This window comes from Streptomyces sp. NPDC058279, assembly GCF_042881255.1.
In the GTDB taxonomy this organism is placed as follows: Bacteria; Actinomycetota; Actinomycetes; order Streptomycetales; family Streptomycetaceae; genus Streptomyces.
This window is the reverse complement of record NZ_JBHVYA010000006.1, coordinates 114,910-345,595: the sequence shown is the minus strand read 5'-3', so window position 1 is coordinate 345,595 and position 230,686 is coordinate 114,910. Positions and strand designations below refer to the sequence as shown.

Here is a 230,686-nt window from a genome sequence, read left to right as displayed (position 1 = left end):
CTGGCTGAGACCCAGCGAGCTGGCGAGGATCAGCACGGTCAGCGGGGTGTTGCGCACCACGTTGACGTACACGGCGGCGAAGCCGCGCATCAGCGGGACCGGGCTGACCCGTATCCCGGCCAGGACGATGCCCCACACCAGGGAGCCCACCGCCGAGTAGAGGGTGAGCTGAACCGTCACCCAGAAGGCTCCGAGCAGGTCGTACTGCCCGGAATCAAGAAAGTCGAACACGTTGCCCTGCGCTCTCCCCAGAGATGGCCGGTGGGGCGCGCCGCCGCCCGCGGCAGGCGGGCGGCGACGCTCCCCACCGGGGAATCAGCTGCCTTCGGTGATCTGCGGGGCAGGCTCGTTCTTGTAGTCGGCCGGCCCGAAGTTCTTCTTCACGGCCGCGTCCCAGGCGCCGTCCGCGACCATCTTCTTCAGCGCGGCGTTGACCTTGGTCTGCAGGTCCTTGTCGCCCTTCTTGAGGCCGATGCCGTAGTTCTCGTTGCTCAGGTTCAGCCCGACCAGCTTGAACTTGCCCTTGTTCTTCTCCTGCGCGGCGTAACCGGCCAGGATCGAGTTGTCCGTGGTCAGCGCGTCCACGGCCTTGTTCTCCAGGCCGGTGAGGCACTCGGAGTAGCCCGGGAACTGCTGGAGGTCGGCATCGGGGGCCAGCTTGGTCTTGACGTTCTGCGCCGAGGTGGAGCCGGTGACGGAGCAGAGCTTCTTCTTGTTGAGGTCCTCGGCCTTGGTGATCGAGGTGTCGTCGGCGCGGACCAGCAGGTCCTGGTGGGCCAGGAGGTAGGGGCCGGCGAAGTCGACCTTCTCCTTGCGCTTGTCGTTGATCGAGTAGCTCGCGACGACCAGCTTGACGTCACCGTTGGCGATCAGGTTCTCGCGCTCGGAGCTGACGGCCTGCTTGAACTGGATCTGGTTCGGCTCGTAGCCGAGCTCCTTGGCCACGTACGTCGCGACATCGACGTCGAAACCGGTGAACTTGCCGTCCGGGGTCTTGAGACCCACACCCGGCTGGTCGAACTTGATGCCGATGACGATCTTCTTGGAGTCGCCGGACGCACCACCGTCACCGGAGGACTTGGCGCTGCCGCCGCCGCAGGCGGTCGCGGTCAGGGCGAGAGCGACGGCCGCGGCGACGGCCGCACCGGCCTTGTAAACCTTCATCGTGAACTTCCCTCGGATGAGACGTGGTTGAACGCCGGGCGGGACATGATCCGTGACGTGATCAGCCGACGCGCCCGGTCGTTGCGGTGTTCTGACACCGGATCACTACCAGAGCGGGACCGTCAGTGGTGCAGGATCTTCGACAGGAAGTCCTTGGCGCGGTCGCTGCGCGGGTTGGCGAAGAACTGCTCCGGGGTGGCCTCTTCGACGATCTTGCCGTCGGCCATGAAGACGACCCGGTTGGCGGCGGAGCGGGCGAAGCCCATCTCGTGCGTGACGACGACCATCGTCATCCCCTCCCGGGCGAGCTGCTGCATGACCTCCAGCACCTCGTTGATCATCTCGGGGTCGAGCGCCGACGTCGGCTCGTCGAACAGCATCACCTTCGGGTCCATCGCCAGCGCCCGGGCGATCGCCACGCGCTGCTGCTGACCACCGGAGAGCTGCGCCGGGTACTTGTCCGCCTGCGAGCCGACCCCCACCCGGTCCAGCAGCGACTTCGCCTTCTCCAGCGCCGCCGCCTTGTCCGCCTTGCGGACCTTGAGCTGTCCCAGCATCACGTTCTGCAGCACCGTCTTGTGCGCGAACAGGTTGAAGGACTGGAAGACCATGCCGACATCGGCCCGCAGCCGCGCCAGTTCCCTGCCCTCGGAGGGCAGTTCCTTGCCGTCGACCGTGATGGTCCCCGAATCGATCGTCTCCAGCCGGTTGATGGTCCGGCACAGCGTGGACTTGCCCGATCCCGAGGGACCGATCACCACGACGACCTCACCGCGGGCAATGCTCAGATCGATGTTCTGAAGCACGTGCAGCGCGCCGAAGTGCTTGTTGACGTTGCTCAGTACGACCAGGCCGTCCGCGGCCCCCGCCGCGTCCTGCACGTCCTTGGTCACTGATACTCCGCTCATCGGCTTCTTGCTCCGTCCTCCGTCGGTTGGGAGGACAGTAGTGACGTGGTGCTCACACCGTCATCACATCTGAGCGAGAATTGAGCATAACGATCCGGCCTCGCCCGGATACGCTCCGTGGGCGACCGGGGTTCGCGCTCTCCGTACGCGTACCGGGTGCATAACGGAAGACTCGCGAGACCGGAACCCGCTTGACGTGGCAGTCTGCATCGGCGTGGATGCAGGGTGGCCACGCCGTGCGCCATGGACCGATCGAGGAAACCGATCGAGGAAGGGGACCCCGTGAGACTTCTGCTCGTCGAGGACGACGACCACGTCGCCGCCGCGCTGTCCGCGATCCTCGCCCGGCACGGCTTCCAGGTCACCCACGCCCGCAGCGGCGAGGAGGCCCTCCACGCCCTGCTCCCGCCCGGCGCGCCGGCCGCCGCCTCCCCCTACGGGGTGATCCTGCTCGACCTCGGCCTGCCCGACCAGGACGGCTACGAGGTCTGCGGCAAGATCCGCAAGCGCACCGCCACACCCGTCATCATGGTGACCGCGCGCGGCGACGTCCGCTCCCGCATCCACGGCCTGAACATGGGCGCCGACGACTACGTCGTCAAGCCCTACGACACCGGCGAGCTCCTCGCCCGCATCCACGCCGTCGCCCGCCGCACGGGGGCCTCCGAGGAGGCCGCCGCCACCGGGAACGGCGCCCCCTCCGTGGTCCGGCTCGGTCCCGTGGCCATCGAACTGCCCACCCGCCGCGTCACCGTGGACGGCGCCGACGTCCCGCTCACCCGCAAGGAGTTCGACCTGCTCGCACTGCTCGCCCAGCGCCCCGGCGTCGTCTTCCGCCGCGAGCAGATCATCAGCGAGGTGTGGCGTACCAGTTGGGAGGGCACCGGGCGGACCCTCGAAGTCCATGTCGCGTCGCTGCGCTCCAAGCTGCGCATGCCCGCCCTCATCGAGACCGTCCGCGGGGTGGGCTACCGGCTCGTCGCCCCGGCCGCCCCCTAGCAAGGTCCTGTCGTGCGCGCCCGGCTGCTTCCCCTGCTCATCGTCCTCATGGCGGGCGTCCTGCTCGCGCTCGGCTTCCCGCTCGCCGTCAGTCTCGCCGCCGGCCAGCAGCAGCGCGTGGTCGTCGACCGGATCGACGACAGTGCCCGCTTCGCCGCCCTCGCCCAGTTCGTCATCGACGCCGAGGGCTCCGCCTCGCCCGGCGTCGAACAGCGCCGCGAGACCCTCCAACTGGAACTGGCCCGCTACCAGGCGCTGTACGGAATCCGCGTCGGCATCTTCAACCGCGACGACAACGCCATGGCCCGCGCCCCCGGCTGGTGGCAGCTCCCGGAGTCCGGCGAGGGCCGCACGGCCTTCGAGGAGGCCCTCGCCGGACGTCGCAGCCACGACCCGGGCCAGGTGTGGCCCTGGCAGACCCAGGGGAAACTGCTCGTCGCCTCCCCGGTCGTCCTCGACGGGGACGTCGTGGCCGTCGTCGCCACGGAATCGCCCACCGACCAGCTGCGCGCCCGCATCCTGCAGGGCTGGCTGCTGATCGCGGGCGGCCTCGCCGCCGCCATGCTCCTCGCCTTCGGGGCCGCCCTACGGCTCACCAGCTGGGTGCTCAAACCCGTCCGCACCCTCGACGCCGCCGCCCACGGCATCGCCACCGGGCGGATGAACTCCCGGGTCGCGGCCGCCGGCGGTCCACCGGAACTCCGACGCCTGGCCCACTCGTTCAACGAGATGGCCGACAACGTGGAAGACGTACTGGAGCAGCAGCGGGCGTTCGTCGCCGACGCCTCCCACCAACTGCGCAACCCGCTCGCCGCGCTGCTCCTGCGGATCGAGCTGCTCGCCCTCGAACTGCCCGAGGGCAACGAGGAGATCGCCTCCGTACGCACCGAGGGCAAGCGCCTGACCCAGGTCCTGGACGACCTGCTGGACCTCGCGCTGGCCGAGCACGCCACCGCCGAGATCAGCCTGACCGATGTCGGGGCGCTCGCGTCCGAACGGGTCGCCGCCTGGCGGCCGTACGCCGAGGAGAAGGGCGTACGGCTGACCGAGACCGCTCCGGCCGCCGTCACCGGGTGGGCCGATCCCATCGCACTGTCCAGCGCGCTGGACGCCGTCATCGACAACGCACTCAAGTTCACCCCCGAGGGAGAGGAGGTCGAGGTCTCGGTCACCGCGCGGGGCACCTCCGTCCAGGTCGTCGTCGCCGACCGGGGACCGGGCCTCACCGAGGAGGAACTCCAGCGGGTCGGCGACCGCTTCTGGCGCAGCGGGCGCCACCAGAACGTCAAGGGCTCGGGCCTCGGACTGTCCATCTCCCGGGCGCTGCTCGCCTCGGGCGGCGGGTCCCTCTCCTACGAGACGAACCCGCCCCACGGACTGCGGGTGACGGTCACGGTCCCGCGCACCGCCCCGCACGCCTCCTGATACTCAACCCCACGCCAGGGCGGTACGGGCCGGGGCGGAGACGGCGTACAGCTCGTCGACGGACCGGACCTCGAACACGGCCGCCCGCTCCCGGCCGCAGCGGGTGACGTCGGGGAGGTACAGGGCCGTGCCGCAGGTGCCGCCGAGGAAGCGGCGGGTGCCGTCGGGCAGGCGTCGGTGCAGCTCGTAGTGCCGGACCGGCCCGGCCGCCCGGCGCCAGGAGAGGCGGAGCTCGGCCGTGCCGTCCCGCCGGGCCGAGGCGTCCACCCCGAGGGCAGCCGGGGTCGCCGGGGGCCGCCGCGGCGTGGTGTCGCGTACCGACACGGCACCGATCCGCCGGCGCACGGGCAGGGTTCCGCGCGAGGTGATCCGTACGGCACATCCGTACCCGGTCGTCCCCGGCGGCGCGTCGAACACCGCCCGGGCCCGCAGCCAGCCCCGCCCGGCGCCGCGGGTCACGGCCGTCAGCCAGGTGTACGGGACCGGTTCCCCCGGCCCGGCCGGCTCGCGCAGGGCGATCCCGACCTCCACCGTGACCGGGTCCGACCCGGCCGAGTGGACCAGCTCCACGAGGGTGGGACCGGACAGGGGCAGCCGGGTGGAGTGCAGGCCGATGACGACCGGCGCGGTGAGCCGGCCCGCCACGAGCAGGCTGGAGCCACCGCGCCAGGCGTCGGCGAAGTCCAGGGTCACGGCGGGGCGCTCCCCATCGGTGTCCACGACCCAGCGGCGCCCCGGAAGGCGGTCCTGGAGCCCGAGATGGTTCCACGGCGCGTCCGAGGTGACCTCCCCGTCCTCGTACCAGCGCAACCCGTGCCCGGTGTTGAAGGCGCAGGCGAAGGGCAGCGCGTCGACGGTCGAGCGGTCCGCGACGGCCGTCGCCGGAGCCCGCCAGCCGGTTTCGGGCGCGGGACGGGCCGGATCGAGGGACTCGCCCGTCCAGAAGCGGTCGTCGGCCCGGTGGAAGGCGCCGGGGGAGCGGTCCGAGAGGTGGCCGAGGGTCCACTCGGGCCGGTAGAGGCCGTAGCCGACCACGTGGTCGCGGTCGCGGGGGATGACGGCGTCCCAGTCGACGGGCGTGTCCCAGCCCCGGGACTCGGTGTCCACGGCCGCCCACAACTCGTAGGGGGAGCGACCCAGTCGGCCGGCAAGCGCGCCGGACGCGGCCAGGGAACGCGCGGTCCAGCGGAAGTCGACGAACATCGTGTCCGCGACCCGACCCGCCCGGTCCTCGAAGAACTCCTGGTTGAGGGCGTCCAGTTCCCCCTGCCAGCCGACCCTTCCCGTGCTGTTCATGGCGTCGTACCAGGTGATGCGCAGGCCGTACGGCTCACCGGCGGCGCGCAGCGCGCGCAGGAACTCCCGCATCCGGCCGGCGAGCGCGCTGTCCCCGCCGTCGGTCTCGGCGTTGACGAACCAGCCGTCGAAGCCGTACGCGCGCGCCACTTCGACGAGTGCGAGGGCGATCGGGAACCGGCCCGCGGTATCGCGTCGCACCAGGTCCCGCGTCCACTGGAGGTCACCGCCGTACGCGACGGGCGGCAGGAAGACGTTGCCGAGGACCCGGACGCCGTTGCGGTGGGCGGCGTCGACGACGGGCGCGTTCGGTGCGAGCACGATGCCCTCGCCGGCGGAGCCGCCCCAGAACACCAACTCGTCGAGGTACGCCCAGTGGGTCAGGGCGTAGTAGTCGGCGGTCGCGGAACCCTGGGACGGGTTTCGCGCGGTCGGCGCGAAGGAGACCAGGGCGGAGATACGGGCCTGGCCGGCGCGGGCGCCCGGATGCGGGGGCACCGGGGTGAACCGGGGCACGAGCGGAACGGTCGCGGCGTTGTGGGCCAGGTCGGGGTCGGACGCGGGCGTCCACGCGGCGAGGGAGCGCCAGGTGATCCCGGGCCCGGGGGCGCCGTCGGGCAGCGAATCGGGGAACCAGTAGGAGGCGTACGGGGCCAAGGTCGGGGCGGCCGGGCCCGTCGGGGCGGCCGGGGTGTCGGCCCGGGCGGGGGCTCCCGCGCCCAGGAGGGCGACCGCCCCGGAGGCGGCCCCGGCGGCGAGCAGCCCGCGCCGGCTCGGCCGTGCGGGAGTGGCGCGGACGGCGGGCGTACGGGACTCGGCGCTGTTGCCGGACTCGGGCACGGCGGGCTCCTCGAACGGTGCGTCGGGTGCGGGTGCGGGTGCGGGTGCGGGGGCGGGGGCGGAGGCAGGCGGTGCGGTCGGGCGGTGCCGGTGACGTCGTCCACGCGCGGTGCGTGTGCGGTGTCGCGCGCGGCCGGTTCGCGGGGACGCGCCGGACTCCCCGCAAAATGCCGGGTGTTCCCGGCGGCGTCAACGGGGCCATTCGCGCCGTATGTGCGACGTGTCCTGAACCGCCTTATGGCCGAGCCGACTTGGTCGCCCGGCACACAACTCCGGTACCCGGCCTCGCCCGCGAACTGGGACTACCCCTCGGTAAGGGGCCCGCCGCGGCGGGATCGCGTACGGTCCGGCCATCGCAGTTCGCGCCACCGCAGGAGGATGAGTCGGCCATGGCCCGTAGACCCACGATCAAGGACATCGCCCGCCGGGCCGGGGTGTCGGAGAGCGCCGTCTCCTTCGCGCTCAACGACCGGCCGGGCGTCTCCCGGGACACCCGGGCCCGGGTCCGGCACGTCGCCGAGGAACTCGGCTGGCAGCCCAACAGCGCGGCCCGCGCCCTGTCCGGGGCGCGCGCCGGTGTGGTCGGGCTGGTCCTCGCGCGGCCCGCCCACACCCTCGGCGTGGAGTCGTTCTTCCTCCAACTCGTCTCGGGCATACAGGAGGTGCTGGCGGCCGGGCGGATAGCGCTCCTGTTCCAGGTGGTGGCCGACGTCGACGCGGAGTGCGCGGTCTACCGGCGCTGGTGGGCGGAACGGCGCGTGGACGGTGTGATCGTCGTGGACCCGCGGACCCGGGACCCCCGCCCGGAGCTGCTGGCCGCCCTCGGCCTCCCCGCGGTGATGGTCGGGGCGACGGCGACGGCGACGGCGACGGCGACGACGAAAGCGAAGGCGAAGGCGAAGGCGACGAGCCCGACGAACGCCCCGCCGACCGCCGCGGGGCGGCCCGCCGCCCTGTCCACGGTGTGGGCGGACGACGCCGGGGCCATGGCCCAGGTACTGGACCACCTCCACCGGCTCGGGCACCGCCGGATCACCCACGTCGCGGGACTGCCCGCCCTCGCCCACACCGCCCGCCGGATGGCCTCGCTGCGCACTTGGTCCGAGCGGCACGCGCTGGGCCCCGGCCACGTCCGATCGGTGGTGACCGACTACTCCGACGCCGAGGGCGCCGCGGCCACCCGAAAGGTGCTCGCCGGGCCGCGACCGCCCACCGCCCTCGTCTACGACAACGACGTGATGGCGGTGGCCGGCGCCGCCGTCGCCGCGGAACTCGGGATTCCCGTCCCCGCCCGGCTCTCCCTCGTCGCCTGGGACGACTCGGCCCTCTGCCGGGTCACCCACCCCCGGCTGACCGCCCTCGTCCGCGACACGGCGGCGTTCGGCCGGCTCGCGGCGGAGGAACTCCTCGCCGTTCTGGCCGGGGGCCCGCCGCGGGTACGGGAGAGCGAGCCGCCCCGGCTGGAACCCCGGGACAGTACGGCGCCGGCCCCCACCGCATACTGATGCCCGACCCCTTCCAGGAGAACGCCGCCGTGACCACTCCCCCCTCCGTCCCCTCCGCGTACCCCGGCCCCGGCCCGGCCGACGGGCTCACCGTGGCGATCGACATCGGGGGGACGAAGATCGCCGGCGCGTTGGTGCACCCCGACGGCGGGATGACGGCCACCACCCGCCGACCGACTCCGCGCGGGACCGACGCCGAGGCGGTGATGGCCGCGGTCGCCGAAGTCGTCGCCGACCTCGCGCGCAGCCCGCTGTGGCCGTCGGTGGTCCGCTGTGGCGTCGGCAGCGCCGGCCCGGTCGACACCTCGCGCGGCACCGTCAGCCCGGTCAACATCGGGGCCTGGCGTGGGTTCCCGGTCCTGGACCGGGTCTCGGCGGAGCTCGCGGCGCACGGCGCCCGCATCCCGGCCGTACTGGCGGGCGACGGGGTGGCCATGACGGCGGCCGAACACTGGCTGGGCGCCGCGCGCGGCCACGCCGACGCCCTGTGCATGGTGGTCTCCACCGGCGTCGGCGGCGGTCTCATCCTGAACAACCGTCTCCACCCCGGACCCACGGGCAACGCCGGTCACATCGGTCACATCAGCGTCGCCTTCGACGGCGAGCCGTGCGTCTGCGGCGGCCGGGGCTGCGTCGAATCCCTCGCCTCCGGTACGGCCATCGCCCGTTGGGCCCTGGCCCAGGGCTGGACCCCCACCGGGGACCAGGACGCCTCCGCGGCGGGAGTGGCCGCCGCCGCCCGGACCGGCGATCCCGTCGCCGTCGCCGCGTTCGACCGCGCGGGCCGGGCCCTGGCCGCCGCCATCGCGGCCACCGCCACCCTCGTGGAGACCGACATCACCGTCATCGGCGGCGGGGTCGCCGCCTCGGGGGACACCCTCTTCGAGCCGATCCGGCGGCACCTGGCCTCGTACGCGACCCTGTCCTTCGTACGGGACCTCCAGGTCGTCCCGGCGCGGCTCGGCACGGACGCGGGTCTGATCGGCGCGGCCGCCGCGGCGACGATGCTGCTCTGAGCGGAACGGGCGCGCGGCCGGCGACGGCGCTTACGGCTTGACCGAGCGGTAGTACCGCGCCGCGCCCTCGTGCAGGGGCAGCGGATCGGTGTAGATCGCCGTCCGCAGGTCCACCAGTTGCGCGGCGTGCACCTCGTGGCCGATCCGGTCGCGGCTGGAGATCACCGTCCGGGTGAACCGCTCGGTCAGGTCGGGGCTGGTGTCGTCCCTGGTCACCAACAGGTTCGGCACCGCCAGCGTGGCCACCGACGACGTGTTGCGGGCGCGGGTGTAGGCGTCCTGCGGCATCACCGCCGACCGGTAGTAGCGGGAGGGGGTGCCGCTGCCCTGGAGCCGGTCGACGAGGTCGCCCAACTGCACGAGCCGGATGTCGAACCGCTCGGACAGTTCGCGCACCGCGGTGGTCGGCAGGCCGCCCGACCAGAAGAACGCGTCGATCCGCCCCGCCTCCAACTCCGCCGGCATGGTGTCGATGCCTATCGACACGGGGGTGATGTCCTTCGCCGGGTCCAGCTGGGCCGCCGCCAGCAACCGGTCCGAGATGAGCCGCACCCCGGAGCCGGGCTGGCCGACCGCGACCCGCTTGCCCTTGAGGTCCCGCGCCGACTGCACCGGCGACCCGGCGGGCACCACCAGCTGCGCGTAGTCGTCGTAGAGCCGCGCGACGCCGCGCAGCCGCTCGGCGCCGGGCTTCCCGTCGAGCCGGTACTTGGCGACCGCGTCCGCCGTCGCGATGGTGAAGTCGGCCTCCCCGGCGGCCACCCGCTGGAGGTTCTGCTGCGATCCCTCGCTGGGCTCCAGCCGGACCTTCATACCGGGCATGTCCGTCGCGAGCGCCTGTTGCAGCAGATCCCCGTAACGGTGGTAGACCCCGGTGGGCACCCCCGTGCTGAAGGTGATCTCACCCGTCGGTTCCGACTCCCCGAAGGGCCTCAGCCACCACACCGCGAGCGCGAGGACGGCCAGCAGCGCCGCCAGGCCCCACAGGGCGCGACGCCGGCTCACGCGGGGCGGTACGAGGTGCACGCCGGCGATCCTGCCACCCCGCCCGGCGTCCTGTCACGGCCCGGCGGCGTACGGAGGGGGAAGACCGGTGGCCCAGGCGCCCTCGGGGCCGGAGGCGTCCGGGGAGCACCTACCCTTGTTCCATGACCAGCAGCAGCGACCGGAGCACGGCAGTGGACGTCAAGGGAACTTACGAGGTGCGCACCTACGGGTGCCAGATGAACGTGCACGACTCCGAGCGACTCTCCGGTCTGCTGGAGGACGCCGGCTACACGCGGGCGCCGGAAGGCTCCGACGGCGACGCCGACGTCGTCGTGTTCAACACCTGCGCGGTCCGCGAGAACGCCGACAACAAGCTGTACGGGAACCTCGGCCGGCTCGCCCCGATGAAGACCAAGCGCCCCGGCATGCAGATCGCCGTCGGCGGCTGCCTCGCGCAGAAGGACCGGGACACCATCGTCCGGCGGGCGCCGTGGGTCGACGTCGTCTTCGGCACCCACAACATCGGCAAGCTGCCCGTCCTGCTGGAGCGGGCCCGCATCCAGGAACAGGCGCAGGTCGAGATCGCCGAGTCGCTGGAGGCGTTCCCCTCGACGCTGCCGACCCGCCGCGAGTCCGCGTACGCCGCCTGGGTCTCGATCTCCGTCGGCTGCAACAACACCTGCACCTTCTGCATCGTCCCCGCGCTGCGCGGCAAGGAGGAGGACCGCCGCCCCGGCGACATCCTCGCGGAGGTGGAGGCCCTGGTCGCCGAGGGCGTCTCGGAGATCACCCTGCTCGGCCAGAACGTCAACGCCTACGGCTCCGACCTCGGTGATCGCGAGGCGTTCTCGAAGCTGCTGCGCGCCTGCGGGCAGATCGAGGGTCTGGAGCGGGTCCGCTTCACCTCCCCGCACCCGCGCGACTTCACGGACGACGTGATCGCGGCGATGGCCGAGACCCCGAACGTGATGCCGCAGCTGCACATGCCGCTCCAGTCCGGCTCCGACCCGATCCTCAAGGCCATGCGCCGCTCGTACCGGCAGGAGCGCTTCCTCGGCATCATCGAGAAGGTCCGCGCCGCCATCCCGCACGCGGCGATCTCCACCGACATCATCGTCGGCTTCCCCGGTGAGACCGAGGAGGACTTCGAGCAGACGATGCACGTGGTGCGCGAGGCCCGCTTCGCGAACGCCTTCACCTTCCAGTACTCCAAGCGCCCCGGCACCCCCGCGGCGGAGATGGCGGGGCAGATCCCCAAGGAAGTCGTCCAGGAGCGGTACATGCGCCTGGTCGCCCTCCAGGAGGAGATCTCCTGGGAGGAGAACAAGAAGCAGGTCGGCCGCACCCTGGAGGTCATGGTCGCCGAGGGGGAGGGCCGCAAGGACGGCGCCACCCACCGGCTCTCCGGCCGCGCCCCCGACAACCGCCTCGTGCACTTCACGAAGCCGGACGAGGAGGTTCGCCCCGGTGACGTGGTGACCGTCGACGTCACCTACGCCGCCCCGCACCACCTGCTGGCCGAGGGCCCCACCCGCTCCGTGCGACGGACGCGCGCCGGCGACGCGTGGGAGAAGCGCAACGCCGCCCCGGCCCAGCCGGCCGGCGTCATGCTCGGCATCCCCACCCTGGGCGTTCCGGCCCCCCTGCCGGTGGCCACCTCCGGCTGCGCGACTCCCTCGGCCTGACGCGCGCCACACCCGGCTCGACGGGCCGACTCGGCCTCGGCGGGGCCGCGCGCGCCCAGTCCCGCTCGATGGGGTCAACCCCTGCGGCCAAGACAGCCCCGTGGGGGTTCCCCGCGGTAGCCGGCGGAGTTCGAGGCGTGGGTCCGGGCAAACTCGGCCTCGCCGGCGTTTGAGGCGCGGGGCCCGGGGCGGAGCTCCGGAAAGCCCGGCGCAGCCGGGGCCGCTTGCGCCGCGGCGCGGCAGCCGAACGCCACCGCCGCGGCCTCCGGCCGGAGTACGGCCGACCCACCCCGTCCCGCCCCGCGACGGCTAGGCTGCGGATCATGCTCGTAGCCGCCGCCGTCTGTCCCGCCCCGCCGCTCCTCGTGCCGGAGGTCGCCGCGGGGGCCGCCGCCGAACTCGACGGTGCCCGCACCGCCTGCTCCGACGCGCTCGCCGTGCTCGCCGCGTCCCGCCCCGACCTGCTGGTCGTCGTCGGCGCCGGCGGACCCGGGGAGGCCGGTCCGTACCCCGCGGGCTGCCGGGGCGGGTTCCACGCCTTCGGGGTCGACGCCGGCGTACGGCTCGGCGAAGGCCCGGACGACGACGCGACACGGACGCTCCCACCGACCCTGGTCGTCGGCGCCTGGCTGCTGGACCACGCCCGCTGGGGCGCCGCGCCCGTCGAGGGGCTGGCGGTGGAAGAGTCCCTGGAGGCGGGGGCGGCGTTGCGCGCGGGCCGCGACCTCGCCGGCCGGGCGGACCGGGTCGCCCTGCTCGTCATGGGGGACGGCAGCGCCTGCCGCACCGTGAAGGCGCCCGGCTACCTCGACGAGCGGGCCGAGCCGTTCGACGCCGCCGCCGCGACGGCCCTCGGCGCCGCGGACACCGCCGCGCTCGCCGCCCTGGACGTGACCCTCGCCGCCGAACTCAAGGCCGCCGGGCGGGCACCCTGGCAGGTCCTCGCGGGCGCCGCGGAGGGCGCGGGGCTCGACGGACGGCTGCTGTACGAGGGCGCCCCGTACGGGGTGGGTTACTTCGTCGCCGCCTGGTCCTGAAACCCGCCCGGCGGCACGGGTTTTGAAAACCGCTTGGCGGCACCGGTCCTGAAGCGCGCCCGGCGGCCCCGGACGCGCCGACCCCGGCGGCCCCGGGCACGCGGAAGGGGTGCGGGGTCCGTCAAGACCCCGCACCCCTTCACCGGCCGTGTCAGGAAGCCGCCGGCGGCGTCGACCCGCCGCTACCGTCCTTGTGGGCGATCTTGCCCAGGGCGTCCTTGGCCTTGCTCGCGCCGCTCGTGATCTGGCCGCTGTACTTGCCCTTGGTCTTGGAGTCCACGACCTTGGCCATCTTGTCCAGACCCTCGCCGATCCTGCCCTCGTGCTGCTGTGCGAGATCGCCGACCTTCTCCTTGGCCGGCCCGAGCTTGGCCTTCAGATTGTCCAGGAGGCCCATGGGTCACCTTTTCCTTCGCCGGTGGCTACGTACGGGCGCCCTCGCCGGTCTCGCTGTCCGCGGCCGCCTCCACCGACTGCTGCTTGGGGATCTCGACGGCCTCCGCCGCCTGGACCTCCCCCTCAGCCGCCACGGCCTCCGCGTCCTCGGGCGTGGCCGTCAGGGTCTCCGGAACGGCCTCTTCGGTCGCACCCTGATCCTTACGGCCAAAAAACCGGCCAAAAACACCCATGTCTACTCCCATAAACGTTACTGGTGCGAGTGGAGTTCCGCCGTGGCCGGATCGGCCGATCCCGGGCGCGCCGGGCCCGGAACCCCGCCAAGGCAACGACCCCGACCCCCTCCCGTCACGTCACTCGATCGGGTATCCGCCGCAGGGTTTGCGAGACTGTGGCAGTGAGGAATGCAGCCCCCGCCCCGCGGGTCATCGCCGTCGTCGGTCCCACCGCGGCCGGAAAGTCCGACCTGGGCGTAGCCCTGGCCCACCACTTCGGCGGGGAGGTCGTCAACGCCGACTCCATGCAGCTGTACCGGGGGATGGACATCGGCACCGCCAAGCTGACGCCGGAGGAACGCGAAGGCGTTCCGCACCACCTCCTCGACGTCTGGGACGTCACCGAGACCGCGAGCGTCGCCGAGTACCAGCGCCTCGCCCGCGCCGAGATCGACAAGCTGCTCGCCGAGGGCCGCACGCCGATCCTCGTCGGAGGCTCCGGGCTGTACGTCCGCGCCGCGCTCGACGCCATGGAGTTCCCCGGCACCGACCCGGCCGTACGGGCCCGGCTGGAGGAAGAGCTCACCCTGCGCGGTCCCGGCGCGCTGCACGCCCGGCTCGCCGCCGTCGACCCCGACGCGGCCCACGCCATCCTGCCCAGCAACGGCCGCCGGATCGTCCGCGCCCTGGAGGTCATCGAGATCACCGGGCAGCCGTACACCGCCAACCTGCCCGGCCACGAGTCCGTCTACGAGACCGTCCAGATCGGTGTCGACGTGGCCCGGCCGGAACTCGACGAGCGCATCGCCCTGCGCGTGGACCGGATGTGGGACGCCGGACTCGTCGACGAGGTCCGGGCGCTGGAGGCGCACGGTCTGCGGGACGGGATCACGGCCTCCCGCGCGCTCGGGTACCAGCAGGTGCTCGCCGCCCTCGCGGGCGAGTGCACCGAGGACGAGGCGAGGGCCGAGACGGTCCGCGCCACCAAGCGCTTCGCCCGTCGCCAGGACTCCTGGTTCCGCCGGGACCCGCGCGTGCACTGGCTCAGCGGAGCCGCCGCGGACCGGGGGGAACTCCCCGGACTCGCGCAGTCGTTGGTCGAACGAGCGGTCACAGCCTGATCACGTGATGGCATCGGGAAGCCCCGTGCGCCCGTCTCGGGCTCTGGACCGTGCCATCATCAAACTGCTGAACAGCGGCGTACGAAGTCCGAGTGGGGAGGGCGCGTGGCTATGGAGGCCGGCCCTCGTGACACTGGGCGGGACGACACCAGACGAGAAGCGGACCCGATGCTTCACAGCGGGACCGCGGAGTCTGCCGGACCCGCGCCGGACCCTGCCTCCGGGCCGGTGCCGCGACAGGAACCGCACCCGCAACCGCGACAGGAACCCGGCCGGCGGTCCGCCGGGCCCGACGCGGCCGGCGTGCTCGGGGCTCCCGGTGTGCTCGGGCTGCCCGCCGACCCCGCCCGCCTGACCCCCGACGGCCCGGACGCCCCCGACCCGGCGGTCGAGGGCGCCACCGGCCCCGAGTTCGAGGTCGAACTGCGCCCGCAGCGTCGCCTGCGCATCTGGCAGATCACCCCCATCGTGATGCTGGCCGCCGCCGGCTCGCTGATGTTCGCGTTCCCCCTCGCCTTCGAGTTCGGCGACGGCGGAGCCGTGGTCGCCATGCTCGGCTTCCTCATCAGCTGCTGCGCCGGCGGCTGGGGGATGATGGCCGCGCGCCGGGTCGGGTACTCCCTGCCCGGGCTCCCGGCCCGGGGCACCGGCCGCGGGCCCGACTGGCGCATGGTCGCGCTGTACGCGCTGGTCGCGCTGGCCGTCGTGGCGCTCGCCGTGTACCGGGTGGCCCGGCTGCGCTGACGCCCGTCCTTTACGATGGGCCGGTGACGCACAGCACCCTCTCCTTCCTCAAGGGCCACGGGACCGAGAACGACTTCGTGATCGTCCCGGACCCGGACAACGCCATCGAGCTGCCCGAGGGCGCCGTCGCCAAGCTCTGCGACCGCCGGGCCGGCATCGGCGCGGACGGAGTGCTGCATGTGGTGCGGTCCGCCGCCCACCCCGAGGCCGCGCACATGGCCGACGAAGCCGAATGGTTCATGGACTACCGCAACAGCGACGGCTCCATCGCCGAGATGTGCGGCAACGGCGTCCGCGTCTTCGCCCGCTACCTCCAGCACGCGGGCCACGTCGAACCCGGCGACCTCGCCGTCGCCACGCGCGGCGGCGTCAAGCACGTGCACTTGGACAAGACCGGCGACGTCACCGTGTCCATGGGCCGCGCCGACCTGCCCGAGGGCGAGGTCACCGTCTCCGTCGGCGAGCGCACCTGGGCGGCCCGGAACGTGAACATGGGGAACCCGCACGCCGTGGCGTTCGTTGAAAGCCTCGACGACGCCGGGACCCTGTACACCGCCCCGCCGTTCAGCCCGGCGTCCGCCTACCCCACCGGGGTCAATGTCGAGTTCGTCGTCGACCGCGGCCCCCGGCACGTCGCCATGCGCGTCCACGAGCGCGGCTCCGGCGAGACCCGCTCCTGCGGCACCGGCGCCTGCGCCGTCGCCGTGGCCGCCATCCGGCGGGACGGCGCCGACCCGGCCGTCACCGGGCAGCCGGTCACGTACACCGTCGACCTCCCCGGCGGCACGCTGCTCATCACCGAACACCCCGACGGGCGGATCGACATGACCGGACCGGCCGTCATCGTGGCCTCCGGCGAGTTCGAGGCGGCCTGGCTCACCGAAACGGCTTTCGCCTGAAGCTTCCCTCTAATGGGTGATCCGTTTCACGCTGTGCGAGAGGTGGACTGCGCCACGTGGTGGGGTCGGTAACATCAGGCACCGGCCCTGAGGGCTCACCCCATGCCCACCACCGCCGGTCGAAGCCGCCGGAGGTTCCCATGAGTGCAGAGGCCACGAACCCCGAAGCACATCCCGAAGCGCGCCCTGAGCTGCGCAGACGGAGCCGGACCAGGCTTGACCTGCGTCGGCTCGGGCGCGCCGCCCTGCTCGGCCCCCCGTCCCGCGACCGGCTCCCCGACGCCATCGGGCACGTCGCGGAGGCCCACCGTGCCCACCACCCGGACGCCGACCTGTCCATCCTGCGGCGCGCCTACCTCCTCGCGGAGACCTCCCACCGCGGCCAGATGCGCAAGAGCGGTGAGCCGTACATCACACACCCGCTCGCCGTCACCCTGATCCTCGCCGAACTCGGCGCGGAGACCACCACGTTGACGGCCTCCCTGCTCCACGACACCGTCGAGGACACCGAGGTGACCCTCGAACAGGTCCGCGCGGAGTTCGGCGACGAGGTGTGTTTCATCGTCGACGGCGTCACCAAGGTCGAGAAGATCGACTACGGCGCCGCCGCCGAGCCCGAGACCTTCCGCAAGATGCTCGTCGCCACCGGCAACGACGTCCGCGTCATGTCCATCAAACTCGCCGACCGGCTGCACAACATGCGCACCCTCGGCGTGATGCGCCCCGACAAACAGGCCCGCATCGCCAAGGTCACCCGCGACGTCCTCATCCCGCTCGCCGAACGGCTCGGCGTGCAGGCCCTCAAGACCGAGCTGGAAGACCTCGTCTTCGCGATCCTGCACCCCGAGGAGTACGAGCGGACCCGCGCGCTCATCGCCGCCCACGCCGGCGAGAACGATCCGCTGCCCGCCATCGCCGACTCCGTACGGGCCGTCCTGCGCGACGCCGGCATCGCCGCCGAAGTGGTCGTCCGCCCGCGCCACTTCGTCTCCGTCCACCGCATCTCCCGTACCCGCGGCGAACTGCGCGGCTCCGACTTCGGGCGCATCCTCGTCCTCGTCGCGGAGAACGCCGACTGCTACGGGGTGCTCGGCGAACTGCACACCTGCTTCACCCCGGTCGTCTCCGAGTTCAAGGACTTCATCGCCGTCCCGAAATTCAACCTCTACCAGTCGCTGCACACCGCCGTCGCCACACCCGACGGGCATGTCGCCGAAGTCATCGTCCGCACCCGGCAGATGCACCGCGTCGCCGAGGCCGGCGTGGTCGCCCTCGGCAACCCGTACACCACGGGCGAAGCCGCCGACTGCGACGAGGAGCGCGTCGACCCGACCCGCCCCGGTTGGCTCTCCCGCCTCCTCGACTGGCAGCAGTCCGCGCCCGACCCCGACACCTTCTGGACCGTCCTGCGCGCCGAACTCGCCCAGGACCGGGAGATCACCGTGTTCGGCGTCGACGGCGCCGCCGCCCCGCGCGCCCTGACCCTCCCGGCCGGCGCGAGTTGTATCGACGCCGCCTACGCCCAGTACGGCGAGGCGGCCCACGGCTGTATCGGCGCCCGCGTCAACGGGCGCCTCACCTCCCTGTCCTCCCGACTCTCCGACGGCGACACCGTGCAACCGCTGCTCGCCCACGACGCCTCCTCCGGGCCGGCCGCCGACTGGCTGGAACACGCCACCACCCCCGCCGCCCGGATCGCCATCAGCAGCTGGCTCGAAGCGCACCCCGACGACGCGGCGGCCACCACCCCCGCCGCCCGGGCCCCCCTGTCCGTCGTCGGCGCGCGCGGGGGCGGCGGCAACGCCGTCGCCGACCTGCCGAACGCACACGTACGACTCGCCGGCTGCTGCACCCCCGTGCCGCCCGACGCGGTGGCCGGGTTCGTCGTACGGGGCGGGGCCGTGACCGTCCACCGCGTCCACTGCCCGGCCGTGGCCCAGATGCGGGCCGTGGGCCGCACCTCGGTCGCCGTGCACTGGCGGGCCACCGCCGACTGTCGCGTCACCCTGGTCGCCGAATCGTTCGGCCGCCCGCACCTGCTGGCCGATCTGACCGAAGCGATCGCCCGCGAGGGGGTCGAGGTGGTCTCCGCGACCGTGGAACCGCCCGTCGAACAGCGGGTCCGGCACACGTACACCCTCCAGCTCCCCGACGCGGCCGGCCTCCCGGCGTTGATGCGGGCGATGCGCGACGTGCCGGGCGTCTACGACGTCAGCCGGGCGTAGGGGAGGTCCCGCGCATCAGGGCCGGCCCCGGGCTCCCGGGGGCGCGTCCGCGCGTAGGCCGGTCCACGGCCGGGCGGCCCCGTTCGGGTGGCGCCGTCGCGCGCCGGTCGCGACGGGACACCGGGCCCTGGTAAGCGATGGTGGATGCAGCTCACCTCCCCCCGCCTGCGCGCCGCGCTGCTCACCGCGGCCTCCCTCACCCTCGTCGCCGCGGTACTGCCGCCGCCGAAGGCGCTCGGTATCGGCGACCGCCTCTTCCCGGAGCTCGGCAACCCCGGATACGACGTCCTCTCGTACGACCTGTCCTTCACCTACAAGGACAACAAGAGCCCGCTCGACGCCGTCACCGTCATCGACGCCCGGGCCCTGGAGGACCTGGAACGGGTCAACCTCGACTTCACCCACGGCACCGTGGCGTCCGCCGAGATCAACGGGGAACCCGCACGCTTCGAGAGCGCGGGCGAGGACCTCGTACTGACCCCCGCGCGACCGGTGCCGGCCCACACGCCGCTGCGCGTCGTCGTCCGGCACACCAGCGACCCGCGAGGGCGCGACGACGGCGGCTGGGTGGTCACCGACGACGGGCTCGCCATGGCCAACCAGGCCGACGCCGCCCACCGGGTCTTCCCGTGCAACGACCACCCCGCCGACAAGGCGTTCTTCACCTTCCGGATCACCACCCCGGCCGGCCTCACCGCCGTCGCCAACGGACTGCCCGCCACCCTCCCGGCCACCCTTCCCGCCACCGTCCCGGGCCGGCGCTCCGGAGCGCCCACGACCTGGACCTACCGCACCCGGCACCCCATGGCGACCGAACTCGCCCAGGTCTCCATCGGCGCCTCGGCCGTCACCTCCGGCACCGGACCGCACGGGCTGCCGCTGCGCGACGTCGTACCGGCCGCCGACCGGCAGCGGCTGGAACCCTGGCTCAAGAAGACCCCCGAGCACATCGCGTGGATGGAGAAGCGCGTCGGCCGTTACCCCTTCGAGAACTACGGGGTGCTCATCGCCCGCGCCAAGACCGGGTTCGAGCTGGAGACCCAGACCCTCTCCCTCTTCGAGAGCGGCCTGTTCACGGCCAACACCTACCCGCAGTGGTACGTCGAGTCGGTCATGGTCCACGAGCTCGCCCACCAGTGGTTCGGCGACAGCGTGAGCCCGCGCAGCTGGTCCGACCTGTGGCTCAACGAGGGCCACGCGACCTGGTACGAGGCGCTCTACGCGGACGGCCTGGGCAAGTACTCCCTGGAGCGGCGCATGCGCGAGGCGTACCAGCGCTCCGACCAGTGGCGCGCGGCCGGCGGCCCTCCGGCGGCCCCCAAGCCGGCCCCGCCCGGGGAGAAGATCGGACTGTTCCGGCCGGTGGTCTACGACGGGTCCGCGCTGATCCTCTACGCCCTGCGCCAGGAGATCGGCGCCGACGCCTTCGACCGCGTCGAGCGGCGCTGGGTGGCCGAGCACGCGGACTCCACCGCCGGCACGGACGACTTCGTACGCCTCGCCTCACGGGAGGCGGGACGGGACCTCGAAGCGTTCCTGAAGCCGTGGCTGTACGGGGCGACCACCCCGCCGATGCCGGGCCACCCGGAGTGGAGCGCGCCCGAGGCGCCGAAGACGGCCGGTGTCCCGAAGCCGGCCGAGGCGCCGAAGACGACCGGTCTCCCGAAGCCGGCCGAGGCGGGGAAGAAGGCCTGAGACCCGAAAAGCGTGTGACGGGCGCCGAACGGGCATGTCACCATCGACGGGCCGGTCCGCCCGGCCGCCGGGCCCGACCCCCGGGTACGGGAATCTCCGTGCGGTGTGACACGTTGAACCTGGCAGTGCTGTGTCACGACCGTGTCATGTCACGCGCGGCGACAGCCTCGGCGGCCGCCGCCGCGGACGCATTCGAATCGACGTAAGGATCCAATGACCTCCTCTTCTTCCCCTTCCCAGGACGCGCGGGACGCACAGGACGTGCAGGACTCGCCGAGCTTCACCGAGAGCCTTCGGGCCGATGCCCTGATGGAAGAGGACGTCGCCTGGAGCCACGAAATCGACGGAGACCGCGACGGCGACCAGTTCGAGCGCTCCGAGCGCGCGGCCCTGCGTCGCGTCGTCGGTCTCTCCACCGAACTCGAGGACGTCACCGAGGTCGAGTACCGACAGCTCCGCCTGGAGCGGGTCGTCCTCGTCGGTGTCTGGACCTCCGGCACCGTGGACGACGCCGAGAACTCCCTCGCGGAGCTCGCGGCGCTCGCCGAGACGGCAGGTGCTCTCGTACTCGACGGCGTGATCCAGCGCCGCGACAAGCCCGACCCGGCCACCTTCATCGGTTCCGGCAAGGCCCGCGAGCTGCGCGACATCGTCATGGAGAGCGGCGCGGACACCGTCGTCTGCGACGGCGAGCTCAGCCCGGGCCAGCTCATCGCCCTCGAAGACGTCGTCAAGGTGAAGGTGGTCGACCGGACCGCCCTCATCCTCGACATCTTCGCCCAGCACGCCAAGTCCCGAGAGGGCAAGGCGCAGGTCGCGCTCGCGCAGATGCAGTACATGCTGCCGCGACTGCGCGGCTGGGGCGCGTCGCTGTCCCGGCAGATGGGTGGCGGCGGCGGTGGTGGCATGGCCACCCGAGGCCCCGGTGAGACCAAGATCGAGACCGACCGGCGACGGATCCGCGAGAAGATGGCGAAGATGCGCCGGGAGATCGCGGAGATGAAGACCGGCCGCGACATCAAGCGGCAGGAACGGCGCCGCAACAAGGTGCCCTCGGTCGCCATCGCCGGCTACACCAACGCCGGCAAGTCCTCGCTGCTCAACCGCCTCACGGGCGCGGGCGTGCTGGTGGAGAACGCGCTGTTCGCCACTCTCGACCCGACCGTGCGCCGGGCCGAGACGCCCTCCGGCCGGGTCTACACCCTGGCCGACACCGTCGGCTTCGTCCGGCACCTGCCCCACCACCTGGTCGAGGCGTTCCGCTCCACGATGGAGGAGGTCGGCGACTCCGACCTCATCCTGCACATCGTGGACGGCTCGCACCCGGCCCCGGAGGAGCAGCTGGCGGCGGTCCGCGAGGTCATCCGCGAGGTCGGCGCGGTCAACGTGCCCGAGATCGTGGTGATCAACAAGGCGGACGCGGCGGACCCGCTGGTGCTCCAGCGGCTGCTGCGCATCGAGCGGCACTCGATCGCCGTCTCCGCCCGGACCGGCATGGGCATCGAGGAACTCCTCGCGCTCATCGACAGCGAGCTGCCGAGGCCGGAGGTCGAGGTCGAGGCCCTGGTTCCGTACACCCGCGGCTCGCTCATCGCCCGGGCGCACGCCGAGGGCGAGGTCATCTCCGAGGAGCACACCCCGGAGGGGACCCTGCTCAAGGCGCGGGTCCACCAGGAACTGGCGGCGGACTTGGCGCCGTACGTGCCCGCGAAGCACTGACCGGAGCGGTCGGACCGGTCCGACGGGTCTGGCCGCTCCGATGGTCTGGCCGAACGACCGGCCGGGCCGAACGACCGGCCGGGTTGATCGGACCGTGTGGTCCGAGCCGCCCGATCGGTCGCGCAGGACATGAGTGAGGGCCCCCGCCCGAGGCGGGGGCCCTCACCGTCTTCGCCTACTTGAACTTGTCGCTCACCGCGGTGTAAACGCCCTTGGCCTCCGGGCCCAGCCGCGGGCCCGCCAACCAGCCCGCCTTCGCCGGACCGATCGACGTGTTCGACACCAGCGCGGGCTTGCCGTCGGCGCCCGCCGCGATCCAGCCGCCCCCCGAGGAACCGCCGGTCATCGTGCAGCCGATGCGGTACATCACCGGGGCGCCGGCCGTCAGCGACAGCCGGCCGGGCTTGTCGGTGCACTGGAACGCTCGCTGACCGTCGAACGGGGCCGCCGCCGGGTAACCCGTCGCCGTGATGCTCGCGACCTTCTGCACCGCCGGAGCCGCGAAGTCCACCGGGAGCGCCGAACCGACCGTCTCCTCCAGGGACTTGCCCGCACCCTTCTCCGGGGTCACGTGCAGCACCGCGAAGTCGTACGGGGCGCCCGCCCCGCCCGTCGGGCCACCGGTCGCGATCCACTGGTCGGAGGTCTGGGCCCAGTCACTCCACCACACGCCGTACGGGGCCACCTGGTCCCGCGGCGCGCCCTTGAGCGCCGCCGCCGACTTGCCCGCGTTGTTGTAGGACGGGACGAAGGCGATGTTGCGGTACCAGCCGCCGGCCTTGCCGGCGTGCACACAGTGGCCCGCCGTCCAGACCAGGTTGGACTTGCCGGGGTGGGCCGGGTCCTTGACGACCGTCGCCGAGCAGACCATCGACCCTTCCGGGCCGTCGAAGAAGACCTTGCCGGACGCCGGGACGTTCGCGTGGTACGGAGCGGCCGCCTGCTTCGCCTCCACCGGGACGGGGGTGGGGTCGGTGACGCCCTGGTCCTTTCCGGCGTCCGGGTCGACGGCCGGGGGCTGCGGGGTCTTGTCGGCGTCACGCATCCGGTCCGGGTCCCACAGGCCCTCGATGATCGGATTGATGTAGTCGCCCGCCTCGCGGAGCCAGTCCTCCCGCTTCCAGTTCTTCCACGCACCCCCCTTCCACTTCTCCATGTCGATGCCGTGCTGCTTCAGCCGGTCCTTGATGTCGTCCGGGATCTTGAGCCCGCCGGTGGAATCGGACGGCAGGCTGGCCGCCACGCTCGGCTTGGCGTCGCCGCCGGCTTTGTCGTCACCGGGTCCGCAGGCCGCGGCGGTCAGCACGAGCGCGGCCGCGCACAGGGTCGCGAAGACCGGTCGGTTCGGTCGCATGTCGTAAGTCCCCCTGGTGGTTCGAGGCGTTGAACGGGGTGCGGTGCGGCCGGCGCGCCCCTTCGCGCGCCGCCGGGCACAGCACCCCACTATGCCGCTGCGGTTCAGGACGACACAGGGCGGGGCCGCGGTTCCCCTTCGCCGCCTCCGCACGGGCCGCCGGCCGCCGAGCGGGCAAGGATCTTCCGCCCACCCGTGATCCGTCGCCGTCACCGTCGTTGGTACGTACGGGGGATGGGGGAGCAGCGTTCCTGTTCGAGACGCAATCCGGACGAGAGTTCCGGGCGGGAGGACCGACAGTCGTGGCGTGGAGCGAGCCTTTGACCGAGCCGGCCGCAGCCGAGGCCGAGGCGCCTGACGCGGTGGCGACGCTGGACGCGGCGGTGGCCGAACAGGTGCCGCGGCAGGGGAACGGCGTACCGACCGCCGGCGAAGGCATCCTGCGCCGGCAGGGGTTGCGGGAGTCCGCCGCGCGGACGTACGCGCGCTCCCTGCCCATCGTCCCGGTGCGCGCCCGGGGGCTGACGATCGAGGGGGCCGACGGGCGGCGTTACCTCGACTGCCTTTCCGGCGCGGGCACCCTCGCGCTGGGCCACAACCACCCCGTGGTGCTCGAAGCCGTCCGGTCGGTGCTGGATTCGGGGGCTCCGCTGCACGTGTTGGACCTGGCGACCCCGGTCAAGGACGCGTTCACCACCGAGCTGTTCGAGACCCTGCCGGCCGCGCTCGCGGCGGACGCCCGGATCCAGTTCTGCGGGCCCGCCGGGACGGACGCCGTGGAGGCCGCGCTCAAGCTGGTCCGCACCGCCACCGGCAAGTCGGGGCTGCTGGCCTTCACCGGGGCGTACCACGGCATGACGGCCGGGGCACTGGAGGTGTCGGGCGGGGCCTGCGACGTACGGGTCGCCCGACTCCCGTTCCCGCAAGACCACCGCTGCCCGTTCGGGGTCGGCGGGGCCGAGGGGGAGCGGCTGTCGGCGCGGTGGACCGAGAGCCTGCTGGACGACCCCAAGGGTGGGGTGCCGGCGCCGGCCGGGATGATCGTCGAGCCGGTCCAGGGCGAGGGCGGGGTCCACCCCGCGCCGGACGGATGGCTGCGCCGGATGCGGGAGATCACCGCCGCGCGGGGCATCCCGCTGATCGCGGACGAGGTGCAGACGGGGGTGGGGCGCACCGGCGCCTTCTGGGGAGTCGACCACGCCGGGGTGGTGCCCGACGTGATGGTCATGTCCAAGGCGATCGGGGGCAGTCTGCCCCTGGCCGTGATCGTGTACCGGGCGGAGCTCGACGTCTGGGCGCCCGGCGCCCACGCCGGCACCTTCCGCGGCAACCAGCTCGCCATGGCGGCGGGGACCGCCACCCTGGCCTACGTCCGACACAACGGCCTCGCCGAGCGGGCCGCCGTGTTGGGAGAGCGGATGCTGACGGTGCTGCGCGAACTCGCCGCCGACCAGCAGTGCGTCGGGGACGTCCGGGGCCGCGGCCTGATGATCGGCGTGGAGGTGGTCGACCCCGACACCGGCGCCGGCGCCCCGGACCTGGCCGTGGCCGTCCGTCAGGAGTGCTTGGACCGGGGCCTGATCGTCGAGCTCGGCGGTCGTCACTCCAGCGTCGTACGTCTCCTGCCTCCGCTGACGCTGACCGACGAGCAGGCCGGAGCCATCCTCGACCGGCTGACCGACGCCGTCCCCGCCGCCGCCCGCCGGCTTCGCTGACCTACCTCCAAGGACCCCCGATGCCCGACCCCACCCCGCCCTGCACCCCCGGCCCCACCCCGACCGCGAGCACACCGGGCCACCAGGGCGGCAGCCCGCCCCCGGCAGCCGTCCCGGCCCCGCCCCCACCGGTCCACCCCGCCACGACTCCCGCCCCGGGCCGGGACGGAAACCCGTCTCCAAGCGCCGACCAGGCTCCGGGGCGGATCGGCGCACGGGGCCCGGACGGGGTCGTCCGCCCACTCTCCGGCCCCGCCGTGGCCGTGGACGCGACACCGGACCCGGGCACAGCCCCGGCTACCGCTCACAGCCCCGGCGCCGCCGCCCCGGGTCCGGACGGCATCCAGGCCGCGGGCGCCGCCCCGGAATTCGACGCTGCCGTGAGCACCACCCCCGAGCCGGCTCCGCGGACAAGTGGGGCCGAGCACCAGGCCGGCAGCCCGCCCCCGGCAGCCGTCCCGGCCACGACCACCCCTCCGGGCACGCCTCCACCTCTCGCCCCGGCCACGGCTCCCACCCCGGCCCAGGACGGCAACCCGTCCCCCGGCGCCGATCCCGCCGCCGGCCCGCCGCCGGCCACTGCCCGTGGCCTCGACGCTGACCGAGGCCCGGCCGGCACCCAGGCCCAGGCCGGCACCCAGGCCCAGGCCGGCACCCAGGCCCAGGCCGGCACCCAGGCCCAGGGCGGCACCCTGGCCCAGGGGGGTGCCCCCGGGGGCATCTCGGGCGCGGGCGGGGCCGGGCGCCAGGGCGGCAGCCCGTCCCCAGGGGCCGACCCGGGCCTCGGCCCCGACCCGGCCGGGGCCTGGAGCCCGGGAGCTGCCCCAGGCCCCGGACCAGGCGGTGCCCCGGCCCAGGGCACCCCGCCTAGCCCGGCCACCACCACCGCGTCGGCCGAGGCGCCCCGCCCCGACCCCGCCCAGCGCCCTGGTGCCGGGGCGTCACCCGGCCCCGGCCCGGCACCCGGCACGGTCCCGGCGGGCGGCCCGGTCCCGACAGCCGGCGCCGACCACGGCGGCGGCGCATCGGCTCCGCCGGCCGACACCGGACCCGCCGCCCACGAGGCGCAGGCGGCAGCGCTACCGGGCGAGCGCCACCGGCCGACGGCCCCCGCCGCCCTGGGCGTTCCGCGGCAGAAGCGGCCGACCCTGTGGCCCCGCCCGGCCGGGCCCGGTCTCCTCGGCCCCGACCCGGCCGCGCTGCCCGACCTGCTGGACCACCCGGACCCCGGCATCGCCGCCGAGGCCGCGACGGTGGAGAACCTGCTGCGCTGCTGGGTCCGCGAAAGCGGCGTCGGCCGCCCCAACGGGCCCCTCGGCACCCTCCTGCGCATCCCCCTCCCCGCATCCGGTGTGGCCCTGCTCGTCGCCGTCCGGCACTGGTCCCCGACCGGCTGGCACCGCTTCGCCCCCGCCCGCCTCGAAGGGGCCCCGGCCGACGCCCCCGCCCTGGACGCCGTCACCCTCGCCGCCCTCATCGCCCGGGAAGGCACCGGCCGCGCCGCGGACCTCGTCGGCCGGGTCGCCGACTCGGTGCGCCGCACCACCGAGTTCATCGCCGATCGACGTCAACGCCCCACCGCGCCCGTCCCGATCGCCGAGAACCGCTTCCTCACCGCCGAACAGTCGCTCCTCCTCGGTCACCCCCTCCAACCGGACCCCAAGAGCCGTGAGGGACTCTCGGAAACCGACGTACGCCGCTACTCACCCGAACTGCACGGCTCCTTTCCCCTGCACTGGTTCGCGGTCGCCCCCTCCGTGCTCGCCACCGACTCCGCCTGGACCGAACGCGGCCGACCCGTCCGCGCCACCCAGCTCCTCGCCGGCCTGGCCCCCGGCCTGCCGCTGCCCGCCGGAACCACCCCCCTGCCCCTTCATCCCTGGCAGGCCCGCGACCTGCTCGACCGCCCCGCCGTCGCCGCTCTGCGCGACGCGGGACTCCTGACCGACCTGGGCCCGTACGGCGACCCCTGGTACCCCACCTCCTCCGTCCGCACCGTCCACCGCCCCGGCGCCCCCGCGATGCTCAAGCTGTCCCTCGGCCTGCGCATCACCAACTCCCGCCGCGAGAACCTCCGCAAAGAACTCCACCGCGGAGTCGAGGTGCACCGGCTCCTGCGTACCGGTCTCGCCGAGGAATGGCAGGCAGCCCACCCCCGCTTCGACGTCGTCCGCGACCCCGCCTGGGTCGCCGTCGACACTCCCGACGGCCTGCCGGTCCAAGGACTCGACGCCCTGCTGCGTCACAACCCCTTCCGCTCCGGCGACGACGCCGTCTGCATCGCCGCGCTCACCGCTCCCCGCCCGTGGCCCGGGCGGACCACGATGCGCTCGCGGCTCGCCGAGACGATCTCCCGGCTCGCCGCGGCCACCGGCCGACCCACCCCGGCCGTCGCCGCCGAGTGGTTCCTGCGCTACCTCGACCACGTCGTCCAACCGGTCCTCGCCTTCGACGCGCTCGCGGGCATCGCCCTCGAAGCCCACCAGCAGAACACCCTCGTGCTCCTCGACCCGGCCGGCTGGCCGATCGGCGGCCGCTACCGGGACAACCAGGGCTACTACTTCCGCGAGTCCCACCGTGCGGAACTGCAATCCCGGCTGCCCGGCGTCGGTGACGCGTCAGACACCTTCGTCTCCGACGCCGTCACCGACGAACGCTTCGCCTACTACCTCGGCATCAACAACGTGTTCGGCCTCATCGGAGCCTTCGGGTCACAGCGCCTGGCGGACGAACGAGTCCTGCTCGCAGCCTTCCGCCGGTTCCTCGGCAAGGCGTCCCGTCTCGGCCCGCTCCCCGCGCTGCTGCTCGATTCGCCCACCCTGCGCTGCAAGGCGAATCTGCTCACCCGCCTGGGCGGCCTCGACGAGCTCGTCGGCCCCGTCGACACCCAGTCCGTCTACGTCACCATCACCAACCCCCTTCGCGTCTGAACGCCGTACCACCGCACCGTTCAACGCCCCGACCGTTCAACGCCCGAACGACGGCACGACTGAAAGACCGACGCGCCCCACCGACTCGGAGAAGAGCCCGATGCCCTCCACCCGAACCCCCATCGGTCCCACCCGCACGGCCACGGCGGCAGTCACCGTCGCGATCACCGGGGAAACCGTCCAACCGCTGCTCAACGCCCAGCGGTTGCCGTTGCTCGCCGAGGCGGACCTGCTCGACTCACCGGCTGCCTGGAGCGCTGCCGCCACACCGGTCGGGGCTTTCCGGCTGGAACCCGTACGACCGCACCGCGACCTGGAACTCCTCACCCGCTGGATGAACGACCCCGAGGTGGCCGCCTTCTGGGAACTCGCCGGTCCCGCCACCGTCACGGCCGCCCACCTGCGGGCACAGCTCGACAGCGACGGCCGCAGCATTCCCTGCCTGGGCCTCCTCGACGGCACGCCGATGAGCTACTGGGAGATCTACCGGGCCGACCTCGACCCGCTCGCCCGCCACTACCCGGCGCGCCCCCACGACACGGGTATCCACCTGCTGATCGGGGACGGCACGAACCGCGGCCGCGGTCTGGGCACCACACTGCTCCGCGCGGTCGCCGACCTGGTGTTCGACAACCGGCCACGCTGCGCTCGCGTGATCGCCGAACCGGACATTCGCAACACCCCCTCCGTATCAGCCTTCCTGAACTCCGGTTTCCGCTGTTCCGCGGAAATCGACCTCCCCGAGAAGCGCGCGGCGCTGATGATCCGTGAGCGGGCGCTGCGCAATCTCCTCTGATTGCCGCCCCGCAGTCCTCGCACCGTCATCGCTCGACGCCTCTGCAATTGAAAACTCCGCGCTGTGGACCGAAGTTCCCAATACCCGAGGAGTCCCGTGTCGAATTTCCCCGCCGCCTCAGGCTCCACAGGCCCCCATTTCTCGGAGGAGGTGCCCCCCTCCCCCCAGCACCCCTGCACGCCGCCCGAGATCAACGGCGTGACCTGGGAATCCGCCACCCGCCGGCTGCTCGCGAAGATGCTCGGCGAATTCGCGTACGAGGAGATCATCAGTCCCGTCCCCATCCCCATCCCGGTCCCTGCCCCGGTCCGTGCCCCCGCCGCCGCGCCCTCCGGCACCCGCCGCGCCCCTGACGCCTGGACCCTCACCCTGGACGACGGAAGCAGCCTCGGCTTCCGCGCCCGCCGCCGCTCCTACGGCAGCTGGCAGGTCGATGGCGACACCATCACCCTCACTCCGCCACCCCCCTCCACCCAACCGCCGACCGCCTTCGGCGACCCGTTCGAGTTCCTGATCCGCGCCCGCACGCTCCTGGGCCTCGACGGCGGGACCCTCGGCCACCTGGTCCGCGAACTCAGCGCCACCCTGTCCGCCGACGCCCACCTCGACCACCACGCGCTCACCGCCGACGTCCTCGCCGACCTCGACTACGCCGATCTCGAAGGCCACCAGACCGGCCACCCCTGGCTCGTGCTCAACAAGGGCCGCGTCGGGATGTCGGCGGCCGACACCGCCGCCTGGGCACCCGAATCCCGCACCCGCCAACGGCTGCCCTGGCTCGCCGCCCACACCTCCCTGGCCGAGTACCGCGGCACCGCCGGGATGGAAGACCCCGCGCGCCTCTACTCCGCCGAGCTGGACGCCGTCACCCGCGCCGGCTTCGACCGGACCCTGCGCGACCGCGGCCTCGACCCCAGCGGCTACCTCTACCTCCCCCTGCACCCCTGGCAGTGGGACGAGATAGTGCTCCCGCTCTTCGCGCCGGCCCTCGCCTCGGGCGCGCTGGTACCGTTGCCCGCCGATCCCGACGTACGACTGCCACAGCAATCGATCCGTACGTTCCTCAACCTGACCCGGCCCGACCGGCACAGCGTCAAGTTGCCGCTGTCCGTCCTCAACACCATGGTGTGGCGCGGACTGCCCTGCGACCTGACCCTCGCCGCCCCCGCCGTCACCGCCTGGATCCACTCCCTGCGGGACGCGGACCCGTTCCTGCGCGACGAGTGCCGGGTCCTCCTCCTCGGCGAGGTCGCCTCCGTCACCGTCCGCCATCCCGTCTACGACCGGCTCCCCGAGGTCCCGTACCAGTACAAGGAACTTCTCGGGGCGATCTGGCGCGAGCCCCTGACCGGCCGGCTCGCCCCCGGCGAGCGGGCCCGTACGCTCGCGTCCCTCCTGCACACCGACCCCCGCGGGCGTTCCTTCACCGCCGAGCTCGTCGCCCGCTCCGGACTGGCCCCCGACCTGTGGCTCCAACGGCTCTTCGCCGCCCTGCTGCCGCCGCTGCTCCACTTCCTCTACCGGTACGGCACCGTGTTCTCCCCGCACGGCGAGAACACCATCGTGATCTTCGACGAGGGCGACGTCCCCGTCCGGCTCGCCGTCAAGGACTTCGTGGACGACGTCAACATCAGCCGCGAGCCGTTGCCCGAACACGAAACGATGCCCGACGACGTCCGCGCCGCCCTGCTCACGGAGCCCCCCGCCTACCTCACGCAGTTCATCCACTCCGGACTCTTCGTCGGGGTGTTCCGCTATCTCTCCGCGATCTGCGAGGACCGGCTGGGAGTACCCGAGAGCGACTTCTGGTCCCTCGTCCGGGCCGAGATCCTGCGCCACCAGGCCCGTTTCCCCGAGCTCAAAGACCGCTACGAGCTGTTCGACCTGCTCACCGAGCGGATCGACCGGCTCTGCCTCAACCGGAACCGGCTCCATGAGGACGGCTACCGCGACCGCCCGGACCGCCCGCACGCGGTCACCCACGGCACCGTTGCGAACCCCCTCCACCGACCGTGATCCGTCGGCGATGCGGCTCCTGTCGGTGCGGCCCCGTAGGGTTGGCAGTGCTATGACGAAGCCCTCCCTCCCCGACCTGCTGCATGCCGCCGTCTCCGCCGTCGGCGGCACGGAGCGGCCCGGCCAGGTGGCCATGGCCGAAGCCGTCGCCGAAGCGATCGACGAGAACTCCCACCGGCTGATCCAGGCCGGCACCGGCACCGGTAAGTCCCTCGGCTACCTGGTGCCGGCCCTGGCGCACGGCGAACGCGTCGTCGTCGCCACGGCGACGCTGGCCCTCCAGCGGCAGCTCGTCGAGCGCGACCTGCCCCGGACGGTGGAGGCGCTGCATCCGCAGCTCCGCCGCCGCCCGCAGTTCGCCATGCTCAAGGGCCGCTCCAACTACCTGTGTCTGCACCGCCTCCACGAGGGCGCGCCACAGGACGAGGAGGAAGGCCTCTTCGACCAGTTCGAAGCCGCCGCGCCCACCAGCAAGCTGGGTCAGGACCTGCTGCGCCTGCGGGACTGGGCGGACGAGACCGAGACCGGCGACCGCGACGACCTGACGCCGGGCGTCTCCGACAAGGCATGGGGCCAGATCTCGGTCTCGTCCCGCGAATGCCTGGGCGCCACGAAATGCGCCTACGGAGCCGAGTGCTTCGCCGAGGCCGCCCGCGAGCGCGCCAAGCTGGCGGATGTCGTCGTCACCAACCACGCCCTGCTCGCGATCGACGCGATCGAGGGCGCCCCCGTGCTGCCCCAGCACGAGGTGTTGATCGTGGACGAGGCGCACGAACTCGTCTCCCGCGTCACCGGTGTCGCCACCGGCGAACTCACCCCGGGCCAGGTCAACCGGGCCGTCAAGCGCGCCGCCAAACTCGTCGACGAGAAGACCGCGGACGCCCTCCAGACCGCCTCGGAGTCGTTCGAACGCGTCATGGAACTGGCGCTGCCCGGCCGGCTGGAGCAGGTTCCCGAAGACCTCGGGTACGCGCTGATGTCCCTGCGTGACGCGGCGCGCAATGTGATCTCCGCGATCGGTTCCACCCGCGACAAGTCCGTCCAGGACGAGGACGCCGTCCGCAAGCAGGCCCTCGCCGCGGTGGAGAGCGTCCACTCGGTGGCGGAGCGGATCGTGCTCGGCTCGGAGTACGACGTCGTCTGGTACGAACGCCACGACCGGTTCGGCGCCACCCTGCGGGTCGCCCCCCTCTCGGTCTCCGGCCTGCTGCGCGAGAAGCTGTTCGAAGACCGCTCGGTGGTCCTCACCTCCGCGACGCTCAAACTCGGCGGCGACTTCAACGGGGTCGCGGGCTCGCTCGGCCTCTCGCCGGAAGGCGTGGCCGGCGACGACGTGCCCGTGTGGAAGGGGCTGGATGTCGGCTCGCCGTTCGACTATCCGAAGCAGGGCATCCTCTACGTCGCCAAGCACCTGGCCACCCCCGGCCGCGAGGGGACCCGCGGCGACATGATGGACGAGCTGGCGGAGTTGATCGAAGCGGCCGGTGGCCGCACCCTCGGGCTGTTCTCCTCCATGCGTGGCGCCAAGGCCGCCGCCGAGGAGCTGCGCGGGCGGCTGGACAACCCGATCCTGCTCCAGGGCGAGGAGACGCTCGGCGAGCTGATCAAGACGTTCGCGGCGGACCCCAAGACGTGCCTCTTCGGGACGCTGTCACTGTGGCAGGGGGTCGACGTCCCCGGTCCCAGCTGCCAGCTGGTGATCATGGACCGGATTCCGTTCCCCCGCCCCGACGACCCGTTGATGAGCGCCCGACAGAAGTCGGTGGAGGAGCACGGCGGCAACGGCTTCATGGCGGTCGCCGCCACCCACGCCGCCCTGCTGATGGCCCAGGGCGCGGGCCGACTCGTCCGGGCGACCGGAGACCGGGGTGTCGTCGCCGTACTCGACCCGCGGCTGGCCACGGCGCGCTACGGGACCTTCCTGCGCGCCACGCTGCCGGACTTCTGGTACACCACGGATCGCAACCAGGTCCGCCGCTCGCTCGCCGCGATCGACGCCTCGGCCCGGGCGGACGGCGCATAGCCCGGCCGCCGACGGCCCCGAGCCGGGGCCCTCGGACACAAAGCAGCTCCGGGACCGGCGCAGAGGTCCCGGAGCTGGATGGGGGCGACGGGTGTCAGACCCGGCGCAGCACGGCGACGACCTTGCCGAGGATGGTCGCCTCGTCTCCGGGGATCGGCTGGTAGGCGGCGTTGTGCGGAAGCAGCCAGACGTGGCCGTCCTCGCGCTTGAAGCGCTTGACGGTGGCCTCGCCGTCCAACATCGCGGCGACGATGTCGCCGTTCTCCGCGACGGGCTGACGGCGGACGGTGACCCAGTCGCCGTCGCAGATCGCCGCCTCGATCATGGAGTCGCCGACGACCTTGAGGACGAAGAGTTCGCCGTCGCCGACCAGCTGGCGGGGGAGCGGGAAGACGTCCTCCACCGACTCCTCGGCGAGGATCGGGCCACCGGCCGCGATCCGGCCGACCAGGGGCACGTAGGAGGCGGCGGGCTTGCCGGTGGTGTCCGTGGGCTGCGAGCTGGGCTGGTCCGAGCCGCGTACCTCGTAGGCGCGCGGGCGGTGGGGGTCGCGGCGCAGGAAGCCCTTGCGTTCGAGGGCCATCAGCTGGTGGGCGACGGACGACGTGCTCGACAGGCCGACCGCCTGGCCGATCTCGCGCATCGACGGCGGGTAGCCCCGTCGCTGGACCGAATCCCGGATGACCTCGATGACCCTCCGCTGCCGGTCCGTGAGTCCGGAACTGTCGGCGCGGATGCCTGGAGGTCGCCCGGGCAGCGAGCGTGCGGGGCGCACGGACTCCGCCTCCGGGTTCTGACGTACGTCATTCATGGCATGCACCGGCTCAAGTCGGCTCTGGGAGCGGTTCTGGGCAGTGATGGTGGCACTGTCTGCGGTCGTGGTCACGTCGGCCCCTCTCGAAATGTTCTCCCTAGCTGGACAACGGTAGTAGCTTTCGAAAGGTTGCGCCAAACACACGTTCGAGTGAAATATCGCAGATCGTCCACCTGGAGCAGTGCCAGAGGTGTATGGACCGACAGTCTGACCGAACGCGGGTTCGGCCGTACCCACGCCGCCTACGGTACCCTTCCGGGTCGGATCGCCACCGTGCGGGCCCGTGCCCAGTGTGGCACCGCGGACCCCGTTATCCGGACATCGAGTACCGCGACACGCGGCGGGCCGTAAATCCACCACAACCCAAGATCTAGTGGTTGGATGAGCGCTGCCACCCAGAAGTTGTGGTCCCGGGTCCGTTGCGGGTCCGGGCATCGCATATGCTTGTGGCTGCTTCACGAGCCCCCGGCAGAGCCTCGATCCTGCCGCTCAGGGGCCCCGTGAGGTGATCGGTCGTGCCAAAGAGGGAGGGTGAGGGAACCATGCACTGCCCCTTCTGCAGGCACCCCGACAGCCGGGTCGTCGACAGTCGCACCACCGACGACGGCACGTCGATCCGCCGGCGCCGTCAGTGCCCCGACTGCTCCCGTCGTTTCACGACGGTGGAGACGGCCTCGCTGATGGTGATCAAGCGCAGCGGGGTGACCGAACCCTTCAGCCGTTCCAAGGTCATCTCCGGCGTGCGCAAGGCGTGCCAGGGGCGGCCGGTCACCGAGGACGCCCTCGCCAAGCTCGGCCAGCGGGTCGAGGAGGCGTTGCGCGCCACCGGAAGCGCCGAGCTGACCACCCATGACGTGGGTCTGGCCATACTCGGCCCCTTGCAGGAACTCGACCTCGTCGCGTACCTGCGGTTCGCATCCGTGTACAAAGCGTTCGACACCCTTGAAGACTTCGAGACCGCCATCGCGGAACTCCGCGAGCGACGGCCTCACCCCCCCGAGTGCGAGCCGGGCGGGACCCCCGCGGTCGTTCCCGTGCCCGCCTCCGCCGCCGACTGACCGGACGGGCCGCCACGGAGCGGCGACCCGAGCCCGGTCGGCCAGGCGAGATTCGTAGTTTTCGTAGATTCGTAGATACAGACACACGCACCGTGCGGCGGAATATCGCCGGCACTTCAGGGCGTTTTTGCCCGCATATGGGAGGCGGCATGACAGAGACGGCGAGCGGCTCGGCACGAGGTTCCCGCGCCAAGGGGACCAAGGCTGCCAAGAGCGGCCTGCGGATCGAGCGCATCCACACCACCCCGGGCGTGCACCCGTATGACGAGGTGAGCTGGGAGCGCCGGGACGTCGTCATGACCAACTGGCGCGACGGCTCCGTCAACTTCGAGCAGCGTGGCGTCGAGTTCCCCGACTTCTGGTCGGTGAACGCGGTCAATATCGTCACCAGCAAGTACTTCCGCGGCGCGGTCGGCACCCCGCAGCGCGAGACCGGCCTGAAGCAGCTCATCGACCGGATCGTGAAGACCTACAGGAAGGCCGGCGAGGACTACGACTACTTCGCCTCGCCGGCGGACGCCGAGATCTTCGAGCACGAGCTGACGTACGCCCTCCTGCACCAGATCTTCAGCTTCAACTCCCCGGTGTGGTTCAACGTCGGAACGCCCCAGCCGCAGCAGGTCTCCGCCTGCTTCATCCTGGCCGTCGACGACTCCATGGAGTCGATCCTCGACTGGTACAAGGAAGAGGGAATGATCTTCAAGGGCGGCTCCGGCGCCGGCCTGAACCTCTCCCGCATCCGCTCCTCCAAGGAGCTCCTCTCCTCCGGCGGCAACGCCTCCGGCCCGGTCTCCTTCATGCGCGGCGCCGACGCGTCCGCCGGAACGATCAAGTCGGGCGGCGCCACCCGCCGCGCGGCCAAGATGGTCGTCCTGGATGTGGACCACCCGGACGTCGAGGACTTCATCGCCACCAAGGTGAAGGAAGAGGAGAAGATCCGCGCCCTGCGTGACGCGGGCTTCGACATGGACCTCGGCGGCGACGACATCACGTCCGTCCAGTACCAGAACGCCAACAACTCCGTCCGCGTGAACGACGAGTTCATGACGGCCGTCGAGAACGGCACCGAGTTCGGCCTGCGTGCCCGCATGACCGGTGAGGTCATCGAGAAGGTCGACGCCAAGGCGCTCTTCCGCAAGCTCGCCGAGGCCGCGTGGGCGTGTGCCGACCCGGGCATCCAATACGACGGTGTGATCAACAACTGGCACACCTGCCCGGAGTCCGGCCGCATCACCGCGTCCAACCCGTGCAGCGAGTACATGCACCTGGACAACACGTCCTGCAACCTCGCCTCGCTGAACCTGATGAAGTTCCTCAACGACGACGGCAAGGGGAACCAGTCCTTCGACGCCGAGCGTTTCTCCAAGGTCGTCGAACTGGTCATCACCGCGATGGACATCTCCATCTGCTTCGCGGACTTCCCGACCCAGAAGATCGGCGAGAACACCCGCGCCTTCCGTCAGCTCGGCATCGGCTACGCCAACCTCGGCGCCCTGCTGATGGCCACCGGCCACGCCTACGACTCGGACGGCGGCCGTACGCTCGCCGCCTCGATCACCTCGCTGATGACCGGTACCGCGTACCGGCGCTCCGCCGAGCTGGCCGCGATCGTCGGTCCCTACGACGGCTACGCCCGCAACGCCGAGTCGCACAAGCGCGTCATGAAGCAGCACGCCGACGCCAACGCCGTCGCGCCGCGCACCGACGACCTGGACAACACGATCTGGGCAGCGGCCACCGAGGCATGGCAGGACGTCCTGCGCCTCGGCGAGAAGAACGGCTTCCGCAACTCCCAGGCGTCCGTCCTCGCCCCGACCGGCACCATCGGTCTGGCGATGTCCTGCGACACCACCGGTGTCGAGCCGGACCTGGCCCTGGTCAAGTTCAAGAAGCTCGTCGGCGGCGGCTCGATGCAGATCGTCAACGGCACCGTCCCGCAGGCCCTGCGCCGCCTGGGTTACCAGGAGGAGCAGATCGAGGCGATCGTCTCCCACATCGCCGAGCACGGTGTGGTCGTGAACGCCCCGGGCCTCAAGACCGAGCACTACTCGATCTTCGACTGTGCCATGGGCGAGCGTTCCATCTCCCCGATGGGCCACGTGCGCATGATGGCCGCGATCCAGCCGTGGATCTCCGGCGCGATCTCCAAGACGGTCAACATGCCGGAATCGGCCACCGTCGAGGAGATCGAGGAGATCTACTTCGAGGCGTGGAAGATGGGCGTCAAGGCGCTCGCGATCTACCGCGACAACTGCAAGGTCGGCCAGCCCCTCTCCGCGAAGAAGAAGGAAGAGGAGAAGGAGGAGGTCACCGCCAAGGCGGAGGACACCATCCGCGCGGCGGTCGAGAAGGTCATCGAGTACCGCCCGGTCCGCAAGCGCCTGCCGAAGGGCCGCCCGGGGATCACCACCTCGTTCACGGTCGGTGGCGCCGAGGGCTACATGACCGCCAACTCCTACCCGGACGACGGCCTGGGCGAGGTCTTCCTCAAGATGTCCAAGCAGGGTTCCACCCTCGCGGGCATGATGGACGCCTTCTCCATCGCCGTTTCCGTCGGCCTCCAGTACGGCGTGCCGCTGGAGACCTACGTCTCGAAGTTCACGAACATGCGCTTCGAGCCCGCCGGCATGACGGACGACCCGGATGTGCGGATGGCGCAGTCGATCGTCGACTACATCTTCCGCCGCCTGGCGCTGGACTTCCTGCCGTTCGAGACCCGATCGGCGCTCGGCATCCACACCGCCGAGGAGCGCCAGCGCCACCTGGACACCGGCTCGTACGAGCCGCTGGACGAGGAGGAGCTGGACACGGAGTCGCTGGCCCAGTCGGCCCCGCTCGCGGCGGTCCCGGCGGAACCCAAGCCGATCGCCGCCGCGCCGGTCTCGGTCCCGGCCCCGAAGACGGCGCACTCCAGCGCCGAACTCGTCGAGATGCAGCTCGGCGTCTCCGCCGACGCCCCGCTGTGCTTCTCCTGCGGTACGAAGATGCAGCGCGCCGGCTCCTGCTACATCTGCGAGGGCTGCGGCTCGACCAGCGGTTGCAGCTGACACCGGGCGGGATTGCACCTGCTGCACCATTCAGCGGGTAGCCGCCCCGCCTGAACAGTGGGTCACGAAGGGCGCCGACGACATGTCGGCGCCCTTCGTGCCGTCGGGAGCCGGTTGTTCATGACTGCGGTCTCACCGATTCCGTCGCGTCGAGGGGTTGTTGCGGCGACGGCCGGCGTGACAGGCTCTGGGCCATGATCAAGAGAATCGAGTCCTCCGTCCGCCGATGAGCGAGACGACCGGGACAGGACTGCCCGGATCACCGACAACACTGTTCGACCATGCGCTCCGCCTACATCAACTGGTTCCGGGTGAGCCGCTTCCGCGCGACGGGGAACCGTATCCCGACGACGGGTTGCACCGTCACCGGAAAGGTCCGAAGGCGCCCGGGGACCGACACTCGGCCGGCAAGGACGTGGCGCTCGTCCTGGACGCTCACTTCGCCCGGGCCTCGGCCCCGCCCAGCGAATTGGCCGATGCCTTTCACGATGTCTACGTCCCGATTCATCGGAACGAGCACATCGCCGCCGCGGCTGGGCGGGCGGACCGAGAACGCGTTCGCCAAACAGGCCGCCGGCTGGTCCGACACGGGACCGATCGATGCTCCGTCACCGTTGGGCTCGCCTTGCTGGCTGCCGTGGGAACGGCCGACGACATCCCTCTGATCCAAACGATCGGGCTGTTGTCCAACCGCTTCGGGCCACTGGCGGCGCACGCTTTCGAGAGCCGGGCCGGAGGAGTCGAGGCCCTGCTCTGGCTTGCCGAGCGAGTCACCGGCTGGGGACGGGTCTATGTCGTTGAGGCTCTCTGCAGACTCGATGACCCATCTGCCCGACCATGGTTGCTTCGTAGGGCCTGCGACGGCGATTTCCTCAACGGATACTTCGCCGGCAAGGTCGCCAAAGTCGCCAAAGTGCATGAGGCGCTTGCGGACTTCGGAACTGACAGCGAGACGGTCGATCACGTCGGTCGGCTACTCCATCTCATGAGCGACTGCGGGGGGATGGGACTCACTCTCGCTCACTACCCGCATTCGGCAGCGGTTCTGGAAGCTCATGCTCGCCATGTGGGTTCGCTCGGCCCGACCATCGAACGCTACTTCACGATCGCGGTGCTCGCTCAGCACCTGACAACGAAGTCTCCCGAGGCTGCGGGGTGCACGGTGGTGCAGCAGGAGGCACTCCGGGCGGCTTACCTCGAAGTCCTCGACCGAGATGAATGGACACAGACCGCACGCGACGGGTTCGTGGCGGATGACAACCGGATGAGGTGGCTTGCCGACTACCAGGCGCCACAGTTGAGGCTGCGTGCGTTCCCCGATCGAGAGCCGGATGCCGAGGAATAGCGCACGCCGTCAGTCAGTGGTCTGGGCTCGTAGCGCGGATTCTCAACGGGCGTGAGGTAGCGGTTCGGGTGGGGTGCCGACGGTGAGGTCGGCACCCCACCACGCGTTTCGGCCCCACCGCGGTCGCAGGTGACGCGCCGCGTTGGGGACGACGGGCGGCGGACGGCTAGCGGGGGTTTTCGGTGGCCGCTATGGCGCGTCGCAGGGTACGGCGCGCCTGGGCCAGTTCCTCCGCGCGCCGGTCCAGATGCGCGAGTCGGGCCTGCAGCTTGTCCAGCACCCCCGGGCAGGGGCGAAGTGAGCCGTCCGACAGGGCGCAGGGCAGCACCTGCCGGATCACGTCGGTGGACAGTCCGGCCGCCAGCAGGCCGCGGATCTGTCGGACGGTCCGCTCGGCGTCGTCGTCGTAGTCGCGGTATCCGTTGGCCTGTCGGGTCGAGGCGAGGAGGCCGACGCTTTCGTAGTACCTCAGCAGACGCTCGCTCGTACCTGTTCTCTTGGCCAACTGCCCAATCAGCATCGCTTCTCCACTGCGCTTGACCTTGCCACGGTGTCAACCCTCAACGATGGGGACATGGACGGCATTCCGTCGCCGTCATGGGTCCTGACCAGGAGAATTCGTTGATCATCGATGCGCACAGTCATGTCCACGACCCGGTGCAAAGCCACATCGCCCTGCTGGACGAGGCGGGAGTCGACCGCGCCGTGCTCTTCGGCACCCGGCCGCATCCCGAACGGGGCACCGACCTGGCCGCGTTCCGGCGCGAGATGAGCGTCCTGACCGAGTCCGTCGGCGGGAGGACGACCGGTCCGGACGGCCACCGGACCGCGCGGCAGGAGCTGGACTCGGCGTGTGCGGCGTACCCCGACCGTTTCATCGGCTTCGGCAAGGTGGACCTGGACCGGTCGGCCCGGCGGATCGCGGAAGAGGTCGAACGGGAGGTCGTCGGGCGGGGGCACCGGGGGATCGGTGAGCTGACCCCGTCCCCGGACGGGGCAGGCCGGATCGAACCGGTACTGCGGGCCGCCGCCGATCACGGCGGGCTACCGGTCGTCGTGCACGGCTTCGCGCCCACCACGGCGCGGGACCTGGCGATCCTGGCCGCTCTCGCGCGCCGCCACCCCACCGTCCCGCTCGTGATCAGCCAACTCGGCGGCTTGAACTGGTTGACCGCGATCGAACTGGCTCGGGACACCCCGAACATGTTCCTGGAACTGTCGACGGCGAACGTCATCTTCGCGGTGCGCCTGGCCATCGAGGAGGTGCCCGACCGCACGCTCTTCGGTTCGGACGCGCCCTACGGCGACCCGGTGCTCGCCCGCGCAACCGTCGAGCGCGTGACCCGGTCGGGTGCGCTGCGTGATCGCGTATTGGGCGGCACCCTCGCGGAAATGCTCGGTCTCTGACCGTGTACGCGCGAGCCCGCCCGCACACGGCGGGACGAACTGGCGTGGTGGCGCTCTCGTGGCGATCATGGTGGCGGGGCGGGCGGGTGCCGCGGCCCCTTGCGGTCACTGGGGGAGTGGGGGAGCCATGTGGAGCGGTGACGAGTTGGACCTCGACGCGTATCTGACGCGGATAGGCGTGGGACGCCGTGATGAACAGGAAGGCCGGCTTCGGCGGGAACTCAGGCCAGACCTGGCGACGTTGTACGCAGTGCACCGGGCCCACACCGCCGCCATTCCCTTCGAGAGCCTTGACGTCACGCTCGGCCACCCCGTCGCGCTGGATGTCAGGTCGTTGCAGGACAAGCTCGTGCACCGCCGTCGCGGCGGCTACTGCTACGAGCAGAACTCGCTGCTGGCGGCCGCCCTCCAGCGGATCGGCTTCGAGGTGTCGGGACGCGGTGCCCGCAACAGGGCCCGCGGGGACACCCTGCTGCCGGTGACACACGCCGTCCTCGTCGTCACCGTCGAGGGTGAACCCTGGTTGTGCGACGCCGGGTTCGGCTATCCCGGGCCGTTCGAGCCCGTCCCGCTCGGGCGGCCCGGAGTCGAAGTGCGGCAGGGGGAGTCGACGTACGTCGTCCACCGCGAGGAGGGCGACGTCCTCGTCCTGCGCCGGCTGCGCGAGGGCACCTGGCAGGATCTCTACGCCTTCACCCCGCAGCCCTACCACCCCGTCGACTACGTGGTGCTGAACCATTACAGCTCCTCACACCCCCGCTCCGCCTTTCTCGGCAAGGTCATCGTCCAACGCCCCGGCGCGGACGTCCGGGTGGCCCTGCTCGGGCGGGAGTTGACCCACTGGTACCCGGACGGCCGGGTGGAGCGCACGAGCGTCGCCCCGGAAGAGCTGATCGCCCTCCTCGACCGCGAGTTCGGCCTTCGGCTGTCCGAGCGGGACGCGGCTGATCTCGTGCGGATCTTCCGCGCCGAGGACTGACCCGGGCCGCGCCGGGCCCGTACGATGGCGCGGTGCTGGTCAAGTGGATTCGCTGCACGGTGACGGACCGACGCGGGTTCGAGCGTGGGCAGCGCAAATGGGCGGGGTTGCCGGGCGAGCCCGGCTTCCGGGGGCAGGGCGGCGGATGGAGCCGTGGCCGGCAGGGGGTGGCGCATGTCTTCGCGTTCTGGGAGAGCCGCTCCTTCTACGACTCCTTCATGGCGCGCTCGTACGACCGGCTGGCGGCGGCCCAGAACGGCACCTTCACCGACGCGCGGGTCACGCTCTTCGACTACCGCTTCGACGTGAAGACCGGCTTCGAGCCCCGCTTCTCCGACGCCGACGTGGTCCGGGTCGCCCACACGCGGGTGCGGGAGGGGCGCGTGGAGCACTTCGCCCTGATGCAGGAGAAAGTCTGGAACCCGGCCATGGCCGGGTCACCCGGCATGATCCGCGGACTCTTCGGGGAGGCGCCGGGGCGGGAGTTCCTGGTGTTGTCGATGTGGCGAGCGGCTGCCGAGCACGGCAAGTACCGGCAGGAGCGGGTCGAGCGGCTGTCGCTGCGCGCGCAGACCGAGGCCGATGTGGAGGCGCTCACCGGCGATGTCGTCGACCTCGAACCCTCCTGGACGGTATGACCGTAAGACGAGCGGCTTCCTGATCGGCGTGCCCGTTCGAGCCGCGCACCGGTGGCCGAATAGGGTCGTGGAATGGTACGACCACGGCGCATCGTCCTCGTCCGGCACGGGGAATCCCAGGGCAATGCCGATGACACGGTGTACGAGCGCGAGCCCGACCACGCCCTGCGGCTGACGGCTGCCGGGCGCGAGCAGGCCCGGCAGGCCGGCACGAAGCTGCGCGAACTGTTCGGGGACGAGCGCATCAGCGCCTACGTCTCCCCCTACCGCCGCACCCTGCAGACCTTCCGCGAATTGCGGCTGGACCCCACCCGGGTCCGCATGCGCGAGGAACCGAGGCTGCGCGAGCAGGACTGGGGCAACTGGCAGGACCACGACGACGTACGCTTGCAGAAGGCGTACCGGGACGCGTACGGGCACTTCTTCTACCGATTCGCGCAGGGCGAGTCGGGCGCCGACGTGTACGACCGGGTCGGGTCCTTCCTGGAGAGCCTGTACCGCAGCTTCGAGGCTCCCGACCACCCCGAGAACGTACTCCTCGTGACCCACGGACTGACGATGCGGTTGTTCTGCATGCGCTGGTTCCACTGGTCGGTGGCCGAGTTCGAGGCCCTGTCCAACCCGGGGAACGGTGAATTCAGGACACTCCAGCTGGGCCCGGACGGCCGTTACCGCCTGGACCGCCCGTTTGAGCGGTGGACCACACCGGAGCCTTACGACCTGGACGACTAAAGTGACGCGGGATGACCGCTGACTCCACTCCCGAGACGCGCTACGCACGCGCCCTGTCCAGCCTCCGCGGGCTGGCCCTGGGGGACGCCCTGGGCTCCCAGTACTTCGTTCCCGTGAACTATCCGCTGCTCAAGCGGCGCGAGCTGCCCGAGGGCGGCGAGACCTGGCAGTGGACCGACGACACCGAGATGGCCTGCTCGGTCCTGGCCGTCCTCGCCGAGCACGGCCGGATGGACCAGGACGCGCTGGCCGCCTCGTTCGCCCGCCACCACGACTTCGACCGAGGCTACGGGCCCGCCGTCAACCGGATGCTGCGCCTGATCCGGGAGGGTGAGGACTGGCGCACCCTGGCCGCCGAACTGTTCAACGGACAGGGCTCCTGGGGCAATGGCGCGGCCATGCGCATCGCGCCCCTCGGCGCCTGGTACGCGGACGATCCCGAGCAGGCCACTCACCAGGCGGAGATCTCCGCGTACACCACCCACCAGCACCGCGAGGCGGTGTGCGGGGCGATGGCCGTCGCCGCCGCGGCAGCGCTCGCGGCCGACGCCGCGGGGCCGCCGAAGGCAGCCGACCTGCTGGACGGGGTGATCGCGTTGGTGCCGCGCAGCGCGGTGGGCGCCGGGCTGCGCCGGGCGAGGGACATGCTGGACTACGGGGATGCCACCACCGTCGCGGCGGTCTTGGGCTGTGGTCGGCGCACCAGTGCGCACGACACGGTGCCGTTCGCCTTGTGGTCGGCGGCGCGTTCGCTGGACGACTACGAGCGGGCGTTCTGGACCACCGCCCAGGTGGGCGGGGACGTCGACACCACCTGCGCGATCGTGGGCGGGGTGCTGGGAGCGCGCGGCGAGGCGGTGCTCCCGCAGGCGTGGCTGGTGCGGACCGAGTCCCTGCCCGAGTGGCTGCCCGGGGCGCCCCACTGAGGGCCGGGCCGGTCGACGTGTGACGGACGCGGCTCGGGCGCCCGGAGGTTTCCGGGCGCCCGAGCCCGCGTACGGTCGTCCCGCTCAGGCCGCCGGACCGGCTTCGGCGGCGACTCCGTTCAGGGCCTCCAGGTCGCTCTTGCGCACCCGGATCACCAGCAGCGCGGTGGCCAGGGCGAGCCCCGCCATCGCCACGGCGGCCAGGAACGCGGTGGAGATGCCCTGGGTGAGGACGAGGTCGCCCCACGGGTCGGGCAACCTGTGGGTCGCGTTGAAGGCGGCGAGCTGCTCGGGGTTGGCCTTCGTCAGGAAGTCCGGAGCCTGCTTGGCGGCCTCGTCGCGGCTCGCCGTGCCGAAGACGGTGACCAGGATCGACAGGCCGAGCGAGCCGCCCACCTGCTGGCTGGCGTTGAGCAGCCCGGAGGCCGCGCCCGCCTCGCGCGGCGCCACCCCGGAGACGGCGGTGAGCGTGAGGGTCACGAAGTTCAGACCCATGCCGAAGCCGAACAGGACCATCGGGCCGAGCACCCCGGACAGGTAGGAGCTGTCGGTCTCGATGAAACTCAGCCAGGCCAGCCCCGACCCGGTGAGGGCGGACCCGGCGACCATGAACGGCTTGGGCCCGAAGCGGGGCAGGAACCGCTGTGAGAGCCCGGCGGCGGTGACGATGGCGACGGTCACCGGTAGGAAGCCCAGACCGGATTCGATCGGCGAGAAACCGAGCACGTTCTGGACGAACTGGACGATGAAGAAGAACATGCCGAACATCGCGGCGGCGAGCCCGAGCATGATCACGTACGTGCCGGCGCGGTTGCGGTCGGCGAACATGCGCAGCGGGATGATGGGTTCGCGCGCCCGGGACTCGATCACGACGAACAGTGCGAGCAGCACCAGCGCGGCGGCGAAGGAGCCGATGGTCAGCGAGTCGCGCCAGCCGTCCTCGGACGCGCGGATGAACCCGTAGACCAGCGAGGCCATGCCGCCGGTGGAGGTGAGCGCTCCGGCGATGTCGAACCGGCCGGGATGGCGTTCGGACTCGCTGATGAACAGCGGGGCGAGGACGGCGATCAGGACGCCGATCGGCACGTTGACGAAAAGGACCCAGCGCCAGTCGAGCCATTCCGTGAGCATGCCGCCGGTCAGCAGGCCGATCGCGCCGCCGCCGGCCGAGACGGCGGCGAACACGCCGAACGCCCGGTTGCGTTCGGGCCCTTCCGCGAACGTCGTGGTGATCAGGGCCAGCGAGGTCGGTGAGGCGATGGCGCCGCCTACCCCTTGGAGTGCGCGGGCGGCGAGGAGCTGCCAGGGCTCCTGGGCGAACCCGCCGAGGAGGGAGGCGAGGGTGAAGAGCAGGATGCCGGTCATGAAGACCCGGCGGCGGCCGAGGATGTCGCCGGCCCGGCCGCCGAGCAGGAGCAGGCCGCCGAAGGTGAGGGTGTAGGCGCTGAGCACCCAGGACAGATCGGTGGTGGAGAAGGCGAGCGCGGTCTGGATGTGCGGGAGCGCGATGTTCACGATCGTCGCGTCGAGCACGACCATGAGCTGGCACGCGGCGATCACCGCGAGCGCCACTCCGGGCCGGTTCGGGTGGCGCGCGGCCCCCGGTATCCGAGGTTTGTCGAGTTGAACGCTTGTCACTGAGGATCCCCCCGAAGTGAAATAGTGAACGCATCCGTTCACTGGCGACCCACCGTAGGAGCTACATTTAGTGAACGCAAGCGTTCACTAAGGCTGAAAATACGTGCGATGGGCGCGCGGGCCGGTCGGAGGTATGGAGCATGACGGGTTCCCGCTGGTCGGAGCCGCCGCCTGGGCGCAGGAGGGGCCCGGAGCTCGAACGGGCCATCCTGGACGCGGCCCTGGAGCAGTTGAGCACCGTCGGCTGGAACGCGCTCACGATGGAGGGGGTCGCGGCCGCCGCGCGGACCGGGAAGGCGGCGCTCTACCGGCGCTGGCCGTCGAAAGTCGCGCTCGTGGCCGAGGTGCTGCGGGCCGGGTTGCCGCCGCTGGACGAGATCCCGGACACCGGATCGATCCGCGACGACCTCTACGGGTTGTGCGCGCGGATGTGTGAAGTGCTGCGTTCGCGCGCCGGAGTCGCCCTGCGCGCGGTGCTTCACGAATGCGACCACGAGGACGCGGACCGGTTCCGCGGGGTGATCTGGAACGGCCTGCACGAGCCCGCGCAGGAAATGATCAGGGCGCTGGTGCGACGCGGGATCGAGCGGGGTGACGTCCGACCGGACGCGGACACTCCGTTCCTGGTCGACGTCATTCCCGCCATGCTGATGTACCGCGCGAAGATGTACGGAAGCGAATGGGACGACCGGGACATCGCTCAGCTGATCGACCGGGTGATGGTGCCGATGCTCCGGGTGTGAGCCCGCAGGGGACGTCGGCCGCACTCCCCACCCGGGGCGGGGTGTGCAGGCGCCGCGGGGCGGCGTACCCTTGCTGGCGCCATGCCGTACGAAGCACCCACCCACACCGTCGAGCGCTCCCTCCGTGCAACCACCGGCGCCAAGGTCATCGCCGGGGTCGACGAGGTCGGACGAGGGGCCTGGGCCGGTCCGGTCACCGTGTGCGCGGCGATCACCGGTCTGCGCCGGCCGCCCGCGGGACTCACCGACTCCAAACTGCTCACCCCGAAACGTCGGGACGCGCTCCTCGACATCCTGGAGGGCTGGGTCACCGCCCACGGTCTCGGGCACGCCTCGCCGGAGGAGATCGACGAACTGGGCATGACCGCCGCGCTGCGGCTCGCGGCGATACGCGCGCTGGAGGCGCTGCCGGTGCGGCCCGACGCGGTGATCCTCGACGGCAAGCACGACTACCTCGGCGCGCCCTGGCGGGTCCGTACGGTGATCAAGGGCGACCAGTCGTGCGTCGCGGTCGCCGCGGCCTCGGTGATCGCCAAGGTCCGGCGGGACCGGATGATGGCCGAACTCGGCGAAGGGGTCGCCTCCGTCAAGGACTTCGCCTTCGCCGCGAACGCCGGCTACCCCTCGCCCGTCCACCGGGCGGCCTTGGAGGAGCTGGGACCCACCCCGTACCACCGGCTCTCGTGGGCGTACCTCGACGCACTGCCCCAGTGGCGGCACCTCAAGAAGGTGCGCCGGAGCGAGGAATCGACGGAGCTGGAAAACGGAGGCCAACTCGGCTTCGATTTCTGATCGCGTCCACGTGCCATCCGCCGGTACGTTTCGTACCGGTGTTTGATAGATGTCAACACATGCCTCTCACCCCGAGGAGCCTCAGATTCACGAGAGTGCCCAGGGTCCCCGCGTTACGCCGGCCGCGAGCCGCACCGCGCAGACCCCCCGCCCCGTACCTGGTCCGCGTCCGGCCGCCGTACCCCGGCCCGGTCGCCCCGGGCCCGCCCCCGCAGCGGCAACCCGTGCGGGAAGTGCCCCCAGGCCCGCCCCGCCCGTGCAGCGTGCGGCGCAGGCCAACCCCGGTCCCGTTCCCGTAGCCCCGACCGCACCGTCCGTCTCGGCGGCGGTGCCCCAGGTCCAGCTGATCCCGGCTTCCGCCGAGGGCGCGCTGGACGCGGCCGAGGAGGCCGTCGACCTGCTGCTCGACACCGGTCGCGCCCCCGGCGACATCCTGGTGCTCACCACCGGCGACCCGCACCCGTGGGCCGCGCACGAACTGTCCTTCGGCGAGGCCGCGTACTGGGCCCAGCACGACGCCCGGGACGACGTGTTCTACGCGGACGCGGCGCAGGCCAAGCGCGCCGCGGACCGTCCCGTCGTGGTCTTCGCGGCCAACGGCGGTCCGGCTGACGCGGTGGCGGGCGCGCTGCCGGTGGCCCTGACCCGGGCCGGCGCGCTGCTGATCGTGTGCGGCGACGCGCAGCAGATCAACTCCGTGCTCGGCGCGGGCGTCTGACGGTCCGTACTCCGGTACGGGTGGGAAGGGCGGGGCGGGCCGGGCTTCGGCCCCGCCGCGGCCCCGCGCTCCCGACCGTGCCGCTCGCCGCGAATCATCGCCGCCTTTCGTTGCCGCCGTTCATTGCCGTGGTTCGGTGGAGCGGGTGCGCGGAGGCGGACACGGGCGGGCAGGGCATATGGCTGCGCGGGCCGGCCCCGGCCGGACCGGCGTGGAGCTCAGCGGGCGGCGGTGTGACGCAACGCCTCGGCCGCCCCGCCACCGGTGCGCAGCGGCACCTGGACCGGCTCGGCGGAGAGCGCGCCGAGGAGTTCGGGGCGGGAGTCCGAGCTCGGTCTGCGCCCGCCGCGGCCTTCGCCAAGGACCTGCCAACCGCCCCGGGTCAGCGTGATGTACGCGCCGCAGCGCAGCCCGTGCAAGGTGCAGGCGTCCCGCAGCCCCCACATCCAGGCGCCGTCCTCCTCGGTCCACCGCTCGTCACCCTCCCGGCAGTAGAGCAAAACCGCCGTGCGCACGGGCGTCCGGCGTCGCAGGTCGTGCGGTAGGACCCGGCGCAGTCGGGACAGCAGGGCGTTGCGGTATTCCCAGCCGTCGGCCGACACCGACCGCTGCGCGAACGAGGCGCTCGCCACGAGCCGTTCCTCCGGGTCGAGCACGGCGATCACGGCCGTGGACGGCACGGGGTGGTGCCGGGAATGCAGTCCGCTGACGACCTCGCGCGGATTGCTCAGCAGGGGCACACCGGCCGCCGACCACTCCGCGGGTTCCAGAAGTCTGCCGTGCCGACTGGCGCCACCGGTGGCCGTGGTCAGGGACGTCGTCGAGGGCGGGGCGAATCCGGTGGTCACGGTCCTCCCTTCGGGTACACGCCCGCGGACGGGCACGGCTGGGATGAGGGCGCGCCGCGGCACGGCCCTGGAGAGTGCCGACGAGCCGAGCGGGAGCTCTCCGATTCTCGCGTGGCCCGCGAGCATGGGGCAATGAGCATTTGGGACCACCGACCGGAATTCGCCGGTATGCCGTTCATATCCTTGCCCCGCCACGCCGTGCATGACGCATTCGTTATGGCTGGAGCGCCAGTACCAGCGGAAACACCTCCTTGGCGCCCGCCCGGCGGAGCAGCCGGGCGGCCACGGCCAGTGTCCAACCGCTCTCCGCGCGGTCGTCCACGAGGAGCACCGGACCTTCCGCCTGCGTGAGCGTCGCAGCCAGGGCAGGAGGCACGGTCAAGGCGAGATGGAGCCCACGGACGCGCTGCGCGCTGTTGGAGGAGGGGAGACCGAATTCCGGTGCCTCGTCCGTGTAGGACAGTGCTCCGAGCAATGGCATCCGTCCGACCTCCGCGATCCGGGCGGCCAGGGAGCCGACCAACTGGGGACGGCTGCGCGAGGGCAACGCGACGACGCCGACCGGCCGCGCGGGAGCATCCGCGGCGCCGGAGGCCCAACCGCCCGGCCCCCGGGCCCAGTCGGCGAGCACCGCGACCACGGCCTGTGCGACATCGTCCGGAACCGGCTGATCGGGTGCCTGACGCGCCAGCATCGGGCGCAGCCGGTTGCCCCAGCCGATGTCGGAGAGCCGGCCGAGCGCCCGTCCCGTGGAAGCCTGCTCCCCGGCCGGGATGCGGCCCTTGAGGTCCACGCCCACGGCCGCGAGTCCGGTCGGCCACATCTTGCGCGGTTCCAGCTCCACGCCCGGACGCCCCAGTTCACCCCGGGCGGTGTCCAGGGCGGTGCCGGAGACCTCCGCCGTGAAGCGTGCTCCCGCGCAGTTGTCGCAGCGCCCGCAGGGCACCGCCTCCTCGTCGTCGAGCTGGCGGCGCAGGAACTCCATTCGACACCCGCTGGTTGACGCGTAGTCACGCATGGCCTGCTGTTCGGCTGCGCGCTGCCGGGCCACCCACGCGTAGCGTTCGGCGTCGTAGGTCCACGCTTCGCCCGTCGAAGTCCAGCCGCCCTTCACCCGGTGGACGGCGCCGTCCACGTCCAGGACCTTCAGCATCGTCTCCAGGCGGGTGCGCCGCAGATCGACCAGCGGCTCCAGCGCGGGGAGCGACAACGGCCGCCCCGCCTGGGCCAGTACGTCCAGGGTGCGGCGCACCTGCTCCTCGGGCGGGAAGGCCACGGAGGCGAAGTACTGCCAGATGGCCTCGTCTTCGCGGCCCGGCAGCAACAGCACCTCGGCGTGCTCCACGCCACGACCGGCTCGGCCCACCTGCTGGTAGTAGGCGATGGGGGAGGAGGGCGAGCCCAGGTGCACGACGAAACCCAGGTCGGGCTTGTCGAAGCCCATCCCGAGGGCGGAGGTGGCGACGAGGGCCTTGACCCGATTGGCCTGGAGGTCGTTCTCGGCCTGCTCGCGGTCGGCGTTCTCGGTCTTGCCCGTGTACGAGGAGACCGTGTGGCCCCGGTGACGCAGGTAGGCGGTGACCTCCTCGGCGGCGGCCACGGTCAGGGTGTAGATGATCCCGGAGCCGGGGAGTTCGCCGAGGTGATCGGCGAGCCAGGCCAGTCTGTGCGCCGCGTCCGGAAGGGCGAGCACCGACAGGCTCAGGCTTTCCCGGTCCAGCGGGCCGCGCAGCACCAAGGCGTCCGTTCCGGCGCCGGTGCCCAACTGCTCGGCGACGTCCGCGGTCACCCGGGCGTTGGCCGTGGCGGTGGTGGCGAGCACGGGCACGCCCGGCGGGAGATCGGCCAGCATGGTGCGCAGGCGTCGGTAGTCGGGGCGGAAGTCGTGTCCCCAGTCGGAGATGCAGTGCGCCTCGTCGACCACGAGGAGGCCGGTGGCGGCTGACAGCTTGGGCAACACCTGGTCCCGGAAGTCCGGGTTGTTGAGCCGCTCGGGGCTGACCAGGAGGACATCGACCTCTCCGGCGGCCACCTCCGCCTGGATACCCTCCCACTCCTCGGGATTGGCGGAGTTGATGGTGCGGGCGTGGATGCCCGCCCGGGCGGCGGCCTCGACCTGATTGCGCATCAACGCGAGCAGGGGGGAGACGATCACGGTCGGACCGGCTCCGCTCGCGCGCAGCAGCGAGGTGGCGACGAAGTAGACCGCGGACTTGCCCCAGCCGGTGCGTTGCACGACCAGTGCCCGACGCTTCTGCGCGACGAGGGCCTCGATCGCCCGCCACTGGTCCTCGCGCAGCCGTGCGGTGCCCGTGGGGTCGCCCACCAGGCGGGCGAGTACGGAATCGGCCGAGGACCTCAGGTCTGCGTTCATGCCCCCATGCAACCCGATGCCTGTGACATCGCGCCAATGCCGCTCTGCGCCTGTGGATGTTGAAAGTCGGACGAGTTATCCACAGGGCTTTCGGGAAACGATCAGAGACGGGACCGTCGACGCATGACGAAGAACCACGAATCACCCAGCCCGGCCGAACGGCGGTCCACCAGTCCCTCCGGATCAACCACGGCGTCCCAGATCACCCTGCGCAGTCCGGCCGAGCTGGCCGACGCCCTGCCCTACATGCTCGGCTTCCACCCGACGGACTCGCTGGTCATGGTCGCCGTCCACGGCGAAGGCGGTCGCTTCGGCGGCCGGCTCCGCGTCGGCATTCCCTCGGCGCCCTCGGAATGGGAGGACACCGCCCGGCAGGTCGCCGAAACCCTGATCCGGGGCAGCGAGCGCAGGGGCGGTAAGCCCGACGGCATCGTCGTCTACCTGTGCCAGGACCCGCTCGTCGGGGAGAGCCCGCAACGGGTCATGACCAGGCTTCGGCCGCTCGCCCATCGGCTGCGACTGGCCTGCGGGGCGCTCGACGTGCCGGTCATGGAGGCCCTGTGCCTCTCCGGCGCCCGCTACTGGTCCTACATCTGCCCCGACGAGCGCTGCTGCCCGGCGGAAGGCAATCCGATGGCCCTGCCGGGCACCTCGGTCATGGCCGCGGCGGCCACCTTCGCCGGAATCCAGGTCCGGGGATCGCTCAAGGAGATCGAGGGCCGCTTGGCCCCGCTCGGCGGGACGGAGGCCGTCGAACAGGAGAAGGCCCTGGAACGCGCCGCCGTCGCCTTGGTGCCGAAGATCCTAGATGAGGCGAACCGGCAGGAGGTCGGGGCCCAGACGCTCGCGCTGGCCAAGGCCCTGATGCGGCGCCTGGCCCAAGCGCCACCCGCCGAGACGGGCCTGGGAGCCGACGGCTGGGACGATGCGCTGCTGGACCACGACGAGGCCGCCGCGCTGATCATCGGTCTCCAGGACCGCGAGATCCGCGACATCGCCGCCGAATGGATGGAGGACGACGAGGCGGCGCCCGCCCTGCGGCTGTGGCGTGCGCTGGCCCGGCGTTGCGTCGGGGCGTACGGGGAGCACGCCGCCGCCCCGTTGACCCTCGCCGGTTGGGTCTCCTGGTCCACCGGGGACGAGCCGACCGCGCGGATCGTGCTCGGGCTCGCCCTGCAAGCCGACGCCGACTACCGGTTCGCCCAGCTGCTCCACCACGCCTGCAACGAGGGCATCGACCCGGAGGGGCTCCGGGCGTGTCTGCGAGAGGAGCGAAGGCGCCGGGAGCCGCGCCGCAAGCGGGCGGGAGCGGGTACCCGCCCACCCGGCCGCCGCCCCGGGACGAACCGCCGCGCGCCGCGCCGGGGTGCGGGGAGCGACCGGTGAACCGGAGCGGGAGGGCGTCGGCGGGCCCGCTGCACGGCGCCCCGCGCGAGGGCGCGGATGCCGGGGGCCGACAGCGGGGAACCGCCCGCCTGCGTGTGCGATCGCGGCCGCGAGGTGGTCAGGCTCCGCCGGCGGCGCCGCCGCACACGGTCGCCTGTGCGGCTGTGGGACGGGTCCGGCACCGTTTACCGGGCGCGTCGACGATGCCCCTCGCGCCGGCGCGGGCCCGGGAAGCGCCGCGGGGCGGCCGGCGCCGGCCGGTTAGCGGCCCCGCCTGCGGCGGCCCGCGGTTCGGGCTGCGGATCGCCCAGGTCTTCCACGGCCGGCGGTTCGGGCTGCGGATCGCCGGGGTCTTGGGCGGGGGCCGGTTCGGGTGGGGGATCACCGACGGGGGTGTACGGGTGGGTGGACGGGCCGGTCGCCGGGTCGGGCCGCCGCCGGGGCCCGTGACCCGGGCGGGGCTCGGCACGTTCAGCTGGGGGGTGGTGGGTGACCGGCCCCGCCGCCGACCAGCGAAATCGACCGGAGCCCAGACAAGGCGACGCATGGCCCACTCCGTACCGCCCGCCCGCAGGCCCGAATTGCCGCCCGTGCACGACGCCGTCATCTGCGTCGCCGCACCGTGCCTGGTCATCTCGCCCGAGCACGGTCAACTCACCGGCCGGGGGCTCGACGGGATCTACCGCGCGGGGCGCCGGCTGCTCTCCCGGTGCGTACTGCGCGTCGGGGGCCGCGAGCCGGTCGCCGTGCACGGGCGCGGTCTCGGGGCGGACCGGGCTGCCTTCACCGCCACCGTCCGCACCGGCGCCGAGGCCGGTCCCGACCCGGACATCGGCGTGGAGCGCGTACGCCACGCCGACGGCACCGAGCGGATCACCCTGCGAAGCTATGCGGCGCGGCCGGTACGGCTGCCCGTGGAGCTCTCGCTCGGCACCGACCTGGCGGAGCTGGCCGCCGTGGCGGCCGGTCGGGCCGGGGCAGAACTGCCCGCCGCGGTGCATGCCGCCGGGTTGCGCTGGAGCACTGGTGAGGCCCAGGCCGTCACCACCGCCGAACCGGCTCCGGACGACGCGCTCGCCTCCTCCGGCCTGCTGCGCTGGCAACTCGAACTGGGGCCGGGCGAAACCCGCACCATCGAACTGCGGACCACCGCCGACCGCACCGCGCGGGCCCCGGCCGGGCAGGTCGCGAACCCGCTGTCCGAGGCGCGGGCCGAGGGCGACGACCCCAGGGCGGAGGTCTGGTTCCGGACCAGCGTCCAGGATCTGGGAGCGCTGCTCCTCAGGGATCCCGTCGAGCCGGGCGACGCCTACGCGGCAGCCGGGGTCCCGTGGCGACTCGGCCTGGCCCCCGCGGAGTCGCTGTGGGCCGCCCGGATGGCACTGCCACTCGGCGCAGGGCTGGCCGGCGCCACCCTGCGAACCCTGGCCCGGACCCAGATCACGGGACGGGGGCCCGACACCGGGAAGATCCCCGGCCCGCTGCGCGGGGCCGGACCGCAGCTGCCGCCCGGCTGCACCGGGACGGAGGCCACCCTCGCCTTCCCGGCGGTGCTGGCCGAGGCGTGGCGGTGGGGACTACCCGAGGCGGAGGTGGCCCGGCTGCTGCCCACCGCCGAGCGCTGCCTCGGGTGGCTGCGCGGGGCCCTGGGCGAGGACGGCTTCCTGGCCGACCCCGATCCGGGACCCCGCCGGTGCGAAACCCAGGCCCACGCGCACCGGGCCGCGCTGCTCGGCGCCGACCTGCTGGCCGGCTGCGGGCGGGACGGAGCCGAGGAATGGCGGGAGTGGGCCGCCCGACTGCGGGACAGGTTCCGGTCCGCGTTCTGGATCGACGGCCCCGACGGTGGGCGCCCCGCCGCGGCCCTGCACCCCGACGGGCGGCCGCTTGCCCGGCTGACGGGGGCCGCCGCCCACCTGCTGGACACCGGGCTGCTGGGCGGTGGCCGCCCGGCCCCCGGCCTGCTCGACCGGGCCCGTACCGCGCAACTCGCCCGGCTGCTCGGAGCACCCGCCATGGACTCGGGCTGGGGCCTGCGGAGCATGGCGGCCCGGGAGCCGGGTCACAACCCCTTCGGCCACCGCTCCGGGGCGGTACGGGTCCACGAGAGCGCGGTGGCGGTGGCGGCCCTCGCCCAGGCCGGCTTCGAGAAGGAAGCCGCCGGGCTGCTGCGGGGCCTGCTCGACGCGGCGGAGAGATTCGGCTACCGCCTGCCGGAGATGTACGCGGCCGAGCAGCGCACCGCGGGCAGCGCGCCCTTCCCGCACCCGGCCGCCTGCCGCCCGGCCGCGGTGGCCGCGGCGTCGGGGATCCACGTACTGACCGCCCTCGCGGGCATCCGCCCGGACGCCCCCGCCGGGACGGTCGCGCTCGCCCCCCTCTCCGGCGCCCCGCTCGGCGCACTGCGCCTCTCGGGGCTGCGCGTGGCCGGGGAACCGTTCGCAGTACGCGTCAGCCGGCTGGGGCTCGGCATGGTGGAGGAGGCGGCGGATGCGCTCCAACTGGGAGGCTGAGCTCCGGATCACCGTCTCCGGGATCACGAAAGCTCTGTTTATCGTCAGGCAGACGACTATGATCGCGGCATGTCGCCCTACGACCCGTCGGCCTTTCCGCCCTTCGCCGTCACCGTCGACCTGGTCGTGCTCACCGTACGGCGCCACGCGCTCTGCGCTCTGGTCGTCCGACGGGGTGAGCAGCCGTTCCAGGGGCGCTGGGCCCTGCCCGGCGGCTTCGTGCGAGCCGACGAAGACCTGGCGGCGGCCGCGGCCAGGGAACTCTCGGAGGAAACCGGCCTGTGCGCGCACGATCCGGGCGTTCCGGGTGTGGACAACGGCGCGCACCTCGAACAGCTCGCCACCTACGGAGACCCGAAGCGGGACCCCAGGATGCGGGTGGTCAGCGTGGCGCACCTGGTCCTGGCCCCGGACCTGCCGGCGCCCCGCGCGGGAGGCGACGCCAACAGCGCGCGCTGGGCCCCCGTCGACGAGCTCCTCGCCGCGGGTGAGCAAGCCTCCGGAGGGCTCGCCTTCGACCACGCCCGGATCCTCGCGGACGGTGTGGAGCGCGCCCGCTCCAAGATCGAATACTCCTCCCTGGCCACCGCCTTCTGTCCGCCCGAGTTCACGGTCGGCGAGCTGCGCCGGGTCTACGAGGCCGTGTGGGGAGTGGCGCTCGACCCCCGCAACTTCCACCGCAAGGTCACCGGGACCCCCGGGTTCCTGGTGCCCGCCGGAGGGACCACGACCCGTCAGGGTGGGCGGCCCGCCCAGCTGTTCCGAGCCGGAGGGGCGACCCTGCTCAACCCACCGATGCTGCGCCCGGAGGTCTGACGCCCCGGCACTGGGGCCCGGCTCACCCGGGGGAGGGCCGCGCCGCCGCTGCTCGCCGGACTTCCACCCGGTCGGGCGCGCTCCGGTTGCGACACGGGCGGCTCCACGATCCACCTGCCTCAAAAATCGGACATATCGCGTTATCTTGCTTGCGGAATTCACCCTGCCGCAGAGCGGTCTCACCCCCCGCGAGAGAAGCGATGCTCCAGGCCATCGGACTCACCAGCACATCCCGTCGAGACCTCCCGCCCGTCGTGGACGACCTCACCTTCGAGGCCCGCCCCGGGTGTGTGACCGCCCTGCTGGGCGAACCGGGCTCGGGCAAGACCACCGTGCTGCGGCTCATGCTCGAACTCGAACCGGGCCGGGGCGTCACCTACTTCCGGGGTCGCCCGCTGCACCGGGTCCCGCAGCCGGGCCGTGAGGTCGGCGTACTGCTCGGGGACGTGCCCGGCAACCCGTCGCGGACCGTCCGCAACCAGCTGCGGATGCTCTGCGCCGCCGCAGGCGTGCCGGCCTCCCGGGCCGACACCATGCTGGAGGTCGTCGGCATCGCCGGCCTGCGCGACCACCGGCTCGGCTCGCTCTCACGCGCCATGGAGCGCCGGTTCGCACTCGCCGCGGCGCTCCTCGCCGACCCGTGCACGCTGCTGCTCGACGAACCCGCCGACGGACTGTCGCCCCGCGAACGGAACTGGCTGTACGCGCTGTTGCGCGGACACGCTTCCCTCGGCGGTGCGGTGCTCTTCACCACCGACGACGCCAAGGAGGCCGCCCGGGGCGCCGATCGCGTCGTCTCCATCGAGGCGGGCCGGCTCGTCGCCGACCAGGACGCCGCGGACTTCGCCCGCACCCGGCTCCGGCCGAGGGTCGCCGTACGCACCCCGCACGCGGCCCGGCTGGCCGACGTCCTGGGACGCGAGGCCCGTGCGGCCCGGCGCGCGGTCGAGATTGTCGCGGAGAGCGGCACCCGCCTGTCCGTGTACGGCAGCAACTGCGCCGAGGTGGGCGAAGTCGCGTTCCGCAACGGGGTACTGGTCCACCGGCTCGCCGACGAGACCGGGGACGCGAGCGACGCCGGCGAGGCGGGAGCGGCGGTCCGGCCCGTTCCGCAGGCCCGCACCGAAGCCGGTACCGAGGTTCGGGCCGCCGAAACCCGGGCCACCGAAGCCCGCGCCGCCGAGGGCCGTAGCGTCGACGCCCGAGCGGAGGCGCGTATCGACGTCCGGGGGGAAGCGCGCGCGGAGGGCGGCCCACAGTCCGCCTCCGAGCCGCGCGCCGCCTCCGGCTCGCCCGGCGCCTCCGGCTCGCCCGGCGGACCCGGCGCGTCCGCTGGACCCGGCGGTTCCCGACCCCCCTCCAGGCCCCGGGCCGACACCTGGTCCGGGATCGAGTCCGTCCACGACCTCTCGCCGACCCCCGGCCCCGCCCACGACGGCCGCCCCGGGCTCCCGGCCTCGGCGGTCCGCCGCGTCGCCGGCCCGCTGCGGCCCCTGCGCTACGAACTGCACCGCGTCTTCGGCACCGCGACCCCCTGGCTCACGGCGGCCGTGGTCATCGCCGTCTCCGCGCTCACCGCCGTCCTGCTCGCCCGGACCGGCTCCGCACCGCGTGACCGGATGCTCGCCGCATGGCCCGAACTCCTGCCCCTGCCGCCCGCCGCCCTCGGTGCGGGGTTCCTGGGCGCACTGGCCTTCGGCGAGGAGTACCGCTACCCCGCCCTCGCGGCGGCCCGGGGAACCGTGCCGCGCAGGCTGGGTCTGCTCACCGCCAAACTCGGCGTCTGCTCGGCCCTCGCCCTGCTGATCGGCGCCCTCGTCCTCGTCACCGACATTTGCGCCGTCGGGCTCGTCTTCGGGGCCGCTCCGCTCCGCTCGCCCGCGCAGTGGATCGCCCCGGCCGTGGGCTGGGCGGGACTCCTCACCGGTTGCGCCTGGGCCGGCGTCCTGGCCTCCGCCGTCTTCCGCTCCACGGCCGCCGGCCTGGCCGCGGTACTCGCCGTACCCGTGGCGGTCGTACCGCTGGTGCGCGAGGTGCTCGCCGGGCCTTCCGCGTACCCGGCGGGCGGGATCGTCTCGCGGTTGCGCGGGATGTCCGCCGCCCACTGGCCGCCGGAGGCGGACCACTTCGTCCTGGGGCTGCTGCGGATGACGACCCAACCCGTCGGTACGGCTCTGGTGTTGTCGCTGATCGTCCTGTTGTGCGCCTATGGGTTCACAGGACTGCGGAGCCGAGTGCGCTGGTGAAAGACCGATGCTGATCGTTCCGGGGCCGGACGAGGTGGCAACGGGACCGTTGGCGCCCGCATCACGTGAAACGGACCGCAACTCCCCGCAATAGGCCCGGTTCTTTACGATAAGTCGTCAATTGCGCAGGTGGCACCGATCACCCTTTCGTGTGCTTTTCACCAAAGACCTCAAGGGTGATGGAGGCACAGCCGACAAAGGATTCGTGAGTACCCTTGCGCACACCATGATGACCGCCGCCCGCCACGCCGACTCCGGTCTCGCAGGCCCGGGCGAACTCGACCGCTACCCCTTCGCGGAGACCCCCGGGTCCGACCGGGTCGGCCCACCCCACTGGGAGGGCGCCGACGTCGAGTTGAGCCGCGTGGGTCGCCGCGCGGCAGGCAGCCGGGGCCGCGGACTGCACGGCCAACTCGTCCAGCAGCTCGGCCAGATGATCGTCTCCGGCGACCTCGGCGCGGACCGTCCACTGGTCCCCGAGGAGATCGGCCAGCGCTTCGAGGTCTCGCGGACGGTCGTCCGCGAGTCACTGCGCGTCCTGGAGGCCAAGGGCCTCGTCAGCGCCCGACCGAACGTGGGCACCCGGGTCCGCCCGGTCGCCGACTGGAACCTGCTCGACCCCGACATCATCGAGTGGCGGGCCTTCGGCCCCCAGCGCGACGACCAGCGCCGCGAGCTCAACGAGCTCCGCTGGACCATCGAACCGCTGGCCGCCCGCCTCGCCGCCGGTCACGGCCGCCCCGACATCCAGCAGCGCCTTGCCGACATGGTCGAGATCATGGGGCACGCCCTCGGCCAAGGCGACGCGATCACCTTCGCCCGCGCCGACAACGAGTTCCACGCCCTGCTGATCCAGGTGGCGGCCAACCGCATGCTGGAGCACCTCTCCGGCATCGTCTCCGCCGCCCTCCAGGTCTCCGGCAGCCCGGTCACCGCCTGCGACCGGCCCAGCGAGACCTGTGTCGCGCACCACGCCCGCATGGTCGAGGCGCTCGCGGCCGGAGACGCCTTGGGTGCCGAGAACGCCATGCGCCAGCTGCTCACCGTGCACCCGGAGGTCGAGCGCGTGGTCCCGGCCCCGCGCGAGCACTGACAGGGCTTCGCGCGGGGGCGCGGGGGTTCACCACGAGTCGCCGGGCCCGGTGCGGGCCCGGCGACACCGGTGTGAGGGCCCGTACGGCCGTCCCCCACGACCGCCCTGGCGCCGGTACGGGCGGACCTGGCACAGCGCTCCGAAGTGCGCGTATGGCCGTATGACCGGCATTGCCGTAAAAGTGGTGTGACTCGGACCACGAAGATTGGGCGTAACGCTCCGCGACGTCACGCGATGACTTAAGAGGTGATGGCCGACGGAGGGAAGACAGCAGCCCTTGCGGGTGCTGTGCAGCTCCCCGGCCCCTGCCCGCGCCCCCGGCCCATCCCCAGTCGGTGGTCGTCGGCCACGGTCCAGCACCACCAGGCCGGGGTCGGAAGCCGTTCCCATCGTTCCGAGAGGTTGTTCGTGTCGGCCAGCACATCCCGTACGCTCCCGCCGGAGATCGCCGATTCCGAGTCTGTGATGGCGCTCATCGAGCGGGGCAAGGCCGAGGGGCAGATCGCCGGCGATGACGTGCGTCGGGCCTTCGAGGCTGACCAGATTCCTGCGACCCAGTGGAAGAATGTTCTGCGCAGCCTCAACCAGATCCTCGAGGAAGAGGGTGTGACGCTGATGGTCAGTGCCGCGGAGTCGCCCAAGCGCACCCCCCGCAAGAGCGTCGCAGCGAAGAGCCCCGCCAAGCGGACGGCGACCAAGACCGTAGCCGCCAAGGCGGAGGCCGCGCCGGCCGTCGCGCCCGCGGCACCGGACTCCGCCCCGGCCGAGCCGGACACCGCCGAGGCCCTGCCGGAGGAGCCCGGAACCGAGACGGTCGCCAAGAAGACCACGGCGAAGAAGGCGGCGGCCAAGAAGACCGCCCCCGCCACGAAGGCCACCGCCAAGAAGACGGCGGCGAAGAAGGCGGCGGCCAAGAAGGACGCGGACGAAGCCGACGAGGAGACCCCGGAGGAGGGTCCCGCCGCCAAGGCCGAGTCCGAGGAGGAAGAGGACGGCGGCGAGGCCAAGGGCTTCGTCATCTCGGACGACGAGGACGACGCCCCGGCCCAGCAGGTCGCCGTGGCCGGCGCGACCGCCGACCCGGTCAAGGACTACCTCAAGCAGATCGGCAAGGTCCCCCTCCTCAACGCCGAGCAGGAGGTCGAGCTCGCCAAGCGGATCGAGGCCGGCCTGTTCGCCGAGGACAAGCTGGCGAACTCGGACAAGCTGGCGCCCAAGCTCAAGCGCGAGCTGGAGATCATCGCCGAGGACGGCCGCCGTGCCAAGAACCACCTGCTGGAGGCCAACCTCCGTCTCGTGGTCTCCCTCGCCAAGCGCTACACGGGTCGCGGCATGCTGTTCCTGGACCTGATCCAGGAGGGGAACCTGGGCCTGATCCGCGCCGTGGAGAAGTTCGACTACACCAAGGGCTACAAGTTCTCCACGTACGCGACCTGGTGGATCCGGCAGGCGATCACCCGCGCGATGGCCGACCAGGCCCGCACCATCCGCATCCCGGTCCACATGGTCGAAGTGATCAACAAGCTGGCCCGGGTGCAGCGCCAGATGCTCCAGGACCTGGGCCGCGAGCCCACCCCGGAGGAGCTGGCGAAGGAACTCGACATGACCCCGGAGAAGGTCATCGAGGTCCAGAAGTACGGCCGCGAGCCGATCTCCCTGCACACTCCGCTCGGCGAGGACGGGGACAGCGAGTTCGGTGACCTCATCGAGGACTCCGAGGCCGTGGTCCCGGCCGATGCCGTCAGCTTCACGCTCCTGCAGGAGCAGCTGCACTCGGTGCTGGACACCCTCAGCGAGCGCGAGGCGGGCGTGGTGTCGATGCGCTTCGGCCTGACCGACGGGCAGCCGAAGACGCTGGACGAGATCGGCAAGGTCTACGGGGTCACCCGTGAGCGCATCCGCCAGATCGAGTCCAAGACCATGTCGAAGCTGCGCCACCCCTCCCGCTCGCAGGTCCTGCGCGACTACCTCGACTGAGCGGCCGGCACACGGACGGCGGTAGGGCGGCGCCGGTGGTCGCGCGGGTGCGCACGGCCACCGGGCATCCCACTCTGGGTGGAGTCATGCACACCCGGAGTCAGGAGGCCTCATGCGTCGTTTCTTTGCCCGTGTCCTGTCAGGGGCGTTGACGCTGGCGGCGGGAGCGGCCGCGGCGCATCCGGCCCAGTTGCCCCGGGCTGCCGCGGACGGCGTGGTGATCGGCGGTCAACCGGTGAAGGTGGCCGACAGCCCGTGGGTCGTGGCCCTGGCCAGCCGTGACCGGTTCGGGGGTACGCGGGGCGGTCAGTTCTGCGGCGGAGTCCTCGTCGCCCCCGCCACGGTCGTGACCGCGGCCCACTGCCTGGGACGGCAGGTGCTGGGCGGGCCCGTCGAGGCGGTGCCCGACCTGCGGGTGATCACGGGGCGTACGGAGCTGCGGGCGTCGGACGGACGCGAGATCGCCGTACGGTCGGCCCGGGTGAACCCGGAGTACGACCCCAAGAGCAACGCGGGGGACATCGCGGTCCTGGAGCTCGCCGAAGCCGTGCCGGCCCACCATGTGCTGCCCATGGCCGGAGCGGGCCACCCGGCCTACGAGCCGGGCACCCGGGCGGCCGTGTACGGCTGGGGCGACACGAGCGGGTTCGGGGACTACGCCTACGGGCTGCGCGCGGCCCACGTCACCGTGCTGTCCGACGAGGTCTGCTCGAAGGCGTACCCGGGTGACGCGGACGGGCAGTACCGGCCCGAGTCCATGGTGTGCGCGGGGGAGCAGGAGGGCGGCAAGGACGCCTGTCAGGGCGACAGCGGCGGCCCGCTCGTCGCCCAGGGGCGGCTCATCGGCCTGGTGTCCTGGGGGAGGGGCTGCGGGCGTGCCGACAGTCCGGGGGTGTATACCCGGATCGCCGCGGTGGCCGGCTTCGTGAGCAGCCCCCAGAGGGCCGCGCGTCCGGCGCCCGAGGAGCGGACCGCCATGGGCCCGCCGAGGGCTTCAGCGCGTCGTCCAGGCCCTCTCGAAGGGCTGTGAGGACGGTTGCGGGCTGCCGTTCCCCGCGCGAGGAAATGAGGACGGGCGGCTCCCCCCGGGTCTCGGGGGGAGCCGCCCGTCGACCGGCCTGGCCGGTCCTGGCTCGTCGGATGCGAGGGTAGGCCGGTGTCAGCGGTCCTCGGTGTCGGCGGCATTGGCAGCCGGAGCGGACGTAAGCCGCTCGGTCTCATCCTGTATTTCCGCGGCGATCTTCTTGAGTTCCGGCTCGAACTTACGCCCGTGGTGGGCGCAGAAGAGCAGTTCACCGCCGCTCAGCAGGACGACGCGCAGATATGCCTGGGCGCCGCAACGGTCGCATCGGTCAGCGGCCGTCAGCGGGGTCGCGGGTGTCAGAACAGTAGTCACGTCGCCTCTTCTCTAGCTCGACGAGCTGTCGTACCAGGGTCAACATCCAACCAGGCCGAAAACGTTCCCGCTCGCGGCTTTCTTTCGAAACTTCCTTCCGAAGCTGGCCGGCTGTTGCCGGTTGGCGGCGAAGGAGCCGTATTGCGTTGCTTTACGGTTTCGCGTTGTCAGTCGTTCGCTTGTTGCGGTTCCATCCTCCCCCGACATGAGCGCCGGGTTGTTCATGAGGACGTGCCCGAACCCTAAATGGTTCATGCGTGGAAGGGAACGTGATGTTTGCGTCACCCCCACGGGGGATCGAACATCCGTGCGGATCTGCACTAGGGTGGGGAAGTGGCGGGGGTGGTGTTGCATCGGCTCTACCAGGCTCTCGGTACCCTCTGACGGGCGACCGGGCCACCCCCGCGCCCCACCAGGCCAGAAAGAAATTCAGCGAGGAGCGAACTGCGTGACCGCCGACACGTCCGTGCCTTCCAGCGCGCTGCTGTCCGGAGCAGACCGGGACGGCTCCAACTACACCGCGCGGCACCTGCTCGTCCTCGAAGGTCTTGAGGCCGTCCGCAAGCGCCCCGGCATGTATATCGGCTCGACCGACAGCCGGGGCTTGATGCACTGCCTCTGGGAGATCATCGACAATTCCGTCGACGAGGCCCTGGGCGGCTACTGCGACCACATCGAGGTGATCCTCCACGAGGACTCCTCCGTCGAGGTCCGGGACAACGGCCGCGGCATCCCCGTGGACGTCGAACCCAAGACCGGCCTCTCCGGCGTCGAGGTCGTCATGACCAAGCTGCACGCCGGCGGCAAGTTCGGCGGCGGCTCCTACGCGGCCTCCGGCGGCCTGCACGGCGTCGGCGCGTCGGTCGTCAACGCCCTCTCCGCCCGACTCGACGTGGAGGTGGACCGCGGCAGCTCGACGCACGCGATCAGCTTCCGCCGCGGCGTACCCGGCATGTTCACCGAGCAGGGCCCCGACAGCCCCTTCGACCCCGCCAACGGCCTGCGCAAGATCAAGCGGATCGCCAAGGGCAAGACCGGCACCCGGGTCCGCTACTGGGCCGATCGCCAGATCTTCCTCAAGGACGCCCGGCTCAACCTGGAGACGCTCTACCAGCGCGCACGCCAGACGGCCTTCCTCGTCCCCGGTCTGACGCTCGTCGTCCGCGACGAGCGAGCCATCGACGGCGCGGGCAAGACGGAAGAGGTCTTCCGCTTCGACGGGGGCATCAGCGAGTTCTGCGAGTACCTCGCCCAGGACAAGGCCGTCTGCGACGTACTGCGGCTGACCGGCACGGGGACCTTCAAGGAGACGGTCCCCGTTTTGGACGACCGCGGTCACATGACCCCCACCGAGGTCACCCGCGAGCTCGGCGTCGACATCGCCCTGCGCTGGGGCACGGGGTACGAGACCAACGTCAAGTCCTTCGTGAACATCATCGCCACGCCCAAGGGCGGCACCCACGTCTCCGGCTTCGAGCGGTCGGTCGCCAAGACCGTCAACGAGGTGCTGCGCTCGGCGAAGCTGCTGCGCGTCGCCGAGGACGACGTGGTCAAGGACGACGCGATGGAGGGCATGACGGCGGTCGTCACCGTCCGCCTCGCCGAGCCGCAGTTCGAGGGGCAGACCAAGGAGGTCCTGGGTACCTCCGCGGCCACCCGGATCGTCGCCGCCGTGGTCGCCAAGGAACTGAAGGCGTTCCTGACCTCCACCAAGCGCGACGACAAGCAGCAGGCACGCTCCGTGATGGAGAAGATCGTCGCGGCCGCCCGTACCCGGATCGCGGCCCGCCAGCACAAGGAGGCGCAGCGCCGCAAGACGGCGCTGGAGTCCTCCTCGCTGCCGGCCAAGCTGGCCGACTGCCGCAGTGACGACGTCGACCGCAGCGAGCTCTTCATCGTCGAGGGCGACTCGGCCCTCGGTACGGCCAAGCTCGCCCGGAACTCCGAGTTCCAGGCGCTCCTGCCGATCCGCGGCAAGATCCTCAACGTCCAGAAGTCCTCGGTCTCGGACATGCTCAAGAACGCCGAGTGCGGCGCGATCATCCAGGTGATAGGAGCCGGGTCGGGCCGGACCTTCGACATCGACGCCGCCCGCTACGGCAAGATCGTCCTGCTCGTCGACGCGGACGTGGACGGCGCGCACATCAGGTGCCTGCTGCTCACGCTCTTCCAGCGGTACATGCGGCCGATGGTCGAGGCGGGCCGGGTCTTCGCCGCCGTGCCACCGCTGCACCGGATCGAGCTCGTCCAGCCGAAGAAGGGCCAGGACAAGTACGTCTACACCTACTCGGACAACGAGCTGCGCCAGACCCTGCTGGAATACCAGCGCAAGAACATCCGGTACAAGGACGCCATCCAGCGCTACAAGGGCCTGGGCGAGATGGACGCCGACCAACTGGCGGAGACCACCATGGACCCCCGGCACCGGACGTTGCGTCGGATCAACATCGGCGACCTGGACTCCGCCGAGTCGGTCTTCGACCTCCTCATGGGCAACGAGGTGGCGCCCCGCAAGGAGTTCATCACCGGCTCCGCCGCGACCCTGGACCGCTCGCGCATCGACGCCTGAGTCGACCGCGGTGGGCGACGGATCGCGGCACGCCGGCGCCCTTCACTCGTTCGGCGTCACCTGAATGAGTGAAGAGCGCCGGTAGGGCAGTCCGGAAAGCCCCCATTGCCCACATCCTTGTGGCGCGCGGCCAATGCGGTCGCGGACAAGGAGAGTTCGGTGGACAAGCACGAAGGTCGTGATGCCGGAACGATCCGGCTGGACGACCCCTGGTACGACGCGTTGGCGGTCGGCTGGGGTGAGGGCGCCGCGACGGATCCCGCGCGCCCGCCGGCCGGTGACCGGCCCGCGCCGGGACCGTCCGACATCTACCTCGAGGTGCAGCGCAGCGCGGCCTTCCAGGAAGTGCGAAGCCGCTACCGGCAGTTCGTCGTCCCCGCGACCGTCGGCTTCTTCCTCTGGTACGTCGCGTACGTGGTCGCCGCCACCGCGGCGCCCGATCTGATGGCCCGGCCCGTCATCGGCGCCGTCAACGTGGCCCTGCTCGCCGGCCTCGCCCAGTTCCTCAGCACCTTCCTCCTGACCTGGGCCTACGCCCGGCACGCGCGGCTGCGCCGGGACCGGGCCGCACTCGATCTGCGCTGGACGGTCTTCGAGCAGGAACGGGGCCAGGAGCGGAACCGGGCTCACGGGGAGGGCAGTTGAGCACCGAGCACCAGACCCTCGCGCTGATCCTGTTCAGCGTCTTCATCGCGATCACCCTGGGCATCACCACCTGGGTCAGCCGCAACCGACACGGCTCCGCCGAGGAGTTCTACGCCGGAGGGCGGCTCTTCTCCCCGCTGGAGAACGGGTTCGCCATCGCGGGCGACTACATGTCGGCCGCCTCCTTCCTCGGCATCTCCGGCCTCATCGCCCTGTTCGGCTACGACGGCATGCTGTATTCGGTGGGGTTCCTCGTCGCATGGCTGGTGGTCCTCTTCCTCGTCGCGGAACTGGTGCGCAACTGCGGGCGTTTCACCCTCGCCGACGTGGTCGCGGCCCGGATGAGCCGGCGCCCGGTGCGGATCGCCGCCGGCGCCTCCTCGGTCGTCGTCTCCGTGCTGTACCTCGTCGCGCAGATGGTCGGCGCGGGCAGTCTGGTGGGGCTGCTGATCGGGGGCTCGGGCGCCGCCGCCAGGACCCTGACCGTGATCGGCGTCGGCGCGCTCATGGTGGTGTACGTGTCGTTCGGCGGCATGCGGGCCACCACGTGGATCCAGATCGTCAAAGCCGTGCTGCTGATGGGCGGCGCGATCACCCTGACCGTGCTGGTGCTGCTGCGCTTCCACGGCGACGTCAACCAACTGCTGACCAGCGCCGCCGAACGCAGCGGACACGGCGCCCGGTTCCTGAGCCCGGGTCTCAAGTACGGGGCGGACTGGACCGCCCGCTTGGACTTCATGAGCCTGGGTCTCGCTCTCGTGCTGGGCACGGCCGGTCTCCCGCACATCCTGTCCCGCTTCTACACCGTGCCGACGGCGCGGGCGGCACGCCGGTCCGTCGTCTGGGCCATCGCCCTGATCGGCGCCTTCTACCTGATGACCATCGTGCTCGGGTTCGGGGCGGCCGCGCTGCTGGGGCCCGACCAGGTCCGTACGTCCAACGCCTCCGGGAACACGGCGGTTCCGCTGCTCGCGGGATTCCTGGGCGGGGGAACCGATTCCACCGGGGGCGCGGTGCTGTTCGCCTTCGTCGCCGCGATCGCCTTCGCGACCATCCTCGCGGTGGTCGCCGGGATCACCCTCGCGTCCTCGGCCTCCGTGGCGCACGACCTGTACGCCTCGCTCAAGCGCCGCCACGGCCGGCAGCGCGGTGAGGTGGCGGTGGCCAAGGTCGCGGCCGTCGGGATCGGGGCGGTGGCGATCGCTCTGGGGCTGCTGGCCCAGGACCTGAACGTGGCGTTCCTGGTCGGGCTGGCCTTCGCGGTGGCCGCGTCCGCGAACCTGCCCGTGCTGCTGTACTCGCTGTTCTGGCGCGAGTTCACCACGCGGGGAGCGGTCTGGTCCGTGTACGGGGGGTTGGTGCCGGCGGTGCTGTTGGTCGTCCTGTCGCCCGTGGTGTCCGGCAGTGCACAGTCCCTGTTCCCCGGGGTGGACTTCCAGTACTTCCCGCTCCAGAACCCCGGGATCGTCTCGATCCCGCTCGGCTTCCTCGCGGGCTGGCTCGGCACGCTCACCTCGTCGGAGGCGCCGGACGCGGCGAAGCACGCGGAGACGGAGGTCCGGTCGCTGACCGGTGCGGGCGCCGTGTGACCCGGTTACGCCCCCGGGCCGGGTTCCTGAGGGCGCCAGGTGTAGCGGTGTTCGGGGCGCCCGGTCTCGCCGTAGCGCAGGGCGAGCGTGACCCGGCCGGAGCGGTCCAGCAGCTTGAGGTAGCGCTGGGCGGTCTGGCGGCTGATGCCCGCGCGGTCGGCTATCTGCTGGGTGGACAGGGGCCCGGCGGCGGTGCGCAGGACCTGGCGGACCAGTTCGGCGGTGGTGTGCGAGTGGCCCTTGGGGAGGTCGTTGGGGCTCTCGGCAGCCGCGAGGGCACCGAAGAGGCGGTCCACCTCCGCCTGTTCGGCCTCGCCACCGGCCGCCAAGGCGTGTCGCAGCGCTCCGTACGCCTCCAGCCGGGCGCGCAGTCCGGCGAAGGTGAAGGGCTTGACGAGGTATTGGAGGGCGCCGAGGCGCATCGCCGCCTGGACGGTGGCGAGGTCGCGGGCGGCGGTGACCATGATGACGTCGGTGCGGTGGCCGTGCTGGCGCAGGCGACGCACCAGGTCCAGGCCGTTCTCGTCGGGAAGGTAGTGGTCGAGGAGGACAAGGTCCACCGGATGGCAGTTCAGGAACTCCATTGCCTCGGCCGCCGAATGGACGTGGGCGGCCACCCGGAACCCAGGAACCTTCGCCACGTACGCCGCGTTGATCAGGGCAACACGCACGTCGTCGTCGACGACCAATACGTGCATCGGGGACTCGTTCATCGCAGGGCCTCCGGGAGTACGACGGAGAATTCCGCCCCTCCGTCCGCTGTCCCGCCGGCCCGGACCGCGCCGCCCTGCCGCTCCGCCAGGCGGCGCACCAGAGCGAGCCCCAGTCCGCGCTCGCGGTGGGCGGAGGGCTGCTTGGTCGACCAGCCCTCGGTGAAGATCTCCTCGCTACGGCCGGCGGGGATGCCGGGACCGCTGTCCCGGACGTGGAGCACCGCCGAGCGGCCTTCGGCGCGCAGCTCGACCTCGACCCAGGGCGCTGCCGAGCCGACGGCCGCGTCCAGGGCGTTGTCCACCAGGTTGCCCGTGATGGTGACGAGGCCGCCCGGATCGACGAGGCGGTCCGGGAGCGAGGTGCGGTCGGCGAGGCGCAGGGAGACGCCCCGCTCGGCGGCGACCGCCCCCTTGCCCACGAGGAGGGCCGCCAGCAGCGGATCGCGGACCCTCTCCGTGACCTCCTCGGCGGTGCTGCGGTGCACACCGGCGACCTCGGTCACGAACTCCGCCGCCTCGTCGTGGAGGCCGAGCTCCAGCAGGCCGAGGAGGGTGTGGAGCCGGTTGGCATGCTCGTGGTCCTGCGCGCGCAGGGCCTCGATCAAGCCCCGGGTGGAGTCGAGCTCCCGGGCCAGGTGCTCCAGCTCGGTGCGGTCGCGCAGGGTGGCGACGGCGCCGCCGTCCTCGGTGGGCATCCGGTTGGCGACCAGCACCCGGGAGCCTCGGACCGTGAGCAGGTCGCGGCCGGTGACCCGGCCGGCGAGGACATCGGTGGTGCGGCCCGCGCCGAGTACGTCGTCCAGCGCGCGCCCCGCCAGGGCGTCGACGGAGTGCGGCGAGAGGCCGAGCAGTCGGGCGGCTTCGTCGTTGACCAGGCGGACCCGGTCGTCGCGGTCGAGGGCGATCACGCCTTCGCGGATGGAGTGCAGCATCGCCTCACGCTCGGCGAGCAGGGCGGAGATGTCGGAGAAGGCCAGATCGCGGGTCTGGCGCTGGATCCGGCGGGACAGCAGGTAGGCGGCGAGCGCCCCGACCGCCAGGGCGCCGCCCGCGTAGGCGAGCAGACCCGGGATGGCCCCGATCAACCGGTCCCGGACGCTGTCGTAGGCGATGCCCACCGACACCGCGCCGACGATCTCCCCGTCGGCGGCCACCAGCGGGACCTTGCCGCGAGCCGAGCGGCCCAGGGTGCCCTCGTCGATCTCCATGACCTCGCGGCCCGCGAGGGCCTCACCCGGGTCGGTGGAGACCGGTCGCCCGATGCGGTCGGGGCTGGGGTGGGAGTGGCGGATGCCGTTCAGGTCCACGACGACGACGTACTCGGCGCCCGTGGCCCGGCGGATCCGCTCGGCCGACGCCTGCACCGGGCCGTCCGGGGTCGGGGCGGAATCCAGCAGGCCCGCTGCCAGGGCGGGATCGGCCGCCGCGCTCTGGGCGATCGCGAGGGCCCGGCGCATGGCCTGGTCGTCGAGCTGCGCGCCGAGCGGCGCCAGGAACAGCCCGGTGGCCAGGACCGCGACCCCGGCCGCGATGGCGAGCTGCGTCAGCAGGATCTGGGAGACGGCCCGTCTGGGCAGCCCGAGGCGCCGAGCGCAGGTGGGGAGGAACCGCATGGGTAGCACCGTAGGTCGGCTTTCGGCCAAGCGGAATCCTCGGGAGGCGTCGGGTCCGCGCCGTCGCGGAGCGATGGAGTCGCCGCCGGGGGCGTGGGTGGGACCGGCGCGCGGGGTCGGCCCGAGCCTGCCGTGGCCTCCCGTCAGGGCAGGGACCGGGGCGGGCGGGGGCCGTTGTAGTGGCCGCTCGGACGCATGCGCAGGGGCCGCTCTTGGTACTCCTCCAGCGCGTGCGCGATCCAGCCCGCCGTCCGGGACACCGCGAACACCGTCTCGCCGGCCTCGGCGGGCATGCCGTACGACACCGTCAGCACGGCCACCGCCAAGTCGACGTTGGGGTACAGCCCGGCGCCGTGGCGGGCCATCACCTCGGCCACGTCCCGGGCGGCCGCCAGCGCACGGGACGCCTCCGGCAGCTGCTCCAGCCGGGCGAAGAGCGCCCCCGCGCGCGGGTCCTCGCCCCGGTACAGCCGGTGGCCGAGGCCCGGCACCCGGCGCCCCGACCGCAGGTACTCCGCCACCACCGGTGCGGCGCCACCCCGCTCCAGGACCTCCGCCAGCATCCGGTGCGCGAGCCGTCCCGCAGCTCCGTGCAGGGGCCCTTCGAGCGCGCCGAGTCCGGCCGAGACCGCCGCGTACGGGTGGGCCCGGGCCGAGGCCGCCACCCGGACGGCGAGGGTCGAGGCGGCCAAGTCGTGGTCGGCGAGCAGGGCCAGCGCCAGGTCCAGCACGGCCAGGGCGTCCGGATCGGGTTCCCGCGCGGTGAGCCGGGACCACAGGCGCCGGGCCAGTCGGACGTCACCGCCCCACTGGGCCGGGCCCACCTCGGGGAGCGCGCCGACCAGGGTCGGGATCAGGCAGCGCGCGGAGCCCAGTACGGCGGTCTCGGACAGGTCGAAGCGCAGCGGATCGACCACTGCCGCTGCCGCGACCGCCACCCGGAGGCGGTCGACGGGACCGCTGTGCTCGGGCAGCGCGGCCACCGAGCGGCGGGCGGCGGCCAGGGTCTCGGGCGGGGCGGTGAAGCGGGCCCCCGGGGCCGGGGTTCCCGTCCAGAGCCACTCGGCGACCTCCTCGTAGGGGTGCCGTGAAGCCAGCTCCACCGCGTCCACGCCGCGAAAGTAGTACCGGTCGTCCTCGATCAGGGTGAGGGAGGTCCGGACGGAGAGTTCCCCGGTGGCGGGCGCCGGACCGGCCGCCTCGCGCCGGTTGCGCCGGGCCAGGGCCTCGACCTCGTGCGCGTCGAAAGTGCTGCCGCGTCCGACCGGATCGCGACGGCTGGTCAGCTGCCCCCGGCTCACGTACGCGTACACCGTCGCGGGCTTCACGCCGAGTGCTTCCGCCGCCTGCCGGGTGGTGAGCCGTCGCTCGCCTTCCGCCTGCTCGTTCATGATGGACACCCTACATATATTGATTCAATCAATATTGACAGGGATTGAATCCATGATGGATGGTCGATCCATGAACTCCACCGTCGAAGTACCCCGCGGACTCGCGGGAGTCGTGGTCACCGAGACGCAGCTCGGCGACGTCCGAGGCCGCGAAGGCTTCTACCACTACCGGCAGTACTCCGCCGTCGAACTCGCCACGAGCCGCGGCTTCGAGGACGTGTGGCAGCTGATGTTCCGGGGCGCCCTGCCCGAGGACGCCACCGAGCGCGCCGCCTTCGCCGCCGAGATCGCCCCGCTGCGCCACCTGCCGGCCGCGGTACGCGACGCCCTGCCGGCCCTCGCCCGCGCGACCGCTCTCTCCGGCCCGCTCGCCGGACTGCGCACCGCGCTCTCCCTGCTCGGCGCCTCCGCCGGCTTCCGGCCCGTCTACGACCTGAGCCCCGACCGCCGGGCGGCCGACGCGCTCGCCGCCTGCGCCGCCGTGCCGACCCTGCTCACCGCCCTGCACCGGCTCGGACAGGGCCTGGAGCCGGTGGACCCGCGTGACGACCTCCCGTACGCCGCCAACTACCTGTACATGCTGACCGGCCGGGAGCCCGAGCCGGCCAAGGCCCGCGCGGTCGAGCAGTACCTGATCTCCACCATCGACCACGGCTTCAACGCCTCCACCTTCACCGCCCGCGTCATCGCCTCCACCGGCGCGGACGTCGCGGCCTGTCTGACCGGGGCGATCGGGGCGCTGTCCGGGCCGCTGCACGGCGGCGCCCCGAGCCGGGCCCTGGACACCCTGGACGCGATCGGCACGGCGGACCGCATCGATCCGTGGATCCGCGAACGCGTGCTCGCCGGGGACCGGATCATGGGCTTCGGCCACCCCGTGTACCGCACCGAGGACCCCCGCTCCCGGATGCTGCGTGACATCGCCCGGCAGTTCGGCGGCCCCCTCGTGGACTTCGCCATCGAGGTCGAACGGCACGTCGAGCAGATCCTCGCCGAACTCAAGCCGGGCCGGGAGCTGCACACGAACGTGGAGTTCTACGCGGGCGTGGTCATGGAACTGTGCGGGCTGCCACGCGAGATGTTCACCCCGACGTTCTGCGCGGCCCGGGTGGTCGGCTGGAGCGCTAACATCCTCGAACAGGCCGCCGACTCGAAGATCATCCGCCCGGCCGCCCGCTACAGCGGACCCACCCCGCCCGAGCCGGTTCCCACGCTCGACTGACTACGATCGGTCGGGTGCACCCGACATCACCGACCGGCGGTCAGCCCGGCCGCAGCGTTCCCACCATCCCCGTGGTGGTCCTCGCCGGATTCCTCGGATCCGGCAAGACGACCTTGCTCAACCATCTCCTCGCGCACCGCGGCGGCACCCGCGTCGGAGTCGTCGTCAACGACTTCGGCGCGATCGAGATCGACGCGATGGCGGTCGCCGGACAACTCGGCGACTCGATGGTTTCCCTCGGGGGCGGCTGCCTGTGCTGCGCGGTCGACGGAAGCGAGCTGGACGCGTACCTGGAGAAGCTCTCCGCGCCCGCCCACCGGATCGACGTCATCGTCATCGAAGCGAGCGGGCTGGCTGAACCGCAGGAACTGATCCGGATGCTGATGGCCTGCGAGAACCCGGCGATCCGGTACGGCGGGACGGTGGAGGTCGTGGACGCGGCGGAGTTCGGGGCGACGCGGGCGAAGCACCCCGAGATCGACCGCCATCTCGGGGTCGCGGACCTGGTGGTCCTCAACAAGACCGACCGGATCGACGCAGCCGAGCGCTCCCGCGTCGAGATCGGGTTGGGCACGCTCTGCGCGCCCGGCACCCCGGTGGTGGCCGTCGACCACGGCCGGATCGACCCCGAACTGCTCTTCGACCGCCGTCCCTGGAGCGAGACGCGGGGGCAGCTCTCCTTCGAGGACCTGCTGGCGGGGGACGCGGCGGACGCGGACGGCCACGAGGGGGACGCGCACGCCAGGCACGTGCACGCCTCCTACGAAAGCGTGGAGTTCGTCTCCGAACAGCCCGTGCACCCGCGCCGGTTCATGGACTTCCTCGACAGCCGGCCGGCCGGTCTCTACCGGATCAAGGGCTTCGTCCACTTCGGCGTCCCCGGGCACGAGGAACGCTACGAGATCCAGGCGGTGGGCCGCTTCCTCCGCTTCGCCACCGCCCCCTGGGAACCGGGCGAGCCGCGGCTGACCCGGCTCGTCCTGATCGGGTCCGACATGGACGCCGGCGCGCTCCTCCGCGAACTGGAGGCGTGCCGCGAGCCGGAGCCGCGGCGGGTGAACCCCGAGAGCATGTGGGGCGTCCTGCGGTACGTCGCCCGGCCCGCGCGGCACGACGACGTCGAAGACCACCCGGACGCGGACCCGGACGCGGACGCGGACCCGGACGAGGAGGCGGAGGCGGGTTAGGCGACCTCGATGCCGAACTCGCCCAGGAGGGCTTCCAGACCACCCCGGTAGCCCTTGCCGCCGATCACGAACTTCCAGTCGCCGCCCGGACGGCGGCGGAAGGAGCCGAGCACCAGAGCGGTCTCCCCCGCCCGGCCGTCGGAGACCTCCAACTGGTCGAGTTCCTGCCCGGCGGCGTCGAGGAGCCGGATGCGGGCCTCGGTGAAGCCGGCGAGATCGGCGTGCGGATCGACCTCGGGGTCGATCGCGGCGACGAGCACCAGCCGGTCGGCGCGCTCCGGCAGGGCGTCGAAGTCGACCTCCACCGCGGCCTTGTCGGGCGCGGTGTGCGCTCCGGTCCGGACGGAGCCGTCCGGGGTCCGACGGTTGTTGAAGAAGACGAAGTGGTCCTCGCTCAGCACCCGGCCGCCCGCGCAGACCAGCGCGCAGACATCGAGTGCGACGGCGCCCGACCAGGACATGCCGAGGACGTTGTACGCCGCCGGGTCGCCCGTCGGCGCGGATGGGCCCGGGGACGCGGAGGAGGAGGCCGATGCGGGCTCGGCCGCCACCCGCGCCGTGGCCCCGCCGCCGTCACCCAGACGCCCCCGTAGACCGTGCTGGTGCAGCAACGCCACGAGCTCGGTCCCGGGAACCAACTCCAGCGGCTTGCCGTTGGCAAAGGTGTACGACCCCGGCCCGAAGGACGCGGTGGTGACCAGCACCCCCTTGTTCGCCCCCCTGTCCTGCACCGTGCCGTACAAGTCCCGCACCGCCGTCGGCGGGACCGTGTTCCGGTAGCGCTTGACCTGGACGACGATCCGCCCGCCCCGGATCGGCGTCGGGTCCAGCGCCTCCACGTCCACACCGCCGTCACCCGACCGCTGTGTGGTCACCGCTTCCATGCCCATCGCCCGGAACAGTTCGGCGACCAGGTTCTCGAAGGCGATCGGGTCCATCGTGAACAGGTCGGGCTCCTCCTCGCCGTCGCCCGCGTGCCCGCCGTGGCTGACCACACCTCCGACCTCGCCGGGCCTGCGCCCCGGCCGTATCCCCGCGGGCTGGTCCGGCCGGGCCGACAACTGCCCGCCCAAACCGTCGATCAGACAGTCCACCGCGCTCACCTGCTCCAGGCGCAAGCCGGCGAAGGCGTCGCGCTCGGCCCGCACGGTGGCCAGGACGATCTGCGCCTCCCGCCCGGTCACCGGATCGTGGTCGTCCACGAACCCGTTGACCACCACCGAGTCCAGCGCGCAGAACTCGTCCGCCGCGTACAACTCGCGCAGCACCAGCAGCACGCACTGGGCCAGCAGGTCCCGGTACAGCGCCCGCCGCTGGGTGACCGGCCGGGCCGTCTCCTTGTCCTGGTCCGTACTCGGCACGTACCGGACCGCCTTGGTCTGCGGAACCACCTCGTAGCGCGGCAGCTCCCAGTCCAGTACGAGCTGGCGGGCGCCCCGGTCGTACGCCGCGGACACCTGCCTCGGCAGTTGATCGGGCCAGGCGGCGGAGGCGTACAGGGCGGCCGAGAAGTACTCGACCGCGGCTTCGGCGTCGCCGGCGCGCAGGGCGGCGGCCAGCTCGTCCAGCCCGCGGTTGTGCGCACGGATCGCGGCCAGCTGCGCCGCCGCCCAGGCGTCGTACTGCCGCCGGTTCTCGGCGAGCTGCTGTTGGCGCCGCGTCTCCGCCGCCTGAGCCTTCTGTCGGGCCCGCGCGTACTGGGCCTGCTCCTCGCGTTCCGCCTGCACCCGCCGAAAGGAGCCCAGCGCCATGCCACTGCTCTGCTGCTGGAACTGCTCGATGCGGGGTATCGCCACCGGGTGGGCCAGGGGACCGGGACGGAACGGTTCGAGCACCTCGCTCCGCACCAGCGAGGCCATCCGGAACGCCGTCGCTCTACAGCCCGCGGCAAGCAGGTTCCGCAGCGCCGCGACCTCGGCCTCGATGCTCTCCGTGCGGCGCCGCGCCTCGACTTCGCGATGCTGCCGGTAGGCGGCCTGCTGCTCGCGCTCGCCCCGGCTCACGTCCCGGTCCCACGCCCGTCGACGGCGCTCCGCCTCGCGCTGCTGGATCAACTGCGTCCGCTGCTGCCTGCGCTGAGCCTCGGCCCAGTCGCCGATCATCCCACCCGACTGACGGCTCATCAGCATTCCCCCGCCCCCACCACACAAGCATCAACGGGAAAACACTAGTCGGCATTCGGGTGGTACGTCCCCCCTCCGCACCACCCGAACCGACCGCTTCCGTTACAGCGCGCCGCCGGCCAGGGCCGCGACCGCGGCGGGCAGCGCCGTGCCGGAGCCGTCCCGGCGCGGGTCGACGGCCGGCAGCTCGGCCGGCGCGCCGCCGGCCGTCGCCGCGCGGACCGGGGCATTGCCCGCCCAGGCCAGCGTCAGCACGTCCTCGCCCTTGAGGAACCGCTGGCAGCGCACCCCGCCGGTGGCCCTGCCCTTCCTCGGGTACTGGTCGAACGGGGTCAGCTTCCCGGAGACGACCGAGTCGTCGAGCGTGCCCTGGGAGCCGGCCACGGTGAACACCATGGCCTCGCGCCCCGGGTCCACCGCCGAGAAGTGGATCACCTTGGCGCCTTCGGAGAGCTTGATGCCCGCCATACCGCCCGCCGGGCGGCCCTGCGGACGCACCTGGGCCGCCGGGTAGCGCAGCAGCTGGGCGTCGTCGGTGATGAAGACCAGGTCCTCCTCGCCCGTGCACAGCTCGACCGCGCCGACGATCCGGTCACCCTCCTTGAGGGTGATGACCTCCAGCTCGTCCTTGTTCGCCGGGTAGTCCGGCACCACCCGCTTGACCACGCCCTGCTCGGTGCCCAGCGCCAGGCCCTGGGAGGACTCGTCCAGCGACAGCAGGCAGACCACCTGCTCGTCCGCCTCCAGGCCCGACAGGAACTCGGTGACCGGGGCGCCTCCGGCCAGGTTCGGCGCGGTGTGGGTGTCCGGCAGCTGCGGCAGGTCGATCACCGACAGCCGCAGCAGCCGTCCGTAGGACGTGACCACGCCGACCTCGGCCCGGGCCGTGGCGGTGACCTGCGAGACGATCAGGTCGTGCTTGGCGCGGGGGCCGTCCTCCGCCGGCGGCAGCGGTTCGGCGGTCACCGTCCGCGCGAGCAGGCCGGTCGAGGACAGCAGCACCCGGCAGGGGTCGTCCGCGACTTCCAGCGGAACCGCCCCGACCGCCGTGGCCCCGGACTCCAGCAGGACCGTACGCCGCTCGGTGGAGAACTTCTTCGCGACCGCGGCCAGTTCGGCGGAGACGAGCTTGCGCAGCTCGCTGTCGGACTCGAGGATCCCGGTCAGCTCGTCGATCTCGCCGGTCAGCCGGTCGCGCTCGGACTCCAGCTCGATCCGGTCGAAGCGGGTGAGTCGGCGCAGCGGGGTGTCCAGGATGTACTGGGTCTGGACCTCGCTCAGCGAGAAGCGCTCGATCAGCCGCTCCTTGGCCTGCGCGGAGTTGTCGCTGTCCCGGATGATCCGGATGACCTCGTCGATGTCGATGAGGGCCACCAGCAGGCCCTCGACCAGGTGCAGGCGGTCGCGCCGCTTGCCCCGACGGAACTCGCTGCGCCGCCGGACGACCTCGAAGCGGTGGTCGAGGTAGACCTCCAGGAGTTCCTTGAGGCCGAGCGTCAGCGGCTGCCCGTCGACCAGCGCGACGTTGTTGATGCCGAAGGACTCCTCCATCGGCGTCAGCTTGTAGAGCTGTTCCAGCACGGCCTCGGGGTGGAAACCGTTCTTGATCTCGATGACCAGGCGCAGGCCGTGGGAGCGGTCGGTGAGGTCCTTGACGTCGGCGATGCCCTGGAGCTTCTTCGAGCCGACCAGGTCCTTGATCTTCGCGATGACCTTCTCGGGGCCGACCGTGAAGGGCAGTTCGGTGACGACCAGGCCCTTGCGGCGGGCGGTCACGTTCTCCACGGCCACCGTCGCGCGGATCTTGAACGTCCCGCGGCCGTTCTCGTAGGCGTCCTTGATGCCGGACAGGCCCACGATCCGTCCGCCGGTCGGCAGGTCGGGCCCCGGCACGAAGCGCATCAGCGCCTCCAGGTCCGCCTGCGGGTAGCGGATCAAGTGCCGGGCGGCGGCGATGACCTCGCCCAGGTTGTGCGGCGGCATGTTGGTGGCCATGCCGACCGCGATCCCGGAGGCGCCGTTGACCAGCAGGTTCGGGTAGGCGGCGGGCAGCGCCACCGGTTCCCGCTCCTGGCCGTCGTAGTTGGCGGTGAAGTCGACGGTGTCCTCGTCGATCGACTCCGTCATCAGTGACGTGGCGTCGGCCATCTTGCACTCGGTGTAACGCATGGCGGCCGGCGGGTCGTCGTTGCCGAGCGAACCGAAGTTGCCGTGGCCGTCGACCAGCGGCAGCCGCATCGAGAAGGGCTGCGCCATGCGCACGAGGGCGTCGTAGATCGACGCGTCACCGTGCGGGTGCAGCTTGCCCATGACCTCGCCCACGACACGGGCGCACTTCACGTACCCCCGGTCGGGGCGCAGGCCCATCTCGTTCATCTGGTAGACGATGCGGCGGTGCACCGGCTTCATGCCGTCACGGGCGTCCGGCAGGGCACGGGAGTAGATCACCGAGTACGCGTACTCGAGGAAGGAGCCCTGCATTTCGTCGACGACGTCGATGTCGAGGATCTTCTCCTCGAAATCCTCCGGCGGCGGGGTCTTCGTGCTGCGGCGGGCCATCGCTGCGCGGCTCCTTAACCAAGAAAGGTGTGCTCGGGGTCTGACGGTGTGGCGGTCGGTCTGTGCGCGGTCGGTCGGTGTGTCGGCTGACGGTCGGGCGGTCGGGCGGTGTGACGGTCGGGCTCTGGTGGTGATCGGTCCGGCGGGTACGTATCGGGTCTGTCGGTCCGGCCGAGGGGTCCGGCCGGGCGGCCGACCGGTTTCGGCCGGTGCTGACGCGGACCATTGTGGCCCGTGGCACCGACAACGCCGACTCCGACCCCGGGGTGCCCCCGGACGGAGTCGTGGGGAACCCGGGAACTTCTCCGGTCGCCGACGCGCTTGCATACAGTGGCAGGTCTGACAGAAATCTCTGCATCGCGATCGAAGGGACCACATGCCCATGGGTCACACGGCCACAGCTCAGGCCGGCTCCGGCGGCCTGACAGCGACCGAGCACCGGCTGGCCAACGGCCTGCGCGTGGTGCTTTCCGAGGATCACCTGACTCCGGTCGCCGCCGTCTGCCTCTGGTACGACGTCGGCTCCCGCCACGAAGTCAAGGGGCGGACCGGTCTGGCTCACCTCTTCGAGCACCTGATGTTCCAGGGCTCGGCGAGCGTACCGGGCAACGGGCACTTCGAGCTCGTCCAGGGCGCCGGCGGTTCGCTCAACGGCACCACCAGCTTCGAGCGCACCAACTACTTCGAGACGATGCCCGCCCATCAGCTGGAGCTCGCGCTGTGGCTGGAGGCGGACCGCATGGGCTCGCTGCTGGCCGCCCTGGACGAGGAGTCCATGGAGAACCAGCGCGACGTCGTCAAGAACGAGCGCCGCCAGCGGTACGACAACGTCCCGTACGGCACGGCGTTCGAGAAGCTGACCGCCCTCGCCTACCCCGAGGGCCACCCGTACCACCACACGCCCATCGGCTCGATGGCCGACCTGGACGCCGCGTCCCTGGAGGACGCCCGCGCGTTCTTCCGTACGTACTACGCGCCGAACAACGCCGTCCTGTCGGTCGTCGGCGACATCGACCCCGAGCAGACGCTCGCCTGGGTGGAGAAGTACTTCGGCACCATCCCCGCCCACGACGGCAAGCAGCCGCCGCGTGACGGCTCGCTGCCCGAGGTCATGGGCGGCCAGCTCCGCGAGGAGATCGTCGAGGAGGTCCCGGCCCGCGCGCTGATGGCCGCCTACCGGCTTCCGCACGACGGCACCCGCGAGTGCGACGCCGCCGACGTGGCGTTGACCATCCTCGGCGGCGGCGAGTCCTCCCGCCTCCACAACCGCCTGGTCCGGCGCGACCAGAGCGCCGTCGCGGCGGGCTTCGGCCTGCTGCGCCTCGCGGGCGCGCCCTCGCTGGGCTGGCTGGACGTGAAGACCTCCAGCGGGGTCGAGGTGCCCGCCATCGAGGCGGCCGTGGACGAGGAGCTCGCGCGGTTCGCCGCCGAGGGCCCGACGGCCGAGGAGATGGAGCGGGCCCAGGCGCAGCTGGAGCGCGAGTGGCTGGACCGGCTGAGCACGGTGGCCGGCCGCGCCGACGAACTGTGCCGCTTCGCGGTCCTGTTCGGCGACCCGCAGCTCGCCCTGACCGCGGTCGGGCGCGTCCTCGACGTCACCGCCGAGGAAGTGCAGGCCGTCGCCGCGGCCCGGCTGCGGCCCGACAACCGCGCGGTGCTCGTGTACGAGCCGCTCAGCGGAGAGTCCGACGCGTCCGACGAGTCCGACGAGATCGACGACACCCAGAACGAAGGGGCGGAGCAGTGAGCGACACCGCAGCCGTCACGATGACCCTCCACCCGCAGCCGCAGGCCGGCGAGGCCAAGCCCTGGGCCTTCCCGGCCCCCGAGCGCGGCGCGCTGCCCAACGGCCTGACCGTGCTGCGCTGCCACCGCCCGGGGCAGCAGGTCATCGCCGTCGAGATCAACCTCGCCGCACCGCTGGACGCGGAGCCCGAGGGCCTGGACGGCGTGGCCACCATCATGGCCCGCGCCCTGTCGGAGGGCACCGACAAGCACTCCGCCGAGGAGTTCGCCGCCGAGCTGGAGCGCTGTGGCGCCACCCTCGACGCGCACGCCGACCACCCGGGCGTCCGGGTCTCCCTGGAGGTCCCGGCCTCCCGCCTGGCGAAGGCCCTCGGCCTGGTCGCCGAGGCGTTGCGGGCCCCCGCCTTCGCGGACGGCGAGGTCGACCGACTGGTGCGCAACCGGCTCGACGAGATCCCGCACGAGTTGGCCAACCCCCAGCGCCGCGCCGCGAAGGAGCTCTCCAAGGAGCTCTTCCCGTCCGCACTGCGGATGTCCCGGCCCCGCCAGGGCACCGAGGAGACGGTGGCCCGGATCGACTCCGCCGCCGTACGGGCCTTCTACGAGGCCCACGTGCGCCCCTCCACCGCCACCGCGGTGGTCGTCGGCGACCTGACCGGCATCGACCTGGACGCGGTCCTCGCGGACACCCTGGGCGGTTGGACCGGCGGCAACGCCGAGCCGCTGCCCGTCCCCCCGGTGACGGCCGACGACACCGGTCGCGTGATCATCGTGGACCGGCCGGGCGCGGTCCAGACGCAGCTGCTGATCGGCCGCATCGGCCCGGACCGGCACGACCGGGTCTGGGCGGCCCAGGTGCTCGGCACGTACTGCCTGGGCGGCACCCTCACCTCGCGGCTGGACAAGGTGCTGCGCGAGGAGAAGGGCTACACCTACGGGGTGCGCGCGTTCGGCCAGGTGCTGCGCTCCACCGCCGACGGCAAGGGCGCCTCGATGCTCGCCATCAGCGGCTCGGTGGACACGCCCAACACCGGTCCGGCGCTGGACGACCTCTGGACGGTGCTGCGCACCCTCGCGGAGGGCGGTCTGACCGACGTCGAACGGGACGTCGCCGTACAGAACTTGGTGGGCGTGGCCCCGCTGAAGTTCGAGACGGCGGCCTCGGTCGCGGGCACGCTCGCCGACCAGGTGGAGCAGGAACTCCCGGACGACTACCAGGCGCGGCTGTACGCGCAGCTCGCCGCGACCGGCACGGTGGAGGCGACCTCGGCGGTCGTCGCCGCGTTCCCGGTGGACCGGCTGGTCACGGTCCTGGTGGGCGACGCGGCCCAGATCGCGGAGCCCGTACGGGCCCTCGGGATCGGTGAGGTCACCGTCGTCACCAACTGACCTGGCTTTACTCGCCTCTTGGCGCGAGGGGCTCCGGCGGTTTGGCGGCCGGAGTCCCTTTTGCCTGTTTGGTGGTGCGGTTGTTCGTATGCGGTGTGGCGTAGGTAACAAAAGCGCGCGTCTGTTTGGAGATTGACTGAAGATCCGCCTAGCGTCGGGCGTGCTGTCCGTCAGTTGTGCCCGCCGCACCCGCGGCACCGGGCAGCGATCGCCGAGTCCCCGTCAGGCGCGAGCCTGGGGAGCCGGGGACCCACATGCGTCCCTGGGGTGAATCGGACCACCTCGCAAGAGGGGCCCGTAGGAGACCTTCCTGCTCCGAACCCGTCAGCTAACCCGGTAGGCGAGAGGGAAGGAAAGGATCAAACCCTTCATGGCGTTTGGCAGTCGTGCCGCCGGTAAGCACCGTGGTTCCAGCCGTCTGAGCCGCAAGACCGCCGGTTACGCCGGCATAGCCGCCCTCGCCACCACGGGCGTCGTCGGCACCCTGGCCGGTCCCGCGTTCGCCGCGGACAAGGCCGCGGCCCCCTCGATGGAGGACACCGGCCTCAGCGCCGTCGTCGTCGCCGACGAGCTCCAGAGCGAGATCCAGAACCAGGCCGAGTCCCAGCAGCGGGCGGCCGAGGCCACCGCAGCCAAGGCGCAGGCCGAGGCCGACGCCAAGACGCACGCCGCCGAGGCCAAGCGCCTCGCGGAGGCCAAGGCGAAGGCCGAGCGGGACGCCGCCGAGCGCGCGGCCCGCGAGGAGGAGCGCAAGCGCCTCAACACCTTCGTCGCCCCGATCGAGGGCTCGTACGTCAGCACGCAGTACAAGGCGGGCGGCGGCATGTGGTCCTCCGGCAGCCACACGGGCATCGACTTCCACGCCGCCGAGGGCACCACCGTCCACGCCGTGGGCGCGGGCACCGTCGTCGAGGCGGGCTGGGGCGGCGCGTACGGCAACAACGTCGTCATCCGGCACAACGACGGCACGTACACGCAGTACGGACACATGAACTCGCTGAGCGTCTCCGTCGGCCAGCAGGTCACCGCCGGCCAGCAGATCGGCATCTCGGGCTCCACGGGCAACTCCAGCGGCCCGCACCTGCACTTCGAGGCCCGCACCGGCGCCACGTACGGCACGGACATCGACCCTGTGGCGTACCTGCGCTCGCACGGCGTCAACGTCTGACCGTACGACCGGCCCGACGTCGAGCGCCGAAGTACGAGCGGCCCGACGTACGTCCGCACCACTTCCGTCGAAGGCCCCGGCTCACCGAGCCGGGGCCTTCGACGTGTGTCGCCGCACCTCTTCGCCCCCGGCGAATGTTTCGTATTTCCGGCCGCCCTCGGAAATCGTCGCGTGTTGCAATAGAGTCGCAGTACGGTCGTGGCGGCAGCGCCGATAACGGCAGTCGGAATGAGAGCGGAGTCCGGTCTTGCGTATTCCTGCGCACGCGGTATGCACAGCAATTCGTGACGACATCGTCTCCGGGGTCTTCGAACCGGGCGGCAGACTGACCGAAGAGGTCCTCGCCCGCCGGTACGGAGTCTCGCGCGTCCCCGTCCGCGAGGCGCTGCGCACCCTGGAGGCGGAGGGGTTCGTCACCACCCGTCGGCACGCGGGGGCCTGCGTCGCCGAGCCCACCGAACAGGAGGCGGCGGACCTGCTGGAGCTGCGGGCGGTCCTGGAGCCGCTCGCCGCCGCCAGGGCCGCCCGCCGGCGCACCGAGGGCCACCTCAAAGTGCTGCGCGGGCTGGTCAGGCTGGGCCAGGAACGGGCCAGGAGCGGCCGGGGCGAGGATCTGCGCGCCCTGGGCGGCTGGTTCCACGAGACGCTCGCCCAGGCGTCCGCCAGCCCCGGGCTGATCTCCGTGCTGACCCAGACCCGGCACAAGATCGCCTGGATGTACGTGGTGACGGCCCCGGTCCGGCCGGTCGACTCCTGGGCCGAGCACGGCGCGATCGTGGACGCGGTCGCGCGGGGCGACGCGGAGCGCGCCCGGACGCTGACCGGACTGCACGCGGACCGGGCGGCCGGATCCCACCGGCCGAGGGTGAGGACTTCGCAACCTGCCGTAAACACGGCGGGCGGCCGGTATTAACACGATCCGTATACAAAGGGGAGCGATATTCGGCCTCCCGGGCGGCCCCTCGCGCGGGGCGAGAATTCCGGCCTATCGCGCTGCGCGCACGGCGTGAATGCGGTGGCGGTGGCCGATCCGCGAGGATGGATCATTTCCCGCAAGCTGAATTCGGGGTGGAAATGCGACGAAGCCGCGGCGCCCGGTTCACGGGGGCCGCGGCTTCGTCGCGTACGGACGACCGAAGGGTCGCAGGGGTCAGACCGTCTCCGGGAGCTCGTCGAGGCCCTCGGCGACGAGCTTCGCGAGGCGGTCCAGCGCGGCCTCGGCGCCCTCGGCCTCGGAGGCGAGGACGATCTCCTCGCCGCCCTGGGCGCCCAGGCCCAGGACCGCCAGCATGGAAGCGGCGTTGACGGGGTCGCCGCCGGCCTTCGCGATGGTCACCGGGACTCCGGAAGCGGTTGTCGCCCGGACGAAGATCGAGGCGGGACGAGCGTGCAGGCCCTCGGCCCAGCCGACGTTGACGCGGCGCTCTGCCATGGTGATGCCCTTCAGGTTCTTGCGGTTGTCTAGACCAGTCTCTCACGACGCCCGGAATGCCGGGACCTGCCTCCGACCCCGGCCCACGACCGTTCGGCCTTCCCCAGCTTGCACGCATCGGCCCTGATGTGCCTGATGCGCCGCGCACGCGCCACCCGGGTGATGTGCCCCTTAGGGTGTGCCCATGACCATCGAGTCGGACCTCTCGTACCCGGCCCACTGGGAGGCGGACGTCGTCCTGCGCGACGGCGGCACCGCCCGGATCCGGCCCATCACCACCGATGACGCCGGCCGGCTGGTCAGCTTCTACGAGCAGGTCTCCGACGAGTCGAAGTACTACCGCTTCTTCGCTCCCTACCCCCGGCTCTCCGACCGCGACGTGCGCCGTTTCACGCACCACGACCACGTGGACCGCGTCGGCCTCGCCGCGACCATCGGCGGAGAGTTCATCGCCACCGTCCGCTACGACCGGATCGGCCCCGACGGACGGCCCGCGTCCACCCCCGCCGACGAGGCCGAGGTGGCCTTCCTGGTCCAGGACGCCCACCAGGGGCGCGGCGTCGCCTCCGCGCTCCTCGAACACATCGGCGCGGTGGCCCGCGAGCGCGGCATCCGCCGGTTCGTCGCCGAAGTGCTGCCCGCCAACACCAAGATGATCAAGGTCTTCACGGACGCCGGCTACCAGCAGAAGCGCAGCTTCGAGGACGGCTCCGTCCACCTCACCCTCGACCTGGAACCCACCGCCGAGTCGCTCGCCGTGCAGCGCGCCCGCGAACAGCGCGCCGAAGCCCGCTCCGTCCAGCGGCTGCTGGCGCCCGGCTCGGTGGCGGTGATCGGCGTCAGTCGCTCCGGCGCGGGCGTCGGGGCGGCGGCGCTGCGCAACCTGCGCGACACCGGCTTCCACGGTCACCTCTACGCGATCAACGAGGCGACCGACGCCGACCTGCTGGACGGCGTACGCGCCTACCGCTCGGTCGCCGACATCGGAGCCCCGGTCGACCTCGCGCTGATCGCCGTCCCGGCGCGACGGGTGCCGGACGCGGTGGCGGCGTGCGGGGAGCACGGCGTGCAGGGGCTGGTGGTGCTGTCCGCCGGATACGCCGAAAGCGGCCCGGCCGGACAGGAGCGCCAACGCGACCTGCTGCGGCAGGTGCGGTCCTACGGGATGCGGCTGATCGGGCCGAACGCCTTCGGGGTGATCAATACCGCCCCCGATGTCGAACTCAACGCCTCGCTGGCCCCGTCCCCGGCCACCGAGCGGGGGCCGATCGGCCTGTTCACCCAGTCCGGCGCGATCGGCATCGCCCTCCTGTCCGGGCTGCTGCGGCGGGGCGCGGGACTGTCCTCGTTCGTCTCGGCGGGCAACCGCGCGGACGTCTCGGGCAACGACATCCTCCAGCACTGGTACGAGGACGAAGCCACCGAGGTGGCGCTGATGTACCTCGAAACCCTGGGGAACCCGCGCAAGTTCACCCGCCTCGCCCGTCGGACGGCCGCCGTCAAGCCGGTGGTCGTGGCGCGCGGCGGGCGGCACACCCCGGCCGGGCACGTCGTCCCCGGGACCCGGCTGCCCGACGCCACGGTCTCGGCACTGCTCGGGCAGGCGGGCGTCATCCGGGTCGACACCGTCACGGAGCTGGTCGACGTCGGCCTGCTGCTGGCCGGGCAACCGCTGCCGGCCGGGCCGAGGGTCGCGATCCTCGGCAACTCCGAGTCGCTGGGGGTGCTCACGTACGACGCCTGCCTGACGGAGGGGCTGCGACCGCTGGCGCCGCTGGACCTGACGACGGCCGCCTCCCCGGAGGACTTCCGGGTGGCCCTGGCCGAAGCGCTGGCCTCGCCGGACAACGACGCGGTGGTGGTGACGGCGATCCCGTGGGTGCGGGAGCGGGAACTGGCCGACGACCTGGCGGGTGCGCTGCGCGAGGCGGTGGCCGAGCGGCCCGGCAAGCCGGTGGCGGTGGTCCACGTGGAACTGGGCGCGCTGGCCGACGCCCTCTCGGCGACCCGCCGCCCCCAGGCCCCGGCGGCACCGGCCCCCGCGCCGCAGGCCCCGGCCCCGCGGGCCCCGGTCGCGGCGAACGGCGCGGTGGGGGAGGACGCCCCGGCCCGCGGAGCCGCCGCGGGCCACGGACGGATCCCGGCCTACCCCGCCGCCGAGCGGGCCGTCAAGGCCATCGCCGAGGCGGTGCGCTACGCCCAGTGGCGCCGGGCCAACGCGGACTCCGGCCAGGTCCCCGAGTTCGAGGACATCGACGAGGCCGGAGCCGCGGCCCAGCTCGCCGAGCTCCTCGCGGGCGCCGCGCACGACACGGTCCTCACCCTCACCGAAGCCGACGCCCGCGCCCTCCTCGCCCGCTACGGCATCCTCGTCCCCACCACTCTCCCCGCGCCCAGCGCCGACGCCGCCGCCCGGGCGGCCGGCATCCTCGGCTACCCCGTCGCCCTGAAGACCACCGCCCCGCACCTGCGCCACCGCGCGGACCTCGGTGGCGTACGCCTCGACCTCACCACCGAGGCCGAACTGCGACGCGTCTACCGGGAACTTACCGAACTGCTCGGCAAGCCCCAGGAACTCCTCCCGGTCGTCCAGGCGATGGTGCCCCGCGGCGTCGACACCGTCGTGCGCTCCGTGATCGACCCCGCCGCCGGGGCCGTCCTCTCCTTCGGGCTCGCCGGAGTCCCCTCCGAACTGCTCGGCGACACCGCCCACCGTCTCGTCCCCGCCACCGACCGCGACATCGCGGGCCTGATCCGCTCCATCCGCGCCGCGCCCCTCCTCTTCGGCTGGCGCGGCAGCGACCCCGTCGACACCCCGGCCCTCGAAGAGCTCCTGCTGCGCGTCTCCCGACTGGTCGACGACCACCCCGAGGTGATCGGCGTGTCCCTGGAGCCCGTCGTGGTCGCCACCGAGGGGCTCTCGGTGCTGAGCGCCACCATCCGCGTGGCCCGTCCCCCCGCCCGCACCGACCTCGGACCGCGCACGCTGCCCAGCTACTAGTGCTGTGGCCGGGAAGGTTTGCCGGGTCGCGGTGGTCGGCGCGGTGCATCGCAAGGCGGAGGGCCGCAGCTCGTACTGGACGTACGTCCGTGGTCCGACAACGCAGGGAGGTGCCGTGCCGGGCGCCGTGACCCGGTAGACCTTCCCGGCCACAGCACTCGCGGCCACCGGCGGCCGCCGGCGCGGTCCAGGTCCCTCGGACGGGCCTTAGGATGGACCTCATGGCGAAATCCGGTACGACGACCCAGGGGCTGCGCGCGGCGATCGAGCGCAGCGGCTACTACCCGGCCCTCGTGGCCGAGGCCGTGGAGGCCGCGGTGGGCGGCGAGCCGATCTCGTCGTACCTGGTGCACCAGGAGACGACCTTCGACTCCAACGAGGTGCGCCGGCACGTCACCGTCCTCGTGCTCACCCACAACCGCTTCATCGTGAGCCACACCGACGAGCAGGCCGCCGACGCCGGGTCCCCGTCCCCGTACGCGACCACCTCCACCGAATCGGTCAAGCTCAGCAGCATCTCCTCGGTGGTGCTCAGCCGCGTCGTCGCGAACCCGGAGTCCTACACCCCGGGCACCCTGCCCCGTGAGGTCGTGCTGACCATCGGCTGGGGAGCCGTCTCGCGCATCGACCTGGAGCCCGCCGCCTGCGGCGACCCGAACTGCGACTCCGACCACGGCTACACCGGCAACTCCACCGCCGACGACCTCAGCCTCCGCGTCAGCGAGGCGGGCGACGGCCCGGAGACCGTCCGCCAGACCCTGGTCTTCGCCCAGGCGCTGTCCGAGGCGACCGCGGCCACGGCCGCCCGCTGATGTCCTCCTCCGCACCGCCGAACTGGGACGAGCCGGAGCTGCTGGACGTGGCCGGCGCCCCGGTACCGCAGTACGGCACCGGCTCCCTCGCGGACCTGCTGCCCACCCTCGCGGCCGGCCAGGGCGTCCCCGGTCTCACCGCCGGGATCGCCGAGCTGACCCCGGCCGACCGGAACTGCGTGTTCCTGGTCGACGGCATGGGCTGGGAGCAGCTCAAGGCCCATCCGCAGGAGGCGCCGTACCTGGCCTCCCTCCTCGTCGGCTCGCGGGGCGGCACGGGCCTCCCGATCACCGCCGGGTTCCCGGCGACCACGGCCACCTCGCTGGCCTCCGTCGGCACCGGCCTGCCGCCCTCCCGGCACGGCCTGCCGGGTTACGCCGTGCGCAACCCGGCGTCCGGCGAGCTGATGAACCAGCTCCGCTGGCAGCCGTGGACCAAGCCCAAGACCTGGCAGCCGTACCCGACCGTCTTCCAGCTCGCCGACGCGGCCGGGGTGCACACCGCGCAGGTGTCCGCGCCCGCGTTCCAGTCCACCCCCCTGACGAAGATCGCCCTCAGCGGAGGCACCTTCCACGGAAGGATGACCGGCGAGGAGCGGATGGACCTCGCGGCGATCCAGCTCGCGGCCGGTGAGCGCTCGCTCGTCTACACCTACTACAGCGAACTCGACGGCGCCGGACACCGGCACGGTGTGGACTCCGACGCCTGGCGCGGCCAACTGATGTACGTCGACCGGCTCGTGCAGCGGCTCGCCGAGCAACTGCCGCCGCGCACCGCGCTGTACGTGACCTCCGACCACGGCATGGTCGACATCCCCTTCGACGAGGACTCCCGGATCGACTTCGACGACGACTGGGAGCTGGGCGCCGGCGTGGCCCTGCTCGGCGGCGAGGGACGGGCGCGGCACGTGTACGCGGTGCCGGGCGCGGAAGCCGACGTGCTGACCGTGTGGCGCGAGGTGCTCGGTGACCGTTTCTGGGTCGCCGGCCGCGAAGAGGCGCTGGAGCTGGGCTGGTTCGGCCCGCCGGGGGAGTGCGACGAGCGGGTCCTCGGCCGGATCGGCGACGTGATCGCCGCCGCCCACGCCGATGTCGCGATCACCGCGAGCCGCAACGAGCCGAACGAGTCCGCGCTCGCCGGCATGCACGGCTCGATGACGGCGGCGGAACAGCTGGTCCCCCTCCTCGAAGTCCGCACCTGACCCTCCCCGCTGTCGCCCCGCCCCGTCTCCAGACCACGTCCCGAAAGGTCCCGTACCTCCCATGCCCGAGCTGGTGTTCTTCTCCGGAACGATGGACTGCGGAAAGAGCACGCTGGCTCTGCAAATCACCCACAACCGCTCGGCGCGCGGGCTGGTGGGCGTCATCTTCACCCGGGACGACCGCGCGGGCGAGGGCAAGCTGTCCTCGCGCCTGGGCCTGGTGACGGAGGCGGTCGAGGCGACCGAGGGGATGGACCTGTACGCGTACCTCGTGGCGCAGCTGTCCAAGGGTGGCAAGGCGGACTACGTGATCGTGGACGAGGCGCAGTTCCTCGCGCCCGACCAGATCGACCAGCTGGCCCGGATCGTCGACGACCTCGACATGGACGTCTTCGCCTTCGGCATCACGACCGACTTCCGCACCAAGCTGTTTCCCGGCTCACAGCGCCTGATCGAGCTGGCGGACCGGATAGAGCAGCTCCAGGTGGAGGCCCTGTGCTGGTGCGGGGCCCGGGCCACGCACAACGCCCGGACGGTGGGCGGTGAGATGGTGGTCGAGGGCGCCCAGGTGGTGGTCGGCGACGTGAACCGGCCGGCGGGGGAGATCGGCTACGAAGTCCTCTGCCGTCGCCACCACCGCCGCCGCATGACCTCGGCCGCGGCCCACGCCGGCGCCCTCTCCCCGGACGTCCTCCCGGTCAACCACGCCTGACGGTCGTAGCGACACCCGACGGCGACACCGGCGGCGACGTCACGGGGCGCCGAAGCCGCCCATGCGAAACCCTGTTCGTCAGCACGGGGCGGCGCGCGACGCACGTCCGGGTGGTACTTCGCCGTGTGGGCGTCATCCGGCCGTTCGGGCCCGGCCGGGCGGCAAGAGTTGGGCCATGATCATGGACCCCGATCCCGACTCCGAAGCCCCCGACTCTCCCGGAACCCCCGGCGAGCCCGCACCGGCGCCCTCCCGTCAGCCCTCCCGCCGTACCGTCATCGCCGGCGCTGCCGCCGTCGCCGGAGCCGCCGGACTGACGATCGCCGTCACCTCCGCCGAGACCTCGCAGGCCGTCCCCGGCGCCGCGGTCGCCGACTGGGGCGCCTGCCTGACGGTCGCCCGCGCCGTCCTCGTACGGGATGACGAGGACCAGCCGCTCGTACCGCGCTACGCCGACATCCTCCTGAAGAACGGCCTGCCCCGCTCGCGCCGCCCCGGCAAGAAGGTACTGATCGTCGGGGCCGGACCGGCCGGCCTCACCGCCGCCCACCTCCTGCGCGAGGCCGGCCACCAGGTCACCGTCATCGAGGCCAACGCCAACCGGGTGGGCGGTCGGATCAAGACCTTCCGCACCGGCGGCCACGAGAACGCCGCCCCGCCCTTCGCCGACCCGAAGCAGTACGCCGAGGCCGGCGCGATGCGCATCCCCGACAGCCACCCGCTGGTCACCGGACTGATGGACAGCCTCGGCCTCAAGCGACGGCGCTTCCACCTGGTCGACGTGGACGCGGCCGGCCGCCCCGCCTACCGGACGTGGATCTACGTCAACGGCATCCGCGTCCGGCGCGCCGACTACGCGCGCGCCCCGCAGGCGCTCAATCGCTCCTTCGGAGTGCCTCGGGCGTACGAGTCCGTGCCCGCCGCGCAGATCGTCCGCGATGCCTTCGCCCCCGTACGCAAGGAGATCGAGGGCAAGAAGGACAAGGAACTCGTCGAGGGCTGGGCCCGCGTCATCCAGCGCTACGGCCACATGTCGATGTATCGCTTCCTGACGGAGGAGGCCAAGCTCGACGAGCGGACCATCGACCTGATCGGAACCGTCGAGAACCTCACGTCCCGCCTGCACCTCGCCTTCGTGCACAGCTTCATCGGCGCCTCGCTGATCAGCCCCGACACCGCCTTCTACGAACTGCCCGGCGGCACCGCCACCCTGGCCGACGCGCTGTACGCGCGCGTCAAGGACCTCGTACGGCTCGACCGCCGGGCGACCCGCATCACCCACGGCGAGGGCAAGGTCTCCGTCGAAACCGTCTCCGAGGGCCGCGACGGCGCCCCCGTGCGGCGCGAGACCTTCACCGCGGACACCGCCATCATCACCGTCCCCTTCTCCGGGCTGCGCCACATCCCCGTCACCCCGGCGCTCTCCTACGGCAAGCGGCGCGCGGTCACCGAGCTGCACTACGACGCGGCCACCAAGGTGCTGCTCGAATTCAGCCGCCGCTGGTGGGAGTTCGACGAGGCCGACTGGAAGCGCGAGCTGGAGGCCGTGCAGCCCGGCCTGTACCGGAAGTACCAGACCGGGCAGACCCCGTCGACCGGAACCCTGCTGGGCGCCCACCCCTCCGTACCCGAGGGCCACATCTCCGCGGGCCAGCGCGCCCACTACGCCGCCAGCCGGGTGGTCACCCGCGACCAGCCCGAGGCGGCCGGCGTCATCGGCGGCGGCTCGGCCACCGACAACCCCAACCGCTTCATGTTCCAGCCGTCCTACCCCGTCGAAGGCAGCGCCGGCGGCGTCATCCTCGCCTCCTACAGCTGGTCGGACGACGCCCTGAAGTGGGACTCCCTGGACGACGAGGAGCGTTACCCGCGCGCCCTCGCCGGGGTCCAGGAGGTGTTCGGGCAGCGCGTAGAGGTGTTCTACACCGGCGTCGGCCGCACCCAGTCCTGGATGCGCGACCCGTACGCGTACGGTGAGGCGTCCGTACTGCTGCCCGGCCAGCACACCGAGCTGTTCGCCCACGTCCGCAAGGCCGAGGGCAACCTGCACTTCGCCGGATGCCACACCTCCGTCAAGCCCGCGTGGATCGAGGGAGCCCTGGAATCCGCGGTACGGACCGCCCTGGAAGTGCACACGGCGTAGCGGACGCCCCGGCGCGGGTCAGCTCTCGGCGAGCACGATCAGCCAGTCCTGCTCGGAGAACCGGACCCGCTGCCGCTTGTCGGGGTTGATCCGAACCCCGTAGTCGGGGCCCGTGGCGCTGCGCGCGCGCAGCCGGTAGCCGACCGCGCATTCCCGGCGCCGCCGCGCCGACTCCACGGCGGTGGCGAACGAGACCTCATGACCGGCCCGGACGTAGTCCGCGGCCGGCTTGAGGTGGAACTCGTGGCCCTCCGCCTTGAACAGCTCCTCGAAGACCGCCGCGAGATACGGGCTCTCCGAGATCTGGGTCATCAGGAGGCTGATCAGCCTGCCGCTCACGATGAAGTCGGCGCCGCCCCGGGCCGGCGCCAGGAGCCGGTTGCCGTCGTCGGACATCTCGGTGGTGAGCGCGAGCTCCCGCCGCGCGGTGTCCCCGATGGCCCGCAGATGCAACAGGGTGACCAGCGTCCTGTCGTCCGCCCGCGCCTGCGGATCGGTCACCGGGGCAAGGGCGACACCGGGCGCGTCCGAGGCCCCGGGCTCCGCCTCACCGATCACGATGACGCTGTCGTACGAGGGCACGTCCAGCTTGGCCAGGGTGAGCGGGTCGGTGATGTCCCCGTCGTGGAAGGCCACTTCGAGGCGGGACCGCGCGTCCGTGGCGGCGCGGGCGTCGCGCGTGGCCGCGTATTCGCCGAGTGCCACGACGTCCAGGGTGGTTCCCGGGCCCACGTACTGGTCGAGCTGCTCGATGACGAGCGGGGCGCGGCGGTTCCAGCCCAGCAGCAGGAGGCGTTCGGCCCGCGCGATCCGGGGGCCGGCCGCGACGATCCCGTCCTCCTCGACGAGGGAGGCCACGCCCTCCGGCACGGCCGTGTCGTCATCCTCGGTAATGACGATGATCCGGTCGGCCGGACCGATCACCGCCTCCGGATCCGGATTGAGGGTGACGCTCCCGTCGGTGTGCAGCAGGCCGACCGCGCAGGACGTGGCGAACGACAGCAGCGCCTCGCCGAACGTCCGCCCCACGAGGCCCTCGGCGGCGGCCGGGTAGAACTCGTCGCCCGCGAAGTCCAGCAACTCCGAGTAGACGAGCGAGAGGCCGGGCTGCCGGGCCGTCTGGACCAGGAGCCGGGCGACGATGTCGTCGACGCACAGGACGTGCCCCGTGGGCCCGGCGGCCAGCCTTGCGGTCAGGTGGTTGCGGGAGTCACGGACGGCGGCGACCACCACCGCCTCCCCGCCTCCCGACCCGGGAACGGCCGCGTCGAGGGCGAGCAGCGTCTTCACCACGTGGGCGTCGCCGGTGTCCCCGGTGGGAGGCAGCACCAGGACGGCCTTCGCGGTGCGCGGATTGACCCGGCACAGCTCGGTGGGGTCGGTGGTGCTCCCGTTGCGGCAGATGATCCGCGTGCTGCCGCTGTCGCCGACCCGGGCGGAGATCTCGTCCTCCATCCACACCTTGTCCCGCGGGGCGAGCACGGCGATGGCGGAGCGGCGCTGGTTCGCGTTGGCGGCCACCAGCTCCCCGATCACGGGAAAGACCTGGTCCGACCATCCGAGAACAACGGTGTGCCGCCTCTCCAGCACGGTGGAGTGGCCGCGGCGCAGCGACATGATGCGTCGGTTGATACCGGTGGTGATCAGACTGACCAGGGTCGACACGAAGAGCAGCGCCACGAGCGCGAGCGACACGGAGGCCAGTACGTAGAGCGGGGAGCCGACCGCACCCCCCAGCTTCAGCGTCTGACCGACGCTGACCCACACGGCGGTGAGCCGGCCGGAGAGCGTGGCCGGAGCGGCCCGGTCGGACCAGACGAGGACCATGCTCGCCGGAACGACGACCGCGAGGCAGGCCAGGGCGAGCCAACCGATGAGCGCGGTCGTTCCCCCCGAGACCAGATGGTCGAAGCGGTACCGGAGACGGAGCCGGAGTGACGTCGTGTGCTGCTGCGCCACACAAGCTCCCGTACATGAGTCGAGGCGCCGATCGGAGCGGCTGCCCGCCACTCCAGGAGTCACCCTAGGCCGATCTCCGCTTCCGCAACCCTTGAACACCACCGACCTCACTCAGAGGTATGAACGGGCGCGCGGGCTCAGGGGCGTCATCGTCACGCGGGACGACAGCCTCTCCGGGTGGCCCAGCGCGCCTGATTTACCGTCAAATAAGCCTGTTCATAGCCTGGTTGGCCGTAAACGATCGTTGAGGTGGGGTGGGCGCAGATTAAGCTGCCATGAGCACAACAGCTCTGGTTCCAGTGCGCCTCGGAGACCCCTCGGTCGGAGCGGGAAGAGCTGCGATCCGCCGGCGCGACCTTGAACGCCTTATCGGGGCTCGACGGGCACCAAGGAGACGAGTGAGGACGAGACCACGGGCGATGCGGCGACTCAGTGCCCAGATCGTCGGGAAGCTGTCGCCACCCGCCGACGGCGATCCCCTCATCCCCTCGATCGGTCGGGTCCTCGGCCAGATCCGAGGTCGGCCGGTCCGGCTGAGGGAGGCGGCCTTCCCGCCCGCGACCGCCAGTGGGCTGTGGGTCGACCGTACCGGTCACGACCTGATCGTCTACGAGGAGAACACCGACCTCGAACACCAGCTTGTGATCATCGGCCATGAGGCATGGCACATGTTCCAAGGCCACTGCCGGCGCGGCCTCGATCACGGCCATGCCGCTTCCCGTGCCGGAGAGAGCCGCACGCCGGCTCTCGTGCCCGCGTTGGCGGAGTTGGTCTCCCGGGCGGACGACGGCGACGGGCCTCCCCCCGAGTGGACGGACATCGAGATCCACTTCGCCTCTCGGGCCGATACCCGGGAAGCCCGCGAGGAACTTGAAGCCGAGCACTTCGGCATCCTGTTCGCCACAGACGTGAAAGAGGTGCTGGCGGGGGCGCGCAGTGCCGGAGACCCGCACCACCTCGCCGGGCGCATCCAGCTCACCATGGCCCACCGCTTTCCCCGGATCTGAGCCGGTCGCCGCGGGCCACCCGCCGCCCGGGACCGCGCTGTCGCCGGTACCCGCACCCCCACCCGCACCACACGAGGAGAGTCGGCACGGTGACGTCCGGAGGGCCGGGCAACCTCGGCTTCTACACCTGCGGGATCATGCTCCTGCTGGTCTGCGCCATGAAGATCCCCGCACTGGTCCGCGGACCGCACAACCACCTGCTCCGCGCGTCCTGCCTGCTGCTCTTCGCCGCCGGTTGCCTGATGATCTTCGCTGCCCCGGCTTCCATCACCGCGCTCAACCGGTGCACCGGGATCACCAATGTCGCCGCCCCGGTCGTCTACGCGACGATGATCGTGTTCTCCGGGGCGAGCCTCCTGCTGATCATCAACTGGCGACCGGGTCCCCCGGAGCAGACCCGGCGTACCTCAAGGCTGTGCGTGTCCGCCTACGGCCTGGCGGCAGTCGCCGTCATCGCCCTGTTCCGGGCCGGCGAGGCGCCCGTCGAACAAGTCACCCTGTTCGACGCCTACTACGCCAACACGCCGTACATCCGCGAAATGATCGTCACCTACCTGGTCGCACAAGGCGTGGCGATGACCGTCGCGTGCACCTTGTGCTGGCGGTGGTCCAAGGAGGTCCACGGGTCGCTCCGGGCGGGCTTGCGCGTCCTCGCCCCCGCCTATCTGCTCAACACGTGTTTCGACGTCATCAGACTGGTCGCGGTGGCCGCCCGGTGGACGGACCACGACCTCGACTTCCTCGTCGACGACGTGTCCCCCCGGCTCGCCGCTCCCACGTCCGTTCTCGGTTGCGTCGGGTTCACCCTCCCCCTCGCCGGTCCGCGCGTGGCGCAGACCGCGCGGGTCGTTCGACAACTACGGCTGCTCGCACCCCTGTGGCGGACCCTCGCACCGGTGCCCACCCCGGGCGCCGTCCGTGCCTCGCTGCCCTGGTGGCGCACCCCTCCCGCCCTGCTCCTCACCGGACGCAAGACGGCCCTGTACGACGCCCTCCTCGCGCTGACGCCCTACTGTGACCAGGCCGTCCGGGAGGCGGCCTTCCGGGCGGCGCTCCGTCGCGGCGAGGACGCGTCCCGCGCCGCCGTCACCGCGGACGCGGCCATGATCGTCGTCGCTCGCGAGCGGCAGCGCACCACGCGCGAACCACCGGAGGCGCTCGCGCGCACCTCGGTCCTGAGCGCGCAAGACCTCGTTCCCCTGTCGCTGGCGCTCGCCTCGCCGGTGGTCCAACATGTCCGTGAGCGCTACGGCGCGCCCGTAGGAAGTAGCCCGTCATGAGCAATACCCCCAGCCGGGGACGTCGGCGCGTCGTCATCGTCGGGGGCAGCATCGCCGGCATGCTCGCGGCGGCCGCCGTCAAGGACCACGTCGACTCAGTCGAGATCATCGAGGCCCACGAGCTGCCCGCAGGGCCCGAACCGCGTACCGGTGTTCCCCAGGCCGCCCACATCCACTGGCTCCAGACCGGCGGAGCCGAGGCGATCGACTCCCTGCTGCCGGGAAGCATCGACCGACTGGTCGCCATGGGCGCCCACCGCATCCCCGTGACCACCGACATGGTCATCTACTCTCCCGAGGGTTGGTACCGCCGCTGGCAGCGGGCCACCCACTACGTGATCACCGCCAGCCGGGACCTGACCGACTTCGTCATCCGGCAACAGGTCCTCGAGGAACCTCGGGTGCGTGTGCGGACGCGGACCGGCGTCGTCGGTCTTCTCGGCGACGGCCGGGTCGTCACGGGCGTGCGGCTCCGGGGCGCCGACGGCGCGGAAGCGGAGCTGCGGGCCGACCTGGTCATCGACGCCTCCGGCCGCGCCTCCCGGCTGCCCCAGTGGCTGGGACGGCTGGGGATCACCGAGCCCGCCCAGGACCACATCCACTCCGGCCTGGTCTACGCCAGCCGCCTCTACCGCGCCCCGGTACCCACCCGCGGCTGGCCGGTGGTGGGCGTACAGGCCGACCCGCGGCTCCCGCGAGCCGCCAACGCGGGAGGCATCCTGCCGATCGAGGGCGACCGCTGGCACGTCAGCCTGATGGGCGCCCCGGGCGGACAGCCCACCCGCGCGGCGGAGGACTTCGAACCCTTTGCCCGCACGCTGCGTCACCCCGTCATGGCCGACCTGCTCCAGCACGCGGAGCCACTCTCCGACGTCAGCGTCACGCACAGCACGGCGAACCGGCGCCGCTACTACGAACGGCTGCGGTCGTGGCCCGACGGCCTGGTGGCGGTGGGGGACTCCGTGGCGACCTTCAACCCCCTGTACGCGCAGGGCATGTCGGTGGCCGCGCTGGGAGCCCTGGCCCTGCGCGAGTGGTTCTCGGCCCGACCGATGGCCGGCCTGGCCCGCCGCGCGCAGCAGGCCATCGCCCGCCCCGTCGACGTCGCGTGGACCCTCGCCGCCGGTCAGGACATCCACTTCGCCGGCACCGAGGGGAAGAAGTCGAACCTCACCGATCGACTCCTCCAGCGCTATGTCAGCCGCCTGTCCCGTACCGCGACGGGCTCCTTCCACGCCGCCACGGCCCTGACGGACGTGCTGGCCCTGCAAGCCTCGCCGGCCTCCCTCGTCCGACCCGGTGTGCTGCTGACCGCTCTCCTCGGCCCGCGGCGCCCCCCGCCGGAGCGCCCCCAGTTCACCCCGGCCGAGCAAGGCCTCTTGAACGACCTGGTCCTATCATGCGGTGATCATCATCGTCATGGGGGCGGAGCGGTTGAGTACCTACACGGGCAGGCCGGGGGCGGGGCGACGCGACAGTGACAGGAACGGGTGCGTCACCTTCCTGTTGCTGCCGTTCGTGCTGGCGGGGCGGATCTACCGGCCCGGGCGGCCGGACCGGATCGTCGACGAGTCGATCGAGCGGGCCCAGATCGCCCGCACCGCCATCGGGATCGTGGCGACGTGCTGGTTGCTCTTCGCCTATCCACTGCGCGAGTCGGCCGGTTCGATCGTCAGCGACAAGGTCGGCGAAGTCGTCATCAGCGCCGGCCTGCTGCTGGTCCTCGGGCCGATCGCCCTGGCAGTCTTCGTGATGAGTGCCCGGCCGCCGGGACCCGCGTTCTACCGGCAGCGGCTGCGCGGGCCGTTGACCGCGCTGGGCACGCTCTTCGGCACGGCGCTGCTGTTCTGGTTCGCGGTGACCCAGGGGACGGCGGGCTCGATGAGCCCGCTGGGCTTCGGAACCGGGCTGCTCGCGCTGTTCCTGCTGCCGTTCGGCATGGCCTCGGCGGTGCTCTGCGTCCACCACGCCTTCCGGACCGGTGATGTCCACGAGGTGCTGCCGCCGTTGATCACGCCGGTGCTGGTGTGGGCGATGTTCGTGCTGCAGTTGTTCGACGACGTGCCGGTGCTCGCCCCGTTGCCCGTACGGCTCCTGTTCCTGATCGGGCCACCCGTGTCGGTGACGGCGCTGTCGGTCTGGGAGCTGCGCCGGTTGCGGGCACGCTACGGGATCACGCTGCGCCTCGCGCTCGGCCGCTAGTCGTCCTGCGGCCAGGACCGCACGAGGGTGAACACCGCTCCCTCCGGGTCCGCGACCGTCGCCACCCGGCCGCTGAGCCGGTCGCGCGGGGGCTGGATGACCCGGCCGCCGAGTTCGGCCACCCGGGCGGCGGCGGCGTCGGGGTCGGCCACCTCGAAGTACGTCATCCAGTGCGAGCCCCGGTCGTGCGGCAGGGCGCGGCCCACCCCGTGCACGGCGGCGACCGGGCGGCCCTGGAGGTGCAGGACGAGGTAGTCGAAGTCGGCCGAGGCGTCGGGGTGTTCGTGGGACTCGTGGCCGAAGACGTGCTCGTAGAACTTGCCGACGGTCGAGGTGTCCTGGGTCAGCAGCTCGTTCCACACCGGGGTGCCCGGGTGTCCGTGCAGTCTGCCGCCGAGGTGGGCGCCGGCCTGCCAGATCCCGAAGATCGCGCCCAGCGGGTCGGAACAGATGGCCAGCCGGCCGGCGTTGCCCGCGTCCAGCGGGCCGACCGCGACCGTGCCGCCGCACGCGCGGATCGACTCGGCGGTGCAGTCGGCGTCGTCCGTCGCGAAGTACGTCGTCCAGGCGACCGGCAGGTGCCGGTCCGGCGGCATCTCCCCGATGCCGGCCACCTCTTGGCCGTCGAGGAAGGCGCGGACGTACGGGCCGAAGGGAACGGGGCCCGGAGCGTACTCCCAGCCGAAGAGGTCGGCGTAGAAGTCCTCGGTGGTGCCGAGGCCGTGGACCATCAGGCTCACCCAGCAGGGCGCGCCGGGCGGGCGCCTGGTTGTTTCCGCTGCCTCGCTCATGTCAGCCGTCTCCTCCGTCGTAACCCTGTCCCGGTGTGGCGCTCTGATGCTTCCACTCCGCACGGTCCGGCGCGGCTCGACCGGGCCGGACGGGGCACGCGTGGGAGAGAGATGACCGAATCGGAGCGGCCCGTCACGGCGCGTTGGTGTCCGGCTCGCTACCCCGCGCGGGGCCGCGGGGAGGAAGATGGGCCCATGACTGCGATTCTCTCGGCTTCCGAACTGATGAGCGACCTGGCCGGAACCACGCCGCCGGTGCTCCTGGACATCCGCTGGCAGCTCGGTGGCCCCGGCCAGCGGCCCGCGTACGAGGCGGGGCACCTGCCGGGGGCGGTGTACGTCGACCTCGACCGCGAACTGGCTGGTCCGGTCAGCGAGACGGGGCTGGGCGGGCGCCATCCGCTGCCGGAGCCCGAGGAGTTCGGCGCGGTGATGCGGCGGGCCGGGGTCTCGGCGGACGCGCCGGTGGTCGTGTACGACGGGGGTCAGGGGTGGGCGGCGGCCCGGGCATGGTGGCTGCTGCGGTGGACGGGGCACGGTCGGGTACGGGTCCTGGACGGGGGGTTGCCCGCGTGGACGGCGGCCGGTGGGGAACTGACGACCGAGGAACCCGCTCCCGGCGAGGGTGATTTCAAGCCAAACCCGGGCGCGATGGAGGTGCTGGACGCGGACGGGGCGGCCGCGCTGGCCCGGACCGGGATCCTGCTGGACGCGCGGGCGGGGGAGCGGTACCGGGGCGAGGTCGAGCCGATCGACCGGGTCGGTGGGCACGTGCCGGGTGCGGTGTCGGCGCCGACCACGGAGAACGTGGGGCCGGACGGGCGTTTCCTCACGGTGCCGACGCTGCGGTCGCGGTTCGCGGCGCTGGGGGTCGGCGACGGCGCCGCGGGCGGGGCGGCGGTGGGGGTGTACTGCGGGTCCGGGGTGTCCGGGGCGCACGAGGTCTTGGCGTTGGCGTTGGCGGGGATTCCGGCGGCGCTGTACGCGGGGAGTTGGTCGGACTGGTCGTCGGACCCGGGGCGGGAGATCGCGACCGGGGGCTCCGCCGGTTGACGGTGCCGGACGGCGTCGTCGCGCGGGGCGGCCCCCGGCTGCGCCGGGGCTCCGCCCCAGGCCCCGCGCGTCAAGGGCCGGCGGGGCCGGGAAGGCACGCCTCAAACGCCGGCGGGGCTGATTGGGCGCGCCTCGAACGCCGGCGGGGCCGGGCGTGCGGCCCCGGTCACTCCTGCTTTTTACGGCGGGTGCCGAAGACGATCTCGTCCCAGCTCGGGACCGCCGCGCGGCGGCCCGGGCGGACGCCGTCGGCTTCCGCCTGGCGGTCGGTGGTGCCGGTGAGGCGGTCGCGGTGGCCGGCCACCGTGCGGGGCATCAGGACGTCGGCGTACGCCGTGCCGGCGCCCGCCGAGGCGGCCGGGGGTTCTTCCGCTTCCGCCTCCTCCGTCGGGGCGTCGGGGCGTTCCGGTACGACCATGTCGCCCCGGAAGCTCGGCACGGCCTCCAGCAGGCTGGTCAGCGTGTCCCGTTCCTCCTCCGGCTCCGGCGCCGGCGCGGCGGTCCGCTCCATCTGGCGGTCGAGCGCACGGTCCAGCGGCCGGTCACGCGGCAGCCGCGCGATCCGGGGGACGAAGGGGAAGCTCGGCTCCGGAGTCGCCGGCAGGTCGTCGGACTCGCCGATCAGCGAGCGGGCCTCGTCGTCCACGGCGACGACCAGCCGGCGCGGCGGGTCGTACGTCCAGCTGGCGGAGTGCGGTTCGCCCGCGACCCGGTAGACCAACAGGACTTCCCACGTCCCGTCGTCCCGGCGCCACGAATCCCACTGCACGGACTCCTTGTCGGCGCCGCGCAGCGTCAGCCGCTCCTGCACCGCCTCGCCGAGCTGCGGCCCGGTGTTCTCGCCGGGCCGGCGCACCGGTGTCTTGCGGGCCCGTTCGGCCATGAACGCGCGCTCGGCGAGGACGGGTCCCTCGAAGCGGCGTACCCGGTCGACGGGGATGCCCGCGAGTTGGGCGACCTCCTCCGCGGAGGCACCGGCTCGTATGCGGGCCTGGATGTCACGCGGGCGGAGGTGGCTCTCCACCTCGATCTCGATCTGGTTGAGGCGCGCGCGGTCGTTGCGCACGGCAGCCCGCAGACGCTCGTCGATCGGAAGCGTGTACTCCGTGCTGTCGGCAGCTTTGAGCACCAGTCGTGTTCCGTCATTGGAGACGGCCACGACACGCAGTTCGGGCATGGGGACCTCCCGGGTGGTGCCTGCCGACGTCACGTGCGTCGCTGCTTCCGCTAGTCGAGTGTGGCCTGCCCGGGTGCAGCCTGCCACAACCTTGCCGAGTTAAACCGGCGTGTCGGGCATGCGCCCTTGATCGCCGTTATGGCACGGTTACCTGTTGGGCACGCACAGTGACCGAACGATTACTGTGCGCATCAGAAACCCGTGCAACACCGCGGCATCGCCGGTCTTGAGTGCCGTATCTCCATCGTCGGCCCCCTCTCCCGGGTCCGGACATCCGAAAGGAAGGACGGCCCCAGGGCTCGCCACAGTACTCCATTCGGGCCACCCGGGTGGACCGCCGCGCCGCCGAAGTTGTCCTGGGCGGCGGGAGTTGGCCTGCCCTGAAACGGGGTCCCGCCGGGGCCGACCTGCGAAGCGGTCCGTTTTCCGGTGTCTTGCTTCACAAAATCCGCAGAAGTGGAACTATCCGTTTCGTCCTGGTGTCCGTAACTCCCGTAAGAGGAGGAACGCGAGAGGCAGGGCGCGCAGGGAATGGCACGGGACGACACCGCACCGGAGAAGAAGAAGCTCGATCTGAGCGTCGCTCAGATCGCCGGCTCCTCCCTCGCCACCGTCGCGGCGGCGCTGCTCGCCTCGAAGCTGGGGGTGTACGGGACCATCCTGGGCGCCGGTGTCGTCAGCGTGGTGGCCACCGCGGGCGGCCCGGTCATCCAGCACGTGTTCCGCCGCACCGGAGACCGGCTGCGCACCGGGGACCTGCCCCGCCTCGGCGCCCGCGCCGGGTGCGGCCCCTCGGGCCCGCCGGTGGAGGGCGAGTACGGCGAGGCCACCGTCCACGGCACCCGGGTACGGGGCCGGAAGCGCACGGCGGTGGCATCGGCGGCCGCCTTCGTCATCGCCATCGGCGGTCTCGGCGCCTACGAGGCCGCGGCCGGCACCTCGATCAGCGACGGCGGCGGCACCCTCCTGTCCGGCGGTACCCGGAAGGCCGCCGACCACCGCCGACCGGACCCGCCGAGGGGTGAGGAGCGCAACGGTGCGGGCGGCGACGGCGACGGCGGCAACGGCGGCGCGGCGACTCCCGGCCCGGGGCGGTCGGCCGGGGACGGGAGCCCGGCGCCCGACCCGACCCCCTCTCGGTCACCGGACCGGACGCCGACGCCGCCCCCCGGCCCCGTGGCGCCGACCCCGAAACCCACCCCGCCCGAGACGCCGACACCCACGCCGACGCCCCCGACCCCGGGCCCGTCGACGCCGAGCCCCTCCTGAACCGTCGTCAGTCGCCGAGGACCCGCCGCAGGTAGTCGTTGCCGAACAGCCGGTCCGGGTCCAGCCGGTCCCGCAGGGTGGTGAACTCGCCGAAGCGCGGGTAGACCCGGGCGAGGTACTCGGCGTCCCGGGTGTGCACCTTGCCCCAGTGCGGCCGGCCCTCGTGCGCGGTGAAGATCCGCTCGGCCGCCGTGAAGTACGCCTGGTACGGGGTGCCCTTGTACATGTGTACGGCGATGTAGGCCGTCTCGCGCCCCGAGGCCGTCGACAGGGTGATGTCGTCCGCCGGTGCCGTCCGTACCTCCACGGGGAAGCTGACGCGCAGCGGCGACCGGTCGACCATCGCCTTCAGTTCCCGCAGGGCCTCGACGAGGTGCTCGCGCGGGAGCGCGTACTCCATCTCCACGAAACGCACCCGGCGCGGGCTGGTGAACACCTTGTACGGGATGTCGGTGTAGGTCCGCGCGGACAGCGCCCGGCTGGCGATGCGGGCGATGCCCGGAACGGTCGCCGGGACGGCCCGGCCCAGCGAGTTGACCACCTGGAAGAGACCGTTGGACAGCAGCTCGTCCTCGATCCACGCGCTGACCGCTCCCGGCGGGGCGGCCGGGCCCTGGCTGCGGTTGTTCCGCTTGGTGTTGCAGTTGCCGGTGTGCGGGAACCAGTAGAACTCGAAGTGCTCGTTCTCCGCGACGTTCTCGTCGAACTCGGCCGTCACCCGGTCGAAGCCCATCGGCTCCTCACGGGCGGTCAGGAGGAAGAGGGGTTCGACTGCGAAGGTCACGGAGGTGACGATGCCGAGCGCCCCGATGCCGAGCCGGGCGGCCGCGAAGACCTCCGGGTTCTCCTTCTCCGAGCACGTGAGCAGTCTGCCGTCCGCGGTGACCAGCTCCAGGGCGCGGATCTGCGCGGCGATGGAGGCCGAGTCGCGGCCCGTGCCGTGGGTGCCGGTGCTGGTGGCGCCCGCGACCGTCTGCTCCATGATGTCGCCCATGTTGGTGAGCGACAGGCCCTCCCGGGCCAAGGCCACGTTCAGGTCCTTGAGCACGGTGCCCGCCGCCACCGTGACGGTGCCGGCGGTCCGGTCGATCGACGTGATGCCCCGTAGCGCCTGGGGGCGGATGAGCACCCCGTCGGTGGCGGCGGCCGCGGTGAAGGAGTGGCCGGTGCCGACGGCCTTCACCCGCAAGCCCTCCTCGGCGGCCCGGCGGACCACCTCCCGCAGGTCCCCGACCGAGGTCGGGGCCACCACGCGGGCGGGCGTCGCGCTGACGTTGCCCGCCCAGTTACGCCACGCGGTCGGCGTCCTCGCCGCCCCGCCCCGCCCGTTCCGTCCTGCTGTCGCGATCCCCATCGGTAGCCGGCTCCTCCCCTTGCGCCGGCCTCGTCAGCCGGCGGTATCCCGCGAACGCCACCGCCGCCGCGGCCGCCCCCGCCGAGATGGAGACGACGTACCCGCTCTTGGCGCCGGCCGCGTCGATGACCAGGCCGGCCACGGAGGAGCCGACCGCGACACCGACCGCGAGGCCGGTGCTGATCCAGGTCATGCCCTCGGTCAGCTTCGCGCGGGGTACGTGCGCCTCGATCAGGGCCATCGTGGTGATCATCGTGGGAGCGATGGCGAGGCCCGAGACGAAGAGCGCCACGGCCAGAAACGGCAAGTTCCCGGCCAGTAGGAGGGGGATCATACTCACGGCCATCGCACAGATGCCCAGTACCCATCGACGTTCGGCCGTTCCCTTGAGGTGCAGCAGGCCGAAGACGATGCCGGCGAGGCAGGAGCCGAGCGCCCACACGGCGAGGATCACGCTCGCGAGTGGTTTGTGGCCGCGCTCGTCGGCGAAGGCCAGCGTGGCGACGTCGATCGAGCCGAAGATCGCGCCCGTCGCCACGAATGTGCCCATGAGCACCTGGAGTCCGGGGGAGCGCAGGGCCGAGGTCCGGTCCCCGTGCTCGTGGTGCGGGTGCGGTTCCGGTTCGGTGGCGCGCTGCGCCGTCAGCCACCAGACGCCCACCAGCAGGCAGACGGCGGCGATCAGCGGCCCCGCTTCCGGGAACCAGGTCGTGGACAGGGAGATGGCGACGATCGGGCCGAAGATGAAGCAGACCTCGTCGACCACGGATTCGAAGGAGTACGCGGTGTGCAGGCTCGGGGTGTCGCGGTAGATCGCGGTCCACCGGGCGCGGACCATCGAGCCCACGCTCGGCACGCATCCCGCCAGGACGGAGAAGGCGAAGAGCGTCCAGTCCGGCCAGCCGTTCGCCGCGGCGACCAGCAGGCCGGCCACCGCCGCGACCGCGAAGAGGGTGGCGGGGCGCAGTACGCGCCGTTGTCCGTAGCGGTCGACCAGTTTCGAGATCTGGGGGCCGACGGCCGCGGCGGAGAGGGCCAGCGTTCCGGTGAGGGCGCTCGCCAGCCCGTAGCGGCCGGTGATCTCCGAGATCATGGTCAGGATGCCGACGCCCACCATGGAGAGCGGCATGCGGCCGATGAGCCCGGCGGCGCTGAACCCCTTGGTGCCAGGGGCGGCGAAGATCGCGCGGTAGGGACTGGGCACGGGCCCTCCGTAAGGGACGTCAATGGCCTCTACAGGTTACGGCCGCCGACGAGGCACCCGCACGGCGGGAAAACGGTTCGAAGTAAGGTTCACCTTACCCATCCGAATCGTGGGACCGACCGACGGGTCCGTTTCCCGCCGCGGGCCGCCTGGTGGCAGGATTCGAGCATGTCCGACCAGCTCCGCGCACCCGATGCCGGCCCCTACGACGCCCTGCTGCTGCTCTCCTTCGGCGGTCCCGAGGGTCCCGACGACGTCGTGCCGTTCCTGGAGAACGTCACGCGCGGGCGCGGCATCCCGCGCGAGCGACTGAAGGAAGTCGGGCAGCACTACTTCGGTTTCGGCGGGGTCAGCCCCATCAACGCCCAGAACCGCGAGCTGCTGGACGCCCTGCGCAAGGACTTCGCCGAGCACGGGTTGGACCTGCCGGTGTACTGGGGCAACCGGAACTGGGCGCCGTACCTCACCGACGTGCTGCGGGAGATGGCGGCCGACGGGCGCCGCCGTATCGCCGTGCTCGCCACCAGTGCGTACGCCTCCTACTCGGGCTGCCGCCAGTACCGGGAGAACCTCGCCGACGCGCTCGCCACGCTCGCCGAGGAGGGCGTGGCCGAGCTGCCGAAGGTCGACAAGCTGCGCCACTACTTCAACCACCCGGGGTTCGTCCGGCCGATGGTGGACGGCGTGCTCGCCTCGCTGGCCGCGCTGCCGCAGGACGTGCGCGCCGGCGCCCACCTGGCCTTCACCACCCACTCCATCCCGACCGCGGCAGCCGACACCTCCGGCCCCGTCGAGGAGCACGGCGACGGCGGCGCGTACGTCCGCCAGCACCTGGACGTCGCCGCGCTGATCGCGGACGCGGTGCGCGCCGAGACGGGCACCGAACTGCCCTGGGAGCTGGTCTACCAGTCGCGCAGCGGCGCCCCGCACATCCCCTGGCTGGAGCCCGACATCTGCGACCACCTGGAGGCCCTGCACGTGGCGGGCGCCCCGGCGGTGGTCATGGTGCCGATCGGCTTCGTCTCTGACCACATGGAGGTCCTGTACGACCTCGACACCGAGGCCACCGCCAAGGCCGCCGAACTGGGCCTGCCCGTGGCCCGGTCGGCGACGGTCGGCGCCGACCCCCGGTTCGCGGCGGCGGTACGGGACCTCGTGCTGGAGCGCGCCGCCGCCGAGCGCGGCGAAGCGGTGGAGCGGTGCGCGCTCGGGGCGCTCGGCGCCGGCCACGACCTCTGCCCGGTGGGCTGCTGCCCCGCGCGGGCGTCCCGGCCGGCGGCCGCGGGTGTCGACAGTCCGTACGCGTAGGGAGATGGGACGAGCATGAGCATCGACGAACGGGCGTCCGCCGAACTCAAGGCGGAGCTGCTGGCGGTGGGGTTGGCGGCCGCCGCCGAGGCGGGCGGGCTGCTGCGGGACGGTCGACCGGCGGACCTCGCGGTGGCGGCCACCAAATCCAGCCCGATCGACGTGGTGACCGAGATGGACATCGCGGCGGAGAAGCTGATCACGGACCTCCTCGCGGAGCGCCGGCCGACGGACGGGCTGCTGGGCGAGGAGGGCGCCGACAGCCCCGGGACGAGCGGCGTGCGCTGGATCGTGGACCCGCTGGACGGCACCGTGAACTACCTGTACGGGCTGCCCAGCTGGAGCGTCTCGATCGCCGCCGAGTACCGCGGCGAGACGGTGGTCGGCGTGGTGGCGGCGCCGATGCGCGGGGAGACGTACCACGCGGTGCTCGGCGAGGGGGCCTGGCTGGGGGACCGCCGACTGCGGTGCCGCGCCGCCGCGCCGCTGGACCAGGCGCTGGTGGCGACCGGGTTCGCCTACCTCCAGGGACGCAAGGAGCGCCAGGCGGAAGTGGTACGGCGGATCCTGCCGCGGGTGCGCGACATCCGCCGCGCCGGATCGGCGGCCCTGGACCTCTCCGACGTCGCCGCCGGGCGGTTGGACGGCTACTACGAGCGGGGGTTGAACCCCTGGGACCTCGCCGCGGGCGCGCTCATCGCCCGGGAGGCCGGCGCGGTGACGGGCGGCCGGCCGGGCGAACCGGCCTCGGGCGAGCTGGCGCTGGCCGCCACCCCGGCCGTGTTCGCCTCCCTCCAGCCGCTGCTGGAGGAAGCCGGGGCCTGGCACGACTGACCCCGCGCCCCCGTGCACCGGTGACCCCCGCCGCACGTGAGCGGACCCCGGCCGCCCTGAGGGCGACCGGGGTCCGGGAAGCGCGGCGGTCGAGAAGGTGTCGGTCGGACCGCGTGCGGTCAGGCGGCCCGCGGTCAGGCGGTGTTCGGTCAGGTGGCCTGCGGTCAGGCGGTGTTCGGTCAGGCGGCGGTGACGGGCACGCCGTGTTCGGCCGCGAGGCGGTGGAGGTCTTCCAGCTCCGCCTGTTCCACATCCGCGAGGTAGTCGTCGCCCGTCTCACGGGCCTTGCTGAGGTCCGACTGCGTGGCCCTGATGCGCTGCAGGAGACCCGCGGTGAATGCGTCCATGGTGGGTGCGCCCCCTCTTCGTGGGTCGCGGCGGTTCGGCCCGTGGCAGTCCGCCGTCAGGAGTGGATGGGGTGTTTCATCGTCCTCCCCGGCACCCTGGGCGCAGAAACCTCGCCGGCCCATCGAATCCTCGGTTCTCTTCCGCCGGCGCCCCCGCGGCGGGCCCCGCAGGGCGCCTTACAGCCGGTTTACCGCCGAAAGGGGCAGGATGGGCGACGCAATACACGTGTGCCCTTCTGGGCTCGAAGGAAGGAAACGACGTGCGCGTACTCGTCGTCGAGGACGAGCAACTGCTCGCCGATGCGGTGGCCACCGGCCTGCGGCGGGAGGCCATGGCCGTGGACGTCGTGTACGACGGCGCCGCGGCCTTGGAGCGCGTCGGAGTGAACGACTACGACGTGGTCGTGCTCGACCGGGACCTCCCGCTCGTCCACGGGGACGACGTCTGCCGGAAGATCGTCGAGCTCGGCATGCCGACCCGCGTACTGATGCTGACCGCCTCCGGGGACGTCAGCGACCGGGTCGAGGGGCTGGAGCTCGGTGCGGACGACTACCTGCCCAAGCCGTTCGCCTTCACCGAGCTGACCGCCCGCGTGCGCGCCCTGGGCCGGCGTACGACGGTCGCCCTGCCGCCGGTGCTGGAGCGCGCCGGGATCAAGCTGGACCCGAACCGGCGCGAGGTGTTCCGGGAGGGCAGGGAGGTGCAGCTGGCGCCGAAGGAGTTCGCGGTGCTGGAGGTCCTCATGCGCAGCGAGGGGACCGTCGTCTCCGCCGAGCAACTGCTGGAGAAGGCGTGGGACGAGAACACCGACCCGTTCACGAACGTGGTGCGCGTGACGGTCATGACCTTGCGCCGCAAGCTCGGTGAGCCGCCCGTCATCGTCACCGTGCCGGGCTCCGGATACCGGATCTGAGGCCATGGCAGCGACTCCGGCGCCACCGACGGCACCTCCGAAACCGACCTGGGACCCCGGCCAGCCCGAGGGTCCCTTCCCGTGGCTGCGGCCCACCATCCGCATACGCCTCACCCTGCTGTACGGCGGGATGTTCCTCATCGCGGGCATCCTGCTGCTGTCGATCATCTACCTGCTGGCGGCGCAGGCGCTGCGGGAGGGCAACGCCCTGCCCTTCAAGATCGTCGGCGGTACGAAGATCGAGGTCACCAGCACGACGTGCTCCGGCGTGGGCGCCGACATGTCGTTCGACCAGTTCTACTCGGCGATCAGCCAGTGCATCTTCGACCAGCGCCGGCACGCCCTCGACGACCTGCTGAGCCGGTCGCTGATGGCCCTGCTGGGGTTGAGCATCATCGCCTTCGCCTTCGGCTACGCGATGGCCGGCCGGGTGCTCTCGCCGCTGGGCAAGATCACCCGTACCGCCCGCCGGGTGGTCGGCACCGACCTCACCCGGCGGATCGAGCTGGACGGGCCGGACGACGAGCTCAAGGAGCTCGCCGACACCTTCGACGAGATGCTCGACCGGCTGGAGCGGGCCTTCACCGCCCAGCAGAGGTTCGTCGCGAACGCCTCGCACGAGCTGCGCACACCGCTCGCGATCAACCGGACGCTGCTGGAGGTGCACCTCTCCGATCCGGGGGCGCCGGTGGAGCTCCAGCAGCTCGGGAAGACGCTCCTGGCCACCAACGAGCGCAGCGAGCAGCTGGTCGAGGGGTTGCTGCTGCTGGCCCGCAGCGAGAACCAGATCGTCGAGCGCAAGCCCGTGGACCTGGCCGAGGTCGCCTCGCGCGCCATCGACCAGGCCCGGACGGAGGCCGCGGGGAAGGGCGTGGAGATCCGCGGCGAGCGGTTGCCCGCCGTCGTCCAGGGCAACGGCGTGCTGCTGGAGCGGATCGCCCTGAACCTGGTGCAGAACGCCGTCCGCTACAACGTGCCGGAGGGAGGCTGGGTGGAAGTCGCGACCGAGGTGGGGCACGGCCAGGCGGTCCTCCTGGTATCGAACACGGGTCCCGTGGTTCCCGCGTACGAGGTGGACAACCTCTTCGAGCCGTTCAGGCGGCTGCGTACGGAGCGAACGGGCAGCGACAAGGGTGTGGGGCTCGGCCTGTCCATCGCGCGCTCCGTGGCGCGCGCACACGGCGGCCGCATCCAGGCGACCCCTCGGGAGGGCGGTGGCCTCGTGATGCGTGTCACTTTGCCCATCTGAGCAGGACCCACCCGTGTTCGCTCTTGGCTGAATTCACCGGGCGGCAGTCGCGGACCCGCTGTGTGATCGATCACATGAGCGAGTGTCCGGCTGTGCGCGTTCGGTGACCCCAGGGAGGCCGGAACGCCCGGGAAGTCCGGGTTTCCGGTCCCCCGAATGGCGGGAAATACACGGGGTGGCGTTGGTGCAAGGCGACCTCCGGACCGTGTACGGTCCCGGTCGTCATCCCAGGCGCAAGCCCCTTCGGGGGCCCGGCTGGGTGTCGATTGAGTAACAGACCTTGATGTGAGGCAAAATCTCCGCCTCAGGTCGGGCACAAGTCCGGCCTCTCGCGCGTTACGTGCGCTGAGACACCGCTAAATCCCAGAGGGGGAGAGCGAACCATGGCAACGGACTACGACACTCCGCGCAAGACCGACGACGACGTAGACAACGACAGCATCGAAGAGCTGAAGGCTCGGCGCAACGAGAAGTCCCACTCGAATGTGGACGTGGACGACTTCGACGCGGCGGAGGGCATGGAGCTTCCCGGTGCGGACCTCTCCAACGAGGAACTGGCCGTCCGGGTGCTGCCCAAGCAGGCCGACGAGTTCACCTGCATGAGCTGCTTCCTGGTGCACCACCGCAGCCAGCTGGCTCGGGAGAAGAACGGCCAGCCGATCTGTCGCGACTGCGACTGAGAGGCTTGACCGTGACAGGGTCGTCGCCCTTCCGGAAGCGCCGCTTCCGGAAGTCTGGTGATCCGGCGGAGAAGCAGGTGGAGACGGGCCCGGCAACGGGCCACGGAACCTCCGGCGACCCCGCCCTGTCCTCCGACACCGCCCCGGCGGTGCCGTCGGCCCCAGCGGCCGGCGACGGGGCCCGTACGTCCGGGACCCATCGGATGCAAGCCGTCAGGAACGGTGTGCGCAAGGGCGGCGAAGGCGTGAAGGCCGTCGCCCTGTACATCGCCGACCGCGTCATCGAGAACGCACCGCGCGTTCCGGTTCGGGACCTCGCGACGCTGCGCGCGCAGTTCCCGGGCCTCGACCCCGAGCAGCTCGCCGACAAGCTGATCGCCGGCGCCGCCCACGCCACGTCCGTCGTGGGAGCCGGTGTCGGCGCGGCTGCGATGCTGCCCGTGCCGCCCGCGATGCCGGCCGAGCTGGCCGCGGAGATCACCGGGGTCGCCGCGATCGAGCTGAAACTGATCGCCGAACTCCACGAGGTCTACGGACTGCGGCCCCCCGGCAACCTCAAGGAGCGCAGCCACGCGTACCTCACGTCCTGGACGGAGGAGCGCGGCGTCGACCTGACCCATCCGACCACGCTGAACGCGGCGCTGGGCGGTCAGATGAAGCGCGAACTGCGCCAGCAGATCACGAAGCGGATGGTCCGCAACCTGCCGAACCTGATGCCCTTCATGGTCGGCGCGGCGGTGGGCGCCGTGATGAACCGCCGCGACACCCGGAAGGTCGCCCAGAAGGTACGGGGCGACCTGCGCACCCGGGCCGTGCCCTGGGACGCCCTCCCCGAGCTGCCGCCCCTTGAGCAGGCCTCCCAGCCCCTTCCCGAGGCCACCAGGGCCGCACTCGAAGGCCGCGGACACCGGAAGCCCGACCGGCGCTAGCCGCGCGGGGGCCCGCCGGCGGTCCCGGCCGCGGGCTACTCCGCCTCGGTACGCGCCGAGCGGATCGCCGCCGCCAGGGCCTCGGGCTCGCGGGTGGAGACGTACACGTAGGGGGTCGGGTCCGCCGGGTCGGTGACCTCGACGCGGACGGCCGTCGGGACGTAGCTGCGCAGCAGCATGAACGCGCGGGTGTCGGCCTTGTACGTCCGCCAGGCCCGCGCCTCCTCGGCGTCCAGGACGACCGGCTCGCCCAGGGCCGTCACGGGGATCCGCGCCTCGCCCGCCGCCAGCGCGCCGTTCACCACGCGCACCCGCGCGGAGCCGTACGAACTCACCAGCATCCCCGTCAGCGCCGTGCCCCCGACCAGCCCGGCCAGCAGCGGCAGCGTGCCCAGCGGAAGCATCACCAGGGCGCACGCCAGGCCGGTCAGGACGGCGATCGCCCACCAGGAGCGGGGGGCGGTCAGGCGTTCGTCGTGGTGCGCGGGGGAGAGCTGCATGCCCACAAGCCTGCCACGAGGCGACCGGCGGGTAGCCGCGCGGGTAAGGTCAGCGGCTGTGAGTGGACGAAACACAGCGTTGACGCCCCCGGCCGACGCCACGGCGCCGGTCCGGCACCCCGAGGCGCCCGCCCCGGGCGAACTCCTCGGCGCGCACTACGAGCACTGCTTCGGCTGCGGCGGGGGACAGCCGCACGGGCTCCACCTGGCGGCCCGGGCCGGCGAGGGCGTGCGGGTCACCGCCGAGTTCACCGTCAAGCCGGCCCACCAGGGCGCGCCCGGTCTCGCGCACGGCGGCGTCCTGGCCACCGCCCTCGACGAGACGCTCGGCTCCCTGAACTGGCTGCTGCGCGTCATCGCGGTGACCGGGCGGCTGGAGACCGACTTCGTACGACCGGTCCCCCTGGGGACCGTGCTGTACCTGGAGGCCGAGGTCACCGCCGTCGCCGGACGGAAGATCTACTCCACGGCGGTCGGCCGAATAGGAGGCCCGGAAGGGCCCGTCGCCGTGCGCGCCGACGCCCTCTTCATCGAGGTGAAGGTCGACCACTTCATCGACAACGGACGGCCCGAGGAGATCCGGGCGGCGATGGCCGACCCGGACCAGGTCAGGCGCTCGCGCGCCTTCGAGGTGAACCCCTGATGTCTCACAACGACCACGCCCCCGTCGACGTGCTGATCCGCCGCGTCGACCCCGAGGTGCCGCTGCCCTCCTACGGCCACCCCGGCGACGCGGGGTGCGACCTCGTGACCACCGAGGCCGCCGAGCTGGCCCCCGGCGAGCGGACCGTACTGCCCACCGGCGTCTCCATCGCCCTGCCCGACGGGTACGCCGCCTTCGTGCACCCCCGCTCGGGCCTGGCCGCGCGCTGCGGGCTCGCGCTCGTGAATGCCCCGGGGACGGTGGATGCCGGGTACCGTGGGGAAATCAAGGTGATCGTGGTCAATCTCGACCCGCGCGAGAGCGTCAGGTTCGAGCGTTTCGACCGCATTGCCCAGCTGGTTGTCCAGCGGGTCGAGAAGGTGCGTTTCCACGAGGTGGCGGAACTTCCCGGCTCGGCCAGGGCCGAGGGGGGTTTCGGCTCCACCGGCGGTCATGCGGCCGTGGCCGGATCCGGAGCTGGTCAGCAGGGTGGGAATGGCTACGCTTCGGTCGTAACCGACCGGGAAGGACAGTGACGTGTTCGGACGTCGCAAGAAGAACGACTCCGTCAAGGACGGCGGCGCGGCCGAGCAGGTCGTCGAGAACGAGAGCGGCGAGGACCAGAACGACGCCGACCGGCTCGACGACCCCACGCCCCGCCGAGTGAACCTGCCGCCGGCGCCGCGGCCCGACGGCCCGTGGGACGTCTCCGAGGTGCCCGGCAAGCCGGAAGACGGCCGGGTCGACCTGGGCGGCATCCTCGTACCCGGGGTCGAGGGCATGGAGCTGCGGGTCGAGGTCGCCGGTGACGCGATCGTCGCCGCGACCGTCGTCCTCGGCGACAGCGCCGTACAGCTGCAGGCTTTCGCGGCGCCCAAGAAGGAAGGCATCTGGGGCGAGGTCCGCGACGAGATCGCCACGGGCATCACCCAGCAGGGCGGCATCATCGACGAGGTCGAAGGCCCCCTCGGCTGGGAGCTGCGCGCCCAGGTGCCCGTACCGCTGCCCGACGGGCAGACCGGCGCCCAGCTGGTCCGGTTCGTCGGCGTCGACGGCCCGCGCTGGTTCCTGCGCGGTGTCATCTCCGGCCAGGCGGCGGTGCGCCCCGAGGCGGGCGGTGTGCTGGAGCAGATCTTCCGGGACACGGTCGTCGTGCGTGGCGAGGGCCCGATGGCGCCCCGCGACCCGATCGTGCTGAAGCTCCCGAACGACGCCCAGATGGTGCCGGACGGCGTGCAGCAGCCGGCGGCCGGCGAGGCCGAGGGCTCCCGCTTCGGCGGCGACATGGGCCAGCTGGAGCGCGGGCCGGAGATCACCGAGGTCCGCTGACCTCCGCTCCTGCGCCCCCCCGTTCCGGCCGGTGGGCCGTACCCCTCGCGGGTGCGGCCCGCCGGCCTTTTCCGGGAACCCGGGCCGGGGCGCGGCCGGCGGGTCGCGGATGCGTCAGGGATGCGTCAGGGATCGGCGCCCGGCCGTCCATCGGGCGGTCGCCGGTGGGAACGTCCCCGAGAATGGGCGCATGGGACGCGGCAAGCTACGGATATACCTCGGCGCGGCACCCGGTGTGGGAAAGACGTACGCCATGCTCTCGGAAGGGCACCGTCGGGTCGAGCGCGGCGGTGACTGCGTCGTCGGCTTCGTCGAGCACCACGGCCGGCCGCGGACCGAGGTGATGCTCCACGGGCTGGAACAGGTGCCGCGGCGGGAGCTCTGCCACCGGGACGCCGCCTTCACCGAGATGGACGTGGACGCGCTCCTGGCCCGGCGCCCCGCGGTGGCCCTGGTGGACGAGCTGGCACACACGAACGTCCCCGGCTCGCGCAACGCCAAGCGCTGGCAGGACGTCGAGGAACTGCTCCGGGCCGGCGTCGACGTCGTGTCGACCGTGAACATCCAGCACCTGGAGTCCCTCGGCGACGTCGTCGAAGCCATCACCGGGGTCCGGCAGCGCGAGACGGTGCCGGACGAGGTGGTGCGGCGGGCCGAGCAGATCGAGCTGGTCGACATGTCGCCCCAGGCGCTGCGCCGCCGGATGGCCCACGGGAACATATACAAGCCCGACAAGGTCGACGCGGCCCTGTCCAACTACTTCCGACCCGGCAACCTCACCGCGCTGCGGGAGCTGGCCCTGCTCTGGGTCGCCGACCGGGCCGACGAGTACCTGCGGCAGTACCGGGGCGAACACGACATCCGCTCCACCTGGCAGGCCCGCGAGCGGATCGTCGTCGGCCTCACCGGCGGCCCCGAGGGGCGCACCCTCATCCGGCGCGCCGCGCGCCTCGCCGAGAAGGGCGCGGGCGGCGAGGTACTGGCCGTCTACATCGCGCGCAGCGACGGGCTGACCGCGGCCTCGCCCAAGGAGCTCGCCGTCCAGCGGACGCTGGCGGAAGACCTCGGCGGAACGTTTCACCATGTCATCGGCGACAACATCCCCGAGGCCCTGCTGGAGTTCGCCCGCGGGGTCAACGCCACCCAGATCGTGCTCGGCTCCAGCCGCCGCAAGGCGTGGCAGTACGTCTTCGGGCCGGGCGTGGGCGCCAGTGTGGCCCGCGACTCGGGGCCCGACCTGGACGTGCACATCGTCACCCACGAGGAGGTGGCCAAGGGGCGCGGGCTGCCCGTGGTCCGCTCCGCCGCCCGGCTCGGCAGGGCCCGTATCGTCGCCGGCTGGGTGGTCGGCGTGGTGTTCCCCGCCCTGCTCGCGGTGCTGCTCACGCACGTGAACGGTGATCCGGGCCTGGCCAACGACATGCTGCTGTTCCTCGCCCTGACCGTGGCCGCGGCCCTGCTGGGCGGTCTCGTGCCCGCCCTTGCCTCGGCGGCCTTCGGCTCACTGCTGCTGAACTACTACTTCGCGCCGCCGCTGCACCGCTTCACCATCTCCGACCCCAAGAACATCGTCGCCATCTCGGTCTTCTTCGGGGTGGCGGTGGCCGTCGCCTCCGTCGTGGACTCGGCCGCCCGGCGAACCCAGCAGGCCGCCCGGCTGCGCGCCGAATCCGAGATCCTGTCCTTCCTCGCGGGCAGCGTGCTGCGCGGGGAGACCACCCTGGACGCGCTGCTGGAGCGGGTGCGGGAGACCTTCGCCATGGAGTCGGTGGCACTGCTGGAGCGCGCGGGCGAGGTGGAGCCCTGGAAGCCGGCCGGCAGCGTCGGCCCGAGCCCCGCCGCACGCCCCGAAGACGCCGACGTGGACATGCCGATCGGCGATCACATGGCGCTGGCCCTGTCCGGGCGGGTGCTGCCCGCCGAGGACCGGCGGGTGCTCGGCGCCTTCGCCGCGCAGGCCGCCGTCGTGCTGGACCGGCAGCGGCTGGTCGGGGAGGCCGAGGAGGCCCGTCGGATGGCGGAGGGCAACCGGATCAGGACCGCGCTGCTCGCCGCCGTCAGCCATGACCTGCGCACCCCGCTGGCCGCCATCAAGGCGTCCGTGTCCTCGCTGCGCTCCGAGGACGTGGAGTGGTCGCCGCAGGACCGGGCCGAGCTGCTCGAAGGGATCGAGCACGGCGCCGACCGGCTCGACCACCTCGTGGGGAACCTGCTGGACATGTCCCGGCTCCAGACCGGCACCGTCACCCCGCTGATCCGGGAGATCGACCTCGACGAGGTGGTCCCGATGGCGCTGGGCGGCGTACCCGAGGACAGCGTGGTGCTGGACGTCCCCGAGACCCTGCCGATGGTGGCGGTGGACCCGGGGCTGCTGGAGCGGTCCGTGGCGAACGTGGTGGAGAACGCCGTCAAGTACAGCCCGCCGGGGCAGCCGGTGCTGGTCGCGGCGAGTTTCCTCGGCGACCGGGTCGAGGTACGGGTCGTGGACCGCGGGCCGGGGGTGCCGGACGAGGCCAAGGACCGGATCTTCGCCCCGTTCCAGCGGCACGGCGACGCGCCGCGCGGCGCCGGGGTCGGGCTCGGGCTCGCGGTGGCCCGCGGCTTCGCGGAGGCGATGGCGGGGAGCCTGACGGCCGAGGACACGCCGGGAGGCGGGCTCACGATGGTGCTGACGCTACGGGCGGCCGCGCCGGGAACCGCGCCCGGCCCCGGACCCGTTGATCACGTGGATCATATTGATCAACCTGTTGATCCGTTCGACGTTCCCTCCGTACGACAGAAAGCAGGCCCTCGATGACCCGAGTGCTCGTGGTGGACGACGAGCCGCAGATCGTCCGAGCCCTCGTGATCAACCTGAAGGCACGCAAGTACGAGGTCGACGCGGCGGCCGACGGCGCGGGGGCCCTGGAGCTCGCCGCCGCCCGCCACCCCGATGTGATCGTCCTCGACCTGGGCCTGCCCGACATGGACGGCGTCGAGGTGATCAAGGGGTTGCGCGGTTGGACCCGGGTCCCGATCCTCGTGCTCTCCGCCCGCCACAGCTCCGACGAGAAGGTCGAGGCACTGGACGCGGGCGCCGACGACTACGTCACCAAACCGTTCGGCATGGACGAGCTGCTGGCCCGGCTGCGCGCCGCCGTCCGCCGGGCCGAACCGCCCGTCGGCGCCGGCGAGGACGAGGTGGTCGTGGAGACCGAGGGCTTCAGCGTCGACCTGGCCGCCAAGAAGGCCGTGCGCGAGGGACGCGACGTACGGCTGACCCCCACCGAGTGGCACCTGCTGGAGGTCCTGGTCCGCAATGGCGGCAAGCTGGTCAGCCAGAAGCAGCTCCTGCGCGAGGTCTGGGGCCCCTCGTACGGGACCGAGACCAACTACCTGCGGGTCTACATGGCGCAGTTGCGCCGCAAGCTGGAGGCCGACCCCTCGCACCCGCGGCACTTCATCACCGAACCGGGCATGGGATACCGCTTCGAGAGGTAGCGGGCGCGCCGGTACGCTTCCTGTATGAGTGCTGAACCGCGTCCCGAGAAGCCCGCGAAACCGGCCAGGCCGGCGGGCCGGTTCCGCCGGATGATAGAGCGTCTTTCCACCTCCCAGGAGGATCTGCATTCGGCGGAGCTGCAGGAGGCCGCAGAAGCCGCGGGCTGCACGCGGATCTGCGACTCCTACGACCGCGAGATAGTCAAGGTGACCGGTACGCTACGAACCGTCACCCTGCGTCCGCGGGCCGGAGTCCCCGCCCTGGAGGCGGAGCTGTTCGACGGCTCCGCCGCGCTGGACGTGGTGTGGCTCGGGCGTCGCTCGATCGTGGGAATCGAGCCCGGGCGGCGCATGATCGCCTCCGGGCGGATCGCGATGAGTCATGGGCGCCGGGTCCTCTTCAACCCGAAGTACGAACTCCGACCGCTCGGACAGGAGCAGTAACCGGTGACGTCATTCGACAAACCGAACATCCCCGCCCCGGACCCTGCCGACGACCAGAAGGCCGCGACCCAGGCCGCGCTCTTCGACGCGTTCGGAGGCATCCGGGGCACCGTGGAGACGATGCTCCCGGGCCTGCTCTTCGTGATGATCTACACGATCAACAAGAACGTGATGATGTCCGCCATCGCGGCGGCCGTCGTCGCGGTCGCGCTGGTGATCGTGCGGCTGCTGCGCAAGGACACTGTCAAGCACGCGTTCAGCGGCGTGTTCGGCGTCGGCGTCGGCGTGGCCTTCGCCCTCTTCACGGGCACCGCGAAGGGGTTCTACCTGCCCGGAATGATCTACGGGGCGGGGCTCGGGGTGGCCTTCACGCTCTCGGCGCTGGTCGGCTTCCCGCTGCTCGGGGTGATCCTGGGGCCGGTGTTCAAGGAGAACCTGTCCTGGCGCACGCGCAACCCCGGACGCAAGAAGGCGTACACCAAGGCCAGCCTGGCGTGGGGGATCATCTTCCTCGCCAAGTACGCGATCCTCTTCCCGCTGTACTGGTGGGGGGACGCGACCCAGCTCGGCTGGGTACTGATCACGCTCAAGCTGCCGCCGATGGTGCTGGCGGTGTACTTCACCTGGGTGTTCCTGGCGAAGGCGCCGCCGCCGATCGACGTCATCGCCGAGTACGAGGCCGAGGAGGCCGCCGAGAAGGCGGCGAAGGCCGCGGCGCGGGAACGACGGGCCTGACGACGGCCGGCGTGGCGCGGAGCACGGCGGACATGGCGCGGAGCAGCGCGGGCGTGGCGTCGAGCAGGGCGGACGTGGCGTCGAGCACCGCGAACCTGGCGACCTGAGCACGGCCGCACGCCGAAAGGGGCCGCCGACCACATCCTGGTCGGCGGCCCCTTCGCGTGCCTACGGCCTCAGTGGCGGGCCTGGAGGAGTTCCTCCAACTGCTCCTCGCGGGCCTGGGCGGCCACGAAGAGGAGCTCGTCGCCCGGCTCCAGGGTCTCCTCGCCGTGCGGGGTGAGCACCCGGTTGCCCCGGATGATCGTGACCAGCGAGGTGTCCTCGGGCCAGCTGATCTCGCTGATCTGCGTACCCGCGACCGAGGAGTCCGGCGGCAGGGTCAGCTCGACCAGGTTGGCGTCGCCGTGGCTGAAGCGCAGCAGCCGCACCAGGTCGCCGACGCTGACGGCCTCCTCGACCAGGGCCGACATCAGGCGGGGCGTGGAAACGGCGACGTCGACGCCCCAGGACTCGTTGAAGAGCCACTCGTTCTTCGGGTTGTTGACCCGCGCCACGACCCGGGGCACCCCGTACTCGGTCTTGGCGAGCAGGGACACGACCAGGTTGACCTTGTCGTCACCCGTGGCGGCGATGACCACGTTGCAGCGCTGGAGCGCGGCCTCGTCCAGCGAGGTGATCTCGCAGGCGTCGGCCAGCAGCCACTCGGCCTGCGGCACCCGCTCGACCGAGATGGCGGTCGGCGCCTTGTCGACGAGCAGCACCTCGTGGCCGTTCTCCAGCAGCTCGCCCGCGATGGAGCGGCCGACGGCGCCGGCTCCGGCGATCGCGACCCTCATGCGTGTGCCTCCTCGGGCCCCTGGGCGAAGACCGCCTCGACCTTCTCGATCTCGTCCGTGCGCATCATCACGTGGACGAGGTCGCCCTCCTGCAGGACCGTCTGCGACGTCGGCAGCATGGCCTCGCCCAGACGGGTGAGGAACGCCACGCGGACGCCCGTCTCCTCCTGGAGGGTGCTGACCTTGTGCCCGATCCAGCTCGCCGAGGTGTGCACCTCGGCGAGCTGCACACCACCGCTCGGGTCGCGCCACAGCGGCTCCGCGCCCGAGGGCAGCAGCCGGCGCAGCATCTGGTCGGCGGTCCACCGCACGGTCGCCACGGTGGGGATGCCCAGGCGCTGGTAGACCTCGGCGCGCTTGGGGTCGTAGATGCGGGCGGCGACGTTCTCGACGCCGAACATCTCGCGCGCCACGCGGGCGGCGATGATGTTGGAATTGTCACCGCTGCTGACGGCGGCGAAGGCGCCCGCCTCCTCGATGCCCGCCTCCCGCAGGGTGTCCTGATCGAAGCCGACCCCGGTCACGCGGCGGCCGCCGAACGATGCCCCCAGTCGACGGAATGCGGTGGGGTCCTGGTCGACTACCGCGACCGTATGACCCTGCTGTTCCAGGGTCTGCGCGAGGGCGGAGCCCACCCTTCCGCAGCCCATGATGACGATGTGCACGGCCGTCCTTCCGGCTGACAGCGGCTCGCTGGTTCCCAGCCTCATTGCATGCTCTGGCTAAACAGGGTCTCAGACCATGGCCCAAGCTACACACGGCCGGTCACCAGTGTGACCATTTGGGGTGCGGGCGGGGGCTCATTGGAGCTTCATTGCCCGCTAATAGGGGCGGGGGGTTCGTCAGCCGGTTTTCGAACGCTTACGATCCTTGGCGTGTCCAAACTGACCGACGTGCCCAAACGGATCCTGATCGGCCGGGCGCTCCGCAGCGACCGCCTCGGAGAAACGCTCCTCCCCAAGCGGATCGCCCTACCCGTCTTCGCCTCAGACCCGCTGTCCTCCGTGGCGTACGCACCCGGCGAGGTCCTGCTGGTCCTGTCGATCGCGGGCGTGTCGGCGTACCACTTCAGCCCCTGGATCGCGCTCGCGGTCGTGGTGCTGATGTTCACGGTGGTCGCGTCCTATCGGCAGAACGTGCACGCCTACCCGAGCGGCGGCGGTGACTACGAGGTCGCCAACACCAACCTCGGTCCCAAGGCCGGTCTCACCGTGGCGAGCGCGCTGCTGGTCGACTACGTCCTGACCGTCGCCGTGTCGATCGCCTCCGGGGTGGAGAATCTCGGCTCCGCCGTCCCCTTCGTCGTCGAGCACAAAGTGCTCTGCGCAATCGGGATGATCTTGCTCCTCACGCTGATGAATCTGCGCGGCATGAAGGAATCGGGGCGACTGTTCGCGATTCCCACCTACGTCTTCGTCGCGGGCGTATTCATCATGATCGCGTGGGGTGCCTGGCGGGGCATCGTCCTCGACGAGACCATGAAGGCGCCCACCGCGGATTTCGAGATCAAGGCGGAGCACCAGGGCCTGGCCGGTTTCGCACTTGTCTTCCTGCTCCTGCGCGCCTTCTCCTCGGGCTGTGCCGCACTGACCGGCGTCGAGGCGATCAGCAACGGCGTGCCCGCGTTCCGCAAGCCCAAGAGCAAGAACGCCGCGACCACCCTCGCCCTGATGGGCGCGCTGGCCGTGACGATGTTCTGCGGAATCATCGCCCTGGCGATGGCGACCGACGTGAGGATGGCCGAGAAGCCCGCGACGGATCTGCTCCACAACGGCGTGGCGGTCGGACCGGACTACGTGCAGAACCCGGTGATCTCCCAGGTCGCCGAAGCGGTCTTCGGCAACGGCAGCTTCCTGTTCATCGTGCTCGCCGCCGCCACCGCGCTCGTCCTGTTCCTGGCCGCAAACACGGCCTACAACGGCTTCCCGCTGCTGGGCTCGATCCTCGCCCAGGACCGCTACCTGCCCCGTCAGCTGCACACCCGCGGCGACCGGCTCGCCTTCTCCAACGGCATCGTGCTGCTCGCGGGCGCCGCCGTGCTGCTGATCTGGATCTACGGCGCGGACTCGACCAAGCTGATCCAGCTCTACATCGTCGGCGTCTTCGTCTCCTTCACCCTCAGCCAGACCGGCATGGTCCGGCACTGGAACCGGCACCTGAGGGCCGAGAAGGACCAGGCCGTGCGGCGCCGGATGTTCCGCTCCCGCGCGATCAACGCCTTCGGCGCCTTCTTCACCGGCCTGGTGCTGGTCGTGGTCCTCGCCACCAAGTTCACCCACGGGGCCTGGGTCGCCCTGCTGGGGATGCTGATCTTCTACGGCACGATGACCGCCATCCGCAAGCACTACGACCGCGTCGCCGACGAGATCGCCGCCGACGAGGGGCCGAGCGACGACAGCGTGCGGCCCTCGCGGGTCCACTCGATCGTGCTGGTCTCCAAGGTGCACAAGCCCACGCTGCGCGCCCTGGCCTTCGCCAAGCTGACCCGCTCGGACACCCTGGAGGCGCTCAGCATCAGCGTCGACCCGGCCGAGACCAAGGCGCTCAAGGCGGAGTGGGAGCGGCGCGGCATCAACGTACCGCTCAAGATCCTCGACTCCCCGTACCGCGAGATCACCCGGCCGGTGGTGGAGTACGTCAAGGGCCTGCGCAGCGAGAACCCGCGCGACGCGGTCAGCGTTTACATCCCGGAGTACGTCGTCGGCCGCTGGTACGAGCACCTGCTGCACAACCAGAGCGCGCTGCGGCTCAAGGGCCGGCTGCTGTTCACCCCCGGTGTGATGGTCACCTCGGTGCCCTACCAGCTGGAGTCCTCGGAGCTCGCGAAGCGGCGGGCGAAGAAGCGGCAGGAGTGGAACGCCCCCGGCGCGGTGCGCCGCGGACCGGTGGACACCCCGCGGCCGAAGGACCGGGCGGGGAAGTAGCGGCAGCCGCGGAACGGTCGGTGTGGCGAACGGCCGGACGAGATCCACGTAAACTGGTGGGTCGGTCGTCCGGCCGTTCCCATTTTATGTTTTGGAGTCTCCCCACCATGACCGAGCAGATCGAGAAGCAGTCACTGGTCGGGGAGGAGTACGAGGTCGAGGTCGGCCCCGTCGCGCACGGCGGCCACTGCATCGCCCGCACCGCCGAGGGCCGCGTCCTGTTCGTCCGCCACACCCTGCCCGGCGAGAAGGTCATCGCCCGGGTCACGGAGGGCGACGTCGACTCCCGCTTCCTGCGCGCCGACGCCATCACCGTCCTCGACGCCTCCAAGGACCGCGTCGAGGCGCCGTGCAAGTTCGCCGGCCCCGGCAAGTGCGGCGGCTGCGACTGGCAGCACGCCAAGCCGGGCGCGCAGCGCCGGCTCAAGGGCGAGGTCGTCGCCGAACAGCTCAAGCGGCTCGCCGGGCTCACCCCGGAGGAAGCCGGCTGGGACGGCACGGTCATGCCGGCCGAGGGCGACAAGCTGCCGGCCGGGCAGGTCCCGCAGTGGCGCACCCGGGTCCAGTTCGCGATCGACGAGGACGGCAACGCCGGCCTGCGCAAGCACCGCTCGCACGACATCGAGCTGATCGACCACTGCATGATCGCGGCCGTCGGTGTCGAGGAACTCGGCATCGAGAAGCAGGACTGGCCCCAGATGGAGACGGTCGAGGCGATCGCCGCCTCCGGCTCGGGCGACCGCCAGGTCGTCCTGACCCCGCGTCCGGGCGGCCGGCTGCCGCTCGTCGAGCTGGACAAGCCGGTCTCGGTCCTGCGGGTGGAGGAGAAGGACGGCGGGGTGCACCGCGTCCACGGCCGCCCCTTCGTGCGCGAGCGCGCGGACGGCCGTACCTACCGCGTCGGCATGGGCGGCTTCTGGCAGGTCCACCCGCAGGCCGCCGACACGCTGATCAAGGCCGTGATGCAGGGGCTGATGCCGCGCAAGGGCGAGATGGCGCTCGACCTCTACTGCGGCGTCGGCATCTTCGCGGGTGCGCTGGCGGAGCGGCTCGGCGAGACGGGCGCGGTGCTGGGCATCGAGTCCGGCAAGCGCGCGGTGGAGGACGCCCGGCACAACCTGGCGGACTTCCCCCGCGTCCGCATCGAGCAGGGCAAGGTGGACCAGGCCCTACCGAAGACCGGCATCACCGAGTGCGACCTGGTCGTCCTCGACCCCCCGCGCGCCGGCGCCGGCAAGCAGACGGTCCGCCACATCGCCTCCCTGTCGGCCCGCCGCATCGCCTACGTCGCCTGCGACCCGGCGGCTCTGGCCCGCGACCTGGCGTACTTCGCGGACAACGGCTACAAGGTCCGCACGCTCCGCGTCTTCGACCTCTTCCCGATGACCCACCACGTGGAGTGCGTGGCGATCCTGGAGCCCGCCAACAAGGGCGCCTGACCCGTGAGGTTGTCGGTGCGCCCTATGTGCGGTGTGGGCGGCATCTTGACGCCTCTGACGCACGTTTGCCGCAGCGGTCACCGATGGCTGACGAATCGTCAGCCATCGGTGACCGCCTGCGGCAAACGTGATCCTGCTGCGGGAGGCGTTGGATCGGCTTGGTCGGCTCGCAGCCCGAGCCGGTGTTTCTCAGGCGGCCGGTTCGTTGGGCTGCTGGACGGCCTCGACGTCGACCGTGACATCGACCACGGGGCTGACGACCACTCCGCCGCGATCCACCACGTCGTTCCAACTCACCCCGAACTCATGGCGGTTGATACGGGTCGTAGCGACGAAGCCGGCGCGGCGCCTGGGGCCGAGGTCCCGGCCCTCCTCCCACCAAGGGGTGTCCCACTGCCCCAAGTACGTGACGTCGAAGGTGACGGGGCGCGTCACGCCACGCACCGTGAGATCTCCGGTGACCTCGAACTCGGTTCCGCTCACCTGGTGAATGCGCGTCCCGACGAACGTCCACGTCGGGTGGTGCTCGACGTCGAAGAAATCAGCGCTGCGGAGGTGGGCGTCGCGCTGAGGCTGACCGGTGTACACCTGGGCCGCGTCGACCGTCGCCTCCAAGCGCGCCGCCTCCGGCTGGTCGGGATCAACCTCCAGCACACCGTGCACGTTCTTGAGCTGCCCGCGCACATAGGTGACCATCATATGCCTGGCGCGGAACTCCGCCGCGGTATGACCGGGCTCGAAGAACCATGTGGTGATGGCCATGGTGCACCCCTGACGTGCCCTTCAACCGGGGTGGGTCCGGTGCGTTACCGGTGGTCGTTCATGCCCTCGGCGATGAGGGAGACGCCGATGCCCAGCATCCAGACGTCCTTGGCCAGTGGGACTCCCTGCTCGGTCGGGCGCAGGCTGCCTTCCTGCCGCATTCCCGGCGTACGCAGGTAGAGCCCGAGGGTGCCGACGGAGAACGCGGTCAGCGCGACCCCGGCGACAGCGGCGGGGATCACCGGAAGGAGGAGCGTGGCGGCGATGGCGAACTCCCCGGCGGAGAGCAGCCGGGCGAACTTCTGGGCGTCGTGCTTGCCCAGGAATGGGTAGGTGATCGCGGCGAACTGCTGCAGCTTCTCGGCGGTGGCCTCGTCCGCACCGCGTTTCGAGAGGGCGGAGTTCACGAAGAACGTGCCGACCGTGAGCCTGAGCGGAAGTTGCCGCGCCGCGGAATGCCATGCGGGACCGGATGTCATGCCGAACCTCCCGGAAATGACCCCACCTACCACCCTGCCACGCGTGCGAATGGTGTCAAACGGGTGTCTATCGCCCCGCCGATTCTGGAGTCCTGGACCAGGTCAGTGCAGGTGTAGCTGCCAGTCGGCCGGGACCTTGCCCTGCGGGCCCGGGGTCGGCTGCGAGGTCGGGTGTGAAGTGGGCGGCGCCAGTGGCGGACCCTCGTAGTACTGCTCGGTATCGATGTTCCAGAACCAGGACTCGCCAGGCTCGAAGCTCGTCAGGAAGGGGTGCCCGGCCGCCCGGGCATGCTTCGTGCCGTGCTGCGAGGGCGAGGAGTCGCAGCATCCGACGTGTCCGCAGGCCGCGCAGCGCCGCAGGTGGAACCACCACCCCGGTCCATCGCCCGCCAGGCACTCCAGGCAGCCGTCCCCACTGGGACGCGCGGTGGGGTCGATGCCTGGGATCTGCTCGTGAGCCATGCGCTGCGCCTCCCTGGCCAGGCTTCGCTCAGATGTCGCTTCGGATCGCGTTTCGGCACTTGGAGCCGAAGGCAAGAGGGTTGAACCCCTTTTCGCAGCATATTCCGTGCGGATCAGGCTCGCAGGGCGAGTGAGTAGACTCCGACGCGGGGGAGATCCGCGGATTCCACGCCGGTTCCCTGCGCCGGCCCGGACGGCCGGTACGTCTACACCCGCCGCGGCAACCCCACCGTCCGCGCCCTGGAGCACACCCTCGCCGACCTCGAAGGCGGCGAGTCGGCCATCGCCTTCGCCGCCGGCATGGGCGCCATCAGCGGCGTACTGCTCGCGCTGCTCCGCCCCGGGGACCAGGTGATCGCCCAGCGGTGCCTGTACGGGGGTACGCCGCCCTCACCGACCTCGCCGAGCGCTTCGCGGTCGAGGTCCGCGACATCAGCGGTGACGACGTGGCCGAATTCGAGTCGTGCGTGGGCCCGCGCACCAGGCTGCTCGTGCTGGAGGCCATCGCCAACCCCACCGGCCGGGTACCGGACCTGCCCGGCCTGCTGGCCGCGGCGCGCCGCCACGGGGTGCTGGGCGCGGTGGACAACTCCCTGGCCTCGCCCGTCCAGTGCCGCCCCCTCGCCCTCGGCGCCGACATCGTGCTGCACTCCACCACCGAGTACCTGGCCGGCCACTCCGACGTCCTCGGCGGCGCGGCGGTCTCCGCGGCGTACGGGCCGTCCGTCCGCCGGGGGCATACCCCGGCCGGGGTAAGGGCGCGCCGCGGGGGAGCGGGAACCGGGAACTGCCCTCCGGTGGAGCGGACTCCACGGGAGGGCGGTCGCCGTGACGAACGGATCAGTCGGGCGATCGCCTTGGTGGCCTCGCCGACCTTGTCCTTCGCCTGGTCGCCGCCCCGCGCGATGGCCTCGGTGACGCAGCAGGCGAGGTGTTCGTCGAGCAGCGCCACGGCGCAGGACTGGAGCGCGGCGTTGATCGCGGACACCTGCGTCAGGACCTCGATGCAGTAGACGTCCTCGTCCACCATCCGCTGCACGCCGCGGACCTGGCCCTCGATCCGCCGCAGGCGTCTGATGACGTCTTCCTTGTGTGCTGAGTAACCGGCCACGGGGACTCCTCAGTTGGCGGCGGCCCGGAAGCCGCGCAGGCGCAGGCTGTTGCCGACGACGAAGACGGAGGAGAAGGCCATGGCCGCTCCGGCGATCATCGGGTTGAGCAGTCCGGCCGCGGCGAGCGGCAGGGCGGCCACGTTGTAGGCGAAGGCCCAGAAGAGGTTCGAGCGGATGGTGCCGAGCGTCTTGCGGGCGAGCCGGATGGCGTCGGCGGCGGCCCGCAGGTCGCCGCGCACCAGGGTCAGGTCGCCCGCCTCGATCGCTGCGTCCGTGCCGGTCCCCATGGCCAGGCCCAGATCGGCCTGGGCCAGGGCGGCCGCGTCGTTGACGCCGTCACCGACCATGGCGACGCTGCGTCCTTCGGACTCGAGCCGCTTGACCACGTCGACCTTGTCCTGCGGCATGACCTCCGCGATGACCTCGGCGATGCCGACCTCCGCGGCGACGGCTTCGGCCACCGCCTTGTTGTCGCCGGTGAGCAGGATCGGGGTGAGGCCGAGGGCGCGCAGCCGCCGGATGGCCTCGGCGCTGGTGTCCTTGACCGCGTCGGCGACCTCCAGGACCGCGCGGGCCTCGCCGTCCCAGGCGACGGCGATCGCGGTGCGGCCCGCGGCCTCGGCCGCGGCCTTGGCCCGCTCCAGCGGAGCCGGCAGGGTCATCGCCCACTCGGTCAGGAGCTTTTCGCGGCCGACGAGAACGGCGTGCCCGTCCACGACGCCCTGGACGCCGAGACCGGGGATGTCGGCGAAGTCCTCGGGGGTGGGCAGGGCGCCGACCCGGGCGGCCGCGCCGGCGGCGACGGCTTGCGCGATCGGGTGCTCGGAGGCGTGCTCCAGCGCCCCCGCCAGTCGCAGTACGTCGTCCTCGGCGGTGCCGTCGGCGGTGTGCACCGCGAGCAGGGTCATCTTGCCGGTGGTGACGGTGCCGGTCTTGTCCAGGACGATCGTGTCGACCTTGCGCGTGGTCTCCAGGACCTCGGGGCCCTTGATCAGGATGCCGAGCTGCGCGCCGCGGCCGGTGCCGACCATCAGCGCGGTCGGGGTGGCGAGGCCCAGGGCGCACGGGCAGGCGATGATCAGTACGGCGACGGCGGCGGTGAACGCGGCGGTGAGGCCGGAGCCGGAGCCGAGCCAGAAGCCGAGGGTGGCCAGCGCCAGGCCGATGACGACCGGGACGAACACGGCGGAGATCTTGTCCGCGAGGCGCTGGGCGGCGGCCTTGCCGTTCTGGGCGTCCTCGACCAGCTTGGCCATCCGGGCCAGCTGGGTGTCGGCGCCGACCCGGGTGGCCTCGACGACCAGCCGTCCGCCCGCGTTGAGAGTGGCGCCGGTGACGGAGTCCCCGACCCCGACCTCGACGGGCACGGACTCCCCGGTGAGCATGGAGGCGTCCACGGCCGAGGAGCCCTCCACCACGGTGCCATCGGTGGCGATCTTCTCGCCCGGACGGACCAGGAAGCGGTCTCCCGCCTGGAGTTCGGCGGTGGGGACGGTGACCTCGCGGCCCCCGCGCACTACCGTCACCTCCTTGGCGCCCAGTTCCAGCAGCGCCTTGAGCGCGGCGCCGGCCTTGCGCTTGGAGCGGGCCTCGAAGTACCGGCCGGCCAAGATGAAGGCGGTGACCCCGGCCGCCGCCTCCAGGTAGATGTTCCCGGCGCCGTCGGTGCGGGCGATGGTGAGCTCGAAGGCGTGCGTCATTCCGGGCGTGCCGGCGGTCCCGAAGAACAGCGCCCACAGCGACCAGAGGAACGCGGCCGTCGTACCCACCGAGATCAGGGTGTCCATCGTGGCGGCGCCGTGCCGGGCATTGGTCCACGCGGCGCGGTGGAAGGGCCAGGCAGCGTAGGTCACCACGGGCGCGGCCAGGGTCAGCGAGAGCCACTGCCAGAACTCGAACTGGAAGGCCGGGACCATGGCCAACGCGATGACCGGCAGGGCGAGGGAGACGGCGGCGACGAGCCGTTGGCGCAGCGGGCGCAGCTCGTCGAGCTCCTCCGCCGGCGACTCCGGGCCGCCGTTCCCGGGTTCCCGTACGGGCTCGCGCGCGGTGTAGCCAGTGGCCTCGACGGTGGCGATCAGGTCCGCCACGGAGATGTCGGCGTCGGCGTCGAAGGTGACCTTCGCCTTCTCGGTGGCGTAGTTGACGGTGGCCTCGACCCCGTCCATGCGGTTGAGCTTCTTCTCGATGCGGGCCGCGCACGAGGCGCAGGTCATGCCGCCGATGGCGAGCTCGACCTGGGCGGCGCCGGCTGTGGTGGTGGTCATGAGAACTGCTCCTCGTTCGAGGGGGGTGGGGGCCGGGGCCCGGCGGCCCGGGCGGATGGTTCGGGGCGGATGGACGGACGCCGGCGGCCGGATCGGGCGGGTGTCAGACGGCCCGGCCGGTGAGCTCGTAGCCGGCGTCGTCGATCGCGGCGGCGACGGCCGCGTCGTCGGGGTCGCCGGCCGTGGTCACGGTGACCAGACCGCCGTCCACGTCGACGTCGACGGAGAGGACGCCGTCGAGCACGCCCACCGAGCTGGTGATGGCGGACCGGCAGTGGCCGCAGCTCATGCCGGAGACGCGGTAGGTGGTGGCGGTGCTGTCGGCGACGGCGACGGCCGTGTCCCCGGCGCCGGTGCCGCAGCTGCCGTCGGGGGTGCAGCAGGAAGACATGGATCTCTCCTTCGTCCGCCGGATACCCTTGGGGGGTATCTTTGTCGGCTCCAGATATACCCCCAGGCGGTATCGGGGCGCAAGCGTTGGCCCGGCTTGACTTGATACCCCCCCGGGGTATGGTGAAGTGCATCGAACCGCCGAACGCGGCGCCAGGTCGTACGGGAGAGCAGTCATGAACACCGGAGTGAGGATCACCGCGTACGCCGCCGTGCTCGCGGCGACGTTCGGAGCCGCGTACGGGGTGGGCAAGGGCGTGGGCCCCGTCGGCGCCCCGGCGTCATCGCGGCACGCGGCGCACGCGACGCAGGCCGAGGCGCCCGCTGCGGGGGGCGGGCACGCGGGCCACGAGGAGGCGGCCCAGGGCCCGGCCGCCGGGGGTCTGCAGATCTCGGAGGGCGGTTACACCCTCGCCCTCGACACCCCGCGCATCGCGCCGGGACCGGGGGAGGTCACGTTCTCCGTCAAGGACCGCGAGGGCCGCAAGGTCACCGCGTTCAAGACCGAGCACGGCAAGGAACTGCACTTCATCGTGGCCTCGCGGGACCTGACGGTCTACATGCACCTGCACCCGGTCCGCGCGCAGGACGGCACCTGGTCCACCCCGGTGGACCTGCCCGCCCCCGGCGCCTACAAGGTCTTCGCCGACTTCACCCCGGACGCCGCCGGCGCGAAGGGCGTCACCCTGGGCGCCGACCTGTCCGTCCCGGGCCCGTACGCCCCCGCCCCGCTGCCCCCGGTCGAACCCACCACCGAGGTGGACGGCTACCAGGTGGCCCTGGCCGGCGCCCTCGACCCGGGCCAGGCGGCCGAGTTGCGGCTGACCGTCAGCAAGGACGGCAAGCCGGTCACCGACCTGGAGCCCTACCTCGGCGCCTACGGCCACTTGGTCGCCCTGCGCGACGGGGACCTCGCCTACCTCCACGTCCACCCCAACGCCGGTGGCCCCGGGCCGGTCGTCTCCTTCACGGCGACGGCCCCCAGCGCGGGCACCTACCGGCTCTTCCTGGACTTCCGGCACCAGGGCACGGTCCGCACCGCCGCGTTCACGGTCCAGGCAGGCGGCGCTCCCGCGGGCGGCGGCCGGCCGGCGGGCGACGGCGCTGCCGCGGCAGGCGGCCGGCCGGCGGCCGGGCAGGACGGACACTCCCACTGACCCGGTCCGCCGCCCGGCGTACGCCGCGCCTGCGGAAGACCCCGCCGACTCCTACAGTGACGTAGACCGTCTACGTCCCCCCCCGGTCACCGCGGATGCGGCTCCGGACCGGGGCGATCACCCGAGGGAGCGGCGCCCCATGACCCTTCCGGTGGACCTCCTCGCCCCCGCCCCCAGAGCCCTGCCCGCGCTCGACGGAGCGTCCCTCGACGGCCGCCTCTACACGCGCGTCACCGGTCTCGCCGGCCACGCCCCGCACTGGCTCGACACACTGGTCGCCCACTGGTCGGCCTACGGTCTTGCACTGTTCGCCGTGCTCATGCTGGCGGCCTGGTGGCGGGCCCGGCCCGGGGACGCCGCAGGGATCGCGATGGCGTTGGCCGCGCCCGTCGTCGTCGCCCTGGCGTACGCCGCCAACGCCCTGATCAAAGCGGTGGTCCGCGAGCAGCGCCCCTGCCTGACCCTGCACACCGTCACCCTGGAGACCTGCCCCGGGCCGGACGACTGGTCCTTCCCGAGCAACCACGCCGCCATCGCGGCCGCCGCCGCGGCGGCCCTGTGGCTCGTCGACCGCCGTCTCGGGACCCTCGCAGCCCCGGCCGCGCTGCTGATGGCGCTGTCCCGGGTCTGGGTCGGCGCCCACTACCCCCACGACGTGGTGCTCGGCCTGCTGGTCGGCGCCGTCGTGGGGTGGTTCCTCACCCGGGCGACCCGACGCGCCGCCCCGCTCGTGGAGCGGGCCCGGACCTCCCGGCTGCGGCCGTTGGTGGCGCCGAGGTGAACCCCGGCCCACCGCGGAGGCGCGGACCGGTGGCGACGACCCGGGTGGGCGTGGGAGCGGCGGTGGCCGTCGTGTGCGCCGCGCTCTTCGCCCTCCTCGCGGTGGCCGTCGCCGGGCGGCACGGCGCTCCGTTCCCCGTCGACCGGAGCCTGCACGTGTGGTGCGTACGCCACCGGCCGGCCTGGGCCGCCGACGCCGCCCGCCTCGTCACCGCGACCGGCACCGGCCCCCTGCCCTACCTGGGCGCGGTGGCGGCCGGACTGATCGCGGGACGCGACGCGCGGGAACGGCGAGGGGCCGTGGTCGCCGCGCTCCTCTTCCTCTGCCTCGTCCAGGCCACCCGCTACGCCGTGCTCCTGCCGATCCACCGGCCGCGCCCCGCCACCGCCGACTGGGCCACCCTCGCCACCGGTTACGCCTTCCCCTCCGGCCACGCCACCACCTCCGCCCTCGTCGCCGGGCTGCTCGCCGGGGCCCTGTACCGCGTCGCCCGTCCCGCCGTCGCCCGGACCGGCGCCGTACTGCTCGGCTGCTGGGCGGCGGCCGTCGGGCTGAGCCGGATCTACCTGGGGGTGCACTGGCCCAGCGACGTCCTCGGGGGCTGGCTCTACGCCCTGGCCTGGCTCGCGGTCGGCCACGCCCTGCTCGCGTGGACGGCTGGGCGGAAGGCCCCGTACCCCTTGCAGGCACTCTCCGGCGGGCCTCGTCCGAGGTTCGAGCGCCGCTCGGCCGGTCGATACGGCGGCCTTGCCTAACCTGCCCGTCAGAAGGTTCTTCCGAGTACCTCCCGGTGCGTCCGGCGAGGCACCGCGACGAGACGTGGACACGGTCGGTCGGCCGTGGGGACGGGGCGAGATGACTGACATCGGCACCACGGGCGATCCGCTCCCCCGACGAGCGGACACCACCGGACCCCGCCCCCGGGACCACAGATGATCCCGCTGTCGTTCGCCCAGCGCCGGCTGTGGTTCCTCCACCGGCTGCAAGGCCCCTCGGCCACCTACAACGTGCCCTTCGTCCTGCGCCTGAAGGGCCGACTCGACACCGCCGCGCTCGAAGCGGCCGTCCGCGACCTGGTGGCCCGGCACGAGAGCCTGCGCACGCTGATCGTCGAGGACGAGCGCGGCGAGGCGTTCCAGCGCATCGTGCCCCCGGCCGGTGTGCCGCTGACCGTGCCGGTCGTCGACGTCGCCCGCGAGGAGGTGCCGACCGCCGTGGCGCGCGCCGTGTCCCACCCCTTCGACCTCACGGCGGAGATCCCCCTGAGGGCCACCGTACTCAGGTGTGCGCCCGAGGAGCACCTGCTCGTGCTGGTGGCCCACCACATCGCCTGCGACGAGGAGTCGGGCAGGCCGCTGACCCGCGACCTGTTCGCCGCCTACGAGGCGCGGCGCGCGGGGCACCCGCCGGGGCACGGCGAACCGCCGGTGCAGTACCAGGACTACACGGTGTGGCAGCGCGACCTGCTCGGCGACGAGAACGACCCCGCCGGCCTCGCGGCAGCCCAGGTGTCCTATTGGCGCGAGGAGTTGGCGGGCGTACCGCAGCCGTCGGCGCTGCCCACCGACCGCCCCCGCCCCCGGGCGGCGAGCTACCGCGGCGACCTGTACGAGTTCACGGTCGATCCGCGGCTGCTGACCGACGTCGAGAAGCTGGCCGCCGACCACCGTACGACGGCGCCCGTGGCGATGCAGTCCGCCCTGGCCGTCCTGCTCCATCGACTGGGCGCCGGCGACGACCTCACGATCGGCTGCCCCGCCACCGACCGCACCGAGGAGGCATTCGCCGACCTCGTCGGATGCTTCGTCAACACATGGGTGCTGCGGCTGGACCTGACCCGCAACCCCTCCTTCTCCGAGCTGCTCGGAACGGCCGCGACCAAGGCGCTGAACGCGTACGACCTGCACGACGTGCCGTTCGAGCGGCTGGTGGAGCTGATCGCCCCCGAGCGTTCCACCGCCTACCACCCGCTGTTCCAGGTGCGGTGCGCGTGGCAGCCGTCCCCGCCCCCGATCGAGGTCCCCGGACTCCGGGTCGCCTTCGAACCCGCCTGCACCGGGACCGCCACCTGCGACCTGTCCTTCCTCGTCGTCCCCGATCCGGCCGGGGGCGCGCGGGTCCGGCTCACCTACGCCACCGATCTGTTCGACCGCGACGCGGTGGAGCGGCTCGCGGCCCGGTACCTGCGCGTGCTGCGCCGGATCGTCGCCGACCCGGAGGTCCGGGTCGGGGCCGTGGACGTCCTCGACGCCGAGGAGCGCGAACGACTGCTGGGCCCGGTCGGTGAACCGGCCGCCTCGGCGGCCGAGGAGACGGTCGTCGCGCTCTTCGAGCGGCAGGCACGGGCGACACCGGACGCCGCCGCCGTCCTCGACGCGGACGGCTCCCTCCTCACCTACGGGCAACTCGATGCCCGGGCCGACGGGTTGGCGCGGGAACTCGTGCGGCGCGGGATCGGCCCCGAGAGCCTCGTCGGGCTCGCCCTGCCCCGGACCGCCGAGCTCGTCGTCGGCCTGCTCGCCGTCCTCAAGGCGGGCGCCGGCTACCTGCCGCTCGATCCGGACCGGCCGGGGTCGATGTCGTTCGACGCCGTGCTCGCCGACGCGCGCCCGCGGTTGATCATCACCGACTCCGACTCCGACTCCGACTCCGACTCCGACTCCGACTTCGGCTCCGATTCCCCGACCGCGGGCCGGCCCGGCGACGTTCCGCGCCTGTGCGTGCGGGACGTTCCCGCCGACGCGCCGGAAGCCCCGGTCCGGGGCGCGGCCCCCCGAGCGGACCACCTCGCCTGCGTGCTGTACGGCCCCGGCGAGCCCGGAGGTGTCGTCGTCACCCATCGGGACCTGGCAGGCGGTGTGCGCCGGTTGACCGGGCGCCTCGGCGTGCTGGCCGGCCGGCGGATGCTCAGCACCTCGCCGTCCGGCTCCGACGCGTCGGCCTACGAGATCCTCACCCCGCTCTGCGCCGGCGGCAGCGTCGAAGTGGCCGGCGGCCCCGAGGCGACGGCGGAGGGGCGCGGCCGGCCCGCCCAGGTGATCGGTACGACCCCGACCGCGTTCGCCGCACGGGCCGAGCGGACACCGGCGATGACCGGCGTACAAGCGGTGGTCCTCAGCGGAGAGCCGCTGCCCGCGTCCCTGGTGGAACGGGCGCGGGCGAACGCGCCCGGCGTGCGGGTGATCCACGCCCACGGCCGGGCCGACGCCTTCTGCGTCCCCGATCCAGGCCGCGACGACGGCGTACGGACGTACGTCCTCGGGCCGGGCCTGGCGCCCGTACCGCCGGGCGCGGTCGGCGAACTCCACATCGGCGGCGCCGTGGGCCGCGGCTGCCTCGGGCGGCCCGGAGTCACGGCGCGGCGGTTCCTCGCGGACCCCTTCGGTCCGGCCGGCGGGCGGATGTACCGGACGGGCGACCTCGCGCGCCTGACCGTCGACGGACGGCTGGAGCACCTCGGCCCCGTCGACGCGCAGGTGACGGTGCGGGGGGTGCGCGTCGAAACGGGCGTGGTGGAGGCCGCGCTGACGGCCCACCCGGGCGTCTCCCAGGCCGTGGTCGTCGCCCGCGAGGACCACGGCGGCAGCCCGCGCCTGGTGGCCTACGTCGTACCCCGCGGCGACGCCGGCCACGGCCCGGACGGCGGCCACGGTGTTGCCGGTGACAGGGGCGAGGACGTCCACGGCGGCGGATACCGGGCCGAGCTGCGGCGGTTCGTCTCCGCGCGCCTCCCCGACCACCTGGTGCCCGCCGCCTTCACGGTCCTGGACCGGATGCCGCTGACGCCGTACGGCACGCTCGACCGGGCGGCCTTGCCGGCGCCGGACCTCGCCGGCGACACGTACCGCGCCCCGCGCACCGCCACGGAGGAGGTGCTCGCGGACGCGGTCGGGGAGGTGCTCGGGCTGGAACGGGTCGGTGTCGACGACGACTTCTTCCTGGTCGGCGGCGACAGCGTCCGCTCCGTCCAGGCCGCCGCCCGGGCCCGCGCCCGGGGGGTCGAGGTGACCCCGAAGGAGATCTTCGAGCACCGCACCGTGGCCGACCTGGCCCGGGTCGTCGCCGAGCGGGCCCGCGAAACCCCGGAACCGGCCGAACCCGAGGGCGACGGCGACGGCTGGATGCCGCTGCTGCCGGGAGCCCTGGAGCTCCGGGGCCGCGGGGGCGGGAACCGGCTCGCACCGGCGCGGCTGCTCGAACTCCCGCTGGAAACCGACCTCACCACCCTGATGGCGACCCTCGGGGCGCTCCTGGACCGCCACGACATGCTGCGTTCCCGACTGGTGCGGGACCCGGAACCCGGGCTGCGGATCGAGCCCGCCGGACTGGTCGGTCCGGCCTCGCTGATGCGCCGGATCCCGTGCGGGGGCCCCTGGGACGACGCGCTGATCGCCGCCGAACTCGACGCCGCCGCCGACCGGTTGGACCCGGCCGCCGGGGTGATGGTCCAGTTCGTGTGGTTCGACCGCAGTGCCGTCGGCAAGGGCGGCACCGGCCGGTTGCTGATCGTCGCGCACCCCCTCGTCGCCGACGCGGCGTCCTGGCACGTCCTGCTGCCCGACCTGGCCGAGGCATGGGCCCGGGCCCGCTGCGGGCTCCCCTCGCCGCCCCGCGCGGGCACCTCCGTACGTCAGTGGGCGCACGCGCTGGAAGGAGAGGCGCGCCGCCCGGACCGGGTCGCCGAACTGGCCGGTTGGCGGGAAATCCTGGCCGCCCCCGACACCGTCCTCGGCCACCGCCGACCCGACCCGGCCGTGGACGTGGCCGCCACCGTGCAGACGGTCCGGGTCCGGGTTCCGGCCGACGTGGGCGAGGACGTGCTGACCGCGGTCCCCGCCGTCTTCCGCTGCGCGGTGGAGGACGTACTGCTCACCGCCCTGGCCCTGGCCCTGGCGCTGGCACAGCGGAGCCGCGGCCGGGGTGACGCGCCGAACGCCCCCCTGATCCGCGTCGAAGGGCACGGCCGCCCGAAGGACCTGGTACCGGACGCCGACCCGACCGGGATCGTCGGCCGGTTCGCCACGGCGTTCCCCGTCCGCCTCGACATCGGCGGGATCGACCCGGACGAGGCGCTCGCCGGTGGACCCGCCGCCGGACGCGCCCTCAAGACCGTCAAGGAGCGGCTGCGCGCCCTGCCGGACGGGGGCCTCGGCTACGGGCTGCTGCGCCACCTCAACCCCGAGACGGCCGCCGAGCTGGCCGGCCACCCCGAGCCACAGATCGGGTTCGGGTACCTGCGCCGCTTCGGCGCCGACGACATGCCCGTCTCCGTACGGGGCCTGGGCTGGGTACCGGCGATCGACGGCGGCGAGCCGGCCCCGACCCCGGACGGGCGGGCGCCCGCGCCGTCGGCCCTGGAGATCGCCGTCCGTACGACGGAGGGTGCGACGGGTCCCGAACTCACCGCCTCCTTCGACTTCCCGACGGGCGTGCTGTCCGAGGCGGAGGTGGCGGAGCTGGCCGGCCTGTGGGTCACCGCGCTCACCGGCCTCGTCCGACAGGCGAGGCAGCCGGGCGCCGGTGGCCTGACGCCTTCGGACGTGGCGCTGGTGCCGGTGGGCCAGGCGGAGATCGAGGAGTGGGAGGCGCGGCACGGGCGGCTGGCCGAGGTGTGGCCGGTGTCACCGGTCCAGTCGGCGCTCCTGCGCCCGGCCGGTCCTGCCCGGGCCGGGTCCGAGCCGACGCCCGCGCAGTTCGTCATCGGGGTGGAGGGCCGGGTCGATCCCGTACGGATGAGGGCCGCCGGACAGGCCCTGCCGGTGCGCCACCCGCACCTCGGCGCGGGCTTCGGCGCGACGGCTGGCGGCGTGCCGGTCCAGATCGTCCCCGAGCACGTACGGCTGCCCTGGCGGTACCTCGACCTGGCGGGAGCCGACGAGGCCGTCCGCGCAGCGGAGACCGGGCGACTCCTCGCCGAGGAACGCGCGGCCCGGTTCGACCCGCTCGCCCCGCCGCTGGTCCGGCTCGCCCTGATCGGCCTCGGGGAGCGCGCCCGGCTGGTGGTCACCGCGCACCCGGTGCTGTTCGACGACCGGTCGGCGGCGGTGCTGACGAGCGACCTGGTCCGGCTCTACCGGGTGGGCGGCGACGCGTCGCTGCTCGCGCCGGCGTCCCGCTACGGCGACTACCTGGCCTCGCTCGACCCGGGGGACGCCGTGGTCCCGACCCGGGCCGTGCCCCGGGCCGCCCTTGCCCCGGCCGGAAGCGGGGCCGGGAGGGAATTCGGGGCCGGGACCGGCCGGGTCGAGGTCGAGGTGGCGGCGGGCGACGTCCGGGGCCTGTCCCGGCGGGCCGCCGACCTGGGGATCACGCCGGAGACGCTGATCGAAGGGGCGTGGGCGATCCTGCTCGCCCGCCTCGGCGGAAGCCGCGAGGTGCGGTTCGGCGTACGCGCCCACGGCCGCCCGGCCGGACTGCCGGGCGTCCACGAAATGGTGGGCCTGTTCGCCCGTACCGTCCCGGTGCGGGTCTCCTACGCCCCGGGCGACACGGTGGCGGAGCTTCTGGCGGCGCCGGCCGGACCCGCCGACCACGGCCCGGGGGAACCCGGCCGGCACACCGGGCGGACGACGCCGCTCGACTCGCTGGTCGTCCACGAACCGGACCCGGACACCCCGGAGGGCCCGCGGGGGACCACCACGTCGGCGGGCATCACCCTCACGGGCGTCCGCCCCTCGACCGGTTCGCCGTACCCGCTGACGCTCCACGTCCACGGGCCAGGCCGCCGGTTCACCCTGGAGTTCCGCCACGACTGCCACGAGCGGAGCGAGGCGGAGGCGCTCGCCGCCTCCTTCGCCCGGGTCTTGCGGCAGGTGCGGACCGATCCGGGGCTGCCGGTGGACGCGGTGGACGCGGTGGACGCGGTGGACGTGCACGCGCCGCCCCGGGAGCGGGCCGCGGTGGGCTGAGCGGCCTGAGCGGGCTGAGGGGCGGGCCGCCCGGGCCACGGGCTCCGGGCGCCCCGCCCCGCCGCCTGCGCTACACCGGCAGCCCGGTCGGCTCCTTGATCCGCTTCATGATGATCTGCGAGTTGACCTCGGTGACCCCCGACAGGGCCGTGAGCTGCTCGATCCACAGGCGCTCGTACGCCCGCAGGTCGGCCACGGCGATGCGCAGCAGGCAACCGGGGCTGCCGAAGAGGCGGTACGCCTCGATGACGTCGGGGATGTCCTGGAGCGCCGCCTCGAAGGCCTCCACGGCGGCGCGGTCGCGGCGCACCTCGACCGAGACCAGCACCTCGAAGCCCCGGCCCACCGCGTCCGGGTCGATGACGGCGTGGTAGCCCTGGATCACCCCGTCCTGTTCCAGTTGCCGCACCCGGCGCATACAGGGCGAGGGGGTCAGGCCCACGCGCTGGGCCAGCTCCTGGTTGCTGAGCCGGCCGTCCCGCTGGAGTTCGCGCAAGATTTCTCGATCGATGGCGTCCATCACGCAATTATCACCCGCCTAGTGTTACGGCGGAGCCGCAATAGGCAATCGCATTGCGCGTAGATCGCTCTATCATTGCCGGTTGTAGCAAATCTGTGCGGATGTCGTACGAGAGAAGGGTGGGGCAGGGATGGGACGCGTCGTCGTCATCAGCACCGGCGGAACGATAGCCAGCCGCTGGCAGGGTTCCGGGTTCGCCGCCGACGCCGACGGCAGCGAGGTCATCGCCACCGCGCCGCTGCCCGAGGGGGTCACCGTCGAGGTGGTCGACCTCTTCAGCGTGAACAGCCCCCGGCTGACCACCGCCCACCAGCTCACCCTGCTGCGCACGGTCCACGAGGTGCTGGCCGACCCGGACGTGGACGGCATCGTCGTCACGCACGGCACCGACACCCTGGAGGAGTCGGCCTTCCTGCTCGACCTGCACCACCACGACCCGCGCACCGTGGTCTTCACCGGCTCGCAGTTGCCCATGGGCTCCGCCGACGGGGACGGGCCCGGCAACCTCTACGACGCGCTGCTGACCGCCGCCACCACGCGCGGCCTCGGCGTGCTGATCGCCTTCGCCGGCCGGGTGCACGCCGCGCGCGGCACCGTCAAGACCCAGGCCGTGGCCCTGGACGCGTTCGCGGACCCCTCGAAGGAACTGCTCGGGAAGATCGGCTTCGGCAAGGTCACCGTGCTGCGCGCCCCGCAGCGGCCGACCCCGCTCGCGCTGCCGCCGATGCCGGAACTCCCGCCGCGCGTGGACATGGTCATGCACCACGCCGACGGCGACGCCACGCTGCTGAACGCCGCCGTGGAGGCGGGGGCGCGCGGGATCGTCCTGATCGGGACGGGCGCCGGCAACGCGACGCCGGAGATCGTGGAAGCGGTCACCGCGGCCGTCGCCCGCGGGGTCCTCGTCGCCCTCACCACGCGCGTGGCCGCCGGCCCGGTCACCGAGATCTACACGCACGGCGGCGCGGTCGACCTGGTCGCCGCCGGAGCCGTGCCGACGGGCACCCTGCGGGCCGGCCAGGCCCGTATCGCGGTCCTGTCCGCGCTGCTCGCCACCGACGACCCGACCGAGCGGTCCCGGGTGCTCCGCGCGGCCCTGTCCTCGGGCGACCCGGTGCTGGTCGGAGCCTGACCGAAGCCGCCCGGGCGCGGCGCCGCCGCCCGCGCCCGGCTCCCCGACCCCGCGCCCGGAACACCGACGGGGCCGAGGGGCCGAGGGCCGGGCGGGCATGCCCGGTCAGCTCCCGCCGAAGGCCGCCAGGATCCGATCCGCCGCCAGCGTGGGGGTCAAGGACCCGTCTCTGACCGCCGCTTCGAGGTCGGGCGCGAGGGCCCGTACCGCCGCGTTCCCGCGGAGCCGCTCCAGCAGTTCGTCGCGGACCATCGACCACGTCCACTCCACCTGTTGCGCCGCCCGCTTGGCGGCGAGGCGCCCGCCCGCGTCGAGCAGCCGCCGGTGCTGCTCCAGCCGGTTCCAGACCTCGTCCAGACCCGCCGACTCGCGCGCGCTGCAGGTCAGGACCGGCGGGGTCCATGCCGCGTCCGCCGGGTGCATCAACCGCAGCGCGCCCGACAGTTCGCGCGCCGCCGCCTTCGCGTCCCGCTCGTGCGGACCGTCCGCCTTGTTGACCGCCAAGACGTCCGCCAGTTCCAGGACGCCCTTCTTGATGCCCTGCAACTGGTCGCCCGTACGGGCCAGCGACAGCAGCAGGAAGGAGTCGACCATCCCCGCCACCGTCGTCTCCGACTGGCCCACCCCGACCGTCTCGACGAGGACCACGTCGTAACCCGCCGCCTCCATCACGATCATCGACTCTCGCGTCGCCTTGGCGACCCCGCCCAGCGTCCCCGCCGACGGCGAAGGCCGCACGAAGGCCGCCGGGTCGACGGCGAGCCGCTCCATCCGGGTCTTGTCGCCCAGGATCGAACCGCCCGTCCGGGTGGACGAGGGGTCCACGGCCAGGACGGCCACCCGGTGGCCCAGACCCGTCAGCATCGTGCCGAACGCGTCGATGAACGTCGACTTGCCGACACCCGGCACCCCGCTGATCCCGATCCGCCGGGCCCGCCCCGCGTGCGGCAACAGCTCCGTCAACAGCGCCTGCGCCGGCGCCCGGTGGGCGGCCAGGGTGGACTCGACGAGCGTGATGGCGCGCGCGATGAACGCGCGCTTCCCGTCGAGCACGCCCTTGGCGTACGCCTCGACGTCGATCTTCGGAGCCATCGTGTCGCGCCCGCCCCTACAGCTCGTGACCGAGATCCGCGGCCAGCCGCGTCACCAGGTCGTGCGCCGCGTCGGGGATCACCGTGCCCGGCAGGAAGACCGACGTCGCGCCCATCTCCAGCAGCGTCGGGACGTCCGCCGGCGGGATCACCCCACCCACCACGATCATGATGTCCTCGCGGCCCTCCTCCGCCAACTGCTCGCGCAGCGCCGGGACGAGGGTCAGGTGACCGGCCGCCAGCGACGACACGCCCACCACGTGGACGTCCGCCTCGACGGCCTGGCGGGCCACCTCCGCCGGGGTCTGGAACAGCGGGCCGACGTCCACGTCGAAGCCCAGGTCGGCGAAGGCCGTCGCGATCACCTTCTGGCCGCGGTCGTGTCCGTCCTGGCCCATCTTCGCAACCAGGATGCGCGGACGACGGCCCTCCGACTCCTCGAACCGGTCGATCAGCGCACGCGTGCGCTCCACGGACGGGGACTCGCCTGCTTCGGTGCGGTACACACCCGAGATCGTACGGATCTGGCTCGCGTGCCGCCCGTACACCTTCTCCAGTGCGTCGGAGATCTCACCGACCGTCGCCTTGGCGCGCGCCGCGTCCACCGCCAGCGCGAGGAGGTTGCCGTCCCCACGCCCGGCCGCGTTCGTCAGCGCCCGCAGCGTGTCCTGCGTACGCGCCTCGTCCCGCTCCGCGCGCAGCCGCCGCAGCTTCTCGATCTGCCGGCTGCGCACCGAGGAGTTGTCGACCTTGAGGACCTCGATCGCCTCGTCGTTCTCCACCCGGTACTTGTTCACGCCGATCACCGGCTGCCGCCCCGAGTCGATCCGCGCCTGCGTGCGCGCGGCGGCCTCCTCCACGCGCAGCTTCGGGATGCCGGCGTCGATGGCCTGCGCCATGCCGCCGGCCGCCTCGACCTCCCGGATGTGCTGCCACGCCCGGCGCGCCAGGTCGTACGTGAGCTTCTCCACGTACGCGCTGCCGCCCCACGGGTCGATCGTCCGGCAGGTCCCCGACTCCTGCTGGAGCAGCAACTGCGTGTTGCGGGCGATGCGCGCCGAGAAGTCCGTCGGCAGGGCGAGCGCCTCGTCCAGCGCGTTCGTGTGCAGCGACTGGGTGTGGCCCTGCGTCGCGGCCATCGCCTCGACACAGGTGCGCGTCACGTTGTTGAAGACGTCCTGCGCCGTCAGCGACCAGCCCGAGGTCTGCGAGTGGGTGCGCAGCGACAGGGACTTGGCGTTCTTCGGGTCGAACTCCTTGACCAGCCGGGCCCACAGCAGCCGCGCGGCGCGCAGCTTCGCGACCTCCATGAAGAAGTTCATGCCGATCGCCCAGAAGAACGACAGGCGCGGTGCGAACGCGTCCACGTCCAGCCCCACCGCCTGTCCGGCGCGCAGGTACTCCACGCCGTCCGCCAGGGTGTACGCCAACTCCAGGTCGGCCGTGGCCCCCGCCTCCTGGATGTGGTACCCGGAGATGGAGATGGAGTTGTACCTCGGCATGTTCCGCGAGGTGAAGGAGAAGATGTCCGAGATGATCCGCATCGAGGGCTTCGGCGGATAGATGTAGGTGTTGCGGACCATGAACTCCTTGAGGATGTCGTTCTGGATGGTCCCGGCGAGCTTGTCGGGGGAGACGCCCTGCTCCTCCGCCGCCACGATGTAGAGCGCGAGGACCGGCAGCACCGCGCCGTTCATCGTCATCGACACCGTCATCTTGTCCAGCGGGATGCCGTCGAACAGCTGCCGCATGTCGTAGATCGAGTCGATCGCCACGCCCGCCATGCCGACGTCGCCCGTCACCCGCGGGTGGTCGCTGTCGTAACCGCGGTGCGTGGGCAGGTCGAACGCGATCGACAGGCCCTTCTGGCCGGCCGCGAGGTTGCGCCGGTAGAAGGCGTTGGACTCCTCCGCCGTGGAGAAACCCGCGTACTGGCGGATGGTCCAGGGCTGGTTGACGTACATCGTCGGGTACGGGCCGCGCAGGTACGGGGCCACACCCGGGTACGTCCGCAGGAAGTCCAGGCCCTCCAGGTCGGCCCCGGTGTACAGCGGCTTCACGCCGATGCCCTCCGGGGTCTCCCACAGCAGGTCCGCGGCGGCCGTGCCGGTGGACTCCTTGACGGCGGCCCGCCACTGCTCCTCGGAACCGGCGGGGGCCGCCCCGGAGTTCAGTGGGAGCTCGGAGAAATCGGGGATCGCGGTGCTCAAGACGCCACCTTCATCCGGTCGAGTACGGAGGACAGTACGGCGACGGCGTCGCAGCCGGCGAAGACGTACTCGTCCACTGCGGCCTGCGCGGTGCCGGGCTTCCCGGCCAGGAACACGGTCGTCGCGCCCGCCGAGCGCAGCGCGGCGGCCACCGCCTCGGCCTGCTCCTCGTACAGCGCGTCGCTGGAGCACAGCACCGCCATGCCGTCCGCGCCGCTCGCCGCGTACGCCGCGGCGGCCGTGTCCGGGTCCACCGACACCGGGTCGTGGACCGGCTCGACACCGCCCGCCTGGAACAGGTTCGCGGCGAAGGTGGCGCGCGCGGTGTGCGCGGCCGCCGGGCCGAGCGCGGCGAGGAAGATCCTCGGCCGGGCGCCGGTGGCCGCCAGGTGCGCGTCGCTGCGGGCGCGCAGCGCCTCGTACGCCTCGTCGCGCCGGACGCGCGGCAGACCGCCCGTCGGGCCCGCGGGGGCGGGCTCGCGGACGACCGGCTTCTCCGACAGGTGCGGGAACTCGCTGACACCGGTGATGGGTTCGCGGCGCTTGGCCAGCTTCGCGGAGCGCACGGCCCAGGTGGCGGCGAGCCGTTCGGCGACCAGACCGGAACGCAGGGCGGCCGCCTGGCCGCCCGCCTTCTCGACGGTCCGGAAGAACTCCCAGGCGGCTTCGGCGAGTTCGTCGGTGAGCTGCTCGACGTAGTACGAGCCGCCGGCCGGGTCGATCACCCGGGCCAGGTACGACTCCTCCAGCAGGATGGTGGAGGTGTTGCGGGCGATCCGGCGCGCGAACGCGTCCGGCAGGCCCAGCTCGTGGTCGAAGGGCAGCACGGTGACGGCGTCCGCGCCGCCCACGCCCGCCGCCATGCAGGCGACGGTGGTGCGCAGCATGTTCACCCACGGGTCGCGCCGGGTCATCATCACCGGCGAGGTCACCGCGTGCTGGCGCTGCGTACCCGCGTCCGGGGCGCCGCAGGCGTCGGCGACCCGGGCCCACAGGCGGCGCGCGGCGCGCAGCTTGGAAATGGTCAGGAACTGGTCGGCGGTCGCGGCGTAGCGGAACTCCAGCTGTCCGAGGGCCGCGTCGATGCCCAGACCGGCCTCCGTGAGGGCCCGCAGGTACGCGACGCCGGTGGCCAGCGAGAGGCCCAGCTCCTCGGCGGCGCTGCCGCCGGCCTCGTGGTAGGGGAGGGCGTCCACGGTCAGGGCCCGTACCTGGGGCCAGGCGGCGGCCGTCTCGGCGGCGAGGGCGGCGGCTTCGGCGAGGGCCGGCCGCTCACCCGTACGGGCTTCATGGCCCAGCGGGTCGGCGCCGAGGGAGGCGTGGGCGGCCTCGGGAGCCACCCCGCGCTCGGCGTACAGGGCCAGCAACGCGCGGGCCGCGTCGGCGTACCGGGCGCCGGCGTCGAGGGTGATGGGGGCGAGGTCGAGGTAGACGCCCTCCAGGGCGCGGCCGAGGCCGGTGACGGGGAGGCCGCCTTCGCCGACGGTGAGCCACAGGGAGGTGGTGCCGTTCTCCAGGTCGGCCAGCGCGGCCTCGTTCACCCGCGCCGGATCGGTCCCGGCGAGCCGCTGGCGCACGTCCCAGCCGGCGGCGGAGGTGCCTTCGGGCCGGCCGCCGCGTACGAAGGGGGCGAACCCGGGGAAACCGGTCGCGTCCTCGCCGGGGCGTGCGGTGTAGAGCGGGCGGGTGCGGAGCCCGTCCTCGAGTGTCGTGGACAGCGCGTCTTCAGCTGCCTCGCCGGTGACTTCCTTGCCCGACTTGCGCAGTACGCCCTCAACCAGGCGCTGCCACTGCTCATGTGTCGCGTCAGGAAACTCGGCGGCCAGGGAGAGCCCGTCGTCAGGCAGGACCGTCATGGCTCGAATGCTAGGGGGGCCGCTCAATCGAGACCATAACCGCCGGATGTGATCTCGCACTCGCAGGTCAGACCCCACCCTCCGGCGTCGCCCGCCGCCCCCACCGGCCGCGTACGCGGGGCGGGCGTGCGGGCCGGCCGGTCGACGGGCGCGGGGGGCCACCGTGGCGGGGGCGTTGCAGAGGCGTGAAATCCGGCCACCCTTTTCGGCCGTTCCGGATGCCCCGCCGCGCCCCTGGGAACGGGCGAAGGTCCAGGTCAGGCCCCTGCGGACACCCTCGGTGGGGCCCGATCGGAGGCCGCCGCACGGGGGTTGACCACCGGCCGGCCCGCTGACACGCTCCGGGACATGTCCGCGAACGAGTACCTCGCCCCGCGGCTCCACACCCCCGGCTCCTGTACCGCGCCGGGCGAGTGTCAGGGCCGCTGTCCGGCCCCCCGCCGCGCCTGAGCGCCGCGCCCCCGCCGCGACCCCGTCGCACCCCCGCCCGGCCTGAGCGCCGCGCCCCCACCGCGCCCCGCCATGCCCGCCGCGCGCCCCTTCGCCACACCCCTGCCCCGCACCGGCACCTTCCCCGTGCCCGGTGTCCCTTCCGCTGCGGAAAACGAACCCGTACGCACCTCCAGGGAGCTCCCATGACCACCGCCACCACCGCCGCCGTCACCGTCACCAAGATCGGCGGCCGGATCGGCGCCCACATCGACGGCGTCCGCCTCGGCGGCGACCTCGACGCCACCACCGTCGCCGAGATCCGCGCCGCGCTCCTCGCCCACAAGGTCGTCTTCTTCCACGGTCAGGACCACCTCGACGAGGTCGGTCACGAAGCCTTCGCCCAACTGCTCGGCACCCCCGTCGCGCACCCCACCGTCCCCTCCGCGGACGGCCGTTACGCCCTCGGCATCGACTCCCACCACGGCGCCCGCGCCAACCAGTGGCACACCGACGTCACCTTCGTACCCGCGTACCCGGCCTTCTCCATCCTGCGCGCCGTCACCATCCCCCCGTACGGTGGCGACACCCTGTGGGCCAACACCGCCACCGCCTACGCCCACCTCCCCGAGCCGCTCCGCGTCCTCGCCGACGGCCTGCGCGCCGTCCACTCCAACGAGTACGACTACGCGGCCCTGCGCCCCGACGCCCTCCCGGAGGCACTGGCCCAGTACCGCGAGGTGTTCACCTCCACGAAGTTCCTCACCGAGCACCCGGTCGTCCGCGTCCACCCCGAGACCGGCGAACGCACCCTGCTCCTCGGCAACTTCGTCCAGCGGATCAGTGGCCTCACCGGCCGCGACTCCCGCCTCCTGCTCGACCTCTTCCAGGCACACGTCGAGAGCCCCGAGAACACCGTCCGCCACCGGTGGCAGACCGGTGACGTGGCGATCTGGGACAACCGCGCCACCCAGCACTACGGCGTCGACGACTCCGACGACCACGAGCGCACCCTCCGCCGCGTCACCGTCGACGGCGACGTCCCGGTCGGCCCGGACGGGGTCCCGTCCCGCCTGATCAGCCCGGAGAACGTGCCCGACCCCGCCTTCGGAATCGCCTCCGGCGCCTCCACGGCCACGACCTGACCGGACACGGCCCGACCGACCGCCGCCGGACCGACCGCCGCCCCGGTCTCCGCCGACCGCCCCTTCCCCGCCCCGTCGCACCAGGAGCTCCCCGTGCCCAGACTCCTCGCCCTCACCGGCAGCCCGTCCGTCCACTCCCGTACCGCCGTCGTCGCCGACCACGTCCTGCGCCGCCTCACCCATGCCGGCTTCGAGACCGAGCACCTCGCCCTGCGCGAGCTGCCCGCCGCGGACCTCCTCTCCGCCCGGCGCGGCGAGCCGGAGATCCGCCGCGCCCTCGAAGCCGTGGCCGCGGCCGACGGCCTCGTCATCGCGACGCCGGTCTACAAGGCCTCGTACACCGGCCTGCTCAAGGCGTTCCTCGACCTGCTCCCGCAGGACGGCCTCGCGGGCAAGACCGTGTTGCCGCTGGCCACCGGCGGCAGCCTCGCCCACGTGCTGACCATCGACTACGCCCTGCGCCCGGTCCTCGCCGCGCTCGGCGCCCGCCACGTCACCGCCGGCCGGTTCGTGCTGGACTCCGCGGTCGAGCGCGGCGCCGGTCCCGACCGACTGCGGCCGGAGGCGGAGCTGGACCTCTTCCAGGCGGTCGACGAGTTCGCCGAGGCCCTGCGCGCCGCGGACCCGGCCGCCCTCACCCCCGCCCCGTAACCCACGGATTGCGTAACCCCTGGACTCCGTAACCCTCCACGGATTGCGCGACCCTCCACAGACCCCGCGACCCTTCACAGCCCGCGACAAGGACCAGCCATGCCCGCAGCGTTCACCCCGACCCCCACCTCCCGGCGCCAGTTCCTCACCCTGCTCGGCATCTCGGCGGCCGCGGTGAGCTGCGGCACGGCCACCGCCACCGGCGGCTCCGGCGGCCAGGGCAAGCAGGTCACCACCCTCAAGTACCAGGGCTCCGTAGGCGCGGTCACCCTCCCCGAGCTGGCCGCCGACCTCGGCTACCTCGGCGGACTCAGCCTCGAATGGGTCGGCAACACCATCAGCGGCCCCCAGGACATCCAGTCCGCCGCCACCGGCCAGACCCACTTCGGCGGAGCCTTCAACGGCGCGATCGTCAAGCTGGCCGCCAGCAAGGCCCAGATCCAGGCCGTCGTCTCCTACTACGGCTCCGACAAGGACACGTACCTCGGCTACTACGTCCTGGAGGACAGCCCGATCCGCACCGCCCGCGACCTGATCGGCAAGAAGGTCGGCATGAACACCCTGGGCGCCCACGCCCAGGCCCTCCTCGACATCTACCTGGAGCGCAACGGCCTCTCCAAGGCGGACGGGGACAAGGTCGAATCCCTCGTCGTCCCGCCCGTCAACACGGAACAGGCCCTCAGGCAGAAGCAGATCGAGGTCGGTGTGCTCAGCGGCGTCCTGCGCGACAAGGCCCTGGCGACCGGCGGGATACGCCCGCTGTTCAAGGACTTCGAGCTGCTGGGCGCCTTCAGCGCCGGCTCGTACGTGATGACGCGGCGCTTCATCAAGGAGAACCCCGACACCGTACGCACCTTCACCACCGGGGTCGCCAAGGCCATCGAGTGGTCCCGCACCACCCCGCGCGAGGAGGTCATCGCCCGGATGACGGAGATCATCAAGAAGCGCGGCCGCAACGAGGACACCTCGACCCTCCAGTACTGGCGCTCGTACGGGGTCGCCGAGAGCGGCGGCCGCATCGCCGACAAGGAGTTCCAGCTCTGGCTGGACTGGCTCGGCGGGCGCGGCGAGATCAAGAAGGGCCAACTCAAGCCGGGCGATCTCTACACCAACGAGTTCAACGCGCTGGGGAAGGGCTGACGACCGCCATGGCGAAGATCGTGTTCGACTCGGTGACGAAGACCTTCCCGACCAAGCACAAGAAGGACGGCGGGAACAAGGGGGAGTTCACCGCCCTCGACGGCATCGACCTGGAGATCGAGGCGGGCGAGTTCCTCGTGGTCGTCGGCCCCAGCGGCTGCGGCAAGTCCACCCTCCTGGACCTCCTCGGCGGCCTCACCCGGCCCACCGCCGGCCGGATCCTGCTCGACGGCGAACCCGTCACCGGTCCCGGCCTCGATCGGGGCATCGTCTTCCAGCAGTACGCGCTGCTGCCCTGGCGGACCGCCCTCGGCAACATCGAGTTCGGCCTGGAGGCGCGGGGCGTCCCACGCGGTCAACGAAAGCAACGGGCCCGGGAGTTCCTGGACCTCGTCGGCCTGACCGGCTTCGAGGACCGGCACCCGCACGAGCTGTCCGGCGGTATGCGCCAACGCGTCGCGATCGCCCGCTCGCTCGCCTACGACCCGGACGTGCTGCTGATGGACGAGCCGTTCGCCGCCCTCGACGCCCAGACCCGCGAATCGCTCCAGGACGAGCTGCGACGCATCTGGCAGCGCACCGGAAAGACGGTCGTGTTCATCACCCACGGCATCGAAGAGGCCGTGTACCTCGGTCAGCGGGTCGCCGTCATCACCTCCCGCCCCGGGCGCGTCAAAGCGGTCGTCCCCGTGTCGTTCGGCGCCCGCGGCGCCGGGGCCACGGGAGAGGACCTGCGTTCCAGCCCCGAGTTCGCCCGCTACCGGCACGAGATCTGGACGCTGCTGCACGACGAAGTGGCCCGCGCCCAGGAACTGGAGAAGGAGGAGGCCACCGTATGAGCACCGGAACCGACACCACGCCCCTCGTCGTACCGCCCGTCGCCCCTGCCACCGCGCCCACCGCGGCGGTACGGAGCCCCGCGCGCCCGGCGCCGCCGGCCCGACGGGCCACGGACCGCCCGGCGGGCCGCGCGGCAGCCGTCGGCGCGTCGGCACTGCGCCGGCTGGGCTCGGCGCTGCTGCGCTCCGCGGCGATCATCGCCCTGCTCGCGGTCTGGGAGGCGGCGCCGCGGCTGGGTCTGGTCGACGCGACGTTCCTGCCCCCGGTCAGCGAAGTGGCCCGCGCCTGGTGGGAGCTGCTCGGCGACGGGCAACTCGCCGAACACACCCAGGCCAGCCTCGTCCGCTCGTTCGGCGGGTTCGCCATCGCCGTCGTGATCGCGGTCCCGCTGGGCCTGCTGATCGGTTGGTACCGGCCGGTCGCCGTCCTGCTCGGGCCGCTGCTGGAGGTCTTCCGCAACACGGCGGCCCTCGCGCTGCTGCCGGTCTTCGTCCTGCTGCTGGGCATCGGCGAGACGTCCAAGGTCTCGATCGTCGTCTACGCCTGCGTCTGGCCGATCCTGCTGAACACCATCAGCGCGGTGGGCAACGCCGACCCCACACTGGTGAAACTGGCCCGCTCGATGGACCTGTCCACGCCGCGGCTCTTCCAGAAGGTGATCCTGCCCGCCTCGGTGCCCGCCATCTTCACCGGCATCCGGCTGGCGGGCGCGGTGTCGATCCTGGTCCTCGTCGCCGCCGAGATGATCGGCGCCAAGGCGGGGCTGGGCTATCTGATCAACGCCTCGCAGTTCAATTTCGCCATTCCCCAGATGTACGCGGGCATCGTGACCATCTCCGCGATCGGAGTGGCCTTCAACCAGCTCCTCGTCACCGTCGAACGCCGCCTCAGCCTCTGGCGCGTCCCCGCCTGACCTCCGGAGTCCCGACCCGCGCAGTCCCCGCCGACCCGCGGCGTCCCGGCCCGACCCGCGCACCACCCGTACCCACCCCGAGGAAACAGCTCATGACCGCACCGCGGACCCTCCACCTCAACGCCTTCCTGATGAACGCGGGGCACCACGACGCCGCCTGGCGCCACCCCGACAGCAGCCCCGAGCGCGTCACCGACCTGCGGTACTTCCAGGAACTGGCCCGTACCGCCGAACGCGGCCGGCTCGACTCGATCTTCTTCGCCGACGGCCTCGCCCTCTGGGGCAAGGCCCGCTACAACGCCCTCGGCGGCTTCGAGCCGCTCACCCTGCTCTCCGCCATCGCCGCCGTCACCGAACACATCGGGCTGATCGCCACCGTCTCGACGACCTTCAACGAGCCCTTCCACACCGCCCGCAAGTTCGCCTCCCTCGACCACATCAGCAACGGTCGCGCGGGCTGGAACATCGTCACCTCCGGCACCGTCGACGAAGCCCGCAACTTCAACCGGGACGAGCACCTGGAGCACCGCCTGCGCTACGAGCGCGCCCGCGAGTTCCTCGACGTCGCCACCAAGCTCTGGGACAGCTGGGAGGACGACGCGATCGTCCTCGACAAAGAGCGCGGCATCTACGCCGACACCGACAAGCTGCACCCCGCCGCCCACCGCGGCGAGCACTTCGGCGTGGCCGGGCCGCTCAATGTGCCGCGGTCCCCGCAGGGCCACCCGCTGCTGGTGCAGGCCGGCTCCTCCGAGGACGGCAAGGAGTTCGCCGCCCAGTACGCCGAGGCGGTCTTCACCGCGCAGCAGACCCTCGCCGACGGCGAGACCTTCTACAAGGACCTCAAGTCCCGCCTCGCCAAGTACGGCCGCGCCGAGAGCGACCTGCTGGTGCTGCCCGGCATCGCACCCGTGATCGGGTCCACGGAGGCCGAGGCCAAGGCCCTGGAGCAGCAGCTCACCGACCTCCAGGTGCCCGAGTACGGGCTGGCGCAGCTCTCCGGCATGCTCGGCACGGACCTCACCGGCCTGCCCCTCGACGGTCCGCTGCCCGAACTCCCCGAGGAGCGGGACATCAACGGCAACAAGAGCCGTTTCACGCTTGTCGCCGAACTCGCCCGGCGCGACGGCCTCACCCTGCGCGAGCTGATCGCCCGCCTCGGCGCCGGTCGCGGCCACCGGGTCTTCGCCGGGACCCCGGAGCAGATCGCCGACCAGTTGGAGGAGTGGTTCACGCGGGGCGCCGCCGACGGCTTCAACATCATGGCGCCCGTACTGCCCACCGGTCTGACCGACTTCGTCGACCACGTCGTGCCGATCCTCCAGCGCCGCGGCCTGTTCCGGACCGAGTACACGGGTCGCACCCTGCGCGAGAACTACGGCCTGGCCCGCCCGGCGAACCGTTACGTCAGCGAACCCGCCTGAGCGGGACGGCCACCCGTCGACCGCAGCCCGTCGACCGCAGCCCGCAGGCCGCCCGGAGCCTACCGCTCCGGGCGGTCTGCGGCGTTTGCCCGTTCGCCGGCGCGCCCCGCCCTCAGACGGTGAGGACGATCTTGCCCCGGATCCGGCCGCCGGCACTCAGCTCCCACGCCCTGGCCGCCTCGTCGAGCGGCAGGGCGTGCGCCACGTTCACCGTCAACTTCCCGGCGTCGGCCAAGTCCGCCAGGAAGGTCAGATCGGCGCGGTCGGGCCGGGCCCATGGGCGGTGTGCGCCCTTGGCCGCACCGTCCGGGTCGACCAGGGACGCCACCCGGTCGCGCTTCTTGACCAGCGGCTGGAGGAGCTCGATGCCGTCCCCGTAGAAGTCGAGGCCCGCGTCGATGCCCTCGGGCGCCAGTTCGCGGATCCGGTCCGCGACCCCCTCGCCGTAGAGCACGGGCTCGGCGCCGAGCGAGCGCAGGTAGTCGTGGTTGTGCGCGCCGGCGGTCCCGATGACGCGCAGGCCCAGTGCCACCGCGATCTGCACGCCGAAGGACCCGGTGCCGCCCGCCGCGGAGTGGATGACGACGGTCTCGCCCGCGCTCGCGCCGACCCGGGTCAGCGACTGGTAGGCGCTCAGACCGGCCAGCGGGATGCCCGCGGCCTCTTCGAAGCCCAGGGTGCGGGGCTTGTGCGCGATCGTCCGGACCGGCGCGGAGACCAACTCGGCGTAAGTGCCCAGCTCCACCCACTCCTTGCGAACGTACCCGTACACCTCGTCGCCGACGGAGTGGTCGAAGGTGTCGTCGCCGACCGCCTCGACCACACCCGCCACGTCCCAGCCGGGTATGACGGGAAAACGGACTTCGAGCGTCGAGTCGAGGAAACCGGCGGCGAGCTTCCAGTCCACCGGATTGACGCCCGCCGCCTTGACGCGGACGAGGACCTCGCCGGGGCCCACCCGGGGGTGCGGTACGTCAACGAGCGCGAGTTCCGCGGGACTTCCGTACGCGTTGTATGTGATTGCCTTCATGGACGTTCCAACGGAATCGGGCGCCCCCTGTATCCGCCGATCCCACATTGGTCTGTTTCTGGTTTGTTTTCGGCCGGATCTCTGTGTTCCGGTGTGACGTTCGGGGCCCGGGGACGGTCCGCGGGCCGGCCCCGGGCACGCGCGCCTCGTGTCGGTGTTGGGCTGAACGGGTGAAACGAGAGAGGATGGCGGGATGCACATGAAGCGCGCGGCCGAGGCGGTCCGGTGAGCAGGTACGACGTCACGGACGAACAGTGGGAGGGACTCGCGCAGGTGGTCCCCCTGCGCAGTCGCAACGAGTGGCCCTCCCGGGTGGACCACCGCACGATTCCCGCGAGGCCCGGGACTTCGGCCGCCGAGCAGCAGCGGCGCTTCGTGGTCATCCGGGTCCAGATCTTCGCCGACGCCCGTGAGGTGGCGGAGTACCTGATCGCGCAGATCCCGGTGCTGCTGGACCTGACGGGGGCGGACACCGAGGTGGCGAAGCGCATCCTGGACTTCAGCAGTGGTGTGGTCTTCGGGCTGGGCAGCGGGATGCACCGGGTCGACCGTAACGTGTTCCTGCTGGCGCCGGTCGGCACCGAGGTCGAGGGCATCGCGGCCGCAGCCGTCCCCCGATCGTAGGAAGGTCCCGGCGGCGGAACGGTTCGCCGGGGCCGCCCCGGTCGCGGCGGCCCGTACTGTCCGGCGCATGGACGCCACCTTGGACGCCGGGCTCGCCGGCGGGCCGTACGCGGGACTCGACGCGGGACGTGATGCCGGACCGGGCGCAGGACTCTGCGCCGGACTTGGTGCCGGACCGGATGTAGGGCAGGAGGTGGGTCCGGATCTCGGGCCGGGCCCCGGCCCCGGCCGCGGCGAGGGCACCGCTCCCGACGCCGGGCCCGGCGCGGAGGGACCGGTCCACCAGCGTCCCGCCGTCACCGAGTTACGCCTCGCCGCCTTCGGCGCGCACCGGTCAGCCGCCTTCCCGCTGGGGCCGATCACCCTGTTCGCCGGCCCCAGCGGCAGCGGCAAGTCCCAGGTCCTGGACGCCTACGGGGCCCTGTCCCGGCTCGCGTCCGGCGCCACCCTGGTCGAGGCGTTCCCCGACCCCCGCGCCCGGGTGCCCGAGCGGGCCGTGCCCGACGCGGAACGCCGGCGCGGCTTCCGGCTCGGCTGCACCGTCGACGGGCCCGTCGGGCCGGTCCGGCTGGACCTCGCCGTCCAGGCCGAGCCCACGCTGCGCCTCGTCGGCGAACGGCTCACCCAGGACGGGCAGATCCTGCTCACCACCGCCCTGCGCGACCCGGGCCGGCGTACCGTCCAGGCCGCCTGGCTGACCGGCGGAGCCGCCGGCGTGACCCGCGCCCCGCTCCCGGACGACCGACTCGGCACCGCCCTGCTGCCGCTGCGCGTCGCCGGGTCCACGGCCGGGCAGCGACGCGTCCTGGCCGCCGCCGAGCAAGTGGTGGTCGCGCTGCGCTCGGTGTTCCCCTGCGACCCCCGCCCGGAGCGGATGCGGGGCGCCGTCCGGCCGGGGTCGGGGCGGCTGCGCGGCGACTGCGCGAACCTGGCCGACGTACTGCGCCGGACCCGCCAGGAGTGCGGTACCCGCCACGCGCTGCTCACCGGAGCCGCCCGTACCGGCTGTGCGGGACCGGTGGCCGGGCTGGACGTACGGTCGGACCCGGACGGCTTGGTCACGGCGCTGCTGGACCGGGGACCCGCCGCGCCGGCCACGGAGCTGGGCCGCCTCGGGGCGGGCGAACTGCGCTTCCTCGCGCTGGCGCTGGTGCTGCTGACCGGCCCGGGCGTGTTGGCCGTCGACCCGGCCGCCGAACTGCTCTCCGCGCAGCAGGCCCTCACCGTGCTCGCGGACGGGTTCGACCAAGGCCTCGACGGGCGGCAGCGCGCCGAACTGCTGCGCCTGGCGCTGCTGTCGTGCGCGCGCGGCCACATCCGGTTGGCCGCGGCGATCGGGGAGGAGACGGCGGGAACCGCCCGCGCCCTCCCGGGCGTCTCGGTGGTAGACCTGGGTACATGAGCGACACGCACGACCCGCGCGGTTCCGACGACTCCCGAGACCCGTACGACTCCCGAGGCCCGCACGATCCCCGAGACGTGCCCGACACCGGTGGTGGGAAGCCGGACGAACGGCTCTACCGGCTCCAGCGGCGGCTGGCCGACTTCGCGGCCGCCCGCGACTGGGCCGAGTACCACACCCCGAAGAACCTGGCTGTGGCGCTGAGCGTGGAGGCGTCCGAACTGGTCGAGATCTTCCAGTGGCTGACTCCGGAACAGTCGGCGAAGGTCATGGAACGGCCCGAAAGCGCGGGCCGGGTGGCCGATGAGGTCGCCGATGTCCTGGCGTACCTGCTGCAGTTCTGTGAGGTTCTGGGGGTGGATGTGCTGGACGCGCTGGCCGCGAAGATCGAGAGGAACGAGCTCAGGTTCCCCCCGACGGGTGGTTCCGGCCCGAATCGTCACTCTTCGGAGTGATGGCGTCATCCACAACCATGTTTGTGTCCACAGATTTCCGAATACCCCTGGCTTTACTGGCTCGTTGCCTTCACTCTGGGTAGTGAGGGAATGGCGGCATGTCGTGCGGACGGGGGACGGCATATGGATGCGGTACGGCTTATCGCGGCCGGCCGGCACGCGCTGGCACAGAGCGGGGCTGCGTGGGACATCGTGAGCGAAGCCTGGCAGGCCCAGGCGTTGACGCAGGGGATAGGGAGTTGGCTGGCGGTCGCGGGGCCGCCGGAGTTGAGAGCGGAGTCGCGCGGGCTGGGTGAAGCGGGAGGCAGAGGCTGTGGGCTGCTCGACCCGGGGGCCGTGCGTGGCGAGGGCAGCGTGCCCGACTATCCGCCGAGAGCCGCGCAGCTGACCGGCGTGGCGGATGTCCGGCAGGCGTTGCTCGGACTCCAGGCATTGCTCGGCGAGGTCGGCATAGCGCTGGTCGGGGTGGCGTGTGGCACCGATGACGAGACGCTGTACTGGCAGTGCATAGAGTCGATCGACGCCGCTGACGAGTCGAGCGACCGGGTACGGGCCCTCCTGCGCCGTATCACCGTGCGCGAACGCGGCTCCGCCTCCGGCGTGCCGTGACCCGCCGGGTCGGGCCGTACGGTCCGCACCACGGGTGGCGAGCGGGCCGCCGGCACCGCTCCGCCGGTCGCTGGGAACCCAGGCCGACGGTGCCGGTCAGGCCGACCGGTGCGCGGCCCCGTCGCTCGGAACCGTGCCGCCCGGTACCGTGCCGCCCGGAACCGTGCTGCTCGGAGTCGCGTCGCCCGTAGGTGAGCTGCCGCTCCGTGCCAGGCCGACCGGGGCCGGCGGGGCGTCGGTGGGCTTGCGCTCCGTGGAGGACTGGAGGTCGGCGTCGAGCCGGGACAGGTCGGCGTTCAGCGCCGCCATCAGCTCCTCCATCTGCCGGAGCAGTCCCCTGGGCGGGCCGCCCGCCGGGGCGGGAGCGGCTGCGGCCGACTCCCGAGGGTCCCCGGCCGGTCCCTGGTCGTGCGCTGCCTGCCCGGTCGGGCCGGTGCGCGTGTTCTGTCGGCGGGTCTCCGGCACGGCCTCGTGGGACATGGCGGCCTCCTCGGCCCTGGCCCATCCGCGGGGGAAGGGGCGGTGGACGCGCCGGACGGGGGCCGCCGGCGCGCGGGCCGGCGGTCCGGCTCCGTCCGAGCCAACGATCACCCTCCACGCCGGTCACTGGCGCGGCGCGCCGGGAGCGTTCCGGTTGACGCGGATTCACCCGGCAGGGGCCGGCGGGGCAGGATAGGGAGCATGGATCTTCGCATTTTCACCGAGCCGCAGCAGGGTGCGAGCTACGAGACCCTCCTGCAGGTCGCCCGGGCCACCGAGGAACTCGGCTTCGACGCGTTCTTCCGCTCCGACCACTACGTCCGGATGGGCTCCGGTGACGGGCTGCCCGGCCCCACCGACGCCTGGATCACCCTCGCCGGTCTGGCCCGCGAGACCAAGCGGATCCGGCTGGGCACGCTGATGACGGCCGGCACGTTCCGGCTGCCGGGCGTGCTCGCCATCCAGGTGGCGCAGGTCGACCAGATGTCCGGCGGCCGCGTGGAACTCGGTCTCGGCGCGGGCTGGTTCGAGGAGGAGCACAAGGCGTACGGCATCCCGTTCCCGGCGGACCGGATGGCCCGGCTGGAGGAGCAGCTCGCCATCGTCACCGGTCTGTGGGCCACCCCGCCCGGCGACACCTTCGACTACCGGGGCGTCCACTACCAGGTGGAGAACTCCCCGGCGCTGCCCAAGCCCGCCCAGGCCAAGGTGCCCGTGCTCATCGGCGGGCACGGAGCGAAGCGCACCCCGCGCCTGGCCGCCCGGTACGCGGACGAGTTCAACATGCCGTTCGCGTCCATCGCGGACAGTGAGCGCCAGTTCGGCCGGGTCCGGGAGGCCGCCCGGGAAGCCGGCCGCGAGCCCGAGGACCTCGTCTACTCCAACGCCCTCGTGGTGTGCGTCGGCAAGGACGACGCCGAGGTGGCCCGCCGGGCCGCCGCCATCGGTCGCGACGTGGACGAACTCAAGGCCAACGGTCTGGCGGGTTCCCCCGCCGAGGTCGTGGAGAAGATCGGCGCCTACGGTGCCATCGGCTCCTCCCGCGTCTACCTCCAACTGCTCGACCTCCACGACCTCGACCACCTGGAGCTGATCTCCTCCCAGGTGCTGTCCCAGATCGGCTGAGGGAGGCTGACCGCCGTGACCCGCGCGCCCGGCCCGCTCGCCGCCGCACTCGCCCGCAGGGCCGTGCTCCTGGACGGCGGCCTGAGCAACCAGCTCGCCGCCCAGGGCTGCGACCTGTCCGGCGGGCTCTGGACGGGCCGGGTGCTCGCCGAGCGGCCCGACCAGGTGGAGGCCGCCCACACCGCGTACGCGCGGGCCGGCGCGGAGGTGCTCATCACCGCGAGCTACCAGATCGGGTACCGGGCGCCGGAAGCCGAGGTACTGCTGCGCCGCGGCGTCGCCCTGGCCGACCGCGCGGCCCGGGCGGCGGACCACGAGGTCTGGGTGGCCGCCTCGGTCGGCCCGTACGGGGCGGTGCTCGCGGACGGCTCCGAGTACCGCGGCCGGTACGGGCTCGCCGTCGCGGAACTGGCCGACTTCCACCGGCCCCGGATCGAGACGCTGGTGGAGGCGGGGCCCGACGTCCTGGCCCTGGAGACCATCCCGGACACCACCGAGGCCGAGGCCCTGCTCGGCGTGCTCTCCGGGTCGGGCGTCCCCGCCTGGCTCAGCTACACCGTGGCCGACGGCCGCACCCGGGCCGGTCAGCCCCTCGCGGAGGCGTTCGCGCTGGCGGCGCAAGCGCCCGAGGTCATCGCGGTCGGCGTCAACTGCTGCGACCCGCAGGACGTGGGGCCCGCCCTCGAAGCGGCCGCCTCCGTCACCCGTAAGCCGCTCCTGGCCTACCCGAACGACGGCTCGGTCTGGGACGCGGCCACCGGCCGGTGGCACGCCCCGCCCACCCCGCCCCCCTGGGACGTCCCCGCCTGGCTCGCCACGGGCGCCCGCCTCCTCGGCGGCTGCTGCCGCATCGACCCCGCCGCCGTCACCGCCCTCGGCGCCCGGCTGTCCTGAGGTGTGCACGGGTGCGGGGGGACGGGGTCGCCGCCCGGCCGGGGGCGTAAAGGTGTCGCCCCCGCACGGCCGGTAATTAGGTCGTATGGGGGAACTTTCGCCGAGAACTCCGGGAAACCGGCCGGCGGGATCGTTCATCCAGGGCAGCGGAATGTCCGCGACCCTGGAAGGACGGAACGTCACCTATGAAGATGACCGCGCGCGGAAGCATTGCGGCGCTCATGACCTGTATGGCCGCGGCCGGCGCGGCCACCCCGGCCGTGGCCGACTCGGTTCCGGTGGGTGTCCCGCTGGACGCCGTGAAGACCACGCTGGGCGTGGACACCCCGCGCGTGGCCACCGGGGTGCCGGTGCCGATGGTCGGCGCACCCGAAGCGCCGCGCTTCCACACCGGAGACCTGCTCCCGACCCCACTCCTGCCGGTGATCCCGATCGGCACGGATCTCGGGCACACCCTCGTCGCCTCCCCGGTGCCCAACCTGGCGGGCAGCCCCGCCACGGACGGCGAGGGTTCGCTGGACGCCCCGGACACGCGGCTGCTCGCCCGTACCCCCGGTGCGATCGTCGGCGCCCCGCTGTCCATGCCGGACGGCGGCAACTTCGGTATCCCCAACGTGATCACCCCGAAGCTGGGGCTGAGCGCCCCGGAACTCGTCGGCACCCCGACGGCGCTTCTCGGCCTGCGCTGAGCACTCCGCGGACAAGGCCCGGCCGACCCCGGGTCAAGGCCGTCCGGTCTGGGAACGTGTACGGCATGGGATTCCATGTCGACTCCGAGACCGGCCGGCTGCGCCGCGTCATCCTCCACCGGCCCGATCTGGAGCTGAAGCGGCTCACTCCGAGCAATAAGGACGCCCTCCTCTTCGACGACGTGCTGTGGGTGCGCCGCGCCCGCCAGGAGCACGACGGCTTCGCGGACGTGCTGCGCGACCGGGGCGTCGAGGTGCACCTCTTCGGTGACCTGCTCCGCGAGGCCCTGGAGATCCCGGAGGCGAGACACCTCGTCCTGGACCGGGTGTTCCACGAGAAGGAGTACGGTCCGCTCGCCACCGACCACCTGCGTCAGATCTTCGACGGCCTGACCTCGGACCGGCTGGCGGAGGCGCTGGTCGGCGGCATGACCAAGCGCGAGTTCCTGGAGCGGCACGCCGAGCCGGTCTCCGTCCGCTTCCACGCCCTGGAGCTGGACGATTTCCTGCTCCAGCCGTTGCCCAACCACCTGTTCACCCGGGACACCTCCGCCTGGATCTACGACGGCGTCTCCATCAACGCCATGCGCTGGCCGGCCCGGCAGCGCGAGACCGTGCACTTCGAGGCGATCTACAAGCACCACCCGGTGTTCACGTCATCCGGGGCCTTCCACTACTGGTCGCAGGGCCTGGCCGACTACCCGTCCACCATCGAGGGCGGTGACCTGCTGGTCATCGGCAACGGCGCGGTGCTGATCGGGATGAGCGAGCGGACGACGCCGCAGGCGGTGGAGATGCTGGCGCGCGGCCTGTTCGCCGCCGGGTCCGCGACGAGCATCGTGGCGCTGGACATGCCCAAGCGCCGGGCCTTCATGCACCTGGACACGGTGATGACGATGGTGGACGCAGATACGTTCACTCAGTACGCGGGCCTGGGCATGCTCCGCTCCTACACGATCGAGCCCGGCGCCGGCGCGAGCGAGCTGAAGGTGACCGACCACCCGCCGGAGCACATGCACCGGGCGATCGCCGAGGCCCTCGGGCTCGGCGCCATCAGGGTGCTCACCGCCACCCAGGACGTGCACTCCGCGGAGCGCGAGCAGTGGGACGACGGCTGCAACGTGTTGGCGGTCGAACCGGGGGTGGTCGTCGCCTACGAGCGGAACGTCACCACCAACACCCACCTGCGCAAGGAGGGCATCGAGGTGATCGAGATCCCCGGCAGCGAACTCGGCCGGGGCCGGGGCGGCCCGCGCTGCATGAGCTGCCCGGTGGAGCGGGACGCCGGCTGACCCGAGGCCCAGGGCTACGGGGGGTCTGTATATCAATACGGGCAGTCGTATAGACTTCCAACATCCCCTGTCAGCGTCATCCTGGAGCGTCCCCATGGCCACCGACCTCGTCGGCCGCAGTTTCCTCAAGGAGCTCGACTTCACCGCCGCCGAGTTCCGCGGTCTGATCGAGCTCGCCGCCGCCCTCAAGGCCGCCAAGAAGAACGGCACCGAGCAGCAGTACCTGCGCGGTCGCAACATCGCGCTGATCTTCGAGAAGACCTCCACGCGCACCCGCTGCGCCTTCGAGGTCGCCGCCGCCGACCAGGGCGCCCACACCACCTACCTCGACCCTTCCGGTTCCCAGATGGGTCACAAGGAGTCGGTCCGCGACACCGCCCGCGTCCTCGGCCGGATGTTCGACGGCATCGAGTACCGCGGCGACAGCCAGGCCGCCGTCGAGGACCTGGCCGCGTACGCCGGCGTGCCCGTCTTCAACGGCCTCACCGACGACTGGCACCCCACCCAGATGCTGGCCGACCTGCTCACCATGACCGAGCACTGCGCCCGTCCGCTGGAGCGGATCGCGTTCGCCTACCTCGGCGACGCGCGGTTCAACATGGGCAACTCCTACCTGGTGACCGGCGCCCTGCTGGGCATGGACGTACGGATCGTCGCGCCGAAGGCGTACTGGCCGGCCGAGTCGGTGGTGACGGCGGCGCGCGCCCTGGCCGAGCGGAGCGGCGCCCGGATCACCCTGACCGAGGACATCGCCGAGGGCGTCGCCCGGGCCGACTTCGTCATCACCGACATCTGGGTGTCCATGGGCGAGCCCAAGGAAGTCTGGGACGAGCGGATCCGGCTGCTGTCCCCGTACGCCGTGACCATGGACGTGCTGCGCGCGACCGGCAACCCGGACGTGAAGTTCATGCACTGCCTGCCGGCCTTCCACGACCTCGGTACCCAGGTGGCCCGGGACATCCACGCCCGGCACGGCCTGGAGTCCCTGGAGGTGACGGACGAGGTGTTCGAGTCGGCGCACTCGGTCGTCTTCGACGAGGCCGAGAACCGGCTGCACACCATCAAGGCCGTCCTCGTGGCGACCCTCGCCGCGCCGGGCGCCGACCTGCCCGCATAGGCATACGCGAGGCGTCCCCGGGGCCGGTCCGTCAGGGCCGGCCCCTTCGTGTCCCCGGCGGGGCGGCCTCTCCGGCGGGGCGGGCGGCCGACGAGGAGTGCGCCGTCGCGGAGTGCGGCCGTCGAGCCATCGCGTTTCTGTGACGGCAGTCACGAGTCGGTGATACCGTCGGGTCCGTGAGCCCCTTCATCGGTTCCACCCCAGCGACCGAACGGTGGCGCCACCTCCGGGTGACCCGGCAGGACGGCGTGGCCACCGTCACCCTCGACCGGCCCGAGAAGCTGAACGCCCTCACCTTCGGCGCCTACGCCGACCTCCGCGATCTGCTCGCCGAACTCTCCCGCGAACGTTCCGTGCGCGCCCTCGTGCTGGGCGGCGAGGGACGCGGCTTCTGCTCCGGCGGAGACGTGGACGAGATCATCGGCGCCACCTTGGCCATGGACACCGCCCAACTCCTCGACTTCAACCGGATGACCGGCCAGGTGGTCCGCGCCGTCCGCGAATGCCCCTTCCCCGTCGTCGCCGCCGTCCACGGCGTGGCCGCCGGCGCCGGCGCGGTCCTCGCGCTCGCCGCCGACTTCCGCATCGCCGACCCCACCGCCCGCTTCGCCTTCCTCTTCACCCGCGTCGGCCTCTCCGGCGGTGACATGGGCGCCGCCTACCTGCTGCCCCGGGTCGTCGGCCTCGGGCATGCCACCCGGCTGCTGATGCTCGGCGAGCCCGTACGCGCCCCCGAGGCCGAGCGGATCGGCCTGCTCAGCGAGGTCACCGAGGAGGGCAAGGCCCACACCCGGGCCGCCGAGCTGGCCGCGCACCTGGCCGCCGGGCCCGCCCTCGCCTACGCCCAGACCAAGGCGCTGCTCACCGCGGAGCTGGACATGCCGCTGGCCGCCTCGGTCGAGCTCGACGCCAATACGCAGGCGCTGCTGATGCACGGAACGGACTACGCCGAGTTCCACGCCGCCTTCACCGGGAAGCGGCCGCCGCAGTGGAAGGGCAGGTAACGCCGTGCCCCTCGAAAGGAAGCTGCGGGTGGCCGTGGTGGGCGGGGGGCCCGGCGGGCTGTACTGCGCCGCGCTGCTGGCCCGGCAGGGCCACGCCGTCGAGGTCCGCGAACGCAACGCCCCCGACGACACCTTCGGCTTCGGCGTGGTCCTCTCCGACGAGACGCTGGGCGGGATCGAGCGCGCCGACGCCGTCGTCCACGCCGCACTGAGCGCGGAGTTCACCCGCTGGGACGACGTCACGGTGGTGCACCGGGGCCGGATGCTGACCTCCGGCGGCCACGGCTTCGCCGCGCTCGGACGGCGCCGGCTGCTGGAGATCCTGCACGAGCGCTGCGCCGACCTCGGGGTGACGCTCCGCTTCCACACCGAGGCGCCGGACGCGCTCGCGCTCGCCGCCTCGTACGACCTGGTGGTCGCGGCGGACGGGGTGCACAGCGCGACCCGGGAGAGCGGGGCCGCGCACTTCCTGCCGACGGAGACGACCGGCCGCTGCCGCTACATCTGGCTCGCCGCCGACTTCGCCTTCGACTCGTTCCGCTTCGAGATCGCCGAGACCGAGCACGGGGTGATGCAGCTGCACGGATACCCGTACGCCGCCGACTCCTCCACGGTGATCATCGAGATGCGGGAGGAGGTCTGGCGGGCGGCCGGCCTCGACCTGTGCGACGAGGACGAATCGGCGGCCCGCTGCGCCAAGATCTTCGGCGAAGCCCTGCGGGGACGCCCGCTGCGCGGCAACAAGTCGACCTGGACCCGCTTCCGTACGGTCGTCAACGAGCGTTGGTCCCACGGCAACGTGGCCCTGCTCGGCGACGCGGCCCACACCGCGCACTTCTCCATCGGGTCCGGCACCAAACTGGCCGTGGAGGACGCCCTCGCGCTCGCCGAGGCCGTCCGCACCGAGCCGGACGTACCGGCCGCGCTGGCCGCGTACGAGGCGGCGCGGCGGCCGGCCGTCGCCAGTACCCAGCGCGCGGCGGCCGCCAGCATGCGCTGGTTCGAGGAGATCGCGGGCTACGTCGACCAGCCCGCCCGGCAGTTCGCGTTCAACCTGCTCACCCGCAGCCGTCGGGTGACCCACGACAACCTGCGACTGCGCGACGAACGGTTCACGCGGGCCGTGGAACGGGACTTCGGCTGCCCCGAGGAGGACGCGTCGCGGGCGAACACACCACCGATGTTCACCCCGTTCACCCTGCGCGGGCTGACCCTGCGCAACCGGGTCGTGGTCTCACCGATGGACATGTACTCGGCGCGGGACGGCGTGCCGGGCGACTTCCACCTGGTACACCTCGGCTCCCGGGCCCTCGGCGGCGCCGGCCTCGTCATGACCGAGATGGTCTGCGTCAGCGCCGAGGGCCGGATCACCCCGGGCTGCGCGGGTCTGTACACGGCGGAGCAGGCGGCCGCCTGGAAGCGGATCACGGACTTCGTCCACACCTCCGCGCCCGGAGCCGCGATCGGCGTGCAGCTCGGCCACTCGGGCCGCAAGGGCTCGACGAAGGTGATGTGGGAGGGCATGGACGAGCCCCTCCCGGAGGGGAACTGGCCGGTGGTGGCCGCGTCCGCGCTGCCGTACCGGCCCGGTGTCTCCGCCGTCCCGCGCGCCTTGGCCGCCGCCGACCTGGCCGCGATCCGCGCGGATTTCGCCGGGGCCGCCGGCCGGGCCGCCGAGAGCGGCTTCGACCTGCTCGAACTGCACTGCGCGCACGGCTACCTGCTGTCCGGGTTCCTCTCCCCCCTCACCAACCACCGCACCGACGCGTACGGCGGCCCTCTGGAGAACCGGCTCCGCTTCCCGCTGGAGGTCTTCGACGCGGTCCGTGAGGTCTGGCCCGAGGACCGTCCCATGACCGTCCGGCTCTCGGCCACCGACTGGGCCCCCGGCGGCACCACCCCCGAGGACGCCGAACGCGTCGCCGCCGCCTTCGCCGCCCACGGCGCGGACGCGATCGACGTGTCCACGGGCCAGGTGGTGGCCGAGGAGGCCCCGGAATACGGGCGGTCCTACCAGACCCCGTACGCCGACCGGATCCGCAACGCCCTGGGCGTCCCGGTGATCGCCGTCGGCGCGATCTCCTCCTGGGACGACGTGAACTCCCTGCTGCTGGCCGGCCGCGCCGACCTCTGCGCGGTGGGCCGCCCCCACCTCTACGACCCCCACTGGACCCTGCACGCCGCCGCCGACCAGTCCTACACCGGCCCGGCCGCGCCCTGGCCGGCCCCCTACCGCGCGGGCAGCCGCAAACCGCCGACCGGACGCGGGTAGGGCCACTCCTGCGGCCGGGGCCCGCGTCAGGGGGCGGCCCCCAGCACGACGCGGTCCTCGACCGGGGTGTAGCCGAGGCGCCGGTAGACGCCGTTGCTGGTGGCGTTGGACAGGTCCGTGAAGAGGAGCACCTCGGTGGCGCCGGCCGCGTACGCCGCCTCGCTCACGGCGTGCGTGACCCCGGCGGCGTACCCCCGGCCGCGCCGCTCCGGCGTGGTGTAGACGGGGCCGACGCGGGAGACCGAGGCGATGGGTCGGAAGAAGCCCGCCATGGACACGGGCACCCCCGCGTGCTCCCAGAGCAGCATCCCGCCGTACGAGATCCGGTGGCGCAAGGCCGCCTCGGAGGCGGTTCCGGGCTCTCCGGCCGCGCGCTTGAACGTGTCGATCCAGTCCGTCAGCAGCGGCAGATCCGCCTCGGTGGCCACCCTGGGCCGCCCCTCGGGCCCGGGGTTCGGGGTACGCAGGCCGGCCAGCCGGTACAGCCGGTGCTCCTGTGCGATCCGCGACGACGTGCCCCACGTCCTGGCCAGCAGCGGCGCGTCGGGGCGGCGGACGTTGACCTCGTCGACCGTGCCCGGCAGGGATCGGACGGTCAGCGCGGCGCCCAGCGCCTCCACCGCGGCGGCCGGCACCACGCCCAGCAGCATCGGGTGCGGCGGAGTGCACAGCAGGCCACCGGAGACCCTTCCGTCGGCGCCGGTCCACCAGCCGAAGAACGGGGTGCCGGGCCCGTAGGCCGTCGGCCCGCGCCGCTCCAGCGCGTCCATGACGGTCAGCAGGGAGGTGTTCTCCACGGGCCGCGCGGCGACGGTCGGGCCCGCGGCGGCCACGAAGGCGGCGAAATCGGAGCTGAAGGTCCAGGTCATGCAGCCCCATCCTGTCCACCGCCCGGCACGCCCGCGCCCCCTTTTCGGACGGTCCTCAGCCCTGTACGAACTCGGCCCCGAGGTCCCGCAGGCGGCCGTGCAGTTCGGCGAAGACGGCCGCCGCCCGGTCGCCCGGCCAGTCGGCGGGCAGCAACTCGCGCGGCAGCCCCGGGTCGGCGTAGGGCAGCCGGCGCCAGCTGTCCAGGGCGGGCAGGTACAGCCGGTACGCCCGCTCCGGGGTCGGGTCCGGGCCCGACTGGAGGGCGCGCAGGTCCGGCTCGTGCTGGTCGAGGAACTCCTCGTGCTGCTTGGCCAGCGCCGTCAGGTCCCACCAACGGGCCACCGCCTCGGCCGTCGGCGCGAACCCGAGGTGCGCGCCGCGGAACAGCTCCACGTACGGCGTCAGACGCAGCCGCTCCATGGTGCGGCCGGTCTCCTCGTACAGGTGCGCGGGGGCGATCCAGACGCCCGGGGCCACCGCGCCGAATCCGAGCCGGGCCAGCCGGGACCGCAACAGGTGCCGCTTGTGCCGCTCCTGCTCGGGGACGGAGAAGACGGCGACCAGCCACTCCTGTGACAGCCGGGGGGACCCGTAGATCCGCCGGTCGCCGTCCGCCAGCAGTTGTCGGGCCTCCTCGGACAGCTCGTACGCGGCCGATCCGTCGGCCGCCCGCGCGGGCAGCAGGAAGCCGCGCCGCTTCAGTCGGGACACCGACGAGCGGACCGACGGCGGGTCCACGCCGGCCGCGCCCAGCAGGCGGATCAGCGCGGACACCGGGACCGGTCCGTCGAAGGCCCGCCCGTAGGCACCGTAGAACGTGACGATCAGGGATCGCGGAGTGTGCTGCTCGGCCACGGGTTCACTCTAGATCGCGCAGCCGGAAGCGTTGAAGTTTGCCCGTGGGCGTCCGGGGGAGCGCGGGGACGAAGACGAAGGAGCGCGGGCACTTGTGCGGGGCCAGTTCGGCCCGCATGAAGGCCCGCAGCGTCTCCTCCGTCAGGGTGGCCCCGTCCCTCGGCACGGTGTACGCCACGACGACCTGACCGCGGCGTTCGTCGGGGCGGCCGATCACCGCGGCCTCCGCCACGTCCGGGTGGCGCAGCAGGGTCTCCTCCACCTCCGGCCCCGAAATGTTGTAACCCGAGGAGATGATCATGTCGTCGGCGCGGGCGACGTAGCGGAAGTAGCCGTCCGCGTCGCGCACGTACGTGTCCCCGGTCAGGTTCCAGCCGTCCCGTACGTACTCCGCCTGCCGCGGGTCGGCCAGGTACCGGCAGCCCACCGGCCCCCGGACGGCGAGCAGCCCCGGCTCCCCGTCCGCCACGGGCAGCCCCACCGCGTCCACGACGCGGGCCTCCCAGCCCGGCACGGCCCGGCCGGTGGTGCCCGGCCGGATGTCCTCGTCGGCCGCCGAGATGAAGATGTGCAGCAGCTCGGTCGCCCCGATGCCGTTGATGATGCGCAGCCCCGTGCGCTCGTACCACGCCTGCCAGGTCGCGGCGGGCAGGTTCTCGCCCGCCGAGACGCAGCGGCGCAACGCGCAGAGGTCGTAGGCGCCCGCGTCGAACGGGCCCAGGGTGTCCAGCATCGCCCGGTAGGCGGTGGGCGCGGTGAACAGGACGGTCACCCGGTGCTCGACGAGCGCCGGCAGCAGTTGGCGGGGCGCCGCCTGCTCCAGCAGGAGCGTGGAAGCGCCGGCCCGCAGCGGGAAGACCACCAGACCGCCGAGGCCGAAGGTGAAGCCGAGCGGCGGACTGCCGGCGAACACATCGTCGGGCCGGGGGCGCAGCACGTGCCGGGAGAAGGTGTCGGCCACGGCCAGCAGATCGCGGTGGAAGTGCATGCACCCCTTGGGGCGGCCGGTGGTGCCGGAGGTGAAGGCGATCAGGGCGACGTCGTCGGCGGACGTCGCGGCGGCGGCGAACGGTCGCGCGTGCCCTTCGGCGAGACGGAGCAGGTCGTCGGCGGTCGCCCCGCCGTAGGGGGTGATCCGCAGCCCCGGCACCTCCGCCTTGACCAGGTCGTCCAGCGCGTCGACGTGGCACAGGGCGTGCCGCACCTCGGCCATCGCGCACACCGTGGCCAGCTCCTGGGCGCGCTGGCGGGCCAGCACGGTCACCGCCACCGCCCCCGCCTTCATCACCGCCAGCCAGCAGGCGGCCAACCACGGGCCGGTCGGACCGCGCAGCAGCACCCGGTTGCCGGGAACCACGCCCAGGTCGGCGGTGAGGACGTGGGCCAGCCGGTCGACGCGCTCGCGCAGCTCCCCGTACGACCACACCTGCCCGCCGCCGCCCCGGAAGGCGGGACGGTGCGGCCCGAACCGGTCGATGGTGGTGTCCAGCAGCTCGGCCCCGCAGTTCAGCCGGTCCGGATAGGCCAGCTCGGGCAGGTCGAACAGGAGTCGCGGCCAGGCTCCGGCGGGCGGGAGTCTGTCGCGGGTAAACGTGTCGACATGCGCGGAAGGCTTGAGCTCCAAGGCTGGTTCGCCCCCTCGGGACGGTCGCGGGTCGCGTGACGAGCGTATCGTGACGGTGACGGCAGTCAACAGGACGCGATAGATGCGGGGTTGTTTGCATGACCGGATTCGCGCTCGGGGTGGACGAAGAGGAATGGTGCGGGCGGCTGCGCGCCCTGGCGGCGCGGCGGCTGCGGCCGCTGGCCGAGAAGGGCGAGCCGGGCCGGGTCAACCGGCCCCTGCTGGCCGCGCTCGGGGAAGAGGGCCTGCTGGAGCGGGTGTTCGTCTCGGGCGCGCTGGAGCTGTGCCTGTTGCGGGAGTCGCTGGCGTACGGCTGCACCGAGGCCGAGACGGCGTTGGCCCTCCAGGGGCTGGGGGCGTACCCGGTACTGCGGGCCGGGAGCCCGGCGCAGCGGGAGCGGTGGCTGCCGGGGGTACGGGAGGGCCGGCTGGTGGCCGCCTTCGCCCTCAGCGAGCCGGGCGCCGGTTCGGACGCGGCGGCGCTGGCGCTGGCGGCCGGGCGCGACGGGGACGCCTGGCGGCTCACGGGGGAGAAGCGGTGGATCTCCAACGCCCCTGAGGCGGATTTCTACACCGTGTTCGCCCGTACGGGTGAGGGTCCGGGGGCCAAGGGCATCACCGCCTTCCTCGTCCCGGCCGACCGACCGGGCCTGACGGGCGAGGCGCTGGACATGCTCTCCCCGCACCCCATCGGCTCGCTGTCCTTCGACGGGGTGCCGGTCGGCCCCGACGACGTGCTGGGCGAGCCGGGGCGCGGGTTCCGCGTCGCGATGGACACCCTCAACCTGTTCCGGCCCAGCGTCGGGGCCTTCGCCGTGGGCATGGCCCGGGCGGCACTCGACGCGACGCTCGCGCACACGGCGGGTCGCGGCGCCTTCGGCGGGGTCCTCGCGGACCTCCAGGCCGTGGCGCACCGGGTGGCGGACATGGCCACGCGGACCGAGGCCGCCCGGCTGCTGGTGTACGCCGCCGCCGGGGCCTATGACAGCGGTTCGCCGGAGGTGCCGAGGCGGGCGGCCATGGCGAAGCTCCTGGCGACGGAGACGGCCCAGTACGTGGTGGACCACGCGGTCCAGTTGCACGGCGCGATCGCCCTGCAACGCGGCCACCTGCTGGAACACCTGTATCGGGAGGTCCGTGCACCGCGCATCTACGAGGGGGCCAGCGAGGTCCAGCGCACCATCATCGCCAAGGAGCTCTACCGGGAGGTGGCGGCCCGATGAGCCTGGAACGCGTCAACCCGGCGGAACTCGCCCCGCCGACGGGCTTCTCGCACGCCGTCGCGGCGACCGGCTCCCGCCTGGTGTTCCTGGCCGGTCAGACCGCGCTGGACGGCTCCGGCAAGGTGGTGGGGGAGACCCTGCCGGAACAGTTCGAGCGCGCCCTGTCCAACCTGCTCGCGGCGCTCGCGGCGGCCGGCGGGGACCCCGCGCAGCTCGCCCGGGTGACGGTCTATCCGGTGGACGTGGCCGCGTACCGGCGGCACGCGCCGGAACTCGGCCGTATCTGGCGGGACCTGGCCGGGCGCGACTACCCGGCGATGGCGGTGATCGGCGCGGTCAGGCTGTGGGACGAACAGGCGCTGGTCGAACTGGACGGCATCGCCGTCCTGGACTGACGGTCCGCACCGCGCCGCGCCACCATGTCGCGGCGCGGCTTTGACAGCGGGTGGGAAGAGGAGAGAGGGTGTAAATGACCCATTTGCAAAGAACATCCTCAATGCTCGGAGGTGCATCGTTATGCGCCGTGGGATCATTGCGGCACTCGTGGCAGGGGCCGCCGGCGTCACGCTCGGCGTGATGCCGGTGAGCGGCGCGTTCGCCGCGACCCTTCCGCAACACCAGCAACAACACCAGCAACACGGCTCCGACCACTGGCGGGGGAACAACTCGCGCGACTGTGGCTCCTCCCGCGGGAACGGTCACGACAGCGGCTGGCGCAACAACGACCGGAACGACAACGACAACGGTTATTGGAACGACAACGGCAACTGGAACAACGGCTCCTACGGCGGCTATTGGAACAACAATGGCTGGGACGACGGTGGATCCGGTAACCACCACGGTGGCTACTAGGTGAAAGTCGGGTGAGGGCGAGGCCCGTCGACCACGTCAACGGGCCTCGCCGTACGCCCCGATCATGTCGTTGATGAACTGCCGCGTGGCGTCGGGATCGAGGGCCTGCGCCTGGAGGTGGTCGTACATGACCTGGTACGGGTGTCGGTCGACATGTTTCTCCAGGTACAGGTCGCTGGTGAAGCGCTCCAGATAGACGACCCCCGTATCCGATTCCGGGTACGTGAGGATGGAGAACTGGCCTAACACCCCGGGGTGGGCCCCGGCGCTGTGGGGCAGTACCTGCACCGTGATGTGCGGCTCGGCGCCGAGGGAGTTCAGGTGTTCCAGCTGTGCGCGCATGACGCCGGCGTCGCCGACGGTCCGGTGCAGTACGGATTCGTCGAGGATGGTCCATAAGCGAAAGGACCTGGCGGGGTGGTGCACGCGGTGCTGGCGCCGCAGCCGCACGTCCAGGCTGACGGCGGCCTGTTCCGCCGTGGGACACGGGACCGTCTCCGCGATGACGGCGGCCGCGTAGCGGGGCGTCTGCAACAGGCCGGGGACCACCAGCGGTTCGTAGGAGTGGATGGAAGACGCCTCCGTCTCCAGGCCGATGTAGACCCCGTACGGAACGTCGCCGCAGGACACCCACCAACCTTGGCGGCCCGACTCCCGCGCCATGCGCATCAACGATTCGACGAACGGCTGGTCCGTGATGCCGTAGATCCGACACAGGTCGCGTACGTCACGCGGGTTGATCGGGCGGCGTCCGGTCTCGATGAGGCTGATCTTGGGCTGGGACACCATCAGGTGTTTCGCCGCCTGGAGGGAGGTCATGCCCGTGGCCTTGCGCAGCTGGCGAAGCTCCGCGCCCAGCCGGCGCCTTCTGACCGTGGGATTTCCGTTGGCCGCCATGGGCGGTGTACCTCCAGCTCAAGAACATCACGCAGAGGTCACCTCACCCCACGGCCGACATCGGCAAACGCATTGTGCATAGTCGATCCGAGACGGGGGGCATCCGCAGGGCCGGCGTCATCAGTTCGGACTAACGCAGCCCGAACAGCCGTGGGGGCGGGGTCAGTAGCTGCCGTCGATCCAGCGCCGAACGGCCGCGAACGTGGTCTCGTCGAGACCGGAGAGGACTTCGATCGCGTGCAGATCCTCCGGGACGAGGGTGACGCCCGCGATGGTCAGGCAAGCCTGTAGGTCAAGGCGGCGCGAGGGGCTGGGTAATTCCGGCGCGGGCCGGACCGTTGGAGTGGGCCGGGGGTAGGGGAGCCGGAGCCACGGCGGTTCGCCCGCCTCCTCTTCCGGCAGGCCGCGCATGCCCGGGAACCGGTAGGGGTCGAGCCCGTCGGGCGGCACGCTCACCGGTCTTGCAGCGCGTGCGCGCCGGCGGCGATGACCTCGGCGAGCCGGTTGGCGACGGCCGCGCTGCATCCTCCGAGCCGCACGAAGCCGCGGCAGCCCACGGGCCCGTCGTTGCAGAGCGAGGGCAGGGTCAGGCCGGCGAGCGCGAGTGCGGCCTGGAGGTTCGCGACGGCTTCCTCGCCCAGTTCGTACGCGGCGTCCTGGCTCCGCTTGTACCGGAGCCGCTCGGCGTGGGTGGGTTCGTAGGGCATGATCGTGTCCTCTCGCGGGAGACCTCGGGAAACCTTCGGGAGACATGCGGGGGTACGGGACGGACCCGTAGGACTGAGACTGGGTGGAGCCCGTGACTTATGGGTTTGGATCTTCGTTCCTGTGTTGCAAGATCACATTCCTTGAGTCCTGGGAAGGACCCGTGTGTTCACGAGGCCGGCCACGTCCGACCGCGCCGCACCGCGTAGTTCGGCAGTGCGGGGTCGGGGGCGACGGTCGGTTGGCGCAGCAGGGAGAGTGAGCGGTGGCGGTGCCGCGGGGCGGCTTGGCGGGGCGGTCGGGTGAGGGTGATCTGGCGGACGAGTTGCTGGAAGCAGGCCAACGCCGCGATGGGAGGGAGCGTCGCCGCCGCCTGGGCCGCGAATGTCGTGGGGGCCTGGGCCACGCACAGGAGCGTGGCGAGCGTGGAGAACAACAGCACCATGGACCAGGAGTGGACGGCGCGGCGCTGATGTAGTGCCGCCCGGAGGATGGACAGCGAGGCGACCACCCAGGGCCCGTAGATCAGCAGTGGCCACCAGCTGACGACATCGTCCGCCGTGCGCGGGCCGGCGCTGAGGCGCAGGGCCTCGCAGATGGCCAGACCGCTGAAGATGCTCACCACGGCGGCGATGACGGCGACCAGCACGGCGGTGAAGAGGCTCCCCGTTCGGAGCAGGGTCACCACCGACGTCTTGGACGGGGCCCGCCGGTGCCCGTGCCGGCTCGGCGGGAGCGGCCCTTCGCCGGTTACCGGTGGCGGATCGGCGAGCAGACCGGTGGTGTCGGCCGTATCGCCGGCTTCGTCGAAGCCGAACGGGTCGAACGTCTTCGCCGGTCTCGGCCGGACGGCCTCCTGGAGGAGCTGGGCCAGTTCCTCCGCCGGATCCCACGGGACGTTCATCTCGCCCGGTCCGCTGAACGGCTGCTGGTGAGTGACGTGTTGTTCCGGGTCCGGGACCGACCAGAACGCCGAGACGTCCGGCTGCGGGTGGTGGGAGCCGCTCCCGTCGTACTGCTCAAACACGGGTGGTCTTCTCCGCGTGCTCCGCGACGGTGACCCCGGCCGGTCCCGGGTCCGATGACCGCCGGCCGAATTCGGCCTGGAGCCGGTTCATCGTCTCCAAGAAGTCCTCGAAGATCGAGGACGAATAATGGAGATCCACCTTCTGCCCTTCCTGGTGCAGGGACGCGCCCTTTTCAGGGGTCCAGGCCGTGTACGTCCACCGGCCTGCCCTCGTGGCCCGAGTGTCGCCCTCGCCGTCGCCGCCTCCTTCCGCGCCCTGCGGAAACATTGCCGAGTGCTTTGCATTTGTCATAGTCCATAAACGCTTCCGGCGGCGGGGAAGGTGTGGTCCATCCAGGTGATGCGGACCCGGTAAACGTCATTTGACCATTGTCTTTAATCATTTCTCGCCCGCGCGGACGGGTGCGAACCGGCGTGCGGCGGCGCCGACCACGCCGGATGCGTCGAACGGCGGCGCACACTGCCCGGAGCCGGGGCGCTCGCGCCCGCTCACGCGCCCTCGTACAGCTCCGCCCGCCGTCGTGATTCGCCCCCCTGCCGGCGCAATCGGCTGATGTCGCGCAACTCTGCATATGCCGATGCGTTATGTCGAGGTACGAGAGGGCCCATGACACGCCCTTGTCATCAGTCACCGGAGAGGACCCCCTGTTGTGCCAGACATCCTCCTGAGAATCGCGCTGATCTGTGCCGTGCTGGGCACGGGATGCGCCGCCTGGACGTCATCCGGGGTGGGCCGCATGCACGCGATGGACGTCCGCGAACTACGGCGCCAACAACGCTTCAAGCACGTCCTGTCCAGCCGGGAACCGGCACTGAAACCGCCTTCGGAAGGGACACCGGCCGTCGTGCAGACGGCCGGCGCCACCCCTTGCGCCGAGTGTGGTGCCGCCCCTGGTCGGCTCTAGTGCGGTGGCCCGGTGTCCGCACGGGTGTCCGCGCGGCCAGGGGGTCAGCCCTCCGACAGGGCGCCCATCCACTCCTCGATGCCGTCGACCGTGCGCGGGAGGGCGCCTGACATCAGTCGGGCGCCCGTCGCCGTGATGACCAGGTCGTCCTCGATGCGGACCCCGATGCCCCGCAACTCGGCGGGCAGCGTCTCGTCGTCGGGCTGGAGGTAGAGGCCCGGTTCCACCGTGAGGACCTGGCCCTCCTCCAACACCCCGTCCAGATACGTCTCGGCCCGCGCCTTCGCGCAGTCGTGGACGTCCAGCCCCAACATGTGGCCGCTGCTGCACAGGGTGTACCGGCGGTGCAGGTCGCCTTCCGCGTCCTTCAGCACCCCCCACTGCGCGAGCCCGTCCGCGATCACCCGCATCCCCGCGCGGTGGAAGTCCCGGAAGCTCGCGCCCGGCCGCAGCGCCGCGATGCCCGCCTCCTGGGCGGCCAGGACCAGTTCGTACACCTGCCGCTGGACGGGGGAGAACCGGCCCGACAGGGGCAGCGTGCGGGTGATGTCCGCCGTGTAGAGGGTGTCCGTCTCCACGCCCGCGTCCAGCAACAGCAGATCGCCCCGGTCCAGGCGGCCGTCGTTGCGGATCCAGTGCAGGACGCACGCGTGCGCGCCCGACGCGGCGATGGTGTCGTACCCGGTCCCGTTGCCCTCCGCCCGGGCGCGCAGGCCGAAGACGCCCTCGATCCAGCGCTCGCCGCGCGGGTGTTCCAGCGCGCGCGGCAGGGCCCGTACGACGTCCTCGAACCCGGCGGCGGTGTGGTCCACGGCCAGTTGGAGCTGGTCGACCTCCCAGGCGTCCTTGATCAGGCGCAACTCCGAAAGAGCGGAGGCTAGTTCCGTGTCCGCGGAGGCGTCGCGACCGGTCGGGGAGCCGAGCGAGTCCAGGTGGGCGCAGCGGATGCCCGTGAGGCGTTCCGCCTCCGCCAGGTCGGCGCGGCGCCCCACCCAGAACTCCCCGTACCGGCGGTCGCGGTAGAACTCCTCGTTGCCGTCGGCGCGCGGCGAGCGGGGGCGCAGGTAGAGCACCGCCTCATGCCCGTGCGGGCCCGAGGGCTCCAGCACCAGGACGTGACCCACCTGGTCCTCGCCGGTCAGGCCCGTCAGCCAGGCGTACGCGCTGTGCGGACGGAAGCGGTGGTCGCAGTCGTTGGAGCGGACCTTCAGTTCGCCGGCGCGGACGATCAGCCGCTCGCCCGGAAAGCGCGCCGAGAGCCGGGCGCGGCGGCCGGGCGTGACGTCGTACGCCTGAGTCCTGCTTGAGCCGGCCAGGGGTGACGGGCTCCAGCCGCCCGCCATGAAGCGGGACAGTTCCGGGGAGACGGGCAGGTCATGGCTGCCGATGTGCAGGCGGGCGGAGGCGTCGGTCACGGGGGCTCCCTGAAAGAGAAGCGAACTGGTGGGCGCACAGGGGTTGTCAGTGCAATTTCACATTACTATGTTACAGCTCACACCGCGCCGCGTTAATCCCCGTCAAACGCCGCGTGAAGCAGGGCAGTTGCAACACCTCGCACCACCTCGTGCGTCTCGCACGTCCTCACTCTCCCTTCCCCACAGGAGTCCCTGGTGTCCCAGCACAGAGCTGTGCGTTCATCCCTCCTCTCCGCCGCCGTCGCCGTCACGCTCCTGGCCTCCGCCGGCCAGGCCGTGACCCAGGCCGCCGAGACGGGCGCCCCGGTACCCGCGACCTTCGCCTCCGGCCCGGCGGCCGGCGGAGCCCCCGGCGCCATCGCGCCGAACCCCTTCGACGAGGTCGAGCACCGCGCCGACGCCCTGTCGCCCACCGCCACCGCCGCATCGGCGCCCGCCCCCGGCGGCCAGGCGATATCCGACGGCAAGGTCCCGGGCGCCGCGCCGGCCGCGGGCGCCGCCGCCACCGGACAGCGGACGGACCAGAGCCGGAAGCCGGCGACCGCCCGGAGCGCCCCCACCACCCGGGGCCTGGCCGTCAACGTGCCCTGCACCCTCGACGGGATCAAGGGACTCTCCCCCGAGCAGTTCGCCGACTTCCTCGCCGACCCGGCCGTCCTCGCGGACGGCTGCCTGCGCGGGCTCATCTGGACCTGGGACGCCCGTCTGGCGCCCGCCATGGACGACGCGCACGTCCAGGCCGTCTCCCGCCGGATATCCACCCTGGCCGCCGCCCACGACGGCCGTAACTCCTCCCACCTGGAGGAGATGTTCACCTACCTGCACGCCGCCGTGTACCACGACTTCTCGCGCGACGAGATCGACCTCACCGACGCCGCGACCGTCGACGCGATGCGCAAGGCGATCGCCGACTTCGGCAACGCCGCCCACACCTTCGACGCCACCGCCTCCAACGCCCGGACCCTGCGCGAGGCCCTCTACGCGACCGGCCCGGGCCTGCGCCAATACCAGCTCGGCCTCATCACCAAGGTCCTGGCCACCATGGACGCGTCGCACCCGGCGACCGACAAGGACGCCTCCTGGGGCGGCGCGGTCCTCGCCGCCCTCACCATCAACTACCTCGGTGTGTACCCGGGCAACGAGGACAGCGCCTTCCACGCCGCCGTATCCGCGGACCCCTCCTACCGGGCGGCCTTCAAGGCGTTCGCCGGCTACACCCACCTCAAGGGCACCGCCAACGACTGGGCGGCCCGCGACGCGCTCGGCGAGTACGGCCGGTTCGGCCAGATCGACGGGCTCAAGGACCAGACCGTCGCCGACCTCGGCGCGCTCCTCGGGCCGGTCAAGACCGGGTGGGGCGCCGGCAGCGAGCAGTGGGCGAAGGTCGTCTCGTGGCTGAACACCTACGACGCCTGCAAGCCGTACGGGGTGTGCAAGGAGGACATCGAGAAGATGCTCTTCCCCAACACGTACACCTACGACAACGGCGGCATCAAGGTCCGCACGGCCCTGGACCGGGCCACCGTCGACCAGCTCTACTACGCGAGCAAGCAGGTCAAGACGCAGTTCCACCGGGTGCTCGGCACCGACCAGCCGCTCGCGGGCGACCCCAACACCACGCTGAACATCGTGCTCTACGCCTCCCGCGCCGACTACGTCACCTACCAGACGATGCTCAACGGCTACGGCACCAACAACGGCGGCATGTACATCGAGAACGGCGCCACCTTCTACACCTACCAGCGCCGGGTCCCGCAGGACTCCAGCCTCACCCTCGAAGAGCTCTTCCGCCACGAGTACACGCACTACCTCAACGGCCGGTTCGCCGTCCCCGGCCTCTTCGGCGAGGGCCCCTGGTACGAGGGCGACCGCACGACCGCCATGGACGAGGGCACCGCCGAGTTCTTCGACGGCGCCACCCGCGACAACGGCATCGCCGTCCGCAAGTCCCTGGTCAAGGGCGTCATCGCCGACACCGCCGGCGGCGGCCCCCGGATGTCGGTCGAGCAACTGCTGAACGCCACCTACGACGGCGACGGGTTCCGGTTCTACGACTACGCCGGCACGTTCTTCGAGTTCCTGTGGACCGAGAAGCCGACCCTGCTGCGCGAGATGTACACCCACCTGCGCGCGAACGACGTCGCCGGATTCGACTCCTGGCGGCACCGGATGGGCGCGGACACCTACCTCCAGCGCGACTACGACAAGTTCCTGGACGCCCAGATCGCCAAGGTGGACCAGCTCTACGTGCCGAACACCACCTTCACCGCCAACGACCAACTGCGCGACTCCGCGCTCGCGAACGTGAAGTCCTCGTTCGCGACGGCCACGTACAACACCCCCGACTGCGTCGAGAACGGCGACCCCGGCAAGCGCCGGTTCACCTGTACCGGCCGGATCACCGCGAACCTGAAGAACTGGCGCAGCGACGACCAGAACTTCAAGGACATGTCCGAGACGGTGGACTACTTCATCCTGGACCGCTCGGCACCCGCCTCGAACAACCTGGCCGACATGAACTGCTCCTTCGGTCCCGTGGAGATCTGGACCAACCACGTGGCGGGGACGTCGAGTTACAGCTGCGAGGGCCCGCTGCGCAGCTGATCGCGGACTCGGACCGGTCCCTCGCGAGAACGGGGGAGGGACCGGTCCGGGCGCACCCCGGCCGACTCGGGCCTCCGGCCCGGGCGGAGCCTAGGCACTCGATAAAGAATGTGACATATTACTGCCGTGCCCAAGAGAAGTAGCAGCCTGGACGCCGTCATCATCGGCGCGGGCGTCGTGGGAGCCGCGTGCGCGTACTACGCCACCCGCGCCGGACTGCGCGTGGCCGTCGTCGACCGGGGCTCCGTCGCCGGCGGTACCACCGGTGCGGGCGAGGGGAACCTGCTCGTCTCCGACAAGGAAGCCGGACCCGAGCTCGACCTCGCCCTGCTGTCGGCGACCCGCTGGCGCGAACTCGCCGCCCTGCTCCCGCCGGAGATGGAGTACGAGGACAAGGGCGGCCTGGTCGTCGCCCCGGACGAGGCTTCGCTCAAGGCGCTGCGCGGCTTCGCGGAAGGCCAGCGCGCCGCCGGCGTCACCGCCGTCGAGGTGGCCGCGGACGACCTGCGCGAGCTGGAGCCCCACCTGGCACCGGGACTCGCGGGGGGCTTCCACTACCCGCAGGACTCCCAGGTCCAGCCCGCCCAGGCGGCGGCCCGGCTGCTGGCCGCCGCGGCCGGCGCGGGGGCCCTGGTCCACCTGGGCGAGGAGGTCACGGCCCTCGTGGTGGAGCGCGGCGCCGTACGGGGGGTGCGCACCGGCGCCCGGGACATCCTCGCCCCGGCCGTCGTCAACGCCACCGGCACCTGGGGCGGCCGGATCGCCGAACTCGCCGGGACGACACTGCCGGTGCTCCCGCGCCGCGGCTTCGTCCTGGTGACCGAGCCGCTGCCGAGGGTCGTGCGGCACAAGGTCTACGCGGCCGACTACATCGCCGACGTGGCCAGCGGCTCGGCGGCCCTGCAGTCCTCGGCGGTGGTCGAGGGCACCCCGTCCGGGCCGGTGCTCATCGGGGCCACCCGGGAACGGGTCGGCTTCGACCGTTCCCTGTCGGTGGACGCCCTGCGCCGGCTCGCGTCCCAGGCGGCGGCGCTCTTCCCCGTACTGGCCGACGTACGGGTCCTGCGCACGTACCACGGCTTCCGCCCCTACCTCCCCGACCACCTCCCCGCCATCGGGCCCGACCCCCGGGTGCCCGGCCTGCTGCACGCCTGCGGGCACGAGGGCGCGGGCATCGGGCTGGCCCCGGCCACCGGCGTGCTGATCGCGGCGGCCCTGACCGGAGCCGAACCGCCGCTGGACCCGGGCCCCTTCCGGCCGGACCGGCCCTTCGAGCGGGAACCCGGCGCGGAGGGGGAGCGGTGAGCCGGCCGTACGACGTCGCCCGCGCGGCCCCGCCCGCGGCGTCGGCCGTGGCACCCGCCGCGCCGCCCGTAGCCCCGCCCGTAGTCCCGCCCCCTAGTCCCGCCCGGAGAAGGAGACCGCCGATGAGCCGGCGCACCGGTGACCGCTCGCCCCGCGACCTGGTGGGCGGAGCCGCGCGGGAGACCTACGCCCTGCGCTTCGACGGCCGCGAACTGCCCGCCGAATCCGGCCAGAGCATCGCCGCCGTGCTGTGGAGCGCGGGCATCCTCGCCTGGCGCACGACCCGCGGAGGGGGCGCCCCGCGCGGGGCGTTCTGCGGGATCGGCAGTTGCTTCGACTGCCTCGTCACCGTCAACGGCCGGCCCAACCAACGGGCCTGTCTGGTCCCGGCGCGGGCCGGCGACACCGTCACCACCCAGGAAGGGACCGGCCGTGCCGACCTCGCCGTCTGACCCCGGTGCGCCCGCAGCGCCCGATGCCTCCGGCGTCCCGTTCGATGTGGCCGTCGTCGGCGCCGGGCCCGCCGGGCTGGCGGGCGCCGTCACCGCCGCCCGCCTGGGGCTGCGGGTGGCGTTGCTCGACGCGGGGGAGCGCCCCGGCGGCCAGTTCTACCGCCGGCCCGCCCCCGGCCTCGGCGCCGAGCGCCCCGAGGCCCTGCACCACGGCTGGGCCGCCTTCGCCTCCCGGGAAACCGCCCTGCGCGCCCACGAGTCGGCGGGCCGGATCAACTGCCTTCCGGCCCACCACGTCTGGACCGTGGTCCCGGACGGCGACCTCTGGACCCTGCATGCCGTCGCCGGCCCCGAGGAGCGGTCCGCCACCGTCCGGGCCCGCGCCGTCCTGCTGGCCACCGGGGCGTACGAACGGCAACTCCCCTTCGCCGGCTGGACGCTGCCCGGGGTGATCGGGGCGGGTGGGGCCCAGGCCATGCTCAAGGGCGGACTCGTACTGCCGGGCAAGCGGGTGGTCGTCGCCGGGAGCGGGCCGTTGCTGCTCGCCGTGGCCGGCTCCCTCGCGGCTGCCGGAGCCACCGTCCCGGCCGTCGTGGAAGCCGCCTCCTACACCGCGTACGCGGGGCGGCTGCCCACCCTGCTGCGCAACCCGGGCAAGCTCACCGAGGCCGCCACGTACGGCGGGGCGCTGCTGCGGCACGGCGTCCGCCTGCTGACCCGGCGCGCCGTCATCGAGGCCCACGGCCGGGGCAGGGTCGAGGCCGTCACCGTGGCCCGGGTCGATGGCGACTGGCGGCCGCTGCCCGGCACGGAGCGGCGGATCCCCTGCGACGCCTTGGCCGTCGGCCACGGCCTCGTGCCCCAGCTGGAGTTGGCGACCTCCCTCGGCTGTGCCACCCGGCCCGGCGCGGACGGGACCGTCGCCCTGGAACTGGACGCGCGGCAGCGGACCTCCGTCCCCGGCATCTGGTCCGCCGGTGAGACCGGCGGCATCGGTGGCGCCCAACTGGCCCTGATCGAGGGCGAACTGGCGGCCTTCGCGATCGCCGGCCGCCCGGCACCCGCGGCGCTGGTCCGCCGCCGCTCGCGGCTGCGCGCCTTCGCCGGGGCGATGGCCGCCGCCCACCGGCCGGGCGCCGGCTGGACCGACTGGCTGCGCGCGGACACCGACGTGTGCCGCTGCGAGGAGGTCCCGGCAGGCCGGATCCGCGAGGCCACCCGCGACCTCGGCGCACGGGACTCCCGTACGGTCAAACTGCTCACCCGGGCCGGAATGGGCTGGTGCCAGGGCCGGATGTGCGGCCCGGCCGTGGCCGCCCTGGCCGGCGAGACCGCCACCGGGGCCGGCGCCGCCCCCGACCGGCGCCCCCTCTCCTGCCCCGTCCCGCTGCGCCACCTGGCCGAACTTCCGCCGAACACCCACTGATCCGATCCGGATCGGGCCGGTCCGGACCCTTGTGGCCGGCTTGCGCCCACTAGTAAAATGTCACACACCACCCTAGGGAGTCCTCCATGACACACGCGCACACCCCCGCGCCCGTCCCGCCCCGCACCCGCCCCTGGCACGGCATCATGGTCGCCACCGCGCTGCCCCTGCGCGAAGACCTCGGCGTCGACTACGACGCCTACGCCGAGCACGTCTCCTGGCTCATCGACAACGGCTGCGACGGCGTCGTCCCCAACGGCTCCCTCGGCGAGTACCAGACCCTCACCGACGAGGAACGCGCGCGGGTCGTCCGTACCGCCGTCGAGGCGGCGGGCGACGGCGACCGGGTCATGCCCGGGGTCGCCGCCTACGGCAGCGCCGAGGCGCGCCGTTGGGCCGAGCAGGCCGCCGAGGCCGGCGCCGGCTCCGTCCTGCTGCTGCCGCCCAACGCGTTCCGCGCCGACGAGCAGACCGTCCGCGCCCACTACGCCGAGGTGGCCCGCGCGGGCCTGCCCGTCGTCGCGTACAACAACCCCACCGACACCAAGGTGGACCTGACGCCCGCGCTGCTGGCCCGGTTGCACGGGGACGGCAGCATCGTCGCCGTCAAGGAGTTCAGCGGAGACGTCCGACGCGCCTACGAGATCGCCGAACTCGCGCCCGGACTGGACCTGTTGATCGGCGCCGACGACGTGCTCCTCGAACTGGCCCTCGCCGGCGCCGTCGGCTGGATCGCCGGCTACCCCAACGCCCTCCCGCGGTCCTGCGCCACCCTCTACCGGGCGGCCGTCGCGGGCGACCTCGCCACCGCGCTGCCGCTCTACAAGTCCCTGCACTCGCTGTTGCGCTGGGACTCCAAGACGGAGTTCGTGCAGGCCATCAAGTTGTCCATGGACCTGGCGGGGCGTCCCGGCGGCGCCACCCGGCCGCCGCGCTTCCCGCTCACGGGCGAGACCGAGGCGGCCGTCCGCGCCGCCACCGAGAAGGCCCTCGCCGAGGGCCTCAACTAGCAGAGGTGGGGGGAGACCCATGCGTACGCGCCACATCTACCACGCGGTGGATTCGCACACTGAGGGCATGCCGACCCGGGTCATCACCGGCGGAGTCGGGGTCGTCCCCGGCGCCACGATGGCCGACAAGCGCCTGCACTTCATGGAGCACCTGGACCACGTCCGCACCCTGCTCATGTACGAACCGCGCGGCCACGCGGCGATGAGCGGCGCCATCCTCCAGCCCCCCACCCGCCCCGACGCCGACTTCGGCGTCCTCTACATCGAGGTGTCGGGCCTGCTGCCCATGTGCGGGCACGGCACCATCGGCGTGGCCACCGTCCTGGTCGAGACCGGCATGGTCCCGGTCGTCGAGCCTGTCACCACGGTCCGGCTCGACACCCCGGCCGGGCTGGTCAGCGTGGACGTCCGCGTGCAGGACGGGGCGGCCACCGCCGTCACGCTCACCAACGTCGCCTCGTACTGCGCCGGCCTCGACCTGAAGGCCGACGTCCCCGGATACGGCACGGTGACCTACGACCTCGCCTACGGCGGCAACTTCTACGCCTTCGTCGAACTCGACGCCCTCGGACTCCCCTTCGAGCGGGCCCGCAAGGACGACCTGCTCGCCGCCGGACTCGCCGTCATGGACGCCGTCAACGCCTCCGGCGACCGGCCCGTCCACCCCGAGAACCCCTCCATCGCCGGGGTCAAACACGTCTACCTCGCCGCCCCCGGCTCCGACGCCCGTCGCTCCCGACACGCCATGGCCATCCACCCGGGCTGGTTCGACCGCTCGCCCTGCGGTACGGGAACCAGCGCGCGGATGGCCCAACTGCACGCGCGGGGGCTGCTCCCCCTCGGCACCGACTTCGTCAACGAGTCGTTCATCGGGACCGAGTTCACCGGTCGGCTCATCGAGGAGACGACGGTGGGCGGCCTCCCCGCGGTGATCCCCACCGTCACGGGGCGGGCCTGGATCACCGGCACCGCGCAATACTTCCTCGACCCCGCCGACCCGTTCCCCGGAGGGTTCCTGCTGTGAGCGCCGTCCGCACCACCGACTACCACGCGGCGGGCGAGCCCTTCAGGGTCGTCGACCTCACGGCCCCCGGCACGGACCTGCCCACCGCGCCCGGGGACACCGTCGCCGAACGCTGCGCCACCGCCATCGGGCCCGCCGGCTCGGGCACCGCGCCGCGCCGGGGCGCGCTGGACGACGTACGGCGCCTCCTCGTGCGGGAGCCGCGCGGGCACGCCGGCATGTACGGCGGGTTCGTCGTGCCCCCGGACGACGACGGGGCCCACTTCGGGGTGTTGTTCTGGCACAAGGACGGCTACTCCACCGCCTGTGGCCACGGCACGATGGCCCTCGGCGCCTGGGCCGTCGACTCCGGCCGGGTCCCGGCCCCCGACGACGGCGGCGTGCGGGTCCGCGTCGACGTGCCGTCCGGGCGGGTGGCCGCCACCGTGCACCGCTCCGGCGGTCGCACCACCGGGGTCACCTTCCGCAACGTCCCGGCCCGGGTGGGCGCCCGCAAGGTGCCGGTGGCCACCACCCTGGGGCTGGCCGAAGTCGACATCGCGCACGCCGGGGCGTGTTACGCCTCGGTCGCGGCCCGCGACTTCGGGCTCGACGTCTCCACCGCCACCCTGCCCTCGCTGCTGCGCGCGGGGCAGGAGATCCGGGCGGCACTGGCCACGCACCCGGGCACCTGGCACCCGGGCGGCCCGCTGCTCTCCGGGGTGTACGGGGTGATCCTGTACGAGGAACTCCCCGACACTCCCTTCGGGCCGCACCAGCGCAACGTGACGGTTTTCGCCGACGGGCAGATCGACCGCTCGCCCTGTGGTTCGGGAACCTCCGCGCGGCTCGCCCTGCTCGCCGAGGACGGCCGGCTGGGGGAGGGGGAGGACCTGTTGCACGAGTCGGTCATCGGCACGGTGTTCACCGGCCGGGTGGTGCCCACCGGTGGCGCGGCCGGCGCGGCCGGCGTGGTCACGGAGGTCACCGGCACGGCCTACCGCACCGGCGAGCACGCCTTCACCCTCGACCCGCACGACGCGCTCGGCGCCGGGTTCCTGCTGTGATCGCGCAGTTCTCCGCCGCGGACCTGGCCGGCCGGCTCACCCCGGCCGAGGCCGCCGACGCCCTGGCCGGGGTGCTGCGCGCCGGGCTGGACCCGGAGGGCTGCCCGCAGCGCGGCGCCGTACCCGTGCCCGCCGGGGAACTGCTGCTGATGCCGGCCGCGGCGGGCGCGTACGCCGGGGTGAAGATCGCGGGGGTCGCGCCGGGCAACGCCGCCCTCGGGCTGCCCCGGATCACCGGCTCCTACCTCCTCCTGGACGGCCCCACCCTGCGCCCCCTGGCCCTGCTGGACGGGGCGGCGCTGACCGCCCTGCGCACGCCGGCGGTGTCGGCGCTGGCCCTGCGGTACCTCGCGCCGCGGGACCGGCCGCTCACCCTGGTCCTGTTCGGGGCGGGGCCGCAGGCGTACGGGCACCTCGAAGCCCTGCGCGCGGAGCGGGAGTTGGCCCGGGTCACCGTGGTCGCCCGCGCGCCGGAGCGGGCCGAGCGGCTCGCCGCGCACGCCCGGGCCCTGGGGCTCGCCGCCCGGACCGGTACGCCCGAGGACGTGTCCGGCGCGGACGTGGTGCTCTGCTGCACCACCGCCCGTACCCCGCTGTTCGACGGGCGGCTGGTCCGTCCCGGTGCGACGGTCGTCGCGGTCGGCTCGCACGAACCGGACGCCCGGGAGACCGACACCACGCTGGTGCGCCGGTCGGCCGTGTACGTGGAGTCGCGCGCGGCGGCCCTGCGCGAGGCGGGCGATCTGCTGATCCCGGAGGCGGAGGGCGCGATCGGACCGGGTCATATCGCCGGCACCCTCGCCGACCTCGTCGCCGGCCGCCATCCGGCGCCGGGGCGGGAAGGCGGTCCGCGGCTCTTCAAGAGCGTGGGGATGGCCTGGGAGGATCTGGCCGTGGCGGTCGCCCTGTTCCGGACGGTGGGGACCGCCGAAGCAACGTGACATTGTACGCTGTCCCTCTGCGATTTCGGAGGAACAGCAATGGGTGACCTGAAGCAGCACAGCCTCATCAAGGCCCAGGAACGACTGCGCGACCAGGTCGGTCACGCTCTCCGAGCCGCCCTGATCGCGGGTGAGTTGCGGCCGGGAAGCGTCTACTCGGCGCCGGGTCTCGCGGCCGAACTCGGCGTGTCGGCCACCCCCGTCCGCGAGGCCATGCTCGACCTCGCCCGCGAGGGGCTGGTCGAGCCCGTGCGCAACAAGGGCTTCCGGATCACCGAGGTCAGCGAGCGGGACCTGGACCAGTACACCGAGCTGCGCACGATGATCGAGGTGCCGACCATCGGCCGGATCACCGCGGTCGCGACGGCGGAGCAGTTGGAGGCCCTGCGCCCCATCGCGGAGGAGATCGTCAGCAGCGCCCGCGAGCACAACCTGATCGGCTACCTGGAGGCGGACCGCCGCTTCCACCTCAGCCTGTTGGCGCTCTCCGGCAACGACCGTCTCGTCGAGACGGTCGGCGACCTGCGCAAGCGCTCCCGCCTCTACGGCCTGACCGGCCTGGACGAGGCCGGCAAGCTGGTCTCCTCGGCCGAGGAGCACATCGAGCTGCTCGACCTGATGATCAGCGGCGACGCGGCGGCGGCCGAGGCGTGCATGGTCCGTCACCTGGGTCACGTCCGTTCCCTGTGGGCCCAGGGCCGCGACGAGCCGGTCGGCCGCCCCTCGGGCGGCCTGGGCTCCGGCGTCTGACGGCCCCAACTCCCTTACAGGGCAACCTTTTTGGACACGGCTGGATAACGGCGGCGCCAACCTCTTGTCAGTACAATTTCACATTACTATGTTACCGGTCACATCATAGAGCGCGGCCCTTCACTGGAGTGACCATGACCAAGCGCACCCAACTCGCCCTCGCCACAGCCCTGGTGGCAGCTCTCGCACTCGGCGCCTCGGGTTGCTCCGACCCCAAGAAGGGCTCGGCCGGCGGCGCGGGTGCCGCCAACCCCGCGGCAGGCAACGACGGCAAGACCGTGGGCGGAACCCCGGTCAAGGGAGGGACGCTCACCGTCCTGTCCAACCAGGACTTCTCCCACCTCGACCCCGCACGCAACTGGACGATGCCGGCGATGGACTTCGGCACCCGCCTCCTCTACCGCACGCTGGTCACCTTCAAGGCCGAGCCCGGCAAGGCCGGCAGCGAACTCGTCCCCGACCTCGCCACCGACCTCGGCACCCCTTCCAACGGCGGCAAGACCTGGACGTTCACCCTCAAGGAGGGCGTGAAGTACGAGGACGGCACACCCGTCAAGGCCCAGGACATCAAGTACAACGTCGAGCGCTCCTTCGCCCCCGACCTGACCGGCGGCGCCGACTACGCCGCCCAGTACCTGGCCGGCGGCGAGGGCTACAAGGGCCCGCTGCAAGGGCAGCACCTGGACTCCGTGAAGACCCCCGACGACCGTACGATCGTCTTCGAACTGAAGCGCCCCGTCGCCGAGTTCTCCGCCACCACCACGCTGCCCACCTTCGCGCCCGTGCCTCAGTCGCAGGAGAAGGGCACGCAGTACGACGCCCGCCCGTTCTCCTCCGGTCCGTACAAGATCGAGTCCTACGACCGCGACAAGAAGCTGGTCCTGGTCCGCAACGAACACTGGGACGCCAAGACCGACACCGTCCGCAAGGCGTACCCGGACAGGTTCGTCGTCGTCATGGGCCTCAAGGGCGGCCAGATCGACGACCGGATCATCGCCGGCGAGGGCGCCGACGCCTCCGCCGTCCAGTACTCCACCATGCGGCCCGAGAGCGCCCCCAAGGTGCTGCCCAAGCCCGACGTCAAGGCCCGCCTGCTCGCCGAGTCCCAGGGCTGTACGGTCATGCTCCAGCTCAACACCTCCCGGCCGCCCTTCAACGACCCCAAGGTCCGCGAGGCCATGCAGTACGCCGTCGACAAGGAATCGGTGATCACCGCGGGCGGCGGACCGGCCCTCAACGAGGTCGCCACCGCCTACCTGCCCCCGGCCCTGTCCGGCGGCGAGCAGCCCGACACCCTGAAGATCGCCCCGTCCGGCGACCCGGCCAAGGCCAAGGAACTCCTCAAGGCCGCCGGCAAGGAGAAGCTGAAGGTCTCCCTCGCCGTGTCCACCGGCGACAAGGGCCGCGCCGAGGCCATCCAGCAGGGCCTGGCCCGCGCCGGCGTCGAGGTGGTCATCGACACCGTCGACCCGGGCGCCTACTACGACGTCATCGGCGACCTCTCCACCACGCCCGACATGACCTACAGCGGCTGGTGCCCCGACTACCCCTCCGGCTCCACGTGGATCCCGTTCGTCTTCGACGGACGCAACATCAAGGACAAGGGCAACCAGGGCAACTACAGCCAGTTCCGCGACGAGGCCACCATGAAGCGGATCGACGAGATCAACGCCATGGCCGACCCCAAGCAGGCCGCCCAGGCGTGGATCGACCTCGACGCGGAGATCATCAAGAAGTCGCCGGCGGTGCCGGTCCTGCTGGAGCGCAAGCCCCTGCTCGTCGGCCCCAACATCGCGGGCGCCTACGGCCACCCCGCCTGGACCGGCACCATCGACTACGCCGGCGTCGGCCTCAAGGACCCGGCGAAGAGCCAGGGCTGAGACCGCGAGGCCCTGAACCCATGACCACCACCGCACCGGCACAGGGCGCACCGGTCAAGGAGGTCCCCCCGGGCAGCAGCCCCTGGCAGCTCGCCCGGCGGGAACTCCGCCGCCGCCCCGCCGTCCGCGTCAGCCTCTGCGTCGTCCTCCTCTTCGTCCTGATGGCCGTCACCGCCCCCTGGTTGGGGACCCTCGGCGGCTGGGCCCCGGACGAGTTCGACAAGACCGCCATCGACCCCTACCTCGGCGGGCAACCGCTCGGCTCCCTCGGCGGGATCAGCCCCGACCACTGGCTCGGCGTCGAACCCGTCACCGGCCGCGACCTCTTCTCCCGCGTCGTGAACGGCGCCCAGGTCTCCCTCCTGATCGCCTTCGCCGCCACCGCGATCGTGGTGGTCACCGGCACGGCCGCCGGTATCGCCGCCGGCTACTTCGGCGGACGCACCGACGCGGTGCTCTCCCGCCTGATGGACCTGACCATGTCCTTCCCCTCGCTCATCTTCATGATCGCGGTCCTGTCGGTGGCCAAGGACGTCAACCGCATCGTGCTCATGACGGCCGTCATCGGCCTCTTCGGCTGGCCCGGCGTCGCCCGCGTCGTCCGCGGCCAGACCCTCTCGCTCAAACACCGCGAATACGTCGACGCCGCCCGCGTCGGCGGCTCCGGCGCCTGGCGCATCCTGACCCGCGACATCCTCCCCGGTGTCTCGGGCCCGGTCATCGCCTACACCACCCTGCTGATCCCCGGCATGATCAGCACCGAGGCCGCCCTCAGCTACCTCGGCGTCGGAGTCCGCCCACCCACCCCGTCCTGGGGCCAGATGATCGCCGAGTCCGTGGCCTACTACGAGACCGACCCCATGTACTTCGTCATCCCGAGCGTCTTCCTCTTCCTGGCCGTCCTCGCCTTCACCCTCCTCGGCGACGCCCTGCGCGACATCCTCGACCCGAGGGGCGGCCGGACGTGATCCTCTACCTGGTCCGCCGGCTGCTCGCCCTCGCCGGCGTCCTGCTCGCCATCGCCGCCGTGACCTTCCTCATCTTCTACGTCCTGCCCTCCGACCCCGCCGCGGCCGCCTGCGGCAAGACCTGTAGTCCCGAACGGCTCGCCGACGTACGGAACTACCTCGGCCTCGACCTGCCCCTGTGGCGACAGTTCCTCGACTTCCTGAGCGGCATCTTCACCGGCCGCACCCTCGGCAGCGGCCAGTACGCCGTCCAGTGCGACTTCCCCTGCCTCGGCTACTCGTACGAGAACTCCCTCCCCGTCTGGGACCTGCTCATGGACCGGCTGCCGGTCTCCGCGTCCCTCGCCCTCGGCGCCGCGGTGCTCTGGCTGCTGCTCGGCCTCGGCGCCGGGGTCACCGCCGCCCTGCGCAAGGACACCGCCACCGACAAGGTCCTGATGGTCGGCGCCGTCGCCGCCGCCTCGCTGCCCGTCTACTTCACCTCCGTGATGCTGATCTACGGAGTCATCCGCGTCGCCGGGCTGCTGCCCTACCCCTCTTACCATTCCTTCGGCGACGACCCGGTCGGCTGGGCGTCGAACCTGCTGCTGCCCTGGACCGCGCTCGCCCTGCTGTACGCCGCCATGTACGCCCGCCAGAGCCGCGGTTCCATGATCGAGGCGATGGCCGAGCCGTACATCCGTACCGCCCGCGCCAAGGGCATGCCCGAACGCACCGTCGTGGTCAAGCACGGACTGCGCTCCGGGATGACCCCGATCCTCACCATCTTCGGGATGGACCTGGGCGGACTCCTCGCCGGCGCCGTCATCACCGAGTCCATCTTCGGCCTCCCCGGCATCGGACGGCTCTTCTACGGCGCGCTCGTCAGCTCCGACCAGCCGGTGGTGCTCGGCGTCACACTGCTCGCCGCGTTCTTCATCGTCGTCGCCAACCTCGCCGTCGACCTCCTGTACGCCGTCATCGACCCGAGGGTGAGGTACTGATGGCCGCTCTCCTTGAAGTACGCGATCTGCGCGTCACGTTCACCACCCCGCGCGGCTCCGTACGGGCCGTGGACTCCCTCGGTTTCACCGTCGAGGCCGGCCGCACCCTCGGCATCGTCGGGGAATCCGGCTCGGGCAAGTCCGTCACCTCGCTCGCCGTCATGGGCCTGCACCGGGGAGCCGAGATCGGCGGTTCCGTCGCCCTGGACGGGCGGGAGCTCACCGGCCTGTCCGAGCGGGAACTGTCCCGGCTGCGCGGCCGCAAGATGGCCATGATCTTCCAGGACCCGCTGTCCAGCCTGCACCCCTACTACACGGTCGGCGAACAGATCGCCGAGCACTTCCGGGTGCACTTCAAGGCGGGCCGGGCCGCCGCCCGCAAACGCGCCGTCGACATGCTCGGCGAGGTCGGCATCCCCGAGCCCGCCCGGCGCGCCGGGGAGTACCCCCACCAGTTCTCCGGAGGCATGCGGCAACGCGCGATGATCGCGATGGCGCTGGCCTGCGAACCGGACCTGCTGATCGCCGACGAGCCGACCACCGCCCTCGACGTCACCGTGCAGGCCCAGATCCTCGAACTGATCGCCCGCCTGCAACAGGACCGCGGCCTCGGTGTCGTGATGATCACCCACGACCTGGGCGTGGTGGCCCGCGTCGCCCACGAGGTGCTGGTCATGTACGGGGGCCGGGCCGCGGAACAGGCGCCCGTCGACCAACTGTTCGCCGAGCCCGCCCACCCCTACACCCGGGGGCTGTTGGACTCCCTGCCCCGGCTCGACGACGCCGACGACGCGCCCCTGCGGGCCATCCCCGGCTCCCCGCCGTCCCTCCTGACCCCCGCCCCGGGATGTGCCTTCGCCCCGCGCTGCCCCAAGGCGGCGGCGCGCTGCACCGGAGAACGCCCGGAGCTCGAACCCTACGGGGAAGGGCCCGAGCGCACCGTCGCCTGCCACTTCGCCGGAGCCGGCGCCCCCGCCGAGGTGACCCGATGACCGACACACCGGGGGCGCTGCTCTCCGTACGCGACCTGACCATGACCTTCCCCGGCCGGCGGTCGGTGACCGGGCGCCGGGGGGCGCCCGTGCGCGCCGTCGACGGGGTCTCCTTCGACCTGGGCGAGGGGGAGACCCTGGGCCTGGTGGGAGAGTCGGGCTGCGGCAAGTCCACGACGGGCCGGATGCTGGTGCGCTTGCTGGAACCGACCGCCGGCAGCGTCGAGTTCGAGGGCCGGGACATCAGCCGGCTGTCCCAGGGCGCCCTGCGACCGCTGCGCAGGCACCTCCAGATGGTGTTCCAGGACCCGCACTCCTCGCTCAACCCGCGCCAGACGGTGGCCCGGATCATCTCCGACCCGCTGCTGGTCCAGGGGTGGAGCGCGTCGGACGCCCGCCGCCGGGCCGCCGACCTGATGGAACTCGTCGGGTTGATCCCCGAGCACATCGACCGCTACCCGCACGAGTTCTCCGGCGGCCAGGCCCAGCGCATCGGGATCGCCCGCTCGCTCGCCACCAGCCCGAAGCTGATCATCGCCGACGAACCGGTCTCCGCCCTCGACGTCTCCGTACAGGCCCAGATCGTCAACCTGATGGAGCGGCTGCGCCGCGAACTGGGCCTGGCCTACGTGTTCATCGCGCACGACCTGTCGGTCGTCAAACGGGTCAGCGACCGGGTCGCCGTGATGTACCTGGGGCGCGTCGTGGAGATCGGCGCGAAGCACCTCCTGTACGACGACCCGCAACACCCCTACACCCGGGCTCTGTTGTCGGCCGTCCCGCTGCCGGACCCGGCGGCGGAGCGGCGGCGCGAGCGGATCGTGCTGCTCGGCGACCCGCCGAGTCCGGCCGCCCCACCGCCCGGGTGCACCTTCCACCCGCGCTGCCCCAAGGCCCAGGACATCTGTCGCACCGAACGCCCGGTGCTGCGGATCGCCGCCGCGCGCGAGGTGGCCTGCCACTTCCCGGGGGACTGACGGGGACCCGGGGAAGAAGGGGGGCCCCGGAGCCGACCCGATCGGCTCCGGGGCCCCGCACCGGTCAGAGCCCCAACTCCCGACGGAAGAAGTCCAGTTCCTGGAGCATGACCTGCTCCCGGGTGCCGCCGGGCGTCATGTGCGTGACGCCCGGCAGCGCCAGCAGCCGGTGCGGCCGGCCCGCGTCCGTCAGGGCCCGCGACAGGCGCAGGGTGTGGGACGGGTGGACGTTGTCGTCGGCCAGACCCGTGATGAGCAGCAGGGGCCGGGTCAGCCGGGGCGCGTCCGGGATCAGCGAGTCCCGCTCGTACACCCGGGGGTGCTCCTGGGGGAGCCCCAGGTAGCGCTCGGTGTACGCGGTGTCGTAGTGCCGGAAGTCGGTCGGAGCGGCACCGGCGGCGGCCGCGTGGAAGAGGTCGGGCCGGCGCAGTACGGCGAGGGCCGCCAGGTAGCCGCCGTACGACCAGCCGCGCACCCCGACCCGGCTGAGGTCGAGGTCCCGGTGGCGGGCGCCGAGCGCCTGGAGGGCGGCCGCCTGGTCCTCCAGGGTGACGTCCGAAAAGCCCCGGTACATGGCGTGGGTGTAGGCCGGTGAGACGTACGGGGTACCCCGGTTGTCGATGGTGACCACCGCGAAGCCCTGGTCGGCCCACCACTGGCGGTGCTGCCAGCGCCTCGGCTCCACCGAGACGTCCTGGAACCCGGGCCCGCCGTAGCCGTCCACCAGTACCGGCAGTCTGGTCCCGGGCACGTGCCCGCGCGGGAGCACCAGGGCGGTGGGGACGCGGTGTTCGGTGACCCGCTCCAGCACCGGCGCCACGCGGTGGGGGAGCGGTTCGGCCCGGTCGAGGGGGCTGGACTCCCGCCCGCCGGCGGTGCGTACGGTCCGGCGTATCCCGTCCGCGCCCGCGGCCGTCAGCAGCAGCGCCCCGGACGAGGCCAGCACGGTGTGCACGCCCGGCCCGTCGGCGAGCGCGGTCAGCTCACCGGTGTCGAGGTCGAGGAGGAGCACCTGCTGCTCGGCGGGGTCGCGCCGCCCGGCCTCGATCAGCAGCCGGCCCTCGTGCGCCCCGGCCACCCGGCGGACCTGGATCCCGTCGCCGGTCAGGAGCTTGCCATCGACGGCGAGGGCGCGTGCGGTCCCGCCCGGGGTGTCGGCGGCCGTCAGCATCCGCCCGTCGGGCAGCCGGGCCGGGGTCCCGGGCAGCGGGTCCACCCACTGGGGGTGCGTGGTGCGGGACAGTTCGCGGGTCGCGCCGGTCACCGGGTCGGCGCCGAGCAGCAGCACCGTGCGCTGGAGCCGGTCCTGGACCGTCAGCAGGATCTCCCCGGCCGATTCCCACCCGGCGTCCGAGACGTACGGGTAGGTCTCGGCGTCCCAGTCGAGCCGTACCCGGTCCCCGCCCGGCCCGAGCACCCACAGCTGGACATCGGCGTTGGGGCCGCCCGCCTCCGGGTACGCGAAGTCCTCGACCGGAAGCTCGGGGTGCGCCGGGTCGCCGATCCAGCGCCGCTGGAGGGCGGACTCGTCGACCCGGGCGGCCAGCAGGGTCCGCCCGTCGGGGGACCACCAGTGGCCGCGGTCGCGGCCGAGTTCCTCGGCCGCCGCGAACTCCGCGAGGCCCCAGCGGGCTCCGTCGTCGGGGCTGACCCGACCGCCGGGCACGGTGTGGAGGGCGTCGCCGCTGACGTACGCGACGCGTGTGCCGTCCGCGTTGGGGCGCGGGTCCATCGCGGGGCCGGCGGCGGGGATCTCCCCGGGAGGCGCGGCGCCGTCGCAGGTGACCCCGTACAGCCGCCCGCCGAGCGCGAACGCGGCGTGGCGGCCGTCGCCGGAGAGGGCGTACGAACCGATCCCGGCCGCGACGAGCCGGACCCGTTCGCGCAGCCGGCGTTCGGCGGTGGGCAGGGCGCCGGCGGCGAGCCGGCTGGGGTCGGCGAGGAGGGTTTCGGTGCCGGTCGAGGTGTCGAGGACCCACAGGGCGTCGACCGGGTCGGTGGGGCCCGTCGAGCGCAGGAACCAGAGCAGCCGCCCCTCGTCACCGAAGGCGAAGGCGCGCGGGGCGCCGTAGGTGAACCGGCCGGTGGCCGCGGAGAGCCTGAGGAAGTCATCCATGATCGGCAGTCTGCCATGTGAAATATCACACTGCATAGCTCCGGTTCCGTGGTGCCGCGGTTAGGCCATTCGAGTGGTGGGGCCCCGGGGGCAGGTTTAGCGTCGTAGGGGTGGACGGGAAAACATCGCCGACCAGCACGGGGGCCGCCGGCGCGGTCCGAGAAGGGCACGGGAACGGCCTCGCCCTGTTCGTCATCGCCTCCTGCCAGCTCATGGTCGTGCTGGACATCACCATCGTGAACATCGCGCTGCCGCACATCCAGACCGCACTCGGGTTCTCCACCGAAAGCCTTTCGTGGGTCGTCAACGCCTACACCCTCACCTTCGGCGGCCTGTTGCTCCTCGGCGGTCGCACGGGCGACATCCTCGGCCGCAAACGCGTCTTCATCTTCGGCGTGCTGCTCTTCGGCCTCGCCTCGCTGCTCGGTGGACTCGCCCAGAACGAGGGGCAACTGATGGGCGCCCGGGCCCTCCAGGGAATGGGCGGCGCCATCGCCTCACCGACCGCCCTCGCGCTGATCACCACCACCTTCCGCGAGGGACCGGCGCGCAACCGGGCCTTCGGGGTGTTCGCCGCGGTCTCGGCGGGCGGCGGCGCCATCGGACTCCTGGCCGGCGGCATCCTCGTCGAATGGCTCGACTGGCGCTGGGTGTTCTTCGTCAACGTCCCGATCGCACTGGCCATCGCCTTCACGGCCACCAGGGTCATCAAGGAGTCCGAACGCCATCCGGGGCACTTCGACTTCGCGGGCGCGCTGTTGTGCACGACCGGCATGGTCGCCCTCGTCTACGGATTCATCCGTGCGTCCCAGGAGGGTTGGCGCGACAGCCTGACCCTCGGCTCGTTCGGCGCCGCCGTGGTCCTGCTGACCCTCTTCATAGTGAACGAGCGGCGCTCGCCACAGCCGATCACGCCCCTGCACATGTTCGCCGACCGCAACCGGGCCGGTACCTACGGCATCATGCTCTTCCTCGCCTGCGCGATGTTCGGCATGTTCTTCTTCCTGACCCTCTTCGTACAGAACGTGCTGGGATTCAGCCCCCTCAGCGCGGGCCTCGCGTTCCTGCCGATCAGCGTCGTCATCGCGATCGGCGCGGGTCTCGCCTCCCGGCTCCTGCCGAGGTTCGGGCCCAAACCGTTCATGGTGGGCGGCGCGCTCTGTACGGCGTCGGGCCTGGCCTGGCTGACGCAGACGGACGTGCACTCCACCTACCTCGGCAGCATCCTCGGACCGATGCTCATCTTCGGCGTCGGCATGGGCATGCAGTTCGTCTCGCTGACGCTGATGGCCCTGTCCAACGTCCCCGACCGGGAGTCGGGAGCGGCCTCCGGACTCCTCAACACCACGCAGCAGGTGGGCGGCTCGCTCGGCCTGTCCATCCTCGTCACGGTCTTCGGCACCGCGAGCCGCAACGAGGCCCACACCCAGGTCCCGGCCTTCCTCGCCACCGCCGACCCCGCACAGCGGGCGATGTTCCTGCGCACCGGCCGACTCCCCGACCCCTGGGGCGATCAGGTGCTGACCTCCGGCGTGAGCACGGCCTTCATCGTGGCCGCCGCGTTCGCCCTGATGGCGGCGGTGATCGCCCTGGTGGTCATCCAGGTCCGACCCTCGGACCTGGCCCGCCTCCAGGGCAACCACACCCCGACGGCGGCCGTTTAGGCTCCCTCCGTACGCTCCCGCGTCCGCCGGCGCAGCCGGCAGCGGGCCGGTCCGTCCGCGCGCAGGGTGATGCCGACGCCGACCGGGACCTCCCGGTCCACGGCCTCGAACTCGTACTCCCGGAGCATCACGGCGAGCGCGATCACCGACTCCAGCATGGAGAAGTGCTGACCGATGCAGGCGCGCGGGCCGCCCCCGAAGGGGAACCAGGCGTAGCGGGGGCGGCCGGCCTCCGCCTCGGGGGTGAACCGCTCCGGGTCGAAACGCTCGGGGTCGGGCCAGTGGTCGGGGTGGCGGTGCGTGACCCACGGAGCGACGATCACGTTGGCACCGGCCGGGACGGTGAGCCCGCCGATCCGGCTCGCGGCCACGGCCTTGCGGCCCATCACCGGGGCCGCGGGGTAGAGCCGCATCGCCTCCTTGAGCACCTGTGTGAGGTACGGCAGCCGGTCGAGGTCGGCGGCCTCGGGCTCACGGTCGCCCAGCGCCCGCGAGATCTCCTCGTACGCCCGCTCCTGGTGCTCGGGGTGGCGGCCCAGCAGGTGGAGCGCGAAGGCCAGCGAGGTGGCGGTCGTCTCGTGACCGGCGAGCAGGAAGATCAGCACCTGGTCGCGCAACTCGCCGGCGTCGAAGGCGGCGTCGTCGGCGCTCTGCGCGGCGGCGAGCAGCGTCAGCAGGTCGTCCCCCTCCGTGCCCTCCGCCCCGTCCGTCCCGTCCGTGCCGTCGGCGCCGCCCCGCCGCCGCTCGGCGATGATCCGGTCGCAGACCGCGTACAACTCGTCCATCGCGGCGGCGGCCCGGCGGTTGCCCGGGGTGGGCCAGCTCCGCGGGATGTTCGCGGGAGAGTAGCCGCGCCGCAGCACGTACTCCGTGATGACGGGGAAGGACCGGTCGATGACGTCGATGGTGGCGTCCACATCGGTGCCGAACAGGATCCTGGCCACCGCGCGCAGCGCGAGCCGCGTCATCTCGTCGGAGACGTCGACGATCCCGTCCGCCGCCCCCACCCAGGTGTCGAGCGTCGCCCGGGTCTCGGCCACCACGGCGCTCGCGTAGCCGTCCACCCGGCGGCGGGTGAACAGCGGCTGGACCAACCGGCGCTGGCGCAGGTACTCCTCGTCCTGGCTGGTCAGCAGCCCGTTTCCGAGGGACTCGCGGATCTCCTGGTAAAAGGGGTTGTCCTTGCGGAAGTTGGCCGATTCCGATGCCAGGACCTGCTGTGCGCCCTCCGCGGAGAACACGCAGTACAGCTCGGTACGCAGCCCGGGCGGTCCGGCGCTGACGCGCACGACGTCACCGTGGCGCTGCTGTGCGCGCAGATAGGTACCGAGCGAATCCGAGGTCAGGTCGAACAGCGACCCCAACAACGGCGCCCCGGCCAACACCGGGACCTCCGTACCCGCGCGTGTCCCCGTCGTACTGTCCACTCCCATGGCCGCCCCCTCGACGCCGTCCGAACCCCCGATTCTGCCGCTCCGCCCACCACCCGTCCGGTCCGCACTGGCCGGATTCCGCCGCTCCTGGTGGGCGGCGGGGGCCGAGGCGTTCCCCGGCGTGGGTCTGCCCCGCGTTCAGGCCGCCCCGCGGAAGACGTACGCCGTCATCGGGGCGGCAACCGGCCCCGGGCCCAGCCGCGCGGTCGTCTCATCGATGACGGTGGCTCGGACCGCCGGCCCGTCGCCGCGCTCCGCTACGGCCGCGCGGACCGGCGTCCCGGTGAGGAACCCGATGGCGACGTCGGAGGCCGACGCGGCCCGGCCCTCCAACGTCAGCTCCTGCTCCTCCTCGACGGCGAACCCGGCGGCCGCCAGTTCAGCGGCCACGACGGCGGGGTCGGCGTAGCCGTGCGGGACCGTGGGGAGGAACCGCGGCGGGTCGACCGGAAAGGCGCGCTCCAGCCCGGCCTGTACCGCGGCGTCGAAGGCGTGCGTGCCGAGCGGGCCCCAGGTGTTGAACAGGAACCGGCCGCCCGGGGCCAGCACGCGGCGGGCCTCGACGTAGGCCGCGACCCGGTCGGGGAAGAACATCACGCCGAACTGGCAGACCACCAGGTCGAAGCCGCCCTCCGGGAACGGCAGTCGCTGCGCGTCGGCCTGCCGCCACCCGGCTCCCGGGGCCCGGGAGGACCCGAAGGCGACCATGGCCTCGTTCAGGTCGGTGGCCGTCACCTCGGCCGATGGTGCCGCCGCCAGCAGTTCCGACGTCAGGACGCCGGTACCCGCGGCGAGTTCGAGGACCCGCCGGGGACGGAGCGCCGCCGCCCGGGCGGCCAGGTCCTCGGCGAAGGGCCGGAAGACCACCGGCGCGAGGTAGCGTTCGTAGGCCGCCGGCATGGACTCGGACCACCGCCGGTCGGCATCGATTCCCGTCACCCGCACCACGGTAGCGCCGGGTCGGGAAACCCCGGCCGCCCCGCGCCGCCACGCACCGCGGAGCCGACCCGTGCGACGGACGTTCCCCCCCACGGGGTCTAGATGTCGCGGAAGATCTCGATCTGGGCGCCGACCGAGTTGAGGCGTTCCGCCAGTTCCTCGTAGCCGCGGTTGATGACGTAGACGTTGCGCAGGACCGAGGTGCCCTCGGCCGCCATCATCGCCAGGAGGACGACCACCGCCGGGCGGAGGGCGGGCGGGCACATCATCTCCGCCGCGCGCCAGCGGGTCGGGCCCTCGACCAGGACGCGGTGGGGGTCCAGGAGTTGGAGGCGGCCACCGAGGCGGTTGAGGTCGGTCAGGTAGATGGCCCGGTTGTCGTACACCCAGTCGTGGATCAGGGTCTGGCCCTGGGCGACGGCGGCGATGGCCGCGAAGAACGGGACGTTGTCGATGTTCAACCCGGGGAACGGCATCGGGTGGATCTTGTCGATGGGGGCTTCGAGCTTCGACGGGCGGACCGTCAGGTCGACCAGGCGGGTACGGCCGTTGTCGGCGGTGTACTCCGCGGAGCGGTCGTGGTCCAGGCCCATCTCCTCCAGCACCGCGAGCTCGATCTCCATGAACTCGATCGGCACCCGGCGGATGGTCAGTTCGGACTCGGTGACCACGGCCGCGGCCAGCAGGCTCATCGCCTCGACCGGGTCCTCGGAGGGCGAGTAGTCGACGTCGACGTCGATGTTCGGGACGCCGTGGACGGTGAGGGTGGTGGTGCCGACGCCCTCGACCTTGACGCCCAGGGTCTCCAGGAAGAAGCAGAGGTCCTGGACCATGTAGTTGGAGGAGGCGTTGCGGATGACGGACACGCCGTCGTGCCGGGCCGCGGCCAGCAGCGCGTTCTCCGTCACCGTGTCCCCGCGCTCGGTCAGGACGATCGGGCGGTCGGGGGAGACCCCGGCGGCGACCTGGGCGTGGTAGATGCCCTCGGTCGCGGTGATCTCCAGGCCGAAGCGGCGCAGGGCGATCATGTGCGGCTCGATGGTGCGGGTGCCGAGGTCGCAACCGCCGGCGTACGGCAGCCGGAACTGGTCCATGCGGTGCAGCAGCGGGCCCAGGAACATGATGATGCTGCGCGTCCGGCGGGCCGCGTCCGCGTCCATGGCGTCCATGTCGAGGCGGGCCGGCGGGACGATCTCCAGGTCCACGCCGTCGTTGATCCAGCGGGTACGGACACCGATGGAGTTCAGGACTTCGAGGAGGCGGTACACCTCTTCGATGCGGGCGACGCGCCTGAGGACCGTACGGCCCTTGTTGAGCAGCGAGCCGCAGAGCAGCGCCACGCACGCGTTCTTGCTCGTCTTGACGTCGATGGCACCGGAGAGGCGGCGGCCGCCGACGACCCGCAGGTGCATGGGTCCGGCGTAGCCCAGGGAGACGATCTCGCTGTCGAGAGCTTCACCGATTCGGGCGATCATCTCAAGGCTGATGTTCTGGTTGCCGCGTTCGATCCGGTTGACGGCGCTCTGGCTGGTGCCGAGCGCGTCGGCGAGCTGACTCTGTGTCCAGCCCCGGTGCTGACGGGCGTCACGGATGAGCTTGCCGATACGTACGAGGTAGTCGTCTGCCATGGGTGCACCGTATCTCAGATATGAGATGGGGGCCGAACGGGGCGTGGCAGACGGGTGTTACCCACAGTGGCGGGAAGGCCCGCCGGTTGACCCCGAGTCAGCCGACGGGCCCCGAACCGGCGCCCGTTCAGTGCCCGCAGGCGTGGTGTCGGCCGCCGTGCACGGCCGCGTACGAAACCGGTCGCGGGGCCGAGCGCGCGCGCTGCGCGCGGGCCGAAGCCGCCCGGCCCGACGCGGACTCCGCGTCGTGCACCACGCGCCCGCCGACCAGCGTCATGCGTACACCGGTGTCACTGATGTCGGCCACCGGGCAGCGGGTCACGTCCCGGTCCAGCAGCACGATGTCGGCCGCCTTGCCCGTCTCCACCGTGCCGGTCAACGCCTCCTGGCGCAACTGCCAGGCCGTGCCCGAGGTGTGCATCCGCAAGGCGGAGTCCCGGCTCAGCCCCTCCAGCTCCCGGTACAGCTCCCCGTCGCCGAACGCGCCCCGCCGATCGATCGCCGTCCGCAATTGGTTCCACACCTGGAGGACGTCCACCGGCCAGTCCGAGCCGCCCGTCAGGCGCGCCCCGGCCTTCTCGATGCTCCGTGCCGGGTACATCCAACGGTGCCGCCGCGGCCCGATATAGGGCAGCAGCGCCTCCATCGTCCAGGTGTCGCGCGACGCCCACTGGAGCTGCATGCAGACGGCCACGCCGAGCCGGGCGAAACGGGGCAGATCGGCCGGATCGACGATCTGGAGGTGGGCGATCGCGTTGCGCGCGTCCCGATGGCCCGTCACCCGCCTGGCGTACTCGTACCCGTCCAAAGCGGTACGGACCGCCCGGTCGCCCAGGCCATGGGCGTGCATCTGCCAGCCGGCCGCGTTGAAGGCCGCGGACAGCCGGCCGTAGTCGGCCGCCGACGTGTACAGCTCCCCCCGGTTGGTGGTCGGTTTGCCCGCTCCGTCCAGGTACGGCTCCAACAGCGCCGCCGTCTGCGCCGGGTACTCGATGACCCCGTCCAGGAACACCTTGATCATCCCGAACCGGAGCCCCCGCACCCCCTCGAACTCCCGGCGCAGCCCGCGCGCGTACGCCAGCGAAGCGGCCGGGTCCTTGGCCTGCCCGGCGTCCAGCCGGATGGCGGGCACGATCCGCTGGGGCAGCTTCCCCGCCGTCGACAGCGCCCGGTAGAGCTCCAGCTCGTGCCGGCCGACCAGGGCGTCCATCATGGTCGTGACCCCGGAGGCGGCGGCCAGCTCCAGCACCTTGGCGCAGGCCGCCACCAGTTCGGCGGTGGACGGTTCGGGGACGTGCCGCTTCACCAGGTCCTGCGCGTCGTCCTTGAGCACGCCCGTCGGCGCTCCGTCGGCCCCCTTGACCACCTTGCCGCCGACCGGGTCGGGGGTGGCCGCCGTGATCCCGGCGATGTCCAGGGCCCGCTGGTTCGCCCACAGGTTGTGCCCGTCGCCGCCGACCAGGACGACGGGGCGCCGCGTGGGCAGCGCGTCCAGCATCGCGTGGTGCGGGGCGGTCCCCGTCGGCAGCAGCCCGACCGGGTTCCAGTCCTCCACCACCAACCACCCGTCGGGCTCGGCGCCCGCGCCGCCGGTGTCGGCGAGGAACCCGGTCAGCAGGGCGGTGAGTTCCGCCACGGTGGTCTCCGCGCTCGCCAGCGAGGGACGCAGCGACCGCTCGCCGGCGCCCAGCGGGTGGACGTGCCCGTCGTGGATTCCGCTCATCACCGTGTTGCCGCGGGCGTCGACCAGCTCGGTGTCCCGGCCCGCGTGCCGGCGTACGGAGGCGCTCGAACCGGTGGCCAGGATCGTGCCGTCCCGCCCCACCGCGACGGCCTCCACCGGCGCGCCACCCGGCCGGCCCGTGAAGACCCGGGCGTTGTGGAACACCAGGGCGGCGGAGCCCCGGCCCCCGGATGAACCGGACGAACCGGATGAACCGGAAGGACCGGAGGCGGCCGAGGCCGCGCCGGCGCCGAGCAGCGTCGCCGCCGAGGCGGCCCCGGCGGACGCGAGGAGCCCTCGCCGGGACAAGGGGGAAGGGGTCATGGCCACTCCAGACATCGGTAAGGCGGTGCCGGTACGTGGCGTGGACACTGGGTGATTAACCCCTTAACCGGAACCCGCCCCGCGCGACGGATTCCGCACCCGCCCCCGAGCGCGGCCCTCCTCGCCGCCGAGCGCACCGGCCCCAGCCCCCGAGCGCGGCCCTCCTCGCCGCCGAGCGCACCGCACCCCCTCGCCGGGAACCTCCGCCCGTACCATGACCCCGTGCCCGGCCCCGGACCGACCATCGCCGACATCGCGCGCGCCGCGGAGGTCTCCACCGCGACCGTCTCGCACGCCCTCAACGGCACCGGCCGGCTCGCCGACGGCACCCGCCGCCGGGTCCGCGAGGTGGCCGCCGGCCTCGGCTACGGCTCCCGGCGCGGCCCCCGTACCCGCACCCTCGGGCTGGCGGTGACCACGTACGCCGGCTCTGCCTGGGACTTCGTGGGCATCGCCTACTTCTCCCGGCTGCTGACCGCCGCGACCTCCGCCGCGCACGCCCGCGGCTACGCCCTGACCACCCTGCCCGCCGACCGCGGTGGCGAGCCGCTGTGGCACACCCTCGCCGTCGACGGGATGCTGCTGCTGGACAGCCCCGCCGGGGACCCGGTGCTGCGCGCCCTGCGCGCCCGCGGCCTGCCGCTGGTCTTCGACGGACGCCCGCCGGACCCGTGGCCGAGCGACATATGGGTGGACAACGACCACGCGAGCACCACCCGAGAGGTGCTCGACCACCTCACGAGCTCCGGAGCCCGGCGCATCGCGCTGCACTCCGGCTACGGCCGGGAGTTCTACACCGGGGCCGTCACCCGCGCCTACGAACAGTGGTGCGCCGAGCGCGGGGCCGACCCGCTGGTGATCCCCTTCGATCCCGACGACCGCGCAGGTCACGCCTTCGACGCCGCCTTTCGCGGCCCGGCCCGGCCCGAGGCCCTCTACTGCGTGTACGACCCGGGCGGCCGGCAGGCGCTGACGGCCGCCGCGCGCCACGGCATCCGTACGCCCCACGACCTGCTGCTGGTCTGCGCCAGCGACGATCCGGCGTACGCCGAGAACGAACCGCCCGTGACCACCGTCACCCTGAATCCGGAGCGGATCGCCGTCCGCGCGGTGTCCGCGCTGGTGGCGCTGATCGAATCGGGGGAAGCGGAATCGCCCGGTCAACTGACCGTGGCGGCAGGACTGCGGGTGCGCGCCTCGTCCCTTCCCCCGGACATGTACTAGAGTTATCTCGACATCGAGATATCTGCCGAAGGCGTACCGCAGCCGCCCCCGCTGGTAAGGGTTACCTAACTTAGCCCGACCTTAGCGGATTGGCCATGGGGCGTGGCGGCAGGATGCGGTTATACGCGCGAAATCATGCATGAAGGAGACTGTCGTGTCGGCGAACAGCTTCGACGCCCGCAGCACGCTGCAGGTGGGCGACGAGTCGTACGAGATCTTCCGGCTGGACAAGGTCGAGGGCGCGGCCCGCCTTCCCTACAGCCTGAAGGTGCTGCTGGAGAACCTGCTCCGTACCGAGGACGGCGCGAACATCACCGCCGACCACATCCGGTCCCTCGGCAACTGGGATTCGCAGGCGCAGCCCAGCGAGGAGATCCAGTTCACGCCGGCCCGCGTGATCATGCAGGACTTCACCGGCGTCCCCTGCGTCGTCGACCTCGCCACCATGCGCGAGGCCGTGAAGGCCCTCGGCGGCGACCCGTCGAAGATCAACCCGCTGGCCCCGGCCGAGCTGGTCATCGACCACTCGGTCATCGCCGACAAGTTCGGCACCAACGACGCGTTCGCCCAGAACGTGGAGCTGGAGTACGGCCGCAACAAGGAGCGCTACCAGTTCCTGCGCTGGGGCCAGACCGCCTTCGACGAGTTCAAGGTCGTCCCCCCGGGCACCGGCATCGTCCACCAGGTCAACATCGAGCACCTGGCCCGCACGGTCATGGTCCGCGGCGGCCAGGCCTACCCCGACACCCTCGTCGGCACCGACTCGCACACCACCATGGTCAACGGCCTGGGCGTGCTGGGCTGGGGCGTCGGCGGCATCGAGGCCGAGGCCGCGATGCTCGGCCAGCCGGTCTCCATGCTGATCCCGCGCGTCGTGGGCTTCAAGCTGACCGGCGAGCTGCCGACCGGCACCACCGCCACCGACCTCGTGCTGACCATCACCGAGATGCTCCGCAAGCACGGCGTCGTCGGCAAGTTCGTCGAGTTCTACGGTGAGGGCGTCGCCGCCACCTCCCTCGCGAACCGCGCCACCATCGGCAACATGTCGCCGGAGTTCGGCTCGACCGCCGCGATCTTCCCGATCGACGACGAGACGCTGAAGTACCTGCGCCTGACCGGCCGCGACGCCCAGCAGGTCGCGCTCGTCGAGGCGTACGCCAAGGAGCAGGGTCTGTGGCTGGACCCGGCCGCCGAGCCCGACTTCTCCGAGAAGCTGGAGCTCGACCTCTCCACGGTCGTCCCCTCCATCGCCGGCCCCAAGCGCCCGCAGGACCGCATCGTCCTCGCGAACGCGGCCGAGCAGTTCGCCGTCGACGTGCGCAACTACGTCAGCGACGACGAGGAGGCCGGCAAGGAGTCCTTCCCGGCGTCCGACGCCCCGGCCTCCGCCGACGGCATCCCGACCAAGCCGACCCTGGTCACGCTGGCGGACGGCACGTCGTTCGAGATCGACCACGGCGCCGTCACCGTCGCCGCGATCACCTCCTGCACCAACACCTCGAACCCCTACGTCATGGTCGCCGCGGCGCTCGTGGCGAAGAAGGCGGCCGAGAAGGGCCTGACCCGCAAGCCGTGGGTCAAGACCACCCTGGCCCCGGGCTCGAAGGTCGTCACCGACTACTTCGACAAGGCCGGCCTGACCCCGTACCTGGACAAGCTGGGCTTCAACCTGGTCGGCTACGGCTGCACCACCTGCATCGGCAACTCCGGTCCGCTGGACGAGGAGATCTCGAAGGCGATCAACGAGGCCGACCTCGCGGTCACCTCGGTGCTCTCGGGCAACCGCAACTTCGAGGGCCGCATCAACCCCGACGTCAAGATGAACTACCTGGCCTCCCCGCCGCTGGTCGTCGCGTACGCCATCGCGGGCTCCATGAAGGTGGACATCACCAAGGACGCCATCGGCATCGACACCGAGGGCAAGCCGGTCTACCTCCAGGACATCTGGCCCTCCGAGGCCGAGGTCAACGACGTCGTGGCGAACGCCATCGGCGAGGACATGTTCAACAAGTCCTACCAGGACGTCTTCGCGGGCGACGCCCAGTGGCAGGCGCTGTCCATCCCGACCGGCAATACGTTCGAGTGGGACCCGCAGTCCACCTACGTGCGCAAGCCCCCCTACTTCGAGGGCATGACGATGGAGACCACCCCGGTCTCCGACATCACCGGCGCCCGGGTGCTGGCGAAGCTGGGCGACTCGGTCACCACCGACCACATCTCCCCGGCCGGTGCGATCAAGGCCGACACCCCGGCCGGCAAGTACCTCACCGAGCACGGCGTCGAGCGTCGGGACTTCAACTCCTACGGTTCCCGCCGCGGCAACCACGAGGTGATGATCCGCGGTACGTTCGCCAACATCCGCCTGCGCAACCAGATCGCGCCGGGCACCGAGGGCGGCTTCACGCGCGACTTCACCCAGGCCGACGCGCCGGTCTCCTTCATCTACGACGCCTCGCAGAACTACCAGGCCGCCGGCGTCCCGCTGGTCATCCTGGCGGGCAAGGAGTACGGCTCGGGCTCGTCCCGCGACTGGGCGGCCAAGGGCACCGCGCTGCTCGGCGTCAAGGCCGTCATCGCCGAGTCCTACGAGCGCATCCACCGCTCGAACCTGATCGGCATGGGCGTGCTCCCGCTCCAGTTCCCGGAGGGCGCCTCGGCCGCCGCGCTGGGCCTCACCGGCGAGGAGACCTTCTCCTTCACCGGTGTGGAGGAGCTGAACAACGGCACCACCCCGCGCACCGTCAAGGTCACCACCGACACCGGTGTGGAGTTCGACGCGGTCGTCCGCATCGACACCCCCGGTGAGGCGGACTACTACCGCAACGGCGGCATCATGCAGTACGTGCTGCGCAACCTGATCCGCGGCTAGTCACGCGGACGCCGAGCGGCGTCCGAAGGGCCGTATCCCCGAAAGGGGGTACGGCCCTTCCGCTTTTTCGGACCGTCGGGTATCGGCCGGCCAGGTGACGGTGAGGTCTCAACTCGGAAAAGCCGGGGCAGATACTTGTGCACGATCTTGCTCACCCGAGCGGAAGTGGACTATACCTGTGGCCGTCCGGGCCGCCGCGAGACGAGCGGCCCCGGACGGGGGGACGGTGGGGACCTGCGGCGATGCCGCGCGCACGGCAGCCGCCGTGGTGTTCCTTCCTCCTTCACACCCCTGACGAAGGCGAGGACTTGAGCATGGTATCCACCTCCGCCCACGGCGAGCACAGCACCGGTGAGGGCCTCGGCCGCCGGGACCTGATCAAGCGCTCCGCGGCACTCGGCCTGATCGCCGTCCCGACGATGAGCGTCCTTTCCGCCTGCGCCTCCGGCGGCGACACGACGACCAAGGGCCCCGCGAAGGGTGCCGTCTCCAAGGAGAACCCCTTCGGCGTCGCCAAGGGCGGCAAGATGGACGTCGTCGTCTTCAAGGGCGGGTTCGGCGACGACTACGCCAAGGCGTGGGAAGCCGCCTTCGACAAGAAGTGGGGCACCACCACCTCCCACCTGGGCACCCAGGAGATCGCCGGCAAGCTCCAGCCGCGCTTCAACGGCGGCAACCCGCCGGACGTGGTCGACGACTCCGGCGCCCAGCAGATCAAGGTCGACGTCCTCGCCAAGGGCGGCCAGCTCGCCGACCTGAGCCAGGTCCTCGACGCGCCCTCCCTGGACGACCCGACCAAGAAGGTCCGGGACATGCTGATCCCCGGCACCGTCGAACAGGGCACCCAGGGCGGCAAGTTCGTCGCCCTCTACTACGTCTACACCGTGTTCGGCTTCTGGTACTCCGGCAAGCTCTTCAAGGAGAAGGGCTGGACCGAGCCCAAGACCTGGGACGAGTTCCTCGCCGTCTGTACGAAGGCCAAGGACGCCGGCATCGGCGGCCTCGCCCACCAGGGCAAGTACCCGTACTACATCAACGTCGTCATCATGGACCTGATCGCCAAGAAGGGCGGTCTGGAGGCGATGAAGGCGATCGACAACCTGGAACCGAACGCCTTCGAGGGCAACCCCGCCGCCCTCGCGGCGGTCGAGGCGGTGTACGAGGTCGTCGAGAAGGGCCTGCTGATGCCGGGCACCAACGGCCTCACCCACACGGAGTCCCAGACCGCCTGGAACCAGTACAAGGCCGCCTTCATCCCCTCCGGTTCCTGGCTGGAGAACGAGCAGCTCAAGCAGACCCCGGAGGACTTCGACATGAAGTTCCTGCCGGTCCCGTTGCTCGCCGACAGCAAGCTGCCCTTCGAGGCCATCCGGGCGGGAGCGGGCGAACCCTTCATCGTTCCCGAGAAGGCCGCCAACAAGGCCGGCGGACTGGAGTTCCTGCGCTCGATGCTGTCACGCGAATGGTCGACCACCTTCGCCCAGCAGGCCAACTCCCTCACCGTCGTCAAGGACGGCGTCAACCCCGACGTCAAGCTGCGTCCGGGCACCCAGTCGGCGGTGGCGGCGGTCAAGGCGGCCGGCAGCAACACCTTCAACTACCTGTACCCCGACTGGTACAGCGAGATGGACACCGAGATCCAGAACGCGTCCAATGAGCTGATGGCCCAGCGGATCCAGCCCAAGGAATGGATCAAGCGGGCCCAGGCTGCGGTAGACAAGGCTGCCAAGGACCCGAACGCGAAGAACAACCGCCGCAGCTGACGTCACGGACGGGACGGACACCATGAGCCACGTTGCCCGCGGCAGAGGACGGGGCGGTTTCATCACCGGCTTCCTGATCCTGCCGCTCGCCCTGTACCTGACCTTCGTCATCTGGCCCTACATCCAGACGTTCGGGTACTCCTTCACCAACTGGTCGGGCCAGTCGCCGACATTCCGATTCGTCGGCCTGGACAACTACGCGGAGCTGATGAAGGACGAGGTCTTCCGCGGCGCCCTGTGGCACAACCTGCTGCTCCTGGTGTTCGTCCCGGTGATCACCATCCTGCTCGCCCTCTTCTTCGCCTTCATGGTGAACGCGGGCGGCCGCAGCGGCGCCGGCGGGGTGCGGGGCGTGCGCGGATCGGGCCTCTACAAGATCGTCTACTTCTTCCCGCAGGTCCTCTCCCTCGCCATCCTCGCCGTGCTCTTCGGCGCCGTGTACCGCAGCGACGCCGGCGGCCTGCTCAACGGCTTCCTCACCAAACTGGGGCTGGTCGACCCGAGCCACCCCGTCGAATGGCTCAACGAGCCGAACCTCGTGCTGTGGTGCCTGCTCATGGTGGTCGTCTGGCACGGAGTCGGCTTCTACCTGGTGCTCTTCTCCGCCGCCATGCAGTCCATCCCGAAGGACATCTACGAGGCCGCCCTGCTGGACGGCGCCGGCCGGGCCCAGACCTTCTTCAAGGTCACCCTGCCCCTGCTGTGGGACTCGGTACAGACCTCCGCCGTGTACCTGGGCATCGCCGCGATGGACATGTTCGTCCTGGTGTCCACCATGACCTCGGGCCAGTTCGGCGGTGGCCCGGACCACCACAGCGAGGTCATGGCCACCGTGCTGATGCGCAACTTCCTCTACTTCGGCAAGAGCGGATACGCCTGCGCCATGGGCGTGGTCATGCTCGCCCTGACCATGATCCTTTCCATCGTCACGCTGCGCGCCACCCGCCGCGAGCGCATCGAGTTCTGAGCGGGAGACACCGATGACCACAGTGATCAAGGCCCCCGGAGAGGCCGCCGCCGAGCGGCCCGGCGGCGCCGGCCGCGCCAAGGAGGGCGGCGCCGGCCGCTCCGACGGCACGGTGCTCAACGTCTTCTCGCACGGGTTCCTGGCCGTCTGGGCGATACTGATCGTCCTGCCCCTGATCTGGCTCGCGCTCGGTTCCTTCAAGACCGACTCGCAGATCGGCGGCTCGGCCCTCAGCTGGCCCTCGCACTGGCACTTCGACGCCTTCTCCCGCGCCTGGGACAAGGGCATCGGGGACTACTTCGCCCACACGCTGATCGTGCTGGTGTTCTCGGTGCCGCTGACCATGCTGCTCGGGTCGATGGCGGCGTACGTACTGGCCCGTTACCCCTTTTCGGGCAACCGGGTCGTCTACTACTTCTTCGTCAGCGGGGCGATGTTCCCGGTCTTCCTGGCGCTCGTGCCGCTGTTCTTCATGGTCAAGCGCCTCGACATGCTCAACACGTACCAGGGCTTGATCCTCGTGTACGTGGCGTACTCGCTGCCGTTCACCGTCTTCTTCATGCACTCGTTCTTCCGGACGCTGCCCACCGCCGTCCACGAGGCGGCGGTGATCGACGGGGCGTCCGACACCCGGATCTTCTTCCAGGTGATGCTGCCGATGGCCAAGCCCGGCCTGATCAGCGTGGGGATATTCAATGTCCTGGGCCAGTGGAACCAGTACATCCTGCCCTCCGTGCTGATGCAGCCCCAGAGCGGCTCCGACCCCGAGCGCTACATGCTCACCCAGGGCCTGATCCAACTCCAGTACCAGATGGGCTACGAGACGGACCTACCCGTGCTGTTCGCCGGAGTGACCATCGCGATGATCCCGATGCTGGTGGTCTACCTCTCCTTCCAGCGCCAGATCCAGGCCGGGCTGACCTCCGCCACGCTGAAGTAGAACCGCTTCTTTCACCCCTATATCGTCCCTATATCGCCAATAGTGTCCTCTTCGTGCTGTGTCAGCCTCTTGACGTCTGAGGGGCCACAGGCTCGACTTAAGGTTCACAAGTTGGAGAGACGCCGGTGTCTCGGAGCACTCAGCCCTGATCGCCGGCCGGGGGGCGACGGCCGGCCGTCGCTTATGGGCTAGGAGTGGATGAGTCGTGCAGACTCCCGGATCGCAGTCGTCGCTGCATCGCGCGAACCTCGAACGCGTCGTGCGGGCCGTCCGGCTCGCGGGCTCCCTGACACAGGCGGAGATCGCCCGTGCCACCGGACTGTCGGCGGCCACGGTCTCCAACATCGTCCGCGAGCTCAAGGAAGCCGGGACCGTCGAGGTCACCGACACCTCGGCGGGCGGCCGGCGGGCCCGCAGCGTCTCGCTCAGCGGGGACGCGGGCATCGTGATCGGCGTGGACTTCGGCCACACCCACCTGCGGGTGGCCGTGGGCAACCTCGCCCACCAGGTGCTCGCCGAGGACTCCGAGCCGCTGGACGTCGACGCCTCCTGGACCGAGGGCTTCGACCGGGCGGAAGCGCTGGTCGGCCGGCTGATCGAAGGCGTGGGGGTGGGCCGCGACAAGGTCATCGGCGTCGGCCTCGGCGTCCCCGGCCCCATCGACGTGGAATCCGGCACGCTCGGCTCGACCGCGATCCTGCCGGGCTGGGCCGGGATCAACCCGCGCCAGGAGTTGTCCGGTCGTCTGGGCGTACCCGTCTACGTGGACAACGACGCCAACCTCGGCGCCCTCGGCGAGCTGGTCTGGGGCAGTGGTCGGGGGGTGAAGGACCTCGCCTACATCAAGGTCGCGAGCGGTGTCGGATCGGGCCTGGTGATCAACGGTCAGATCTATCGCGGACCCGGCGGCACGGCGGGCGAGATCGGGCACATCACCCTCGACGAATCGGGCCCCGTCTGCCGCTGCGGAAACCGCGGCTGCCTGGAGACCTTCGCCGCCGCGCGCTACGTGCTGCCCCTCCTCCAGGGCACCCACGGACCGGAGTTGACGATGGAGCGGGTGGTCGAACTGGCCCGCGGCGGCGACCCCGGCTGCCGGCGGGTCATCACCGACGTCGGCCGGCACATCGGCAGCGGCGTGGCCAGCCTGTGCAACCTGCTGAACCCCAGCCGGGTGGTGCTCGGCGGCTCGCTCGCCGAAGCCGGTGAACTCGTCCTGACCCCCATCCGTGAATCGGTGGGGAGGTACGCGATCCCCAGCGCGGCCCGGCAACTCTCGGTGCTCACGGGCTCCCTGGGCGGGCGCGCGGAGGTGCTCGGAGCGCTGGCTCTCGTATTGAGCGAGATGGGCGATTCGACGCTTTTGGCGGAAAATGGAATCGGAGTACGGGCTCCCGCCCTGATGTCTTCAGTTAGATAACGGATGGCACCGTTGTCATCTCGTTAAGGATTCACTCCTTGACGGCAAACTGCGGCCGGGGTTGACTCGCATCCACCTCGGCCGCACTGTCGCGGCCTCGTCAGGGAGGTTCAACCAATGAACGCTCGTATGCGCAGATCCGTTGTCGCCGTCGCGGCCGGTGCCATGGCCGTTTCCCTCGCCGCATGTGGGAGCGCCAAGGAGTCCGGCGACAAGACGAAGGAATCCGCCGCCGCGAAGGGTGACGCGGTCACCGTCGGCCTGCTCCTTCCGGAGAACCAGACGGCCCGGTACGAGAAGTTCGACAAGCCGCTCATCGAGAAGAAGGTCGCCGACCTCACCGGCGGCAAGGCCAAGGTCGTCTACGCCAACGCCAAGCAGGACGCGACCACGCAGAACTCGCAGGTCGACACGATGATCACCAACAAGGTGGACGTCCTGATCGTCGACGCGGTCGACGCCAAGGCCATCGCCGGCTCGGTCAAGAAGGCCAAGGACGCCGGCATCCCGGTCGTCGCCTACGACCGCCTCGCCGAGGGCCCGATCGACGCCTACACCTCCTTCGACAACGAAGAGGTCGGCAAGGTCCAGGGCAAGGCGCTGCTCGACGCGCTGGGCGACAAGGCCAAGGACGGCCAGATCGTCATGATGAACGGCTCCGTCACCGACCCGAACGCCGCCCTGTTCAAGAAGGGCGCGCACTCCGTCCTCGACGGCAAGGTGACCATCGGCAAGGAGTACGACACCAAGGAGTGGAAGCCGGAGAACGCCAACACCAACATGGCGGGCGCGCTCTCGGCGCTCGGCAAGGACAAGGTGATCGGCGTCTACTCCGCCAACGACGGCATGGCCGGCGGCATCATCACCGCCCTGAAGGCGGCCGGGCTGTCCCCCCTGCCCCCCGTGACCGGCCAGGACGCGGAGCTCGCCGGTGTGCAGCGCATCGTCGCGGGTGAGCAGTTCATGAGCGTCTACAAGCCGTACGCGCCGGAGGCCTCGGCCGCCGCCGAGATGGCCGTGGCCCTCGCCAAGCACGAGAAGATCAGCGACATCGTCAACCAGAACGTCGACAGCCCCACCACCAAGGGCGTCCCGTCCGTGCTGATCCCGGTCGTCTCGCTCACCAAGAGCAACATCAAGGACACCGTCGTCAAGGACGGCGTCTACACGACCGACGAGATCTGCACCGACAAGTACGCGGCCGCCTGCGCCGCCATCGGCCTGAAGTAAGGCCCCCGCGGCCCCGACCGAAGGCCCCCGGTCCCAAGGCTCCGGCCCGAAGGCCCCCGGCCCGAAGCGAAGGCCCCGTCGCCCCGAACGGGACGACCCCACGCCTGTCCGGCGCCCCGCCCCCTTTCCCCGCCATCCGCGGGGCGCCGGTACAGAAACGTTTTCTCTGCTTTCCCCCCATAGCCCCATTCGCGTTCCTGCTCTTTTGCACGACATCCCCGCCGGTCAGGCGGCGAAGGAGATGGTTCATGTGTCCGCTGCGCCCGTGTTGGCGTTGCGAGGGGTCTCGAAGCGGTTCGGCGCCGTTCAGGCCTTGACCGACGTAGAACTCGAGATCCACTCCGGTGAGGTGGTCGCCCTCGTCGGTGACAACGGCGCCGGCAAGTCCACGCTGGTCAAGACGATCGCCGGCGTGCACCCGATCGATGACGGAGTCATCGAGTGGGAGGGCCGCCCGGTCTCCATCAGCAAGCCCCACGACGCCCAGAACCTGGGCATCGCGACGGTCTACCAGGACCTCGCGCTGTGCGACAACATCGATGTCGTCGGCAACCTCTTCCTCGGCCGCGAGCTCAAGCGCCGCGGCATCCTCGACGAGGTGGAGATGGAGCGTCGCGCGCGCGAGCTCCTGACCACCCTGTCCATCCGGATACCCAGCGTCCGGATCCCCATCGCCTCGCTGTCCGGCGGTCAGCGCCAGACCGTGGCGATCGCCCGTTCGATGCTCGGCGAGCCCAAGCTCGTCATCCTCGACGAGCCCACGGCGGCCCTGGGCGTCGAGCAGACCGCCCAGGTCCTCGACCTGGTGGAGCGGCTGCGCGAACGCGGCCACGCCGTCATCCTCATCAGCCACAACATGGCCGATGTGAAGGCCGTCGCCGACAAGGTGGCGGTCCTGCGGCTGGGCCGCAACAACGGCGTCTTCAGCGTCGCCGACACCTCGCAGGAAGAGATCATCTCCGCCATCACCGGGGCCACGGACAACGCCGTGACCCGCCGGGCGGCCCGCACCGGGGAGGCCCGCAAGTGAGCACCCAAATTCCTCCCGCCGGCCCGCTGGACAAGGGTCCCGCCGGCCAGGCGCAGCACGTCGATCCGGTCAACCCGGCCGCGGCGACGGACGCCATCCCGGCCGTTGACCCGCGCCTGCTCGTCCGTGAGCAGGGCCTGTCCGGCTACCTCAGCGAGTTCGGCCGCAAGATGAAGGCCGGTGACCTGGGCTCCATCCCGGTCGTCCTGGGCCTGATCATCATCTGGGGCATCTTCCAGGGGTTGAACGCGAACTTCCTCTCCCCGGAGAACCTCACCAACATCGCCATCACGATGGTCGCCACCGGCATGATGGCCGTCGGCATCATCTTCGTGCTGCTGCTCGGCGAGATCGACCTCTCGGTCGGCTCGGTCAGCGGTGTCTCGGGCGCGATCGTCGCCGTGCTCGCCGTCACCCACGGCGTGAACGAGTGGCTCGCGATCCTCGCCGCCGTCGTGGGCGGCGCGCTGATCGGCGCCCTGCACGGCTTCTTCTTCGCCCGGATCGGCGCCCCGGCCTTCGCCGTCACCCTGTCGGGCCTGCTGTTCTGGTCCGGCGCGATGCTGCAGATCCTCGGCAGCAACGGCACGATCAACCTCGACCCCGACGGCGTGGTCGGCAAGCTCACCACGTACTACTTCACGGACGTGGCGGCTGCCTACGGCCTCGCGGCGATCGCCGTGGCGGCCTACTTCCTGGCCTCCTTCTTCGACAACCGCCGCCGACAGGCCGCGGGCGTCCCCTCCCGCCCGCTCGGCGAGATCGTGCTGCGCACCGCCCTGCTCGCGGTGTTCACCTTCGGCCCGGCCGTGGTGTTCAACCAGTACAAGGGCCTCCCGCTCGCGGTGGTGCTCTTCCTGGCCGTGCTGGTCGGCACGGACTTCGTCCTGCGCCGCACCTCCTTCGGCCGCAACATCTTCGCCCTCGGCGGCAGCGTCGAGGCCTCCCGGCGCGCGGGCATCAACGTCACCGGCATCCGCATCGCGGTCTTCGCCATCGCGGGCACCTTCGCCGCCATCGGCGGACTCTTCTGGGCGTCCAAGATCGCGGCGGCCAACCAGAGCGCCGGCGCCGGCGACCTGCTGATGAACGTGATCGCGGCAGCCGTCATCGGCGGCACCAGCCTCTTCGGCGGCCGGGGCCGGACCTGGAACGCCCTCCTCGGCGTCATGGTCATCACCTCCATCCAGTACGGTCTGGCCCTGGAAGGCATCGCGACGCCGATCCAGTACATGATCACCGGCGCGGTCCTGCTGGCGACCGTGGTCATCGACTCGGTCACCCGCAAGACCCAGAAGACGGCCGGACGCGCCTGACGGCGCGGTCGCCGGGGTGACCCGGCGGTAAGAACCGTCACAGTGCCCGGTGCCACCTCGTGTGGCACCGGGCACCTGTGCGTACATGTGTGCGTACGACTGTGCGGGTATGCGCCCGTTTGTGATGTGTGACTTCACGAGCACGTGTACAGGTATGTCAAAGGCGTGACCGTCCCGGTACCGCCCGATGATGCTCGTCGCGAGCGGAACATTAGACTCGACAGACCAGCAAGCAACTGCAAGGAGGCACGGGTGCTGCTGACCCGCATCAAGGGACCGCGCGATCTGGACCGGCTCAGCCAGGAGGAGCTCACTCAGCTCGCCGCCGAGATCAGGTCCTTCCTCGTCGACGCCGTCTCCAAGACCGGCGGGCACCTCGGCCCCAACCTCGGCGTGGTCGAGCTGACGATCGCCCTGCACCGGGTCTTCGACTCGCCCAAGGACAAGGTCCTCTTCGACACCGGCCACCAGGCCTACGTCCACAAGCTGCTCACGGGCCGCCAGGACTTCGGCAACCTGCGCTCCAAGGGCGGCCTGTCCGGTTACCCCTCGCGCGCCGAGTCCGAGCACGACGTGATCGAGAACTCCCACGCCTCGACGGTGCTGGGCTGGGCCGACGGCCTGGCCAAGGCCAACGAGGTGCTCCGCCGCGCGGACCACCACGTCGCCGCCGTCATCGGCGACGGCGCGCTGACCGGCGGCATGGCCTGGGAGGCGCTGAACAACATCGCCGCCGCCAAGGACCGCCCGCTCGTCATCGTCGTCAACGACAACGAGCGCTCCTACGGCCCCACCATCGGCGGCCTGGCCAACCACCTGGCCACGCTGCGCACCACGGACGGCTACGAGCGCTTCCTGGCCCGCGGCAAGGAACTCCTGGAGCGCACCCCGGTCGTGGGCAAGCCGCTCTTCGAGACCCTGCACGGCGCCAAGAAGGGCCTGAAGGACTTCATCGCCCCGCAGGGCATGTTCGAGGATTTGGGCCTGAAGTACATCGGCCCCATCGACGGGCACGACATCGAGGCCCTGGAGTCGGCCCTCCAGCGCGCCAAGCGCTTCAGCGGCCCGGTCATCGTGCACTGCCTGACCCAGAAGGGCCGCGGCTACACCCCGGCCCTGGAGCACGAGGCGGACCGTTTCCACGCGGTCGGGGTCATCCACCCGGACACCGGTCTGCCGGTCTCCACCGACGCCGCCAGTTGGACCTCCGTCTTCGCCGACGAGATGGTCAGGCTCGGCAAGGAGCGCGAGGACATCGTCGCCATCACCGCGGCCATGCTCCAGCCGGTCGGCCTGAAGAAGTTCGCGGACGCGTTCCCCGGACGCATCTTCGACGTCGGCATCGCCGAGCAGCACGGCGCCACTTCGGCCGCCGGCCTGGCCACCGGCGGCGTCCACCCCGTCTTCGCGGTGTACGCCACCTTCCTCAACCGGGCCTTCGACCAGGTCCTGATGGACGTCGCCCTGCACAAGTGCGGGGTCACCTTCGTGCTGGACCGGGCCGGTGTCACCGGAACGGACGGCGCCTCCCACAACGGCATGTGGGACATGTCCATCCTCCAGGTCGTCCCGGGCCTGCGGCTGGCCGCGCCGCGCGACGCCGAGCAGCTGCGCGCCCAACTCCGCGAGGCCGTCGAGGTCAAGGACGCGCCGACCGTCGTGCGCTTCTCCAAGGGCGTCGTCGGCCCGGCCGTCCCGGCCGTCGGCCGGATCGGCGGCATGGACGTGCTGCGCGCCCCGGCCCCGGAAGTCACCCGACCGGACGTGCTGCTCGTCTCGGTGGGCGCGCTCGCCCCGATGTGCCTGGAGGTAGCCGACCTGCTCGACAAGCAGGGCATCTCCACCACCGTCGTCGACCCGCGCTGGGTCAAGCCCGTCGACGAGGCGTTGGCCCCGCTCGCGGAGCGGCACCGCGTCGTCGTCACCGTCGAGGACAACGGCCGTACCGGCGGGGTGGGCGCCGCCGTCTCGCAGGCCCTGCGGGACGCGGGTGTCGACGTACCGCTGCGCGACTTCGGCATCCCGCAGCGCTTCCTGGACCACGCGCTGCGCAAGGAGATCCTGGCCGAGATCGGGCTCACCGCGCCCGACATCGCCCGGCAGGTCACGGGCCTGGTCGCCAAGCTGGACGGCCGCTACGACAGCGAACCGGCCGCGACCGTCGACTGACACGGTCGGGCCGTGCGCGGTTGCAGGTAACGGGCCGGGAGATCACCCTTGAGGGGGTGGGCCTCCCGGCCCGTTCGTGTGCCTCGTCACCAGCCGGAGGTGCGTCGGTGAGCAAGAATCTGAAAAGCCCCTTCCGGACCAAGACGGTGGAGCAGTCCATCCGTGACACGGAAGAGCCGGAACACGCACTCCGGAAGTCGCTCTCCGCCTTGGACCTGACGGTCTTCGGGGTCGGCGTCATCATCGGCACCGGCATCTTCGTCCTCACGGGCATCGCGGCGCGGAACAACGCCGGACCCGCCACCGCCCTGGCCTTCGTCGCGGCGGGCATCGTCTGCGCCCTCGCGGCGCTCTGCTACGCGGAGTTCGCGTCCACCGTGCCCGTGGCCGGTTCGGCGTACACCTTCTCGTACGCCTCGATCGGCGAGTTGCCCGCCTGGGTCATCGGCTGGGACCTCGTACTGGAGTTCGCACTCGGTACCGCCGTCGTGGCGGTCGGCTGGTCCGGGTACCTGCGCCAACTCATGAGCACCAACCTCGGCTGGAACATGCCGGCCGCGCTGTCCGGGCCCGATGGGGGAGGGACCTTCGACCTGCTGGCCTTCCTGCTGGTCCTGGTGTTGACCGCGATCCTCGTCGTGGGGACGAAGCTGTCGGCCCGGATCACCGCGATCGTCGTCGCCATCAAGGTCACGGTGGTGCTGCTGGTCATCATCGGCGGCCTGTTCTTCATCAAGGCCGACAACTACAAGCCGTTCATCCCGCCGGCGCAGGCGCAGCCCGCGGGGAGCGGTTGGAAGGCGCCCCTGGTCCAGCTGCTCTTCGGCTACGCCCCGACCAACTTCGGCGTCATGGGCATCTTCACCGCGGCCTCCCTCGTCTTCTTCGCCTTCATCGGCTTCGACGTCGTGGCGACCGCGGCGGAGGAGACCAAGAACCCCCAGCGGGACATGCCGCGCGGCATCATCGGCTCCCTGATCATCTGCACGGTGCTCTACGTCGCCGTGACGCTGGTGGTCACCGGCATGCAGAAGTACACCCAGATGTCGGCCACCGCCCCGCTCGCCGAAGCCTTCAAGTCGGTGAACCAGCCCTTCTTCTCCGGTGCCATCAGCCTCGGGGCGTCCGTGGGTCTGATCACCGTCTGCATGATCCTGCTGCTCGGCCAGACCCGGGTGTTCTTCGCGATGAGCCGTGACGGACTGCTGCCCCGCTTCTTCTCCGTCACCCACCCGAAGTACCGCACGCCCTACCGGGCGACCATCACGCTCGGCGTGATCATCGCCGTCGTCGCGGGCTTCACGAGCCTGGAGAAGCTCGCGGAATTGGTCAACATCGGCACGCTGTTCGCCTTCGTGGTCGTGGCCCTCGGCGTGATCATCCTCCGCCGCACCCGTCCCGACCTGCACCGGGCCTTCCGTACTCCGTGGGTGCCGGTGGTGCCCATCCTGTCGATCGCCGCGTCGCTGTGGCTGATGCTCAACCTGCCGGCCGAGACCTGGCTGCGGTTCGCCATCTGGATGGTGATCGGCTTCTTCGTCTACTTCCTCTACGGACGGCACAACAGCCGGCTGGGCAAGAGGGGCATCGACGCCGAGTTCTGAACGTCCGTACACGCACAGGAGCGGCCGCCCGGTGGGACGGCCGCTCCGTGTACGACGCGCATCAGCCCTTGGCGGGGGAGTCCTTCGCCGAGGCGGGGATCTCCTGGTCCGCGCGCAGGGCGTCCCACAGTTGGCCGGCCTGCGGCTGGGCGACGATCACCCGGTTGGGATCGACCTTGTCGTAGGCCACGGGCAGCATGACGGTCTCCATCGTGGCCGGGTCGACGCCCTTCATGCTCTGTGCGAAGTCGGCCAGCGCGGTCAACGAGGCGAGTTGGGAGTCGGTGGTGAGCGACTTGGTCCCGGAGTCGGCCAGTTTGTAGAGCCGCGCGGGGTTGCCCAGGGCGTCCTGCTTCTTGATCTCCGCCAGCATGGCCAGCATGAACTTCTGCTGCAGCCCTATGCGTCCGAGGTCACTGCCGTCGCCGTAGCCGTAACGGGTACGGACGAACTTGAGCGAGTCGGTGCCGTTCAGCCGGTGCGTGCCCGCGTCCAGCTTGAGGCCGCCCTTGGCTCCGCTCATCGGCTTGTCGAGGGTGACGGTGACACCGCCGAGGGCGTCGACCAGGTCCTTGAAGCCCGCGAAGTCCACCTCGACGAAGTGGTCCACGCGGATGCCGGAGAGCTGCTCGACGGTCTTGACCACGCAGGCGGGACCGGCCACCGAGTAGACGGAGTTGAACATGACCCGGTTCGCGGCCGGTACGGTCGCGCCGTCCTTGTCCTTGCACTCGGGGCGGCTGATCAGGGTGTCGCGGGGGATGCTGACCGCGGTGGCCCTGGACCGACCCTCGGGTATGTGGACCAGCATCGCGGTGTCGGAGCGGGCGCCGCTGACGTCGCCGTGGTCGAGTTCACCGTTGGCGCCGGCCCGTGAATCGGAGCCCAGGACCAGGACGTTCTGGGCGTTCTCGACCACCTTGGGCGGGCGGTTGTCGCCGATCGCCCGGTCCAGGTCGACGCTGTCGATGTTGCCGTTGAGGTGGCTGTAGGCCCACCAACCGGCACCGGCGGCACCGAGGAGCAGGACGAGCAGGACGAGCGAGATGATGCCGAATATTCGCTTCTTCCCACGGGTCTTGCGCGGAGCCCGGGGGGAGAGCGAGGGTGCTTCGGTTGCCTGGGTCATGCCGTAGGTGTCCTCTGATCCCGATGGGTCGGTCGTCGTGAGATAGTGACCGCCATCTTGCGGGGGCCAGGGGCGGTCGGACGCGCGCGGCAGCCGGACCGGGGCCTCGGGGTTGCCAGGGTGGTGCGGTACCCGGGTCACTATAGGCAAACGTGCACGTCGAACGGGAGTGCCCTTATCGTGCTCGCGCATGCTGTGCGAGACATGCGGCGGGCACGGAGAGGAAGCAGGGAGAAACATGGGGCGCTCGGCCAAACGTCGAGGCGGTGACCGCCACGGCGCACAACCGCAGGTCACAAGGGACTCCGTGGCAGGCGCCGGGGGCAGCCGGATCCTCCTCGTCACGCCCGGGCCGGGGACCGCGGCCGTACTCCTGGGCGAGGAGACCGGCCCCGGACACGTCACCGTGCTCTGCCTGGAGGCCGGTACGGAGTCGGAGCGCGCCGACTTCGGCCGGGCCGCGGTGGAGGCCGGCAGCCGCGGCTGCCCGGTCGACGGCGCCCCGCGCGGCCTGCCCGCCGAGAACCTCGAACGGGCCCTGCTCCGGCACCTGTACGAGGTGGCGCCCGACCGGGTCCTGACGTGCGACCCGCTCGCCGGCCGGGACGTGGCCGAGGCGGACGACGCCGACGAACGGGAGAGCGCCCTGGCGCTGGCCGTGCTCGACGCGGTGGAGGAGTACCAGCGCGAGACCGGGCACCCGGTCTTCACCGACTGCCGGGTCCTGGACCGCCACGCCTGGCCCGCACCGGTGTCCCGCCCGCGTTATCCCGCGCCGACCGCGTGGGCGGTCCGCGGGACCGACGGGCGGGTCTCCGCCTACCTGCCGGTGCCCGGCGCCGTGGCCCGGTGGACCGAAGGCGCGGGCGGGAGGTGGACGGGCCCGCAGCTGCTGGACGCCCCCGGTCTGCTGCCCGCGCTGTCGGTCGCGCAGGGCCCCGACGGCTACCCCGCCCTCGTCGGCCTGCGCCGCGTCCGGCGCGGGAAGGAGGACTGGAACGTCGAGGTCGTCGTCGCGCTCCAGTACCAGACGGGCCGGCCGCTCGGACCCTGGCGCGGGTTGGCCAACCCGCACCGCGGCGAGCCGCTGCTGGGACGTTACGTCAGCGCCCCCGTCGCGGCCCACGACGACGGCGGCACGCTGTACGTGTTCCTGCGCAACGGCTACGACACGCTCAACGCCCGCCACCAGCGGGCGGACGGCAGCTGGGCGCCCTGGTTCCACCTCGGGGGCCACAAGGCCGCGGACGAGATCGTGGCGATGCGGACGCCGCGCGGGAGGATCGACCTCATCGCGCGGATGCGCGACGAGCCGGGCGTGGTCCGCTGGTACCGCGCCGGGCCGAAGGGGGCGTGGGAGTCGGACCGCGGTCCCAACGTCCACGCCCTGCCGGGCAGTCTCGCCGCGGCGCCCGAAAGCGGAGCGCTGCGCTACCGGTACGCCGAGACCGGCGAACTGTGCCAGTGGGGGTGGGGTGCGTACGGACCCGTGGGCCTGAACGGCCCGGCGGTCCGCGGCCGGGTGAGCGCCGCGCCGGGGGTCGCCGTCGGCGGCTGGAGCTGCACGGTGCTGGCCGCCGAGGACGAGCAGGGCCACTGCGTCATCGGGACCCACGTGGACGGCCGGCCGGACTCCGGGGTCTGGTGGTCAACGACCGGGCAGCGGACCCTGATACCCCCGGCCGTCGTCCGGGACCGGGACGAGCGGGTGGTGATCGCCACACTCGGGCCGGGAGCCCGTCTCGCGGTGGCGCGCCAGGCTCCGGACGAGCAGGCCCTCGCCTTCGAACCCTGGCTGGACCTGGCCTGACCAGTACGCCTGCTCGGCGCGGGCGGACTGACGGGCGGTCACGGGCCCTGCCCAATCCCTCCCCCTGCCGCAGGGGGGAGGGATTCGCTGTTTGCGAGCGATCATTGCCGGGCCTGCGCTATACCACACCTTTATCCGATGCACCCTATTCGGGTGTGATGCAGTCGGGGATTTGTTCACTCTTGAACGTGATCTAGTATGAAGCTACCCCGTGAAGGACAGATAACTGATCACATCTGTTCTTGTTGGCGTCAGACCGCGTTCGCAGGGGTGGTTCACGGGGGTGGATACGCCGCTGCGGGGCGCGTCATCGGAGGAGTACGTGTTGTCGCCAAGACCTCGGCTGAGTGTCGTCGTCCCGTTCATGGACGTCGAGGAATACCTCGACGAGTGTCTGGAATCGATCGCGCGGCAGACCTTCACCGACCTTGAGGTCATCCTCGTCGACGACGGCTCGACCGACGGCTCGACGCGCATCGCCGCCGGTTTCTGCGCCCGCGACCCCCGCTTCCGCCTCATCCGCCAGCACTCCCAGGGCCCCGGACACGCGCGCAACACGGGCATACGCGCGGCGCACCCGGAGGCCGAGTTCCTGGCATTCGTCGACGGCGACGACGTCATACCCGAGTACGCCTACGAACTCCTCGTGCGCCGGCTCGAAGGCTCGGAGTCCGACTTCGTCTCGGGCAATGTCCAGATGATGAACTCCACCAAGAAGTGGCAGTCACCCCTGCACAAGACGCCGATGGCGAAGGAACGGCGCCACACGCACATCACGCGGTTCGAGGCGCTCATTTACGACCGCACCGTGTGGAACAAGCTCTTCCGGCGGTCTTTCTGGGACTACCACTTCATGGAGTTCCCCGAGGGCGTCCTGTACGAGGACTCCTGGGTCAACATGGTCGCCCACTTCCGCGCCGCCAAGGTCGACGTCATCACCGAGTTCGTCTACTTCTGGCGGCGCCGCGACGGCTCCTCGGCCCCCTCCATCACGCAGCGCCACACCGAACTCACCAACCTCCGCGACCGCGTCGCCGCCGTGCAGTCCGTCAGCCGGTTCCTCGGCTCCCACCGCTCGCGCGCCTTCACCGAGCACAAGCGCAAGTACGACCTCGCCTGCCTCAAGTCGGACCTCATGCTCCACCTGAAGGTGCTGCCCGACGCGGACGAGGAATACCACAACGCCTTCATGGAGTGGGCCAACCAGTTCCTCGACGAGGCCGACGAGGACATCATCGACGAGCTGCCCGCCGACGCCCGCGTGAAGTGGCACCTGGTGCGCTGCGGCAAATTCGAAGAACTCCTCGAAGTCATCGAGTTCGAGCGCAAGGGCGGCCCGATGCCCGTGCGCCGCCGCTTCCACCGGTACCTCAACTACCCCCACCTCGGCGACCGCAACCTCGGCCTGGACAAGAAGGCGTACCGCCTCGACAAGGAGCTGTCCCTGCACGGCCAGGTCGCCGACATGGCGTGGGTCGACGAGGAACTGCACATCAAGGGCGCGGCGTACATCCGCTTCATCAACGTGCACAAGCGCCGGATGTCGGTGAAGGCCATCGCGCTGCGCAACAAGAAGCAGGGCCGCACCCTGGTCAACGTCGCGAAGACCACCTACTACCCGCAGGCCACCGAGCAGTCGGGCCAGAGCCGCTACTGCTACGACTGGTCCGGCTTCGAGACCAGTTTCGACGTCACGCGACTCAAGCAGAAGGGCAAGTGGGTCGAGGGCACCTGGGACGTCGCCGCCGGCGTGCTCAGCCGCGGCCTCTTCCGGTACAAGGGGCTGGCCCGCGGCAGTGCGGGAAGCGCCGCCTCCCCGCCGTACGTCTACGTCGAGAAGAACACCCGCGTCCTGCCGCTCTTCCTCCAGGGAAGCCTCAAGCTGCGCGTGGAGGTCGTCCGCTGCCGGATCACCCGCCACCGGATCGTCGGCGACCACATCGAACTCGGCGGCGTGTACCTCGGCCCGAAGGTGCCGGAGTGGGGGAAGTTCCGGGTGCGCAGCCTCGCCGGCGCCGCCCAGCACGACTCCTGGGTCCGGTTCACCGCGGGCGGGGAGGGGTGGTGCACCTTCGTCACCCGCGTCCCGCTGGCCAACCTCGTGCCCGGCTCGCGTTCCGACGCGGACGGCGGCGCCCCCGCCTCCTGGAACATGGGCAGCAACGGGTGGAAGACCACGATGCACGTGGAGGGCCGCAAGGCCCCCCTGTATCCCGTGGTGGCCGAGGACACCGCCGACGGCCACTACCGCTTGCCACGCGACCTCCAGGACGCGGACGGCGACCGCGAGGTCGTCGTCCACCGCAACGGCTCGGGGTACCTCGTGCTCTTCGAGCGCGCGACCCTCCCGATGGCGACCCGCGTGGACTGGCGGGAGGAGGACGGCGCGCTGGAGATCGACGGCTACTACGCGGCCGTCGACCGCCTCTCCCACTCCGACTACACGGCCTCCCACCTGGTCGTCCGCTCGCGCGCCCAGGGAGCCGAACGCGCCTTCCCCCTCACCTGGTCGGGCGGGTCCTTCAGCGCGGTCGTCCGTCCCGCCGAGGTCCGCACCCTCGCCGGCACCGTTCCGCTCGCCTCCGGCCGCTGGGACTTCTTCCTGCGCACCCAGGACCCGTCCTCGGTCGCCCGCGAGGACCGCCGCGAAGACCGGATGATCAAGCTGGAGCAGGACCTGATCCGGGCGCTCCCCGGCGCGCTGGAGGACCCCGCCGGACGCCGCTACGAGGTCCAGGCCGAGGCATACGACCGGCTCTCCCTCCTCGTGCACTCCGCGATGCCCGACACCGCCCGCGGCCCCTACCGGCAGAAGCTGCTGCGCACCGAGACGTACCCCGCCGCCCGGCGCAAGCCGGTCCTTCCCGCGGTCCTCTTCGACGCCTTCAAGGGCACGCAGTACTCCGACAGCCCGCGCGCGCTGCACGAGGAACTCGTCCGGCGCGGGACCCCGCTGGACCACCTGTGGGTCGTCAAGGACGACCAGGTCGACGTGCCCCCCACCGCCCGGGCCGTCCGCATGTGGTCGCAGGAGTGGTACGAGGCCCTGGCCCGGTCGAAGTACGTCGTCGCCAACAACCACCTCCCCGACTGGTTCCTGAAGCGTGACGACCAGATCGTCGTCCAGACCTGGCACGGCACGCCGCTGAAGAAGATCGGGCACGACATCGAAGCCGTGCACTTCGCCGACCAGCGCTACCTGGAGCGCGTCGAGAAGGAGGTGCAGAACTGGGACATCCTGGTGTCCCCGAACAGCTTCTCCACCCCGATCCTCCAGCGGGCCTTCGGCTTTCCCGGCGAGATGCTCGCCTGCGGCTACCCCCGCAACGACATCCTGCGCCGCCCCGGCGCGCAGGGCCGGGCGGAGGCCATCCGCCGCAGCATCGGCCTGCCGCCCGGCAAGAAGGTCGTCATGTATGCCCCCACCTGGCGCGACGACCAGTTCTACGCACCCGGCAAGTACAAGTTCGACTTCAGGATCGACCTGGACGACGCCCGCGCACGGCTGGGCGCCGACCACGTCCTCATGGTCCGCCGGCACCCGAACGTCGTGGACCCGGTCCCCGGCGCGGGCGACGGGTTCGTCTTCGACGTGTCCGACTACCCCGACATGGCGGAGCTGTCGCTCATCACCGATGTGATGATCACCGACTACTCGTCCCTGATGTTCGACTTCGCCAACACCGGGCGCCCGATCCTCTTCTTCACCTACGACCTGGAGCACTACCGCGACACCCTGCGCGGCTTCTACTTCGACTTCGAGCAGAACGCCCCGGGGCCGCTGCTCTTCGACTCCGAGCAGCTGATCTCCGCGATCAGGCATGCCGACCAGGTACGGGCCAACTACGACGGGCACTACCGACGGTTCCAGCAGGACTTCTGCGACCTCGACGACGGATTCGCCTCCGCGCGACTGGCCGACCGGCTGCTCGTCGCCGGGGGAGACCTCGACGAGAGCCAGGCCCAGGCGCCCGCCCCCGGCGCGGGCCTGGCGCCCGCCGCCGGACACCGGGCCCTCGCCGGGCTGCCCACGCAGCGGGCAGCACACATGACGAGCGCCGACGTGTCGGCCTGGCCCGGCCGCTAGTGCCGTGCCGGGCGCCGCGACCCGGTGGACCTTCCCGGTCACAGCACTAGGTCTTGGCAGACCTTCGACAGGAGAGGATTCCCCCACATGTCCCAGGCAGCGAAGAGCCGTCAGATCGTCACGGGAGTCGACGATTCCGGCGAGGTCCCGGTCGAGTACCGCTTCTCCCACGCGAAGAACGGCAACCGCCACCTCCTCGTCGTGTTCGCCAACCTCGCGGCGACGGACGACTACGGCTGGTGCAACGGCATTCTGGACAAGACGCAGTCCAACATCCTCTGGATCCGGGACGTGTTCGACGGCCGCAACACCTACTACCTGTGCCGCAACCTGGACTTCGCGGTGGAGCGGTCCGTGGCCGCCGTCATCACGCGCGTGATGAACGCCCTGGGGCTGACCCCCGAGGCCTGCACCATGTTCGGCGGTTCCAAGGGCGGTTCGGCCGCGCTGTACTTCGGTCTGAAGTACGGCTTCGGCAACATCGTGTCCGTCATTCCGCAGTTCCGCGTCGGCAGCTACGTACGCGCGGAATTCCCGGCGGGGGCCCAGCACATGATGGGTGCCGTCACGGACGAGAACGTCCGGTACCTGGACGCCGTCCTGCCCGACCTGGTCCAGCGCAGCCCGAACCGGCGGGCCAACATCTACCTGCTGTCCTCGCCCCAGGACGAGCAGTTCCCCGAACAGGTCGAGCCCTTCCTCCCACTCTTCCAGGGGTACGAGAACTTCAACCTCATCTTCAACGACTCGGTCCTCATCGAGAACCACGCGAAGGTGACCTACTGGAGCATCCCCACCATCATGGGGTTGATCGGCATGCTGGTCAGCGGCATCGCCCCGCGCATCGGCATGGTGAAGAGCGGCGGGGAGCAGCCCGGCCGCGACACCTCCGCCATCGACGGCTACCTCTCGGCCACCTCGCAGATACGGGACGACTCGGTGTTCCCCCGGCCCGTGGTCCTGGCCCCGGTGCACGAGGGGCTGCTGCCCGAGAACCAGGTCCTGTTGGCGGGAACCGCCGTGGGCGCCGTACGGGTCAGCCTCTGGGAGAACGGCAAGTACCTCGACTCGGCCCCGGTGGCCGCCGACGGCAGCTGGAGCTGGGAGCCGACCACCCCGATGCCCAAGGGCCGGCACGCGGTCCGCCTGTTCGGCGTGGCCCCGAGCAACCTCCACTCGGACCGCGTCGAGATCGTCTTCACCGTCGTGGACCGGACCGTGGTCCCCGCCGCGCTGCCGAGCCGGCCGCACCCCCCCGTGGTGGTCTCACCGGAGTTCCACGGGCAGCAGGGTCCCGCGGTGCAGTTCACGGGCTTCGCGCCGGGCGCGGCGCAGGTCGGTTTCCGGGAGCGGGGCGCTGTCCTCGGTGTGTGCCCGGTGGCCCAGGACGGCGCCTGGTTCTGGGACGCGGGCTGGGCCTGGCCCGAGGGCCCGCACGCGGTCGAGGTGGTCGCCCTGGACGTGAACGGCGTCGAATCCGCTCCCGCCGTAGCCTCGTTCACCGTACCGGGCATGTACGCCGCCCCGAGGTTCTAGGGCGACGGAGCGTCCCCGAGGGGCACGCGCAGCACCAGCGCGCGGTGGTCCGATACGCCCCAGGGGGCGAGTTCGCAGCCCGACCGGGTCAGCGAGGTGAAGAGGTAGTCGATCTTGTCGCCGTCCTCGTGGGTGGGCCGCCCCGCCCGTGAGGAGCCCCGCTGGTCGCACTCGCGCAGCTTGGAGTACAACTCGGACGGCCACATCCACGTGTTGGGGTTGTCCTGCCCCGGCGGTACCCCGTTGAAGTCCCCGCCGACCACGGCCCGCTTCCCCACGGACACGCGGACCAGCTCCCGCAGCTGGTCGCCCCGCAGCTCCCGGTCGTCGCCCTTCGGGGTGAGGTGTGCGGAGCAGACGCGGATGTCCTCTGCCGCCAGCGAGGCGCACAGGACCCCCCGCTGGAGCCCTTCCTTCGGCTGCGGGGTGGGCAGCAGGAAGACCTTCGTCAGCTCCGAGTGGGCCAGGATCGCGAACCCCGCGCTGCCCCGGTCCGGGTGCTCGCAGAGCACCGGGCTGCGGTCCCCGGTCTTGGCGACGGTGACGTAGGGCCGGAAGGAGGTGTGCCAGGCCGCGCCCAGCCTGCCCGCCACCTGGGAGAGATCACCGGAGCAGACCTCCTGGAGGAGGACCGCCCGCGTGTTGGCGGCCGACGCCAGCTTCCAGAGCTCCTCGGTCCTGGCGGTGCCGGCCATGTCCTTGCAGTCCCACTGGGGGACGCCGCACATGTTCCACGTGACGAACCGGGCGTCGTGCGCGGCGGCCGACGGCAGCTCGAACGGGAGGTCCGCAGAGCGGTCCTGCCGCTGCCCGTTCGCGTGAACGCCGTAGACCGCGCCCAGGACGCACACCAGCGCACCCGCCACGGCCGGGACGAGTGCCCGGCGTTTACGGAACAGACGGGTCTTCCAGGGCATCTCCGCATCATAGGCCAGTGATCGGATCGTCATGTGACCTGGTCAGAACGTACGGTTGCCCGTCCGCGGAGGCTTCCGCGGACGGGCAACCGGATCGTGCGGGGTGGTGCCGGGGGCTACGCGGGCACGCTCGCCAGGCCGGGGGCGAGGAACTTCTTGCCGTTCACCCGCTCGGAGACACCCTCACGGTCCAGGTACGGCGTGATGCCGCCCAGGTGGAAGGGCCAGCCGGCGCCCGTGATGAGGCAGAGGTCGATGTCCTGGGCCTCGGCCACGACACCCTCCTCCAGCATCAGGCCGATCTCCTGCGCCACCGCGTCCAGGACACGGTCGCGCACCTGCTCCTCCGTGAGGACGGAGTCGCCCTGCACCAGGAGGGCGGCGACCTCGGGGTCGAGCTCCGGCTTGCCGGAGTCGTAGACGTAGAACCCGCGCTTGCCGGCCTCGACGACCCGCTTGAGGTTCGGGGAGACGGTGAAACGCTCCGGGAAGGCGCGGTTCAGGGTCTCGGAGACGTGCAGACCGATCGCCGGGCCGACGAGCTCCAGCAGCACCAGCGGCGACATCGGCAGGCCGAGCGGCTCGATGGCCTTCTCCGCGGTCTCCACCGGGGTGCCCTCGTCGATGACGTTCTGGATCTCGCCCATGAACCGGGTCAGGATGCGGTTCACCACGAACGCCGGGGCGTCCTTGGTGAGGACCGCGGTCTTCTTCAGCTTCTTGGCGACGCCGAAGGCGGTGGCCAAGGAGGCGTCGTCGGTCTGCTCACCGCGGACGATCTCCAGCAGCGGCAGGATCGCGACCGGGTTGAAGAAGTGGAAGCCGACCACACGCTCCGGGTGCTGGAGCTTGGAGGCCATCTCCGAGACCGACAGCGAGGAGGTGTTGGTGGCGAGGATCGCGTGCGCCGGGGCGACCGCCTCGACCTCCGCGAACACCTTCTGCTTGACGGACATCTCCTCGAACACGGCCTCGATGATGAAGTCCGCGTCCGCGAAGCCCTCGGCCTTGTCCAGGACACCGCTCACCAGGGCGGTCAGGCGGTTGGCCTTGTCCTGGTTGATGCGGCCCTTGTCGAGCAGCTTGCGGATCTCGGCGTGGACATAGCCCACACCCTTGTCCACGCGCTCCTGGTCGATGTCGGTGAGGACCACCGGCACTTCGAGGCGGCGCAGGAACAGCAGCGCGAGCTGCGAGGCCATCAGACCCGCGCCGACCACGCCGACCTTGGTGACCGGACGGGCCAGGGACTTGTCCGGGGCACCGGCCGGGCGCTTGGCCCGCTTCTGGACCAGGTTGAACGCGTAGATGCCCGACCGCAGTTCGCCGCCCATGATGAGGTCGGCGAGCGCCTTGTCCTCGGCGTCGAAACCGGCCTGGAGGTCGCCGTCCTTGGCGGCCGCGATGATCTCCAGCGCGCGGTAGGCGGCGGGGGCCGCGCCGTGCACCTTGGAGTCCGCGATGAAACGGCCCTTGGCGACGGCCGCGTCCCAGGCGTCACCGCGGTCGATGTCCGCGCGGACGACCTCGGTCTCGCCGTTCAGGACGCGGGCGGTCCACAGCAGCGACTGCTCCAGGAAGTCCGCACCCTCGAACAGCGCGTCCGCGATGCCGAGTTCGAAGACCTGCTTGCCCTTCAGCTGCCGGTTCTGGTTCAGCGAGTTCTCGATGATCACCGAGACCGCGCGCTCCGGGCCGATCAGGTTCGGCAGCAGGGCGCAACCGCCCCAGCCGGGAACCAGACCGAGGAAGACCTCGGGGAGGGAGAACGCCGGGATGGCCTTGGAGACGGTGCGGTAGGTGCAGTGCAGACCGACCTCGACACCGCCGCCCATCGCCGCGCCGTTGTAGTAGGCGAAGGTGGGGACCGCCAGGGCCGACAGCCGCTTGAAGACGTCGTGGCCGCCCTTGCCGATGGCGAGCGCCTCGTCGTGGTTCTTGAGCAGCTCGACACCCTTGAGGTCGGCGCCGACCGCGAAGATGAACGGCTTGCCGGTGATGCCCGCGCCGACGATGGAGCCGGCGGTGGCCTCCTGCTCGACCTGGTCGATCGCCGCGTTCAGGTTGGCGAGCGACTGCGGGCCGAAGGTGGTCGGCTTGGTGTGGTCGAAGCCGTTGTCCAGCGTGATGAGCGCGAAGCGCCCGGCGCCGAAGGGCAGGTCCAGGTGGCGCACGTGCGCCTGGGTCACGACCTCGTCCGGGAACAGCTCGGCCGCGCCCTTGAGGAGCTCAGTGGTGGTGCTCACTTGGAGTCTCCCTCGGCGTTGAAGTTCGGGTTCTCCCAGATGACCGTGGCGCCCATGCCGAAGCCGACGCACATGGTGGTCAGGCCGTAGCGGACGTGCGGCTGCTCCTCGAACTGGCGGGCCAGCTGCGTCATCAGGCGCACGCCCGAGGAGGCGAGCGGGTGGCCGAACGCGATCGCGCCACCGTACTGGTTCACCCGGGCGTCGTCGTCGGCGATGCCGTAGTGCTCCAGGAAGGCGAGGACCTGGACCGCGAACGCCTCGTTGATCTCGAAGAGGCCGATGTCGTCGATCGTCAGACCGGCCTGCGCGAGGGCCTTCTCGGTGGCCGGGATCGGGCCGTAGCCCATGACCTCCGGCTCGACGCCCGCGAAGGAGTACGCGACCAGGCGCATCTTGACCGGGAGGTTGTTCTCCCGGGCGAAGTCCTCGGACGCGATGATCGCGGCGGTGGCGCCGTCGTTGAGACCGGCGGCGTTGCCCGCGGTGACCCGGCCGTGCGTACGGAACGGGGTCTTGAGGCCGGCCAGGTTCTCCAGCGTGGTGCCCGGGCGCATCGGCTCGTCGGAGGTGACCAGGCCCCAGCCCGTCTCGCCGGCGGCCTCGTTGGTGTTGCGCACCGAGATCGGCACCAGGTCCTGCTGGATCTTGCCGTCGGCGTACGCCTTCGCGGCCTTCTCCTGCGAGCGCACGGCGTACTCGTCGGCGCGGAGCTTGGTGATCGTCGGGTACCGGTCGTGCAGGTTCTCGGCGGTCATGCCCATGAACAGGGCGGACTCGTCGACCAGCTTCTCGGAGACGAAGCGCGGGTTCGGGTCGACGCCCTCACCCATGGGGTGGCGGCCCATGTGCTCGACACCGCCGGCGAGGGCGACGTCGTAGGCACCGAAGGCCACACCGCCCGCGACGGCGGTCACGGCGGTCAGCGCACCGGCGCACATGCGGTCGATCGAGTAGCCCGGGACCGACTGCGGGAGGCCCGCCAGGATGCCGGCCGTACGGCCCAGCGTCAGGCCCTGGTCGCCGATCTGCGTGGTCGCGGCGATGGCGACCTCGTCGATCTTCGCGGGGTCCAGGTCCGGGTTGCGGCGCAGCAGCTCCCGGATCGCCTTCACGACGAGGTCGTCGGCGCGGGTCTCGTGGTAGATGCCCTTCGGGCCCGCCTTGCCGAACGGGGTGCGGACGCCGTCGACGAAGACGACGTCCCTGACGGTACGAGGCACGTTGGCTCTCCTCCAGGTGCGGGATGGCACTGCTGCGCGTGGCGACGCCCAGTGAGCCGGGCTCACTGAGCGGGCGCTCACCCGGCCCATGCTACTTGCGGGTAACCCATGTGCACACCCCCGCCCGCAACAGCGGCGAAGGTCACACTCCCGCCCGGCCCGCCGACCCCGCGCGCCCCGGCCGCGCGCCCGGCCGATCGGAGCGCCCGAGCGCCCCGAACGGGTTGCGCGCCAGGTCGGCCCGGTCACGTCCATGGATACCGCGGGCCGCGGGCGCGGACCCTGACCCGGCCCGGACCGACCCCGGGCCCGCCGACACCATGGAGCGCCGCGATGCCCGCACCCGTCGTCACCGACCACTACGTGCCCCACGACTCCACCATCCCCGCGAACGGCGGCGAGCCCGTCGAGCTCTTCGTCCGGGAACGCGACGGCACCCCCACCGGCGGGACGCGCAGACCCGTCCTCATGCTGCACGGCCGCAGCATCCCGGCCCTGGCCGGCTTCGACCTCGCCTACAAGAAGTACGGCTGGGCGGACGAACTGGCGAAGAAGGGCTTCGACGTCTTCGTGATGGAACTCCAGGGCTCCGGGCTCTCGACCCGCCCGACCATGGCCGAGCCGCACAACGTCAACCCGTCGCAGCAGGGACTCCTCGTCCCCAATCCGAACGCGGCGACCTAT

181 protein-coding genes, 3 pseudogenes and 1 riboswitch (2 of these 185 running past the window's edge) are annotated in these 230,686 nt (G+C 72.0%); of the genes and pseudogenes, 126 read left to right on the top strand and 58 right to left on the bottom strand.

Going from position 1 to position 230,686, the window contains the following annotated elements:
- From ACFVXJ_RS15170 to ACFVXJ_RS15160, 3 genes are all read right to left on the bottom strand, one after another.
- Positions 1-231, bottom strand: the beginning of a protein-coding gene (locus ACFVXJ_RS15170) for an amino acid ABC transporter permease (RefSeq protein ID WP_389662146.1). It extends 444 nt beyond the left edge of the window; only the first 231 of its 675 coding nucleotides appear in the window; its start codon is at positions 229-231; its stop codon lies off the left edge, out of view.
- Positions 232-315: 84 nt separating this feature from the next.
- Complete coding sequence (locus ACFVXJ_RS15165) at positions 316-1,164, bottom strand: glutamate ABC transporter substrate-binding protein (protein ID WP_389662145.1); 849 nt, start codon at positions 1,162-1,164, stop codon at positions 316-318.
- 122 nt (positions 1,165-1,286) lie between these two features.
- Positions 1,287-2,072, bottom strand: coding sequence for an amino acid ABC transporter ATP-binding protein (locus ACFVXJ_RS15160; RefSeq protein ID WP_361318239.1), 786 nt, complete (start codon positions 2,070-2,072; stop codon positions 1,287-1,289).
- Positions 2,073-2,354: 282 nt separating this feature from the next.
- Between ACFVXJ_RS15160 and ACFVXJ_RS15155 the strand changes: the two genes are divergently transcribed.
- Both ACFVXJ_RS15155 and ACFVXJ_RS15150 read left to right on the top strand, forming a co-directional pair.
- On the top strand, positions 2,355-3,071 hold the full coding sequence (locus ACFVXJ_RS15155) for a response regulator transcription factor (protein ID WP_361318237.1): 717 nt from the start codon (positions 2,355-2,357) through the stop codon (positions 3,069-3,071).
- Positions 3,072-3,083: 12 nt separating this feature from the next.
- Positions 3,084-4,496, top strand: coding sequence for an ATP-binding protein (locus ACFVXJ_RS15150; protein ID WP_389662144.1), 1,413 nt, complete (start codon positions 3,084-3,086; stop codon positions 4,494-4,496).
- Between the two features lie 3 nt (positions 4,497-4,499).
- On the opposite strand, the gene ACFVXJ_RS15145 is transcribed toward ACFVXJ_RS15150, so the two are convergent.
- Positions 4,500-6,632: an endo-beta-N-acetylglucosaminidase gene (locus tag ACFVXJ_RS15145; protein WP_389662143.1), complete on the bottom strand. Its 2,133-nt coding sequence runs from the start codon at positions 6,630-6,632 to the stop codon at positions 4,500-4,502.
- Between the two features lie 389 nt (positions 6,633-7,021).
- Here ACFVXJ_RS15145 and ACFVXJ_RS15140 point away from each other — a divergent pair, with 389 nt between their 5' ends.
- Positions 7,022-8,137: a LacI family DNA-binding transcriptional regulator gene (locus tag ACFVXJ_RS15140; RefSeq protein ID WP_389662142.1), complete on the top strand. Its 1,116-nt coding sequence runs from the start codon at positions 7,022-7,024 to the stop codon at positions 8,135-8,137.
- Entirely contained in the window at positions 8,137-9,153 is a 1,017-nt protein-coding gene (locus ACFVXJ_RS15135) for an ROK family protein (protein WP_389662141.1), read from the top strand. The genes ACFVXJ_RS15140 and ACFVXJ_RS15135 overlap by 1 nt, the downstream gene beginning before the upstream one ends.
- Before the next feature lie 30 nt (positions 9,154-9,183).
- Here the strand turns inward: ACFVXJ_RS15135 and ACFVXJ_RS15130 are convergent, their stop codons facing one another.
- Complete coding sequence (locus ACFVXJ_RS15130; protein WP_389662140.1) at positions 9,184-10,179, bottom strand: TAXI family TRAP transporter solute-binding subunit; 996 nt, start codon at positions 10,177-10,179, stop codon at positions 9,184-9,186.
- Positions 10,180-10,301: 122 nt separating this feature from the next.
- Here ACFVXJ_RS15130 and miaB point away from each other — a divergent pair, with 122 nt between their 5' ends.
- Together miaB and ACFVXJ_RS15120 are read left to right on the top strand one after the other, a co-directional pair.
- A complete protein-coding gene (gene miaB, locus ACFVXJ_RS15125; RefSeq protein ID WP_389662139.1) occupies positions 10,302-11,825 on the top strand; it encodes a tRNA (N6-isopentenyl adenosine(37)-C2)-methylthiotransferase MiaB in 1,524 nt (507 codons plus the stop codon).
- 323 nt (positions 11,826-12,148) lie between these two features.
- A complete protein-coding gene (locus tag ACFVXJ_RS15120) occupies positions 12,149-12,862 on the top strand; it encodes a hypothetical protein (RefSeq protein ID WP_389662138.1) in 714 nt (237 codons plus the stop codon).
- 151 nt (positions 12,863-13,013) lie between these two features.
- On the opposite strand, the gene ACFVXJ_RS15115 is transcribed toward ACFVXJ_RS15120, so the two are convergent.
- Positions 13,014-13,259: an antitoxin gene (locus ACFVXJ_RS15115; protein ID WP_389662137.1), complete on the bottom strand. Its 246-nt coding sequence runs from the start codon at positions 13,257-13,259 to the stop codon at positions 13,014-13,016.
- A 396-nt stretch (positions 13,260-13,655) separates the two neighbouring features.
- Between ACFVXJ_RS15115 and miaA the strand changes: the two genes are divergently transcribed.
- The 6 genes from miaA (at position 13,656) to hflX (ending at position 21,876) form a co-directional block, all read left to right on the top strand.
- Positions 13,656-14,594, top strand: a complete 939-nt coding sequence (miaA, locus tag ACFVXJ_RS15110) for a tRNA (adenosine(37)-N6)-dimethylallyltransferase MiaA (protein ID WP_389662136.1) — start codon at positions 13,656-13,658, stop codon at positions 14,592-14,594.
- A gap of 351 nt (positions 14,595-14,945) precedes the next feature.
- On the top strand, positions 14,946-15,338 hold the full coding sequence (locus ACFVXJ_RS15105; RefSeq protein ID WP_389662187.1) for a hypothetical protein: 393 nt from the start codon (positions 14,946-14,948) through the stop codon (positions 15,336-15,338).
- A 23-nt stretch (positions 15,339-15,361) separates the two neighbouring features.
- Positions 15,362-16,237 (top strand): diaminopimelate epimerase, encoded by an 876-nt coding sequence (gene dapF / locus ACFVXJ_RS15100; protein ID WP_389662135.1) that lies wholly within the window; start codon positions 15,362-15,364, stop codon positions 16,235-16,237.
- Between the two features lie 140 nt (positions 16,238-16,377).
- Positions 16,378-18,462, top strand: coding sequence for a RelA/SpoT family protein (locus ACFVXJ_RS15095; RefSeq protein WP_389662134.1), 2,085 nt, complete (start codon positions 16,378-16,380; stop codon positions 18,460-18,462).
- 144 nt (positions 18,463-18,606) lie between these two features.
- Positions 18,607-20,157 (top strand): M1 family metallopeptidase, encoded by a 1,551-nt coding sequence (locus ACFVXJ_RS15090; RefSeq protein WP_389662133.1) that lies wholly within the window; start codon positions 18,607-18,609, stop codon positions 20,155-20,157.
- Positions 20,158-20,370: 213 nt separating this feature from the next.
- Complete coding sequence (gene hflX / locus ACFVXJ_RS15085) at positions 20,371-21,876, top strand: GTPase HflX (RefSeq protein WP_361318215.1); 1,506 nt, start codon at positions 20,371-20,373, stop codon at positions 21,874-21,876.
- 175 nt (positions 21,877-22,051) lie between these two features.
- Here hflX and ACFVXJ_RS15080 read toward each other — a convergent pair whose 3' ends face one another.
- Entirely contained in the window at positions 22,052-23,230 is a 1,179-nt protein-coding gene (locus ACFVXJ_RS15080; protein ID WP_389662132.1) for a trypsin-like serine peptidase, read from the bottom strand.
- 371 nt (positions 23,231-23,601) lie between these two features.
- Here ACFVXJ_RS15080 and ACFVXJ_RS15075 point away from each other — a divergent pair, with 371 nt between their 5' ends.
- From ACFVXJ_RS15075 to ACFVXJ_RS15055, 5 genes and pseudogenes are all read left to right on the top strand, one after another.
- The gene (locus tag ACFVXJ_RS15075) at positions 23,602-24,945 is read left to right on the top strand and encodes a diaminobutyrate--2-oxoglutarate transaminase family protein (protein WP_389662186.1); all 1,344 of its coding nucleotides are present in this window, start codon (positions 23,602-23,604) and stop codon (positions 24,943-24,945) included.
- 1,028 nt (positions 24,946-25,973) lie between these two features.
- A pseudogene (locus tag ACFVXJ_RS15070) lies at positions 25,974-27,875 on the top strand (IucA/IucC family protein); the annotation flags it as partial.
- A 100-nt stretch (positions 27,876-27,975) separates the two neighbouring features.
- The gene (locus ACFVXJ_RS15065) at positions 27,976-28,671 is read left to right on the top strand and encodes a GNAT family N-acetyltransferase (protein ID WP_389662131.1); all 696 of its coding nucleotides are present in this window, start codon (positions 27,976-27,978) and stop codon (positions 28,669-28,671) included.
- A 237-nt stretch (positions 28,672-28,908) separates the two neighbouring features.
- Entirely contained in the window at positions 28,909-30,687 is a 1,779-nt protein-coding gene (locus ACFVXJ_RS15060; protein WP_389662185.1) for an IucA/IucC family protein, read from the top strand.
- A gap of 52 nt (positions 30,688-30,739) precedes the next feature.
- Entirely contained in the window at positions 30,740-32,710 is a 1,971-nt protein-coding gene (locus ACFVXJ_RS15055; protein WP_389662130.1) for an ATP-dependent DNA helicase, read from the top strand.
- A 94-nt stretch (positions 32,711-32,804) separates the two neighbouring features.
- On the opposite strand, the gene lexA is transcribed toward ACFVXJ_RS15055, so the two are convergent.
- Positions 32,805-33,596, bottom strand: a complete 792-nt coding sequence (gene lexA / locus ACFVXJ_RS15050; RefSeq protein ID WP_361318205.1) for a transcriptional repressor LexA — start codon at positions 33,594-33,596, stop codon at positions 32,805-32,807.
- 470 nt (positions 33,597-34,066) lie between these two features.
- On the opposite strand from lexA, the gene nrdR reads away from it, so the two are divergent.
- The 3 genes from nrdR (at position 34,067) to ACFVXJ_RS15035 (ending at position 38,974) form a co-directional block, all read left to right on the top strand.
- Positions 34,067-34,582, top strand: coding sequence for a transcriptional regulator NrdR (gene nrdR, locus ACFVXJ_RS15045; RefSeq protein WP_361318297.1), 516 nt, complete (start codon positions 34,067-34,069; stop codon positions 34,580-34,582).
- A 149-nt stretch (positions 34,583-34,731) separates the two neighbouring features.
- Positions 34,732-37,629: a vitamin B12-dependent ribonucleotide reductase gene (locus tag ACFVXJ_RS15040; protein ID WP_389662129.1), complete on the top strand. Its 2,898-nt coding sequence runs from the start codon at positions 34,732-34,734 to the stop codon at positions 37,627-37,629.
- A 226-nt stretch (positions 37,630-37,855) separates the two neighbouring features.
- Complete coding sequence (locus tag ACFVXJ_RS15035) at positions 37,856-38,974, top strand: hypothetical protein (protein WP_389662128.1); 1,119 nt, start codon at positions 37,856-37,858, stop codon at positions 38,972-38,974.
- A 166-nt stretch (positions 38,975-39,140) separates the two neighbouring features.
- Here ACFVXJ_RS15035 and ACFVXJ_RS15030 read toward each other — a convergent pair whose 3' ends face one another.
- Positions 39,141-39,494, bottom strand: coding sequence for a MerR family transcriptional regulator (locus tag ACFVXJ_RS15030; protein ID WP_389662127.1), 354 nt, complete (start codon positions 39,492-39,494; stop codon positions 39,141-39,143).
- A 77-nt stretch (positions 39,495-39,571) separates the two neighbouring features.
- On the opposite strand from ACFVXJ_RS15030, the gene ACFVXJ_RS15025 reads away from it, so the two are divergent.
- From ACFVXJ_RS15025 to ACFVXJ_RS15005, 5 genes are all read left to right on the top strand, one after another.
- Entirely contained in the window at positions 39,572-40,381 is an 810-nt protein-coding gene (locus ACFVXJ_RS15025) for an amidohydrolase family protein (protein ID WP_389662126.1), read from the top strand.
- 67 nt (positions 40,382-40,448) lie between these two features.
- Positions 40,449-41,360 carry an arylamine N-acetyltransferase gene (locus tag ACFVXJ_RS15020; protein WP_389662184.1) on the top strand — a complete coding sequence of 304 codons (912 nt, stop codon included), beginning with the start codon at positions 40,449-40,451 and terminating at the stop codon, positions 41,358-41,360.
- Positions 41,361-41,392: 32 nt separating this feature from the next.
- Positions 41,393-41,998, top strand: coding sequence for a YdbC family protein (locus tag ACFVXJ_RS15015; protein WP_361318195.1), 606 nt, complete (start codon positions 41,393-41,395; stop codon positions 41,996-41,998).
- A 72-nt stretch (positions 41,999-42,070) separates the two neighbouring features.
- Positions 42,071-42,730: a histidine phosphatase family protein gene (locus ACFVXJ_RS15010; protein ID WP_389662125.1), complete on the top strand. Its 660-nt coding sequence runs from the start codon at positions 42,071-42,073 to the stop codon at positions 42,728-42,730.
- Positions 42,731-42,741: 11 nt separating this feature from the next.
- Positions 42,742-43,656, top strand: coding sequence for an ADP-ribosylglycohydrolase family protein (locus ACFVXJ_RS15005; protein WP_389662124.1), 915 nt, complete (start codon positions 42,742-42,744; stop codon positions 43,654-43,656).
- Positions 43,657-43,740: 84 nt separating this feature from the next.
- Here the strand turns inward: ACFVXJ_RS15005 and ACFVXJ_RS15000 are convergent, their stop codons facing one another.
- On the bottom strand, positions 43,741-45,294 hold the full coding sequence (locus ACFVXJ_RS15000; protein WP_389662123.1) for an MFS transporter: 1,554 nt from the start codon (positions 45,292-45,294) through the stop codon (positions 43,741-43,743).
- Positions 45,295-45,434: 140 nt separating this feature from the next.
- Between ACFVXJ_RS15000 and ACFVXJ_RS14995 the strand changes: the two genes are divergently transcribed.
- From ACFVXJ_RS14995 to ACFVXJ_RS14985, 3 genes are all read left to right on the top strand, one after another.
- Positions 45,435-46,037 (top strand): TetR/AcrR family transcriptional regulator, encoded by a 603-nt coding sequence (locus ACFVXJ_RS14995; protein ID WP_389662122.1) that lies wholly within the window; start codon positions 45,435-45,437, stop codon positions 46,035-46,037.
- 81 nt (positions 46,038-46,118) lie between these two features.
- Positions 46,119-46,829 (top strand): ribonuclease HII, encoded by a 711-nt coding sequence (locus tag ACFVXJ_RS14990; protein ID WP_389662121.1) that lies wholly within the window; start codon positions 46,119-46,121, stop codon positions 46,827-46,829.
- A 49-nt stretch (positions 46,830-46,878) separates the two neighbouring features.
- Positions 46,879-47,547: a hypothetical protein gene (locus ACFVXJ_RS14985; protein ID WP_389662120.1), complete on the top strand. Its 669-nt coding sequence runs from the start codon at positions 46,879-46,881 to the stop codon at positions 47,545-47,547.
- Positions 47,548-47,765: 218 nt separating this feature from the next.
- Here ACFVXJ_RS14985 and ACFVXJ_RS14980 read toward each other — a convergent pair whose 3' ends face one another.
- On the bottom strand, positions 47,766-48,395 hold the full coding sequence (locus ACFVXJ_RS14980; protein ID WP_361318180.1) for a hypothetical protein: 630 nt from the start codon (positions 48,393-48,395) through the stop codon (positions 47,766-47,768).
- A 214-nt stretch (positions 48,396-48,609) separates the two neighbouring features.
- The gene (locus ACFVXJ_RS14975; RefSeq protein ID WP_389662119.1) at positions 48,610-50,769 is read right to left on the bottom strand and encodes a RecQ family ATP-dependent DNA helicase; all 2,160 of its coding nucleotides are present in this window, start codon (positions 50,767-50,769) and stop codon (positions 48,610-48,612) included.
- Positions 50,770-50,892: 123 nt separating this feature from the next.
- On the opposite strand from ACFVXJ_RS14975, the gene ACFVXJ_RS14970 reads away from it, so the two are divergent.
- From ACFVXJ_RS14970 to ACFVXJ_RS14940, 7 genes are all read left to right on the top strand, one after another.
- Positions 50,893-52,155: a DUF4192 domain-containing protein gene (locus ACFVXJ_RS14970; protein ID WP_389662118.1), complete on the top strand. Its 1,263-nt coding sequence runs from the start codon at positions 50,893-50,895 to the stop codon at positions 52,153-52,155.
- A 545-nt stretch (positions 52,156-52,700) separates the two neighbouring features.
- On the top strand, positions 52,701-54,668 hold the full coding sequence (locus tag ACFVXJ_RS14965; RefSeq protein WP_389662117.1) for a glycogen debranching N-terminal domain-containing protein: 1,968 nt from the start codon (positions 52,701-52,703) through the stop codon (positions 54,666-54,668).
- Positions 54,669-54,737: 69 nt separating this feature from the next.
- On the top strand, positions 54,738-55,484 hold the full coding sequence (locus ACFVXJ_RS14960; protein WP_389662116.1) for an NUDIX domain-containing protein: 747 nt from the start codon (positions 54,738-54,740) through the stop codon (positions 55,482-55,484).
- 200 nt (positions 55,485-55,684) lie between these two features.
- On the top strand, positions 55,685-57,730 hold the full coding sequence (locus ACFVXJ_RS14955; RefSeq protein WP_389662115.1) for an ATP-binding cassette domain-containing protein: 2,046 nt from the start codon (positions 55,685-55,687) through the stop codon (positions 57,728-57,730).
- A 205-nt stretch (positions 57,731-57,935) separates the two neighbouring features.
- Positions 57,936-58,823: a FadR/GntR family transcriptional regulator gene (locus ACFVXJ_RS14950; RefSeq protein WP_389662114.1), complete on the top strand. Its 888-nt coding sequence runs from the start codon at positions 57,936-57,938 to the stop codon at positions 58,821-58,823.
- Between the two features lie 408 nt (positions 58,824-59,231).
- Entirely contained in the window at positions 59,232-60,800 is a 1,569-nt protein-coding gene (locus ACFVXJ_RS14945; protein WP_389662113.1) for an RNA polymerase sigma factor, read from the top strand.
- 112 nt (positions 60,801-60,912) lie between these two features.
- Positions 60,913-61,830, top strand: coding sequence for a S1 family peptidase (locus ACFVXJ_RS14940; protein ID WP_389662112.1), 918 nt, complete (start codon positions 60,913-60,915; stop codon positions 61,828-61,830).
- A gap of 129 nt (positions 61,831-61,959) precedes the next feature.
- Here the strand turns inward: ACFVXJ_RS14940 and ACFVXJ_RS14935 are convergent, their stop codons facing one another.
- The gene (locus ACFVXJ_RS14935; protein ID WP_030239625.1) at positions 61,960-62,196 is read right to left on the bottom strand and encodes a hypothetical protein; all 237 of its coding nucleotides are present in this window, start codon (positions 62,194-62,196) and stop codon (positions 61,960-61,962) included.
- Between the two features lie 448 nt (positions 62,197-62,644).
- On the opposite strand from ACFVXJ_RS14935, the gene ACFVXJ_RS14930 reads away from it, so the two are divergent.
- From ACFVXJ_RS14930 to ACFVXJ_RS14920, 3 genes are all read left to right on the top strand, one after another.
- Entirely contained in the window at positions 62,645-64,765 is a 2,121-nt protein-coding gene (locus ACFVXJ_RS14930) for a type IIA DNA topoisomerase subunit B (RefSeq protein WP_389662111.1), read from the top strand.
- Positions 64,766-64,924: 159 nt separating this feature from the next.
- The gene (locus tag ACFVXJ_RS14925) at positions 64,925-65,410 is read left to right on the top strand and encodes a DUF485 domain-containing protein (RefSeq protein ID WP_389662110.1); all 486 of its coding nucleotides are present in this window, start codon (positions 64,925-64,927) and stop codon (positions 65,408-65,410) included.
- Positions 65,407-66,999: a cation acetate symporter gene (locus ACFVXJ_RS14920; RefSeq protein WP_389662109.1), complete on the top strand. Its 1,593-nt coding sequence runs from the start codon at positions 65,407-65,409 to the stop codon at positions 66,997-66,999. Before ACFVXJ_RS14925 ends, ACFVXJ_RS14920 begins: the two co-directional genes overlap by 4 nt.
- A 5-nt stretch (positions 67,000-67,004) precedes the next feature.
- On the opposite strand, the gene ACFVXJ_RS14915 is transcribed toward ACFVXJ_RS14920, so the two are convergent.
- From ACFVXJ_RS14915 to ACFVXJ_RS14905, 3 genes are all read right to left on the bottom strand, one after another.
- Positions 67,005-67,712 carry a response regulator gene (locus ACFVXJ_RS14915; RefSeq protein ID WP_389662108.1) on the bottom strand — a complete coding sequence of 236 codons (708 nt, stop codon included), beginning with the start codon at positions 67,710-67,712 and terminating at the stop codon, positions 67,005-67,007.
- Complete coding sequence (locus ACFVXJ_RS14910; RefSeq protein WP_389662107.1) at positions 67,709-69,325, bottom strand: ATP-binding protein; 1,617 nt, start codon at positions 69,323-69,325, stop codon at positions 67,709-67,711. The genes ACFVXJ_RS14915 and ACFVXJ_RS14910 overlap by 4 nt, the downstream gene beginning before the upstream one ends.
- Positions 69,326-69,468: 143 nt before the next feature.
- Complete coding sequence (locus ACFVXJ_RS14905; RefSeq protein ID WP_389662106.1) at positions 69,469-70,716, bottom strand: citrate synthase; 1,248 nt, start codon at positions 70,714-70,716, stop codon at positions 69,469-69,471.
- 70 nt (positions 70,717-70,786) lie between these two features.
- Between ACFVXJ_RS14905 and ACFVXJ_RS14900 the strand changes: the two genes are divergently transcribed.
- Together ACFVXJ_RS14900 and ACFVXJ_RS14895 are read left to right on the top strand one after the other, a co-directional pair.
- Entirely contained in the window at positions 70,787-71,938 is a 1,152-nt protein-coding gene (locus ACFVXJ_RS14900) for a citrate synthase/methylcitrate synthase (RefSeq protein ID WP_389662105.1), read from the top strand.
- A 14-nt stretch (positions 71,939-71,952) separates the two neighbouring features.
- Positions 71,953-73,125, top strand: coding sequence for a CobW family GTP-binding protein (locus ACFVXJ_RS14895; protein ID WP_389662104.1), 1,173 nt, complete (start codon positions 71,953-71,955; stop codon positions 73,123-73,125).
- On the opposite strand, the gene ACFVXJ_RS14890 is transcribed toward ACFVXJ_RS14895, so the two are convergent.
- Both ACFVXJ_RS14890 and ACFVXJ_RS14885 read right to left on the bottom strand, forming a co-directional pair.
- A complete protein-coding gene (locus ACFVXJ_RS14890; protein WP_389662103.1) occupies positions 73,122-75,248 on the bottom strand; it encodes a restriction endonuclease in 2,127 nt (708 codons plus the stop codon). The two genes, ACFVXJ_RS14895 and ACFVXJ_RS14890, sit on opposite strands and share 4 nt — an antisense overlap.
- Before the next feature lie 102 nt (positions 75,249-75,350).
- A complete protein-coding gene (locus ACFVXJ_RS14885; protein WP_389662102.1) occupies positions 75,351-77,807 on the bottom strand; it encodes a DNA topoisomerase (ATP-hydrolyzing) subunit A in 2,457 nt (818 codons plus the stop codon).
- Between the two features lie 376 nt (positions 77,808-78,183).
- Between ACFVXJ_RS14885 and ACFVXJ_RS14880 the strand changes: the two genes are divergently transcribed.
- The 4 genes from ACFVXJ_RS14880 (at position 78,184) to ACFVXJ_RS14865 (ending at position 83,023) form a co-directional block, all read left to right on the top strand.
- The gene (locus ACFVXJ_RS14880) at positions 78,184-79,554 is read left to right on the top strand and encodes a M16 family metallopeptidase (protein WP_389662101.1); all 1,371 of its coding nucleotides are present in this window, start codon (positions 78,184-78,186) and stop codon (positions 79,552-79,554) included.
- A 20-nt stretch (positions 79,555-79,574) separates the two neighbouring features.
- A complete protein-coding gene (locus ACFVXJ_RS14875; RefSeq protein ID WP_389662183.1) occupies positions 79,575-80,942 on the top strand; it encodes a M16 family metallopeptidase in 1,368 nt (455 codons plus the stop codon).
- Positions 80,943-81,141: 199 nt separating this feature from the next.
- Positions 81,142-81,300: riboswitch (cyclic di-AMP (ydaO/yuaA leader) on the top strand.
- 12 nt (positions 81,301-81,312) lie between these two features.
- Entirely contained in the window at positions 81,313-82,110 is a 798-nt protein-coding gene (locus tag ACFVXJ_RS14870; protein WP_389662100.1) for a M23 family metallopeptidase, read from the top strand.
- 247 nt (positions 82,111-82,357) lie between these two features.
- Complete coding sequence (locus tag ACFVXJ_RS14865) at positions 82,358-83,023, top strand: GntR family transcriptional regulator (RefSeq protein ID WP_389662099.1); 666 nt, start codon at positions 82,358-82,360, stop codon at positions 83,021-83,023.
- Between the two features lie 237 nt (positions 83,024-83,260).
- Here the strand turns inward: ACFVXJ_RS14865 and ACFVXJ_RS14860 are convergent, their stop codons facing one another.
- Positions 83,261-83,542, bottom strand: coding sequence for an HPr family phosphocarrier protein (locus ACFVXJ_RS14860; RefSeq protein WP_073909810.1), 282 nt, complete (start codon positions 83,540-83,542; stop codon positions 83,261-83,263).
- 184 nt (positions 83,543-83,726) lie between these two features.
- Between ACFVXJ_RS14860 and ACFVXJ_RS14855 the strand changes: the two genes are divergently transcribed.
- The 5 genes from ACFVXJ_RS14855 (at position 83,727) to ACFVXJ_RS14835 (ending at position 91,412) form a co-directional block, all read left to right on the top strand.
- Complete coding sequence (locus ACFVXJ_RS14855) at positions 83,727-86,543, top strand: GNAT family N-acetyltransferase (protein ID WP_389662098.1); 2,817 nt, start codon at positions 83,727-83,729, stop codon at positions 86,541-86,543.
- Positions 86,544-86,764: 221 nt separating this feature from the next.
- A complete protein-coding gene (locus ACFVXJ_RS14850) occupies positions 86,765-87,355 on the top strand; it encodes a DUF5998 family protein (protein WP_389662097.1) in 591 nt (196 codons plus the stop codon).
- Positions 87,355-88,557, top strand: a complete 1,203-nt coding sequence (locus tag ACFVXJ_RS14845; RefSeq protein ID WP_389662096.1) for an alkaline phosphatase family protein — start codon at positions 87,355-87,357, stop codon at positions 88,555-88,557. Before ACFVXJ_RS14850 ends, ACFVXJ_RS14845 begins: the two co-directional genes overlap by 1 nt.
- Positions 88,558-88,618: 61 nt before the next feature.
- Positions 88,619-89,269, top strand: a complete 651-nt coding sequence (locus tag ACFVXJ_RS14840) for a thymidine kinase (RefSeq protein WP_389662095.1) — start codon at positions 88,619-88,621, stop codon at positions 89,267-89,269.
- 181 nt (positions 89,270-89,450) lie between these two features.
- Positions 89,451-91,412, top strand: a complete 1,962-nt coding sequence (locus ACFVXJ_RS14835) for a flavin monoamine oxidase family protein (protein WP_389662182.1) — start codon at positions 89,451-89,453, stop codon at positions 91,410-91,412.
- 18 nt (positions 91,413-91,430) lie between these two features.
- Here ACFVXJ_RS14835 and ACFVXJ_RS14830 read toward each other — a convergent pair whose 3' ends face one another.
- Positions 91,431-93,371, bottom strand: coding sequence for an NAD-binding lipoprotein (locus ACFVXJ_RS14830; RefSeq protein WP_389662094.1), 1,941 nt, complete (start codon positions 93,369-93,371; stop codon positions 91,431-91,433).
- 419 nt (positions 93,372-93,790) lie between these two features.
- Between ACFVXJ_RS14830 and ACFVXJ_RS14825 the strand changes: the two genes are divergently transcribed.
- The 4 genes from ACFVXJ_RS14825 to ACFVXJ_RS14810 all read left to right on the top strand — a co-directional run bounded on the left by ACFVXJ_RS14825 (position 93,791) and on the right by ACFVXJ_RS14810 (position 97,860).
- The gene (locus ACFVXJ_RS14825) at positions 93,791-94,378 is read left to right on the top strand and encodes a hypothetical protein (RefSeq protein WP_389662093.1); all 588 of its coding nucleotides are present in this window, start codon (positions 93,791-93,793) and stop codon (positions 94,376-94,378) included.
- An 89-nt stretch (positions 94,379-94,467) separates the two neighbouring features.
- On the top strand, positions 94,468-95,658 hold the full coding sequence (locus ACFVXJ_RS14820) for an MAB_1171c family putative transporter (protein WP_389662092.1): 1,191 nt from the start codon (positions 94,468-94,470) through the stop codon (positions 95,656-95,658).
- A complete protein-coding gene (locus ACFVXJ_RS14815; protein ID WP_389662091.1) occupies positions 95,655-97,139 on the top strand; it encodes an NAD(P)/FAD-dependent oxidoreductase in 1,485 nt (494 codons plus the stop codon). Before ACFVXJ_RS14820 ends, ACFVXJ_RS14815 begins: the two co-directional genes overlap by 4 nt.
- Positions 97,063-97,860, top strand: a complete 798-nt coding sequence (locus ACFVXJ_RS14810) for a hypothetical protein (protein WP_389662189.1) — start codon at positions 97,063-97,065, stop codon at positions 97,858-97,860. Before ACFVXJ_RS14815 ends, ACFVXJ_RS14810 begins: the two co-directional genes overlap by 77 nt.
- On the opposite strand, the gene ACFVXJ_RS14805 is transcribed toward ACFVXJ_RS14810, so the two are convergent.
- The gene (locus ACFVXJ_RS14805; protein WP_389662090.1) at positions 97,857-98,651 is read right to left on the bottom strand and encodes a VOC family protein; all 795 of its coding nucleotides are present in this window, start codon (positions 98,649-98,651) and stop codon (positions 97,857-97,859) included. The genes ACFVXJ_RS14810 and ACFVXJ_RS14805 overlap by 4 nt on opposite strands.
- Positions 98,652-98,846: 195 nt before the next feature.
- Between ACFVXJ_RS14805 and ACFVXJ_RS14800 the strand changes: the two genes are divergently transcribed.
- Entirely contained in the window at positions 98,847-99,704 is an 858-nt protein-coding gene (locus ACFVXJ_RS14800; RefSeq protein ID WP_389662089.1) for a sulfurtransferase, read from the top strand.
- Between the two features lie 166 nt (positions 99,705-99,870).
- Here the strand turns inward: ACFVXJ_RS14800 and sepH are convergent, their stop codons facing one another.
- The gene (gene sepH / locus ACFVXJ_RS14795) at positions 99,871-100,881 is read right to left on the bottom strand and encodes a septation protein SepH (protein ID WP_389662088.1); all 1,011 of its coding nucleotides are present in this window, start codon (positions 100,879-100,881) and stop codon (positions 99,871-99,873) included.
- A 531-nt stretch (positions 100,882-101,412) separates the two neighbouring features.
- Between sepH and ACFVXJ_RS14790 the strand changes: the two genes are divergently transcribed.
- The gene (locus tag ACFVXJ_RS14790; RefSeq protein WP_389662087.1) at positions 101,413-102,150 is read left to right on the top strand and encodes a hypothetical protein; all 738 of its coding nucleotides are present in this window, start codon (positions 101,413-101,415) and stop codon (positions 102,148-102,150) included.
- 7 nt (positions 102,151-102,157) lie between these two features.
- On the opposite strand, the gene ACFVXJ_RS14785 is transcribed toward ACFVXJ_RS14790, so the two are convergent.
- Both ACFVXJ_RS14785 and ACFVXJ_RS14780 read right to left on the bottom strand, forming a co-directional pair.
- Positions 102,158-103,504 (bottom strand): D-arabinono-1,4-lactone oxidase, encoded by a 1,347-nt coding sequence (locus ACFVXJ_RS14785; protein WP_389662086.1) that lies wholly within the window; start codon positions 103,502-103,504, stop codon positions 102,158-102,160.
- Positions 103,437-104,708, bottom strand: a complete 1,272-nt coding sequence (locus ACFVXJ_RS14780) for an MFS transporter (protein WP_389662085.1) — start codon at positions 104,706-104,708, stop codon at positions 103,437-103,439. The genes ACFVXJ_RS14785 and ACFVXJ_RS14780 overlap by 68 nt, the downstream gene beginning before the upstream one ends.
- A gap of 168 nt (positions 104,709-104,876) precedes the next feature.
- Between ACFVXJ_RS14780 and ACFVXJ_RS14775 the strand changes: the two genes are divergently transcribed.
- Together ACFVXJ_RS14775 and ACFVXJ_RS14770 are read left to right on the top strand one after the other, a co-directional pair.
- Positions 104,877-106,016: a ferrochelatase gene (locus ACFVXJ_RS14775; protein ID WP_389662084.1), complete on the top strand. Its 1,140-nt coding sequence runs from the start codon at positions 104,877-104,879 to the stop codon at positions 106,014-106,016.
- Positions 106,017-106,031: 15 nt separating this feature from the next.
- The gene (locus ACFVXJ_RS14770; protein WP_389662083.1) at positions 106,032-106,850 is read left to right on the top strand and encodes an inositol monophosphatase family protein; all 819 of its coding nucleotides are present in this window, start codon (positions 106,032-106,034) and stop codon (positions 106,848-106,850) included.
- Between the two features lie 179 nt (positions 106,851-107,029).
- Here the strand turns inward: ACFVXJ_RS14770 and ACFVXJ_RS14765 are convergent, their stop codons facing one another.
- Positions 107,030-107,197: a hypothetical protein gene (locus tag ACFVXJ_RS14765; RefSeq protein WP_361131427.1), complete on the bottom strand. Its 168-nt coding sequence runs from the start codon at positions 107,195-107,197 to the stop codon at positions 107,030-107,032.
- 260 nt (positions 107,198-107,457) lie between these two features.
- On the opposite strand from ACFVXJ_RS14765, the gene ACFVXJ_RS14760 reads away from it, so the two are divergent.
- The 4 genes from ACFVXJ_RS14760 to ACFVXJ_RS14745 all read left to right on the top strand — a co-directional run bounded on the left by ACFVXJ_RS14760 (position 107,458) and on the right by ACFVXJ_RS14745 (position 110,969).
- Complete coding sequence (locus ACFVXJ_RS14760) at positions 107,458-108,111, top strand: response regulator transcription factor (RefSeq protein ID WP_030036265.1); 654 nt, start codon at positions 107,458-107,460, stop codon at positions 108,109-108,111.
- A gap of 4 nt (positions 108,112-108,115) precedes the next feature.
- On the top strand, positions 108,116-109,360 hold the full coding sequence (locus ACFVXJ_RS14755; protein ID WP_389662082.1) for a sensor histidine kinase: 1,245 nt from the start codon (positions 108,116-108,118) through the stop codon (positions 109,358-109,360).
- A 383-nt stretch (positions 109,361-109,743) separates the two neighbouring features.
- Positions 109,744-110,040, top strand: coding sequence for a DUF4193 domain-containing protein (locus tag ACFVXJ_RS14750; protein WP_136212598.1), 297 nt, complete (start codon positions 109,744-109,746; stop codon positions 110,038-110,040).
- An 11-nt stretch (positions 110,041-110,051) separates the two neighbouring features.
- Positions 110,052-110,969, top strand: coding sequence for a hypothetical protein (locus ACFVXJ_RS14745; RefSeq protein ID WP_389662081.1), 918 nt, complete (start codon positions 110,052-110,054; stop codon positions 110,967-110,969).
- Between the two features lie 35 nt (positions 110,970-111,004).
- Here the strand turns inward: ACFVXJ_RS14745 and ACFVXJ_RS14740 are convergent, their stop codons facing one another.
- Positions 111,005-111,469 (bottom strand): DUF3093 domain-containing protein, encoded by a 465-nt coding sequence (locus ACFVXJ_RS14740; RefSeq protein ID WP_389662080.1) that lies wholly within the window; start codon positions 111,467-111,469, stop codon positions 111,005-111,007.
- 58 nt (positions 111,470-111,527) lie between these two features.
- Here ACFVXJ_RS14740 and ACFVXJ_RS14735 point away from each other — a divergent pair, with 58 nt between their 5' ends.
- The 7 genes from ACFVXJ_RS14735 (at position 111,528) to ACFVXJ_RS14705 (ending at position 118,100) form a co-directional block, all read left to right on the top strand.
- Positions 111,528-112,112 carry a PaaI family thioesterase gene (locus tag ACFVXJ_RS14735; RefSeq protein WP_389662079.1) on the top strand — a complete coding sequence of 195 codons (585 nt, stop codon included), beginning with the start codon at positions 111,528-111,530 and terminating at the stop codon, positions 112,110-112,112.
- The gene (gene dut / locus ACFVXJ_RS14730; protein ID WP_361308555.1) at positions 112,112-112,648 is read left to right on the top strand and encodes a dUTP diphosphatase; all 537 of its coding nucleotides are present in this window, start codon (positions 112,112-112,114) and stop codon (positions 112,646-112,648) included. The genes ACFVXJ_RS14735 and dut overlap by 1 nt, the downstream gene beginning before the upstream one ends.
- Position 112,649: 1 nt before the next feature.
- Entirely contained in the window at positions 112,650-113,441 is a 792-nt protein-coding gene (locus ACFVXJ_RS14725) for a DUF3710 domain-containing protein (RefSeq protein ID WP_389662078.1), read from the top strand.
- Between the two features lie 190 nt (positions 113,442-113,631).
- Positions 113,632-116,238, top strand: a complete 2,607-nt coding sequence (locus ACFVXJ_RS14720; RefSeq protein ID WP_389662077.1) for a DUF4118 domain-containing protein — start codon at positions 113,632-113,634, stop codon at positions 116,236-116,238.
- Positions 116,235-116,921 (top strand): response regulator, encoded by a 687-nt coding sequence (locus tag ACFVXJ_RS14715; protein ID WP_361308550.1) that lies wholly within the window; start codon positions 116,235-116,237, stop codon positions 116,919-116,921. The genes ACFVXJ_RS14720 and ACFVXJ_RS14715 overlap by 4 nt, the downstream gene beginning before the upstream one ends.
- A gap of 24 nt (positions 116,922-116,945) precedes the next feature.
- Positions 116,946-117,365 (top strand): OB-fold nucleic acid binding domain-containing protein, encoded by a 420-nt coding sequence (locus ACFVXJ_RS14710; protein WP_389662076.1) that lies wholly within the window; start codon positions 116,946-116,948, stop codon positions 117,363-117,365.
- Positions 117,366-117,368: 3 nt separating this feature from the next.
- Positions 117,369-118,100, top strand: coding sequence for a DUF3159 domain-containing protein (locus ACFVXJ_RS14705; RefSeq protein WP_389662075.1), 732 nt, complete (start codon positions 117,369-117,371; stop codon positions 118,098-118,100).
- Between the two features lie 176 nt (positions 118,101-118,276).
- Here ACFVXJ_RS14705 and ACFVXJ_RS14700 read toward each other — a convergent pair whose 3' ends face one another.
- Both ACFVXJ_RS14700 and ACFVXJ_RS14695 read right to left on the bottom strand, forming a co-directional pair.
- Positions 118,277-118,939 carry a TrkA family potassium uptake protein gene (locus ACFVXJ_RS14700; RefSeq protein ID WP_136212608.1) on the bottom strand — a complete coding sequence of 221 codons (663 nt, stop codon included), beginning with the start codon at positions 118,937-118,939 and terminating at the stop codon, positions 118,277-118,279.
- Entirely contained in the window at positions 118,936-119,604 is a 669-nt protein-coding gene (locus ACFVXJ_RS14695) for a TrkA family potassium uptake protein (RefSeq protein WP_136212609.1), read from the bottom strand. The genes ACFVXJ_RS14700 and ACFVXJ_RS14695 overlap by 4 nt, the downstream gene beginning before the upstream one ends.
- Before the next feature lie 210 nt (positions 119,605-119,814).
- On the opposite strand from ACFVXJ_RS14695, the gene ACFVXJ_RS14690 reads away from it, so the two are divergent.
- Both ACFVXJ_RS14690 and ACFVXJ_RS14685 read left to right on the top strand, forming a co-directional pair.
- On the top strand, positions 119,815-121,863 hold the full coding sequence (locus tag ACFVXJ_RS14690; RefSeq protein WP_389662074.1) for an APC family permease: 2,049 nt from the start codon (positions 119,815-119,817) through the stop codon (positions 121,861-121,863).
- Between the two features lie 107 nt (positions 121,864-121,970).
- Positions 121,971-123,302, top strand: a complete 1,332-nt coding sequence (locus ACFVXJ_RS14685) for a class I SAM-dependent RNA methyltransferase (protein WP_389662073.1) — start codon at positions 121,971-121,973, stop codon at positions 123,300-123,302.
- A gap of 189 nt (positions 123,303-123,491) precedes the next feature.
- Here the strand turns inward: ACFVXJ_RS14685 and ACFVXJ_RS14680 are convergent, their stop codons facing one another.
- The 3 genes from ACFVXJ_RS14680 to ACFVXJ_RS14670 all read right to left on the bottom strand — a co-directional run bounded on the left by ACFVXJ_RS14680 (position 123,492) and on the right by ACFVXJ_RS14670 (position 125,005).
- Positions 123,492-124,064, bottom strand: coding sequence for a YceI family protein (locus ACFVXJ_RS14680; RefSeq protein WP_389662072.1), 573 nt, complete (start codon positions 124,062-124,064; stop codon positions 123,492-123,494).
- Positions 124,065-124,108: 44 nt separating this feature from the next.
- On the bottom strand, positions 124,109-124,543 hold the full coding sequence (locus ACFVXJ_RS14675; protein WP_389662071.1) for a hypothetical protein: 435 nt from the start codon (positions 124,541-124,543) through the stop codon (positions 124,109-124,111).
- A gap of 102 nt (positions 124,544-124,645) precedes the next feature.
- Positions 124,646-125,005, bottom strand: coding sequence for a UBP-type zinc finger domain-containing protein (locus ACFVXJ_RS14670; protein ID WP_389662070.1), 360 nt, complete (start codon positions 125,003-125,005; stop codon positions 124,646-124,648).
- A gap of 240 nt (positions 125,006-125,245) precedes the next feature.
- Here ACFVXJ_RS14670 and ACFVXJ_RS14665 point away from each other — a divergent pair.
- A pseudogene (locus tag ACFVXJ_RS14665) lies at positions 125,246-125,655 on the top strand (aminotransferase class I/II-fold pyridoxal phosphate-dependent enzyme); the annotation flags it as partial.
- A 257-nt stretch (positions 125,656-125,912) separates the two neighbouring features.
- On the opposite strand, the pseudogene ACFVXJ_RS14660 reads toward ACFVXJ_RS14665, so the two are convergent.
- The 3 genes and pseudogenes from ACFVXJ_RS14660 to ACFVXJ_RS14650 form a co-directional block, all read right to left on the bottom strand.
- Positions 125,913-126,035 (bottom strand): annotated as a pseudogene (locus ACFVXJ_RS14660) (metal-sensitive transcriptional regulator); the annotation flags it as partial.
- A gap of 90 nt (positions 126,036-126,125) precedes the next feature.
- The gene (locus tag ACFVXJ_RS14655) at positions 126,126-128,384 is read right to left on the bottom strand and encodes a heavy metal translocating P-type ATPase (protein WP_389662069.1); all 2,259 of its coding nucleotides are present in this window, start codon (positions 128,382-128,384) and stop codon (positions 126,126-126,128) included.
- Between the two features lie 103 nt (positions 128,385-128,487).
- A complete protein-coding gene (locus ACFVXJ_RS14650; protein ID WP_389662068.1) occupies positions 128,488-128,775 on the bottom strand; it encodes a cation transporter in 288 nt (95 codons plus the stop codon).
- A 175-nt stretch (positions 128,776-128,950) separates the two neighbouring features.
- On the opposite strand from ACFVXJ_RS14650, the gene ACFVXJ_RS14645 reads away from it, so the two are divergent.
- From ACFVXJ_RS14645 to ACFVXJ_RS14630, 4 genes are all read left to right on the top strand, one after another.
- Positions 128,951-129,931: a hypothetical protein gene (locus tag ACFVXJ_RS14645; RefSeq protein ID WP_389662067.1), complete on the top strand. Its 981-nt coding sequence runs from the start codon at positions 128,951-128,953 to the stop codon at positions 129,929-129,931.
- A gap of 139 nt (positions 129,932-130,070) precedes the next feature.
- Positions 130,071-130,712 (top strand): phosphatase PAP2 family protein, encoded by a 642-nt coding sequence (locus ACFVXJ_RS14640; RefSeq protein ID WP_389662066.1) that lies wholly within the window; start codon positions 130,071-130,073, stop codon positions 130,710-130,712.
- 29 nt (positions 130,713-130,741) lie between these two features.
- Positions 130,742-131,467 carry a phosphatase PAP2 family protein gene (locus ACFVXJ_RS14635; RefSeq protein WP_389662065.1) on the top strand — a complete coding sequence of 242 codons (726 nt, stop codon included), beginning with the start codon at positions 130,742-130,744 and terminating at the stop codon, positions 131,465-131,467.
- Between the two features lie 177 nt (positions 131,468-131,644).
- Positions 131,645-137,620: a condensation domain-containing protein gene (locus ACFVXJ_RS14630; RefSeq protein ID WP_389662064.1), complete on the top strand. Its 5,976-nt coding sequence runs from the start codon at positions 131,645-131,647 to the stop codon at positions 137,618-137,620.
- Positions 137,621-137,690: 70 nt separating this feature from the next.
- On the opposite strand, the gene ACFVXJ_RS14625 is transcribed toward ACFVXJ_RS14630, so the two are convergent.
- Positions 137,691-138,140, bottom strand: a complete 450-nt coding sequence (locus tag ACFVXJ_RS14625) for an Lrp/AsnC family transcriptional regulator (RefSeq protein ID WP_361308485.1) — start codon at positions 138,138-138,140, stop codon at positions 137,691-137,693.
- A gap of 130 nt (positions 138,141-138,270) precedes the next feature.
- On the opposite strand from ACFVXJ_RS14625, the gene ACFVXJ_RS14620 reads away from it, so the two are divergent.
- The gene (locus tag ACFVXJ_RS14620; protein ID WP_389662063.1) at positions 138,271-139,272 is read left to right on the top strand and encodes an asparaginase; all 1,002 of its coding nucleotides are present in this window, start codon (positions 138,271-138,273) and stop codon (positions 139,270-139,272) included.
- 105 nt (positions 139,273-139,377) lie between these two features.
- Here ACFVXJ_RS14620 and meaB read toward each other — a convergent pair whose 3' ends face one another.
- The 3 genes from meaB to ACFVXJ_RS14605 are packed head-to-tail and all read right to left on the bottom strand — an operon-like array spanning position 139,378 to position 144,429.
- Positions 139,378-140,364, bottom strand: coding sequence for a methylmalonyl Co-A mutase-associated GTPase MeaB (gene meaB / locus ACFVXJ_RS14615; RefSeq protein ID WP_389662062.1), 987 nt, complete (start codon positions 140,362-140,364; stop codon positions 139,378-139,380).
- A gap of 16 nt (positions 140,365-140,380) precedes the next feature.
- Positions 140,381-142,573, bottom strand: coding sequence for a methylmalonyl-CoA mutase (gene scpA, locus ACFVXJ_RS14610; RefSeq protein ID WP_389662061.1), 2,193 nt, complete (start codon positions 142,571-142,573; stop codon positions 140,381-140,383).
- A complete protein-coding gene (locus tag ACFVXJ_RS14605; RefSeq protein WP_389662060.1) occupies positions 142,570-144,429 on the bottom strand; it encodes a methylmalonyl-CoA mutase family protein in 1,860 nt (619 codons plus the stop codon). The genes scpA and ACFVXJ_RS14605 overlap by 4 nt, the downstream gene beginning before the upstream one ends.
- 635 nt (positions 144,430-145,064) lie before the next feature.
- Between ACFVXJ_RS14605 and ACFVXJ_RS14600 the strand changes: the two genes are divergently transcribed.
- From ACFVXJ_RS14600 to ACFVXJ_RS14575, 6 genes are all read left to right on the top strand, one after another.
- Positions 145,065-146,003 carry a TauD/TfdA dioxygenase family protein gene (locus ACFVXJ_RS14600; protein WP_389662059.1) on the top strand — a complete coding sequence of 313 codons (939 nt, stop codon included), beginning with the start codon at positions 145,065-145,067 and terminating at the stop codon, positions 146,001-146,003.
- Positions 146,004-146,096: 93 nt separating this feature from the next.
- Positions 146,097-146,654, top strand: a complete 558-nt coding sequence (gene ssuE / locus ACFVXJ_RS14595; protein ID WP_389662058.1) for an NADPH-dependent FMN reductase — start codon at positions 146,097-146,099, stop codon at positions 146,652-146,654.
- A gap of 99 nt (positions 146,655-146,753) precedes the next feature.
- Positions 146,754-147,794, top strand: a complete 1,041-nt coding sequence (locus tag ACFVXJ_RS14590) for an ABC transporter substrate-binding protein (RefSeq protein WP_389662057.1) — start codon at positions 146,754-146,756, stop codon at positions 147,792-147,794.
- Positions 147,795-147,802: 8 nt separating this feature from the next.
- The gene (locus tag ACFVXJ_RS14585; RefSeq protein ID WP_389662056.1) at positions 147,803-148,633 is read left to right on the top strand and encodes an ABC transporter ATP-binding protein; all 831 of its coding nucleotides are present in this window, start codon (positions 147,803-147,805) and stop codon (positions 148,631-148,633) included.
- On the top strand, positions 148,630-149,547 hold the full coding sequence (locus ACFVXJ_RS14580; RefSeq protein WP_389662055.1) for an ABC transporter permease: 918 nt from the start codon (positions 148,630-148,632) through the stop codon (positions 149,545-149,547). The genes ACFVXJ_RS14585 and ACFVXJ_RS14580 overlap by 4 nt, the downstream gene beginning before the upstream one ends.
- 92 nt (positions 149,548-149,639) lie before the next feature.
- Entirely contained in the window at positions 149,640-150,971 is a 1,332-nt protein-coding gene (locus tag ACFVXJ_RS14575) for an LLM class flavin-dependent oxidoreductase (RefSeq protein ID WP_389662054.1), read from the top strand.
- A 112-nt stretch (positions 150,972-151,083) separates the two neighbouring features.
- Here ACFVXJ_RS14575 and ACFVXJ_RS14570 read toward each other — a convergent pair whose 3' ends face one another.
- Positions 151,084-152,001, bottom strand: coding sequence for an NADP-dependent oxidoreductase (locus ACFVXJ_RS14570; protein WP_389662053.1), 918 nt, complete (start codon positions 151,999-152,001; stop codon positions 151,084-151,086).
- Positions 152,002-152,226: 225 nt separating this feature from the next.
- Between ACFVXJ_RS14570 and ACFVXJ_RS14565 the strand changes: the two genes are divergently transcribed.
- The 4 genes from ACFVXJ_RS14565 to ACFVXJ_RS14550 all read left to right on the top strand — a co-directional run bounded on the left by ACFVXJ_RS14565 (position 152,227) and on the right by ACFVXJ_RS14550 (position 155,091).
- Positions 152,227-152,625, top strand: a complete 399-nt coding sequence (locus ACFVXJ_RS14565) for a cell division protein SepF (protein ID WP_136212627.1) — start codon at positions 152,227-152,229, stop codon at positions 152,623-152,625.
- 67 nt (positions 152,626-152,692) lie between these two features.
- Positions 152,693-154,027, top strand: a complete 1,335-nt coding sequence (locus ACFVXJ_RS14560) for an AAA family ATPase (RefSeq protein ID WP_389662052.1) — start codon at positions 152,693-152,695, stop codon at positions 154,025-154,027.
- Entirely contained in the window at positions 154,024-154,482 is a 459-nt protein-coding gene (locus ACFVXJ_RS14555) for a nucleotide pyrophosphohydrolase (RefSeq protein WP_389662051.1), read from the top strand. Before ACFVXJ_RS14560 ends, ACFVXJ_RS14555 begins: the two co-directional genes overlap by 4 nt.
- Before the next feature lie 123 nt (positions 154,483-154,605).
- Positions 154,606-155,091, top strand: a complete 486-nt coding sequence (locus ACFVXJ_RS14550; RefSeq protein WP_389662050.1) for a DUF6099 family protein — start codon at positions 154,606-154,608, stop codon at positions 155,089-155,091.
- A 96-nt stretch (positions 155,092-155,187) separates the two neighbouring features.
- Here the strand turns inward: ACFVXJ_RS14550 and ACFVXJ_RS14545 are convergent, their stop codons facing one another.
- A complete protein-coding gene (locus ACFVXJ_RS14545; RefSeq protein WP_389662049.1) occupies positions 155,188-155,571 on the bottom strand; it encodes a hypothetical protein in 384 nt (127 codons plus the stop codon).
- 201 nt (positions 155,572-155,772) lie between these two features.
- On the opposite strand from ACFVXJ_RS14545, the gene ACFVXJ_RS14540 reads away from it, so the two are divergent.
- The 7 genes from ACFVXJ_RS14540 to ACFVXJ_RS14510 all read left to right on the top strand — a co-directional run bounded on the left by ACFVXJ_RS14540 (position 155,773) and on the right by ACFVXJ_RS14510 (position 163,964).
- Complete coding sequence (locus tag ACFVXJ_RS14540) at positions 155,773-156,696, top strand: LLM class F420-dependent oxidoreductase (RefSeq protein ID WP_389662048.1); 924 nt, start codon at positions 155,773-155,775, stop codon at positions 156,694-156,696.
- Positions 156,697-156,711: 15 nt separating this feature from the next.
- A complete protein-coding gene (gene mmuM, locus ACFVXJ_RS14535) occupies positions 156,712-157,590 on the top strand; it encodes a homocysteine S-methyltransferase (RefSeq protein ID WP_389662047.1) in 879 nt (292 codons plus the stop codon).
- A gap of 185 nt (positions 157,591-157,775) precedes the next feature.
- Positions 157,776-158,279, top strand: coding sequence for a hypothetical protein (locus tag ACFVXJ_RS14530; protein ID WP_389662046.1), 504 nt, complete (start codon positions 157,776-157,778; stop codon positions 158,277-158,279).
- Between the two features lie 65 nt (positions 158,280-158,344).
- Positions 158,345-159,571: an arginine deiminase gene (locus tag ACFVXJ_RS14525; protein WP_389662045.1), complete on the top strand. Its 1,227-nt coding sequence runs from the start codon at positions 158,345-158,347 to the stop codon at positions 159,569-159,571.
- 94 nt (positions 159,572-159,665) lie between these two features.
- Positions 159,666-160,688, top strand: coding sequence for an ornithine carbamoyltransferase (gene argF / locus ACFVXJ_RS14520; protein WP_389662044.1), 1,023 nt, complete (start codon positions 159,666-159,668; stop codon positions 160,686-160,688).
- 176 nt (positions 160,689-160,864) lie between these two features.
- A complete protein-coding gene (locus ACFVXJ_RS14515) occupies positions 160,865-161,692 on the top strand; it encodes an enoyl-CoA hydratase family protein (RefSeq protein WP_389662043.1) in 828 nt (275 codons plus the stop codon).
- A gap of 4 nt (positions 161,693-161,696) precedes the next feature.
- Positions 161,697-163,964 carry a bifunctional salicylyl-CoA 5-hydroxylase/oxidoreductase gene (locus tag ACFVXJ_RS14510; RefSeq protein ID WP_389662042.1) on the top strand — a complete coding sequence of 756 codons (2,268 nt, stop codon included), beginning with the start codon at positions 161,697-161,699 and terminating at the stop codon, positions 163,962-163,964.
- A 26-nt stretch (positions 163,965-163,990) separates the two neighbouring features.
- Here ACFVXJ_RS14510 and ACFVXJ_RS14505 read toward each other — a convergent pair whose 3' ends face one another.
- Genes ACFVXJ_RS14505 through ACFVXJ_RS14495 form a run of 3 tightly spaced genes read right to left on the bottom strand, consistent with a single transcriptional unit; the run spans position 163,991 to position 167,313 of the window.
- Complete coding sequence (locus ACFVXJ_RS14505; RefSeq protein ID WP_389662041.1) at positions 163,991-164,833, bottom strand: GNAT family N-acetyltransferase; 843 nt, start codon at positions 164,831-164,833, stop codon at positions 163,991-163,993.
- 55 nt (positions 164,834-164,888) lie between these two features.
- Positions 164,889-165,689 (bottom strand): PaaX family transcriptional regulator C-terminal domain-containing protein, encoded by an 801-nt coding sequence (locus ACFVXJ_RS14500; protein WP_389662040.1) that lies wholly within the window; start codon positions 165,687-165,689, stop codon positions 164,889-164,891.
- Between the two features lie 4 nt (positions 165,690-165,693).
- A complete protein-coding gene (locus ACFVXJ_RS14495) occupies positions 165,694-167,313 on the bottom strand; it encodes an AMP-binding protein (RefSeq protein WP_389662039.1) in 1,620 nt (539 codons plus the stop codon).
- A gap of 98 nt (positions 167,314-167,411) precedes the next feature.
- Here ACFVXJ_RS14495 and ACFVXJ_RS14490 point away from each other — a divergent pair, with 98 nt between their 5' ends.
- The 3 genes from ACFVXJ_RS14490 to ACFVXJ_RS14480 all read left to right on the top strand — a co-directional run bounded on the left by ACFVXJ_RS14490 (position 167,412) and on the right by ACFVXJ_RS14480 (position 169,388).
- Positions 167,412-168,536: an acyl-CoA dehydrogenase family protein gene (locus ACFVXJ_RS14490; protein ID WP_389662038.1), complete on the top strand. Its 1,125-nt coding sequence runs from the start codon at positions 167,412-167,414 to the stop codon at positions 168,534-168,536.
- Positions 168,533-168,931 (top strand): RidA family protein, encoded by a 399-nt coding sequence (locus ACFVXJ_RS14485; RefSeq protein ID WP_389662037.1) that lies wholly within the window; start codon positions 168,533-168,535, stop codon positions 168,929-168,931. The genes ACFVXJ_RS14490 and ACFVXJ_RS14485 overlap by 4 nt, the downstream gene beginning before the upstream one ends.
- 148 nt (positions 168,932-169,079) lie before the next feature.
- The gene (locus tag ACFVXJ_RS14480; RefSeq protein ID WP_389662036.1) at positions 169,080-169,388 is read left to right on the top strand and encodes a hypothetical protein; all 309 of its coding nucleotides are present in this window, start codon (positions 169,080-169,082) and stop codon (positions 169,386-169,388) included.
- A gap of 36 nt (positions 169,389-169,424) precedes the next feature.
- Here ACFVXJ_RS14480 and ACFVXJ_RS14475 read toward each other — a convergent pair whose 3' ends face one another.
- The 6 genes from ACFVXJ_RS14475 to ACFVXJ_RS14450 all read right to left on the bottom strand — a co-directional run bounded on the left by ACFVXJ_RS14475 (position 169,425) and on the right by ACFVXJ_RS14450 (position 174,337).
- Entirely contained in the window at positions 169,425-170,285 is an 861-nt protein-coding gene (locus ACFVXJ_RS14475; protein ID WP_389662035.1) for a helix-turn-helix domain-containing protein, read from the bottom strand.
- A gap of 162 nt (positions 170,286-170,447) precedes the next feature.
- Positions 170,448-170,735, bottom strand: a complete 288-nt coding sequence (locus ACFVXJ_RS14470) for a hypothetical protein (protein WP_389662034.1) — start codon at positions 170,733-170,735, stop codon at positions 170,448-170,450.
- A 2-nt stretch (positions 170,736-170,737) separates the two neighbouring features.
- A complete protein-coding gene (locus ACFVXJ_RS14465; RefSeq protein ID WP_389662033.1) occupies positions 170,738-170,992 on the bottom strand; it encodes a hypothetical protein in 255 nt (84 codons plus the stop codon).
- Between the two features lie 167 nt (positions 170,993-171,159).
- Positions 171,160-172,017: a hypothetical protein gene (locus ACFVXJ_RS14460; RefSeq protein WP_389662032.1), complete on the bottom strand. Its 858-nt coding sequence runs from the start codon at positions 172,015-172,017 to the stop codon at positions 171,160-171,162.
- The gene (locus tag ACFVXJ_RS14455) at positions 172,010-172,156 is read right to left on the bottom strand and encodes a hypothetical protein (RefSeq protein WP_389662031.1); all 147 of its coding nucleotides are present in this window, start codon (positions 172,154-172,156) and stop codon (positions 172,010-172,012) included. Before ACFVXJ_RS14455 ends, ACFVXJ_RS14460 begins: the two co-directional genes overlap by 8 nt.
- Positions 172,157-172,966: 810 nt before the next feature.
- Positions 172,967-174,337 (bottom strand): aminopeptidase P family protein, encoded by a 1,371-nt coding sequence (locus ACFVXJ_RS14450; RefSeq protein WP_389662030.1) that lies wholly within the window; start codon positions 174,335-174,337, stop codon positions 172,967-172,969.
- A gap of 195 nt (positions 174,338-174,532) precedes the next feature.
- Between ACFVXJ_RS14450 and ACFVXJ_RS14445 the strand changes: the two genes are divergently transcribed.
- The 14 genes from ACFVXJ_RS14445 to ACFVXJ_RS14380 all read left to right on the top strand — a co-directional run bounded on the left by ACFVXJ_RS14445 (position 174,533) and on the right by ACFVXJ_RS14380 (position 190,695).
- Positions 174,533-176,941, top strand: coding sequence for a collagenase (locus tag ACFVXJ_RS14445; RefSeq protein ID WP_389662029.1), 2,409 nt, complete (start codon positions 174,533-174,535; stop codon positions 176,939-176,941).
- 126 nt (positions 176,942-177,067) lie between these two features.
- Positions 177,068-178,246 (top strand): NAD(P)/FAD-dependent oxidoreductase, encoded by a 1,179-nt coding sequence (locus tag ACFVXJ_RS14440; RefSeq protein ID WP_389662028.1) that lies wholly within the window; start codon positions 177,068-177,070, stop codon positions 178,244-178,246.
- 122 nt (positions 178,247-178,368) lie between these two features.
- The gene (locus ACFVXJ_RS14435) at positions 178,369-178,698 is read left to right on the top strand and encodes a (2Fe-2S)-binding protein (RefSeq protein WP_389662027.1); all 330 of its coding nucleotides are present in this window, start codon (positions 178,369-178,371) and stop codon (positions 178,696-178,698) included.
- Complete coding sequence (locus tag ACFVXJ_RS14430; protein ID WP_389662026.1) at positions 178,679-180,124, top strand: FAD-dependent oxidoreductase; 1,446 nt, start codon at positions 178,679-178,681, stop codon at positions 180,122-180,124. Before ACFVXJ_RS14435 ends, ACFVXJ_RS14430 begins: the two co-directional genes overlap by 20 nt.
- A gap of 86 nt (positions 180,125-180,210) precedes the next feature.
- Entirely contained in the window at positions 180,211-181,134 is a 924-nt protein-coding gene (locus ACFVXJ_RS14425; RefSeq protein WP_389662025.1) for a dihydrodipicolinate synthase family protein, read from the top strand.
- Between the two features lie 19 nt (positions 181,135-181,153).
- Positions 181,154-182,158 (top strand): proline racemase family protein, encoded by a 1,005-nt coding sequence (locus ACFVXJ_RS14420; protein ID WP_389662024.1) that lies wholly within the window; start codon positions 181,154-181,156, stop codon positions 182,156-182,158.
- The gene (locus ACFVXJ_RS14415) at positions 182,155-183,204 is read left to right on the top strand and encodes a proline racemase family protein (protein ID WP_389662023.1); all 1,050 of its coding nucleotides are present in this window, start codon (positions 182,155-182,157) and stop codon (positions 183,202-183,204) included. The genes ACFVXJ_RS14420 and ACFVXJ_RS14415 overlap by 4 nt, the downstream gene beginning before the upstream one ends.
- A complete protein-coding gene (locus ACFVXJ_RS14410; protein ID WP_389662022.1) occupies positions 183,201-184,145 on the top strand; it encodes an ornithine cyclodeaminase family protein in 945 nt (314 codons plus the stop codon). Before ACFVXJ_RS14415 ends, ACFVXJ_RS14410 begins: the two co-directional genes overlap by 4 nt.
- Positions 184,146-184,184: 39 nt before the next feature.
- The gene (locus ACFVXJ_RS14405; RefSeq protein WP_389662021.1) at positions 184,185-184,895 is read left to right on the top strand and encodes a GntR family transcriptional regulator; all 711 of its coding nucleotides are present in this window, start codon (positions 184,185-184,187) and stop codon (positions 184,893-184,895) included.
- A 134-nt stretch (positions 184,896-185,029) separates the two neighbouring features.
- Positions 185,030-186,775 carry an ABC transporter substrate-binding protein gene (locus ACFVXJ_RS14400; protein WP_389662020.1) on the top strand — a complete coding sequence of 582 codons (1,746 nt, stop codon included), beginning with the start codon at positions 185,030-185,032 and terminating at the stop codon, positions 186,773-186,775.
- 20 nt (positions 186,776-186,795) lie between these two features.
- Positions 186,796-187,743 carry an ABC transporter permease gene (locus ACFVXJ_RS14395; protein ID WP_389662019.1) on the top strand — a complete coding sequence of 316 codons (948 nt, stop codon included), beginning with the start codon at positions 186,796-186,798 and terminating at the stop codon, positions 187,741-187,743.
- Entirely contained in the window at positions 187,740-188,726 is a 987-nt protein-coding gene (locus tag ACFVXJ_RS14390) for an ABC transporter permease (protein ID WP_389662018.1), read from the top strand. The genes ACFVXJ_RS14395 and ACFVXJ_RS14390 overlap by 4 nt, the downstream gene beginning before the upstream one ends.
- Entirely contained in the window at positions 188,726-189,718 is a 993-nt protein-coding gene (locus tag ACFVXJ_RS14385) for an ABC transporter ATP-binding protein (RefSeq protein WP_389662017.1), read from the top strand. The genes ACFVXJ_RS14390 and ACFVXJ_RS14385 overlap by 1 nt, the downstream gene beginning before the upstream one ends.
- Positions 189,715-190,695: an ABC transporter ATP-binding protein gene (locus ACFVXJ_RS14380; protein ID WP_389662016.1), complete on the top strand. Its 981-nt coding sequence runs from the start codon at positions 189,715-189,717 to the stop codon at positions 190,693-190,695. The genes ACFVXJ_RS14385 and ACFVXJ_RS14380 overlap by 4 nt, the downstream gene beginning before the upstream one ends.
- A 64-nt stretch (positions 190,696-190,759) precedes the next feature.
- On the opposite strand, the gene ACFVXJ_RS14375 is transcribed toward ACFVXJ_RS14380, so the two are convergent.
- Positions 190,760-192,811, bottom strand: coding sequence for an alpha/beta fold hydrolase (locus tag ACFVXJ_RS14375; RefSeq protein WP_389662015.1), 2,052 nt, complete (start codon positions 192,809-192,811; stop codon positions 190,760-190,762).
- Positions 192,812-193,023: 212 nt separating this feature from the next.
- Here ACFVXJ_RS14375 and ACFVXJ_RS14370 point away from each other — a divergent pair, with 212 nt between their 5' ends.
- On the top strand, positions 193,024-194,475 hold the full coding sequence (locus ACFVXJ_RS14370) for an MFS transporter (RefSeq protein WP_389662181.1): 1,452 nt from the start codon (positions 193,024-193,026) through the stop codon (positions 194,473-194,475).
- Here ACFVXJ_RS14370 and ACFVXJ_RS14365 read toward each other — a convergent pair.
- The 4 genes from ACFVXJ_RS14365 to ACFVXJ_RS14350 all read right to left on the bottom strand — a co-directional run bounded on the left by ACFVXJ_RS14365 (position 194,472) and on the right by ACFVXJ_RS14350 (position 200,522).
- Positions 194,472-195,908 carry a cytochrome P450 gene (locus ACFVXJ_RS14365; protein ID WP_389662014.1) on the bottom strand — a complete coding sequence of 479 codons (1,437 nt, stop codon included), beginning with the start codon at positions 195,906-195,908 and terminating at the stop codon, positions 194,472-194,474. The genes ACFVXJ_RS14370 and ACFVXJ_RS14365 overlap by 4 nt on opposite strands.
- 138 nt (positions 195,909-196,046) lie before the next feature.
- Positions 196,047-196,808 carry a class I SAM-dependent methyltransferase gene (locus ACFVXJ_RS14360; protein ID WP_389662180.1) on the bottom strand — a complete coding sequence of 254 codons (762 nt, stop codon included), beginning with the start codon at positions 196,806-196,808 and terminating at the stop codon, positions 196,047-196,049.
- A 137-nt stretch (positions 196,809-196,945) separates the two neighbouring features.
- Positions 196,946-198,475 (bottom strand): helix-turn-helix domain-containing protein, encoded by a 1,530-nt coding sequence (locus ACFVXJ_RS14355; RefSeq protein WP_389662013.1) that lies wholly within the window; start codon positions 198,473-198,475, stop codon positions 196,946-196,948.
- A gap of 127 nt (positions 198,476-198,602) precedes the next feature.
- Positions 198,603-200,522 carry an amidohydrolase gene (locus ACFVXJ_RS14350; protein ID WP_389662012.1) on the bottom strand — a complete coding sequence of 640 codons (1,920 nt, stop codon included), beginning with the start codon at positions 200,520-200,522 and terminating at the stop codon, positions 198,603-198,605.
- Between the two features lie 222 nt (positions 200,523-200,744).
- Here ACFVXJ_RS14350 and ACFVXJ_RS14345 point away from each other — a divergent pair, with 222 nt between their 5' ends.
- The 11 genes from ACFVXJ_RS14345 to ACFVXJ_RS14295 all read left to right on the top strand — a co-directional run bounded on the left by ACFVXJ_RS14345 (position 200,745) and on the right by ACFVXJ_RS14295 (position 217,054).
- A complete protein-coding gene (locus tag ACFVXJ_RS14345; protein WP_389662011.1) occupies positions 200,745-201,746 on the top strand; it encodes a LacI family DNA-binding transcriptional regulator in 1,002 nt (333 codons plus the stop codon).
- Positions 201,747-201,900: 154 nt separating this feature from the next.
- Positions 201,901-204,615, top strand: coding sequence for an aconitate hydratase AcnA (gene acnA, locus ACFVXJ_RS14340; RefSeq protein WP_389662010.1), 2,715 nt, complete (start codon positions 201,901-201,903; stop codon positions 204,613-204,615).
- A gap of 314 nt (positions 204,616-204,929) precedes the next feature.
- Positions 204,930-206,378, top strand: a complete 1,449-nt coding sequence (gene ngcE / locus ACFVXJ_RS14335) for an N-acetylglucosamine/diacetylchitobiose ABC transporter substrate-binding protein (protein ID WP_389662009.1) — start codon at positions 204,930-204,932, stop codon at positions 206,376-206,378.
- A gap of 22 nt (positions 206,379-206,400) precedes the next feature.
- Positions 206,401-207,345, top strand: coding sequence for a carbohydrate ABC transporter permease (locus tag ACFVXJ_RS14330; protein ID WP_389662008.1), 945 nt, complete (start codon positions 206,401-206,403; stop codon positions 207,343-207,345).
- Positions 207,346-207,358: 13 nt separating this feature from the next.
- Complete coding sequence (locus ACFVXJ_RS14325) at positions 207,359-208,285, top strand: carbohydrate ABC transporter permease (protein WP_389662007.1); 927 nt, start codon at positions 207,359-207,361, stop codon at positions 208,283-208,285.
- 205 nt (positions 208,286-208,490) lie between these two features.
- Positions 208,491-209,705 carry an ROK family protein gene (locus ACFVXJ_RS14320; protein ID WP_389662006.1) on the top strand — a complete coding sequence of 405 codons (1,215 nt, stop codon included), beginning with the start codon at positions 208,491-208,493 and terminating at the stop codon, positions 209,703-209,705.
- 117 nt (positions 209,706-209,822) lie between these two features.
- The gene (locus ACFVXJ_RS14315) at positions 209,823-210,935 is read left to right on the top strand and encodes a sugar ABC transporter substrate-binding protein (protein ID WP_389662005.1); all 1,113 of its coding nucleotides are present in this window, start codon (positions 209,823-209,825) and stop codon (positions 210,933-210,935) included.
- Between the two features lie 241 nt (positions 210,936-211,176).
- Entirely contained in the window at positions 211,177-211,965 is a 789-nt protein-coding gene (locus ACFVXJ_RS14310; protein WP_329199216.1) for an ATP-binding cassette domain-containing protein, read from the top strand.
- 26 nt (positions 211,966-211,991) lie between these two features.
- Positions 211,992-213,281, top strand: a complete 1,290-nt coding sequence (locus ACFVXJ_RS14305; protein ID WP_389662179.1) for a sugar ABC transporter permease — start codon at positions 211,992-211,994, stop codon at positions 213,279-213,281.
- 252 nt (positions 213,282-213,533) lie between these two features.
- Positions 213,534-215,450: a 1-deoxy-D-xylulose-5-phosphate synthase gene (dxs, locus tag ACFVXJ_RS14300; protein WP_389662004.1), complete on the top strand. Its 1,917-nt coding sequence runs from the start codon at positions 213,534-213,536 to the stop codon at positions 215,448-215,450.
- A gap of 107 nt (positions 215,451-215,557) precedes the next feature.
- Positions 215,558-217,054 carry an amino acid permease gene (locus tag ACFVXJ_RS14295; RefSeq protein WP_389662003.1) on the top strand — a complete coding sequence of 499 codons (1,497 nt, stop codon included), beginning with the start codon at positions 215,558-215,560 and terminating at the stop codon, positions 217,052-217,054.
- Between the two features lie 61 nt (positions 217,055-217,115).
- Here the strand turns inward: ACFVXJ_RS14295 and ACFVXJ_RS14290 are convergent, their stop codons facing one another.
- Positions 217,116-218,183, bottom strand: a complete 1,068-nt coding sequence (locus tag ACFVXJ_RS14290; protein WP_389662002.1) for an LCP family protein — start codon at positions 218,181-218,183, stop codon at positions 217,116-217,118.
- Between the two features lie 307 nt (positions 218,184-218,490).
- Here ACFVXJ_RS14290 and ACFVXJ_RS14285 point away from each other — a divergent pair, with 307 nt between their 5' ends.
- The 3 genes from ACFVXJ_RS14285 to ACFVXJ_RS14275 all read left to right on the top strand — a co-directional run bounded on the left by ACFVXJ_RS14285 (position 218,491) and on the right by ACFVXJ_RS14275 (position 225,616).
- The gene (locus ACFVXJ_RS14285) at positions 218,491-219,993 is read left to right on the top strand and encodes a hypothetical protein (RefSeq protein ID WP_389662001.1); all 1,503 of its coding nucleotides are present in this window, start codon (positions 218,491-218,493) and stop codon (positions 219,991-219,993) included.
- Positions 219,994-220,315: 322 nt separating this feature from the next.
- A complete protein-coding gene (locus tag ACFVXJ_RS14280) occupies positions 220,316-224,080 on the top strand; it encodes a CDP-glycerol glycerophosphotransferase family protein (protein WP_389662178.1) in 3,765 nt (1,254 codons plus the stop codon).
- An 87-nt stretch (positions 224,081-224,167) separates the two neighbouring features.
- A complete protein-coding gene (locus ACFVXJ_RS14275; RefSeq protein WP_389662000.1) occupies positions 224,168-225,616 on the top strand; it encodes a hypothetical protein in 1,449 nt (482 codons plus the stop codon).
- On the opposite strand, the gene ACFVXJ_RS14270 is transcribed toward ACFVXJ_RS14275, so the two are convergent.
- The 3 genes from ACFVXJ_RS14270 to ACFVXJ_RS14260 form a co-directional block, all read right to left on the bottom strand.
- Positions 225,613-226,533: an endonuclease/exonuclease/phosphatase family protein gene (locus ACFVXJ_RS14270; RefSeq protein WP_389661999.1), complete on the bottom strand. Its 921-nt coding sequence runs from the start codon at positions 226,531-226,533 to the stop codon at positions 225,613-225,615. The two genes, ACFVXJ_RS14275 and ACFVXJ_RS14270, sit on opposite strands and share 4 nt — an antisense overlap.
- 116 nt (positions 226,534-226,649) lie before the next feature.
- Positions 226,650-228,779 (bottom strand): 3-hydroxyacyl-CoA dehydrogenase NAD-binding domain-containing protein, encoded by a 2,130-nt coding sequence (locus tag ACFVXJ_RS14265; protein ID WP_389661998.1) that lies wholly within the window; start codon positions 228,777-228,779, stop codon positions 226,650-226,652.
- Complete coding sequence (locus tag ACFVXJ_RS14260; protein ID WP_361308355.1) at positions 228,776-230,002, bottom strand: acetyl-CoA C-acyltransferase; 1,227 nt, start codon at positions 230,000-230,002, stop codon at positions 228,776-228,778. The genes ACFVXJ_RS14265 and ACFVXJ_RS14260 overlap by 4 nt, the downstream gene beginning before the upstream one ends.
- Before the next feature lie 333 nt (positions 230,003-230,335).
- Between ACFVXJ_RS14260 and ACFVXJ_RS14255 the strand changes: the two genes are divergently transcribed.
- Positions 230,336-230,686, top strand: partial view of an alpha/beta hydrolase gene (locus ACFVXJ_RS14255; RefSeq protein WP_389661997.1) — the 5' portion only. 825 nt of this gene lie beyond the right edge of the window; the window shows 351 of its 1,176 coding nt (coding positions 1-351); it begins with the start codon at positions 230,336-230,338; its stop codon lies off the right edge, out of view.

Bases quoted from the DNA above. Each gene is read 5' to 3' on its own strand.
- ACFVXJ_RS14840 (WP_389662095.1), top strand. From the start codon at position 88,619: ATGCCCGAGCTGGTGTTCTTCTCCGGAACGATGGACTGCGGAAAGAGC.
- ACFVXJ_RS14465 (WP_389662033.1), bottom strand. From the start codon at position 170,992: ATGCCCTACGAACCCACCCACGCCGAGCGGCTCCGGTACAAGCGGAGC.
- ACFVXJ_RS14790 (WP_389662087.1), top strand. From the start codon at position 101,413: ATGGCACGGGACGACACCGCACCGGAGAAGAAGAAGCTCGATCTGAGC.
- ACFVXJ_RS14375 (WP_389662015.1), bottom strand. From the start codon at position 192,811: ATGGATGACTTCCTCAGGCTCTCCGCGGCCACCGGCCGGTTCACCTAC.
- ACFVXJ_RS14525 (WP_389662045.1), top strand. From the start codon at position 158,345: ATGGGATTCCATGTCGACTCCGAGACCGGCCGGCTGCGCCGCGTCATC.
- hflX (WP_361318215.1), top strand. From the start codon at position 20,371: ATGACCTCCTCTTCTTCCCCTTCCCAGGACGCGCGGGACGCACAGGAC.
- ACFVXJ_RS14775 (WP_389662084.1), top strand. From the start codon at position 104,877: ATGTCCGACCAGCTCCGCGCACCCGATGCCGGCCCCTACGACGCCCTG.
- ACFVXJ_RS15160 (WP_361318239.1), bottom strand. From the start codon at position 2,072: ATGAGCGGAGTATCAGTGACCAAGGACGTGCAGGACGCGGCGGGGGCC.
- ACFVXJ_RS14765 (WP_361131427.1), bottom strand. From the start codon at position 107,197: ATGGACGCATTCACCGCGGGTCTCCTGCAGCGCATCAGGGCCACGCAG.
- ACFVXJ_RS14435 (WP_389662027.1), top strand. From the start codon at position 178,369: ATGAGCCGGCGCACCGGTGACCGCTCGCCCCGCGACCTGGTGGGCGGA.
- ACFVXJ_RS14680 (WP_389662072.1), bottom strand. From the start codon at position 124,064: ATGGCCATCACCACATGGTTCTTCGAGCCCGGTCATACCGCGGCGGAG.
- ACFVXJ_RS14700 (WP_136212608.1), bottom strand. From the start codon at position 118,939: ATGAGGGTCGCGATCGCCGGAGCCGGCGCCGTCGGCCGCTCCATCGCG.
- ACFVXJ_RS15040 (WP_389662129.1), top strand. From the start codon at position 34,732: ATGACAGAGACGGCGAGCGGCTCGGCACGAGGTTCCCGCGCCAAGGGG.
- ACFVXJ_RS14485 (WP_389662037.1), top strand. From the start codon at position 168,533: ATGAGCCTGGAACGCGTCAACCCGGCGGAACTCGCCCCGCCGACGGGC.
- ACFVXJ_RS14330 (WP_389662008.1), top strand. From the start codon at position 206,401: ATGAGCCACGTTGCCCGCGGCAGAGGACGGGGCGGTTTCATCACCGGC.
- ACFVXJ_RS15020 (WP_389662184.1), top strand. From the start codon at position 40,449: ATGGTGGCGGGGCGGGCGGGTGCCGCGGCCCCTTGCGGTCACTGGGGG.
- ACFVXJ_RS14815 (WP_389662091.1), top strand. From the start codon at position 95,655: ATGAGCAATACCCCCAGCCGGGGACGTCGGCGCGTCGTCATCGTCGGG.
- ACFVXJ_RS15135 (WP_389662141.1), top strand. From the start codon at position 8,137: ATGCCCGACCCCTTCCAGGAGAACGCCGCCGTGACCACTCCCCCCTCC.
- ACFVXJ_RS15060 (WP_389662185.1), top strand. From the start codon at position 28,909: ATGCTCGGCGAATTCGCGTACGAGGAGATCATCAGTCCCGTCCCCATC.
- ACFVXJ_RS14590 (WP_389662057.1), top strand. From the start codon at position 146,754: ATGCCCGCAGCGTTCACCCCGACCCCCACCTCCCGGCGCCAGTTCCTC.
- ACFVXJ_RS14645 (WP_389662067.1), top strand. From the start codon at position 128,951: ATGAACACCGGAGTGAGGATCACCGCGTACGCCGCCGTGCTCGCGGCG.
- ACFVXJ_RS15005 (WP_389662124.1), top strand. From the start codon at position 42,742: ATGACCGCTGACTCCACTCCCGAGACGCGCTACGCACGCGCCCTGTCC.
- ACFVXJ_RS14350 (WP_389662012.1), bottom strand. From the start codon at position 200,522: ATGACCCCTTCCCCCTTGTCCCGGCGAGGGCTCCTCGCGTCCGCCGGG.
- meaB (WP_389662062.1), bottom strand. From the start codon at position 140,364: ATGGCTCCGAAGATCGACGTCGAGGCGTACGCCAAGGGCGTGCTCGAC.
- ACFVXJ_RS14715 (WP_361308550.1), top strand. From the start codon at position 116,235: ATGACCCGAGTGCTCGTGGTGGACGACGAGCCGCAGATCGTCCGAGCC.
- ACFVXJ_RS15165 (WP_389662145.1), bottom strand. From the start codon at position 1,164: ATGAAGGTTTACAAGGCCGGTGCGGCCGTCGCCGCGGCCGTCGCTCTC.
- ACFVXJ_RS14600 (WP_389662059.1), top strand. From the start codon at position 145,065: ATGACCACCGCCACCACCGCCGCCGTCACCGTCACCAAGATCGGCGGC.
- ACFVXJ_RS14740 (WP_389662080.1), bottom strand. From the start codon at position 111,469: ATGCAGCTCTCCCCCGCGCACCACGACGAACGCCTGACCGCCCCCCGC.
- ACFVXJ_RS14530 (WP_389662046.1), top strand. From the start codon at position 157,776: ATGAAGATGACCGCGCGCGGAAGCATTGCGGCGCTCATGACCTGTATG.
- ACFVXJ_RS14395 (WP_389662019.1), top strand. From the start codon at position 186,796: ATGACCACCACCGCACCGGCACAGGGCGCACCGGTCAAGGAGGTCCCC.
- ACFVXJ_RS14675 (WP_389662071.1), bottom strand. From the start codon at position 124,543: ATGACATCCGGTCCCGCATGGCATTCCGCGGCGCGGCAACTTCCGCTC.
- ACFVXJ_RS14550 (WP_389662050.1), top strand. From the start codon at position 154,606: ATGGATGCGGTACGGCTTATCGCGGCCGGCCGGCACGCGCTGGCACAG.
- ACFVXJ_RS14380 (WP_389662016.1), top strand. From the start codon at position 189,715: ATGACCGACACACCGGGGGCGCTGCTCTCCGTACGCGACCTGACCATG.
- ACFVXJ_RS15115 (WP_389662137.1), bottom strand. From the start codon at position 13,259: ATGGGCCTCCTGGACAATCTGAAGGCCAAGCTCGGGCCGGCCAAGGAG.
- miaB (WP_389662139.1), top strand. From the start codon at position 10,302: ATGACCAGCAGCAGCGACCGGAGCACGGCAGTGGACGTCAAGGGAACT.
- ACFVXJ_RS14575 (WP_389662054.1), top strand. From the start codon at position 149,640: ATGACCGCACCGCGGACCCTCCACCTCAACGCCTTCCTGATGAACGCG.
- ACFVXJ_RS14785 (WP_389662086.1), bottom strand. From the start codon at position 103,504: ATGGGGATCGCGACAGCAGGACGGAACGGGCGGGGCGGGGCGGCGAGG.
- ACFVXJ_RS14720 (WP_389662077.1), top strand. From the start codon at position 113,632: ATGGGACGCGGCAAGCTACGGATATACCTCGGCGCGGCACCCGGTGTG.
- ACFVXJ_RS15140 (WP_389662142.1), top strand. From the start codon at position 7,022: ATGGCCCGTAGACCCACGATCAAGGACATCGCCCGCCGGGCCGGGGTG.
- ACFVXJ_RS14400 (WP_389662020.1), top strand. From the start codon at position 185,030: ATGACCAAGCGCACCCAACTCGCCCTCGCCACAGCCCTGGTGGCAGCT.
- ACFVXJ_RS15010 (WP_389662125.1), top strand. From the start codon at position 42,071: ATGGTACGACCACGGCGCATCGTCCTCGTCCGGCACGGGGAATCCCAG.
- ACFVXJ_RS14770 (WP_389662083.1), top strand. From the start codon at position 106,032: ATGAGCATCGACGAACGGGCGTCCGCCGAACTCAAGGCGGAGCTGCTG.
- ACFVXJ_RS14625 (WP_361308485.1), bottom strand. From the start codon at position 138,140: ATGGACGCCATCGATCGAGAAATCTTGCGCGAACTCCAGCGGGACGGC.
- ACFVXJ_RS14995 (WP_389662122.1), top strand. From the start codon at position 45,435: ATGACGGGTTCCCGCTGGTCGGAGCCGCCGCCTGGGCGCAGGAGGGGC.
- ACFVXJ_RS14670 (WP_389662070.1), bottom strand. From the start codon at position 125,005: ATGGCTCACGAGCAGATCCCAGGCATCGACCCCACCGCGCGTCCCAGT.
- ACFVXJ_RS14555 (WP_389662051.1), top strand. From the start codon at position 154,024: ATGAGCGACACGCACGACCCGCGCGGTTCCGACGACTCCCGAGACCCG.
- ACFVXJ_RS14900 (WP_389662105.1), top strand. From the start codon at position 70,787: ATGAACTCCACCGTCGAAGTACCCCGCGGACTCGCGGGAGTCGTGGTC.
- ACFVXJ_RS14905 (WP_389662106.1), bottom strand. From the start codon at position 70,716: ATGAACGAGCAGGCGGAAGGCGAGCGACGGCTCACCACCCGGCAGGCG.
- ACFVXJ_RS14545 (WP_389662049.1), bottom strand. From the start codon at position 155,571: ATGTCCCACGAGGCCGTGCCGGAGACCCGCCGACAGAACACGCGCACC.
- ACFVXJ_RS14955 (WP_389662115.1), top strand. From the start codon at position 55,685: ATGCTCCAGGCCATCGGACTCACCAGCACATCCCGTCGAGACCTCCCG.
- ACFVXJ_RS14975 (WP_389662119.1), bottom strand. From the start codon at position 50,769: ATGAACGCAGACCTGAGGTCCTCGGCCGATTCCGTACTCGCCCGCCTG.
- ACFVXJ_RS14910 (WP_389662107.1), bottom strand. From the start codon at position 69,325: ATGCGGTTCCTCCCCACCTGCGCTCGGCGCCTCGGGCTGCCCAGACGG.
- ACFVXJ_RS14505 (WP_389662041.1), bottom strand. From the start codon at position 164,833: ATGACCTGGACCTTCAGCTCCGATTTCGCCGCCTTCGTGGCCGCCGCG.
- ACFVXJ_RS15090 (WP_389662133.1), top strand. From the start codon at position 18,607: ATGCAGCTCACCTCCCCCCGCCTGCGCGCCGCGCTGCTCACCGCGGCC.
- ACFVXJ_RS14835 (WP_389662182.1), top strand. From the start codon at position 89,451: ATGGACCCCGATCCCGACTCCGAAGCCCCCGACTCTCCCGGAACCCCC.
- ACFVXJ_RS14875 (WP_389662183.1), top strand. From the start codon at position 79,575: ATGACCCTCCACCCGCAGCCGCAGGCCGGCGAGGCCAAGCCCTGGGCC.
- ACFVXJ_RS14825 (WP_389662093.1), top strand. From the start codon at position 93,791: ATGCGGCGACTCAGTGCCCAGATCGTCGGGAAGCTGTCGCCACCCGCC.
- ACFVXJ_RS14630 (WP_389662064.1), top strand. From the start codon at position 131,645: ATGATCCCGCTGTCGTTCGCCCAGCGCCGGCTGTGGTTCCTCCACCGG.
- ACFVXJ_RS14850 (WP_389662097.1), top strand. From the start codon at position 86,765: ATGGCGAAATCCGGTACGACGACCCAGGGGCTGCGCGCGGCGATCGAG.
- ACFVXJ_RS14990 (WP_389662121.1), top strand. From the start codon at position 46,119: ATGCCGTACGAAGCACCCACCCACACCGTCGAGCGCTCCCTCCGTGCA.
- ACFVXJ_RS14915 (WP_389662108.1), bottom strand. From the start codon at position 67,712: ATGAACGAGTCCCCGATGCACGTATTGGTCGTCGACGACGACGTGCGT.
- ACFVXJ_RS15055 (WP_389662130.1), top strand. From the start codon at position 30,740: ATGACGAAGCCCTCCCTCCCCGACCTGCTGCATGCCGCCGTCTCCGCC.
- sepH (WP_389662088.1), bottom strand. From the start codon at position 100,881: ATGCCCGAACTGCGTGTCGTGGCCGTCTCCAATGACGGAACACGACTG.
- ACFVXJ_RS14270 (WP_389661999.1), bottom strand. From the start codon at position 226,533: ATGCCCTGGAAGACCCGTCTGTTCCGTAAACGCCGGGCACTCGTCCCG.
- ACFVXJ_RS14885 (WP_389662102.1), bottom strand. From the start codon at position 77,807: ATGGCCCGCCGCAGCACGAAGACCCCGCCGCCGGAGGATTTCGAGGAG.
- ACFVXJ_RS14275 (WP_389662000.1), top strand. From the start codon at position 224,168: ATGTCCCAGGCAGCGAAGAGCCGTCAGATCGTCACGGGAGTCGACGAT.
- ACFVXJ_RS14325 (WP_389662007.1), top strand. From the start codon at position 207,359: ATGACCACAGTGATCAAGGCCCCCGGAGAGGCCGCCGCCGAGCGGCCC.
- ACFVXJ_RS14580 (WP_389662055.1), top strand. From the start codon at position 148,630: ATGAGCACCGGAACCGACACCACGCCCCTCGTCGTACCGCCCGTCGCC.
- ACFVXJ_RS15030 (WP_389662127.1), bottom strand. From the start codon at position 39,494: ATGCTGATTGGGCAGTTGGCCAAGAGAACAGGTACGAGCGAGCGTCTG.
- ACFVXJ_RS14310 (WP_329199216.1), top strand. From the start codon at position 211,177: ATGGTTCATGTGTCCGCTGCGCCCGTGTTGGCGTTGCGAGGGGTCTCG.
- ACFVXJ_RS14710 (WP_389662076.1), top strand. From the start codon at position 116,946: ATGAGTGCTGAACCGCGTCCCGAGAAGCCCGCGAAACCGGCCAGGCCG.
- ACFVXJ_RS14355 (WP_389662013.1), bottom strand. From the start codon at position 198,475: ATGGCAGACGACTACCTCGTACGTATCGGCAAGCTCATCCGTGACGCC.
- ACFVXJ_RS14370 (WP_389662181.1), top strand. From the start codon at position 193,024: ATGGTCGTGCTGGACATCACCATCGTGAACATCGCGCTGCCGCACATC.
- dut (WP_361308555.1), top strand. From the start codon at position 112,112: ATGTCTCACAACGACCACGCCCCCGTCGACGTGCTGATCCGCCGCGTC.
- argF (WP_389662044.1), top strand. From the start codon at position 159,666: ATGGCCACCGACCTCGTCGGCCGCAGTTTCCTCAAGGAGCTCGACTTC.
- ACFVXJ_RS14585 (WP_389662056.1), top strand. From the start codon at position 147,803: ATGGCGAAGATCGTGTTCGACTCGGTGACGAAGACCTTCCCGACCAAG.
- ACFVXJ_RS14960 (WP_389662116.1), top strand. From the start codon at position 54,738: ATGTCGCCCTACGACCCGTCGGCCTTTCCGCCCTTCGCCGTCACCGTC.
- ACFVXJ_RS14475 (WP_389662035.1), bottom strand. From the start codon at position 170,285: ATGGCGGCCAACGGAAATCCCACGGTCAGAAGGCGCCGGCTGGGCGCG.
- ngcE (WP_389662009.1), top strand. From the start codon at position 204,930: ATGGTATCCACCTCCGCCCACGGCGAGCACAGCACCGGTGAGGGCCTC.
- ACFVXJ_RS14560 (WP_389662052.1), top strand. From the start codon at position 152,693: ATGGACGCCACCTTGGACGCCGGGCTCGCCGGCGGGCCGTACGCGGGA.
- ACFVXJ_RS14965 (WP_389662117.1), top strand. From the start codon at position 52,701: ATGGCCCACTCCGTACCGCCCGCCCGCAGGCCCGAATTGCCGCCCGTG.
- ACFVXJ_RS14750 (WP_136212598.1), top strand. From the start codon at position 109,744: ATGGCAACGGACTACGACACTCCGCGCAAGACCGACGACGACGTAGAC.
- ACFVXJ_RS14365 (WP_389662014.1), bottom strand. From the start codon at position 195,908: ATGGGAGTGGACAGTACGACGGGGACACGCGCGGGTACGGAGGTCCCG.
- ACFVXJ_RS14805 (WP_389662090.1), bottom strand. From the start codon at position 98,651: ATGAGCGAGGCAGCGGAAACAACCAGGCGCCCGCCCGGCGCGCCCTGC.
- ACFVXJ_RS14360 (WP_389662180.1), bottom strand. From the start codon at position 196,808: ATGCCGGCGGCCTACGAACGCTACCTCGCGCCGGTGGTCTTCCGGCCC.
- ACFVXJ_RS14880 (WP_389662101.1), top strand. From the start codon at position 78,184: ATGCCCATGGGTCACACGGCCACAGCTCAGGCCGGCTCCGGCGGCCTG.
- ACFVXJ_RS14420 (WP_389662024.1), top strand. From the start codon at position 181,154: ATGCGTACGCGCCACATCTACCACGCGGTGGATTCGCACACTGAGGGC.
- ACFVXJ_RS14620 (WP_389662063.1), top strand. From the start codon at position 138,271: ATGGGACGCGTCGTCGTCATCAGCACCGGCGGAACGATAGCCAGCCGC.
- ACFVXJ_RS14655 (WP_389662069.1), bottom strand. From the start codon at position 128,384: ATGACCACCACCACAGCCGGCGCCGCCCAGGTCGAGCTCGCCATCGGC.
- ACFVXJ_RS14685 (WP_389662073.1), top strand. From the start codon at position 121,971: ATGACCGAGCAGATCGAGAAGCAGTCACTGGTCGGGGAGGAGTACGAG.
- ACFVXJ_RS15120 (WP_389662138.1), top strand. From the start codon at position 12,149: ATGCTCGTAGCCGCCGCCGTCTGTCCCGCCCCGCCGCTCCTCGTGCCG.
- ACFVXJ_RS14755 (WP_389662082.1), top strand. From the start codon at position 108,116: ATGGCAGCGACTCCGGCGCCACCGACGGCACCTCCGAAACCGACCTGG.
- ACFVXJ_RS14425 (WP_389662025.1), top strand. From the start codon at position 180,211: ATGACACACGCGCACACCCCCGCGCCCGTCCCGCCCCGCACCCGCCCC.
- ACFVXJ_RS14540 (WP_389662048.1), top strand. From the start codon at position 155,773: ATGGATCTTCGCATTTTCACCGAGCCGCAGCAGGGTGCGAGCTACGAG.
- ACFVXJ_RS15095 (WP_389662134.1), top strand. From the start codon at position 16,378: ATGAGTGCAGAGGCCACGAACCCCGAAGCACATCCCGAAGCGCGCCCT.
- ACFVXJ_RS14860 (WP_073909810.1), bottom strand. From the start codon at position 83,542: ATGGCAGAGCGCCGCGTCAACGTCGGCTGGGCCGAGGGCCTGCACGCT.
- ACFVXJ_RS15080 (WP_389662132.1), bottom strand. From the start codon at position 23,230: ATGCGACCGAACCGACCGGTCTTCGCGACCCTGTGCGCGGCCGCGCTC.
- ACFVXJ_RS14650 (WP_389662068.1), bottom strand. From the start codon at position 128,775: ATGTCTTCCTGCTGCACCCCCGACGGCAGCTGCGGCACCGGCGCCGGG.
- ACFVXJ_RS14570 (WP_389662053.1), bottom strand. From the start codon at position 152,001: ATGAAGGCAATCACATACAACGCGTACGGAAGTCCCGCGGAACTCGCG.
- ACFVXJ_RS14490 (WP_389662038.1), top strand. From the start codon at position 167,412: ATGACCGGATTCGCGCTCGGGGTGGACGAAGAGGAATGGTGCGGGCGG.
- ACFVXJ_RS14890 (WP_389662103.1), bottom strand. From the start codon at position 75,248: ATGAGCCGTCAGTCGGGTGGGATGATCGGCGACTGGGCCGAGGCTCAG.
- ACFVXJ_RS14800 (WP_389662089.1), top strand. From the start codon at position 98,847: ATGACTGCGATTCTCTCGGCTTCCGAACTGATGAGCGACCTGGCCGGA.
- ACFVXJ_RS14640 (WP_389662066.1), top strand. From the start codon at position 130,071: ATGACCCTTCCGGTGGACCTCCTCGCCCCCGCCCCCAGAGCCCTGCCC.
- ACFVXJ_RS15065 (WP_389662131.1), top strand. From the start codon at position 27,976: ATGCCCTCCACCCGAACCCCCATCGGTCCCACCCGCACGGCCACGGCG.
- ACFVXJ_RS14605 (WP_389662060.1), bottom strand. From the start codon at position 144,429: ATGACGGTCCTGCCTGACGACGGGCTCTCCCTGGCCGCCGAGTTTCCT.
- ACFVXJ_RS14385 (WP_389662017.1), top strand. From the start codon at position 188,726: ATGGCCGCTCTCCTTGAAGTACGCGATCTGCGCGTCACGTTCACCACC.
- ACFVXJ_RS14855 (WP_389662098.1), top strand. From the start codon at position 83,727: ATGACCATCGAGTCGGACCTCTCGTACCCGGCCCACTGGGAGGCGGAC.
- ACFVXJ_RS14315 (WP_389662005.1), top strand. From the start codon at position 209,823: ATGAACGCTCGTATGCGCAGATCCGTTGTCGCCGTCGCGGCCGGTGCC.
- ACFVXJ_RS15035 (WP_389662128.1), top strand. From the start codon at position 37,856: ATGAGCGAGACGACCGGGACAGGACTGCCCGGATCACCGACAACACTG.
- ACFVXJ_RS14970 (WP_389662118.1), top strand. From the start codon at position 50,893: ATGACGAAGAACCACGAATCACCCAGCCCGGCCGAACGGCGGTCCACC.
- ACFVXJ_RS14870 (WP_389662100.1), top strand. From the start codon at position 81,313: ATGGCGTTTGGCAGTCGTGCCGCCGGTAAGCACCGTGGTTCCAGCCGT.
- ACFVXJ_RS14985 (WP_389662120.1), top strand. From the start codon at position 46,879: ATGTCAACACATGCCTCTCACCCCGAGGAGCCTCAGATTCACGAGAGT.
- ACFVXJ_RS14405 (WP_389662021.1), top strand. From the start codon at position 184,185: ATGGGTGACCTGAAGCAGCACAGCCTCATCAAGGCCCAGGAACGACTG.
- nrdR (WP_361318297.1), top strand. From the start codon at position 34,067: ATGCACTGCCCCTTCTGCAGGCACCCCGACAGCCGGGTCGTCGACAGT.
- ACFVXJ_RS14845 (WP_389662096.1), top strand. From the start codon at position 87,355: ATGTCCTCCTCCGCACCGCCGAACTGGGACGAGCCGGAGCTGCTGGAC.
- ACFVXJ_RS14290 (WP_389662002.1), bottom strand. From the start codon at position 218,183: ATGACCCAGGCAACCGAAGCACCCTCGCTCTCCCCCCGGGCTCCGCGC.
- ACFVXJ_RS15025 (WP_389662126.1), top strand. From the start codon at position 39,572: ATGGGTCCTGACCAGGAGAATTCGTTGATCATCGATGCGCACAGTCAT.
- ACFVXJ_RS14940 (WP_389662112.1), top strand. From the start codon at position 60,913: ATGCGTCGTTTCTTTGCCCGTGTCCTGTCAGGGGCGTTGACGCTGGCG.